The sequence below is a fragment of the Sorangiineae bacterium MSr11367 genome (assembly GCA_037157805.1).
Classification (GTDB): Bacteria; Myxococcota_A; Polyangia; order Polyangiales; family Polyangiaceae; genus Pendulispora; species Pendulispora rubella.
In genome coordinates this window covers 2248269-2478954 of sequence record CP089983.1, presented here as the reverse complement: position 1 = coordinate 2478954, position 230686 = coordinate 2248269, and the positions used below count along the sequence as shown (strand labels likewise).

Below are 230686 nucleotides of genomic sequence, written 5' to 3'. Positions count from 1 at the left end.
CAACCTCGCCAAGATGGCGGAGGTCAAGAACGACAACCGCGGCATGGTCATCACGCTGTCGGGTCAGGTTCTCTTTGCCTCGGGCGCGTCGGCGTTGTTGCCGGCGGCCATGAGCGCACTCGACAACGTCGTCACCGCCCTGAAGGCCAACCCGGATCGCAGCATCACCGTCGAAGGCCACACCGACTCGCAGGGTCAGCGCGGCTTCAACATGGATCTCTCGCAGAAGCGGGCGGATTCCGTGCGGCAGTACATCATCTCGCACGGCCTTCCTCCGGAGATCGTGAAGGCGGTGGGCGTCGGCCCCGATCGGCCCGTGGCCAGCAATGGCACCGCGGAGGGGCGTGCCAACAATCGGCGCGTCGAGATCATCGTCTCGCCGCCCGAGCGCAAGTAGCATCCCCGATCATCCAATGTAGTCCGAGGCACGCGCATTGCTCTCAGTGCGCGTGCTGGTAGCCCCTCCCTCCGCCCCTCCTGGCGTGTTGGACGGGTGCCGACCAGCACGGTGCACAATGGCCTGGACACAGAGAGAACGAGAGCTACGCGAGGCCGGTATTCCTCTCCGGTCGGACGCTTCCCTCGCCGCAGGGGCCATCTCGGGGGCGGCAGCCGGTATCAGCGTAGGCGCATTTGCAGGGCCATCGGGCGCAATGATTGGCGCGTTCCTCGGGGGCGCGGTCGGGGTCGCAGCGGGACGCGCGATCGAAGTGCGGACCGCTCAGGAGGACTTCGTTCAGGAGCGCCTGGACGAGGAAATCGGCATCATCGGCGGCGACCTCGGTGCCGGGGACGTGCCGCGCTCGCGACGAATCATCGAAGGAGACGACACCTGACGCCTACCTGAGGCAGGTGCACTTGACGGCAGCTGACTTCGCCGTTCTCCTACGAGAACCATGATCAGCGTTACCGAAGGGCTCGCCGGGCTGCGCATCCTCGTGGCCGTGGCCAAAGCGGATGGCCGATTGCTCGACGAAGAGCGGACCGCGCTCGAGGAGGCGCTCGAGGGCGTCTCCCTTCCCGACGGCGTGACACTGGAAACGCTCCTCGAGGAGGAGACCGACGTCGAAGAGCAAATCCAGCGCATCGTCTCCCCCGAGGCTCGCCGCGAGACGTACGACGCGGCGGTGAGCATCGCGCTCGTCGACGGCGAACGGGTCGCGCAAGAGAACGCGATCCTCGATCGCATGAAGCTCGCCTTCGGCTACGCGGCCTCCATCGTGCCACCGGCCCCGCCAGTCGCGCATGCGGTGGCGGAGGCCGTGCAACCTCCGCAGCCGCGCAGTGGCTTCCTCGCGGATCTGGTCAACGAAACGAAGGACACCATCCTTCCGAGCAACATCAAGAAGGTGCCCGATCCGAAACGCCGCGCCGCCGAGATCGAGGAAGACGTCTTGAAGTACTCGATCATGAGCGCGGTGCTCGGAGCGTTCCCCGTTCCCGGCGTGGCCATCGCCACGGACGTCGCGGTGGTGGCCTTGCAGGCGAAGCTCGTACGCGACATCGGCCAGTACTTCGGCAACACGATGGACAAGAAGGCGGTGAGCTCACTCCTCGGCGGCGTCGTCGGCGGCACGGGCATGCGCATCGCCGTGAACAACTTGGCGAAGCTCGTTCCCGGATGGGGAAGCGTCGTGGGCGCCACGACATCGTTCGCGACGACGTGGGCCATCGGCAAAGTGGCCGAGCGCTACTTTGCGAGCGGCGGGACCGTGCCCGTCGCCCAGCTTCGCAAGGAATTCAAAGACGCGAAGAAGGACGGCAAAGAGGCTTACGACAAGAACAAAGAAAGCGTCGAGGCCAAGGCGAGTCGCACCAAGCTTGCGCTGGAAGCGCTCAACGCCGACCTGCAAGCCCAGCGGATCTCCCAGGACGAGTACGACGAACGCGTGGAAAAGCTTGCTTAGGTTGGGAAGCGTTCTTACTCAGTGATGGTCCCCCCTACCCCGGCTCCTCCGGAGGGGGCGTTCATCGCAAAGACCGCTTACGGTCGGAAGTTGGAGAACTCGAACGATGCAAGGTGGATATCCTCCTCCCCCTGGACAGGGTGGTCCGAATCAACCCGGCGGCTACGGCCAGGCGCCGGGCGGGCAAAACCCATACGGCGGCGGCTACGGGCCTCCCCCTCCCGGCGGGCCCATGGCCCCGTATCCGGGTGGTCCAGGCGGCGTCCCCGGTGCAGGCCCGGGCGCACCCTACGGTGTCGATCCCGTCACGGGGCTCCCCTTCTCGGACAAGAGCAAAATCATCGCGGGCATTTTGCAGCTGCTCATCGGCGCCTTCGGCGTGGGCCGCTTCTACACGGGCCACACGATGATCGCGATCGCGCAAATCGCCGTCACCTGGCTCACCTGCGGCGTCGGCGTGATCTGGCCCATCGTCGACGGCATCATGATGCTCACGGGCAAAGTCACCGACGCCCAAGGCCGCCCCCTCCGCGACGGCACTTAACGCACTCGTCGCTAAGGAGAGGATTCACAGGAAGACAGGAAGACGGGAAGGTTTTGACGTTTCCAGTTTGCCTAGTTGGCCAACTGGAAACCCCAAAAAAAGCGTTCCGCGCTGCTACGCGCCGAATCCCCTTCCCGTCTTCCCGTCTTCCTGTGAATTCTCTCCTCTTTAGTCGCGTCGATGCGCGATTTCGGGGGCTTTTTGGAAGAAGGCGTTGCGCTGCGGATCGTTGTAGGCGCGGTAGTCGGGGGCCCAGGGCGTGATGGTGCTCGTGCCGTCGGGGTGCAGTTGCAGGGTGAGCGCCATCGGGGTGACGGTGCGGTAGCTGCTGTCCACGGGGAGGTCGTTGTTGTCGCGACCGCCCGCGGAGAAGAGCGTGAAGAGCTGCGCGTGCTCGTCGTCGTACGTGCGCTCGAAGCCGCTGTTCACCTTTTCGTGGCCGCGCACCAGCGTGTGGCACCCCATGCGCTGCAAGAAGGCGCGCAGTTGCAGCTTCCCAAAGGGGAAGCGCGCCGATTTCTCCTGCAGATCGGCGGGCACCACGTCCACCCGACTCGGATCGCTCCACATCATTTGGAAGCGTAGATCGGGGTCGTTGAGCGTCGAGAGATCCCGCCATCGCTCTTTGATGAGGCGATCGCGCGGGATGCCGCCGTGCACGAAGAAGAATCGGTCGAAGAGCAACGTGTTGGGCAGCTGCTCGAACAGCCGCGCGTAATGGCGAAACACGTCGAGCGGCAGGTGCGGCTTGAGCGTGTTGATCGACTCGGCAGGCTTCACCCCGCCGTACACGTTGCCGTTGTACTCCACGTAGTACTCGTGGTTTCCGCGCAGCACGACGACGTGCTCCGGCGCCGTGGCAAAGAGCTGCAACACCGTGCGGAGAACGCCGTTCAGGCTGAAGAGACCGCGATCGATGTAGTCGCCCAGGAATACCAACTTGGGCTCGGGCACCGCGTCCGGATTCTGCCGAAACGCCGTCACCTTCTCGAAGAAACGGGATTGAATCAACGTGGCCTTCAGGACGCTATAGCAGCCGTGCAGATCGCCGAGCACCGTGAGCTCGTAACCGCGCTTCGGGACCGGCCGCACCACGTACGTGTAGCCATCGAGGAACGACTCGCCCGCGGGGATCTCCGCGATGTTGCTCTTGCCGGTAAGCTTGCCTTTTCCGCCTTCGCGCTGCTTGTCCAGAATGGCCAGCACCCGATCGAGCAACACGCGATCGCGCGAGGCTTGCTCGAGGATCTTCTTGCGGTCCGCCGAGTAGTGAAACTCCGCCGGCACGAAGAACGGGTGGTTCTCGCCCGTCGACGGTGGCTTGCGCGGCGCCTCCACGCGCACGTGCGCGACCGCTTCGTCGTCGTCGACCAGCTCGAGTTCGACCTCCGTCGACAGAAGCGCGGCAAGCTCACCGCGAAATTTCAGCTCTGCGGGGTGCGCATGCCCGTCGGCCAGCAGAAGCTCGTCGATCGTGGCCATGAGCTGTTCTTGTCCCGCGCGATCGAAGCTTTGAAAGATCTCGAAGCATCGAACTTTGAGCTTCGTGTGGACGAACGCCGAAGGCTCTTCGTCCTTCTGTACCGGCTCGGCGAAAAGTTCCTGGATACGGAGATCGATCCCTTCGAACACCTCATGAAAATGCGCAGTAAATTTATCGACGATTTCGGCCCGAAACGACGGATCCGCGTCGACCATGGTTGTGTCGGCGCGGTGCTCGACGAGCTTGCGGATGTACGCCCTGACGAAGGACTTCTCGCTCGCATCGAAGTCGCCATCGATGTACCCGAATGTCGTCAGGTAAAAGATGATGGCGTGCATCTCCTGCTCGGCCTTGTCGGGATCTGGGCTAAACGTCAACATGGCGCCCACCATCATAGACAACTATTCTGTGAAGCATGAGGGGAAGGCTGCTTCTTCGTGAAGCGACGGCGTGTGCTGCGCTCGTTGCTACCGTCGCGATCGGATGCGGAGGCAACAACGGATCGCCTCCATCGGCGCCCGGTGGCGAAGATCCCGCGGGTGGTGGCGGCAACGGCAGCACTGCGGGAGGCGGCGGGGCGATCAACTCGAACTGCACCGTTTTTCCCGCGGACAATCCTTGGAACCGGGACATCTCCAACGCCCCGGTCGATCCCAACTCGGACCAGTATGTCGCGTCGCTGGGACGCGACAAGAAGTTGCACCCCGACTTCGGCTCCAACCCGAGCTACGGCATTCCGTACATCGTCGTGCCAGGTACGCAGCCTAAACTTCCCGTCAGGTTCGAGGAGCCACGCGAGAGCGATCCCGGACCGTACCCCATTCCGCTGAACGCGCCGGTCGAGGGTGGAAATCCCACGGCGGGCGATCGGCACGTGCTCGCCATCGACCGCGAGCGGTGCGTTCTCTACGAGCTGTACGCGGCCGAGCCCAAATCGGACATGTGGCACGCCTACTCCGGGGCGGTCTTCGACCTGCGGTCCAACAAGCTGCGCCCAGACGGGTGGACATCGGCCGACGCCGCAGGATTGCCCATCCTGGCAGGGCTCGTGCGGCACGAAGAGGCAGCCGCCGGGGAAATCCGGCATGCCCTCCGGTTCACGGCCAACCGGACCCAGAACGCCTTCGTCCGGCCAGCGACCCACGCGGCCGGGAGTACTTCGGACGCCAACGCTCCGCCCATGGGCGCCAGGTTCCGGCTCAAAGCCAGCTTCGACACCTCGAAATTCCGGGGTTCCGCGAAGGCCGTGCTGACCGCATTGCGGCGATACGGCATGTTTCTCGCGGACAATGGGTCCAGTTGGTACCTCTCGGGGGAGGCCAACTCCAAGTGGGACGACGACGACCTGGGTCAGCTCAAAACGATCCCCGGGTCGGCCTTCGAGGTGGTCGAAATCGACGAGATCGTCAAAAATCCACCGTGAATCGTACAAGCACGCATTGCTTGCTATAAACTCTGTGTGAGATGACCGCAGTCGTGAGCGGGCGTACAAGCGCATCGAAAGTAGCCAAGTGGCTCGTCGACCGCGCGCGCGTCGATGACGCGATCATGGTTCTCTGCGCCTATGCGTCCACGGGCCCGAACGACGCCGAGGGGCAGCAGCTGCTCGCCGAAGCGCTTCGGCTCGACCCGGCGTCGCCCGTGGCGCGGCAAGCCTTCGAGCGCATGGAGGGCATCGACGGAAACCACAGCCTGCTCGAGCAGGCCATCGTGCGCTTCGACGGCAATGCCATCTCGCAGTTCGAGCGGCAGATGCAGCCGGCGACGTTTGCCCGGGCGCAGGTCGGCTTCAACAACAACGTGAAGTACAAGGGCCGCGTCTTCCACGTGCAGACGGAGGACTCGGGGCTCGACAAGCCGCACATCATCACGCACCTGTTCGCCGACGGCGGGCGCATCATCAAGACGCACAAGCGCAACTACGGCGAGCACGTGGGCCGCGAGGACAACATCGCGTTGTTCGTGCGCACGCTCATGAAGGGGCAGCACATGGAGATGCTGCTCATGCTGCGCGAAGGCCGCTGGGACGAGGTCATCGAAGGCCGCGCCATGGGCGGCATCGACGTGCTCACCGAGCCACCGAACGTCGACGTCAAACGCCTCACGAAGCGTAAGACGAAGGACAGCGCGCCGGGCGAAATGGCTTCGGCATCCAGCGCCGCGATGCTGAAGGCGGAGCCCATCCCGAGCAGCCTTTCGATGCCGGCAGCCGCGCCCGCGGCCGCGCCCTCCCAGCCGGCCGTGGTGGAGGCGCCAGGTTCGGAGCCGGTGATCGCTCCGCCGGACAGCGAGACGGCTCCGGCCACGGTGGTGGACCCGACGGCGGCCTTCGCCGCGCTCGGTGCGGGTCCCGCGAGCGTGGCCTGGGGCGCCGCCAACAAGAGCCAAGAGGTTCTGTTCCACCTCCTGGTGCAACGAAGCTTGGTGGGCGGGCCGGACAAGTACGGCGTGCACGAGAAGGAAGCGATCATCGGGCGCGATGGGTCGATTCAGATCTCGGACGCGTTTTGCCATCCGAAGGAAGCGGTCTTCCGCTTCGAGGACGGGCGCCTCTGGCTCGAGGACTTCGACGGCGGCAACGGCGCCTTCTTGAGGATTCGATCGCGGGTGGAGTTGACCGCCGGGGACGAGTTCATCGTGGGCGATCAATTGTTCCGCGTGGAGAAGAATCCCGTGGCCGACGACGAGCCGGATCCCGACCCGACGTATTTCTATTCTTCGCCCAAGTGGCCATCGGCGTTTCGGGTGGTGCAGGTTTTCGAAGGCGGCGCGGTGGGCGCGTGCGCGGTGGCGCGGGGCGGCATGGTGCAGATTGGATCGGCGATTGGCGATATCGTTTGCCCGAACGATCCGCTGCTGAGCGAACAGCATTGTGTGCTGGAAGAGCAGGCGGAGGTCGTCGTTTTGACGGATCTCGATTCGCGCACCGGGGTTTTCGTGCGGCTCCAGGGAGAGGGCGAGTTGCTCGATGGGGACGAAATCTTGGTCGGGCGGACTCGGCTGCTTGTGGACTTAAGCCCCTGGGAAGCCCGATGATGTGCGAATGCCAAATAGCTTTCGACGGAACATCGTCACCGCGCTTGTCCTATCGTCGTACCTGACGACACTCGCCCCCTCGGCGTTTGCGCAGTCAGGGCCTGCGGCGCAGCCCGGGCCGGACGCCGTTTATCTCAAGGACAATAATGTCCTTCGCGGAACGCTGAGCGAGATCGTCGTGGGCGATCACGTGACCGTGATGCTGACGACGGGGCAGTCGGCGCGGATTCTTTGGTCCTTCGTGGCCCGCATCGATCACAACGGGCAGCCGGTGGATCTGTCGCGCGCTCCGCAAGCGCCCGTGCCTTCGGCCACGGCACCGCAGGTGACCACGGAGCCGTCGGGCAGCGTGACGGTGCACATCGATGGCGGCGACGTGGCCATCGAGCAGATGCGCGGCGGCTGGGTTGCGGTGTGCTCGACGCCATGCGATCGGGCGCTGCCCATCGGGCCGAGCTACCGCATCGTGGGCGACGGCGTACGCGCATCGCGCGCGTTCATGTTGGGCGGGCAAAACGGCGATCGCGTGGTGCTCGACGTGGACACGGCGTCGAAGGGTGGTTTCGCGGGCGGCATCGTTCTCATCAGCCTCGGTTCGCTCTTCTTCGTCATCGGCGGGTTCACGCTGTTGGTCGTAGCCTTGGCGAACGCCGCCAACACCGGCAACACGGGTTCGGCGGAGGCGGTCGGCTGGACGATGTTCGGCGGCGGCGCCGTGGGCGTTCTCACCGGCGTCCTGCTCATGACGAGCAACTCGAGCACCAAGGTGACGCAATCCCTGGAGCCCCGCAAAGTGTCATGGCTCACGGGCTTCGATGGGAAGAAGGCCGAAGGCCAACCACGCCTCCCGACCTTCCGGGAAGAGACCGCGGCCGCAGCGAGCCTCCCGAAGCCGATGCTCGTGCCGATCTTCGGGACGACATTCTAGACGCTGCTCCCAGAGAGAGAGTTCACAGGAAGACGGGAAGACGGGAAGGAGTTCCGGATCGAGGCAGCACGGAACGCTATTTTTTTGGTTTCCAGCTGGCCCACGGGCGCCGATGGAAATCCCAAAAAACTTCCCGTCTTCCCGTCTTCCTGTGAATTCTCTCTCCTGCTTCTAGCGGGTGCGCAGGAACATGGCCCAGACCGAGAGGCCGGCGAGCAGCGACGTGAGGCCGCCGATGAGGGCGTAGGCGCCTAGCTTTTTGCGCTCGGGCGGGGCGCGGAGGAGCATCACCACGCCCACGCAGGTGAAGGCGAAGCCGAAGAAGGCTGCGGCCGCGGCGAATAGGAGGCCGGCGAACATGCCGACTTCGCTCAAGGCTTCGGCCATGTGCGAGCGATCTGTTTCCTGTGTTTCGTCAGGAACGCGTAATCCGGATCGGAACGAACCGATCGGCGCGGCAGTTCCATGCGTATGCAAACGTCAGGCGGTAAATGACGAAGAAGCCTACGGTCGTCCAGACCGGGAAGGTCCAGAGGCTTACGCCTTCGCCGTGGCCTGAAATCGCGAGCATCGCGTTCATGAAGGCTCCGGTGAAGACGCCGTAGAGCGTGGCGAGGAGGGCGACCCGCTTCGAGGTCATGCGCTCGTACGGCTCAGGGCGCAAGAACAGGAACGGCCACCAGTTTGAATCCATGTCGCTGAGGAAATTCAGAACGTCTTCGACTTGTCGCACTTGATCTACTGCTCCGATTCGAAAGAAGTAGCATGCGCAACGCAGTGCGTCCCGTCTTAGCCGGGATCCCCCTACGCAACGAGGCCACGGTGACCAACATTCTAGAGTTCGCGCTCGATAAGATCGATGCAGACCTCCACTTTCTGATGGCGCGTCTGCGCGAAATGCTCGAGGAAACTGGCGAAAAAGAGCGGGCACGGCGGCTGCCCTTCGTGGGGGACGAGCCCGTGAGTGTGAGAGATGCGGGTGATGTAGCCGCACTGACGCTTGCGTTTCAGTTGCTGAATTTGATCGAGGAAAACGCATCGGCTCAAGCGCGGCGGCAGCGCGAAGAACGGCAAGGCCTTCTGCGTGAGCCAGGCCTTTGGGGCCAGAACCTCAGGCAATTGATCGAGCTGGGGCTCTCGCCGCAAGCCATTGCCGATGGCCTGGCCCAAGTGCGCGTCGAGCCGGTGCTCACGGCCCATCCGACGGAGGCGAAGCCCGCGGACGTGCTCGGTCAGCAGCGGCAGCTCTACTTGCTGCTGGTGCGACGAGAGAACCAAATGTGGACGCCGAGCGAGCAGGAGGACATCGGCGACGAGATCAAAGCGACCCTCGAGCGCATCTGGCGCACGTCCAAGTTTCTCCAGAAGAAGCCCGGCATCGCCGACGAACGTCAGAATGCGCTGCACTACCTGCGCAACGTGTTTCCGGAAGTGCTTCCGTGGCTCGATGCGCGCCTGCGCCACGCGTGGGTCGAAGCTGGACTCGATCCGCAGCTCCTCGGCGACCGCATGCCCGAGCTTCGCTTCGGCAATTGGATCGGCGGCGACCGCGACGGGCACCCGCTCGTCACGGGCGAGGTCACGCGCGAAACGCTGATGGAGTTTCGCAAGGCGGCGCTCGACGTGCATCGCGAGAAGCTGACCCGGCTCGCGAAGCAGCTTCCGCTGAGCGATCTCATTCAGCCGGCGCCGGAGTCGCTGCGCGAGGCGCTGGACAAGATGCGCGAGCGGCTCGGTGACGATGCGCGCCGCATCGCCGCGAAGTTCCCGGGCGAGCCGTGGCGGCAGTTCGTGCACGAGATGATCGCGTGGCTCGAGCACTACGCCGGCCCGCACGAGCTCATCGCGGATCTCGGGGTGCTGACGCAGTCGCTCGAAGAGATCGGCGCGGGACGGCTGGCGCGGACGTCGGTGCTCCCGGTGGTGCGGGAGGTGAAGACGTTCGGCTTCCACCTGGCTGCGCTCGATGTGCGGCAAAATAGCAAGTTCCACGATCATGCTCTGGCGCAGCTTCTGTCGGCCGCGGGCATCGATGGCGCGGGCTTTCCCGATTGGGACGAGCCGCGGCGCCGGGCGCTGCTCGATGCGGAGTTGCGGAGTGCGCGGCCGCTCGCACCGGTGGGCGCGTCGGTCGGAGAGCAAGCCGACAAGACGCTCTCGGCGCTGCGCGCGCTGGCGCAATACCGCGATGCGCACGGTTTGGATGGACTGGGCTCGCTCATCGTGAGCATGACGCGCAACGTCTCCGACCTGCTCGTGGTGTACCTGCTCGCGCGCGAGGTGGGGCTCGCGCGCATGACGCCGCAGGGACTCGTGTGCGACATGCCGGTGGTGCCGCTGTTCGAGACGCTCGAAGACTTGGAGGCAGCACCGCGCATCCTCGATGGGTTCCTCGATCATCCGGTGACCAAGACGAGCCTCGCGGCGATGCGTGCGCGCGGCGACGGCCATGTCGAGGTGATGCTCGGCTACAGCGACAGCTGCAAGGATGGCGGCATTCTCGCGAGCCAGTGGGCGGTGCGGCGCGCGCAGGAGAAGATCACCGCGGCGCTCAAGTCGCACGGGCAGTCGCTCCGGTTCTTCCACGGGCGCGGTGGAACGGTGAGCCGCGGGGCGGGGCCGACGCATCGGTTCCTCGAGGCGCTGCCGCATGGATCGCTCTCGGGGCACGTGCGGGTGACGGAGCAGGGCGAGACCATCACGCAGAAGTTCGCGAACCGCATCACGGCGACGTACAACTTGGAGCTGTTGCTCGCGGGCGTTGCCGCTACCACGATGCGTCACCGCTTTGCGCCGCCGCCGCGCGACGAGGAGCTCGGCGTGCTCATCGATCGACTCGCCGCCTCGAGCCGTGACGCGTACCGCGCGCTCTTGGCGGAAGATGGGTTCCTCGACTACTTCGCCGAGGCCACGCCCATCGATGCCCTCGAGGTCGCGCACATCGGCTCGCGTCCGGCGCGGCGTACGGGACGGCGGTCGCTGGACGATTTGCGTGCGATTCCGTGGGTTTTCAGCTGGAATCAGTCGCGCCACTACCTGCCTGGTTGGTACGGACTGGGCACGGCCCTGGAGGCGCTCGGGCAGAGCGATCCGCAGGCGTTCCAGCACGTGAAGGAGGAGGCGCAGACGGATTCCTTCCTTCGCTACGTGATGAAGAACGTCGAGAGTGCGGTGGCCTCGACGGCGCTCGACATCGTGGCCCAGTATGCCAATTTGGTGGGTGACGCCGCGGTGCGTGAGAAAATTTTCGGGATGGTCGCTGCCGAGCACCGGCGCACCGTGGCCATGATCGAGCAGATTTTCGGCTCGCCGATGGAGGAGCGGCGCCCGCGCATGTGGAGAACGTTGCGCCTGCGCGACGAGGGATTGCGTGCAGTGCACACGTTTCAAATTCGCGTGCTGCGCGAATGGCGCATGTGCAAGAGCGAAGGCGATGCGGTCGGCGAAAATGCCATTTTGCCGAGCGTGCTGCTCTCGCTCAACGCGGTGGCAAGCGGGCTGCGCACCACGGGATGATCTCCCCCACCCCGGGGGGGGGCACCTGGGGCGGGAGGGAGCCCTAACGGGTTGACATGGCAGCGGAGTTCCGTGTTGGATTACGCTCGCCGGGCATTGGAAAATCTCGAACTGCCGGGGGAATCTCACGACGCGATCCCGATTGTCGCCCTTGATGGGGTGACCAAGTCCTTCGGGGCGGTCCGCGCCTTGCGCGGCGTGTCCCTTCGGCTGATGGGCGGCGAAGCGCACGCGCTGCTCGGCGAAAATGGCGCCGGAAAGTCCACGTTGATCAAGGTGCTCGCCGGCGCGCACCGGCCCGATACGGGGACGGTGCTCGTGGATGGTGCGCCGCGAAAATTCTCGGGACCGGCGGAGGCGAAGGCGGCCGGCATCGCGGTCATCTACCAAGAGCCCACCCTGTTCGGGGATCTCTCGGTCGCCGAGAACGTCTTCATGGGGAGGCAGCCGCTCAAGCGCGGACGCCTCATCGACACGAAGGCCATGCGCGCGGCCAGTGCCGCGCTCTTCACGCGGCTCGGTGTCGATCTGGACCCGACGCGCCCCGCACGAGGGCTCTCCATCGCGGATCAACAGCTCGTGGAGATCGCGAAAGCCTTGTGCTCCGATGCACGCGTGATCGTCATGGACGAGCCGACCGCGGCGCTCTCGGGGCCCGAGGTGGAGCGGCTCTTCGGGGTGGTGGGGGCGCTGCGCGAACACGGGGCGGCGGTGCTCTTCGTCTCGCACCGCATCGACGAAGTGTTCGCACTCTGCCAGCGGGCGACCGTGCTGCGCGACGGCGGGTTCGTTTGGTCGGGGCCCTTGTCGGAGCAGACGCCCGACGGTGTGGTGCGGCTCATGGTCGGTCGCGAGCTGGGTGCATTGTTTCCGAAGCAACAGGTGGACGCCGGCGAAGTCGTGCTCTCGGTGCGGCGCCTCACGCGCGAGGGCGTCTTCACCGACGTCTCGTTCGAGGTGCGCGCGGGTGAGATCGTGGGGCTCGCGGGCCTCGTCGGGGCGGGACGCAGCGAGGTGGCGCGCGCGATTTTCGGCGTAGACCGCGCGGACGCGGGCGAGGTGCGGGTGCGCGGCCACGTGGTGAAGCGCGGCTCGCCCACCGCCGCGATGGATGCGGGCATCGGCTTCGTCCCCGAGGATCGGCGCCAGCAGGGCCTGGTGATGGATGCCTCCATCGAGCGAAACGCCGCACTGGCGTCGCTCGGACGGCTCGCGCGCATGGGGTTCCTCCGCGCGAAGGATGAGCGCGCGCTGGCTCGGGACTGGGCGCTCAAGCTGCAACTGAAGTTCGCCAAGCTCACCGATCCGGTGGGCGTACTCTCCGGCGGCAACCAGCAGAAGGTGGTGCTCGCGAAGTGGCTCGCGCGAAGGCCGCGCGTCATCATGGTGGACGAGCCCACGCGCGGCATCGACGTGGGGACCAAGGCCGAGGTGCACCGCCTCTTGTCGTCCTTGGCCGCCGAAGGTGTGGCTATCTTGATGATCTCGTCGGAGCTTCCCGAGGTGCTGGGCATGGCCGATCGCGTGCTGGTCATGCGCGAGGGCCGGCTCACCGCGGAGTTCGCGCGCGCCGAGGCCACCGAGGAGCGGATTGCCATCGCCGCGACGGGCGTAAAAGGAGGAGCGGCATGACCGGCCTTCTCGAGTGGGCGCGGCGCATCCGCGAACTGGGCATTCTGCTGGCGCTGGGCCTGGTGGTGCTGGTGACGGCGATGAGCAACCCGCTGTTCGTGAGCGGCCAGAGCGTGCGCGATTTGCTCCTCAACACGTCGCTGGTGGCGCTGCTCACCGTCGGGCAGACCATGGTCGTGCTCACCCGCAACGTGGATCTCTCGGTGGGCTCGGTGCTCGGGCTTTCGGCGTTCTTGACGGCGGGCATCTTCGTGCGCCATCCCGAGCTTTCCATTCCGGTGGGGCTCGCGATCGGCGTCGTCGTCGGCGCGGCGTGCGGGGCGCTGAACGGCGCCTTGGTCGCGGTGGGCCGCGTTCCGAGCCTGGTGGTCACCTTGGGCACGCTCTACGTGTTCCGCGGTTTGGACTACGCGTGGGCGCAGGGCAAGCAGATCAACGCGGGCGATCTGCCGGATGCCCTGCTGGCCATGGGCGGCGGGCGCTTCCTCGGCGTGCCGTACCTGGTGCTCATCACGCTGGTGGTCATCGCGGTCGCGGCGCTGCACCTGCACGGCTACCGCTCGGGGCGGGAGCTCTACGCCATCGGGTCGAATCCCGAGGCGGCGGTGCTCGCCGGAATCGCGGTCCGGCGACGCGTCCTCACCGCATTCGTCGCGTCGGGTGCGGTGGCCGGCCTCGCGGGCACGCTCTGGGCGGCACGCTACGGAACGGTGGATGCCACGGCGGGAACGGGGCTCGAGCTCCAGGTGGTGTCGGCCGTCGTCGTCGGCGGTGTGGCCATCTTCGGTGGCAGCGGCACCGTCACCGGTGCCGCGCTCGGGGCGTTGCTCCTGACGACGATCAGCAGCGCACTCATCGTGCTGCGCATTCCCGCGTTCTGGCAGCAAGCCATCACGGGCGCGCTGCTCCTGGCAGCCATCGCGCTCGATCGCATCGTGGCGCTCCGCTTGGCCGCCACCCTGCGACGGCGCTCCCGCGGGGTATCGGCATGAAGGCCAAAGACTTTCTGCGCTGGGAAACGGCGCTGTTCGTGCTGCTGGTGCTCATCGGCGTCGTGGGCGCGGCGCGCACCGGCGGCGGGTTTCTCGCAGGGCAGAACCTCTTTTACCTCGGCCTGGACATCGGCGAGATCGCCATCATGGCGCTCCCCCTCACCTTGGTGATCGTCGCGGCCGAGATCGATCTTTCCGTGGCGTCGGTGCTGGGGCTCTCGAGCGCGTTGATCGGCGCGCTGTGGAACGCGGGCTGGGCGCTGGAGACGATTCTGCCGCTGGTGCTCCTCGTCGGGGCCGTGTGCGGCGCCTTCAACGGCGTGCTCGTGACCCGCATGGGCCTTCCTTCATTGGCCGTCACCATCGGAACCTTGGCCCTTTACCGCGGGCTCGCGCTCATCGTGCTGGGCGATCATGCGGTGGCCGATTTCCCTGCAACCTACACGCGATTCGGAACGACGCCGCTGCCGGGCACGCCCATCCCCTACCCCATCGCGTTGTTCGGTGTGCTCGCGGTCGTCTTCGGCCTCTTGCTGCATGCGACCGCGTTCGGGCGGGCGGTGTTTGCGCTGGGGGCCAACGAGGAGGCGGCGCGCTTCTCGGGCATCCGCGTCAAACGCAACAAGGAGATCCTCTTCGTCCTGAGCGGCGTGCTCTCGGCGCTTGCGGGCATCGTGTACACGTTCCGCTTTTCGAGCGCGCGGGCCGACAACGGTACCGGGCTCGAATTGGCTGTGGTGGCGGCGGTGCTGCTCGGCGGCGTGTCCATTTTTGGCGGGCGCGGGACCATCGGCGGGGTCATCTTGGCCGTGTTGGTCCTTGGCGCACTGCGCAATGTTTTGATCCTTGCCGACACCTCGACGGAGGTGCTTACCGTCGTAACCGGCCTGCTTTTGCTGGCCAGCGTTCTGGCGCCGGCTATCATCCAAGGCATATTGAATCGTTTCAAACGTCCCATCGAAGGAGCGCCGTCGTGAACACGAGCAAGACCCTCATCCGTACCTTCGTCACGCTTACCTCCGCGGCCGCGCTGCTCACGGGCTGTGGCAAGACGACGAAATCCGACACCGGCGGGGGCGCGCCATCGGCTTCGGCCAGCGCCGCGACCAACAGCGCCGCGCCATCTGCAAGTGTGGCGGTCGCCAATCCCAGTGCGCCGTTGGCGAAGGACCTGAAGATCACGTTCCTGCCGAAGAAGGTAAACATCCCTTACTTCTCGGTGTGCGAGACGGGCGCGCAGAAAGCGGCGGCCTCGCTCGGCGAGCAGCTCAAGGCCACGGGCCCGTCGGACGCGAGCGCCTCGTCGCAGGTGACGTACATCAACACGGCCGCGCAGCAGGGACAAAATGCGCTGCTCATCGCGGCCAACGACTCGAACGCCGTCGCGCCCGCGTTGAAGGCGGCACGCGCGCGCGGCATGAAGGTGGTGGCGTTCGACTCCGACGCCGCGACCGACGCACGTGATGTGTTCATCAACCAAGCGGCCACCGAGGACATCGGCGTCGGGCAGGTGAAGCTCATTTCGGATGCCATCAAGGGCACCGGCGAGATCGCGATTCTGTCGGCGACGGCCAACGCGACGAACCAAAATGCGTGGATCGCGGTGATGAAGAAGGAGCTCGCGAAGCCGGAGTACGCGAACGTCAAACTGGTGGACATCGCCTACGGCGACGACGACGACCAGATCTCCTTCCAGAAGACGCAAGGTCTCTTGCAGGCGCACCCCAAGTTGAAGGGCATCATCTCGCCGACGACCATCGGCGTCGCCGCAGCCGCGCGCTACCTCGATTCCTCCGAGTACAAGGGCAAGGTCGCCGTCACGGGCGTCGGCACGCCGAACCAGCTGCGCAAGTTCGTCAAGAACGGCACGATGGCGTCGTTCGCCCTCTGGGATCCCGCAAACCTCGGCTACCTCGCGACGTACGCGGCCGTGGCGCTGTCTTCGGGGCAGATCACGGGCAAGCCGGGCGAGAAGTTCAAGGCGGGCGATCTGGGCGAATACACCATCGGCGCCAACGGCGAGGTCGTGCTCGGACCGCCGATCGTGTTCACCAAGGAGAACATCGACAAATACGACTTCTAGTCGGTTCTACGGCCAGAAGTTTTTACAGGGAGATCGGGAGATCGGGAGCAGTGAATTTTTGGGTATTGAGTGGGGCGACCCACTCCACCAAAAAACCTCCCGATCTCCCGATCTCCCTGTTCAAATTCTCCTGAGTCACCAGACGCTAATTGGGTTTTCCTCGCGATGCGCGTAGCCACGGCGTGGTCATGGGTTCTCGGCGGCCGCGGAGCCAGTAGGTTTTCATGGGGCCCTTGCCCTTGACGTCGATTTCGCCGCGCTCTTCGAGCTCGTAGTTGTCCTTGATGCGCTCGTAGGTTGCCTCGGTGACTTGGATGGCACCTGCTCGGACCGCCGATCGTGTTCACCAAGGAGAACATCGACAAATACGACTTCTAGTCGGTTCTACGGCCAGAAGTTTTTACAGGGAGATCGGGAGATCGGGAGCAGTGAATTTTTGGGTATTGAGTGGGGCGACCCACTCCACCAAAAAACCTCCCGATCTCCCGATCTCCCTGTTCAAATTCTCCTGAGTCACCAGACGCTAATTGGGTTTTCCTCGTGATGCGCGTAGCCACGGCGTGGTCATGGGTTCTCGGCGGCCGCGGAGCCAGTAGGTTTTCATGGGGCCCTTGCCCTTGACGTCGATTTCGCCGCGCTCTTCGAGCTCGTAGTTGTCCTTGATGCGCTCGTAGGTTGCCTCGGTGACTTGGATGGCACCTGCTCGGACCGCCGATCGTGTTCACCAAGGAGAACATCGACAAATACGACTTCTAGTCGGTTCTACGGCCAGAAGTTTTTACAGGGAGATCGGGAGATCGGGAGCAGTGAATTTTTGGGTATTGAGTGGGGCGACCCACTCCACCAAAAAACCTCCCGATCTCCCGATCTCCCTGTTCAAATTCTCCTGAGTCACCAGACGCTAATTGGGTTTTCCTCGTGATGCGCGTAGCCACGGCGTGGTCATGGGTTCTCGGCGGCCGCGGAGCCAGTAGGTTTTCATGGGGCCCTTGCCCTTGACGTCGATTTCGCCGCGCTCTTCGAGCTCGTAGTTGTCCTTGATGCGCTCGTAGGTTGCCTCGGTGACTTGGATGGCACCTTCGACGCCGTGGGATTCCATGCGGCTCGCGGTGTTTACGGTGTCGCCCCACACGTCGTAGATGAACTTCTTCTTGCCGATGACGCCGGCCACCACGGGGCCGGTGTGCATGCCGATGCGGACCTGAATGGGCTCGCCGAGTTCGCGGCTGAAGTCCTCCATGTAGCGGCACATCTCGAGGGCCATTTCGGAGGCGGCGTGCGCGTGGTCGTCTTTCAAGGTGGGGAGGCCGCCGGCGACCATGTACGCGTCGCCGATCGTCTTGATCTTCTCGAGGCCGAGGCGATCCGCCAAGTCGTCGAAGGTGCTGAAGATGGCATTGAGGCGGCGCACGACCTCCGCGGGGGAGAGGCGCTCGGACATTTTGGTGAAGCCGACGATGTCCGAGAAGAGAACGGTGACCTGGGCGAAGCCGTCGGCGATGGTGCGGCCTTGTTCGCGTTTGAGTCGCTCGGCGATCTTCGCCGGGAGAATGTTGAGTAAGAGGGCCTCGCTTCGCTCCTTCTCGAAATCGAGCTGGTCCATCTGCTCGTAGATGGTGCGGCGTTGCAGGAAGGCCTCGCGCGCCTGCATTTCGAGCTGGTGCGCGACCAGGGTGCCGATGCCGCCGAGCACCACGATGGTGAGCAGCATCGAGATGCGCACCATGGGCGCGGCCTGCACGAGCACCAGGTCGAAGAGCACGTACACGAAGAGCGTGAGCAGGGTGTACATCGCCTGCGTGAAGACGTTCATCTTGGCCACGAGTGGTCCGAGCGTGACGAAGAGAATCGCGAACGAGCAGTAGATGAAGTACCCGTGCATCGGCGCCACGGCCGCAATGGCGATGACCACGACGTTGCACGCCATGCCAAAGACGAGCATCGCCGGCTGGTGCCACTGTTCGTAGTGCTTGGAGTACATCAACGCCACCACGAGCGCCGCCACCGGCCCGAACACGCCGTACCGCAAGGTCCAGGCAAAGGTCCGAATGGTCGGAATCACCAGCGCATCATGCAGGCCGTACGCCAGGAACGCCGCCGCACTCAAGGCCATGCTGAACCGGGTGAAACTCTTGATGCCCCGCTCGAAATGGTCCGCGCGAAACTGCTTCTCGAGCCCGCGATTGACGAACGTCGCAAAGATTCGGTGGGTCCGTGCGTCCATCGAGCTCTTGTCCGGAGCAGCCTAGCACGCCTCGGCCGATGCAACTTCGACGCACCGTTCCATGGCCGAGGTGTGGGAAAGATAACTTTACATGGCGCGGTGAAAGCGATGAGGGGCTCGGTGCGTCCAAGGAAGCGGTGATGAAGCGGACAGGATGGCTCGTAGGGGTCGTGGTGGCGGCGGCGGGGTGTGCGGCGAGCGGGCCCTTGGCGCGGGGGCCGGCGGCGGCGAGCAAACCCGTGGAGGCGCCGCGGCCGGTGTTGATGCGGTCGGCGGAAATCGATGCGCGGATGCGCGCGGCGTGGAAGGAGAAGGGGCTCGAGCCGGCGGAGCGCGTGGACGATGCGGGGTTCTTTCGCAGGGTGAACCTCGATCTGACCGGGCGCGTGCCGAAGGCGGAGGCGGTGGACGCGTTTCTCGCGGACAAGGCGGAAGACAAGAGGGCGAAGACCATCGATGCGCTGCTGGCGAGCCCGGAGTATGCCGAGCATTTCACCAACTATTGGGACCGCGTTCTCATGGGCCGCAACGTGCGCAAGCACGTGGACCATGCGGAGTTTCGGCGCTGGCTCCACGAGCAGCTCGAGAAGAACGTCGGCTACGACGTGTGGGTACGCGAGCTGGTGTCGGCCACGGGGCTCACCTCCGCGCCGCGCATGGCCGAGCAGCCGGTGAACGGCGCGGCCAATTGGTACTTGCGTTACATGGATAACCCGCCAGACCTGGCGGGTACGACGTCACGTCTGTTTCTTGGAGTTCGGATTCAGTGTGCACAATGCCATGATCACAAAACGGAAAAGTGGACGATGTCCGATTTTCAGGGCTTCACCGCGTCGTTCCTGCGAACACGCGCGCAGCTCTTTTATACGGACGACAAAGACAAGAAGGGCCTGCGGGCGTACGACGTCGAGGATCTGGAGCGGTCCCCCGAGGGGAGGCTGACGCGCCCGCGCCGCGCGGCGAAGCGCATGGATATTGCGGAATACAAATCGGCCGCGCCGCGCGCGCTCGATGGAACGGATCTTCTGAGCGGCGGCTCGAAGCCGCGTACGGCGCTCGCCGAGTGGATCACCCGCAAGGACAATCCTTGGTTTGCGCGGGCGATCGTCAATCGGGTGTGGGGCGTGATGCTCGGGCGCGGATTCTCGGAGCCGGTGGACGATCTTCGAGAGTCGAATCCGCCAGCGATGAAAGATTTACTCGATACGCTTGCAAGCGACTTCGTGACCAGTGGATACGATCTCAAACATCTATTGCGGCTGATCGCCAATGCGGAATCGTACCAACTCGCTGCACGCCCCAAAGGTCAACGCGGAGATGGCGCGCTTTGGTCGTATTTTCATATGGACCAACTCGGGCCGGACGAGTTGCTCGATTCGCTGGTTCGTGCGACGGGGCTTCCGCGGGAAAAGGTGGAGAGGCAATTCACGTTTCTCTTCGATGTCGACGAGGAAGACGACCACGACGACGAGTTCGATGGGACCATTACGCAGGCCCTGTGGTTGATGAATGGGAAGGTGATGCAACGAAGCATTCAAATTGCGCCGGGCAGTGCGCTGGCGCAGGTGTTGTCCAAGCCGGGCGGCGACGAGGGGAAGATACGTGCATTGTACATGCGCACGCTTTCGCGTCCTCCCACGGACGCGGAGACCGCGCATTGGGTGGGGTTTCTCAAGCCCCCCCGCCCCGGCCCTCCCCCTGCGGGGGAAGGAGCCGATACGGTGCGTCGGCGCTACGAGGACCTGCTCTGGGTGCTTTTGAACTCCAGTGAATTTCTTTTCAACCACTGACGAGATGGGACCGGGATGAGCGCGATGCACTTTTCACGGCGGCAAGGATTGGTGGGCGGTTTGGCCGCGCTCATGACCATGGCTCTTCGGGCAGAAGCAGGGGCGGAGCCGAAGGCTGGTGCAAAGGCCAAGGCCTGCATCGTCCTGTGGCTCAATGGCGGGCCGAGTCACGTCGATACCTTCGATCCAAAACCGGGCGGGCGCTTCAAGGCGATAAAAACCCGTGCGCGGGACATCTGGCTTGCGGAACACCTGCCGCACTTGGCGGACCACGGCGACAAGCTCGCGGTGATCCGCAGCATGACCAGCAAGGAAGGGAACCACGACCGCGCGCGCTATTTGATGCACACGGGATACGTGCCCAATCCGACGGTGCGCCACCCTTCGCTGGGTGCGTGGGTGAGCCGCGAGATGGGCGCGACCTCGCCCGAGCTGCCGAATTTCGTCAGCATTGCGGGGCCCAGCATGGGGCCCGGCTTCGTCGGGCTCCAGCACGGGCCGTTCATCGTCGACGATCCGGCGAAAAAGCCGGCCAACGTGGAGCTTCCCGCCGCGGTCGACGAGGCGCGGTTCCAGCGGCGTGAGGCCGCACTTCGGGCCATGGAGACGCGGTTCGATTCCGACGATCCGCAGATCAGCGGGCGCCATGCAGTCTACGAGCAGGCCACGCGCTTGATGCACTCGCCGAAGCTCACGGCGTTCGACATCGAGCAGGAGCCGGAGGCCGTTCGCAAGGCGTACGGCGACACCAAGTTCGGACGCGGGTGCCTCTTGGCGCGACGGCTCGTCGAGTCGGGCGTCAAGTTGGTCGAGGTGGTGCTCGATGGCTGGGATACGCACCAGGACAACTTCGAGCGCACGAAGAAGCTGATGGGCACGCTCGATCCCGCGCTCTCGTCGCTGCTTGCGGAGCTGCATGCGCGCAAGCTGCTCGATTCGACGCTGGTCGTGTGCATGGGCGAGTTCGGGCGCACACCCCGCATCAACGCGAAGGAGGGTCGGGATCATCATCCGGCCGCGTGGAGCGCCGTGCTCGCAGGCGGTGGCATCCGCGGTGGACAAGTCTACGGAAAGACCGACACCGATGGCGCGAAGGTGGTGGAACGTCCCGTGACGGTGCCCAACCTGTTCGCCACGTTGACCACGCAGCTCGGGATCGACCCGCACAAGATGGTCACGTCGCCGATCGGTCGGCCCATCGGTGTGACCGACGAAGGCGAGCCGATTCGCGAGCTGACGACGTAGGAAAATATCTTCCCCCGACGGATCTTTAGCGCGCCAATTGGCGTGCACGGCAGTGGTTTCGGACACATCCGTGGTACATACCAGTGGTGCTCGAGGACGACGCGCTCGGGTGGAATCTAGGGCGATACACGCTGCACGGCGAAATTGCGTCGGGCGGCATGGCATCAGTCCACATCGGGCGCATGGTGGCGTCGGCGGGGTTCAGCAAGGTCGTTGCCATCAAGCGACTGCACGAGGAGTTCGCGAGCGATCCGGACTTCGTCACCATGTTCCTCGACGAAGCGCGGCTCGCAGCACGTGTGCACCATCCCAACGTGGTGCAACCGCTCGACGTCATCGCCGAGGGCGGTGAGGTCTTCCTCGTCATGGAGTACGTGCGCGGCGAGACGCTGGCGAAGTTGCAGCGCATTCTGCGGCCGCTGGGAGAAAGGGTTCCGCCGGCGGTCGCGGGCGCCATCGTCGTGGGCGTGCTGCATGGGCTGCATGCCGCACACGAGGCGAAGAGCGAGCTCGGAGAGCCGCTGGGCATCGTGCACCGGGACATCTCGCCGCAGAACGTGCTCGTCGGAACCGACGGCACCGCGCGGGTGCTCGACTTCGGCATTGCGAAGGCGACCGATCGCGCGCACCACACGCGCGAGGGCGATCTCAAAGGCAAGATCGCGTACATGGCGCCCGAGCAGCTCGCGGGCGAGACGGAGCTCGATCGGCGGACGGACATTTTCGCAGCGGCCGTCGTTCTGTGGGAGCTGCTCACGGGGCGCCGGCTCTACGAGTCCGAGTCGCAGCCGACGTTGCTCACGCGCACGCGCACGGGCACCATTCCGCCGCCGAGTCGCTTCGCGCCCGATGTGCCCGAGGCCGTGGACGACGTGGTGCGAAAGGCGCTCTCCCGTGCGCGCGAGGATCGCTTCTCGAGCGCGCGCGCGATGGCCATTGCGCTGGAGATAGCCATGCCGCTAGCCACACCGTCGACGGTGGGCGAGTGGGTCGAGGAGGTCGCGCAAGAGTCGCTTCTGCGGCGCGCCACACGCATCGCCGAGATCGAGCAAGGAGCGCGGTCGCCGGAGAGCGTGCGCGAGCAGGCCCACGCGCTGTTGCAAGAGCTGCAGCTCACGCGCACGCGCGATCGACGATCCATGGTGCCGGCGCCGCGTTCTTCCAATGGCTCGACGGACGACTCGAGCCCGATGCTCCTCGAGGATTCGGCGATCCTCGTGGAACCTCTCTCGCCGATCCCGGAGAATGTGCCGAGCGCGCCGGCGACCGCGCCCGCGATTCCGGAGGTGATGCCCGGCGCGTTTGCGGACACCGAACCGCAGCTCGACGTAAGGCGGCTAAGCACACGCAAGTACGTGGCCATCGCGGCCGTCTTCGGGCTGCTCACGCTGGGGTTGCTCGCGCTGCTCTTGCCGATGTTCGTGAAGCGCTCGTACGTGAACGCGGCAGCCAAGCGAGGGATCACGTTGCAGGTCGACAGCATGGACCTATCGTTCCGGCGTGTTCGGCTGCTTGGGTGTGGGGCAACGTTTCCAGGCATGCCAGGGGTGATGGTTCGCGCCGAGGTGCTCGACTTTGCCGCGACCGAGGACGGAACCAACGCACTCACCGTGGAGCAGCCGGAGATCACGCTCGACGGAGCCTACGTCCCCACACTCGATGCGCTGGAGCTCTATCTGGAGAAGCATCCTTTGCCCGAGGGGGACAGCGGGCTCGATCGCATGGCCGTAAACGGCGGGCAGCTGACGTGGACCAAGGCGTTCGGGGAAAACACGCGGCTGGAGCTCGAGGGGATCCGCGGCGAGACGATGCGCGCGAACGAACGGCCCTTGGGGGAGGATTACACCTTCGAGGCGCAGCGCATCGCGGTGCAGATGCCCATCGGTTCGTTCGGTCCTTGGCGGGGAACGCTGACGCGCACGGCCGCGTCGCTGGTGGCGAACGTCACTTTGGGGGCGAATGCGGGGGAGCCGTCGACGGTGACGTACATGGAGCAGGGCGTGAACGGGCCGGCGAGTGTGACGACGTTCGAAGCCAAGATTCCGCGTACCGCGGTGGACCGCGTGGGGATCCCCAAGGCCCTCCTGGGCGCCGCCGCGAACGATGCGCTGCAGATCGAAGGCACGGTGCGCGGCGTGCGGGAGCGCACGAAGTTCGAGGTGCAGAGTGCATTCGCGCTCCATGGCTCCCCCAACGTGCGCTTTCAAGGTCGTGTGCTGGGCAACCCCCGCGCGGCCCTCGAGATCGACGGCGGCGTGGTGACCTACGGTGCCTTTCGCGGGCGCCTATGGGGCGGCGCGACCTTCACGCACGAGGGCCTCCGCATCGAGGGGGCCTGGAAGAGCGCTCCGCGGCCATGCATCGGCGCCCACGATCCCGAGCCGGAAATCACGGTGCCCGAGCTGGCCGCCGACGTGCAAGGACTGGAGCGCGCCGTCGCCGCGACGACGTTGCCGCATCAAACCTCGATGGGCGGCCGCTTCGTCTTCGACACGCGCGATCTCGCACAGACACGCGTGACGGCCCAGTCCTCGAACCACTGCGACTAGCCCGCGCGACGGCGCGTGTAGCGCAGGGTGATCTCGGAGGTCCAGCTTTGGCCGCCGTCGCGGGTGCCTTCCCAGCGCCAATTCATGGCGTCTTTGCCGATGTCGAAGAAGACCATGCGCTTCTGGGTGGTGACGCCGTCTTTGGTTCGCGGAGGGCTGTAAAGGATCATTTGGCCGTTCTCGACGCCTCCGTAGTGCAGGAGGTAGGAGCCTTGGTTGTCGACCCAGGTCTGCTTCCATTGCTTCTCGGACGGGATCCATTGCGAGACGCTGATGCCCGACCAGGGACCGTCGGGGCCGTCGAGGGAGGTGAAGTTTTCCTCGATGACGCAGCCGTCGAACCTCTTTCGAATGCGGTTCGTTCCATGAGAGGTGACCCAGGGTTTGGAGAGGTCGTCGCCCGGGTGGCTGCGCATCACCACGTCCCAATCGCCGAGCCAGAAATCGAATTGGCCCCGTTCCGGCGTGGAGCACGCGGCCGTGGGCTTGGTGACGTCCGCGGACGTCAGCAGCGAGGGAGGCCGGGTCGTGGCCGAGCAGCCGGCGAGGAGGAGAAACACGAAGGAAAAACGCATCCAACCAAGGTGCAACGGCACGGGGCGTGGGCGCTTTCGAGATCTTGCGCTGGGTGGCCTCAGCGCTCGCGGAAGCCGCGGGGCGATTGGCCGAAGGTGCGGCGAAAGGACTCGGTGAAGTGGCTGTGGCTCGAGAAGCCGAGGTCCAGCGCGATGCTCGTCAGATCGCGGTGCGGATCGCGCACCTCTTCCAGGGCTACGTGCATGCGCAGCTTCATGCGCTTCGCGTGGATGGTCGCTCCCGTGTGGGCGCGGAACACGTGGGCCAGGTGGAACGGGCTGTAGCCCACGGATTTCGCCAGCTCCGCCAACGAGAGGGGCTCGCGGTACCGCGTGGCCAGGGTGCGCTCGATGTGATCGACGACGGCCTTCTGCAGCGCCCATGGCGCGGGCGCTCCCTTTCGCGCGGCGCGACCTCGCTTTGCGTACGCGTTGGCCACGGTTTGGGCGAGCAGGGCGTAGAGTGCCTCCTCGATATCCAAGACATCGCGCCCGTCCCCGCGCAGGACGCGCTCGGCGATGCGGCGCTGGAGCAGGTACGATGCGCTGTCGACGGGTGCATGCGTCCATGCGAAAGGGCGCCCGGGGCGGTCGGCCGCGGCCGGATCGTAGGGCCGCACGGCCGCGGCGACGGTGGCCACGTCGAACGAGAACCACTCGCACGCATCGCCCGCGTCGCAGAGCGCCTCGCGACGGAACTCCTGGCCGCGGTTGAAGAACTTCACGATGGACGGGTCGGCGACGATGGCCCCCTCCCCCGCGTGGGCCACGAGCACGGGAAGCCGCGGAAAGGTGAGGAGCCATCCGCTCGTCGGCCCGCTATCGGTGAACCACGGATTGCTGCGTGAGCAACGAAATTGCCCAATGCGCAAGGCCCCGTGGTGAAACATCACCTCCTCGGGGCCCACCCGATCTTCGACGTAGGGTGCGCGATCCTTCAGCGCCACCCCATCAGTCTACCGCAGGCTTTCCGATGAACTCCTCGCGAATTTCCTTGGACCCGAAGGGCCAGATTTTCTCGAGCTTTGCCCAGATCATGAAGGCGCCGATGCCCAGGGCGAGCCACACGAGGCTAAAGAGGATCGGCTCCGTGCCCGCGCTGGCATACAGGTAGATCCAGCCGACGAGCGCAATGATGCACGGGAGCGGGTACAGCCATTGGCGGTACGGGCGGTGCAGGTTCGGCTGGCGCTTGCGAAGCACGATCAACGCCGCAACCTGCGCCACGGATTGCACCAGAACGAAGACCGCGGTCAGGACGGCGATGACGCTGGTCAGATCGAAAAGCGACCCGATGGCGGTGATGGCGCCAAAAACGAGGAGCGAGATGTGCGGGAAGTGCGACTTCGGATGCAGCTTTCCGAAGAGCGGAAGGAAAACGCGATCGCGCGCGGCCTCGTAGGGAACGCGGGAGCCGCCGAGCAAGCCGGCAAACACGGAGGCGAACGCCGTGACGACGATGGTGGCCGTCAGAATGTTGGCCGCCGTCTTGCCCCACGCGGTCTCGACGACCAGCGAGGCGATGGACGAGGACTTCGCCACGTCCTGCCACGGGACGACGCCGAGCACGCCGATCTGCAGAAGGAGGTAAAGGCCCATGATGCTCAAGATCGAGATGACGATGGACCGAGGCAGTGCGCGGCCGGGGTTCTTGACCTCGGCGGCGAGGTAACAGGAGTTGTTGTACCCGAGGTAGTCGTAGACCGCGATGATGAGCGCCGCGCCTAGGCCGGTGAAGAAGGGGCCGCCCATCTTGAAGGCGCCCTCGGGGTAGGCGAACGCGTATTCGGCGTGAAAATGCGTGTAGGACGCAATGATCACCCCGAAGAGGGATACGAGCATCACGTAGAAGAACACCGTGGTGAGTTTGCTCACCTCGCCGATGTTGCGGTAGAGCGCGGCGATGACCACACCCACGACGCCGATGCCCACGATGTGGCCCGTCGTGTTGGTGTGGCCCTCTGCATCGACGACCGCGGGAATCAAGTAACCGAGGTACTGCACCAGGCCGATGACACCGGTGCTCATGATGAGGGGGATGAAGAGGATCGCCGTCCAGACGAACAGGAACGGCATCAGGCGCCCGGTGCGGTACTGAAAAGCTTCGCGCAGGTACACGTAGGTGCCGCCCGCACTTGGCATCGCCGCGCCAAGCTCGGCCCAGACCAGGCCGTCGGCCAGGACGAGCAAAGCTCCGACGATCCACCCGAAGATGGCCTGAGGGCCGCCAAGGGTGGCCACCATGGTCGGAATGGTGATGAACGGGCCGATCCCGCACATCACCGTCATGTTCATCGCGGTCGCCTCGAGGGTACCGATGCGCCGTTCCAACCCCTGGGGAGCTCCGACGTCTGCGCTCGATCGAGAGGCGTCACGCGCCGCCTCCGTGTGCGTTTCGCTCATCACGATCCACCTCCAATGCTGGTGAGGACGATTAGTTAAGAAACTTTCTTAACATATCCAACTGGTCAGGGGAACCATGAAGGTCGTACACTCGCCCAGTCCCGTGAGCAAAGAAGCCAGCGTCACCCAAGTCTCCGAGGTTCGAGTCCCACAGGTTGGCACCCCCGCGAGCATGCGCGAGCTGAATCAGCGCATCGTTCTGACCCGATTGCGGTCGGGGGGTGCGGCAACGAGGCCGCAGCTCGCCAAAGACACGGGGCTTTCCAAGCCTACCGTCGGTCAGGCGTTGCTCGAGCTGGAGCAGAGTCGGTTGGTCCGCACCATTGGGCGGACGTCGGCCGGGTTGGGCCGGTCGGCCATTTTGTACGAGTCGAATCCTTCGGCTGGGCACGTGATGGGCATCGACATCGGGCGCGCGCGCATCCGTGTGGCGGTGGCCGATCTCGCGGGCACGGTGGTGGCGCGGCTCGACGAGCCGAATCGCTGCGCGACGGCGCGGGCGCTGGTCAAGACGGTGAACCAGCTCGCGCACAAGACGGTGCGCGATGCGGGGCTCGACCTCGAGGACATGGTGGCCAAGGTCGTCGGTAGCCCCGGCGTGCCCGATCCGCGCGGGCGCATTTTGCACTACGCACCGAATTTGCCCGACTGGGGCAAGAAGGGTTTGCTCGACGAGTTGGAGGCGGCCCTGGGTGTGGGGCTCGTGGTGGAGAACGATGCGAACCTCGCCGCGGTGGGCGAACACGCACGCGGGGCGGCGAAGGGCGTGAGCTCGTTCGTCTGCGTGGTGATCGGGACCGGCATCGGTATGGGCATCGTGCTCGAGGGGCGCCTGTACCGAGGTGCCCACGGTGCCGCGGGCGAGGTCGGGTACCTGCCCTATGGCTGGAACGGCGATGAGAACGGCGCGGCGGTGAAGAAGACGCCGTCGGCACGGGGTCTGATGGAGGCGGCGGCCGCAGGGGATTCGGTGCTCAAGATGGCCAAGAGCGAGAATCTGCGCGACGCGCAGTCGGCGCTCGATGTGTTCGTGATGGCCCGCAACGGCGACGCGCGCGCGCGGCGCATCGTCACCGAGGAGGCTGCGCGGTTGGCTTATTTGGTGGCCTCGGTGTCGGCCGTGCTCGATCCGGAGCTGGTGGTGTTGAGCGGCGGCATCGGCAAGAGCGCCGACCTTCTCGCCGGGCCGATGGACAAGGCGCTGCGTGGGCTCACGCCGCTGGTGCCGCGCATCGTCGCGAGCGAACTGGGAGAAGATGCGGTGCTCACGGGCGCGATTTCGATCGGGCTGCGCTCGGCCGAGGACATCGTGTTCGACCGGCGCAACGACGCCATCGCCGACTAGGGGCGTGACCAGGTTTCTCGCGCGACGCGAGGCGGGCCCTCTCAAGGAAGAGGCGCCGCACTCGCTTGCACCACAGAGAGGACAAACGGGTGCGCGATCGCGCGTTCCGCGCAACCTCGGACGGTCTTCTTCTGGCCTTCTCTCTGCCAGACAAAAAATGAGGGGTAGAAAAAGTTCCGGTGGATGCGAGCAGTTGTTTGCAAAGGCAGCTTCCCCAACGAGGATTTCCGCCACCGGTCGGCGCCCACTGCGCTTCCCGTCACCGCCCCACGTGTCGTTCCCAATAGCTGGACGCCCTTGGGCGTTGGTTCCCTGCCTTTTCGGGCACGCGGAGGGCTGTTGCCTCCCACTCAAACCTTGTGGCAACCCATCATCTCAGTCTGCGACCTTGCGTGCGCGGGATCCGGAGCTCCGCGCACCAAGGTCTGCCCCGCGTATTGCCAATCCGGTGCCAACCCAAGGCCCGAGCAAAATCGCGGTGATTCGCGCGAGCGCTCCTGTCCCGGACAACCTTGGCCTTGTCCAGGACAGGGCCCGAGCTCTCTCTCTAACCAACGACGGCGACCCTGGCGCATCGGTGATGCCGCGCAAAATCAGCCAGGGGCACCGGGGCTATGGGGGCTCGCGGTTGGCAGTAACGCCCCCTTGGGCACCGACGCTACGACGGTAGCGACGGGACGAGGCGGCGCGCCAATTGGACGGCTTCGCCGACGCCGGTTCCCCAGAGAAGCATGGTGGCGTAGTCGCCGAGTGAGCCAAAGCTCGGATTGGGGAAGTAGAGAACGGACATGCCTGCAAGCACGACCAGGAGTGCGCTCAAGCGGTCGAACATGCGCTGATCGCGCATCAACTCGAGGGTCAGCGACGCGTGCCCGGCAAGTGCGGGCTCGCGTTCGCGGGTCCGTCGCCAACGGCGCCATGCGATCCATGCGGCGGCGAAGACCAGGGATAGGACGGCGATCGGGGCCAGCCCGCCGAGAAACAGGACGTCGCGCAGCGATGGTCCCGCCGTTGGGGCGGGAGGCGCGGGCGAAGGCTTGGCGGCCACGGGGGCATCGGGCGGGCGTGGACGCGGAGCCGCCGTAGGGTGCGGGATCGCAAACGGCGGATCCGGGTGAGGCTCCGAGGAAACCGAGCTCGAAGACGGCGATGTGCGGCCCGTATCCATTTCTTTGAGCCCGAGGCGGAACGACACGCCGCCCACGATGGCAACGGTAAGGACGGCAAACAGGATCCCAGCCATCGGAAGCAGGTTGGAGCGGCGCGGCGATTCGAGCCGGGCCGACGACGTGGACGCCGGATACGGGCGCGCGACGGGAGCCGTCGATGCGTCGCGACCAGAGGCCTCGCCTTCGACCCGAGGCGTGATGCTCGAGGGCTTCGATGGAGCGACGTGGAGGACCGGACGGCGATGCGTTTCGGCGTCACTGCGACGCCGGAGCGCTTCACTCTCTTCGACGAGGACCTCGAGATCGCCCGTGTCTTCCGTCAATTGCTGCAAGATGCGATCGGCACTGAGACGGATTTCCTCACTGTCGTCGTGGGCGCCGATCCACTGCAGCTGGTCGTAGATCTCTTTCATGCGCGCGAGGCGGACACCCGCGTCGGCGAGGGTGCTCGAGCAATGGGCAAGCTCGCCGTCGGTGACGAGATCCACCGGCACGATGGCTCCGGCGACACTCGCGAGCGTCGGAGATTTCTCCAGAGCACGTCGCACGTCGCCGGAAGCCTTCGCGAGCAGCTCGATGCGATCTTCCGCGAGACGCCGCGCTTGGCGATGAAGCGCCCCCAAACTTCGCACCCGATCGTCCAACCCCTCGAGACCTTTTCCGCCGGGCTGCCATCGCGCCCGCTCGGTGTCGTCCAGCGCTTCGTCGTACGCCTTGAGCGCCGCGACCGTTTGGAGGTCGAGGAGCAGCGGCCCCGCGCCGGTTTCATCGCTCATTCGCGTCACCCCGGCGGGCCGCAGCACCCCCGGAATCCGACCCAAATCGTCCCGCGCCGCCGCTTGTTCCTGACGGGCGCGTTGTTGAATCGCCGCCAAGCGCACGCGCAGCTGCTGGCGTGGCCGATCCCGCTTGTTGAAGCGGTCCAAGGTGCCGACCAAGAGAAGCCCGCAAACCAACACGATGAGGGGCCAAGCGGGGGCGTCACGCACGTTGAGCGTCACTTTGGTCGACACGTCGGGCCGCGCGTGAATGGTCCCCGTGTACGTGCCAGCGGCGGTGATGTCGCGGATGCTGTAGTCATCACCGCTTCGGATCACCGTGCCAATGCCACCGTGGGGGGAGCCTACGAACCCCACGATCCCGCCCCCCGGATCGCCGGTGGCCACCTTGAGCGGCTCGATGCGGACCATCGAGCTCAAAGGAAGGACATGCCAGCCAACGAAGTCCAACTGGTCCGCCATCGGCGGCGCGCTTTCCGAGACCACGGAGACGTCGCGGCGGACGAAGGATCCATCGCTCGACGTGAGCACGAGCTGGTCGCTCGAAGACGCCGTGGCGTTGGGAACGGAGATGACGAAGACCGTCTCCGATGCCGCGGGCACCGTAACAGTTGCCGGCGCAACGATTTGAACCATCGAGGAAGAGCCCGCGGTCGAAAGCGTCAGCTCGGCCGGCTGCGCGCTCGCGTTGAACGCGACCACCGCCCACTCGCGCGCCCCGTCGTTGGTCGAGAGCACGATGGGCCGCACATCCTTGAATTGAACCCCCGACGCCGGCACGCGCCCAATATGAACACGAAACGCCGACTCAGGGCACTTGGAGAGCTTCCACTTCGGGAAGACGTACCGGCTTTTGAGCCGCGCCCGGCTTCGGTGGTACGTGAGACATCGCGTGCTCGGCCATGGCGGTGATGGTGAGGCTCGGGTTGACGCCGAGGTTGGCAGGGACGATGGAACCGTCGACGACGTAGAAGTCGTCGTAGCCAAACAGGTGGCTCTTGGGATCGACCGCGCCCTCGTCGGGGGTGAGGCCGATGGGGCAGCCGCCCAGGATGTGCGCCGTCGAAGCTTTGTTGAAGAGAACCTCGAGCAGACCGCTCTGCGCGATGCCATTCATCTTCTTGGCCATGATTTGCGCGATGCGGTTCGCGATGGGGATGTACACGGGGACGGGACGATCGCCCACCATCGACGTGTCCAACTTGCGCGAGAAGGGCCAGTACCAGCGGCGCCGCATCGAGTAGCGCAGGTAGTTGTCCACCGGCTGCATCACCAGCAAAATCGCGGTGCGCTTCGCCCAGCCAAAGGGGATGTGCACCTGCACGAACTTGATCGGATGGCGCACGATGTTGCCGATCCAGCGCAGCCAGCGCGGGATGCTCCCCTCCCCGCCCGTGAGGATCGTGGCGAGCAAGGTCATCGAGTCCGACCCCGCGGGGTAGCGCACGATCTCGATGTGCGTGTTGTCGTCGACGTACGCCCCGCTCGTGATGGCGATGCCGCGCGAATAGTCGACGTCGTTGCGCCGCGAACGCACCGCCAAAAGCGCTTCGCTGTTCGTGCGCACGTAGTTCCCCAGCTGCTCGGAGATCTTCGGCAAGGAGCCGTTCTCCTTGCAGCGCATGAGCAGCTCCACGGTGCCGAACGATCCCGCGGAGACGACCACGCCTTTGACGCGCAGGGTGCGGCGCTGGCGAGAACCGATCGAGCGATCCATGGTGAGCTCGTAGCCGCCCCCCTCCAGCGGACGAATGTCGCCAACCTTCGTCTCGGGGATGACCTCGGCGCCGCGTTTCTCTGCAAGGTACAAGTAATTCTTGTCCAGCGTGTTCTTCGCCTCGTACCGACAGCCGACCATGCAGCCGCCGCAGCGCACACAGCCCGTGCGCTCGGGCCCTTCGCCGCCGAAGAACGGGTCGGGCGCCTTCACGCCGGCCTCGCCGAAGTAGACGCCGACGGTGTGGCGATGAAAGGTATGGCCGCGTCCCAATTCGTCGGCCACGTCTTTGAGGATCTGGTCCGTCTCCACGATGAACGGGCTCTCGACGGCGCCGAGCATCCGCTTGGCGAGCGCATAGAACGGCTGCAGCGTCTTCTGCCAGTCCATGCCGACCCAACGCGGATCCTGAAACGCCGCCGCAGGCGGATGGATCAACGTGTTCGCGTACACCAAGCTGCCGCCGCCCACGCCCGCGCCATGCAGAAAGAAGACGTCGCGCAGAAGCGTCATCTGGAAGATGCCGTGAAGGCCCCACGAGGGCTTCCAGAAATAGCGGCGCAGATCCCACGTCGTCTTCGCGAAGTCCTGCGGGCGCCAGCGCTTGCCCATCTCGATGACCGCCACGCGGTAGCCTTTTTCCGACAGGCGCAGGGCCGAGACGCTGCCGCCGAATCCCGAGCCGATGATCGCGTAGTCGTAGTCGAAATCGGTCATTGGCCCTTGGCGTCGCTCCTCTGCTCCTTAGCCTCCTCCACTATTGACTCCGAGTCAACGCTTCGCGGCCCCTCGGCGAGCTCGGCTTCACTTTGCGGCGGGCGCAAGGTGCGCAAGAACACGGTGAGCGACGAGGCGGCGGCGCGCAGGACGCGTTCGACCAAGCTCGCTTCCTCGGCGCTGTCCTGCGTAGCGCCCTCGATGGGCACGTCGAAGATCACCGTGGGCCCGCTGGTGCGGTGCATGGTGGCACCGGCGCCGAGGAGAAGCTTCATCATCGGCTCGTTCTCCGGCAGAACCTCGGCGCGAAAACGCTTCACCCCGATCGCGCGTGCCTTGTCGACGAGCACCGAGAGGAGCACGCGCCCGAGTCCTTTGCGCTGCGCATTGTCCATCACCGTGACGGCGGCCTCCGCGATTTCCGGATCTTCCTCGAGGCGAATGAAGCGCGCGACGCCGAGGCCGTCCTCCACCTTCAAATCGAGCGAGTCCACCACCGCAACGATGGCCACGTGGTTGTAGCCATCGACGTCGGTCAAATAGCGAACGGCTTCGTCGGTGAGCACGTTGATGCTGGAGAAGAAGCGCCGATAACGCGACTCGGGGGAGAGTCGATCGAAGCCGGCGCGCAACATGTCGGCGTCGGAACGGCGGATGGCGCGCACCGTGACCTTCGTGCCGTCGTTGAGAACGTGCTCGCTCGGCTTATCCGCTTCCACGTTGGGTGTTAAACAGTATCACTTCGCGTAACGATCCGTCGCATCGACGAGCTCGTGCGCGGTGCCGGGCTCGAAGGCGCTGTGGCCCGCATCGGGTACGATTTTGAGCTCTGCCTCGGGCCATGCGCGGTGCAGAGCCCAGGCATTTTCCATGGGGCAACCCACGTCGTAGCGTCCCTGGATGATCGTTGCCGGAATGTGACGAATGCGTTTCACATTTTCGAGAAGCGCGCCGTCCGATTCGAGGAAGCAGCCGTTCACCACGTAATGGCAATCGATGCGGGCCGTGGCGAGGGCCGTGGGATCGTCGTCGGCCTTGGCGATGGCCGCGTCGTCGCGGAGCAGCGTCCACACGTGGGCGCCCCAGAGAGCCCAGGCGCGCGCGGCGTCTGCCTGAACCTTCGGATCGTCGCTGGTCAGTCGGCGGTAGTAGGCGCGGGCCAGATCGTGCCGCTCGTCGACCGGGATGTGGCCCATGTAGCCTTCCCACGCATCGGGGTAGAACGCGCTGGTCCCCGGTCCCTGATTGAGCCAGCGGCACTCGGCATTGCGCCCCAAGAAAATGCCGCGCAGCACCAGCTCGGTCACCCGCTCGGGGTGCGTCTGCGCGTAGGCCAGCGAGAGCGCGCTCCCCCACGAGCCACCGAAGACCTGCCATTTTTCAATGCCCAGGTGCGTGCGCAACGCCTCCATGTCCGCCACGAGGTGCCACGTCGTATTGTCCACGAGGGAGCCGTTCGGCGTGCTCTTGCCGCAGCCGCGTTGGTCGAACAGGACGATGCGGTACTTTGTCGGATCGAAGAAGCGCCGCTGCTTCGGATTGGTCCCCGCCCCCGGGCCGCCGTGAACGAAGAGCACCGGCTTGCCCTTGGGGTTGCCCGATTCCTCCCAATGGATCGCGTGAACGTCGGAGACGCGGAGCATCCCCGAACGATTCGGCTGGGCAATTTCGGGGTAGATCGACTTCACTTGGCGTAGCGATCCGTCGCTTCGATGAGCTCGTGCAGGATGCCCGGCTCGAACGCGGAGTGCCCCGCGTCTTGCGCGATCTTCAGCTCGGCCTCGGGCCACGCGCGGTGCAGGGCCCATGCGCTCTCCATGGGGCACACCACGTCGTAGCGGCCCTGCACGATCGTGCCGGGGATGTTGCGGATGCGGTCAACCCGGTCGAGCAGGCCCTTGCCCGGCTCGAAGAAGCCATGGTTGACGAAGTAGTGACACTCGATGCGCGCGAAGGCGATGGCAAACTTGTCACCCGCCGACTTGGCAATGAGCTCTTGGTTCGGGATCAAGCAGCTGGTGCGGCCTTCCCACACGCTCCACGCCTTCGCAGCTTCCGCTTGCACCTTCGGATCGGGGCTGGTGAGGCGCTTGTAGTATGCATGCACCATGTCGTGGCGCTCGTTCTCGGGGATGGGCGCCAAGTAGTCTTCCCACGCATCCGGGTAGATGGCGCTGGTCCCGTGTTGGTAGAACCAGTCGATCTCCCACTTGCGGAGCAGGAAGATGCCGCGGAGAACGAGCTCCGTGACCCGCTCCGGGTGCGTCTGCGCGTAGGCGAGCGCGAGGGTGCTGCCCCAGGAGCCGCCGAACACCTGCCACTTCTCGATGGAGAGGTGCTTGCGCAGCGCCTCCATGTCCGCCACGAGGTGCCACGTGGTGTTGTCCTCCAGGGAGGCGTGCGGCGTGCTCTTTCCGCAGCCGCGTTGGTCGAACAGGACGATGCGGTACTTCTTCGGGTCGAAGAAGCGGCGCTGTTTTGGCTCGGTGCCACCGCCGGGCCCGCCGTGGACGAACACCGCGGGTTTGCCCTGGGGATTGCCGGAGACCTCCCAATAGATCTCGTGGGTGTCCGACACTTTGAGCCGCCCGCTTTGGTACGGCTCGATCTCGGGATAGAACGTCCTGCGGGTGGCTTGATTCGCGCTGGATTCCATGGGGCGCTGACCATATCGCAAGCCGCCGCTTTTGAGGGGTGCGAAAGCGCGTACGCGGAGCGCGGGCCGAGATTTATGCTATGACGCCGTCTTGTGACGAGCACCAAAGAAGAAATCGAGATCGGGTACGATATTTCGAACGAGTTTTTCCGCCTCTGGCTGGACGAGCGCATGCACTATACGAGCGCCGTCTTCGAGAAGGAGACGGACACGTTGGAGCAGGCGCAACAGAACAAGTCGCGCATCCTCTACGAGTTCGCCGAGGTAACCCCCGAGAAGACGGTGCTCGACATCGGGTGCGGCTGGGGAGCGAACCTCGAATACGTCGCCAAGCGCGGCGCCAAAGAGGCGCACGGCATCACGCTTTCGACCGCGCAGCATGACGAGATCAACGCGCGCAAGATCCCGGGCGTGAAGGCCTGGTGCGCCGACTACAAAGACTTCGTGCCGCCGTTCCTCTACGATGGGCTCATCTCCATCGAGATGATCGACCACCTTTGCTCGCCCGCGCAGGCGAACAAGGGGCTCGCGGTGGAGCTGTATCGCAAGTACTTCACCAAGGTGGCCGAGTGGGTGAAGCCCGGTGCGTGCTTTGGCTTCCAGGCCATCCTGCGCAACCGCGTTCCGCGCACGCGCCAGGACATCTCCGATCTGAAGTTCACGGCCGACGTGATCTTCCCCGGAGGCCTGAACCCGCGGCTCGAAGAGCTGGTAATGGCGGTGAATCCCTCGTGGGAGATCCTCGAGCTGAAGACCCGCCGGGTCGACTACGGGAAGACCACCGGCGAGTGGTTGCGCCGCATGAAGCTCCACGAGAAGGAGATTCGCGAGCGCTGGGGCGACAAGGTCTTCGACGACTACGATCGCTACCTTTCGACCTGTGTGCGCGCGTTTGCCAATCACTGGTCGAGCGACGTGCAGATGAAGTTGAAGAAGATCGATATCTGATCCGTATTCGGAGATCCTGCGCACTTATCTCATCTGTAGCCGGTATATAAGTTACTAGGCTCGGAGCGAAGTGCGCAGTTCGCTGCGTCATTTTGGATAATTCGAGTATGGTCGCTCGCCATGAGCGCAAAGACCCTACTTCGAGGATCCATCGCTGCAACGCTGTCCCTTTTTGCCACTGCGGCTCAGGCTCAAACGACCACGCCTCCACCTCGGACCGCGGGGGGAACCGCCACGCAGACTTCCGCGTCGACGGGGGCGACGACCGTGGTGAAGGATTCGTTCGCGTCGGGCCCCACGCGCGATACCAAGGATGGCACGGCGGCGACGGTGCAAGCGGGAGGGCTTTTCAGCACGGGAAATGCGCGCTCCTTGGCCGTTACGGCATCGGGTACCTACCGCTACCGGCAGGACAATCATCAATTTTCGGCCGGTGCCGCCATCAACTACGGACGCGCGGCGGCCAAACAGGACGCGCCCATCGAGACGACCGTTTCGAATCTGCAGGCGCTCCTGCGCTACGATTACTTCTTCACCGACAAGTGGGCCCTGTTCGTTCAAGCTGCGGGGCGGAGGGACAAGTTTCAAGGTTTGGACCTGCGGGCCAATATCGATCCCGGTGTTGCGTATTACGTCCTCGACGACAAGAAACACCGTCTTTGGTTCGAGCTTGGTTACGACTTCCAACACGATATTCGGCGCGGTTTCAACGTAGATCAGGCCAGAGCCGTGGTGGCGGCCGCGGAAGCCGCGGAGCGTAACGGCACGGGCCCCGGACCAACGGCCGTCCAAAAGGAAGCGGCGAACAAGACGGCAGACCGTCACAGTTCACGTCTCTTCTTCGGTTATGACAATCAATTGAATGCGTACATCACCTTCACGACCGGGCTCGAGTACCTACAGCCCTTCGATCCGACCGAGGCCTGGCGTCTGACCTGGAACAACGCGCTGAAGTCGGCCATCACCGACAAGTTCTCCGCCGCGACGACGTTCACGCTCCGGTATGACCACTCGCCGCTGCCGAACGTCAAGGACACGGACGCGATCACGTCGGTGGCCATCATTTACAATTTCCGCTGAGCCCGATGGCGGGGGGGAGGCGGTCGGCCACGGTAGGTCATCCGGGAGTCGCCGAATGCGGCCAGTCGCGATAGGCTGCTCGGGACTTCCATGACCCAAGCGCCCTCCCCCTCCAGCACGACGCGTCCTCGCATCCTCACCGGCGACACCCCCACGGGAAGACTCCACATCGGCCACTGGGTGGGTTCGATCGAGAACCGCGTGCGCCTTCAGGACGAATACGAGTGCTACTTTCTCATCGCGAACCTCCATGCGTTCACCACGCGGGCGGACAAACCGGAGGAGATCGAGCGCGATACCTACGAGATTTTGAAGGACTGGTTGGCGGCGGGCATCGATCCCGAACGGTCCACCATCGTCCTGCAGAGCGACGTGCCCGCCATCACGGAGCTGACGTGGCACCTATCCATGCTGCTGCCCTTCAACCGCGTGATGCGCAATCCGACGTTGAAGGACGAACTCGAGCTCAAATCGCTGGGCGACAAGTACAGCTTCGGGTTTCCGCTCTATGCCGTGGGGCAGTGTGCCGACATCCTCGTGTTCCGGCCGGCGTTGGTGCCGGTGGGCGAAGATCAGCTCGCGCACATCGAGATGTGCCGCGAAGTGGCACGCCGGTTCAATCACACGTACTGCGGCGTGGACCCAACGACGGCGGACGAGGACCACGTGAAGGCCGGCGGCCTTCTGCCGATCCCCGAGGGCAAGGTGGGCCGGGTGGGCCGTTTGGTCGGCGTCGACGGCGCGGCGAAGATGTCCAAGAGCCTGAACAACGCGATCTTTCTGCACGACACGGCGGCGCAGATCAAAAAGAAGGTGGCCCAGATTTTCACGGGGCGCACCGACATGAATGCGCCCGGCGACACGAGCAATGCGCTCTTTCAGTACGTGCGCGCGTTCATCTCCGATCCCGCGCGCGTGGCGGAGCTCGAAGATCGCTACGGGCGCGGCGACAACATCGGCGATGGGCACGTCAAGGCCGAGCTGGTGCCCGCCATCGACGCGCTTCTCGCCCCGATTCGCGAGCGCCGTGCGCAGCTCGAAGGGGCCGCCGGCGATGCTCGGGTGCGCGAGATCCTCGCCGAGCACTCGAAGCGCGCGAACGCCGTGGCGGGCGAGACGCTCGGCCTCGTGCGCGAGCGCATGAAGCTCGTGTTCACCCAGAAGAAATAAGAGAGAGAGAGTTCACAGGAAGACGGGAAGACGGGAAGACGGGAAGGACTTACGGCACGGACGGCACGGAACGCTTTTTGAGGTTTCCAGTTCGCTCACTTCGCGGATTTGGAAATCCAAAAGACTTCCCGTCTTCCCGTCTTCCCGTCTTCCCGTCTTCCCGTGAATCCTCTCTGGCTCAGCGCTTCGCGCGCAGCTGTTCTTCGGTTTCGAGCGGTTCTTCCGCTGGAACGGCGGGCGGGGGCTCGGCCACGCGAACACCGCCGGCCTCGACGCGCACCGAGCCTACAGGGGGCGGGAGCGCGATTTGCGGGAAGACGTAATAGATGCTCCCGCTGTCGTCGACCTCGAGGCGGACCCGATCGGGATCTTCCTTGGCGAAGGTGGTCATCAGGGTGTCGGCGGCGGGAAGCGGCAGGTTCAACGCTTGCGAGACGTCCATCGTGGAGAGCATGCCGCCGCGGTTGCGCGCGAGCGCGAAGATGGCTTGCTCGCGCGTATAGCGCTCTTTTTCCGTGCCGCTCTTGTGGAGGCTCTTTCCGCCCGAGAGAAGCAGCCACCCGAAGGCCACGGAGATGCCCCCGATCAGAATGCCGAGGAGGTACCCGAAGACTCCCGCCGGGAAGATCGCTTGAAAGAGCGCGCCGGTGAGCAACGCCGTGATGAGGCCAATGGCGAGAACGATCCACCCGAGGACGCGGGCCACCGAGCCACCCACCTTGGCGGGTTGACCGGCGAGGTTGAGCCCCTCGCCGGTGAGCGGAACGCGAGGCTTGCCGCACGCGGTGCAATACGCCATCGCGCCTCGGTAGACGATGGGGGCGTTCTGGCGGCAATGCGGGCACATGCTCGGACTATTCCTCGTGCTCGTGGAGCGTCTTTCTTGGTCGGGTGGGCGGTGGTGTTTCTTCGAGCTGGTGGCTGGACCCAGGCCCCGCTTGCGGGGCCGTTCCTGAATAACGGCGATCGGGAAGGTCTTCCGTGTCAACCTCGCGCTCGTAAATGCGGAGGGCGGCGAGGAAGAGCGACATCAAGATGGGTCCGACGATGAGACCCGCAAGGCCGAAGACTTCGATCCCGCCGAGCAAGGCCACCAACATGAGCAAGGGGTGGCCGTGGCCAGCACCGCCGACCAGGCGCGGCCGGATGAAGTAGTCCGACAGGCCCATCACGACGAAAAAGCCCCAGCCGCACACGAGAAAGCTGGCCAGGAGTTTGCCGTTGACGAGCAGATAGACCGAGACGCCCATCCACACGAGCGAGGTCCCCACCAGGGGCACGAACGAGGCGATGGCCGTGAGCAAGCCCAAGGTGACGGAGCTGGAGAGCCCCGCCCACGCATACCCGATGCCGCCGAGCAGCCCTTGCACGGCCGCCGTGGCGATGGTGCCCACGAAGGAGCTGCGCCCGACATCGCGAAACTCGAGCACCAACGCGCGCGTGTGCCGCGGATCGAGCGGGAGCACGCGCTCGAGGCGAAGGGCGATGTTGGGCCACTCGAGCAGCACGTAATACATGGTCATCACCGCCACGACCAAGCCGAGCATGGCGCTGGTGGTGGCCTGCACCAAAGTGCCGGCTGCGCGCGCGGCGTACTCGCTTGCCGCGGAGAGCTCGTGCCGGAGGCGCGTGATGGCGACGCCGCGATCGATGCCGAGGCGATCGAACAGGCGGGTCGCGCGTTCACCGACCAGCTCCGTCAAGGAGTCGCTCCCCAGTTTCTGCTGGAAGACGGCGACCAGGAAAAAGAGCTCGCGCACGAGGATGTACACGATGGCGCTGAGCGCAACGGCGCTGACGATGCCACTGAGCACCGTGGTGAGGGCGGCGGCGATGGCGCGGCGATCGCCAATGGCCGTGGCCAAGCGGCGGTAAGCGGGTTGGGCGGTAAACGCCATCACGGTGCCGAGGGCAATGCCGACCCAAAGGGGCGAGGCAATCCAGGCGACCGTGAGGAAGGTGAGAACCACCACGACGGTGAGGGCAATGCGCCTTCCCCGCGCCGTTTCGGGCGCCACCGGGGCCATGGACAGCCGGGGCAACTCGACATCCGACAGCGGAACCAAGGCACGCCGATCCCGCGCCGAAACGGCTCCCGCGGGGCTCGACGGCGGCGCCGGACGAGCGACCTCCGCGTCTTTCTGCCGGGATGCGACCACGGTGCGCATTTAGCACGATGATTGCGGTAAAGTCCCCTCCGTCCGGTATGTGCGAACTTCTCGGGATGGAGTGCAACGTCCCCACCGACATCGTCTTCTCGTTCTCGGGCCTTGCGCTTCGCGGCGGTTTGAAAGGCCCCCACGCCGACGGGTGGGGTTTGGTGCTCTACGAGGGCAAAGCGGTCCGCAGCTTTTTGGAGCCCACCGCCGCGGCCAACTCCCCGCTGGCCACCTTCGTGCGCAAAAATCCGATCAAGACGCTCCTGGCCATCGCCCACGTGCGCAAGAAGACGCGCGGGCGGGTATCGCTCGAGAACACGCATCCCTTCGTGCGCGAACTGTGGGGCCGCCACATGGTGTTCGCCCACAATGGGACGGTGCGCGGCGTGCGCAAGCACCCGATCGGGCGATTCCGACCCATCGGCGACACGGACAGCGAGTATGCGTTCTGCGCGCTGCTGCATTTGCTCGATCGGGCCTTTCCGAAGGGGTATCCGCGCTCACAGCACGCGCTCTGGGAAAAAGTGGCGGAGCTCGGCGGGCGCATTGGACGCGAGGGGACGTTCAACTTCTTGCTCGGCGACGGCCGGCATCTGTATGCGCGCTGCGCGACCAAGCTGAGTTACATCATCCGCAAGGCACCGTTTCGCGAGGCGACGTTGGCCGACGACGACCTGTGCGTGGACTTTTCGCAGGTGACGACGCCGAGCGATCGCGTGGCCGTGATCGCGACGCAGCCGCTGACCCGGGACGAGGTTTGGGTGCAGGGAAATTCCGGCGAAATGTGGGTCTTCGAGAAAGGGAAGCTCCGGGCGACCTTACCTTCGCGGTGAAGGTGGCTACGATGCAGGGCGTGGAGCGGCCGGGCAAGCTTGGTTGGGCAGACGGATTTCGGACCTTTTTCCAAGGGTTCGGATTCGTGGTCGCGCGGCCTGCGGTATGGCCCTACGCCGCGGTGCCCATGCTGGCCGCGTGCGCACTCACGGTGGTGCTCGCGGTGCTGGGGATTTGGGCCGCGGGCGATCTCGTGGATGCGGTCTTCGACGCCTTCGGCGGCGCGCACGAGGGCGGCGGTTACGTGGCGACGCGCATCGTCGTTTACGTGCTCGTGGTGGGCGGGGCGATGCTCCTCGCGAGCAGCCTGGCGCAGCCGCTTTCGGGGCCTGCACTCGATCGGATCGTGCGGGCGCAAGAGGCGGCCGCGGGGCGTGCGCCCTTGGCCGATGCGCCGTTCTTCGAATCGGTGCGGCGGTCGCTGAAGATCACGCTGGTGACGTTGGCGATCGGCGTACCGGTGTTCGTGACGCTGTCGCTGGTGGAGCTTCTTTTTCCGCCGGCCATCGTGGTCACGTGGCCGTTGAAGCTGGTGGCCTCGGCGCTGCTCGCCTCGTGGAATCTCTTGGATTATCCGTTCGGGCTGCGGCGCATGGGGTTTCGTCAGCGCGTCGCGTTCTATCAGGAGCATCTGGGCCCGTGTTTCGCGTTTGGCGTGCCCGTCGCGCTGATCGCGCTGATTCCGTTCCTCGGGCTCTTGATGCTGCCGGTCGGTGTGGCGGGCGCCACGAGGCTCGTGATCGCGTGCGAGGACGAGAGGTGATGTTCGATTGCACGCACAATTCTCGAGTCTTCGCCGTGCAGGGACCGCGGCAGCGTGACAAGCCCGGCGAGGCCGGCGCCCTTGCCGCCTCTACGAGCGAAAATCGCCGGTTTCGCCGGTCGTCCCGCAGCCGCTGCTCGCCTGGCAACCGACCGGAGAAAACCGAGATTGCCCGTCGAATGTTGCGCTGGGACGATTTTGAGCAACGTGTGCATTGGCGTCGCCGATGAGGACGACTAAGAGCATCACCGCGTAGGGATCATGTTGTCGCCGTCTTCTTCTTCCGACCTGGACCTCGAGCGCGCACTGATCGAGCGATTTGGGCTGCGCCAATTCCGTCCATGGCAGAAGGACGCGATCGACGCGCTGCTTTCCGGGCCCGGGCGCGTGCTGCTCATCGCGCCGACCGGCGGTGGAAAATCGCTGACGTATCAACTGCCGGCCGCACTCTTGCCCGGGACGACGTTGGTGGTCTCGCCACTGGTGGCGCTGATGGAGGACCAGGTTCGTTCCCTGGCCGCGCGCGGCATCGAGGCCACGTACTTGGCGTCGACGGTGCCGTTCGAGGTGCGGCGGCATCGGGAGACGATGCTCGCGCGCGGTGCGTTCAAGTTGGTGTACGCGGCGCCGGAGCGGCTGGCGTCGGATGCGTTCGTGTCGCTGCTTGCGCGCAGCAATATTTCGCTGGTCGCCGTGGACGAGGCGCACTGCATCGCGCAATGGGGGCACGATTTTCGGCCGGACTATCTGCGGATTGGGGGCATTCTGGAGCGGCTCGCCCCGCCGCGGGTGCTTGCGTGCACGGCCACGGCCACGCCGGAGGTGCGCCAGGAGATCCGCGCAGCACTCGGTTTTCGGGACGGCGAGAGCGTGGAAGTGCTGCGTGGGTTCGCGCGGCCGAATTTGCATCTGGCGGCGCGCTACATCGATGGGCCGAAGGAGGCACGGGCCGCGATGTTCACCGCGCTGGACGAGGCGCTCGGGTCGCCGAAGGCCCCACGCGGCGGTGCCATCGTATACGCGGCGACGCGCAAGACCACGGAGCAATTCGCGGAGGCGTTGCGCGAGAAGAAGTACCGCGTCGGGGCCTACCACGCGGGGCTCGACGCGGGCTCGCGCACCAACGTGTCCGCCGCGTTCTCGGATCGCAGCCTGGACGTGGTGGTGGCGACGAATGCGTTCGGCATGGGCATCGATCGGCCGGACATCCGTCTGGTGGTGCACGTGCAACCACCGTCGTCGATCGAGGCGTATTACCAGGAAGTGGGCCGCGCGGGGCGCGACGAGGCGACCGCGCATGGGTTGCTCCTGTGCAGCGGTGCCGACATTGCGCTGCGGCGTCGGTTGGTCGAGACGGATCGCGACGGGATGAATGCGTCCTCCGAGCAGGCGGCGCGCGCCTGGGCGCTGTTCCGCGAGCTCTTGATGTACCTGGACGCGCGCACGTGCCGGCACGACTTCGTGCTGCGGTATTTCGGCGACGAGCAGGAGTTGCTCGGTGGGTGCGGGCACTGCGACGTGTGCGCGACCATCGAGGCACGGGGCGCGGCGTCGGATGCAGCTGCGGACGAGGAGACGGCGCTGGTGGTGCGCAAGGCGCTGTCGGGCGTGGCGCGGGCCGGGCGACGTGCGGGGTTGGTCGCGATCGCGGAAATGCTGCACGGGGACCGGACGACGCGGTCCGAGCGATTCGGGTTTACGGACCTGTCGACCTTCGGGCTCTTGGCCGAGCGCCGGCCGGAATTCATCGTGTCCTTGCTGCGCGCGATGCTCGCCGCAGGGTGGATCGATCTAACGCCGACGGAGCACCCGGTGCCGTTCCTAACGGGCACGGGCCGCGACGTGATGCATGCGAGGCTGCCCGTGCGCATCGCATTGCCACCCGAGACGGCCCCGGTGGGGCGCAAAGCGCGGCGTTCGCCCAAGGAGCCGGCGCGCGCGGGTGCGAGCGGTAGCGACGCAGTGGCCGAGGTGGACGACGCCGCGCGACCGCTTTTCGAGCGACTGCGCGCGCACCGCAGCGAAATTGCGAAAGAGCGCGGGGTGCCCGCCTACGTGGTGGCACCGAACCGGAGCCTGGTGGAATTGGCGTACATCAAGCCGCGCACCTTGGGCGAGCTCTCGGGCATCCACGGCTTCGGCCCTTCGCGCATTGCCGACTATGGCGAGGGGTTTCTGTCCGTGTTGATACAGGGCTAATCCAAATAGCCATTCTGAATATCATTCTTACAATCGATACGTTCGATTGCTCTCTTACATGCCGTTCGGGTTCTTACCAACGTGCGGGGTCGCACGATGAGAAACCGTCTCAACACGAGAATACGCCGGAATAGCGAGCGCAGTCCGCAAGTCGACGACGGACGATTTGCGAAGCAACGTCACCGCCACGGGTGCCGATGGCTAGTGAGATGGAATCGATGCAGCAAACCCCATTTGGAGTTTCACCATGCGCTCGACCTTAAGAAGAAACGTGAAGACGTTGTCCTCACTCACGGCACTGTCACTCGTTGTCGCTGCTGGCAGCCAACTTGGCGCGTGCAGTCAGGGTTCCGATCCCCGCTCTGCGGGAGACGACGCCCCGTCGCCTATTTCACGCACTGCGATAGCCAAGGGATCTGCACGGACCCCTGGCAGAATTTCCAGGTCGCGAACATTGGAATGACGTCTCTTCTTCAGCTCGCATACGTCTCCGCCTCGGATACGATATACGTCCTCGGAAGCAATGCCACCGATGGCGGTCCTGTCCGCGAGTGGCGGATTGTCCGCTACGACAACTTCACGACAAGCTCGGAGGGCACGCCGAAATGGCGTTCCGACCCGCTCGATTACAAACCTTGTGTCGCCAATGGCGTGGACTATTGCACGCCCATGGCCATGTCCGTCGCGGGCAATCGCGTCTACGTGGCCGATCAGTTGAACAGGCTGCTCGAGCGGGACGGGTGCGAACGTACGACACCGAAACGGGCGCTTACAAAGGGTCGCTCTATGCCGGCCCCGAGGTGGCGCAAGTGGCCGGGGCCGTGGACACACACTTGGGGATTTCGGCCTTCGTACTTCCCACGAAAGAGCACATCATCTTCCGCGAGGAGATGCAGCTCGGGAAGGTGTTGATGTATCGATATACGCCAAACTGAGCGGCACCTCGCGAAACGTGACCGACGGCACCCAAACGGAGATGGAAATCCATCGCATTCGTTCGGGTGCCGCGTAACGGCCGGTGAATCAGTAATATCGCTCCAGCAATGCGAAATCCTGGCTGCTCGGTGCGGTGACCGATGTTCGGCTTCCGTAAAGGCAGCTGTTCGTCGATGTATTGTGGTCGAGACCGAGCACATGCCCGATCTCGTGGCAGGCGGTGTTCCATCGCTGGGCCGTCGTGCCGCCGTAGCTCTCGTTCAATTGGATGTACGCGCCCGCGATGTATGTTTTCGCGGCATTCAGCGTTCGGGTCGTCATGCCCGTCCATCCTGTTGCGCCATAGGCGGCGTTGTAGATGATGACGCAGTGACCTCCAGCCGCGCATCCTTGGGAAAAGGCGAAGTAGCGCGAATCGATTCCTGATACCTCGTTCCACTTCGCGACCGCACGCCCCACCGGCCATGCGGCGGTGGACCGATCGCGGAAGAAGATGGCCGGCCTCGGTTGTCCGCGGGTCGACCAGCGCGCGAAGCAGGTGGTGTCGGTCGCCCAGGTTCGCGAGGTTCCGTAGCTGCACGGCGCAACCCCGGGCGGCGGCTTGGGATCGTCGAGCGTGACATCGGGCACGCCTTCGGCCGTGAGCTTGGTCGCGAGCTCCTCGGGCGTGACCCCCTCGGCCGGCGTGTAAATGGACTCGGTGAACGTGCCGTCGGCATTCTTCTGCACCGAGCGAACGTTCCTGGGCGCAGCTTCTGCGCTTTGCGCGTCGTCGATGGCGCCAAGTTCCGAGGAATCGGTGGCGAGATTTTGCTCCTTGTCGACTTGGGTATCGCCGTCCGCCGCAACGCAGCCCGACAGCAGGGCCATCGTCGCCAAAGATGCCAAAGCCAAAATCGTAGTATTGTGTTTCAAGACGAAGCTCCTCGCGGCCGTGCCGCAACTCGAGAGATGTCCAAGGAGCTTGCAGCGACCGTGCCGCACGAATGGGAAACATTCCACATCGCAAAAACGTTGAATCATACGCAAAAACCATTTGCGCAAGATGAAATGGATGCACCCGCGATCCACGATGATCTCACCCCGCACCCCACGATGCGGGGCGAGATCATGTTGGACACGCAAGCGAGACTCGGCAATTTCCGCCAGTCGTCAGCCCTCGCGAAGCGATTTGCGCCACGCGCAAATATCAAGAAACCAAAATACCCACCACCTGCAACCAAGACGGATCGGGGCGCGGGTTGCGGGTGAGGCGCATGCCGATTCGCTCCATCACGCGTTGCGAAGGTCCATTGTCATAGGTCGTCGTGGCAACGATGCGTGCAAGGTGCAATTCACGCAGCGCCCAGTCCGCGAGCGCCCGTGCGACCTCCGTGGCGTAGCCCTGGCCGCGTTGGGCGGAAGACAAAGCGTAATAGAGGCCTACCTCGGGCATGTAACCCTCGTTCGGCGGCGACGCATTCGGGTCGATGAGGCGGGCCAAAGGCAAAAGGCACGGGGCGAGGCCGCATGCGCCAATCACTCGGCGACGCGGTTCGCCCTTTCGCACGATGGCGCGGTCGCCATAGGGAGGTTGGTGCAACGAGTCGAGCTCCTCGTAGCTCGCCATCGTCCAATCGAGCCAGTGCTTGCGCGCTTCCCGCGAGCGCCCCTCCCCGCCCTCGCGATCGAGCAGTTCGTGGCATGCCTCGAGATCCGCCTCGATGAATGGGCGAATGACGAGACGCTCGGTCTCCAGGGCGGGCATCCGCAATGTTCCCATCGCGCAACGCTATCCTAATACGGCCCGCTACGGCGTGAGCGGCGCGAGGAATTCGGCGATCGCGCTGGCGTGCGCCCGAGGCTCTTCGATGTGGCCCATGTGGCCGCTCTTTTCGAAGACGACGAGCTGCGAGCCCTTGATGCCCTCGTGGAGAACATTGGACCATTTGCGCGAGCAGACGAAATCTTTGGTGCCGACGAGAACCAAGGTGGGCACCTTGATTTCGCCAAGGCGCGAGCGCACATCGAACAGGTTGGTGACGCCCACATCGGCCGGGGCCGAGGGATCCACACCGCTTTTGGTCGGCGCGACGGCAAAACGCACGTGCGCGCGCAATGGTTCGTACTCCTTTTGACGCCCCGTCCAGTCGGCGAAGTACAATGGCATCTCGCGACGAAAGACGGCGGTCATCTCGTCGTCCGTTTTGACGCTCGTCTCCTGGGCCAGCCCGGCTTTGGCCTCATCGAACCAAGGCTCGTGCTCGAACCACTTCAAATTCGATTCGACGTCTTTTTGCCATTCGGTGCCGGTCGTCGGCGAGGTGTCGTAAAGAATCAGCCCGCGCAGATGCTCGGGGTGCGCGAGCGCGTACGTCTGCGCCACGAAGCCGCCGTGCGAATGCCCCAGCAAGACGAAGCGGTCCACCCCCAAGTGCGCGCGGACGCCATCGACGAAGGCCGCGTAGCGCGCGAAGGTGTAGCCGTTCGGATCGGAAAGATTCCCCGAGGCCCCCGTTCCCATGGGCTCGATGTACACCACCGTGGCGACCTTCTCGACCTCGGGCATGCGCAGGTACGACCACTCGGCGCCCGGCCCGCCCGGGTGCGCGAACACGACCGGACCGCTCCCATGCACGTGGTAGACAATCGAGACGCCCTCGATGAGCACGGATTGCCGGCCGGTCTGCGAAAGGACCGTGGCCGGTGGCTTGGCGTTTCCACCGCTGCAACCGGTCGCAAGCGACAACGCGACGGCGAGACCGAACGAGAGGAACTTCATACGACGTGCGTTAGCACACCTACAATGACAACCATCATTGAATTAGTGGTCAATCTTGCGACCCTCCATGGTGAGCTCCCACGAAATGCCGCGATCGCGCAATTCCGCCGTGTAGATCGAGTCTTTTCGCAACTTGCGCGATATCCCAGTGGATAAGGCCGTCACGAGGATCAATGGCAAAACGATGGCGTAATCACCCGAGAGCTCGAACGCCATCACGGCGGCCATGAGCGGCGCGTGCGTCGTTGCGGCCACAGCGGCGGCCATGCCCAGCAGTGCGTAGCCGCCCGCAGGGCCGACGCTTATCCCGGCATGTTCCAACGCCACCGCGTACAAATAACCGGTGCCGCCGCCCAAAAGGAGCACCGGGGTGAACACGCCGCCGGGGCTTCCCGAGGATACCGAGGCCGTCGTGGCCAAGGCCTTGCCGAGCAAAAGCACGACGACGAAGCCCGCGGTGAAGCGCGCGCTCAGCAAGGCATCGAGCGGCTCGTAGCCATTGCCGGCCACCTCGGGCAAGACGGCGACGATGGCGCCGGCGAGCAAGCCTCCGAGCGCAGGGCGCCAGGGCAATGGAAGTGCGGCACGGTGAAATGCCTTTTTGCCAATCGTCAAAAGGCGCATGAACCCCTGCGCCACCACCGTCGCGAAGATCGCCAGGCCGGCAAAGGCCAAAAGCTCGGCGTCCGCGCGGAGCTCGAAGGCGCGCTGCCCGTAAATGGGCCCCGCCCCAACGACGGCACGGGTCAGCGCGGTGGCCAGCACCGTCGCCACCAAGGTCGGGACCATCGTGTCGAGCACCACCACGCCGGCCACGACCTCCAAGACGAACAACACCGCCGCAAACGGCGTATTGTACGCGGCCGCAAACCCGGCGGCGGTGCCCGCGGCAATCAGGATGCGCGCACGCTCCCTCGATAGGCCCAGGCGATCGCTCACCACCTTCCCCGCGGCGCCGCCAAATTGAATCAGCGGCCCTTCCCGTCCAATCGACCCGCCCGAGGCAATGGCCAACCACGAGGCCAGTGACTTCATCAAGGTCACCCGCATCGAGAGGTGCACGCGTCCGAGCACCACCGCCTCCATGACGTCGTCCACACCATGGCCAGACGGCTTGCGGGCAATCCACAACCCCACCACGCCGGCCAGTAAGCCGCCCACCGCGGGAAGCACCAGCCGCAGCCCTACCGGCGCCCGCGCGAGTGCCGCTACGATGTTTCCCTCACCGGCCGCGTGATGGAAAAAGAACGTCAGGGCCGCGCGAAAGGCAATGGCAAAGCCCCCCGCGGCCAGCGCCACCAGGAAAATGGCCAGCCCGAAACGACTTCGCTCCCGCGCGTCCTTATCGTCCTTCGTTGGACTCGCCTCCGCTGTCGAGCCAGCGGCTCAGTGTCTTGAAGTCGATGCCCAGCTTCTCGGCGGTGAGCACTTTGCGGCCGCCGAATTGCTCATACGCCCACGCCACGTAACGGCGTTGCACCTCGCGCAAGGGAAGCACCTCACCCGAGAAGGCCATGCCCTTGGCCGCCGCACCGCCCTCCACCACGGTCGCCGGCAGATCCGCCAAGCCGATTTCACGGCTGCGTCCGAGCAGCACCGCGCGCTCCATCACGTGCTGCAGCTCGCGCACATTGCCCGGCCAGCGGTGCTCGAGCATCCGCTCCAGGGCCTCGGGCGCAATCGATTCCACGGGCGAGCGCGCATGCTTCGACTTGGCCGCGGCCAGAAAATGCTCGATCAGCGCCGGCAAGTCGTCGCGTCGGTGCCGCAGCGGAGGCAGCGCCATCGACACCACGTCGAGGCGGTATAGAAGGTCCTCGCGAAATTCGCCTTTGGCCACGCGCTCGCGAAGGTCGCGGTGCGTCGCCGCGACGATGCGTGCATCCACCGCGCGCTCCTTGTTCGAGCCGACGGCGCGGACCGTTCCGCTTTCCAATACGTGGAGAAGCTTCGCCTGGAGGGCGGGCGCCATCTCGCCGATCTCGTCGAGGAACAGGGTGCCGCCGTCGGCCCCCTCGAGCAGGCCCACGCGGTTCGCGGTGGCCCCGGTGAAGGCGCCTTTGACGTGGCCAAAGAGCTCACTTTCCAGCAGATTCTCGGGCAACGACGCGCAATTCACCGACACGAACGGCGCGTCGGCCCGCGCACCTTGCGCGTGAATCGCCCGCGCCACGAGGCCTTTTCCCGTCCCGGTCTCGCCGGTGATCAACACCGGCACCGATGCATCGGCGACGCGCTCGACGAGATCGCCCACCTCGCGCATCGCCGCGCTCTCGCCGACGAGGTTCTCCAACCCGAACTGCGCGCGCAGCGCACGGCGCAGCGCCACCGCCTCGCGCCGCAGTTTGGACTCGTCCAGCGCCCTCTCGACGAAGAGCACGAGCTCCTCCACCTTGAAGGGCTTCGTCATGTAGTGGTACGCGCCCTGCCGGATCGATTCGATGGCCGTATCCACCGCGCTGTACGCGGTCATGACGATGACGGGGCGCGATGGATCGGCCTTGCGCGAAGCCGCCAGAAGCCCGAGCCCATCGATGCGTGGCATGCGCAGATCCGTCACCAGCAAATCGATGGGCTCGCGCGCGAGGAGCACCGCCGCATCGCGGCTCGAAGCCATGGGCGTCGCGTCGTAGCCGCGATCGGCCAAGCCGTCGGCGATCATTTCGGCCATCGACATTTGATCGTCGACGACCAGAACGCGCGCGGGCTTTCGACGGTCTCGTGAGGGCTCAGGCATGGTCGTCACCGGCGATGGGAAGGGACACGGAGGCTCGGGTTCCTCGGCCGTCCGCGCGCGGGCGGAGGGTGAGCGAGCCTCGATGATGTTTCACGATTTCGTTCGTGATGGCGAGCCCGAGGCCGGTCCCGTTGCCCTCCGGCTTGGTCGTGAAAAATGGCTCGGTGGCGCGCTCGGCCGCGTCGGCGGAGATGCCCACACCATCGTCGGTCACCGTGAACTCCACGTCCCCCTGTTCGCCGCGGCGAACGGCGAGATGCACCGTGCCCGCGGTCGCGTTGCGGTCGCACGCATCGCACGCATTGAGCAGCAGGTTGACCAGCACTTGCTCGAACAGCCGCGCATCGCACGCGATCTTGGGCAAATCCTCCGGAATGTCCGTGGTGAGGCGGACGGCCGCCTTCTCGAAGCGATGCTCCACCAGCTCCACCGCCGTCCGAGCCACCGCCGCCGCCTCACGATGCGCGAGCGAAGGCTCCGCGCCGCGCGCGAGCGAAAGAAAGCCGCGGATCACGGCGTCGATGCGCTCGGTCTGCTGGAGAATGCTTTCGACGGCGCGGCGTGCGCGGTCGTCGGTTTGCTTCGGGAGAAGCTGCTCGGCGCGTCCCACGATGACGCCGAGCGGCGTGGAGACTTCGTGGGCGATGCCCGTGGCCAGGGCCCCCATCGTGGCCAGCTTGTCGGCGCGCACGAGGCGCTCGTCGCGTTCGTTTCGCAAGGTGGTGACGGCGAGCTGGTGCGAAAGCTCGAGCTCCTTGCGCTGCGTGCGCATGGCCAGCCCGCCGAAGGCCAGCACGAGGCCCGAGGCCACGACCACGCAGAGCACCAGCCGCCATTGTCCGCGCATCTCGCGATCGCGGAAGGCCTGCGCGGTGGCGACCACGGCCACCGTCCAACGCCGTCCATCCGCGGCCTCGAAGGCGCGCACGCCGGCGAGCGCGGTACGTGCCGGTAGACCGAGATCCGCGGCCTCGGGTCGCGAAAGTCGGACGGCACCGTGCGAGCCCTCAAGGGCCTTCGAGCGCAGCACGGACCCATCGCTCGCCGTCAGGCCCTCGGTCCCGGGCTTCGCCACGAACACGCGCACCGCGTGCGGACGCTCCACGGCGTGGATGGCGGCCGTCAGGTGCTCGGGGGACGCCGAAAGCGCGTCGGCCAGCGCCAACGGCTCCTGCGCAAAGTCATTCAACATCGCGGCGGACTCTTTCTGCTCGTCCCAATATGCAAGCACCGTGACGAGGGCGATCGCGGCGAGCATCCACGCGACGAGGGTGGACGTCTTCACGGCGCACCCGCCGGCGAGGGTTGGAGAATTTCCAATCGGGCTTGGAGAAATTCCAGTCGGTGAAGGGCCACGCTTCGATGTTTAGCCGGAAATTCCCGACTGGCCCACGTCCTGCTCTGGCCGAAGCGATTCGATGCCCCTTCGACTTCGTTTCCCCTTCGCGATGAGCCTTGCGCTCGCCACATCTTTTTGCGCGGCAAGCTCGGCCCACGCCGAGGTACGCACCATGAGCCTTCCGGAAGCCCTTGCCTTTGCGCATGCCCACCAGCTCCGCATCCGTGCGGCGCTGGCGCGGGTCGCCGCGCAAAAGGAAGATGCGGATGTTCCGCGTTCGCAGTGGCTTCCCACGGTGGGCGTCACCGCCCAGCTTTTTGCCGCGACGGCGAACAACACGACGGGCGGGTACGTCTCGCCGGGAGGGATCGACATTCCGCGCATCGGTGGAACGCGCGCCGTGTCGTCGGGGACGTGGCAGCCGTATGCGACGTCGTTCGTGGGGGCCGGCGTCAACCAGGAGCTCTTCGACTTCGGGCGCATCGCCGCACAATCGGCGGCGGCCGACGCACGCATCGACGTGGAGCGGCAGCGCGCACGCTCCGCGGAGCTCGACGTCACGTTCGACGTCGAGGAAGCGTACTTCGCCGTGCTCGCGAGCAAATCCGTGGTGAAGGCCTCCGAGGACGCGTACGAGCGCGCCCGCGCGCACCGCGATCTCGCCAAGGCCGGTGTCGATGCGGGCATGCGCTCGCCCATCGAGCTCACGCGTGCCGAGGCCGACCTCACGCGCTTCGACATCGGGCGCGTGCGGGCGCGCGGCGGTCTCGCGGTCGCTCGAACGACGTTCGCCGCCGCGATAGGATCCGACGAGGCCTCGCTGGACGCGGGCCCTGCGCCGGCCACGCCACCGGATCTCCCGCTGCTCGACGGAGCACTTCGCCGCGCAGCCGAGCGCGATCCGCGGCTGCTCGCGCTGCGGGCGGAGATTCACGCCGAGGAGCAGCGCACCCGGGCCATCGGCGCCGAGCTGCGCCCGGAGCTTTTGCTCACGGGCACCATCTCGGGACGCGCGGGAGGTGCCGCGCCCTCGGGCAATGGCGAGCCCGCGGAGCACGATGGATGGCTCCCCAACGTGCCCAACTGGGATGCGGGCATCGTGCTTCGCTGGCCGCTGTTCGATGGCACCGTCCACGCGCGCGAGGCTGTCTCGCGCGCCCGCGAGCAAGTGCGGCGTGAAGAGCTCGCGGATGCACGACACGACGAAGCCGCGGCCGTTCGCACGGCCTATGGCTCCGTCCAAGTCGCACGCGATGCATTGCCCGGGCTCCAGCGCGCCGTGGACGCGTCCCGCGCGAACTATGCGCAAGCCGAGGCGCGCTTTCGCTCCGGCCTGGGCACGAGCGTGGAGCTCGCCGATGCGGAGGCGCTGCGCACGGATGCCGAGATTCAACTTGCTCTGGGGCAGTTTCAACTTGCGCGCGCCCGCGCCGTTCTGGGCCGCGCCATTGCCGAGGATTCATGACGCTTACAAAAGGAAACCACCGGCGCGTGCCGCTGCTCATCGGCGCGTCCGTGGCCATGCTGCTCACACTGGGAACCGTCATGGTGCGCCGCGCCGAATCGCGCACGAACCACGTCGCCCTCGCGGACGCGCCGAAGCCCGTGACGGTGGTCGCCGCGCAAGGAACGACGTACCGCCCATCGCGCACCTACGTCGGCACCTTGGAACCGTGGGTCTCGGCGAACATCGGACCGCAATTGGTCAGCGCCTACGTCGATACGGTGCTCGTGCGGCCGGGGGCGGTGGTGAAGCGCGGCGACGTGCTCGCCACGCTCGACTGCCGCAACGCGAGCGCGATGAGCCAAGCCGTCAGCATGCAGGCGCGCGCGCTAGAGACGCGGCAAAAGGCGCTGGCCAACGAGGCCTCGCGCGTGCACGGGCTGCTCGACGGCGGCTTCGTCTCGCCCAACGAGGCCGAGCAAAAGGAAGCACTGAGCTCGAGCGAACAGGCGCAACTCCTCGCGCAGCAAGCCAAGGTGCTGGGCACCTCGCTCGAGGTCAACGACTGCGTGCTGCGCGCACCGTTCCACGGCGAAGTCGCCACCCGCACGATGGATCCCGGTGGGTTCGTGCGGCCCGGCGGCGCCATCGTCTCGCTCGTCGACCGGAGCACGGTGCGCGTCACCGCCAACGCCCCCGAGGTGGACTTCGGCGTGGTCGCTCCCGGCACCAAGGTCGTCATCCACGTCATCGCCACGAACCGCGACCTCGAGGCCACCATCGCGCGCCGCGCCCCCGCCGCCGATCCCGCGACGCGCACGGTCCACTTCGAGCTGGACGTGCCCGATCCCGACAGCGTCATTCCCGTCGGGACCACCGGCGAAATCCGCATCGACGTTGGTGCCCCCTCACCCGCCGTGTCCATCCCGCTCTCCGCGGCCACGGTGCGCGGCACCAAGGCAAGCATCTTCGTCGAGGAGAGCGGCATCGCCCACGCGCGTAGCGTTCCCGTTTTGGGCGAGCTCGCGGGCACCTTGTTTCTCGATCCGCAGCTTGCGCCGGGCGCACACGTGATCCTCGAGGGCCGCGCCCTCCTCAACGACGGCGATCGGGTGGTGGCGCCATGACGAAGCTCTCGCTGCGCAATCCCATTGCCATCGTCATGATCGCCGTCGCGCTGCTCGTCTTCAGCGCGGTGGTCACGCCCCGCATGGCCGTCGACACCTTCCCCGAGCTCACGCCGCCCGTGTTGGTCGTGGGCACCTTGGCCCCGGGCCTCGGCCCCAAAGACGTCGAGAAGACGCTCACCTGGCGCATCGAGAAATACGTGAGCGCCACCCCGGGCGTAGACCACGTCGAAAGCGTCTCGCGCAACAATTTGTCCATCGTCTTCGTGTGGCTCAAATGGGGGACGGACCTCAACGCCGCGCAAACGCTGGTCCAGCAGCAAACCGCGTTTGCCATGAGCGCCGTGCCCAAGTCGCTCGGCGTGCTCCCGCCCTTCGTGCTGCAATACGATCCGTCCAATGCGCCGGTGGTGCAGGTCGCCGTGTGGGGCGGTGGCCTTTCCGGCCCGCAGCTCTACGACTATGCGCTGAACAACATCGAGCCCGTGCTTGAAGGCATTCCCGGTGTCGCGAGCGCCGCGCTCAACGGCGGACGGCAGCGGCAAATCAACGTGGTGGTCGATCCGGTGGCGGCGCAGGCGCGCGGCATCACGTCGAGCGACGTCGGTGCGGCCGTCGCGCAGTCGAATGCGCTCTTGCCGTCGGGCGTCTTCATCTCGCCCTCGTTCGACTCCAACGTGTACACCAATGCCGTTCCCGAGCGCATCAAGACCATCGGTGACGCCATCGTCAAAGTCCGCGACGGCAAGCCGGTGCTCATTCGCGACGTGGCGCGCGTGGAGGACGGCGGAAGCCCGGAGACGCAATCGGTGAGCGTGAACGGCGAAAACGCCGTGTACCTCAACGTGCTGCGCGTCCCCGGCGGCAACACGCTCGACATCGTCGACGCGGTGAAGAACGCCACCGAGCATTTGAAGAACTTGCCGCCCGGCGTGCAGGTCAAACCGATTTTTGATCAATCGACTTTCGTGCGCACCACGTACCATGGACTCAAACAGGAGATCGTCCAGGCCCTGGTGCTCATCGCCCTGGTCATTTTGCTCTTCCTCCAGAGCGTGCGCGGCACACTCATCGTCTCGGTGGCCATTCCGCTCTCGTTCGCGATCACCCTCATCGTCTTGTACGCCACGGGGCAGACGCTGAACGCGTTCACCTTGGGCGGACTCACCCTGGCCATGGGGCGGCTCGTGGACGATGCCGTCGTGGTGCTCGAGTCGATCCACCGGCACCAGCGATTGGGCATGTCCACCGCCGAGGCGGCCCTCGAGGGAACGCGCGCCGTCGTGCTGCCGGTGCTCGCGTCCACGTTGACGACGATGGCCGTGCTGCTGCCGGTGCTCTTGCTCGCCGGCCTCGCGAAGAAGCTCTTCGCGCCGCTCGCGCTCACCGTGGCCGTGGCGATGAGCGCATCGTACTTCGTCAGCGTGTGCGTCACCCCGGTCGCGTGTCGCTTCCTCCTCGGACATGCCGAGCCGGGGAGATTCGCGCGCCGCGTGCAAGCGTCCATCGACGCATTGGCCGAGGGCTATGCGCGCATCCTCCGCGCGGTCTTGCCGTTTCGCTGGTTCGTCGTGGCCGCGTGCGCGGTGCTCACCGTTTGGGCCGTGTGGGTCTCCGGCCGATTGCCGAGCACGTTCTTCCCCGAGATCGACGAATCCATGGAGCGCGTTTACGTGCGCCTCGCCCCCGGCGTCTCCCTCGCCGAAGCCACCGAGAAGGTCCAGGCCATGGGCAAAGCTCTCGCCGACGAACTGCCCAAGGGCAACGTCGACCTGGTGCTCACCAACGTGGGCTCACCCAACAACGCGCGCAGCGCCATGACCAGCCCGAACAGCGGCCCCAATATGGGCTTCATTCGCTTGTCCCTCGTCGATGCCGACAAGCGCACGCTCTCGCAACGCGAGCTCGCCGACCGCGCGCGCGAGATCCTCGTGCGCAAGTTCCCCGGCGTGGAATTCCTGCAATGGCCCGGCGGCCTCGTGGCCAGCGTCTTCGCCAATGGCTACATCGCGCCCTTGGTGCTCGAGGTGCGCGGGGACAACCTCGCCGAGCTCGATGCGCAGGCGAAGGCCATCGCCGAGGTGGCGCGCACCGTGCCCGGATTGCGCGACGTGCGCGTGTCGCTTCAAAGCGATTACCCCGAGGTGCGTGTCGAAACCGAGCGCGAAGAAGCGGGCCTCGTGGGCGTCACCGCGCGCAACGCCGCGCAAACCACGCTGGAAGCCACGTTGGGCAACATCAACAGCCCCAGCGTGTGGATCGACCCGAACAACGGTCAATCTTATTACGTCGTCACGTATTACGACGGGCACCGCGTGGGCGATCCCAGCGCCCTCGCGCAGATCCCCGCCCGCGTCACCGACGACGGAAAGGCCATTGCGCTCGGCGCCTACGGCCACGTGCGCCGATCCGTCGGGCCCATCGCCGTCGAGCGCAACCAATTGCAGCGGGCCGCCCACGTTCTGGCACAAACCGAGGGACGCGATATCGGCAGCGCGACATTGGAATTGGAAAAGCGACTGGCAAGCGATCCGCGGACGCGGAATATCCATTTCGACTTCGTGGGCCAAGTTCAATTGATGCGAACGACGTTTTCCGGTCTCGGCCTGGCCATCGGCCTCGCGATCATGGTCGTCTTCATGCTCATGGCATCGCAATTCAAATCGATGCGGCTGCCGTTCGTCATGTTGTTTACGATTCCCGTCTCGCTATTTGGCATCGTCATGGCCCTCATGGGCGCCGGCCAAGGCTTCTCCATCACCGCGCTCATGGGTGTTCTCATGGTCGTCGGCATCGCCGTTTCCAATGGGATCCTTCTCGTCGACGACGCCAACCGCCGCATGCACGAAGATGGCACGGAAACGCTGGAGGCCATCATCGCCGCTGCGCGTTCCCGTTTCGTCCCCATCGCGATGACCAGCCTCGCCACGGTGATCGGTTTATTGCCCACCGCCTTCGCGCTCGAAAAGGGCACCGAGGCCAATCAGCCCCTCGCGCTCGCGGTCGTCGGCGGACTCACCTCGTCAACCGCGCTGTCGCTCTTCCTCGTGCCGGTCATCTTCGTCTTGCTGGCCCCCAAAGTCGCGCTCGATGCCCAAGGCGGCAATGGCCGTGGCGAGCATCTCGTAGTGGCCGACCAAAATGCATAGTTCGATGAGCTGGCGCTCGTCGTAGTGCGTGCGCAGCTCCGACCAGATTGCCGGCTCGATGTGTCGCGTCTCCACGAGGCCATCGACGGCGCGGATCAAGACGCCGCGGCGCCCTGCGAAGAACGCCGCGGCACCCGCCTGGAGCACGGCGTCGATATCGGCGGTGGAGAGGCCGCGGCGGCGCCCCAAGCGAATGTGATGATCCATTTCGTAGCGGCAGCCGCGCAAGAACGCGACACGCAGGATCGCGAGCTCCGTCTCGGCGGCCGGCAGTGCGCCATTGGGCATCAGGAAGGACGCAAATAGGAGCCACGCGCGAAAAAGCCGCCCGTGCCGGCCGAGCGTCGTGAAGAGGCGCGCCTCACGCACGCCGCTTGCGCGCGCGATGGCCCGGCACACCGCCCAATTCACCAGCCCGAGTTCGCGCAGCCCTCCCGGTGCGATGCGTACGTCCTGGTTCATTCGGCGCTACCCGCACCGGGTTGCGGCGTCGTCAGGCGCGCGTTCTCGGCGCGCGCAATCTCGAGAGCATCGGCCAGCCGGGGGAGCGGCCATCGATCGACGAAAGCTTGCGCCAGCATGCGGAACTGCACGATGAACCCCACCTTGCTCGGCGCATAAATGTGCCGCTGCCGTTCGGCAATCCCGCGCTCGAACGCGGAAATCGCCGTCTCCAGCGGGGCGACCGAGAAGAGCGCGCCGAGCCCTGCGTCGTGCGTCAAGCGCTTGGCCGCCTGCGTGCCAAAGCCGATGGACGTCATCTCCGTATCGATTTCGGACAGGTAAGCCACGCCCACCTTGGCGCCGGTGTGCTTCATCTCGATGCGCAGCGTATTGGCCAGAGCCTCCACGGCGACCTTCGATGCCGAGTACGCCCCCATCAACGGCAGATGGATCGCCGCGGCCGCCGAGGCCACGGCGAGCGCATACCCGCGCGCGTGCGCAACGTGAGGACCGGCCGCGCGCAACGTGTAGAACGCGCCCATCACGTTCACGTCGATGGTGCGGCGCATCACCTCGACGTCACCACCGAGCATGGCCATCTGCGCGGCGACGCCTGCATTGGCCACCACCACGTCGAGCCCGCCAAGCTCGCGCGCGGCGGCGTCGATCACCTCCTCGACCTGACGCGGATCGGTCACGTTGCAATAGCGATAAGGAGCACCGCCACATTGTTCCGCCACCGCCGCAAGCCGTTCGGGCTCCAGACCCATGAGCGACACACGCGCACCTCGCGCATGCAGTCGCTTTGCCAACGCCGCGCCGATACCACGCGCTGCGCCGGTGATGAGCACCCGCCTGCCGGAAAGATTTCGATCGATTTTGCTCATCTTTGGACCAGCACCTTTCGTATACATCGTGTATACCAAGTCTAAGATGCAAGCAAGCAGCCCTAAAGATTTGCACCTCCCCACGATCCCCGTGTCGTACCCCCTCCTCCTCCTCGAAATTCTCGAGGAACGAGGCATCACCCGGGACGCCGCACTGCGCGATACGGGGATTCATCCCGCCCTCTTGAGCCAGGCCGAGGCTCGGCTGACCACCCTGGAGTGGGTGCGGCTGGCGGCAAACGCCCTTCAACTCAGCGGCGACGAGGGACTCGGCTACGAATACGGATTGCGCCTGCGCCCATCCGCACACGGATTCCTCGGCTACGCCGCCATGACCGGCGCCAACATGCGCGAGGCGGTGGACCTCGGCGTGAAATACTTCCGCGCCCGCCTACGGCAATTCCAACTTCATTTCCTCCAGGATGACGATTGGGCCGCCGTGGAGTTGCGCGAGCGCGAACGCATCCCGGTCCTTCGCAGCTTCTTCATCGAGTGCGTGGTCATCGGGCTCTCGCACTTGCACAGTACACTCATCGGCGAGCCCCGCGCCGAAGGCGAGCTTTGGTTCGATTGGCCCGAGCCGGTGTACTACGCGCGCTACCGCGACCGCCTTCCGCCCGTGCGCTTTTCACAGCCGGCCAACCTGGTGCGTTTTCCCAAGGCGTATCTGGAACGCCGCCCGCTGCTGGCCGACGAAGCGGCCCACCGGCAGGCCCTCACGCAGGTCGAACGCGAATTCGCCAGCGTCCGCGAAGAAGAAGACGGCGATCTGGTGGCACGCGTGCGCGCCGAATTGCATCTATCGCTCGGCGGGTATCAAGACGTGCGCACGCTCTGCGCGCGGCTGGGCATGTCGCCGCGCACCCTCCGCCGCAAGCTGGGCGCGCAGCGAACCAGCTACCAGACGCTCCTCGACGAAGCCCGCCAACGCGACGCGCGCCATTTGCTCGAAGCCTCCGATCTCGACGTGCAAACCATCTCGGCGCGCGTGGGCTTCGACAACCCCGCGAACTTCACCCGCGCCTTCAAACGCTGGACGGGCTGCACGCCGAGCGGGGTGCGGCATTCGCGCACCCGAGAGCAGGCGCATTAGTTGGACGTTCCGCGGCGAATCGCTTCGTAGAACTGCTCCAGTCCCCTCTCCTTGTTCACGAGGAAGTCGACGACCTCCGCACTGACGTTGGTGTAATCCGTTTTCTGGAGGAGGCCATCGTAAGGCTGCGTGGGGTCGACGCGGTTTACGTCGGCCACCACGTCGATGAGCACCTCGATGGGCGATTGTCCTTCGAAGTTCGCATCCCGAATCGGCGTCACCGCATTCCTCAGCGCGCCGGAGACGACCTGGTTCGGGTCCATCTCCTTGCTGCAGATCTCCCGCCCGTCGCGGTCGACGTATTTGCCACTCACGCGCGAAAGAAGTGCCGTCTGCGCGTCGAGAAAGCTCTTTTGAACGATGCGCCCGCGCGCATCCTTGGCCGACTTTTCCACGGCGGATGCCAGCACGTGGTACAGCGGCACGAGGTGCTCCTCGTCGCCGAGGAGCTGCAGGAGATCGGCGGCGGATGCAAGGGTGCTGGCAAATGCATCGTTGTCCGACCGGCCGTCGAGGAGATACTGCAGCAAAAGCTCTATTTGCTTCCGCGCCTCGGGATCCTTGCGAATGACATCCATGATCTCGAGACCGGACGAAAAGAGCGGCCCGCCCAAGGTTTCCTCGACCTTCTTGGCCAGCTCCTCTTGCGCCCAGGTGCACTTCTCGAATGGCGGTGCAAAAGACTTCGGACACCGGGCGCCGAGCTGCGAGCGAAGAAGGTCGATGAGCTTGGGGGTCAATTTGGCGAGGATGGGATTCTCGAAAGCGCCATCCTTGACGGACAAGAATTGGTCCGCGAGCTGCGAGCGTGCGCGGCGGAAGTTGGTACGGCGCGCGGCATCGTCGGGGTGCGCTTTCTCGTGCGCATCGTAGGCGCGGTCGAATGCATCCATGGCATTGGTCAATAGGTAGGCCGGCGTCACCTGAGCAACCGGGGAGCCGTCGTTCTTTTTCGTACCGGTGTTGCCGTGTCGGTCTTTGAGCTGCAGGACCTTTTTCGAATATTCCGGATCGAGCATGGCGCGAATCATCTCGGCGGCCGCATCGATGCCGGAGAGTTCCCGAGAGCTCGTGCAAACGCCCTTCGCATCATAGGCTTCGCAACGCTGGACCTTCACCGAGCGAACGCCCTTGGCCAATCGTGAGAGCGCCGGCACGAGATCCGTCGCGAGAATCTCGACAACCAATGCCTCGTACGAATCGAGGCCTTGCCGGGTGCAATTCTGCCCGACCGCCATGAGGCATTCCTCCGCCGTGGCCGATGCATCGGGGTAATATTTGTAAATCTTGCTCGCAAGATCGAGGAACAGCTGCTCCTTCCGATGCTTCACGAAGGGCCTCAAGATCACGCTCATGGTGTCGTAGAGGCCAAAGTGCTCCCATAGGAAAATGGTATTTGCGTCGCGCTGCTGCAACCATTGCCCCTCGGCGCAGGTGCGCAGGCCGCGGATCTTCTTGTCGGGCGCGGCATCGATTTCGTTGGGCAGAGGATCCTCGATGACCCGCTCCTGGCACGCCTTCGTGCCGGTGACGGGGCCGATCAAGCCGTCGATGTGCTTGCGGGTTTGCGCATTTACATCATCGCCTTCGAAATCGAAGAACGCCAATCGATTCAGGAATTTCGGCTTCGGCGCCAGCACCCTCGATTCCGGTTCGGTCCAGAAGCCCTTGATGCCCGTGGAGAGCTCGAACATATCCACGCGCGCAGCACCGAGCGGACCGTAAATGGGGATTTGAATGAGCCCATCGCGCAGCATGCGATCGCGGACATAGAGGACTCCGGGCTTGACCGCATCGGGACGCCCCGTCGCAGGATCCGGGAGACGGTCCGCGACGGCCTGCCCGTTCACCACCGATTGGAGATAAAAGACGCCTAGGTTGTCGACCTTGATGAGCTCACACTCACGGTACGACGCACTTCCCGGCGGCACCGAGAGCGGCAGGGTGACATCGATCTCCTGTCCTGCAATGCGCACCTTGGCATAAAGTCGCGCGCCCTCCTTGTTGCACACGGTCACGCCGGAGGTATCGCTCATGATCCGCAGAAAGCGCATCAAGTCGCTCCGGTTCTTTCCGGTCTCGGGCTGGCGGCGATCGACGGGGGATCGCGGAACGTCTTTGCTGTTCGTGGTCAGGTTCCAGGTCGTGCCGTTGATATCGTGTTCATCGTACGAGAGCTCGTCGCGAAATGTTCCAAATTTGGAGTACATCGCACCGAGGTTCGAGGCGACGATGTCGTCTCCAAATGCGTAAAGGAGATCCTCGAGAAACCCCGGCTCTTGGGCAACCTGGGCCAGCAGGTCGAGAATGTCGTCCCAAAAGGTGGTCTCGCGCGGAATTTTCGCTTCATCGTGCTTCTTCGCGGTATCCAGCACGCGAAGCAATTCGCCGACCGCGCGCGCGATATCGGGTTGCTTGGTGGTAAACAGCTCTTTCACCAAGCCGAGCGTGGTGTCCGCATGGCGATCTCCGAGAATGGTTCCCAAGGCAAATACGAGATCCAACATGGGGGAATCGCGGCCAATTCCGTCGTAGGAAACGGCACCGGATGGATAGGTTTTGCTCTTTCGCTCGCGCGGGCCAACGGTGACGTGAAGGCCCCCGAGGAGATCCATCAGCGTCTCGTGGTTCGCGGCGGGGTCGGGATTCACGAGCGGCTTCAGATCCTGCATCAGGCGCGCGGCGAAGGTACTATTCGTATCGAGGTAATCGTAAAATGGCTCATGGCCAGCGAGCGCACGCCCCGCCGCATCCCGCGCGGCCGAATCCTTCGTCCCCGGAACCGAGGGAAAGGGCGCCGGCGGCAACGCACCATCGCGGGTGATGAAACGGCCGCGAGCGTCGACGTCGGGGATGCCATCGCCATCCGCGTCGACGAAGCCGCCCATCGCTGCAGGCGAGATCGATGCATAGCCGCGTCCGTTGCGCCGCACGATGTATTTCGGTATCGGGGCGGCAATGGCCGGATCGGTGCCGAAAAGCGCCTCTTGCAAGATCTCGAGGTTGTCGCGCGGTCGCGAGAGAACGATGCGCCCCGTCTGAGGATCGCGCGCCGAGGCGAGCGCCGGCGCCCGGGGATCGGCCTTGGTGGCGAGGAGCTCCGCATGCGCGGCCTCGAGCAGCTTGTCGAAGGAAGTATTGGCCGGACCGGGAACGGGGATTCGCTGACCGTCTTCGTCGCGCTGCGGATCGAGTTGATAGGGATTGGAGTCCGCCGAGAGAAGGCGAAGTGTCGCATTGGAGAGATCGCGCAATTCGGGATACGCGAGAATCGGGCGTAGGGCACCAAGGCCCGTTTCGACGGGGCGATATCCAAGGCGCGACGAAATATGCGACCACGCCCCCTGCGCTTCCTCGGAGTGTTGAAAGCTGTCGATGACCGTGGCCAACGATCCGGTGGATTGGGGAATGGTGCCATCGTTGTAGAGCGCGCCAATGCGCCCGAGCATGTCGCCGACTTGCGCCGCAAAGGATTGCTGCGCAGCCTTCTCGGGAGGATTGCACGACTTCGCGGGATCCGGATGATCGATGTCCTTGGTTGGACGTGGGGTCTCGGGAAAGATGGCGTCGAAGGCGCGAATGACTTCGGAACGACGGCGGGCGAGCGCCTCGACGCGGCCGACCATCTTGTCGCGATGGCGGCGCTGCTCGTCCAGACTCACGGGTTGTCCGCTCGCGTTCACCGCCGAGTCCATCGCGGGGAGCTTGGCGACATCGACTTTGTCGTCGAACTGGCCATCGACGGCTCGATGGCAGAGGGCGCGAAACGAGCCGCCGGAAAGGTCTTCCCGTAGGGCTTGCGCGCCAAATCTGTCGCAAATCACGCCATACATCTCTTCGCCGACGCTCGCCCTCGGCCCGTGGACGCGCGTCGTGTCGAGGCCCGATGCGCACGCCGGAACGAGAATGACGAGACCGCTGAGCGTCAGGGTTGCCACCAGGCCACTCTTGGGGCCCGTGAATGCATCGGCCATTGCGTCTCCTTCCCGCGTGCACTCGCACGTGCATTTCGCGGTGCGATATCGACTATGGGCGGGAGCCGACGGCGATCGTGAGGCGCGCCGAAGCCAGTTTGTTTGTCCCACAGGGCCAATCGACGGAGCGGAGGCGTCACAGCAACGACGTTATTTTCCATTGTTCGAAAGAAAGATCGCGCCCGCTGCAACTTGCGCGACTGACATGCGTCCTCGCTACGTACAGACAAGGACGAACGTGGATGGCATTCTGACGATAGGCGAGCTTTTCCTCGGAAAATATCGCGTCGAGAGATTGGTCGGCATGGGCGGCATGGGCGCGGTTTATGCCGCGGTCGACACCGATCTGGAGCGGTGGGTGGCCATCAAGGTGCTCCTGCCGGAAATCGCGCGCTCGCCCGCGGCGGCGGCGCGTTTCGTTCGCGAGGGGCGCGCGGCCGCACGCGTCGAGGGCGAGCACGTGGCCCGAGTGTTCGCCGCCGGGCGGACGCCCGAGGGCATGCCCTACATGATTCTCGAGTTGCTCGAGGGGCGCGATTTGCGCGAGGAGCTCGGGCAAGGTGTAAGGATGGGCATCGCGGAAGCGGTGGACATTCTATGCCAGGCGCTGGAGGGCGTCACCGAGGCGCATCGGCACGGCATCATCCATCGCGACTTGAAACCGGCGAATCTGTATTTGCATCGCAGGAGCAACGGCAAACGGGTGGTGAAGGTGCTCGACTTCGGAATCTCGAAGGCGGGTGGGTGGGAGTCGAAAGGGACCGATCCCGCGACGGGCGAGCTGACGATGACGCGAACGATGCTCGGCTCTCCTTCGTACATGTCGCCGGAGCAATTGGCGGATTCGAGGAAGGTCGACTGCCGCGCGGACATTTGGTCGCTCGGGATCATTTTGCACGAGATGCTGGCCGGGGCGCATCCCTTCGATTGCAAGTCGCTCGCGGGGGTGGTCCACGCCATCATGCATCGTGAGATTCCTCCCCTCGGGACGATTCGCCCCGAGGTGCCCGATGCGCTGCAAATCATCGTGATGCGATGTCTCGCACGAGACCTCTCGAAGCGGATTGGCGACGCCTCGGAGCTTCTACGATTGCTCACGCCGTTTGCCATGGGGGTGGACGACACGCTGGAAGTAACACCGGCGCCGCGCGTTTCCGAGTCTCTGCTCGAGAACGACCGCGCCTCGATGGAAATCGAGACCCGCGTCTGGTCACCACCCACGCGGGGCGCGACGCCGTTCACGGTGGTGCCGCCTTCCACTCCGCCGCGCACGCGGGCGCCTGCCGCCGCCAAGAAGCCATTCTACGAGCGCCTCCCCGTCATCATCGCCGTCCCCGTGATGCTGGTTTTCCTGGCGATGCTCGTCTTCTTGTACGCCTTCCGCTCGACCACCGCCCCCATCACGCCAAAAGCAGCGTCCCAACTCCTAGACTCGGGCCTCCGCGACGCCTCCTGAAACGCGCCGCGGGTCGGACGCCAACACCTCAGGGCATCGTTTGAGCGACCTCTTCTACCAGACTAGCTGGGAGCACATTGGGAAACGCCTCCACGAACTTCGACACGTCACGTTGAAGCTGACGCAGCGACGCACGTTGCAGCTCATGGTGATATTGCAGTGTATCCCGACATCGAAGGCGCAACCACGCGATATCGTAGCGAGGCATATCCGGCATTTGCTCGAGCGTCGAAAGACACTGCTCGAGACGTTCGACGATAGCCATATCGGCGGCTTGGGGCATCGCCCACGAAGTATACTCCGGTGGCGTACTTCGGTACGAGCAGCACAGAAAGTGACGCGGGCGCGGTTTACGAGGGTGCGCGGTTCCCCTTCCCCGTCGCGCGAAATTGGCACCTCGTGCCATGGGCAGGCGTGCGCGCGAAGATGCAAAGGCTCGAAATTGCATAGGCATCGCGTGTTCGTCGGTCGTTTCACTGGAACCTTGCAACTCGGAGATAAGTCGATAACGGCCTCCGCGGGCACCACCGATGGCGTACTCGCACGCATCGCGGGCGACGGCAGTGTCGGCGCACTCCGCGCATTGGGCCCGGCGTATTTCGCCTCATACGATGCAGCGGGGAACCACCGCTGGTCGAAGGCGCTTCGCGGCAATTCGGTGGGATACCTTCACGGCAAGCACCAAGTCGTCGTGCTCCAACACGAAGCCCCCAGCTCGACCAACCCAGACAGCAGCCAAAAATGGCTCGTCTTCGACGAAGGCGGCACACTGCAGCGTGAGCGAACCATCGCCACCGGCCAATTGCTGTATATCTACACGGAATTCCGCCTCTCCTCCATGAATGGACGCCTCTACGCCGGCGGCCGAATCGAAGGCTCCGCCACGCTCTTCGGCACGCCACTCACCGCCACGAAAGACGACGCCTTCGCCTTCAGCCAGGAGCCATGATTCGACCCGACTGACAAAAGGTTGCGCACGTTTTTCAACGATTCTCAAGCACACGAGACTGCATTCCATGACGATTGGCCATGCGCCCGTTGGCAAAACGAGCTAACTGCGTGCATGACCTCTCGCCATGGAATCATGATGGCCATTGCGGCCGTATTTCATCTCACGGCCTGTACCCATACCGACACGGACGAGCACGTAAACAGCGTATCGTCGCCCATCACCTTCGTAGGTGGATGCGACGGAGATCCGAACAAGGATTGCACGACGCCCAGGAACATGAAGGATTATTGGCCGTCCCCCCCCGTCGGCACGTTCATCCTGACGAGCTATCTCAATCAGGACGGCACCCGCTGCGCCAAGCGTACCCGTTACCGCGTCGGCACGCATGCAGCGGGTACCTCGTACATGTTCGACGAATACGATTGCATCGGTGAAGAGACCAAGTGGCTCACCACCTGGTATTACATGTTTGGTCCCAACGATGTGTCGGAATGGCGAGACGATGCCATCGACGTGAAAACCAAGCAGTGCATCTTCAAATCCTTCGAGGCGGACAAAGGTATTACCTGGGGAGGCATGTTGACGCCCGGGGTATGGTCGGGAAAACAAACGCACTGCGTGGATGGCGCTTGTGGCACGGTGGACGCTTGGGGGTGGAGTCAGTCACGACTCAATTACACCTTGAAGGACCTCACGGTGAATGGGACCACGTATCACTATGTGGCATACATTGCGAACCAACAGGTGAACTGCGCGGACCCCGAATGCAACACCACGTCGGATCCCATCAATGGCGGGTACTACCTCGTGCCAGCAACCGGCAGCGGAGGTTACGGAGGGTTCGTCCGTCAGGAGTACTATGACAAAGACTGGAACCTTTGTGACCACCACGACGCCGACGCGACATGCGTCACGACCGACTTCGACCAAGTCGATTGTCGGACCCGCGTCACCACGACGCATGCTTGCATGGGGCCTAGCCTCGCAACGACCGAGACCACCACACCAACCTCCGCTGCCTGCACTAAGAGCCTTCGAAACGCAGAATCATCGTATCCGAAATACCGCCCACGCGATTCGTCCTCTCTTTGACCGGCGAAAATCCGAGACGCAGGTACAATCGCCGGGCAGGGTTGTCCTGGCGCACGCTGAGTGACATCGCGGGATAGCGCCCGCGCGCGTGCTCGATGAGCTCGCGCAGCATGCGTGTGCCGAGACCGCGGCCGACCACGCCGGGCGCCGTGGCGATGGCCAGCTCCGGAATCGCATCGTCAATCCAGCCGTAACCGCGCTCCTCGCCCGCAAGCAGACGCAGCCAAGCTGCCCCCACCGGACCGGCCGAGCCTTCGGCCACCACGCCGAGATCGCCCGCTCGTCCGAAACCAACCACGTAGCGGCTTAGCGACGGCTGCGTCAAAAGTTGCTCCGGGTGCGCGCCAGGCTCGGTGTCGGCGTGGGCGGCGTAGAAGAGCATCGTCAGAAGAAACGGCTCATCGTCGGGGCGCGCGAGGCGAAGACTGGGGGCGCCATTCGATTCGGACATGTTCGGAGTATGGCACATCCATGCGCCTTCTCACGCGCGCGACGTTTCCCTCCGTCGCACGTATTCCGCCACGGAGATGCGCGCAAGAATATGCGCAGCATCCACGAACTCGGCCTCGGCGCCCAAGCCGATCATCGCACTGAGATCCGTGCAACCCACGATGAGCCGCTCGACGCCGCGCTCCCGATAAAGCCGCACGATGCTTCGCCACGTGTCGGCGAGATCCACCGGCCGTGCGCCTTCCGTCAGACGCGCGAGCACGTGATCCACGAGGGGCTGCGCCGCTTCGAGCACCACCGGCTCGACCCCGTTCTTCAGCAACCCCGCGCGATAGCCGCCCCAGGCCAAGGTCTCGGGTGTCGCCAACACCCCAACGCGCGTAGCACCTTCGCAAGCCTTCACGACGGTGGCGGCCACCATATCCATCAAGGGGATGCCCACGTGCGGGCGGATCTCGTCGAAATAACGATGCGCCGTACTGCAGGGAACGGCCACGAAGTCCACGCACGCCAGCGCCAGGCGACGGACGCCTCCGGCGATGGCCGCGCGCATCGCGCCATGATCGATGTCCCGTCCATCCTCATAAGGAGTGGGCAACGAGTACAAGAGAATGTGCGGATAATCCGCGTCACGACTGGCGCCATATTGCGACTGGCACTCCGCATAGACCCTATCCAGAAACGGCGCCGTCGAACCTGGCCCCATGCCGCCAAGAATACCTATCGTAATCAAGATTGACTCCGTCGTTGCTCTTCTAGCTAAATCGCCCTTTTCGGCAAGAGGCATTCGCGGAGTCCACCTCGTGGCGTATCCTCGACATCTTCGACATCTGGGCGCGATTCTGCGCAACATTTGAGGCACTCAGGCCGAGAAATGAATCACACGGCCGCCAAGAGCGCCGTCACCACCTCCGGGTGCGTCAGCATCGGGTGGTGCGCACTGGCGATTTCCGCCCACTTCCAACCGGACAGTGACTTCACCAACGCCGCGGAGCGGTCGATGACGGGATTCGTCGGGCTCGTGCAACGGATGTACGTGCGCGGCAAATGATTTCCAATCGGATTCCGTAGATACACTGGCGTGGTGTAGCTGCCCAACGGATGCGCGGTCACCCTCCGCTTGACCCAATCGTAATCGGGTGTGCCCTCGGTGAGCCCCCATACACCGGACGCTAGGGTCGTGGGTGCGGGAACCGCCAAGCCATGGGTTTCCTTTCGTGCAGCCGCCATCCGACTCGCCACCGAGTCGGGCGGGTACGCGGAGAATCCCGTTTTGCCCGACTCCACCACCACCGAGTCCAGCATGACCACGTGCGCGAGCCGCTCGGGGATCCGATCGGCGACGAGCGAAACCGGAACACCGGCGAAGCTGTGGCCCACCAACACGACTTGCGTCAATTCTTCCGATGCAATCGTCTGGATGAGATCCTGCGCAAACGTCTCGATGGTGATGTTCGATTGAAGCAAGTGCGCGCGGTCGCCCATCCCAGTGAAACTCGGCGCAAAGACGCGGTGGCCTTGCTTCCGCAGCCGCTCGGCGACGCGTGCCCACACCCAGCCACCCAAAAAGGAGCCATGCGCGAGCACGTAGGTGCGCGGGGACGGATTCGATGCCGCGGCAACGAACGACGCGGTCGTCACCGTGGCGGCAAGCCCGAACCCCAAACCGGCCCCAATGAATCCGCGGCGCGACGCCGAGATCTTGTCCATGTCCCGCACTACGCGCCATGGACCATCTCGTTTCGCGCCACGCCCTACGAATGTGAAAACCCACTACGACGCCGAGGCCGCTGTCCCCTCACCGGCGCAAAGCATGCTCGACCAGCGCAAGGCGATCCTGGCCCCAATAGAGATCTTTCCCGTCGACGACCCACGTCGGCGCACCAAAGACGCCCGCATCGACCGCCCGTTGGGTCGCGGCAATGAGCTCCTGTTTGATCTCCGGCGCCTGCGTGCGCGCGAGCACGTCGTCCGCCCCCTCGCCAATGAGCTCGCGAAGAACATGGTCGTTTGCAATGTCGCGATCCTCCGCCCAATACGCGCGGAAGGTCTTTTCACGAAAGGCCGCCCGGCGTTCCTCGGGCAGCGCGAGGTAGACGCGCATCGCCTTGACCGTGGACATGGGAAAGCGCGTGGGAAACTTGAACGGCACACCCCAATATTCGGCCCAACGCGACATATCTTGAAAGGTGTAGCGCTGTTTGGCCTCGCCCCAGGTGCTGAGGGGCGCATCCGCCTGCCCGATCGATCGGAACAGTCCGCCGAGCAGCATCGGCTGCCATCGCAAGGTCGCCCCCGTGCGCGCGGCGAGTGCGTCGGCCTGTGTCGAACCGAGGTACGCAAACGGCGAGGAGAAATCCCAATACAGATCGAGCGTATGAGCCATCGTCTTCGTCCTTTCATCGGCGGGCGCCCACTTCGCGCCCTCCACGAAGTGCATGCGGTCTTGCCCCCAGTACATGCGCTCGCCGTCGACCACGTACGAAGGCGCACCGAAAATGCCGAGCGCGATCGCGCGGTCCGTGCGAGCGCGAAGTTCGTCCTTGATGCCCTGCTCCTGGATGCGCGCGAGCACCGCGGCGGCATCGTGGCCGGCCGCCGTGAGAACGTGCTGCAACGTGTCCGGGTGCGATATCGGCCAACCTTGAATCCAATATGCACGGAAGAAGCCGTGCATCACCGCCGGATCCACGCCCGTGGCCAAGGTGGCACGCAGCGCCTCCACCGTGCGCATCGGATGATCCGGAGGCATGTGCAGCGGCGCGGAAAAGCGGGCCGCCCACCGCTGCATGTCGATGGCATTGTGCCGCGCCTTCGCCGGCGAAAGCTGGTTCATCAGATTCTGCGAGGTGCCAGCCGCCTTGAAGACACCGCCGAGAAGCATCGGCTGCAAGGTCAGCTGCGCGCCCATCCGCTCTGCGAGCGCCTCGACCTGGGTCGAGCCGAGGTAGGCGTAGGGGCAGGAGTAGTCGAACCAAAAGTCGAGGGTCGTGGTCACGTCATGGAAGAGTAAACCCTATCGGCAGAACTCCACCAGTAGATGCGGTCGCCCCCTGGCTTCGCACGCGCGAAGACCATGTGCGGCGCTCGCGCTGCACATGGTCTTGCCGTTGAGGCCCGCCCCGGCGTCCCCTCAGAGGGTAAACATCATGCCGAGGTCACCGACGAACGCTTGCCGCAGGGAATCGAACCGTCCATCGTCGGCCGCGACCAGCGCAAACTTGGACCGGTAATACGAGCCCTCGAGGTACACCGCGGCGAACTTGGATATGCGGATCTCGTACCCCACCCGCACGGTAATATTGTATTTGAGCCCGGGCCCCGTGCCGCTCAGCGCCGCGGGACCCGGCGTCGCACCTGCCGCCGCCGCCGGGTAGGAGTACGACGGAGACACTTTCGAGGGCTTCAAGGTCTGCGCCGTGCCGCCGTGCGCGTATATCGCGTGGCTGTCACTCACTTTGTACTTCGCCGAGAGGAAGCCGCCGATTTCGTCGATGTCGTCCTCGCCGACACGCTGACCAAGGGCGAGAAGGCTGAGATTGGCCAGGTTTCGACCGACGTACCCTTCCGCGCGCACGTTGAATGGTTTGACCGGCGTCAAATCGAAATAGAGCGCACCGCCCCCCGCGGTGACGTAATGGTCATTATTGGTCCCCGGTCCAAACCGCAATTGGCTGACGATGCCGCTCACACCGACGCGCCCGACGTCGCCGGCCAAGTACGCCGCGCGCACGGCAAAGGTCGGCATGCGCGAAAGCTCGATGGAGGCATCGCGGTTCGTATTGTTGTTTCCCTGCAGGCCGATGGCCGCGCCGAGCTCCAGGTTGGGCAGGGTGTAGAGCACCTTCAGCTGTTGGCGCATGAAACCGGTGTTGCCGGCGAGGTAGGCCGCGCCCACCAGATTGTAACCGTGGGGCGCGATGGGGGCGTGAAGATCCCAATCCTGGCCGGCGACGAGGAGCACCTCGTTCGAGGGAGCCCACTCGCCCTTGGCAATGCGGATGCGCGGAACCGACGCGACGGTGGGTGATGCTTTGGTGAAGTCGACCAAGTCGAATTCGAGCTGCCCGCGCACAGGCTCCTTTTCATTGACCCAAACGCCAAAGCGGGATTGCGCCACTTGAAAGGTGGCACGCGCATCGTCCGGCACCGAGGCCAGCGCGGGATTGCCCGCCGCGCTGATCGCCGAGGCATTGGGCTGCGAGAACGATTCGACCGCGGCCGAGGACACGGTGACCGTGGGTTTGACCCACGCGTAGAAACGGAGAAGCTGCTTTTCCTCTTTCGGCGCCTCCTTGGGAGGCTCCGGCGGGGGCGGTGCCGGCGTTGGATACGCTTCGGCGGGTGCAGGCTCGGGTTCGGCGGCGGGTGCCGGCGCGGGCTCCGGTGAGGGCGAAGGCGCCTGGGCATAGGCCGGCACCGACACGGTCAGGAGGGTGGCAACGGAAAGGAGGATGGCTTGCTCACGCATCGGAGGCCCCCTCGAGTCGACCCGACTTGTCGATGTAAATGCCGCCCACGATGGCCGTGAGCAGCGCCACGCCGCACGGATACGCGAGCCCGGCATAGATGTTCCCCGTGGACGTCGTGAGCCATGTGGCAATCAGCGGAACGAAGCCGCCGAAGATGCCATTGCCCACGTGGTACGGAAGCGACATCGACGTATATCGAATACGCGTGGGAAACAGCTCCACCAGAAACGCGGCAATGGGACCATAGACCATGGTCACGTACAGGACCTGAATGATGAGCAGGATGGCCAGCCCCACGTAATTGGGATTCGCCGGATCGGCCGCGAAGTACTTCATGCCCATGTAGATGGGCACGTAGGTGAGCGCGCCCAAAAGGCAGCCCGCGAGCATGATCGGCTTGCGCCCGATCTTGTCGGAAAGGCGCCCGAACACGACGAAGAACGGCGTGCCTACGGCCAGCGAGATGGCCACGAGGATGTACGACGTCGCGAAGTGCACCTTGAGCGTATTCTGCAAAAAGAACAGCGCATAAAACTGACCGGTGTACCAAACGACGCCCTGGCCCGCGGTGGCCCCGAAAAGGGCAATGAGCACGTACCGCAGGTTCTCTTTGTTGGCAAAGCTCTCCTTCAGCGGATTCTTGGAAACCTTGCCGCTCGACTTCAATTTCAAAAAGAGCGGAGACTCGTGCAGGCGAAGCCGGATGTACACGGAGACGGCCAGCAGCACGAAGGAGAGCAAAAACGGAACGCGCCAGCCCCACGACTTGAAGGTGGCGTCACCCAGCGAAAGCCGCGTGGTGAGAATGACCGCCAGCGATACGAAGAAGCCCAAGGTGGCCGTGGTCTGAATGAAGCTCGTGTAATAACCGCGTCGGCCTTCCGGGGCGTGTTCGGCGACGTACGTGGCCGCGCCGCCGTATTCACCGCCCAGCGCCAAGCCTTGCGCCAGTCGCAGGGTCACCAGCAAAATCGGCGAGAGGATCCCCACGGTCTCGTACGTCGGCAAGAAGCCGATGAGGGCCGTCGAAAGTCCCATGATGAGAATCGTCACGAGGAAGGTGTATTTGCGTCCGACCAAGTCTCCGAGCCGCCCGAAGACGATGGCACCGAAAGGGCGCACCGCGAAGCCGGCGCCGAAGGTCGCGAGGCTCGCGAGAAGCGCCGCAGTTGGGTTCCCGGTTGGGAAAAAGAGCCCGCTGAAAAAGGCCGCGAGGCTGCCGTAAAGGTAGAAGTCGTACCATTCGAACAACGTGCCGAGGGACGACGCGCCGATGACTTGGCGCAGGTCTACTTTCACATCATCGACCGGTCGCGCAACGGGTTCGGGGTGAACAACGGGAACCGTTTCGTGCTGGAGCATGGCGCGGCCGAAGCGCAACGGTCATGCCTGTTCCGTTATCGTTCGGAAACATCGTTTTTTCGAGCATTGACGCGATATGCCATTATCCGCGTCATGCGGCGCCGGGTAGCGATAGGTAGCAAGCGGACGTTACCAAACGACACGCGCCGTAGACTACCTTTTGCGCGGTAGGTTCATGCGCTGGCGTCGCTCCCAGAGCGCTTTTCGGCTCATTCCAAGGCGCCGCGCCAACTCGGCTTCGGTCAGCTTGTCCTGATTCTCCAATACGAATTTGCGAAAATAGTCATTCAACGACAAGGACGCCTCCGCAGGCGGAGCGGCCGACGTTCGCTCGGCCTCCTCGTCGGCCGCATCGAGTCCCAAATGCTCCGGACCAATGGCGCCGCCATCCGAAAGCACCACGGCGCGCTCGATGGCATTCTCCAGCTCGCGCACGTTCCCCGGAAACGCGTGCGCACGCAGCACCGAAATGGCCTTGTCCGACAGAGCGAGCGCCGGACGCCCGATCTTGCTGCAGGCCCGCTCGATGAAGGCCTGCGCCAAGGCCAGCACGTCGCCTTCCCGCTCGCGCAAGCTCGGAAGGCGCACCTCCAGCACCCGCAGTCGAAAATACAAATCGCCGCGGAAGGTCCCCTCTTTCACCTCGGCCGCCAAGTCGCGGTGGGTGGCGGCCACCAGGCGCACGTCGACGTGCTGCGTGCGTGATGAGCCGACGGGACGCACGTCCCCCGTCTGCAGCACGCGAAGCAGCCGCGCCTGCGCATTGAGCGGCAGCTCGCCAATCTCGTCCAGGAAAAGCGTGCCGCCGTCCGCGGCCTTGAAGAGACCCGCGTACGCCGATGTCGCGCCGGTGAACGCGCCGCGCTCGTGGCCGAACAGCTCCGATTCGATGAGCGATTCCGGGATCGCCGCGCAGTTCAACGTCACCATCGGCCTCGCCGCACGGTGCCCGTGCTCGTGCAGTGCCCGCGCCACGAGCTCCTTGCCCGTCCCGGAAGGCCCCAGCACCAGCACCGTGGCATCGCTCGATGCGATGCGGCGAATGCGCTGCCGCACCGCCTCCATCGCCGAAGACTCGCCGATCAACCCGAAGGGATCCGCCCGCGGCGGGCGTGATTTCCCCGGCACCGGAACCTGGGTGCCCGCGATGAGCCGCTCGATGGTCGCGAGCAATTCGTCGAACTCGAACGGCTTCGAAATGTAGTCCACCGCCCCGCGCTTCATCGCGTCCACGGCCCCGCGCACGGTCGCGTAGCTCGTCATGATGAGCACCGGCACGCCGCCAGCGCGCTCGATGAGGCACGTGCCCGGCGACCCCGGCAAGCGCATGTCCGCGACGATCAACTGCACGTCCGCGAGATCCGCGCGCTCCAGGGCCTCCTCCGCCGATCCCGCCTCGGCGACGTCGTAACCGTGCCGCGACAGAAATCGGCACAGCTCGGAACGAATGACCACTTCGTCTTCGACCAGGAGCAATCGCTTCACACGTTCACCATGTCTCGTCCGCTCTCGTAGCTCTCGCGCTCTCGTCGCGCGCGGGGCCAGCGAACCATCACGCGCGTCCCCACACCGTATTCCGTTTCCAAGGTCACGTCGCCTCCATGCTCGCGCACGATGGCGAAGACCACGGAAAGCCCGAGCCCGGCACCGGCCGCACCGTCCTTCGTGGTGAAGAACGGCTCCGCGACCCGGCCCACGATGTCGGGGTGAATGCCCGTCCCCGTGTCGGCGACGCAAAGAACGACGCTGTCGTCCTGCGGCTGTGCATCCACGACCACGAGCCCGCCCTCGAGCGAAGCATCGCTCGCGTTGGTCAGCAGGTTCACCATCACCTGCACCAGCTGCTGCCGATCGGCGAGCACCTCCAGGCTGGCATCGCACAAATTCTCGAAACGCAGGCCGCTCCGGCCGCGCCCCATGCGCGTCAAGGTGATGGCCTCGTCCACCAACGGTGCCACCGGCAAACTGCCCACGGCCACGCGTGGCGCCGCCGACGGCAGTCCATCGGCCCCCGCCCCCGTGCGCGTGAAGCCCAAAAGGTTGCGCACGATGGCATCGATGCGCCGCGTTTGCTCGAGGATCGCGGCGGCCCGCTCGTCGGGCCGATCCGCGGGAAGTTGCGCGATGTTCTCGGCCAGGCAGGCGATGGCGGTCGTGGGGTTGCCAATTTCGTGCGCCACACCCGCGGCGAGCCGCCCGATCGACGCGAGGCGATCCTGATGCGCCACTTGCGCGGTGAGCACGACTTGCTCGGTGTAGTCCTCCACGAGAAACACGGCACCGCCACCCCCTTCCCCGTCGTCGTCATGGAACACGGCACTGGGCAGCGGCGTGCGGTGCACGCGCACCACGTGAACGCGTGAGCCCGCGTGGATGCGATGCTCCCGGCTCGCCGCACTCAACGCGTCGGGCGGAATCGTAAACACCGCCGCCCACGCGGGATCGAGCACCTGCACGGGCGAGCCGATGACCGACATTGCCGGCGTGCCCACGATGTGCTCCAGCGCGCGGTTCCACAGGATGATGCCGCCCTCGGGCCCCAGGGCACACACGCCCAGCGGCAGCTCCTCGAGCACGGACATCAGGTAAAATCGCACGCGATCGGCCTCGTTCTTCGCCGATTTGAGCGCGCCCGCGAGCGTGGCGTCCAAGAGCGGCTCCGTGCGCAAATGGGTATTCACGATCATGCGCGCGAGCACCGGGCCCACGAGGCTCGACAAATTGCGCTCCACGCGCCCACGCACCCGCGCCGCATCGACCGCGCCCACCTCGGACAGCGCGCGCCGCACCTCGAGCTCGGCGACCTTTTCACCCAGCACCGGCGCGAGCCGTTCGCTGAAGGCATGCACCGAGGTCACCACCACGCGCTCCGCACGGGGTGCATCGGGGTCCATCGCGCACTGCGCGGCGCCTTCGAGCTCGCGCGGGCGAGGGCCGAACACCAGCGAGCCCACCACGAATGCCCCGGTGTTGAGCAATGTCGCGGCGAAGAGCGGCAGCGACCACGTGTCATGCTCCGGCACGCCGAAGAGCGCTCCCAGCGAAGGCCACGATCCGCGAAGTTCCACCGGCAAGAGCAGCGGCCCCACGGAGGTGACGAGCCACACGAGGAAGCCCAGGGCGAGCCCCACCAGGAAGGCACGGCCGCTGGCGCGGGGCCAAAACAGCGCGCCGAGGAGCCCCGGAACGAATTGCGCAAGCGCCACGAAGGACGAGATGCCCGCGAGCACGAGAAGCCCGTCGCGCCCGCGCGCCTCGAAGAAGCCGTACCCGGAGAAGATGAGCAACGCCATCACGGTGCGCTGCAACCAGCGCACGCGGTCGTAGGCATTCTCGCCGAGGATGCCCAGCTTCAGCGGGAGCACCAGGTGGGTGACGACCATGCGCGACAGCGCCAGCACGGTGACGCTGATCATGGCGCTGGCCGCCGACACGCCGCCGAGGAAGGTCAGTAGCGACACGAAGGGCGCGCCCCGCGAAAGGGGAATGCCCAGCGCGTAGTAATCCGCATCCGTCCCTACCTCGAGCACGCGCCCCGCGAACAAGATGGGCACTGTCGGCAAGGTGAGCACCAGAAGGAACAACGGGAAGACGAAGCCGGCCACCCGCAGATCCCGTGCGGTGGTCCCACGGCCGAAGGCGATTTCATATTGCCGAGGCATCAAAAAGGCCGCCGCCGTCGACGCGAGGAGCAAGGTGGAGAAGCTTCCCCCCGAGCGCAACGGCTCGCGCAATGCCTCCTCGAGGTGCGGGTTCTGCTTCACGTACGCGCCGAGGCCGGCCACATCGCCGAACGCGTGGTGCACGGCAAAGGCGCCGACCACGAGAAGGCACACCAGCTTGACCATCGACTCGACACCGATGGCCAGAATGAGTCCTTCTTGCCGCTCCTCCTTGGGACCTTGGTGCGCGCTGAACAAGGCGGTGAAAAGGGTCATCGCCGCGCAGAAAGCCAGCGCATACGACGGCGATGGATCGTGCCCCGTCGCAACGCACAGCGAATCGGTGACCGCGATCACTTGCTGCCCGAGGTACGGCACGCTGGCCACCACGAGCACCAACGTCGCCACCACACCGACGCTCTGGCTACGAAAGCGAAACGCAAAGAAGTCGGCCAGCGATCCGAGCTGATACGCCGTTTGAATCCTCCGCACCGGCTCCCAGAGCAGCGGCACGAGGAGGCACGCCACCACCGGCCCGAGGTACACCGCGAGAAACACGAGCCCGCGTTCCGCAGAAAATCCGACGCTCCCGTAGTACGTCCACGTCGAGGCGTACACGCCGAGCGAGATCGCATACGAATAGGGCGAGTTCGCCAACCGCCGCAACGACGCCACCCGCCGCGCGGCAATGACGAGCACCAGCAGTACCACCAGGTACGCCGCCGACGCCGCACACACCAACGCGAAGGACAGGTGCACGCGCTACCGCACCCCGCGCCACACGACCACACCGTAGAGCGCCACGAGCCCGAACCCCACGACGAACGCCGTCCACCACGGCGCGTCCGCCCGCAGCCACACGTACCGCAACGGCGACACGAGCACCACCAACGCAAACCCAAACAGCGCCAGCGAAGCTTGGTCCGTCGGAACCCGATGCGGCGATTTCACGCCGTCAAGAATACACGCTGCAACCCTCCTAACGCCGTTCGCGTTCTGCTCGAAGGAGAGGATTTACAGGAAGACGGGAAGACGGGAAGGACTTACGGCACAGAAGGCGCGGAACGCTTTTTTGGGGGTTCCAATTGGCTCAATGGCCCAATGGGAAACCTCAAAAGAAGCGTTCAGAGCTGCTGCGGGTCGCAACTCCTTCCCGTCTTCCCGTCTTCCTGTGAATTCTCTCCTCTCACACCCGCGAGTACGAGTCGCGCTGCCGTCTCGGGCTGCGGACGAGGCCTAGGACGATGGAGCGCAGTTGGGCGGGTTCCACCGGTTTGGTCAGGTGCGCGTCGAAGCCCACCTCCAAGGCGTGGCGGCGATCTTCCTCCGAGGCGTACGCGGTCAGGGCCACCGCGATGATGCTTCCGCCTTGTTCGACCGGAAGGGCGCGCACCTTGGTGATGAGCGTGTACCCATCTTCTTCCGGCAGGCCGATGTCCGACACGAGGACGTCGGGCCTCGAGTCCTCGAGCGCGCTCAAGGCCGCGGAGGCCGTGGGCACCGCCGTCACGCGGGCGCCCGCTCCCTCGAGCACCCGCCGCGCCATCCCGCGTCCGTCGGGTTCGTCCTCCACCAGGAGCACGTGAAGCTCGTCGAGATCGCGCGACGGCGGGTTCGATCCCGCGGGACGCGTGTCCGACTCGGGCTCGGGCACGTCCGACACGAACGGCAGAATCGGGAGCTCCACGGCGAACGTCGAGCCGCGGTCCTTCCCCTCGCTGGTCACCTTCACCACGCCACCGTGAAGCTGCACGATGTGCCGCACGATGGCCAGCCCCAGGCCCAACCCGCCTTGCGAGCGCGTGCTCGTGCTATCGGCCTGCCGAAAGCGCTCGAACACGTGCGGCATGAACTCCGGTGCAATCCCCTGCCCGGTGTCGCTCACCGCGATGCGCGCGGTCGATCCATCCGACTCGAGGCGCACCCCGATCTTCCCCGACGCCCCGGTGAACTTCAGCGCGTTGGACAAGAGATTCGACAGCACCTGCGTCAGCCGATTCGGATCTCCCCGGATCTCCGGCACGAACGGATCGATGCTCGACTCCAGCGCGATGCCTTTGTCGTCGGCCTGGATGCGCACCGCATCGAGCGCGCCCTCGATGAGCGTGGGAAGCTGCACGCGCCCCATGTTCAAATGGAGCTTCCCCGTCACGATGCGCGACACGTCCAGCAAGTCGGCAATGAGCTGGGCCTGCGCCTTGGCGTTTCGCTCGATGGTCTCCAGGGCGCGATCGAACTCGTTCTCCTCGAGATCGCCACCGCGGAGAAGCTGCGTCCAGCCCAGCATCGCATTGAGCGGCGTTCGCAATTCGTGCGATAGCGTCGCCAAAAATTCGTCCTTCGCCTTGTGCGCTTCCTCGAGCTTCTTTCGCTCGGACTGCGCAATGTCGTACAGGTCCGCCACGTGCGCGGCCGACGCCATCCTCCGCGCGAGATCTTCCGCGGTCACCAAGTCCGACTCGTCGAACCGACGGCGTGACTGGCTCGCCACCAAGGTCACCGCACCGAACACGCGCCCCTGCGACACCAACGGCACGCACATCCACGACAGCGCCGGAATCGATCGCAACTCGGCCAGGTGCACCGCATCTTGCGAGATGATGACCTTGATGGCGTCGGTCACCTCGGGCAAAAGCTCGGGCTCACGCGCGCGCACCACCTTGCCGGGCCCGTATGGCGCATCCTGCTCCGGCGGAAAGCGATCCGACATGGCGCGCACGGTCACCGCCGATTCGGTTGGCGCCGCCGCCACCACGCGATCGGTGAAGGTGCCATCCGCCGCCACGACATCGACGATGCACGCGTCGGCCTGGGTCTTCACGATCAACTGCGCCACCTGCTCGAACGACTCGCGGCAGTCGATGGTGGCGCCCAGCACTTTGCTCGCCTCGGCGAGGAAGCGCAGCGAATCCTCGGCGCGCTTGCGATCGTCGATGTCCGTGCACGTGCCCACCCACGACGTGAGCGGCCCGCGCTCGCTTCGCAACGGCACCGCCCGCACCAGGTGCCAGCGGTAATCCGCCTCCACCCACGATCCGAGACGGAATTCCCCGCCCCACGCCTCGCCCTGCTCGAGCGCCTGGCGCCAGCCCCGCGAGAACTCCTCCACATCGTCCGGGTGCAAAATCGCTTCCCAGCGCAGACCCTGTGGATCGGTCAGCGACGTGCGCGCGCAGTCGAACCAGCGGCGGTTCCCGTAGGCGAGCTCGCCCTCCGGCGTGGCGGTCCACACGATTTGCGGCATCGACTCGGCCAGCTCGCGGTAGCGCCGTTCGCTCGAGCGGCGAAGCTCGGCGAGTTCGCGCTCGCGCAGCACCTTGTCCTGCAGTTTCAGCTGCTCGGTCTTCCGGTAGATGTCGAGGAAGACCTGCACCTTCGACCGCAGAATGTCTGGATCGAAGGGCTTGAACATGTAGTCGACCGCGCCGACCGTATAGCCCTTGAAGACGAAGGCCTCGTCCTTGCTGATCGCGGTCAAAAAGATAATCGGGATATGCCGCGACCTCTCGCGCTCCTTGATGAGCGTCGCCGTCTCGAAGCCATCCATCGTCGGCATCTGCACATCGAGCAAGATGACGGCGAACTCGCGCGTGAGCAGATGCTTCAACGCCTCCTGCCCGGAATGCGCCATGACCAGCTCGGTCCCGAGCGGCTCCAAAATGGCTTCGAGCGCAAGCAGGTTCTTCGGTTGGTCGTCGACAAGCAGGACCGCGGGCTTGATCGCGGCCAGCGCTAGCTGAAATTCCCCCGATCGAGTCCCTACACCGGACACCTGTTTCGATTTATCACCGTCGATCCATGCATTCAATGTCGGAGACCGCTCATCTCTGCCTGAGCTGCCCCAAGAAGGGCCCGATGCGGTCGAGGGCGAGGACTCGGTCGACGCAGGCTCGCTCGATGGCTCCCTCGGGCATCGTGGGGCTTTCGGCTGAGGCGGGGTCCTGGACAATCGTGAGGCCACCACGCTGTTTGATGCGCGAGAGACCGATGGCACCGTCATGGTTTCGACCGGTGAGCACGATTCCGATCAGGCGATGTTGAAATGAATCCGCCGCCGACTCGAAGAGCACGTCGATCGAAGGCCGGCTGAAACGCACCGGAGGATCCGTCGAGAGGGCAACAGACTTGTCGTCCACGAGCAGGTGGTAGTCGGGAGGTGCAATGTACACGCGTCCAGGGACAATCGGTTCCTTGTCCTCGGCCTCGCGCACCCGCAGGGTGGTGTGGCGCTGCAGCACACGGGCGAGCGTGTCATCCGAATCGGGCCGGCGATGCTGCACGACGGCGATCGGCCAGTCGAAGCCCGCAGGCAAGGTCGACAAGAGCACTTCCAGGGCGCGCAATCCGCCCCATGACGTCCCCACCACGATGAGTTCGTGCTGAAAGCCCAATTGCCACCTTTCTATTTCTTGTCCGCCCTCCGAAAAATCTTCTCCTCGGCCACGAAGGGTACGAACTTCGGCTCGCTTTCGGTCTGGCGCAGGTTCTCTTTGCGACCGAGCGCGAGAAAGCCGAAATTGACCAGGCTCGAATGAAAGAGATCGAGCACCCGGTTCTGCAAACTTCGATCGAAGTAGATCATGACGTTGCGGCACAAGATGAGATGAAACTCACTGAAACTGCCGTCCGTCACCAGGTTGTGCTGCGAGAACAGCACGTTCTCCATCAGCGACGGATCGAACCGCGCCCCGTCGTAGCGGGCCGTGTAGTATTCCGAGAAGGAGCGCAGCCCGCCCGCCCGCTGGTAGTTGATGGTGTACTCCTGCATCTTCGACAGCGGAAAAATCCCGCTCTTGGCGACTTTGATGACCGACTCGTTGAGGTCCGTCGCGTAGATGCGGGTGCGGGCGTACAGCCCCTCTTCCTTGAGCAGCATCGCCAAGGAGAAGGCTTCCTCGCCGGACGAACAACCGGCGTGCCACACGCGGATGAACGGATACGTCCGCAAACTCGGAACCACCTTTTGACGCAGGGCCAGGAAGAAGCTCGGGTCACGAAACATGGACGTGACCTGAATGCTCAAGTCGAGCATCAACCGGTCCATGCACGTGGGGTCATGCAGCACCCGCTCCTGTAGCGCGCTGAACGACGCCACCCCCTCGGCCTGAGCCCGCCGCCACAGACGCCGCTTGATGGACGCGTACGCGTACGACCGAAAATCGAACCCGTAGACGCGGAAGATCGCCTCCAGCAACAGCTCGACCTCGACGCGTTCTACCTCTGTGTCTTTCTCCTTGAGGGCTCGGTAGGTACCGGACGACGAGGCGGGTGCTACTCGGCTCATCGATACATCCACACCCGCATCAGTGAGATGAGCTGGTCGGGATCGACGGGCTTCGTGATGTAGTCCGAGGCGCCGGCCGCGATGCACTTCTCGCGATCGCCCTTCATCGCTTTGGCGGTGAGGGCGATGATGGGCAATGTGCGATACGACGCATTCTTGCGAATTTGTCGCATCGTCTCGTAGCCGTCCATCTCCGGCATCATGACATCCATCAGAATCAGACTGACGTCTTGATTCTGATCGAGCAAGACGATTCCGTCTTTGCCATTTTCGGCGAATACCACATTCATACCATTCGCCTCGAGCACGCTGGTGATGGCAAAAATGTTGCGTACGTCGTCATCGACGACCATCACCTTCTTGCCCACGAACACGGCGTCGGAGCTGTGCAGCTCCTCGAGCACGCGGCGCTTCTCCTCGGGCAAGTTGGCCTCGACGCGGTGGAGGAAGAGCGCTGTCTCGTCGAGCAGGCGCTCGGGCGACTTCACGTCCTTGAGGATGATGGTCTCGGCGTACTTCTTGAGCCGCGTGTCTTCCTCGGGTGTGAGCTCTTTGTCGGTGTAAATGATGATGGGCAGATCCCGCAGCTCCTGCAGATCCTCGTCGCTCTTGATCTTCTCGAGCAAGTCGAAGCTCGACATGTCGGGCAACCCCAAGCCGAGCACCATGCAGTCGAAATGACGACTGCGGAGCAGTTCGAGCGCCTGCTCGGCGGTCCCCACGGACACTGTCTGGACATCGCCCTGGCCGATGAGCTCCTCCATGCTGTGGCGAAGTGCCTCGTCGTTGTCCACGATGAGAAGATTCCGCACTTCGTTGTCGAGGAATTGCGAAATCGAATCGAAGGCCTGGTCCAGTGCTTCCTTGGTGACCGGCTTTTCCAAGTAGGCAAACGCGCCAAGGCGCATCCCGCGCTGACGTTTTCCGGTGCCCGACAAGATGTGAACCGGGATGTGCCGCGTCTCGCGATTGTGCTTCAACCGATCCAGCACGGTGAGGCCATCGACCACGGGCAACGCCAGATCGAGCAGGATGGCGTCCGGCTTGAACCGGTGCACCAGCGCCAAGCCGATGTCGCCGCGCAGGGTCCCGATGCACTTGAATCCGCGCTCGCGCGCCATGTCGAGCAGCACGGAGGCGAACTTGACGTCGTCCTCGATGATGAGGAGCACGCGGTCGCCGGGTTGGACGGCGTCGCGGTCGTCGTTGAGCTCATTCTCGTTCTCGACGTCCTCGTCCTCGAAGCTCCCCGCATCGAAGCCGTTGCGCGCGAAGACGCGGCCATCGTCCTCCTGGTCCAGATCGTCGGAGACGGCGCCGTTGGTCCCGTTGGTGTGCGTGCCCACGACGGCGTGGACGCGCGAGGGGGCCTCGCCCGTGTCCGGCCGCCGCAGCAGGTCACGCCGCGAATCGCCGCTGGTCAGACGCGGCTGCTCGCGGTAACTCGGCGGCAAGAACAGGGTGAACGTGCTTCCCTCGCCGATGGCGCTGTCCACGTGAATCTCACCGCCGAGCAAGCGTGCCAGCTCGCGGCTGATCGAAAGCCCCAGGCCCGTGCCTCCGTATTTGCGGCTGGTGGTGCCGTCGGCCTGCTGGAAGGCCTCGAAGATGAGCTGGTGCTTGTCGCGCGGAATGCCGATACCTGTATCTTGCACGCTTAGCGCGAGCACGCGCGCGGTATCGAGGAGCACCGGGTTGGTGAACTGCTGCTGATTCTGCACACTGCCGATGCGCACCGTCACCCCGCCGCGATCGGTGAACTTGAAGGCGTTGGCGAGCAGGTTGCGCAGGATCTGCTGCAGGCGCTGCCCATCGGTGTTGAGCGACTCGGGGATCTCCGGTTCCTCCACCACGGTGAACTCGAGCCCCTTTTGCTGCGCCAGCGGCCGGAAGCTCCGCTCGATGTAATCCTCGATGGCCGCGAGCCGCACCTCGGCGGAGTAAATCTCGATCTTGCCCGCCTCCACCTTGGACAGGTCGAGCACCTCGTTGATGAGGTTCAACAGGTCGGTGCCCGAGGCGTGAATCGTCCGCGCGTACTCGACTTGCTTGTCCGAGAGGTTCCGATCCTTGTTGTCCGAGAGCATCTTGGCCAAGATGAGCAAGCTGTTGAGCGGCGTGCGCAGCTCGTGGCTCATGTTGGCGAGGAACTCGCTCTTGTAGCGCGACGAAAGCGAGAGCTGCGCCGCCTTGTCCTCCAAGGCGCGCCGCGCGGTCTCCACCTCGCGGTTCTTCTGCTCCACCTTCTTGTTTTGCTCGGCGAGCAAGGTCGCCTTCTCCTCGAGCTCCTCGTTGATCTGCTGCAGCTCCTCCTGCTGGGCCTTGAGCAACTCCTCGCTGGCCTTCAAGCTGGCGGCCTGCGCCTCGAGCTCGGTGTTGGTCTTCTTCAGCTCCTCCTGCTGCGTCTGGAGCTCGTTCGACTGAGACTGCAGCTCCTGCGTCAAGCCTTGCGACTGCAGGAGCAACTCCTCCGTGCGCATGTTGGCGACGATCATGTTGAGCACGACGCCGATGCTCTCGGAGAGCTGGTCGAGGAAGATCTGGTGAATCTGACTGAAGGCGCGGAAGCTCGCGAGCTCCAGCACCGCGCGTACCTCGCCCTCGAAGAGCACGGGCAGCACGATGATGTTCAAGGGCGAGGCTTCCCCGAGCCCCGACGAGATCACAATGTAATCGTGCGGCACGTTGGTGAGCAGAAGGCTCTTCTTTTCCAGCGCCGCCTGCCCCACGAGCCCTTCGCCCAGCTCGAACCGGTTCGAGACGCTCTTGCGCTGCTTGTACGCGTAGCTCGCAATCAGCTTGAGCACCGACCCGTTCTCTTCTTGCTGCGCGATGAAGAAGGCCCCATGGTGCGCGGAGACCAGCGGCGTGAGTTCGCTCATGATGAGCCGGCTCACCGCCTCGAGGTTCTTCTGGCCCTGCATCATGCCGCCGAACTTCGCCAAGTTCGTCTTGAGCCAGTCCTGCTCCTGGTTCTTCTGCGTGGTTTCGCGCAGGTTGCCGATCATCTGGTTGACCGTGTCCTTGAGCAGGAGCAGCTCGCCCTGCGCTTCCACGGCGATGCTTCGGGTCAAGTCACCGTTGGTCACGGCCACGGCGACGTCGGCGATGGCGCGCACCTGCGCGGTCAAGTTGCCGGCGAGCTGGTTCACGTTGTCGGTCAAGTCGCGCCACGTGCCGGCGGCGCCGGGCACCTTGGCCTGGCCGCCCAGTTTTCCTTCGGTACCGACTTCGCGCGCCACCGTGGTGACCTGATCGGCGAACACGCGGAGGGTGTCGGTCATGCTGTTGATCGTCACCGCCAGTGCGGCGATTTCGCCCTGCGCTTCCATGAGCAGCTTTTGCGAGAGGTCGCCGTTGGCAACCGCGGTCACGACCTTGACGATGCCGCGCACCTGCGTGGTCAGGTTGGAGGCCATCGAATTGACGCTGTCGGTCAGATCCTTCCACGTGCCCGCCACACCGGGTGCGCGCGCCTGGCCGCCCAGCTTTCCTTCGGTACCGACCTCGCGCGCCACCGTGGTGACCTGCTCGGCGAAGACGCCGAGCGTCTCGGTCATGTTGTTGATCGTGTCGGCCAGCTCCGCGATTTCGCCCTTGGCCTCGACGACCAACTTTTTCGTCAAGTCGCCATTGGCGACCGCGGTGACGACCTTCGCGATGCCGCGCACCTGCGTGGTCAAGTTGGTGGCCATCATGTTGACGTTCTCGGTCAAATCTTTCCATACACCGGCCACCCCCGGCACGAAGGCCTGCCCGCCCAACTTTCCGTCGGTACCGACTTCGCGCGCCACGCGGGTAACCTCGGCGGCGAACGCGCGAAGTTGATCCACCATCGTGTTGGCCGTGTTCTTCAACTCGAGCAATTCGCCTTTGACGTCGACGGTGATCTTTTGCGACAAGTCGCCATTGGCGACCGCGGTGGTGACGAATTTGATATTTCGCACCTGCTCGGTCAGGTTGTTGGCCATATAATTGACGCTGTCGGTCAGGTCCTTCCACGTACCGGCCACCTCGGGTACGTGCGCTTGCCCGCCCAATCGCCCTTCGGTACCGACTTCCCGCGCGACGCGGGTAACCTCGGCGGCGAAAGCTCGGAGTTGGTCCACCATCGTATTGAGGGTGTTCTTCATCTCGAGCATTTCGCCTTTGACGTCGACGGTAATCTTTTGCGACAAATCGCCATTGGCGACCGCCGTCGTGACCAATGCGATATTTCGCACTTGGCCCGTCAGATTGGAGGCCATGTAATTGACGTTGTCGGTCAAATCCTTCCACGTGCCGGCGACCCCGGGCACGTTGGCTTGGCCGCCCAGCTTTCCTTCGGTACCGACCTCGCGCGCCACGCGGGTAACCTCGCCCGCGAACGAATTGAGCTGATCGACCATGGTGTTGATGGTGCTCTTCAACTCGAGAATCTCGCCGCGCGCGTCGACGACGATCTTCTTGGACAAGTCGCCATTGGCGACTGCCGTCGTGACCAAGGCGATGCTTCGCACCTGCCCCGTCAAGTTCGAGGCCATGTAATTGACGTTGTCGGTCAAGTCCTTCCACGTGCCGGCGACCCCGGGCACGTGCGCCTGCCCGCCCAATCGCCCCTCGGTACCGACTTCGCGCGCGACGCGGGTAACCTCGGCGGCGAACGAATTGAGCTGGTCCACCATGGTGTTCATGGTGTTCTTCAGCTCGAGCATCTCCCCTTTGACGTCGACGGAGATCTTTTGCGACAAGTCGCCATTGGCGACGGCGGTGGTGACGTATTTGATGTTGCGCACCTGGTCGGTCAGGTTGTTGGCCATGTAATTGACGCTCTCGGTGAGGTCTTTCCATGCGCCCGTCACACCGGGCACCTCGGCCTGCCCGCCCAGCTTTCCATCGGTGCCGACCTCACGCGCGACGCGCGTGACCTCGCTGGCGAAGGCGCGCAGCTGATCGACCATCCTGTTGAACGTGTTCTTCAGCTCGAGGATCTCGCCCTCGACCTCGACGCTCATTTTTTGCGACAAGTCGCCGTTGGCGACCGCGGTGGTGACCAAGGCGATGTTGCGCACCTGGTCCGTCAAGTTGGTGGCCATCGAGTTGACGCTGTCGGTCAGGTCCTTCCACGTGCCCGCCACGCCGGGCACACGCGCCTGGCCGCCGAGCTTTCCCTCCGAACCGACTTCGCGCGCGACGGTGGTGACCTGGTCGGCGAAGAGCCGCAAAGTGTCAGTCATGTTGTTGATCGTGTCGGCCAGCTCGGCGACTTCGCCCTTGGCCTCGACGACGAACTTCTTCGTCAAGTCGCCATCGGCGACCGCGGTGACCAGGGCCGCGATGCCTCGCACCTGCGTGGTCAGGTTGGAGGCCATCGAGTTGACGCTGTCGGTCAGATCCTTCCACGTGCCGCCTACACCGGGCACGTGCGCCTGCCCGCCGAGCTTTCCCTCGGTGCCGACTTCCTTGGCGACGCGCACGACCTCCGCCGAGAAGGAACGCAGCTGATCGACCATGGTGTTGACCGTCTCGCCGATGCGGAGGAACTCTCCGCGAATCGGCTTGCCGTCGATCTCCAGGACCATCTTCTGCGACAGGTCGCCCCCGGCCACCGCCGTGATGACGCGCGCGACCTCCGTCGAGGGGCGCACCAAGTCCAGAATGAGCGAGTTGATCGACTCGAGCTTGCTCGCCCACGCGCCCTTGGCACCCCGAAGCGATGCCCGCTCGTTCATGCGGCCTTCACGACCGACCACGCGGCCGACACGCACGACCTCGCGCGCCATGGAGTCGTTGCGGTGGGCCAGCTCGTTGAAGGCCGTTGCGAGCTCCAACATCATCCCCGGCTCACGGGTGGGCAGACGAACCGAGAAGTCGCCGTCGCGCAGGGCACAGATGGCCGCCAGCAGCGCCTCACACTCTTTTCGCGTCGGTCGGTCGTCGTCTTTCGCCCCGCCTGCATGGCCGGCGTTCGAGCGCTTGCGCGACGTGGCCGGCGCGCTGGAGGGTGCGCTCGCGCGCTTGGGGCCATTTCGCGTAGCTAAAGTAAGGTCGGCTTGGCCGTTGTTCTTCGTGGGCACGGTTGGCTCCTCAAGTCGGGGCTTCGGCAGGGCACTTCGGCGGGGCACGGCTGAACGGGTATCACCGCCAACCTCCGAGCATCGGCCAGGTTACGCCGATTTCAGAAGCTCGGAGATGGCGGATTCGAGGGTGGAGAGACTCACGGGTTTGGTCAGGTGTTGGCGAAAGCCGGCTGCGCGGATCCGAGCGACGTCTTCCTCGGAGCTCACGCCCGTCAGGGCAATGGCGTGATGAGGCCTGCCCAGACGATCCATCAACTCGACACCGCTGCCATCGGGCAGCCCGACGTCGCTGATCAAGACGTCGAACGATTGAGTGCCGGCTACCATCAACGCTTCGGCCAAACTGGTCGCCCCCAAGACCTCGTAACCTCGACGTTCCAGCACGCGTCGCAAAAGCGCGACAGTATCGATATCGTCATCGACCACCAACACGGTACGTGTACCTGCAAGTACCGGCGCGCTGGGCGCCACCACCAACGGCGATGGCGCTGGCGGGTCGGTGTTGATGAAGGTCGAAAGTTCCGTTTCGAACGAACGCTCGCCGCACGCCATGCGCACCTTGATGCGATGGTCGAGGGTCATCGTGCCGACGACGAGGCGCGTGCCTCGTACGGCGGCCGTGAGCACGGTGTCGAGCCCGTGGTCGAGAAACTCGTGCAGCGTATCCCGCTCTCCTTTAACGAGAGGGCGCCGCGCATTGAGCTCCAACGTCACCTGTTGACCGGACGCCAAGATGGCCGCCTTCTTGTCCACGAGGATCTCGCGGAGGAGCGCATGGACATCGACCGACGATGCGCGTGCTTCGCGGGTCTTCGGGTCGGTCCTGGCGTTCATGGCCTCCTGGTGAGTGTAGCGCCTCACACGGGCCGAGCGATATCTACGAGCTGCGCGGAAAGCTGCAGCTCAAGCTTGTACCGCGCTCGACGGTGTCGGCAACGTTACTTCTGGCCGCGCGTGATCCGCACCGCAAGGTCGTGCACCGGAATCTTGGCGACGGACACCGAGTGCATGTGCCTCTCGAGTCGTCCGGCCACGCTGGCCCCTACGCTGAATGCCCCGATCGAACCGGCCAATCCCAATACGCCGATGGCAAGCCACCGGCGTGCTCGCATTGAAAACATGTGAGCCCCCCGTAACGAGATGTTCAAGGAACAAAGAGCAACGCTCGTGCCGGGAGTGAGGGGTTAGGGTTTAGGGGTTAGGGTTTAGGGCAGAGAAAGCCGAAGCTTAGGTCCCCTCACCTCTTTCATCGTTCTGTTCCCTAACCCCTAACCCCTAACCCCCAAACCCTCATCGTTGTGGCACGGGGCACAAATGCGGGCTAATTGGGGCCCGTGATGCCCGCGCTGCGTCTCTTTTCCTTTGTATGGCTCTTTCTCCTTTCGCTCTTTTCCTTCGGTGTGGCCTACGCCGGCCCCAACGATGGATTGCCCAAGACCAACGCATCGCTCGATCGCGCGACGCCGCAGCGCACCATGCGAGGCTTCCTCGAGGCGGCCCACCACGGTGATTACGATCTCGCGGCCAACTACCTCGATTTGCATGCGATTCCGCGCATCAAGCAATCGACCGATGGCCCCGAGCTCGCACGCAAGCTCGCGTACGTGCTCGACCGCAAACTGGCGGTCGACCCCGACAAGCTCCCCGACGAGGCGGAGGCCAAGGATGCGACGGTGGGCAACATCATCGCGGAGGACGAGACGGTCCCCGTCACCTTGGCGCGCGCCCGTTTCAACGACGGCGTCTGGCGCTGGCTGATCTCGCGCGGCACCGTCGCGATGATCCCTGCGCTGTATGCGGCGTACGGGCCGTCGGAGTGGGCCGACCGCTTTCCGCCTTGGCTGACGCGCACGACCTTTCTGGGCAATGCCCTTTGGCAGTGGCTCGGGCTGGTGCTTCTCGGCGTCCTCGGCTACGCCGCCGCGCGCGGCACGGGTGCCTTGTTCATCTGGCTGGCGCAACGTTTTGCGCTCCGCACGAAGACGTCGGCGGACAATGCGCTAGTCGAAACCGCGCGGCGCCCGCTTCGTGGCGTGCTCTTCGTGGTCATCGTCAAGGAGCTCTTGAGCGAGCTGCACCTCACCGCCTCGGTGTACGACGCGATCCAGCACATCGCGTACACGTGGTTGGTGATTTCGGTCGCGTGGTTCGTCATCCGCGCCATCTCCATCGGCGCGGACTGGGCCGAGGAGCGGATGCCCAGCGGCTCGCAGCTCGAGATGAAGCACCGCGCGGTGCAGACGCAGCTCGAGCTGCTCCGCCGCGTGGCCTCGGTGGTCATCGTCATCGTGGCCATCGCCGTCGGGCTCATGCAGTTCGAGTTCGTGCGCAACGTGGGCGTGTCGCTGTTGGCGTCGGCAGGCGTCGCCGGCATCGCGCTCGGTTTGGCCGCGCAAAAGTCGCTGTCCGGCATCATCGCAGGGATCCAGCTGTCGCTGTCGCAGCCGATGCGCATCGGGGACCAAGTCGTCGTGGAGAAGGAGGTCGGCTTCATCGAGGAGATCAACCTGACCTACGTCGTCGCGCGCCTCTGGGACGAGCGCCGCTTGGTCATCCCCATGACGCGCTTTCTGGAGCAGCCTTTCGAGAACTGGACGCGCAACACCACCGAGATCCTCGGTACGGCGTTCCTCTACGTCGACTTCGCCACGCCCGTCGACAAGCTCCGCATCGAGCTGCGCCGCATTTGCGAGGGCAGCAACAACTGGGACCAACGTCTCTGCGTCCTGCAGGTCACCGACACCACCGAGCGCCGCATGGTCCTTCGCTGCCTGGTCTCCGCCGCCAACGCCAGCCGCGCTTTCGATCTACGGTGCGAAATCCGCGAGGGCCTCATCGCCTTCATGCAGACCCTCGACGGCGGCCGCTACCTGGGCAACCCGCGGACGGACATTCGACTCGTCCCGGAGGAGCCGGAGCCGCCGAAGGAAGAGCAACGCGAGCTCGAGCTTCCGGTCTGAACTATGCCCCGGAGCCGGTGCCGAGGCTGCTGTCGACCTGAATCGCGGGCGGCGGGGACGACGTCGTGTCGGACGACACGTCCACCGATTGCTCCACCGCGGTGTCCGAGCCGCCTTCGCCCTCGGCCTTGGGCTTCTTCGGCTTCGGCAAGCGCGGCTTCGGCGGATCGGTCTTCACCTCGGCCGAACCCGTCCCCGAGCCGAGCTCGATGACGTTGTCCTTCGCCGCGTGGCTCGCGACCTTGGCCGGCGCCGCGGGCGTCTCCTTCGCGGCCACCGGAGGAGGCGTCGTCTCCTTCACCGGAGCGGGCGGTGGCGGCGGGATGTCCTTCGCCGGCGCGGCGGCCGTCGTCGCCGGAGCGCTCTTCTCCTTCTCGTCGTGCACGACGGCGTGTCCACCGGCGTGATCGGATGAGGAGCCGTGCGCGCGCAGCGCACCATTGATCGTCGCGGTCACCGGTGCGGCCGCCGCGGTCTGCAGCGACGCCTTCCACCATGGTCGCGCGAAGGTCACCGCGAGCAGCGCGCCGGCGAACAATGCCGCGGCCGCCACCATCGGCACGATGCGCGAGGGACGCTTCACGGCGCTCTTCTCGCCCGTGTTGCGCGTCACGTAGGAGGCCATCAACGACCCGCGCCATGACGAATTCATCCCGAAGCGCGAGACCCGAGCCTGCACCCCGATGGCCGTCAGAAACGCTTCCCCCATCTCCCGCGCCGAGCGGTAGCGCTTCTTCGGATCGCGCGCGAGCGCACGCACGAACCACTCGTCGAGGGCCCCCGGGAGATCCTTCCGGTAGCGGCTCGGGGAGCGGAATTTTCCTCGGTTCACCGCAAGGCAGACGGCGCCGTACGTCTCACCGGCGAAGGGCTTGCGGCCCGTCAGCATCTCGTACGTCACCACCGCGAGCGCCCACAGGTCGCAGCGGTAATCGACGTTCTTCGCGCTGAGCATCTGCTCCGGGCTCATGTACGTCGGCGTCCCGAGCGTCGCGCCGGTGTTCGTCACACTCACGTCCCCGCGGCCGAGCAACTTCGCGATACCGAAGTCGAGCACCTTGACGAAGACTTCCTCGCCGTCGCTCGTGAGGAAGATGTTCTCCGGCTTGATGTCTCGGTGCACGATCCGAAGCTCGTGCGCCTTGTCGAGCGCGCGCGTCACTTGGACGACGATGCTCGCGGTCTCCTCGAGGCTCAGTCGCCCGCGCAGGTGAATCCGTGTTTCGAGGTCCGTACCCTCGAGGTACTCCATAACGATGTACGGCAGACCATTTGGCTCCGCAGGGACGCCATAATCGAGTATCTGCACTACGTTTGGATGATGGATGCGCGCTGCCGATCGAGCTTCGCGCGTGAAGCGCTCCACTGCGGCTTGGTGGCACGCCAGCGCAGGAGACATCAACTTCACCGCAACTTGCGTGTCGAGCCCCACGTGGTGCGCGAGCCACACGCTCGCCATTCCACCTTCGCCGATTTGGCGCACGAGCCGCACGTTGGGCGTGATCATCATCCCCGGGACGAGTTCCACGACCGAACTTCGATGGATTTCGTTCAGTGTCATGGTTCCCCCACGACCCTTACTCAGCAACGGTCGTGCCCACGCGCAGCGAAGCGTGACCGCGTCACCCACCGGGAACGGTCATGGTCGAGCGCATCCAATGGACACTGCGGTGAGGACTGTCGTGCGATGTGCGGCGCTGAGCGTCTCCCGCAAAATGTGCGGCGAAATAGCTAGGAGCCGGTGTGATTTGCTACAGGGACGGCGGACGATTGGCCGCACATCGGAGACAGCAGGCCGCACGTCGTCACCGGCCCCCGCGCTCGCCTGCGAAGGCTTGCGCCCAGGGATGCTGCTGGGACGGCCATTTCATACCGCGGCCGGGAACACGGCACGGCCCGCCTTGCGTTGACCAACTGTGCATGTACCTACTTAAAATGCGTAAACTGCGGCGATCATCGATCGATGGGGGCGCGGCTCGAGGACGAAACTGAATGACCATGGCCGAACAAACGCCCTCCGGAAGGGCGCTCGGGCTTCCACACCCGGGCGAGATTCTGGCGGGGAAGTACGTCGTCGAGGCGGTCCTTGGCGTAGGGGGCATGGCCGTCGTGGTTGCCGCACGGCACATCGAACTCGACCATCGCGTTGCGCTGAAGATTCTTCTGCCCCGGTACCGATCGAACGAAGAGGTGGTCGCACGCTTTCGCCGTGAGGCGCGGGCTGCCGTGAAGATCAAGAGCGAGCACGTTGCACGCGTGCACGACGTTGGTGCCCTCGACGATGGCGCCCCGTGCCTCGTCATGGAGTTCCTCGAGGGACAAGATCTGGAGACGCTCCTTGCGGACCAAGGGCCGCTCCCTCAGAAGACCGCGGTCGACTACCTGCTGCAGGCCTGTGAGGCACTCGCCGAAGCGCACGGCCTCGGTGTGGTGCATCGCGATCTCAAACCGGCGAATCTTTTCCTCGCGCAGCGCTCCGATGGGAAGCCCATCATCAAGCTGCTCGACTTCGGGATCTCCAAGGTGGGCGGCGTCGAGCTCACGCGAAGGCGCTCGTCGTTCGGGACGCCGCATTACATGTCGCCCGAGCAGCTCATGGCCTCGGGCGAAGTCGACTACCGCTGCGACATCTGGTCGCTCGGCGCGATTTTGCACGAGCTCATCGCCGGCAAGCCGCCCTTCGACTCGGAAGACTTGGTGGAGCTGCAGCAACTCATCAAACAGGGCACCCCGCACAAGATCACCGAGGAACTGCCCGCGGCACCGCCCGCGCTCGAGCAGATCATTTTGCGCTGCCTGGAGAAGGACGCGAAGAAGCGCTTCGACAGCATCGCGGCGCTCGCGGAGGCGCTCGGTCCCTTCGGCTCGGGCGAGTCGGCGCGCTTGATGGTCGAGCGCGTGAAGGGTGTCACCGAGACGGCGAAGAACCGCATGGCGGTGACGGACTCGCAGCAGCGTCCCGCCGTCGATGGCTCGGCCGTCGGCTTTCTGCCCATGGCTGGGGTTGCGCCCGTCATGACCGCCACCGACGCGATGAAAGCCTCGTCACGCTCGGGCATGCTCGACGAACGCTCCGAGATCCCCATCGGTCCGCGCACGGCCATCGCAAGCGCGGTGGCCCTTGCCGTGGTCGCTCTCGCGGGCCTCTATGGTATCGCCCATTACCGGACCAAAACGGCACCACACACGGACACGGAGCTTGCCAGAGAGAAGACGGTGGACGCACCACCTACGCCTTCCGCGCCCCCCGCACCCGTGACGCCGCTGGCCGATATGAGCGTATCCACATCCAGCGCCACGGCGTCGAACCTCAGCGCCGCCACCGCCCCCCACTCCGCCGTCGAAAGCCCGCCGAGCCCGACGAAGCCGGCAAAGAAGAAGAAGAAATAGAACCGGGCGGCGTTGGCGCTACAGGTCGATCTGCGTCCCGAGCTCCACGACGTGTTCGTGCGGGATGCCGAAGTAGCGCGTGGCCGGCTGCGCGTTGCGCGAGAGGAAGGCGAAGAGCATCTCTTGCCACTTCCCCATTTTGCCACTGCCGCTCGCGAGGAACGTCTCGCGGCCGACGTAGTACGTCATGTGGCTGAAGTCGACGGGCACACCGCACTGGGCAGCAGCCTCGTGCAGAATCTCGGGCACGTTGGGCGCTTCCATGAAGCCGCAGCGTGCGATCACGCGGTAGAAGCCCTCGCCCAGGTCCTGCACCTCGAGGCGTCGCTCCTCGTCCGAGACGGGAACGTGCTCCGTCACCACCGTGAGCAGGATGACCGTGTCATGCAGCACGCGGATGCGTTGCGCGTGATGAAAGAGAATCGGTGGAACGCGACCCGAGTTGGAGGCCATGAAGATGGCCGTGCCCGGAATGCGCGCCACGAGGCGCGTGTGCAAGCCCGCCAGGAACTCGTCCATCGGCGGTGAGCGCTTCACGATGTACTCGCCGAGCAGGCTGCGTCCAATCTTCCAGGTGAGCATCACCGAGAAGACCGCGGCGCCGAAGATGATCGGCACGTAGCCGCCCTCGAAGAACTTCAGCAAGTTGGCGGCAAAGAACGGAATGTCGAAACAGAGAAAGAGCACCACCAGGGGCAGCGCCTTCCAGCGCGACCAACCCCAATTGCGACGGACCACCACGTAGTACACGATGGACGTGATGCCCATCGTGCCTGTCACCGCGATGCCGTAGGCCGCCGCCAGCGCGGACGACTTCTGGAACTGGAGCACGACGATGAGGCACGCCACCATGAGCCCCCAGTTGATCTGAGGGATGTAAATCTGCCCTTCCGTCTCGTGCGACGTGTGCTTCACCGTCACGCGCGGGAAGTAGCCGAGCTGCACGGCTTGATGCGTGAGCGAGTAGGCCCCCGAGATGAGCGCCTGCGATGCGATGATCGACGCCAAGGTCGAGAGCGCGACGAGCGCGTACGTGAGCGGGCCCGTGGGCAGCTGGGAGAAGAACGGATTCTCGAGCGCCTCCGGATGCGAGAGCACGAGTGCACCCTGGCCGAAGTAGTTCACCACCAGGGCGGGCATGGCAAAGAGCCACCATGCGAGACGAATGGGCCGCGTCCCAAAGTGCCCCATGTCCGCATAGAGCGCTTCACCGCCCGTCACGCAGAGCACGACGGCCCCCAAGGTCACGAAGCCGTGCCAGCCATGGTGCAGGAAGAAGTTCACCGCATAGTGCGGCGACAACGCCTGCAGCACCGCCGGGTACTCGACGATGTGGTATGCGCCGAGACCAAAGAGCGTGGCGAACCACACCACCATGATGGGCCCGAAAAAGCGTCCCACGTCCGCGGTGCCGCGGCGCTGGATGTAGAAGAGGCCAATTAGAATGGCGCACGTGATCGGCACCACGGCGCGCTTGAGTCCAGGCGCGGCCGTCTCCAGACCTTCGACAGCGCTGAGTACGCTGATCGATGGCGTGATGATGCCATCACCATAAAGGAGTGCGGCGCCAACGAGCACGAGCACGGCCACCCAGCCGACCTTCTGGCCCTGCGGCTGGCGCAACTTTTCCGGCACCAGCGCAAGCAGCGCCAGGATGCCACCCTCGCCGTGGTTGTTCGCACGCATGATGAAGGTGAGGTACTTCACCGTCACCACCATCGTGAGGGACCAGAACATCAACGAGAGAAGGCCGAGGATGCCCGCCTGCGTCGCCGGTCCGCCATGCTCGGCGGCGTGCACGCACTCGCGAAGCGTGTAGAGCGGGCTCGTGCCGATGTCGCCGAAAACGACACCGAGCGCGGCCAACGTCAGCGCGCGAACCGACGCGCCACGCTCAGGGTGCTCTTTGTCGAGCAGCCCCAAGTCTGCCAACGAGTGGATGCTTCGCGACGGAGGACGGTGACTGCTGGGCGGCCGTGGCTGACTGGGACTGGAAGGAGCCGCGGCTGTGGGAGCGGACATTGAGAGCTACGCATTATGAGCAGAGCCGCCCTGAACGCAACTAGGCTACTCACCACCGAGCCGAACCGCGTTTCACATCTTGACGTTCGGCACGAACGAGGGCTCCCATGCCCACGAACGAAAGGAGAGCCCGCGATGGCCAATGAAGACCTGAAAGTAGAGGACGTGAAAGTCGGCGAGGGTGCCGAGGCAACGTCCGGACAGAACGTCACGGTGCACTACGTCGGCACGCTGACCGACGGCAAGAAGTTCGATAGCTCGCGTGACCGAGGTCGCGGATTTTCGTTCGAACTGGGTGCCGGCAACGTGATCAAAGGATGGGATCAAGGCGTCGCGGGCATGAAGGTCGGCGGCGTGCGCAAGTTGACGATCCCGCCGGACCTCGCGTACGGAGCGCGGGGATTTCCCCCGGTGATCCCGCCCAACTCGACCCTCGTGTTCGAGGTCGAGCTGCTGCAGATCGGCTGACGCAGTCCAAGACGCACGAAACGCACAAAACGCACAAAACGCAAAAGCGGGGCACGCTCAGTAAACGGCGCGCTCCGCTTTCGCTTATTTTCGCGGGTTATCGATGAACGAGAATCAAGCTCCCAAGACGCGGACGTTCTCGGCGAGGAGACCCTTCGGTCCCTGCTTCACCTCGAACTCCACCGGCTGGCCCTCAGCCAGAGTGCGGAAGCCGGATGCCTGGATGGCGCTGTAGTGGCAGAAAACGTCGTCGCCGCCGTTGTCCTGCTTGATGAATCCGAAACCCTTCGCCTCGTTGAACCACTTCACAGTTCCAGTTGCCATCTGCTGTCTCTCTGTTCCAACTTCGCCCGGGCTTGAACTTCGACCATCGAACCCAACGTGCCCAACGAAATCGAGCCGATAGATAAGTTTTTTACGCGTGAAAGTCGAGTCAGATCAGAAGGAGACGGCTGGAAACACCCGACGTTCCGTGTCCCGGCGCCGCCCAAACCCGCCCCCGACCTGATGGATGTCGGCGGGGCCTCGGTTTGTAATCTGTCTTGACAGCGACAAAGGCCCTATAAATGCGGTACGATGGTCGGTTTTGTAACGCAGCTGGTAAGGTGAGGGCGCATCTTTCATGAGACTTGTCCGTATCGCTATCGTGAACGTCAACACGACGGTCGGTGCCGTGAAGAGCAACGTCGACCGCGCTTTGGAGTTCACCCACTCGGCCGCCGACGAAGGCGCCACCTTGATTGCGCTGCCGGAGCAACTGATCGGCGGCTACATGCAGGAAGATCTCGTGCAGTGGCGCGCGTTCGTCGATGCGCAGCGGCGCGAGCTGGATCGCTTTGCTTACGAGACGCGCAGCCTTGGCGCGGCTTCCGTGCTCGGCCTCACCGTCGCCCGCGGCAGTCACCTGTACAGCGTGGCGGCGCTCGTACATGGCGGAAAAGTGCACGGCCTGGTGCCCAAGGAGAAGCTGCCAACCTATGGCGTCTTCTACGAAAACCGCACCTTGGCGCGTGGCGCCCCGGGCCTATACGACGACTTGAACGGCGTGCCCTTCGGCGACCTCGTCTTCGACATGGACTTCGGCACCATCGGCCTCGAGGTGTGCGAAGACATTTGGTCGCCCGACGGGCCGATGCGCCGCCGCTGTTACGCCGGCGCGGAGATCATGGTGAACGTCTCGGCGTCGCCCTTCCGCCTGGGCGTCGAGGGTACGCGGCGCGAGATCATCAGCACGCGCTCGTCCGACAATCAGTGCACCGTCGTCTATGCCGCGCTGGTCGGCGCCAACGACGGCTTGATCTACGACGGCGGCGGCTACGTCGCGCAGAACGGGCGCATGCTCCACACGGCGCCGCGCTACCGCGAGGGCTTCACCTGCGTCACCGTCGACTTGAATCGGACGCGACGGCTTCGCGCAGAGAACACTACGTGGCGCATGGACCAAGAGACCTTCGAGGAGGCGAACACCGCACGCGTGCGCCACGTGAAGGTGGACGTGCCCACGCGCGGACGCGAGGCGCTTCGCTACCCGGGCCCGCCGCACAAGAGCTTCTTCCTGCCCGAGCCCTCCGAGCCGCGCGCCGCGCGCACCGACTTCTGCGAAGACCTGCTCGACGCCTTGGCGATCGGCATCGGCGACTACTTCCAGAAGACACGCGCGTTCAAGACCATCGGCGTCGCCCTCTCCGGCGGGCGCGATAGCTTGCTCTGTTTGATCCTCGCGCACCGTTACCTCGCGCGACGGTTCCGCGACGACCCGCAACCCGAGAAACGCGTCGGCGAGATCTTGCGCGCCTTCTTCATGCCCACGCGCTACTCGTCCGCCGAGACACGCGCCGCCGCCGAGGCCGCGGCGAAGGAGCTCGGCGTGCCGCTGGTCATCAGCAACATCGACGACGCCTTCGACCATGAGCTCGCGGCAGCGAAGGGCATGCTGCAACCAGGCGAATCGGTCACGCAGCTCACGAAGCAGAACATCCAGGCGCGCCTTCGCGCCGAGCGCATGTGGAGCTGGTCGAACAGCGCCGCCGGTCTCTTTCTGCAGACGAGCAACATGAGCGAGAAGGCCGTGGGGTACACCACCATCGGCGGCGACATGGAGGGCGCCCTTTCGGTCATCGCGAACGTGCCGAAGACGGTGGTGAACTACCTCCTCGACTACCTGCTCGAGACCACGGGCTCGGAGGCCATCCGCCTCACCTTGAAGAAGCCCGCGAGCGCCGAGCTCGCCGACGACATGGAGGACGAGCGCGATCTCATGCCGTTCCCCGTGCTCGATGCCTGCTTCGCCCTCTACGCCGGCGAAAAGATGAGCGTCGCCGAGGTGGTCATCGCCCTGCGATCCATCTTCCCCGACGACAACCCGACGCAGCTGGAAGCGTGGGCCACCAAGTTCGGCCGCCTGTTCACGCAGTCGATCTACAAGTGGGTGCAGACCCCGCTGAGCCTCCACGTCGGCAACCTGGATCTCGAGCGCGAACGCGCCCTGCAGCTACCGGTGGTCCAATCCACCGAGTGGACCTAGTCCCGCTGTAGCGGCCGCGAGCGCTAGCGCCACAACCATGGCGTTTTGCCTCGAAGAGGATTGAACAGGGAGATCGGGAGATCGGGAGTTTTTTTAGGATCGGACCCCAAAATCTCCCGATCTCCCGATCTCCCTGTCCATTCTTCTGGGGCTCGATCCTCGCATTGGGTCAGCCCATGGACCTTCAAGAGCATGCGTACGCCAACGGCAAGGCTGAGACCGAGTCCGACGAGGAAAGCAGTCTGCACAAGATCGTGAGCAAGCTCTCGCCGGAGAAGATTTCCGAGTTTGCGCGTGACCTTCCCGCGATCGTCGAACGCGAGGTGAAGGAGAATCCCTACCGCACGCTCGGCATCGCCGCTGGCGTCGGGTTCGGTGTCGGAGCCATCGTCGGCTCGAAGCTCCTTCGCACGATGCTCCTTGCCACGGGAGGTATCCTTGCGAGTGAGATGGCGCGCGGACGCATCAAGCGTCTGATCGACGAGCTCGTAGAAGCTGCGGACGAGGTGAATCATGAGTCCAACGGGGAAAAGAAACGCGAAGGCATCTGACGCGTCCGATCCGGTCATCTCGATCGATCCGCTAGGTCCATCGACGCCCGCCGATCGCGGTGAGGAAGATTCACTCGAGCGTCACACCACACCGGGATTGGGCCCGCTTCCCATCGCCACTGCGCCTTCGAAAACGGACGTGACCGACGGTACGGTCAGCCCTCCCCCATCGCGGCAAGACGACGATCCATCGCTCGATGACGAGGTCGAAGCGAGCATCGCTTCCGCTCCATCGACCGATGACGATCGCGAAGCTCTTCGCGGTTTGCCCTAGCCGAAGAACAAAAATTTCCCTACGGCTGACGAATGCGCCCTCACGACGCAGTGTCCCCGTCGTCGTCCCTCGCATCACGTTACCGTGACGTGCGTCGTACGACGTCCGCACTTGCCGCGCCCCTTGGACCGGAAGATTGCACAGTGCAATCGATGCCCGACGTGAGCCCGACCAAGTGGCACCTCGCGCACACGACGTGGTTCTTCGAGACGTTCGTCCTCGCCCGCGCGCTCCCCAACCGTGAGCCTTACGATGCGCGCTATGGGCTTCTCTTCAACTCGTACTACGAGGCCCTCGGCGAGCGAACGCCGCGCGCCCAGCGCGGTTTTCTAAGCCGCCCCACCTTGAAGGAAATCGTGGCCTACCGCGAGGCCATCGACGAAGAAATGCACGACGTGCTCACGCGCGGGGTCGACGCCGACGTGGCCACGGTCCTCGAGCTGGGGCTGAACCACGAGCAGCAGCACCAAGAGCTCATTCTCACGGACATTCAGCACGTGCTCGCGCAGAATCCGCTTCGTCCGCGCTACACGCCGGCGCCCCGTATCGTGCAGCCCGTGCAAACCAAGGGCGAGTGCCCGCCGCTCGCGTGGCATCACGAGCCCGAGGGCCTGCGCTCCATCGGTCACCACGGCCATTCTTTCTCCTTCGACAACGAAACGCCACGGCATCGCCTTTTCGTTCCGGCATTCTCCATCGCCTCGCGTCTGGTCACGTGCGGCGAATACCTCGACTTCATCGAGGACGGAGGCTACACGCGGCCGGAGCTCTGGCTCTCGGACGGCTGGGCCACACGGCACCGGGAAGGCTGGGAGGAACCACTTTACTGGGAGAAGCAAAAGGAAGACGGCACGTACCTGACGTTCTCGCTTCACGGCATGATGCCCATCGATCGCCACGCCCCCGTGGCCCACGTCAGCTTGTACGAGGCGTACGCGTACGCCTCATGGGCCGGTGCGCGTCTACCCACCGAGGCCGAATGGGAGATCACGTCCGAGCGCTGTAGCATCGGCTCGGGCCACTTCGTGGGGTCGGGGCTTCTCGTGCCGCGCCCGCTCGATGCCGGCGCGCAGGAAAAAGGTCCGCATCAGATGTTCGGCGATGTCTGGGAGTGGACCGGTAGCGCCTACGCACCCTATCCAGGTTTTCGGCCGCTCGCGGGAGCTCTTGGCGAATACAACGGCAAGTTCATGTGCAACCAAATGGTCCTGCGCGGAGGCTCGTGCTTCTCGCCCGCGGACCACCTGCGACGCACGTACCGCAATTTCTTTCCGCCCGGCGCGCGCTGGCAAATGACGGGCATCCGTCTTGCCCGGGATTTGACCTGACGCTCACCTGACTCCGACCTGATTCGATCCGAGTCCGACCCGAAAGCCTGACGAGAGGATTGCGCATGAAGACGACGAGCATCGGCCCGTTCACGCTCTACGACTACGCGCCGACGCGCGAAAGTTCGTTCCGCAACGAGGTTTTGCACGGCCTGTCGCTGAAGAAAAAGGCCATTCCGTGCAAGTTCTTCTACGACGAACGCGGCTCGCGCCTCTTCGACGAGATCTGCGAGCTCGACGAGTACTACCCCACGCGCACCGAGCTCGCGATCTTGCGGACCCACAACCGCGCGATCGCGCGCGAACTCGGATCGCGTCCGCTGCTCATCGAGCTCGGGAGCGGGAGCGGCAACAAGACGCGCCTGGTCCTCGATTACCTCGACGACCCTGCCGCCTACGTGCCCATCGACATCGCCCGCGAACATCTCATCTCGTCCGCGGCGCTCCTCCTCGACGCCTACGCCGACCGCGGGCTCGAGGTCTTGCCCGTATGTGCAGACTACACGCAAGACTTCGACATCCCGCGCGCCCGGCGCCCGACGCAAAACCTGGTGTTCTACTTCCCGGGCTCCACCATCGGAAACCTCTCGCCGGAGGAGGCCACCCGCTTTCTCGCGCACCTTCGCTCGCTGGCGCGAGGCCCGTGCGGCTTGCTCGTCGGCGCAGACCTCAAAAAGGACCGCTCCGTCCTGGAGCTCGCGTACAACGACGGCGCGGGCGTCACGGCGGCGTTCAACCTCAACGTGCTCGCGCGCATCAACCGCGAGCTCGACGCGGATTTCGTCCTGGACCGATTCCGCCACCGTGCATTCTACAACGAGCGCGAAGGCCGCATCGAAATGCACCTGGTGAGCACCTGCAGCCAAATCGTGCGCGTCGGCGACGTGACGATTCCGTTCATCGAGGGTGAATCCATCCTGACCGAGCACTCGTACAAGTTCAGCGCCGACGATATGACGCACATCGCCACGCGCAGCGGCTTCCGCGTCGACCGCGTCTGGACCGACGAAAAGAGCCTATTCAGCGTGCAGCTTCTCCGTTCGACGTAGCGGGGCTCCCCGCATGGCGGGCGGCTCCGTCGTCGAAGAATGATGAGCAGATGACCGATTCGTGACAGAGCCGCACGTATGGTGCCGGCATGACGTTACAAGCTGCCGGCATCGAGAGCCCGGCTCCTGTCACCGAAGCTGGCCAAGCCATCGCAGCCGCCAACGACGATCCTTCGCTTAGCCGCATTGGCTGGATCACGAGCATCCCGTTCTTTGCCGTCCACGTGGCCGCCGTCGTGGGCGTGTGGGCACTGGGATGGTCGTGGAAGGGCTTTTTGCTCGCCGTCGGCTTCTACTACCTGCGCATGTTCGGCATCACCGCCGGCAACCATCGCTACTTCGCGCACCGCACGTACAAGACGGGCCGCGTCTTTCAGTTCGTGCTGGCCTTCATCGGCACCCTGAGCGTGCAAAAGGGCGTGCTCTGGTGGGCAGCGCACCACCGCCTGCATCATAAATTTTCGGACAAGCCGGGCGACATCCACTCGCGCAAGATCAACGGCTTTCTCTGGTCGCACGTGGGCTGGATCCTCGCCCGCAAGTACGACGAGACCGAGTGGGACCAAATCCGCGACTTTCGCGCGTACCCCGAGCTGGTCTGGTTGAATCGCTGGCACCTCGTGCCGATCATCGCCTTTGCGATCACGCTGCAGCTCACCCTGGGCTGGTGGGGCCTCGTTTGGGGCTTCATGGTGTCCACCTCGCTGCTCTGGCACGGCACCTTCACGATCAACTCGCTGGCGCACTGGATCGGCCGCCGCCGCTACACGACGACCGACGACAGCCGCAACAGCCTGATCCTGGCCCTCATCACCTTGGGCGAAGGCTGGCACAACAACCACCACTACTACCCGAAGGCGGTCAACCAGGGCTTCTTCTGGTGGGAAATCGACGTCACCTACTACGTGCTGCGCATCCTCTCGGTATTCGGCATCGTCTGGGATCTCCACACCCCGCCGGCCAAGATCCGCGACCGCGCGCCGATCGCGTCGCGGGCGGCTAGGGTTTAGGGTTTAGGGTTTAGGGTCAGAGAGAGAGAGAGGCGCGAGGCGGGTGGGGTCAGAGAGAGAGAGGGAGGGAAGTTGGGAGCTCTTTCTTCTCTCTCTCCCCTAAACCCTAACCCCTAAACCCTAAACCCTCTCTCCCATGCTACATTTCCCTCGATGGTCATCATCCGTCGGGCGCTCGAAGAGGACCTTGCGGGCATAGCCGCACTCGCCGCGAGGCTCGTTCGGTACCACCACGATCTCGACCCTTTGCGTTTCATGAATGTGCCGGACGCCGCCGAAGGCTACCGGCAATTTCTACGTGGGGAGATGCGCTCGGGGGACACGGTCATCCTGGCCGCGCTGCGTGAGACCGAAAGCGGGATTCGCGTCGTCGGCTACACCTACGCGCGCATCGAACCGCGCAATTGGAACGACCTGCTCGATCGCTGTGGCCGCCTCCACGATGTCTTCGTGGCCGAAGAAGAGCGGCGCCAGGGCATCGCCCGCAAGCTCGTCATCGAGACGATCCGCCACCTCGAGGAGCTTGGCGCCCCCCGCATCGTGCTGCACACCGCCATGTACAATGGCGAGGGCCAGGAGCTGTTCACGTCCCTCGGCTTCCGCACCACCATGCTGGAAATGACGCGCGAGACGCAGCAACGTGCGCCGCGCCGCAGCACGTATCCGCCGCCGGAGTCGTAACACTTCTTAACCCGGGCGCGCGGATCCGGTTAACGAACCGGCCCGACCATCTCCCTCACGCCACACGCGAAAAGCGACACATGAAGGGAGATCGCGATGATTGGTTTCGTCATTGGCACACTATGTCTCGTCGGCCTCGTAAAGGTCCTCCGTCGAGGACGCTTCTATGCGGGTCCCTATTACGCATTCGGCGGCGGTTGCGGCGGCCATCACGAGCCGTACGGCGGCTATGGGGGTGGCGGTGGCTACCGCGATCCTTGGCGCCGCGACTCCTGGCAGTTTGGCCAATTCGACGATGAGCCGCGCTGGCCGCGCCGCGGCGGTGGTGGTCCGCGCTTCTTCTTGCGCGGCCTCTTCGAGCGCCTCCAGACCACGCCCGGCCAGGAAAAGGTGATCATGCAGGCCATCGACGAGCTGCGAACCGCCGGCCGAGGCATCCGCGAGGAGATGCGCGGCGCCCGCTCGGAGATCGCCACCGCCATGCGCGGGGAGAGCTTCGACGAGGTCGCGCTCGGCGGCGCCACCGCGCGCGTCGAACACGGCATCGACACCATGCGAAAGGCGGGCATCGACGCGTTTGCCAAGATCCACGGCGCCCTCGACGAGCGTCAGCGCGCGCAATTGGCCGATTGGCTCGAGCGCGGCCCCGGCTTCGGCCCGTTCTGACCGAGCCCCACCCGAAAGGACTCACAGGCCATGCACCCCGTCAACCGAAGAATCCTCATTGCCGTCCTCGCCCTGGGCACCGTCGGCGGATACAGCCTCGGCTTCGCCAGCCTTCGCTGCCACAACCACGCCCGGCGGGCCGCCTTCGAGCAGCACATCGCCCAAGTCTGCGTCGACGCCGCTCGGCACGCGAATTGATGCCGCTTCTGTCGTAATCTGTACGAACCGCCCATGCCGACCCGCGTCCTACTCATCGATGACGACGTCCGCCTGTACGAGCTGCTCGCGAGCTACCTGGAGCAAAATGGCTTCACGGTGACCGCCGTTTCGGACGGTCCCCAAGGGCTCGCGGCGCTCGGCAACGGCACCTTCGACGCCGTACTCTTGGACGTGATGATGCCCGGCATGGACGGCCTCGAGGTCCTGCGCCGCATCCGCGAAAAGAACCGCATCCCGGTGCTCATGCTCACCGCCAAGGGCGACGAGACCGATCGCGTCGTCGGCCTCGAGATCGGCGCCGACGACTACGTCCCCAAGCCATTCAGCCCGCGCGAACTGCTCGCCCGCCTGCGCGCCGTCTTGCGGCGCGCCGCACCGGATGCCATCGACCAGCGCATTCGGGTCGGTGACATCGCCATCGAGGTCGGCTGCCGGCAGGTCTCCTTCTCGGGCAAACCCGTCGACCTTACCGGGGTCGAGTTCGACATTTTGCTCGCCCTTGCGCGCAGACCCGGCCGCGTCGTCGCCCGCGAAGCGTTGCTCGCCGAGGCGGGCCGCGGCGACGTGACCGTGGGCGACCGCACCGTGGACGTGCACATCTCGCATTTGCGGCAAAAACTCGGGGACGATCCCAAGTCGCCGCGCCTCATCAAAACGGTGCGCGGCGTCGGCTACGTTCTCGCGAGGGACCTCGTGTGAGGCGGCGAAGGCGCCCCCCGAGCCGCGAGGCCATCCAGCGCTGGCATCGGCACTGGCACAAGTTCGATCCGCGGTACTTCGGCCTGCGGCATCCGTTTCATCGCGTCAAGTTCCAGTTCTTGCTGCAGCGCCGCATCTTCCTCTGGTTCGGGCTCACCATCCTGGCCAGCGGCCTGTTCGTCGGCGTCTCGACCCGCTTTTTCACCAGCGGCCAGGGTTGGTCGGCGGACGTCGACCACGCACGCACCTTCCTCGCGCGCCGCTACGCCGAGGTGTGGAACGATGCCGACCAGCGCTCCCGCCTGGCGCGCGCCACCGCGCACGATCTGAACATGAACCTGGTGGTGCGCGACGCCTCGGGCCACGTGCTGCAGTCCATCGGGGCGCAATGCAAGAAGTCCTTCGACGTCCCCATCGTCAGCGACGAGGGTGAAGCACTGGGCAAGGTCACCCTTTGCGTGGAGCACCATGCCTTCGGCAAGTCGGTCCTCATTCCGTTGTGCGTCGGGCTTCTCGTGGTGTGGGCCGCGTCCGGCCTCATCGCGCGCCGCGTCGCGCGGCCGATTTACCAAGTCGCGCTGGTGGCCGACGACATCGGGCGCGGGCACTTCTCGAGCCGCACCCGCCTGCCGATGCACGACCGCGGCGAGATGGGGCTACTCGCGGAGGTGCTCAACGACATGACTGAGCGCATCGAGAAGCAACTCGCCGATCAGCGCGCCTTGCTCGCCACCGTGTCGCACGAAATCCGGACACCGCTCGCGCGCATGCGCCTGCTCATCGAGCTGGGTCGCAGCGCCGTCGAACAAACCGCGGAAGGAGACGGGAAGCCCTGCCCCGCGCTCGACGAGCTCGATCGCGAGGTCGTGGCCATCGATGCCTTGGTCAGCGACCTCCTTGCGGGCTCCCGCATCGACTTTGCCGCGACCAAACCCGTCACGATGGACGCCACCGAAGTGGCCAAAGAGGCCATCGAACGCACGGGCGTGGCACCGGAGAAACTCGCCGTCGATGTGCCGCACCTCGAATTCCGCGGTGACCCAACTTTGGTGGCGCGGGCGGTCCACAACCTCCTCGAGAACGCGGAGCGTCACGCCGGAGGCGTCGCGATGTTTCACGTACATCGCGACGGAAACTTCGTCGCCTTCGATGTCGAAGACGATGGACCTGGCTTCACACCAGGGGAGGCATCGCAAGCGTTCGAACCCTTTTACAAAAACCCTAGAAATCAGGCGGCAAGCGCGCGTTCTTCCGGCCTCGGCCTCGCGCTGGTGAAGCGCATTGCGGAGGCACATGGCGGTCGCGCTTTCGCAGAGAATCGCGCCCAGGGCGGCGCGCGCGTGGGGGTCCGTTTCAAATTGGTAGGTCGGTAAGCTCCAAATCGTTCGCCTAAAGTGGCGAGTGGAGTACCGCGCTCGCAACTCCTTCGCTAAGGTGTCCAGTATCGCCAAGATGGAAAACATTGTTTCGCCCGATTGCAACGATCCCGCCTCCGAACAACAACCGCCGCCTCTCGCCGAAGACGCTATTCGCGGACGCGTGCTGGTGGTCGACGACGAACCTGCGGTGCGCCGTGGCATCTGCCGCGCGCTGCGACTCGACGGGTATGTCGTCACCGAAGCGCGCAGTGGCGACGAAGCATGGGACATCCTGACCAACGGCCGACTTTTGCCGGACGTCATGGTTCTCGATCTCATCCTCCCCAACGAAACGGGCCTTCAATTCCTCGCCCGTCTTCCCCAACCGTTGCCGCTCGCCGTGATTCTCGTTTCCGGCCAAGGAAGGATTCCTCACGCCGTTGAAGCGCTTCGTCTCGGTGCGAGCGACTTCCTCGAGAAGCCCGTCGGCATCGACGAGCTTCGCCCCGCCGTCGAACGAGCGGTCGCCCTTCGTCGCTCCCAAAAGGAGCTTTCCTGGCAGGAAACGGTGACCAGCGCCGTCGCTCCGGCCCTCCCCGCCCCCAGCGGCGCGCGTTTGCGCAAAGGCTCCTACCAGTCGCTCATCGACGACTCGGAGCGCCATGTGCTTCGCTCGACGCTCGACCTCTGCCAAGGCAACGTGGCCGCCGCGGCCCGCATGCTTCACCTCGACCGGGGCAACTTGTTCCGTCGCTTGAAGCGCCTCGGCATGCGCTGAGCAGTTTTGCCGTCTTTTGAGAGAACAGGAAGACGGGAAGACGGGAAGTTTTGAGGGATGGAGATGATGGGAGACCCATCAAAATCCTTCCCGCCTTCCCGTCTTCCTGTGAATTCTCTCTCTTCTTCTTAGAGCCCCTGGTGGATCGTGTGCTCCGCGCGCTGCGCGAGGATGCGCACGGCCATGTTGAACGAGGCGAAACGCTCGTCCTTGGTGAGGCCTTGCTTGTACCTCCAGTAGATCTGCTGGAGCACCCCCGTGTTCTTGAACAACGCGAACACGAGGAAGAAGCGCAGATCGCGCACCTTGCGGCCGCTCTTTTCGAAGTAGCGCTCGGCGACTTCACGCCGCGTGAGCGCACCCGGTAGAGAGGTGGGGCCGAAGGCCAGGAACTTCAGCTCGTCGGGATCGCCCTCCTCGACCCAGTAGCTGAGCGTCGTGCCCAGGTCCATGAGCGGATCGCCCAGGGTGGACATCTCCCAATCGAGCACGCCGCGCACGCGGACGATGTCGTCGGGATCGAGCACCACGTTGTCGAACTTGTAGTCGTTGTGGATCACCGCCGCGCGGACGCTTCCTGAATCGTCGGCCTCGGCCTCGTCCGTGCGCGCCGCCAGCCATTCGGCCACGCGGTCCATCTCCGGAACCTCGTCGGTCTGCGCGTCACGGTAGCGTTTGGTCCAGCCGGAGACCTGGCGTTCGATGTACTTTGCAGGTTTCCCCAAGTCGGCCAGCCCCGCGGTCTCGTAGTCCACGGCGTGCAACGCAACCTGCGCATCGACCAGCGACTCGCAGAGCTTTCGCATCAATGGCGCATCCACCCCGAGTTCGCTCGGCATGCTGCGGCGCAAGATGACGCCGCGCACCCGCTCCATCACGTAGAACGGCGCGCCCAGGATCTCCGGATCCTCCGTGTAGGCCACGGGCCGCGGCGCCGGCGCGTACACGCCCGACAGCTTCGACAGAATGCGAAACTCACGCCCCATGTCGTGCGCGCTCTTCACGCGGTTGCCGAACGGAGGCCGCCGCAGCACCAGCTCGCGATCCGGTGTGCGCACCAGGTACGTCAGGTTCGAGTGCCCGCCGGGGAACTGCAGAATCTCGATGGGCCCCCCGATGTTCGCCTCGCGCTGGAGAAAGCTCCCCAGCTTCACGGCATCGAGCTCCTCACCCGCGCGAACCGGCTTTGCCCCGTCGACATTTACCGCGCTCATGACGACACCTCCAACCCGAAGCCCTTGAGAATCCGCTTGGCGACCACCACTTTGTGCACTTCGTCCGCTCCGTCGTAGATGCGCGCTGCGCGTTCGTGCCGATAGAAAAACGCCAGCACGGTGTCGTCGGTCATGCCGAGTGCACCGTGCACTTGAATCGCGTGATCGATGACCCGCTGGAGCACCCCCGCGACGAAGAACTTGATCAGCGAGATGTCCTCCCGCGCGGCGTACGCCCCGTCGCGCTCCATCGTCCAGGCCGCGTTGAGGACCATGAGCCGCGCGGCCTGAATCTCCGCACGGCTCTCCGCGATCCACGCTTGGACGATCTGCTTGGTCCCCAGCGGCTTGCCCGGCGCCACCATGCGCGAGGCCGCGCGACGGCACATCAACGCGAACGAGCGCTCGCAGATGCCGATCCAGCGCATACAGTGGTGGATGCGACCTGGTCCGAGCCGCTCCTGCGCGATGCCGAAGCCCGCGCCCTCGATGCCGAGCAGGTTCGTCTGCGGCACGCGGCAACCTTCGAGGGCGACCTCGGCGTGGCTCGCGTAGCCGTCACCGGATTCGCCCATGACCGAGATGTTGCGCACCAAGCGAAACCCCGGCGTGTTCGTGGGCACGATGATCTGGCTGGCGCGCGCATGCGGCGCGGCCTCTGGATTGGTCACCGCCATGACGATGGCGAACGTCGCCCCGTCGGCCGACGACGTGAACCACTTGTGCCCGTGGATGACGTAGTCGCTGCCGTCCTTCACCGCCGTCGTACCGAGCCACGTCGGGTTCGACCCCGCGTGCTCCGGCTCCGTCATGGCAAAACAGCTTCGAATGTCGCCCCGCACCAGCGGCTCGAGGTACGTCTTCTTCTGCGCGTCCGAGCCGAAGGCCTGGAGGATTTCCATGTTGCCGGCATCGGGCGCCTGGCAGTTGAACGCATAGTGCCCGAGCGGCGAGCGCCCGAGCTCCTCGCTCACGCGCGCATGCTCGGTCAACGGGAGCCCCATGCCACCGAGCGACTTCGGGATCTGCGGCCCCCAGAGTCCCTTCTCTTTGACCTTCTGGCGGACCTTCGCCAGCGCAGGCTCGAGGGCAATGAAGCTCTTCTCGCTTGCGAGTCGCTGCTCCAACGGGACCAAGTCCGCATCGACGATGGCGCGCATCGCCTCGAGGTGCGACTGCAATTCAGCGGATACCGGAAACATGGAGCGAGCGTACCTCAGAACGCGCGCGTCTCATCCTCGGCTTCTTCCAGGATTTGCGCCATGAAGTGCACCAGAGCCCACCGGTCGGACACACTTGGCTCGCCCTGGAGCTCGACGTGTTGCACCGCCGGGCTGATCAACGCATTCTTCAAATAGCCGGCCGGAACCTCCGTCGCGAGCCACGATGTCTCGCTCGGTGGAATGACCGAATCGCCCGCGCCATGCAGAAGAAAAATCGGGACGCGCACCCCAGCGAGGTGGCCCCGCGGAGAGACCTCGCGCATGGCCGCCTGTTGTCCGTCGATCACGCGCAAAATATCGGGCGCGAGCTCCGAGCCTGTTTTTCGCTCGAAGATGACGCCCAATTTCTTCCGAGACGCTTCCGTGAGCTTCGCCGCGCGGGTGCGGGCCTCGCCCTCCTCGCCCCAGAGCCAATGTTTGAGCGCATCGCGCGCCCCCGGTGCATCCTCCGCGGAGAAGAACTCCTCGGCGTGATCGCAGAGCAGCACCGCGGTGCCGTAGTCGTGCGCCTTCATGTGCACCGGGTGCCCATCCGGCGCAGGGATCTCGTTCGTGGCGAAGAAGCGCGCGACCCTCGCGAGGTCGTCGTGCGCGCCGACGGCCACCACGAAGGCGATGGCCGGTGCATAGCGCGCATCCGCCGCGGCAAGCAGCGCAAGGCCGCCGGCAAAGCTCATCCCCATGATGCCCACCCGCGCCTTGTGCCGCTGCTGGGCGAGGGCCTTGGCCGCCTCGCCGATGGTGCCGATGCTGGCCGGCTCGATGCGGTACTCCGTGAGGGCCTTGATCTCCGGCGTGTAGACGGCGACGCCCGAGGACGCAATGGAGCGCGCGAAGCGCTGAAGCCGCGGCTCGTCGACCCCCAAGCGATGCACACCGGGCACGATGATCACCGCGGGCGGGTCCCCCACCCCGCGTGGCACGTACAAGCGCGCACGCGTGGGGCCCATCGTCGTCTCCAGCGAGGAGCCCTCTTCGTCCACGTCGTAAGCAGAGGCGCGCGCAAGCCAAGGCGCCGTCGCCGGATCCGCCGCCGCGAACCGCAGAAGGAGCCCCGTGGCACGAAGGTGCGCCCCCACCGGACGCACGAGAAGAAAGCCGATGACGAGAACGCCAACGAGCGCGAGCAGGCGACGGCGCGGCGCCAAGGCCACCAGAGGATTCGCCATTTCTACCTGCTACGTGTTATGAGCCATTTGGGTGGCAGTTCTCTGTTATCGACTTTCGGCCGAGCAAGTAGGTAGAGAGGACATCGTTGAACCTGAAACCGTGGATGAGCTTCTGGCTCAAGTCAAATCCAATCCAGGTTCGACCGTTCTTCTAGGCGCCGGCATTGCAGACGCGGCTCAGCTCGCGGAACGCATCCGGACCATCGACCCGCACGCCAACGTCTTCCTCGAGAGCGAGGTCGCGACCAAGCTGCAGGAGCTGTCGCTTCTGCAGCGCATGCAGACGAACCTGCTCTCGATGGTGGCGCACGACATTCGCGCGCCGCTCGGGGTCATCGTGGGCGCCATCAACGAGCTTTCGCACCACGACGTGGGCGAGTTGAACGACGAGCAGAAGTTCTTGCTCGGCCTGGTGCGCCGCAGCGTGGAACGCCTCACACGCCTCGCGTCCAACCTCGTTTTCTTGGGCCGCATGGAATCGGGCCGCGTCGAGCTCAAAAAGCGACGCGCGGACGTTCGTACCCTCGTGCGCAACGTGGCGGACGACATCCGCCGCATCGACGCCGGCACGAACATCGAGATCGCGGTCGACCTGCCCGAGGAACCCGCGGAGGCCCTGGTGGACGCCGACCGCTTCACGCAGGTCGTGACGAACCTGCTTTCCAACGCGGTTCGTTTCGCCAAAAAGGTGATTCGTGTTCGGCTGCAGCAGGTGGACGCGGACGTCGAGCTTTGCGTCGAAGACGACGGCCCCGGCATCCCCGATGGGCAGCTGGCCAAGATCTTCGAACGCTTCTCGCGCTTGGACGCACCCAAGAGCGGCACGGGCCTCGGTCTCGCCATCGTCCGCGGCGTCATCGATGCCCACGGGGGCTCCGTTCACGCCGAGAACCTGCAAGACGCGAGCGCCAACGCCACGCGCGGTGCGCGCTTCACCGTCCGCATCCCCCGCGACCGCAGCTAGCTAAAACGAGTCAGCGCTGCGGCCGAAGGTTAGGTCGCCTTGATCGCGCCGTTCCGGCCTTCGTGCTCGCCCACCCGCGGTGAGTTGTGCTTCACTTCGCGGGAGACGAAATCGTCGACCTGGTGCTTCGCATGGCGGGCGCCCTCGACGATCTCCTGCTTCGCGTGGCGCATGCCGTTGTTGATCTCGTTCTTCACGGTGCGCACGCCCTCACCGAGCTTCTTGCGCACGTCCGCGGGCGGCACCGGGCTCGCGAGCAACCCCGCGCCTGCACCGACCAGGATGCCCGCCCCGAAGATGCCGACAATGGTGGCGACGCGCTCGAACGTGCTCCTGCGTCGCTCGAGTCCGAGTCGCTCCAACAATGTGTCCGCATCCAGACGCGGCAGAGACGGCATGGACTTCTTCAAATTGGCATACTTCATGGGACGGGCTCCTTTCTTAGGATCGGAGCGCGTGCTTCTGACGAAGCGCACGCACACGATCGTGGGATCGGCTGATGGCCGAATATTGTCGTTCGACGAGCGCTTTCACATCACCACCGAGATCCAGGGTGAGGGCCCGCGCATAGCGCTTTCGCGCATTCTGCTCGGCGCGCTCGACTTCGCGGAGAACTGCGTAGTCTTCTCGAACGGCCACGGCGGACTTCACGTCCATCCACGCTTGAAGCAACACGCCTTCCAGCGTGCCGTGGTTCTGTGGATTCCCCCCCATGCGTAAGACAGCGGCTTGCAGCTCGCGTGCAAAGTGCGTTCGCTCCTGCGCGTGCTGCGCGAACAAGACTTTGTAGTCCGGGTCGAGCGCATCACCGGCCGCGAGCGAGAACATGCGCGCCCCATCCAATGCGACTTCGATGAGGCCGTTCAAAACCAACACGAGCGTCGGCGTATCGACGACGTCGATGCGCTCGTCGACCTCCGGTCCCGAAGGGCGCGGTACCGTGGGTGCCGGTACGGCGGCCGTGGCGACGTCGTTCTTCGTTTGATCGCTGCTGACACTTGGATTCATGACGGGACCCCACTTCCAAAACGGCCCTGACCAAACCCCCAACGCGAATCCCCCCGAACGTTACCTGGTGACTATCTGGTGTTTGTTGCAGCGGATGTGCCACCCGCTCCGTGCGCGATGCGAACGACGAGGTCGCGAAGCACCGCAAAGTCGAACGGCTTGTGCACCATCGCGGCCGCGCCCAAATCGCGCGCGAGGATGTCCATGTTGTCGTCGCCAACGGCGCTGACGAGCACGATGGGCACGCTCGAATCGAGGTCGCGCAGCCTTTCGATGACGCCGAATCCGGACACCCGAGGCATCATGAGGTCGGTCACGATGACATCGGGTGGATGCTGCCCATCGTACATATCGAGCAACTCTTCGCCGTTTTGGGCCTCGAGCACCTCGAAGCCGGCGCGTCGGATCACGCTGGCGAGCAGCCGACGATGGTCGGCGTCGTCATCGGCAATGATCGCGCGCTTTGGCGGACCAATCCGTTTGTCGCCCCCCTCGTTGTTCGCGACCTGTCGACGCCGCGCTGCAATCCTTGCTGCTGGAGCGACCATGGCGCTCGGCCATTGCAGCCCTTATGCCGACAAAACGGGGGGCAAATCAATTCGCCTAAGCGAACTTGGCGTGGCGATTCGCCCCATCCGTTCCAAAACGTCCCTCGACTGGGTCTTTTTCGAAGCTTCGACGCCTGCGCGTTACTCCCGAGCTTCCTTCTTGTTCTCGGCCACGCCGCAGCGTTCGAGCTTTCGGTAGAGCGTTCGCCGGTCGAAGCCCAAGACTTGCGCGGCCATGGTCTTGTTCCCGCCCACGGCCTCGAGCACGCGCAAGATGTAGCGCCGTTCGACCTCGTCCATCGGAAGCAGCTCCGACGGATCTTCGGTCTCCACGATGACCCGCGACGATTTGAAGTCGCGAATCTTCTCCGGCAGGTCGTCGACACCGATCTGATCGTAACGGGCGAGGGCCACCGCACGCTCGACGCAGTTTTGCAGCTCGCGCACGTTGCCGGGCCACGGATAGCTCAGAAGCTTGTCCGCCGCGCCACTGGACATGCCCTTCACCTTGGAGCGCCCCGCGGCCGAGTACCGCTCGATGAAGTGCTGTGCGAGCAAGAGCACGTCGCTCCCGCGCGAGCGCAGCGGCGGCACGTTGATGCGCACGACGTTGATGCGGTAGAAAAGGTCCTCGCGAAAGCGCTTTTCCTCGACCTCGGTCTCGAGGTCGCGGTTGGTCGCCGCCACGATGCGCGCATCGAAGGGAACCTCGGCGTCACCGCCGACGGGCCGCACCGTGCGCTCTTGCAATGCGCGCAAGAGCTTGGCCTGCATGCCCATGGGCATCTCGCCGATCTCGTCGAGGAACAAGGTGCCACCCTGCGCCTTGACGAAGAGGCCCGGGCGGGCCTGGCGCGCGTCCGTGAAGGCGCCACGGGTGTGGCCAAAAAGCTCGCTCTCGAGCAAGGTCTCGGGCATCGCGGCGCAGTTGATGGCCACGAAGGGACCGCGATTGCGGGGGCTGCGCTTGTGGAGCGCCCGCGCGACCAGCTCTTTGCCGGTACCGCTTTCACCGGTGATGAGCACGGTCGTATCGCTGTCGGCGACGCGATCGAGAAGGTCGTACGCCTTCTCCATCGCCGAGCTCTGGCCAATGATGTCGTCGAACTTGCTCGAGTCGTCGACGGCGCGCTTCAGACGTTTGACCTCTTCACGAAGGGCGCGATGGCGGAGGGCGCGCTCCAAGGTGAGCGCGATGTCGTCCATCTCGAAGGGCTTCGTGACGAAGTCGTACGCGCCGGCCCGGATGGCCGCGACCGCGGTCTCCATGCTGCCGAAGGCGGTCATGACGACGACCGGGATATCTTCGCGGTTTTCGGCGATCTGGCGGCACAGGTCCACGCCGCTCATGCCTTGCATGTTCAGATCGGTCACGACCACGTCGAAGTCCTGATCGGCGAGCGCGCGCAGGCCCTCGTCCGGGGACGTGCGCCAGGCGACCTCGAAGTCGCGCCGTCTGAGCGCGCTATCGAGGATCTCGCACATGCTGCGATCGTCGTCGATGATGAGAATACGCCCCTGCACCGGATCGCTCCGGACCGGAAGAGACGTTGGCGGCGTTCCGTTCGGGATGATTTGTGTCATGGCTTACCCGTTCGATGCTGGGCACGCTGTTGCGTTTCTGTATTGGGGAGGATTGCCTCCGCACAGTTTGCCATTCCCGAAATGTATCGCAAACTTAGAGTGTGTCAGCCGCAATCTCCGCCTACGGAAGAGCGAGGCATTTTGGCAGCTTACACACCACCGGCAAAATAGCGCGGCCGCGAACTACCCGGCGTAAGCGTCCTCGCCGTGTTGCGTAGAGTCAAGTCCTTCGCGCTCATCGGCAGCCGACGCACGGATGCCCATGGCGCGGTCGATCAGCTTGAGCAACACCCAGGTGACCGCGGCGGCGTAGAGGCCCGAGGCTGCGCAGGCCACGATCTGGATGAGGAAGGGCTTCACGCCACCGAAGAGCAAACCATCGGCGCCGTCGGCGTTGTAAGCGGTCTGGGCGAAGACGCCGGTCAGCACGGCGCCCGTGAAACCGCCGACGCCATGGACGCCGAACGCATCGAGGGAGTCGTCGTAGCCATACTTGTACTTTGCAAGCACACCGGCATAGCAGGCGAGGCCGGCGAGAACGCCGATGACGATGGCCGCCCATGGCGCCACGAAGCCCGCGGCGGGCGTGATGGCGACGAGCCCGGCCACGAGACCCGAGGCCACACCGAGGGCGGTCGGCTTTCCGCGGTGCCACCACTCGATGAAGAGCCAGCCCAGCGCCCCGCCGGCCGCGCCGAGGTGCGTGACGAGGAAGGCCAGCGCCGCGAGGGGCGTCGACTTGAGCGCGCTGCCGGCGTTGAAGCCGAACCACCCGAACCAGAGGAGGCCAGCCCCGGTCAGGGTCATGGTGAGGTTGTGCGGCAGCGGGCGCTCCTGCGGATATTTCAAGCGCGGCCCGAGCACGAGAGCGCAGACCAGCGCGGAGGCGCCCGCCGTGAGGTGCACGACGGTGCCGCCGGCGAAGTCGAGCGCGTGCAGCTCGAAGAGCCACCCTCCCGTCGCCCACACCCAATGCGCGACCGGCACGTAGACGAGCGCGGACCACAGGACGATGAAGACCATGTACGCCGAGAACTTCATGCGCTCGGCGACGGCGCCAGAAATGAGGGCCGGCGTGATCGCGGCGAACATCATTTGAAACGCGATGAAGGCGTAGTTCGGAACGGTGTCGTGCAGGGTTCCGACGATGCCGCGAAGGCCGATGTAGTCGAACCCACCGATGATGCCTCCATGGGTCGGTCCGAACGCGAACGAGTACCCGAAGAGCACCCAGGTGATGCTGAGCACCGGCAGCGCCGCGAGCGAGTGCATCAACGTGGAGAGCACATTCTTGCGCCGCACCATCCCGCCATAGAACAGCGCGAGCGCAGGGATCATCAGCAGAACCAGCGCTGAGCTCACAAGCAGCCACGCCGTGTCGCCCGCACTCATCGCGTCCGCGGTCATGCTCTCAGCATGTAGAGGCGCGGTTGTTTCGGAGAGGTTTCGGGCGCGTTTTTCGGGGATTTTGACGGCCGGAGGTACGGCGGCAGCAAGGTTCGCCGCGGCGGGGTTCGCCGCGGCGTCTTCGTGCACGTGCACGCGCACGCGCTCGTGCTCGATCCTCTAGCCGCCTACCCCTAGCCGCCCTCCCCCGCCGCCCTCAAAAACCGGACGATCTCCTCGTGCACCTCCACCGGCTTTTCCTCGTTCAACCAGTGGGTCGCGTCCGGAAAGCGCTTCACGGTCAGGTCCGTCACGTGTTTCTCGAGTCCGTCGACCTGGGACGGGTGCAGGGCGAGGTCCTTCTCGCCCCAGAGCACCAGGGTCGGCCGCGTGATGACGGGGATCTCGTGGTGCCAGCGCGACGCCGCGCGGTAGTAGTTCACCATGCAGCGCGCGGCGCCGGGCTTGCGGACGGCATCGGTGTATGTCGCGAGGTCTTCCTTCGAGAAGACGCCCGGCCCGTACAAGCGAAGCATGCGCGCGAGCGTGCCTTTGCGCGCGAGCATGCGCTCGGGCAAAAACGGCAGCTGAAAGAGGAACACGTACCAAGCGCGTATGCGCTGCGCCTGACTTCGAAAAAGCGATTTGCGGAACACATTGGGATGCGGCCCGTTCAAGATCACCAGGCGCTCGACGAGCTCGGGGTGCGCCGCCGTGACGTGAAAGGCGACGACCCCGCCCCAGTCATGCCCAACGAGATGCACCCTCTCGTAGCCGAGCGCGTGCACCAACGCGCGCACGTCGGCCACGAGGTGCTCCGTCTTGTAGTCGGCCACCGCCTGCGGCTTGTCCGACTGCCCATAGCCGCGCATGTCCGGCGCAATCACGCGAAACCCTGCATCGGCCAACGTCGGCAGGTTCTTACGCCACGTGTACGAGTTCTGCGGGAAGCCGTGAAGCAAGACGATCGGAGGCCCGTCTCCCTTCGACGTCACGGAGAGCGTGACCCCCGAAGCGAGTGCCATCCGCCGCCCTTCGAAATCCGCACCGTTCTTCATGAGCGGTCAGGGTTACGTGTGTTGGGCATGCCCTCAAGAGAAACGAACGAGCACAAACGAGACGTGGGGCAACGAACCGAATCGTTGCCCCACTTTGAACTACGTTATTGCCAAAGGCCCGGCCTTGTGGGCCGTTCCTGACTAGCGAGAGAACTTACTTCTTCGGCTTCTCGGTCGCCGCCTTCGCGGGGGCAGCGGCCTTCGCCGAGGGGCCCTTGCCGAGAACCCAAGCGAGGGTGACAAGAGCGGCTTCGCGCTTGCCCGACGCGCTTGCGCCGTCGACCTTCGCCACGGTGTCGGCCTTCTTGGCCTTCGGCTTCTGGTGCGTGATCGTGCCGTCGTCGTTGACGGTGACCTTGGTGCCGTCGTCGCCCGCGAGCTCGTCGCCCGCGCCGAACTTCAGGCCCGAAGCCGAGCCACCCGAGACGGCGCCGTCCGAGGTGACCGAGAAGACGGTCGTGCCCGACGCATCGGAGATGCTGTCGGCCGAGACCTTGCCCACCGGCTTGCCGTCGGCGGTGATGGATCCGTCGCTCGCGACCTCGATCGCCTTAACCTTGCCGGCCTTCGGCGTGATCTTCAACGCAACGACGTTGATAGCCGGGGGCGGCGGCGGCGGGGGCGGGGGTTCCGGCGCGGGCGGCGGAGTCGTCGCGACGGGTTCCGGTGCGGGGGGCGGAGGCGGCGGTGCTGCGGGCACAGCCTCCTCTTGGGTCTTGGGCGGGGGAGCTTCGTCTCCGCCGCAGGCCGAGATCCCCATCGTAAGTGCCGCAATGGCGGCGATAACCTTGAGAGTGCTGGCTCGCATGCGGGGGACCCTAACAGTCTCCGCGAAACGAAACAATATCACGATGCGTTCCAAACGCGATTTTGCGTCGCACCGGGTCAAAAGCCCCGCTCGAGCTTATAGAACGCCCGGTTTCGGCCGAAATTTTCACCCTCTGCTCCTCGAAAGCGCCCATTCGATGCCCTTCTAAACCTTCTTCATCTTCCACCGACCTCGCCGAAAGATCGCGGCGGATAGGACGGCCAGAGTCGAATAGGAAAAGGCCAGGGCGACGAACACGCCGCGTGCTCCGAGTGAGGTGTGCTGCGAGAGCCACCAGGCGATGGGCAATTGGAGCACCCAAAATGAGAGGAAGTTGAGGATGGTGGGCGTCCAGGTGTCGCCGGCACCATTGAAGGATTGGGAGAGCACCATCCCATATCCGTAGAACAGGAAGCCGGCGCTCACGATGCGAAGGCAGGAGACGCCATACGAATGGACGGCGTCGTCGGGAGTGAAGAGGCTCACCAGTGCGGGCGCGAAGACGATGAAGAGGAATCCGAGCCCGCCGAGGATCACGGCGTTGTACGCACCGGCGCGCCAGACACACTTCTCGGCGCGGTCCGGATGTCCCGCGCCCAGGTTCTGTCCCACCAACGTGGCCGCAGCATTGCTGACGCCGAACGACGGGAGCAGCGCGAACATGATGATACGCAGACCAATGGTGTACCCGGCGAGCGGCACGCTGCCGAAGTCCGAGATGATGCGCACCAGCCCGACGTAGCTCGTGGTGGACACGAGGATCTGAACGGTGCCCGAAACGGACATGCGCAGCACGCTGCCCATCACACCGAAATCGAGACCGAGTGTTTCGCGCGAGATGGTGATGCGGCTTCGCCCGCGGGTGAGCAGGTACAGCTGATACAGCACGGCGGTGCCGCGCCCGATGGTCGTGGCCACCGCCGCACCCGTGACCCCCAACGCGGGAAAAGGTCCCACGCCGAAGATGAAGCACGGGCCGAGCACGATGTTCAGGATGTTGCCCAGCCAAAGGACGCGCATGGCGAAGGCCGCATCCCCCGCACCGCGGAAGATCGCGTTGATGAGGAATAGGAGAAACACGGTCATGTTGCCACCGAGCATCACCTGCGTGAAACGCGAGCCCGTCGCCACGACCTCGGGTGTGGCGCCCATCATGCGCAGTAGGGACGAAGCATTCGTGGCGCACACGATGCCGATCAGCGCGGACATGCCCACGCCGAGCGCGATCGCCTGCACGGCGGCGCGCCCCGCTTCCACTGGCTTCTTCTCACCGATGCGGCGCGCGACGAGCGCCATTGCCCCGATGGAGACCCCCATCGCCACCGAGTACATGATGACCATCATCGACTCGGTGAGGCCAACGATGGCGGTCGCATTCGCTCCGAGGTGCGAGACCCAGAAGACGTCCGCGACCGCGAAGATGGACTCCATGATCATCTCCATGACCATGGGAATGGCGAGCATGACCACGGACCGGCCGATGGGCGCCGTGGTGTGATCGATGGGCGCGCCGCGGAGCGCATCGCGCACGAGCCTCCAGGCGGAGGCAAAGCCTCGCGACGGTGCCTCGTTCACGGGATGGCCCGCAGGCTGGCTCGAATCGACCATAAGGGAGAACGCGATAAGGTCCGCCGAGGATGCCGGCAAGGCCTCATCCGTTGGACAGCGTCACCGCAATTCCTTGCCCGACGCCGATGCACGCCGTGGCGAGACCGTTCTTCTTTCCGCGAAGCTTTAGTTCGTGCGCCAGCGTCCCCACGAGGCGCGCCCCCGAGCAGCCCAATGGATGTCCAAGGGCGATCGCGCCGCCGTTGGGGTTCACCTTGCTGCGATCCAACTCCGGCCACGCCGCGAAGCATGCGAGGACCTGTGCGGCGAAGGCCTCGTTCAATTCGACGACGTCCAAGTCGGAGACGGCCAAATCGCCCCGCTTGAGCGCGCGCTGCGAAGCCTCCACGGGGCCGAGGCCAAAAAGTTGCGGCTCGATTCCGCTGACCGCAACGGAACGAATGCGCGCGAGTGGCGTCAGGTCGAGCTCCCGCATCCCACGGGCAGATGTTAAGAGGAGGGACGCCGCACCGTCGTTCATGGGCGACGCGTTGCCTGCCGTCACGGTCCCCTTGGACGTGCGAAAGACGGGGCGCAGCTTGGCCAGCTTCTCCAGGCTCGTGTCCGCGCGGACGCATTCGTCGCGAACGAGCTCCCAAGGGCCGCGGATCACTTCCGCATCGTAGCGGCCACTCTCCCATGCGGCGTGCGCACGGCGATGGCTCTCGACCGCAAACTCGTCCTGGGCTGCGCGGGCGATTTCGTACTTTTCCGCAAGGATCTCGGCGCCCTCCCCCATCGCGACGGTCCACTCGGACGGCATCGCGGGATTGGTCATACGCCACCCGAGGCGCGTGCTGAACGTGGGCAGCTCGCGCGGAAAGGCATCCTCCGGCGCAGGAATGACGAAGGGCGACCGAGTCATCGACTCGACGCCACCGGCGATGCACACATCCGCCTCACCGAGCGCGATCGCACGGTACGCGGAGATCACCGCCTCCATTCCGGAGCCGCACAACCGGTTCACGGTTGCAGCGGGGACGGACACGGGAAGACCTGAGAGCAACACGGCCATCCTGGCCACGTTGCGGTTGTCTTCGCCGGCCCCATTCGCATTGCCCGCGTACACCTCGTCGAGGCGTTCACCAACGCGGGGATGGCGTTTCGCCAGGGCGCGAAACACGGCGGCTAACAGATCATCCGGCCGAACCTTGGCAAGCCCGCCGCCGAGGCGGCCCAAGGGCGTACGTAGAGCATCAACTACGAAAACTTCCGCCATGAACACCGTCTATAATCGACAAAAGCTCGCGACGCGACGCCTGGACGCGCCAGACGCGCGCCGCGATTCGGTGTTCGTGGCACGACCGTGCCTGCCTGCTAGGCGGAGCGACGCTGAGCGTCGTCCTCGGCGCCTTCGACAGCGCGCTCCGGCTCGGTCCCTGGCGAGGACTCTTCCGTCGCCGCGGCGACAGTCTCGCCTTCCTTCTTGGCCTCGGCAGGCTGTGCTGCCGTCTTGGTGCGGGCCTCTTCCATACGACGGCGGTGACCGGCGCCACGCGCCTCGCCCCCACGACGGCCAATTTCGGCCATGTGGGCGCGGTTCTGACTTACCGCGACCCCCCCCTTGCGACCCGCTGCGCGAGCTTCATCACTGGTGAACTCGTGGGCGCTCCCACGTTCGTGCGCAGCTTTACCGCCCTGTCGCGCGATCTGACGCTGACGCTCCGGATCCATGCTTCCAAAGCCGCGCTTCTTCGTTGCAGGGTTCGTCTCGTTACTAGGCATGACTAAACTCCATCTGAATCTGACTGCTGGTAGGGTCCACCCCGACGCTAGTGCAGAGTGCGTGCCGGCGGCGAGGTCGCCTTTCTCCGTACCCAACAATCCGAATGCTTGTGGCATTTCACGACCCTTGTAGCGATCGCGAGAAGCCTCGCGAAAATGTGGCGCCCTCATCACCCGCAGAATCTGCGCCGGTTCGCATACTTGCGGTCTCTTGGATCATGGCCGATCCACGGCAATTCGTGGGAGGTCGCGAAGCGGGCTGCAGATTGTGCGTGCCACGCGATACCGTGCACGAGGGGCAGGATGGCGCGTCAAACAGCCTATTGCGTCAGCTTCCCGCGCCCGCTCGGGCTGGTGGCGAAAACGGTCGCGCGCGTTTTGCGCGATTGCGCACTCATGGGCAATATTCCGGAAAGTTGCGCGAAATCCGTAAACGGACGTTAAGATACGCGGTAACGTTCCAGCCGACCGGACAAGAGGACTCCGTCCCCATAGCTACGCAACGCGTCATATAGGGAAGAGACTCGGGCGGGCGGGATTGCTTGACGTGGAGATCCGACTTTCTTATACGGCGGGGGCCCGAGTTCCCCCCCGACGGGGGAAGGGTGACGGTCGTGTACCCCGATGAGCACCTCGTTCTCCCTTCCCGAGTCCAAGCCCCTCGAAGCTGCCGCAAGCCTGCGTTTTGCCGACTTCGTGGCGCTTACCAAGCCGCGAATCACCGCGATGGTGATCATCACGGCGGCCGGCGGAATGTGCCTCGCGCCGCCGCAAGTCTCGGCGATGACGATGGTGATGCTCCTCCTCGGGATGGGCCTCATCGTCTCCGGCGCCAACGCGCTCAACATGTACATCGAGCGCGATATCGACGCGCACATGGTTCGTACGCGCAAGCGCCCCCTCCCCGCCGGGCGCATGTCGCCCAAGACGGCGCTGTGGTTTGGCGTGGCGATTTCCATCATTTCGGTGCCCATTCTGGCGATAGGCGTCAACGCCACGACCGCCCTATTGGGCGTGCTGGCCAACGTCAGCTATGTGCTCGGGTACACGCCGCTCAAACAGCGCTCCCACGTGGCGCTCTTCGTCGGCGCCGTGCCGGGTGCCATTCCGCCACTCATGGGGTGGACCGCCTCGACGGCCCATTGCGATGCCGGAGGCCTCGCGCTGTTTGCCATTCTTTTCTTCTGGCAGATTCCGCACTTCCTCGCGATCGCGCTGTTCCGCAAAGAGGATTACGCGCGCGCCGGCCTTCACGTGATGCCCAATGTATTGGGCATTTCCGCCACGAAACAGAGCATCATCACGCATACCGGCGCCTTGGTTGCGTCCACACTGCTCATTTTCCCACTCGGGATTGCGGGACGTGGGTATTTGCTGACCGCGTTCGTGCTTGGCTGCGTCTTTTTGGGGTGGGCGTCGTACGGGCTACGTGAAAGCTCCGGCAACAAGTGGGCGCGTTCGCTGTTCTTCTACAGCATCGCCTATCTGGTCCTGCTCTTCATCGCCCTCGCCGCCGACGCGCGGGTTTAAGCCCCCAAAATTTTTCGCCGTGCAGGGCTCCGTACGCGGGCCCATGCCCCTGTCCGCAGTCCGACGGACGTGCACGTGGTCGTGCTCGTCTTCGGGCATGGGCAGGGGCACGGGCACGTGTACGGGGTGATTGCCCGGGCCCCGAGCTTTCCCTGTCGATTATTCCCCACCCCATGCGGTCTGGCCTTGTGCGGCGAGGGGTCCGTCTCCTATAAGGACGCCGCAACTTGCCCGCAGCGGGCAGGCCTCCCTCTCACGGTTCGAGATGGAGGTTTCCCGGCCCGACTCGCCCGCTCCTAGGCCACCCGAATGCAAATCTTCCCCCGGTCGCTCAACAAGCTCCCCCTGATCGCCGCCGTCGCAACGGTCGGACTCTTGGGAAGCGTGGTGTTTGTCTTCTGGTACTACTTCTCGCCCAAGAATCTGCAGGTCGGCTACGCGCCGGTCCAGCCGGTTCCGTACAGCCACAAGCTGCACGTCGGCCAACTCGGCATGGATTGCCGCTATTGCCACGCGAACATCGAACGCGCGGCACATGCGATGATTCCGCCCACGCAAACCTGCATGGGATGCCACTCGGTCGTGAAGACCGAAAGCGCTCGTCTCGCGAACGTGCGCTCGAGTTGGGACACCGGCAAGGCGATCGAGTGGGTGAAAGTCCACAAGCTCCCCGAGCACACGTTCTTCGATCACAGTGCGCACCTTGCTGCTGGCGTTGGATGTGCGACCTGCCACGGTCGCATCGACGAGATGGAAATCGTCCGTCTCGATAAGCCGATCAGCATGGGTTGGTGCCTCGAGTGTCACCGCGATCCCACGCCAAGTCTCCGGCCCAAAGATCAAATCACCAACATGGATTGGCGGCCCGAAATGGCCCCCGCTGGCTGGCAGCCGCCCAGCGTGAATCCCCCCAAGCACTGCTCAGGGTGCCACCGATGAAACGCAAGCCGTACACCTTCCAAGACGTCGCCTCCACGTCATCCTCGGGCGCCAAAGTCTTCTGGAAGAGCATCGAAGAGAAAGAGTCCGCCGACAACCTTCAGTCGATGAAGGAAGCGGAGTTCCCGTTTGGCTTGGCCAAGCAGGTCGAGAAGGCGAAAGACGAAGGCGATGAAGCCCCGGTCTTCTCCGTCGATCGCCGGAACTTCCTGAAGTTCGGCTCCGCGGTCACCGCGCTGTTCGGCCTCGAGGGCTGCGTCCGCCGCCCCGTCGAGAAGCTCGTTCCGTACACCCGCGCGCCCGAGCAGGTGATCCCGGGCATCCCGAATCACTACGCCTCGGTCCTCAACCGCCGCGGTGAAGCGCTCGGCGTTCTCGTGGAGAGCCACGAGGGACGTCCGACGAAGATCGAAGGCAATCCGGACCACCCCGCGAGCCGCGGCGGCACGGACACGATTGCCCAGGCGATGATCTGGGATCTGTACGATCCCGATCGCTCGACGACGCCGCTCAACGCGAACGCCGCCGCCAAGTGGGATCAGTTCCAGGCTTACTTCGCGTCGACCTTGAAGACCCATGAGGCCGACCAGGGTGCGCGTCTGCGCGTGCTCGCGGAGCCGAGCAACTCGCCGACGTTCCTCCGTCTGCGCGATGCAGTCCGCGCGCGCTTTCCGCAGGCGAAGTTCCACACGTACTCGCCAGTCGACGACGGCAATGCGCGCGAGGGTGCACGCATCGCCTTCGGCCAGCCGCTCAACACGCTGTACGACTATGCGCGCGCCAAGGTGATCGTTTCGCTCGAGGCCGACTTCCTCGAGACCGAGGCGGGCAGCGTTCGTGCGACGCGTCTGTTCGGCGAAGGTCGCCGCGTTCGTTCGCCAGGCGACTCGATGAGCCGCCTATACGTCGTCGAGTCGACGCACAGCCTCACCGGCGCCAATTCGGATCACCGCCTGCGCCTCGCGTCGGGCGACATCGAGCGCTACGCGCGTCTCCTCGCGAAGGAAGTCGCGGCCCTCGGTGTGGATCTCGGCAAGGTCGGCAGCGCGCTCGGTGCGGCCGATGCGTCGGGCATCCCCGAGAAGTGGCTCAAGGTCGTAGCCAAGGAGCTTTCGGCTAACCGCGGTCGTGCGATCGTGGTCGTCGGCTCGAGGCAGCCGGCCAGCGTCCACGCCCTCGCGCACGCGTTGAACCGCGCGCTCGGGTCCGTGGGCCAGACGGTGCACTACGCACCGGTGGCCGATCCGCACGAGGACACGGCGGCGGACCTGCGCACGCTCGCGCGTGACCTCGACTCCGGCAAGGTCGATACCCTGCTCCTTCTGGGCGGCAACCCGGTGTACGACGCGGCCGGCGATTTGAAGTTCGCCGACAAGCTGGGCAAGGCGAAGAACACGATTCATCTGTCGTCGCACGTCAACGAGACCAGCGAGAAGTGCACGTGGCACCTGCCGCGCACGCACGAGCTGGAGGCGTGGGGCGATCAGCGTTCGCTCGACGGAACGTGGAGCGTTCAGCAGCCGATGATTCTGCCGCTGCACGGCAGCAAGAGCGAGATCGAGATCCTCGCGCTGATGGTGCCGGAGCTCGCGAACAAGAAGAGCTACGACCTCGTGCGCGACACGATGCGCGCAGCTTCACCGACGCCGGCCGCAGGGCTGGCGGTGGCCACGCCCGCGGCGACCGATCCGGTCGTCCCGGCAGCTTCTGGCGCCTCGGCAACGCCCGCGGCTCCTGCCGCCGGTGCAGCGAGTGCGAAGGCTTCGGCAGGGCTCATTCACCCGAATGCGCCGCCGCCGGCCAAGCCCGATCCCAAGGCATTCGCGGTGGCCGGTGTTGCGGCCGTCGGTGCGAAGGCCGCGGCCCCTGGGCAAGCTCCCGCCGCCCCGCCGGCCGCTCCCGTTGCGACGCCTCCCGCGGCTCCGAGCCTCGCGGCGTTCGACTTCGAGCGTCAGTGGAAGACGGCGCTGCAGAAGGGCATCATCGGCGGAAGCGCTCCGACGTCGTTCACGCCCTCGGACGTGCGCGCGGACGACATCGTCGCGGAGCTCTCCAAGGCGGCCAAGAAGGGTGGCGGCGCGCAGGGCCTCGAGGCCGTGTTCCTCCCCGACCCGAAGCTGCACGCCGGCGAGCACGCGAACAACCCGTGGCTGCTCGAGCTGCCCGACACCATGACGAAGATCGTCTGGGACAACGCGGCGCTCCTCTCCAAGAAGACGGCCGACGAGAAGGGCATCAAGAACGGTGACCTCATCAAGGTCTCCCGCGGCGATGCCTCCATCACGATTGCCGCGTGGATCCTCCCCGGCCAGGCCGACAACTCGATTGGCCTCCGCCTCGGCTGGGGTCGCGCCAAGCCCGGCCGCTACGGCAAGGGTCACGGCTTCGACGTCAACCCGCTCCGCTCGTCCGAGGCGCCCGGATTCGTCTCCGGCGTCAACATCGAGAAGACCGGCACGACGTACGACCTCACGCAGACGCAGGACCACGACTCGATGGAAGGCCGCCCGGTCGCCATCGACGCGACCCTCGAAGAGTACCGCGCGAACCCGTCGTTCACGCAGTACCGGAGCACGAACCCCAAGACCCTCCCGCTGTGGAACAAGGTGGACTACTCGAAGGGTCACCAGTGGGGCATGTCGATCGACTTGAGCCAGTGCACGGGTTGCAACGCGTGCATCATCGCTTGCCAGGCGGAGAACAACATTCCGACCGTCGGCAAGACCCAAGTCGGCCGCGGCCGTGAAATGCACTGGCTGCGCATCGACCGCTACTTCGTCGGCAACGACGTCGCGGATCCGCAGGTCGCCCTGCAACCGCTGGCGTGCGTCCACTGCGAGGAAGCCCCCTGCGAGAACGTCTGCCCGGTCAACGCCACGGAGCACAGCCCCGAAGGCTTGAACGACATGGCGTACAACCGCTGCATCGGCACGCGCTACTGCGCGAACAACTGCCCGTACAAGGTCCGCCGGTTCAACTACCTCGAGTTCCAGGGCGACCCGCTCTACGGCGACATGCCGGAGACGACGAAGATGCAGTTCAACCCGAACGTCACCGTTCGTATGCGCGGCGTCATGGAGAAGTGCACGTACTGCGTGCAGCGCATCCAGGAAGCCAAGATCTCCGAGAAGCGCACGGGCAAGCCGCTGCGCGACCAGAGCTTCACCACGGCGTGCGCGCAAGCGTGCCCCGCGGGCGGCATCGTGTTCGGCGACCTCAACGACCCCAAGTCGCGCGTCGCCGAGCTCCGCAAGCGTGACCGCAGTTATGCGCTCCTCGCCGACCTCGGTACGCACCCGCGCACCACCTACCTCGGCAAGATCCGCAACCCGAACAAGGAAATGGCCTAACCGCCGCCTCGTTCTCACCGACTCATCGTCCCAACCGGATACCCCGACTCACCGGAACCTGCATATGGCTTCGTACAAGCTCCCCATCAAGGAAATCGGCGAAATCCCGCTGGTGAAAGAGGGCGAAACGTTCGCCTCCATCACCGAGCGCGTCGCCCGCGTGACCGAGACCAAGGCGCCGAAAGCGTGGTGGGCCGCCTTCGGTCTCGCACTGACGGCAACGGTCATCCTGTTCTCCGCCGTTGGCTTCCTGTTCTGGCAGGGCGTCGGCGTCTGGGGAAACAACTCGCCGGTCTACTGGGGCTGGGACATCACGAACTTCGTCTGGTGGATCGGTATCGGTCACGCCGGCACGCTGATCAGCGCCGTGTTGTTCCTCTTCCGCCAGAAGTGGCGCACGTCGATCAACCGCTTCGCCGAAGCGATGACGATCTTCGCCGTCATCTGCGCCTTGCTGTACCCGGGCATCCACGTCGGTCGCGCGTGGGTCGCCTACTACATGTTCCCGATTCCGAACCAGATGAGCATCTGGCCGAACTTCAAGAGCCCGCTCATCTGGGACGTGTTCGCGGTCAGCACCTACTTCACGGTGTCGCTGCTCTTCTGGTACGTCGGCCTCATCCCCGACCTGGCCACCCTGCGTGACCGCGCGACGACCAACCTTCGCCGCACGGTCTACGGCGCGCTGGCCCTCGGGTGGCGCGGTTCGAACCGCCACTGGCAGAACTACGAGCGCGCGTACCTGATTCTGGCGGCCATCTCCACGCCGCTGGTTCTCTCGGTGCACAGCGTCGTTTCGTTCGACTTCGCCACCTCGCTCATGCCTGGCTGGCACACGACGATCTTCCCGCCGTACTTCGTCGCCGGCGCCGTCTTCAGCGGGTTCGCGATGGTTATGTCGCTGATGCTCGTCTGCCGCATCGTGTACGGCGTGCGCAGCATCGTGACGATGCAGCACCTCGAGCTGATGAACAAGATCATGCTCGTGACGGGCAGCCTCGTTGGCTACGCGTACGCGATGGAGTTCTTCATCGCCTGGTACAGCGGCAACGACTACGAGCGCTTCACGTTCATCAACCGCGCGACGGGTCCGTACGCCTGGGCGTACTGGACGATGATCACCTGCAACGTCATCTCGCCGCAGCTGTTCTGGTCGAAGAAACTCCGCACCAACATCCCGCTGATGTTCGTCATCTCGATCGTCATCAACATCGGTATGTGGTTCGAGCGCTTCGTCATCATCGCGACCTCGCTGCACCGCGACTTCATCCCCGGTTCGTGGGGTTACTTCCGGCCGACGATCATCGACATCTGCACCTACGGCGGAACGCTCGGCCTGTTCATGACGCTGTTCCTTCTGTTCATCCGCTGGGTTCCGATGATTGCCATCGCCGAGGTCAAGGGCGTCCTCCCCGAGGCCGACCCGCACCACGGTGATGACCACGGTCACGAAGGGGCACACGATTCGGCGGCCGATGCTGCCTTGGCGCCGGCGGAGTGAGGCATACGAGTCATGAGTGACGACGATTCCCGCAACAAGAAGACGCTGAAGGAAGGCCTCCCGCGCGAGGAGCGTGAGAGCGCCGATCAAGACGGCAACGTGCCCGAGGCTCCGTTCTCCGAGCGTGATGCCGCAATCCTCGCCGACAAGGTGCAGGACCACCAAGGCGCGAAGCCGATGGCGCACACGCCGCACGGCAAAGAGGACATCGCGCAAGGTGCGAAGCCCGTTCCGCCGGCCGACTCGGACGACGAGGAGCCGCTCGGCACGTACAAGAAGATCGACCCGCAAGACCGCGAGTCGGGATCTCACCGCGGCGCCGCGCGCAAGCACGACGACCCGAAGACGAAGGCCCTCAAGCCGAAGCTGCGCCCTGCCCTGCTCCTCGCGGAGTACCGCACCCCCGGCGAGTGTCTGCACGCCGCCGAGAAGCTCCGCGATGCGGGCTACACGAAGTTCGACGCGCACACGCCGTTCCCGGTGCACGGGATGGACCGCGCGATGGGCATGCCCGATTCGAAGCTCGGTTGGATCGTCATCGCGATGGGTCTCACCGGAACGACGCTGGCGTTCACCATGATGCACTGGATGAACAACATCGATTACCCGATCATCATCGGCGGAAAGCCGGCGGGTATCGCCAGCATCCCGTCGATGATTCCGATCATGTTCGAGCTGACCATCCTGCTGTCGGCCTTCGGCGCAGTGTTCGGCATGTTCGGACTGAATCGCCTCCCCCGCCACCACCACCCGGTGTTCGAGTCGGACCGCTTCCGCGCCTTCTCGAACGACAAGTTCTTCCTGTCGGTGGAAGTGGAAGATCCCAAGTTCAAGCTCGATCGGACGCGCGAATTGCTGGACAAGACGCACCCGTCGCACGTCGAGCTCGTCGAGGAGGAAGTTTGATGCGCGGCTTGTCTTCATTGGCGTTGGCAGCGGTGACGAGCCTCACCGCGCTCACGGGCCTGGCGGGCTGCCGCGGCGAGACGTCGCGCGAAACGCCGATCGTCCCCATTCGGAACATGTACTTCCAGCCTCGTTACAACATGCAGAACGAGAGCGAGTTCTTCGAGGACAAGCGCACCATGCGCGACCCCGTCGAAGGCACCGTCTCCCGCTCGGAGGAAGTCGATTCCCGCGTGGCCAAAGGCCGCACCGAGGACGACTCCTCGTACGTCGCGGTCGTCCCGAACGAGATGATCGCGCGCCACGGCGGCATGGAGGGTCTGGTGAAGCGTGGCCAGGATCGCTTCAACATCTACTGCACGCCCTGCCACGATAAGACGGGCGCGGGCGACGGCATGATCATCAAGCACGGCATGCTCAAGCCGCCGAGCTTCCACCAAGATCGCCTCCGCCATGCGCCGGACGGGCAGATCTTCGCCACCATCTCCAACGGCGTGCGCAACATGCCGGCGTACGCTCCGCAGATCCCCGTCGACGATCGCTGGGCCATCGTCTCGTACGTGCGCGCACTCCAGCTTAGCCAGGCACCCATTGCCGCGGAGACGAAGCCGTGAGCCAAGACGAGAAGAAAAAGACTCCCGCGGAAGACCAGCAGAGAGCGACCCGTCCGTCGCTCGCGAAGAAGAAGGGTCCCGACGCGGACGATCACATTCGCATCCCGGCGGGCTCCCCGTGGGACGGCGCGTGGAAGATTGCAGGCATCGTGGGCGCGCTCGGCCTCATCGCCTCGGCGGTGGGCTACGGCAGCAACGGCAAGCGCTTCGCGTTCTCGTACCTCTTCGCCTTCGAAGTGGTCCTCTCGATTGCCCTCGGCTCGATCTTCTTCGTGCTCGTTCAGCACCTGACGAGCGCGGGCTGGAGCGTCACCGTGCGCCGCACGGCGGAGTTCTTCGGGGTGGGCGTCGTCTCCCTCGTGGTGCTGTTCGCGCCGATCTGGCTCCTCAAGGACCAGATTTTCCCGTGGCTCTCCGAGCACCACGGTGGTGAACACGCCGAAATTTCAACGACGCATACGACCAGCGCCGCCCTCGACGAGCAAGCGGGACAGCCGGAGCACGCGGCGGAGCCGGGTGGCGCTCATGGCCATGGCGGGCCGGCGCGCGCGGCGGGTGGTCACGGACACGGTGGCGGCCTCCAGGCGGCCCACGGTGGTGGAGTTTTCACCAAGGGTGACCCGCACGAGGTGGCCGAGGAAGCCGTCCTGGCGAAGAAGAAGCCGTACCTCAATTCTGGGTTCTTCTCGATCCGCGCGGTGGTTTACCTCCTCGTGTGGGCGTTCCTGGCGTGGAAGCTTTTCCGCTACTCCGTCGACCAGGACACCTCCAAGGATCCGAAGCTCACCGTCGGCGTCCAGCGCTTCGCGCCGGTGGCGACCATCCTGTTCGCCCTGACGCTCACGTTCGCGGGCTTCGACTGGATCATGTCGCTCGACCCGTCGTGGTTCTCCACGATCTTCGGCGTCTACTGCTTCGCCGGCTGCGTGCTGGCTGGGCTCACGACCCTCACGCTCGTCACGATGGTGCTGCGCCGCTCGGGTCTGCTTCGCAAGGAAGTGACTACCGAGCACTACCATGACCTAGGAAAGCTCACCTTTGGCTTTCTGGTGTTTTGGGCGTACATCGGCTTCTCACAGTTCATGCTGATTTGGTATGCCGCCCTCCCGGAAGAGACGACCTTCTTCCACCACCGTTGGGACCACGGTCCGTGGTCGGCGGTGAGCCTGCTGCTCGTGTTCTCGCACTTCGTCTTCCCGTTCTTCCTCCTGATCTCGCGCAACACCAAGCGAAAGCTGGAAGTGCTCACCTTCGGTGCGGCCTGGATCCTGTTGATGCACGTGGTGGACATCTACTGGCTCGTGATGCCGAACTTCGGACAAGATGACTTCGCCTTCCACTGGCTGGATCTGACGTGCCTGCTGGGCATCGGCGGTATCTACCTCGCGACGGTCTTCTACATCATGCGCCAGCATCGGCTGATTCCGGTTGGAGATCCCCGCCTGCCTCGCGCCATCCACTTCGAGAACGCATAGGACTCCGGAAGGTCGCCGTTCGCGGCGACCGACTTTCCACGCAACAGAGGTTTCTCATGGCTACGGACAACAGCCCCCCGCGAATTCGACTCATCATGGTCATGGCCTTCGGCACTGTGGGGACGCTCTTTGTCTTGAAGTTCGTCTTCGACTCGTACTTCACCTTCATGTTCGAGGGTGAGGCCAAGGCGAAGATCGCAGCGCCCGCCGAGCTGGCGAAGCTGCACGAGGAAGAGACCAAGAAGCTGACGGGAAGCCCCATTCCGATCGACAAGGCGATGGGCGAGCTCGCGTCCAAGGGGCGCGAGTCTTCGACCCTCATCGCCCCGCAGCCGTCGCAGGATGACGGGCCCCTCACCGGCTGGTCGCAAGGCCTGCGCGCCAAAGCGGCGGCGAAGGCGGGTGAAGGCGCGGCCAACGATGCCCCGAAAAAGGCCGACGCGGCCACGCCGCCGTCGACCACGTCGGCCCAGGTGGGCGACGCGGGCGCCACTCCCCAGAAGACGGCCGAGGCGGCCGACGCTGGGCACCCGCACTGAACTGCGTCAGAAAACCGCTACGAAGAAGACTCGAATCGCTCCTACGAAGTACCCATGAAGCTACGAACCCTCCTCCTTGCTGCCTCGGTCGCCTTCTCCGCCCTCGTCGGGCCGGTGGGCGAGGCACATGCCGAGCGTGACAACACGCCGAAGGAGCTCAAGCACGTGGGCGTCGACGAGCACCTCGACGGACAGATCCCCCTCGACGCGACCTTCCGCGACGAGACGGGCGCGATGGTGCAGTTGAGCAAGTACTTCAAGGGAGAGCGGCCGGCCCTGTTCATCCTCGCCTACCACTCCTGCCCCGTGCTCTGCGGCATGGTGCAGAACGCGGCGGCGACGGCGATGAAGGAAATTCCCTGGACGGTCGGCAAAGAATACGACCTCGTCGTCATCAGCATCGACCCGCGCGATACGCCGGAAACGGCGTCGCAGAAGAAGGCGTCGATCTTGGCCGCGTACGGGCGCCCGGGTACGGAGAGCGGGGCGCACTACCTGGTCGGCGACAAGACGCAGATCGATCGCGTCGCCAACGCCATCGGCTTTCAATACGAGTACGACGAGCGGCAAGGCCAGTACGGCCACCCCGCGGTGGTCATGCTCACGAAGCCGAATGGGCAGATGGCCCGCTATCTTTACGGCCTCGAATACGATCCGAGGGATCTGCGCATCGGCCTCCTCGAGGCGGCCAACGGCCACTCGATCAGCACGATCGAGCAGGTCATTCTCTATTGCTATCACTATGACCCGCAGGACGGGAAATACACCCTCATGGCGACCCGCGTGATGCAACTCTCGGGTTTTGCCACGGTGCTCGCCCTCGGCTCTTTCCTCGGCATCATGTGGACGCGTGAACGCCGTCGCAAGAGGGCCGAGGTCGATGCTCGAAAAGCGGATTCATTGCATCACCGCACACCGGTCACGGAGAACTAAGCGTGGTAAGCCCCGACAATTTTCAACTACCCGAGCAGCTCTCGACCGGCGCCGCCGAGGTCGATGACCTCTACATGTTCGTCTACTGGTTCAGTCTGATCTTCACCGCGATCATCGTCGCGGTGATGATCTACTGCATCGTGAAGTTCCGCCGTCGTCCGGGGGTGAAGGCGGAACCCGTCGGACACAACCTGGTCATGGAGCTGGTTTGGACGTTCGGCCCGGTCGTCTTCATCGCCATCCTCTTCCACCTTGGTTTCAAGGTGTACGTGCACAACGCCGTCGCGCAGGAAGGCGCGATGGAGATTCGTGCGCGCGGCCGGCAGTGGCTCTGGGAGTTCCAGTACCCGAACGGCTCGACGGCGACGAACGAACTGAAGCTGCCCGTGGGCAAGCCGGTGAAGTTCATCATCTCGTCCGACGACGTGCTCCACAGCTTCTACGTGCCGGGCGCCCGTTTGAAGCGCGACGCCGTTCCGGGCATGTACACGAACATCACCTTCACGCCGACCAAGCTCGGTCCGATGCAAGTCTTCTGTGCGGAGTACTGCGGCACAAGCCACTCGGGCATGCTTGCCATGATCGAGGTCATGACCCCCGAGGCGTTCCAGAAGTTCCTCGACGAGGGTGACAAGCCCCCGGCAGGCACCTCTCCGGAAGAGTACGGCGCGACGCTCTACAAGAAGAACGCGTGCAACACCTGCCACTCCGTCGACGGCTCGAAGATGCCCGGACCGACCTGGAAGGGTCTCTGGGGCAAGCAAGAGCAAATGGCGGACGGGTCGACCGTGCAGGTCGACGAAAATTACGTCAAAGAATCCATCCTGAAGCCACAGGCGAAGATTGCGGCCGGGTTTACCACCACGCAAATGCCGCCCTTCACGCTGAAGGATCCACAGATTGACGCCATCATCGCCTACATGAAGACGCTGAAGTAGCGTTACTACGAGGACAGAAAGTCATGGGAGCCGCTACAACCACCGTCCCCAGAGCCCAACCGCACCACCCCGATCCGAACGAGAATTATCTCAAGGCGGAGCGGGGCATCATGTCCTGGCTCGTGACGCTCGATCACAAGCGCATCGGGATCATGTACCTGATCTCGGTCATCCTGGCCTTCGCGGTCGGAGGTGCCTTCGCCCTCGGCGTGCGCCTCGAGCTGTTCTCGCGCGGCCGCACCATCATGGACGCGGATCAATACAACCGCGCCTTCACGTTGCACGGCGTGGTGATGGTGTTCCTCTTCATCATCCCGTCGATTCCGGCTGCACTGGGTAACTTCATCCTCCCGATCCAACTCGGGGCCAAGGACGTCGCCTTCCCGCGCCTGAATCTGATGTCGTATTACATCTACGTCTTCGGCGCCTGCTTCGCGCTTTACAGCATGGTGAACGGCGCCGTCGACACCGGCTGGACGTTCTACACGCCGTACAGCATGCGCACGGCCTCGTCGGTCATCCCGATGGTGCTCGGCGCCTTCATCATGGGCTTCTCGTCAATCCTCACCGGTGTGAACTTCCTGGTGACGGTGCACAAGCTGCGCGCGCCCGGGCAGACCTGGACCAAGTTGCCGCTGTTCATCTGGGGCCTCTACTCCACGAGCATCATCCAGGTTCTCGCGACGCCGGTTCTCGCCATCACGCTGCTGCTGCTCTGCCTCGAGCGCTTCCTCGGCCTGGGCATCTTCGATCCGAAGCTCGGCGGCGACCCAGTTCTGTTCCAGCACTTCTTCTGGTTCTACTCGCACCCCGCGGTCTACATCATGATCGTGCCGGGCATGGCGGTGGTGAACGAGATCATCGCGACGTTCACCCGCCGCGCGATCGTCGGTTACATGTTCGTCGCCATGAGCTCGCTGGCGCTGGCGCTCCTCGGCTTCCTCGTCTGGGGCCACCACCTCTTCGTCAGCGGCATGAGCGAGTACGCGACGATGGTGTTTTCGGGGCTGACCTTCCTCGTGGCCATCCCGTCCGGCGTGAAGGTCTTCAACTGGGTTGCCACGCTCTACAAGGGCTCGATTCGGCTCGAATCGCCGATGCTGTACGCCCTGTCGTTCATCTTCCTCTTCACCATCGGTGGTCTGACCGGGTTGTTCCTCGGCATGCTCGCCATCGACGTGCACCTCCACGACACGTACTTCGTCGTCGCGCACTTCCACTACGTCATGGTGGGCGGCACGGTGATGGGCTTCGTCGGCGGTCTGCACTACTGGTGGCCGAAGATGACGGGCAAGCTTTACAGCGAGGGCATGGCCAAGGTGGCCTGGTTCCTCGTGTTCATCGGCTTCAACGTCACCTTCATCGCGCAGTTCATCATGGGCTCGCGCGGCATGCCCCGGCGCTACTACGACTACCTCCCCGAGTTCGAGATCTTCCACAAGGTGTCGACCATCGGCTCGTGGATCCTGGGCGCCGGCTTCCTGACCATGCTGGCAATGTTCATCATCTCGCTGAAGAGCGGCGCGAAGTCCACGCGTAACCCGTGGGGTTCTGCGGCCCTCGAGTGGCAGACGCCCACGCCGCCTCCCCTCGCGAACTTCATCAAGGTGCCGACGATCACCCGCGGCCCGTACGATTACCATCTGGCCACCGAAGAGGAGCTGTCCGAGCAATGAGCCAAGCTGCAAGCCACGCCGAGTCGTCGGCGGCGTCTCACGACGAGTCGCACGCGGGCGGACACGACGAGCATCACGGACCGCCCTGGCTCGCGCACCACTTCGACACGCCCGCCCAGCAGTTCGACGCGGCGAAGCTCGGAATGTGGGCGTTCCTCGCGCAGGAGCTCCTGTTCTTCAGCGGCGTCTTCGTCGCCTACGGCATCTTCCGCAGCTGGTACCCGGAGGCCTTCAGCACGGCCTCGCACCAGCTGGACCGGGTGATGGGCGCGGCCAACACGATCGTGCTCCTCTTCTCCAGCTGGACGGCGGCCATGGCCGTGCGTTCGTCTCAGTTGGGCAAGAAGCAGCAGACGACCACCCTGCTGCTCATCACCATCGCGTGTGCCTTCATCTTCCTCATCGTCAAGTACTTCGAGTACCAGCACAAGTTCCACGCGGGCTTGCTGCCGGGTAAGTACTTCGGCCATCCGGTGGACGGTGGGCTCTTCGGAGCGATCCCCGCAGGCCACGGCCACACGCCGCACCTGGCGCCCAAGGCGCACATCTTCTTCTCGCTCTACTTCGTGATGACCGGCATCCACGCGCTCCACGTCATCGTGGGCATCGGTGTGCTGTTCTGGATCGTGAAGCGGAACGCGTCGGGCGAGTTCTCGAAAGAGTTCTTCACCCCCGTCGATCTGGTGGCGCTCTACTGGCACTTGGTCGACTTGATCTGGATTTACCTGTTCCCGCTCCTCTACCTCATCGACTGATCCGACGGGACCTTGGACGCGAGATAAAAAGGCATAGGGCCATGAGCGATTCCCACAGCGCAGACCACGGTCACGGACATCACGACGACGGCGCGGTGCACACGCACATCGCGAGCGCGCAGTTCTACGTTGGCATCTTCATGGGCCTCGTCGCCCTGACGGTGCTGACGGTGGCGGTTTCCTACGTCCACCTGGGACCGGCGAACCTTGCCGTCGCCATCATCATCGCGTCGATCAAAGCGGCGCTGGTGGTGCTGTTCTTCATGCACTTGAAGTACGACAACAAATTCAACGGGCTCATCTTCGTGTGCTCGTTGATGTTCATCGGCGTGTTCTTCGCGTACACGATCAACGACACGGGGCATCGCGGCCAGGTCGACCTGGAGCAAGGTACCGAGACGTTGCCCGCCGATGGAAAGCTCGCCCCGGGCGGCATGCCCGAATCGGCGGCGGCGCCGAAGCACGAGTCGGAGCACGCTCCGCAAGTCGGCGGGCCGCTCCCCGAAGGCGAGCACCACTGACGCTTACAGCGTAATCCCCAGGTGGCGACGTAACGTCGCATAACGCGAGCTGGTCGTGAACACGATCAGCTCGCGTGTCGTTTTGTCGATGTCGCGATGGGACTCGAGGGCCAGCACGTTGTGCGCGGCCTCGAGATCCGTGGCGAGGAGCAAGCCGGCGCGGGCGGAGGTCTGGTGCACGGCAGCGACCCAACGCCGCAGATCCGCGCGGCCACCTTGCTCGACGAAGCGGTGAACCTGGCCGCGGAGCTGATCGAGGGCGGCGGGGTCGAGCAGCGGCTCGATGGCGCCTGCGATGGGCACGACGTGGTCCGGTATCGCGAGATCCGGTTTCCCGATGCGCAGGGCGGCCAGGAAGATCTCTTCCAGGTGCGCGAGCGAGGGGACCAAGAGCGAGACGATGTGCTCCTCGCGGAAGTAGGCGAGATGCGCCCCGGCGAGAAAGGCCAGCTCCTCGCTGCTGCGACCCGAGAGCGCCGCAGCGCCCAGCCGCACGACGGGCGGAAGCGCGGGAACGAGTTCCCCGGTGCCCGCATGGTCCGGGTCGACGTGCAGCTCGGGCGAGGCCATGCCGAAGATGGCGGCGGCCCAGGCGAAGCAACGCACGGCCTGCACGGTGGACTTCACGGGTTCGTGCTTTTGCGCCGGGTTCAGCGCGGGCAGCTGCCCATCGCGGCGCAGCGCCGAGAGGCGGCCGAGCAGCACCGCCGGCGCCACCACGGCGAAGATGCCGCCGATGGCGGCGTCCTCCTCCGGATGAAAGAGAAGCTCGTGCCACGCCGCACGATCGAGCGGCCGTTGCGGCCGAATCAAGGTCGCGTGGTTGTGCGCATCGAAGAAGGCCCGCTCCTCCGGGTTGGCCGCGTTGGTGAACGCGAGCGCCTGCGCCACGCACCACGCCCGATCGACGTCCCCCACCGCGGTGTGCGCGCGAAAGCGGTCATGCAACTCGTCCCCATCGTGCGATCCCGACGGGGGGACTTCGGGCGCGCTCAGATCCGAAAGATCGATGTCCACCGCGATCGTCTCGGTCCCGCGGTGCTGGGCGTGGTACGCGGCCTCCAGCGCGGTCTCGAGCCGCTGGAGGCGCTCGCGATCCAGCCCGAACGACGCGGCCATCTTGTCGAGCTGCGCACGTTCGTCGGTGGTGATGAGGCCATCGGCGATGACCTGCTTGAAGAGCTCTTGGTAAAGCACCTCCAGCTTTCCGAGCCGAAGGTGGCCCGAGGTTTCACCGCCCTGAAATGTCTCTGCGTGCTCGAACATCGTTTATCTCCCGACCCCGCGGTAGTTTAGTACCGGGAGCTCGTGAGAAGAAGGACGTTCGGGCTCGCCAGAAGCTTCACGCTGAAGCTTGCCCAGGACGACATTCCGTCCAGGCGGTGTGCGTCGTCGATTAAAATTTTCACGCGGCTATCGCACGCGTCGAAGGCCGACACGTACGAGGTGCCCGCGTGCAGGTACGGAACGACCGAGTCGGTGAGTTCAGCGTTGTGCTTGGCCAGGTAACGAATCGAGAAGCGAAGGTCGTCGATGGCCTTGTCGCGGAAGACCATGTCACGCGTGGAGGTCACTTCCACGGACGCGGCGGAGAGGGGCAAGAGCACGTGCTCGGCGGGGTTCGTGCACACCGGCTTGTACGGTGTCGTAAGACGGATCCACACGACGACGAGCGCCAGGGCCAGGGCGACGCCGGCGGGAACGTAGGCCAGCCGATCGATGCCGCGACTCCCCTCCCCCGCGCCGTACGTGTCGGGCGCGTCTTGCGTTGGATGCGTGCGGCGGCCGAGCAGCGCGAGGGCCGGCATGGCCCCCATGAACGACAGCGTGCACGTCGCCACCTGCTGCCCCGACGTGATCCACGGCGGCGTGAACGGCGCCGAAAGAATGATCCCCACGATGGCGTGCCGCAACAGCGACAGCCGCGGATTCGCGCGCTCTTTGACGAAGACGACGTAGAGCGACCAGATGAATGCGAGCACGAAGGCGCCGCCAATGAGGCCCATCGCGGCGGCGTTGAACAGGCTGTAGGTCCCGAAGGTGCGCTGCCAGAGCAAGAGCGGCCCGAAGAGGCCATCCTGCGCGGTGGCAGCGCGCACGGCGGCTCCGTCTTCCAGCGCCGCGTCGTCCGGGTTGGTCCACACGTAGCTGAACATCCCGAAGGGCGACGCAAAGAGACCGAGGCCGGACTTGAGGAAGCCGAGGACCACGAGCCCCGGGTGCGCGAGCGCTTCGGCGAGCAAGATGTTCCACGAGGCCGAGACGCGTTCGGCCGCGCTCATTGGCACGAGCTCGGTGTGCTGGTGCAAAAGGTAGGTGTAGTCCTCGCCGTGAATGAGCCCGTAGGCAATCGCGGGATAATCCGAGAACGTGGCGCCACTGCCCACGAAGCGCAGCACCACGGTGTGGACGACCAAGGCCGCGAACATGGCGCCGGCCGCGAGGGCCAAAAAGCGGAGCCGCCCGCGCACCGGCACGATGGTTCGCGCAGCCCAAATCGCGATGGCGGGCAACACGAAGAAGGCGCCTGCACGGGCCATGAGGCCGAGCGCGATGGAGAAGATGCCCACGAGCACGAGCCGCCCCGCGCGACGTGGATCGCGTTCGCGGGCTTCGTTGGCGCGCCAGCAGAGCACGAATCCGATGATGCCGAGGGGCAGCCCGAAGTGCTCCGTCTGCACGAAGCCCGCCCAGCGCCGCTCGAAAAAGAGAAGGATCACGTAGACGACGAATGCCGCCTTCGCACCGTGTGTCTTCCACACTTCGAGCGCGGACAGCGCAATCGCCCACGCCCCCGCGGCGGCGCACGCAAACAGCGCGAACCGCAGGTTGTTCGCCGACAGCTTGAGGAGGCCCGAGAAGATCGTGGTGAACAGGGGCCGCTTCGACGAGACCTCGAAGCGACCGCCGTAAATGAGCCGGAGCGCGTCGTCGTAGAAGTCGTGGGAGTCGCTCCAGGGCAAAATTCCGCCGAAGACGGCGTTGCGACCCTCGTACCCCAAGGTCCAGAGGTGCACCACGAAGGCCGCGACGAGCACCTGCGTGATGGCATGAAGCAGCCACGTGCGCGCGGGGCTCCGGTCCAGCCAATGAAAGACCAGCACCAGCACCACCATCAAGGTGATGCAGTCGTAGCGGGGCACCCACTTGAAGACAGCGAGCGCCATCGCATAGGCGACGGTAAGCAAAATGCTGGCGCCAGCGGCGGCGCGCGGCGAAAGCGAAGTCATGGGGGCGCGCAATATATACTCATCGCCCGCCAGCGGCAGGTAGAAGCGAAGATAGCCCTAATGCGAAGGCTGGGGACTCCGCAAAGGCTCGCTGCTTCGTTCTTCCTGGCGAGCTCCGTCGGTGGACAGCGCCCTCGGCGGTGTCGGGGGCGCGAGGGCGGCGGGCGGCTGCTCGGTGTCGGGATGAATGGCATCGACCCGCCCGGTGATGAGGCGGGCCCCGCGCTCGTAGGTGACGTACGACCACGCCCAGGTGAGCAGAACGGCCACGCGATTGCGGTGTCCGATGAGGAACCACAAGTGCACGAAGAGCCAGGCAAGCCAGGCGATGAAGCCGGTGAGCTTGAGGCGCCCCGACTCGGCCACCGCCCGCGAGCGCCCGATGGTCGCCATCGTGCCCTTGTCGAAGTAGCGGAATTTCTCGTGGGGAAACTCTGCGAGCGCCTTGCCGTCGCGGACCGCGCGGGTGACGAGCTTCGCCGCGTAGCGCGCCTGCTGCATGGCCACGGGGCTCACGCCGGGAAGGAGCTTGCCCTCTTCGTCGGTGAACGCCGCCATGTCGCCGATGGCGAAGGCTTCGGGGTGCCCTGGGAGGCTGCAGTCCTCGCGCACGATGACCCTTCCGGCGCGGTCGATGGGCAGGCCTAGCTTGCCCGTGAGCCGCGTCGCACGCACGCCGGCCGCCCAAACGACGTTGGCGGCTTCGAGGCGCGAGGGCGGGCTATCCGGGCTCGACTGAAACGCGACACCTTGCGCGTCGATGTCCGTGACCCGCGTTCCCGTGCGGATCTCCACGCCGAGCTCCCCGAGCTGGCGCACGGCGGCCTGCGAGAGGTCCTCCGGGAACGAGGCGAGCACGCGCGGGCCGCCCTCCATGAGGATCACATGCGCCTCCGTCGGGTCGATGCGGCGAAAATCGCGCGTGAGGACGTGTTGCGAGAGCTCGCGCAGCGCCCCCGCGAGCTCGACACCGGTGGGGCCTCCGCCGATGACGACGAAGGTGAGCAACCACCGCCGACGCGCCTCGTCCGTCTCGCGCTCGGCGAGCTCGAACGCGAGCAGCACGCGACGCCGGATCTCGGTGGCATCGGTGAGCGTCTTGAGCCCCGGAGCAAATTGCTCCCATTCGGCGTGACCGAAGTAATCCGATTTGGCACCGGCGGCGAGAATCAAAAAGTCGTAATCGAGCCGCGCCCCCGTCTCGGTCGTGATGGCCTTTTGCACGAGGTCGACATTGGCCGCCTGATCGAGCAGCACCGTGACGTTCTTCTGCTCGGCCAACACCGAACGTATCGGCGAAGCGATGTCGGCCGGTGAAAGCCCGGCCATGGCCACCTGGTAGAGCAAGGGCTGAAAAAGATAATGATTCCGTCGGTCTATCAACGTCACCCGAACCGGTGATCGCTTGAGCGCCTGCGCCGCCGTAAGACCGCCGAACCCGCCGCCAACGATGACTACGTGAGGTAGGGACACATCTTCGTTTAGGCGCCGCACCGCGTAACGGCAAGCGGGGCTAAAACCCTATTTGAAAATTCGCTTCCGGGCCGAACGACGGAACCACTGGGCTTTTGGCCACGGGTAAGGTCAGGTTGCCGCGGCCACCGAGGAGGAGCGCGATGTTCTTTCGGTCGCCAAAGGCGACGCGAACGCCCGCGCCGAGCGATGCGAACCACGGGCCGCCGATTTCCCATGCGTGGATGGTGCGCGTGCCGGGAACGTTCAGCTCGACGACGGGCACCTCGACCTTCGCGTCGTACTGGGAGACGCCCGTGGCGACGAAGCCGTACGGCGCAACGGGCTGCAGGATGGCGTCTTTGCCAACCAAGTACGTGAGCCGAGCTTCGCCGTGGAAGGGCGCGAGAAGCACGTGACCGTCCTGCTTCGGTTCACTGCCGGGAAACGTGCGAAACACGAGGCCGATGCGCGCGCCCACGAGGAAGTTCGCACTGAGCGCGTAATCGAAGGAGAGCCATACGCGAAAGTTGGAAGGGGCGAGACCGCTCTCGACTTTGCCGGCCTTGCCAAGCTGCAGTTTCCCGTTCTCGACGAACTTGTCCGTGCGCGATGGGTACTCCGTTCCCTCGGGGGTAATGCAGTAATAGCCGGCGTCGTTCTGGGGCTCGAACTTGTTCCCCTTTGCAGGCTCGCCGTTCTCCGGCTCGCCGTTCAACTTGCACACGTCGTCGCCCGCGGGAAGCACGAGGAAGTCGAACCCGAGCCCCGCGCCCACCCAGAAGCGCGGATATTTGCGCGCCGCCTCGGGCGCAGGCCCAGGGGCCTCCGTCTTCTTCTCGCAAGGGAAGCCGGGCGGACAATCGGCCGCGTCCGTGCACGCTTCGGGCGGCGCTTCGCCGGGCAGATGCGGTGCGGCCCCTTCGAGCGCAGGCTTGATCGGCACCTTGTACGCGTTCGTGCGATCGCCGGCCGTCGCCACCGGCTCGTTCTGCGCGTTGAAGCCCTGCAGGTAATACTGAAAGGTGCCCTGGGCCACGTCACCGCAGGGCGTCAGGCCTTTCCACACGCGGCCGGCGCGCTTCAAGTCGAGGGCTTTCCACTCGTCCATCGCGGCGCCCTTGTAGCGAACGATGACCCGCGCCAGCGGTTCCGTTCCCGTGTACTCTACATAGATCGGCACGGGGGTGAGCACCGCCTGCTCCGCGACCGGCGCGTGCACGAAGTCGTTCGCCGGCGCCGTTTGGGTGGCCACCGCACCGCCGCCCGCGCCCGCGAGCCCCGCCCTGCGCCGGGCCACATCGAAGGCTTGATCGAGCTCTTTCGTGCGCAAATCCGGATCGAGTACGACGTTCGGATCGATGCGCAGCGCTTCGACGAAGTTGGAAATGCCTTTTTCGCGATCGATCTGGCCGCCGATTTCCACGACGCCGAGATCGCGCCGGAGCTGTGCGCGCAGCTGTGCGGAGCACTTGTCGCTTCCGCAGAGGGTGACCGCTTTGGTGAGGCGCTCCTCGGCCTTTGCGAATTCCGTGGAGAGGTAATCGTCCTCGATGGCCTTCTTCTGAAGGGAGCGCGCTTGCTGCTCGACCTTGACCTGCTGCGCGGCAGCTCTGGCACCAGGCCCCGCTTTGGGGATCGGATCGACCTGCGCCCCGGACGGCGGAGAAAAGAATAGGACGGCCCAAAAGAGCGCGATTGCTGCCAGACCTCCCACTCTTAGCTGCACGTCTTGGGCATACAACGAGACGTGGCCCTAGGCCTAGAGATTACAGCCGGCGGTACACACCGACGACGACCCCCAGGAGCATCGTGGGGCGGAAGTCGACCGCACGCACGAGGATGGGGGCCATCTCCTTGTTGGCCGGTTGGAAGCGGACGTAGTCCTTTTCCGGAAAGTAGTACTTCACCGTGGCTTCGTCGCCGATGAGCGCGACCACGATGTCGCCCCGACTGGCGGTGAGCTGCTTGCGCACGAAGATGTAGTCGCCGCTGAGGATGCCCGCCTCGATCATCGAGTCGCCCTGCACGCGGAGGCCGAACACTTCGCGCCCGCCGCGCAAGAGACCGCGGTCGATGCGCACCGTGTCGATCACGTGCTCTTCGGCGAAGATGGGGAGGCCTGCGGCAACGCGGCCGAGCACCTGCACCTCGACCAAATCGTCGTCGTTGGCCGGGGTGGCCTTGGACAAGGCCGCGTCGGAAATGGCTCCGGCGAGCTGCGAGCCCGCAAGCCCCGCCGCATCGGCGATGCCAGGAAGCTCGGTCTGCAGATCCAGGTCGGAGGCCGCGCTGCCTCCCCACCCGCCGGCCAACGCACCTGCCTGCGAGACGGGCGAACCGGTGTCGAAGCGGAAGGCGCCGGGTGCCGCGACGTCCGTGCGCGGATCGAAGCGCAAATCGGTACCGGCCGGCGTTGGACGAAGGGCCCGCGACTTCATGTCTTCGCGCGTGAGGTAGCCTTTTCGCTCGAGCGCGCGCAGGTGATCGTTCACACCGTTCGTCGACCGAATGCCCATGCGGGCGCCGATCTCGCGCAACGTTGGCGGATAGCCTCGGTCGGCTATCGACTGGCGGATGAAGTCAAGGACCATCTGCTGCCGCTGGGTCAGACCTTGCATTTGGGATCGTAAGGTACTGAACGCCCGTCACGCCGTCAAGAATTGCGCTGCTATTTGGTCCAGCGCGCCAGAATGTCCTCGTCGAAAGGCTCTCCGTGGCAGGTGGCGCACTTGTGCTCCTTGCCGTCGCGGCGCTTCATTTTGTCGACGTAGTTCTCGTCCATCCACGCCCCGAGGGCCTTTTTGTCATGCCGGTCGAGGAACTTCATGCGTCCCTGGTGGCAGGAATCGCAGTAGAGGGGCTCGCCGCTGTCGAGCGAGAGGCCGCGCACGTAGTCGTTCCACATGTGCAGCGCGATCTTCTTCATCGGCGTCATGGCCGCGTAGTCGGACTCGTTGTGGCAGTCCGAACATTTGGCCCCGAGCGCCTTGGTGAAGGTGCGCATCACTTTGCGGAGCTTGTTCGGCTCCATTTTTTCGAGGGCCGGCAGGTTCTTCAGATCCAAGCCCAGGTTCTGCAGATCCGTCGCCATCGCGCTCACCGCGATGGGCTTCATCGGCACGCCGGGCACCGTGCTCGGGCCGCCCGGCACGGCGGATCCCGGCGGTGCGGCGCTCGATCCGGGCGCGGCGCTCGAAGAAGGCGCACCGGGGACGGAGCTTCCGTCGGGGCCGGGCGGCTGTTGATCGGGGGATTGCGGGCCAGGAGGCGCGCCACATGCCGCGACGAAAGAGGCCGTGGCGATGCACGCGGTCAGGAAAGATGTTGCCTTGTTCATGAGACTCATAAGACCGGGTTGCTTCTAGAACCTTCCGCTCGTGGAGAGGAAGGTCAACTTTTCGTTTGTCTCGCGCAGACGGCCCGAGAGCATGCGCACGCAGCTCCAGAGCACCTCGTACGCGAGGTCCTTGTGGAGGAAAAGCAGGTCGTCGAACGCGTCTTTGGTGATGACCAGCAGACGGCATCGCTCGTGGGCGCGCGCGTCGGCCGAGCGGGGCGACTCGTCGAGAAGGGCCATTTCGCCGAAGACTTCCCCGGGGCCAAGCACCGCCAGGGCCTCCTCGCCCATGCCGGAGACTTCGCGCGAGATGCGCACCTTGCCCTCGAGGATGATGAAAAGCTTGTCGCCTGGGTCGCCGTACTGAAAAATTCTCGTCCCGAGGGCGTGAATCTCTTCCGCGGTCACCTGCGCGATGAGCGAGAGCGCGTGGCGCGTCAAGCCGTCGAAGAACGACACGCGCGCGAGCTGATCTTCGCGTTCGGACGTCGGCCCCACGGCGGCGCCGGCCAATTCTTCATTTCCCGTTTCCGCTGAACTCGGTCCACTCATGCGGATGCGAAGCGAGGGTATCGCCCCAGGCGAGACGGGTCCATCTTTGTGCGACAAACGGCCCTCGTTGGTCCATCGGCGCATCGGAGTCATCGGAGATCGGAACGATGCGGACGCGACTCCCCGCGCTTGCTGGTTTTGCTTCGACGGCGCTGCTCATGCTGCTCTTGTGGGCAAGCGGATGCCAGAGCGATAATTCCTCACCTGGACAGCAGGGGCCCGACGATCGGCCGAACACGTGCGGAGCCGACCTCACGAGCGACGTGCGGAACTGCGGCGAATGCGGCCATGAATGCGGGGCCAACCATTACTGCAAGGCCAGCAAGTGCGAGGCCGGGTGCCCCGAACGGATTTTTTACGTCTCCAACGCGGGCAATGATCTCAACTACGGGTGCTCGCAGGCGGCGCCGCGCCAGAGCATCGCGACGACCATCGAGCTTGCCCGCAGCCTTGGGGTGACCACCCACGAGATTCGCGTGTGCGCCGGGACGTACGTGGAGGGCGGGCTGTCGCTCGAGCATCCGGTGTCGTTGCGCGGAGGCTACGACTGCGCGTCGTGGGCTCGCGCCGATGGCCGAGAGACCGTGCTGCAGCACGACGGTGGCTCGGGCGCGACGTTGAGCATCCGCGGGACCAGGGTTGGGCCTTCGGTCACCGTGGAAGGGTTGACCATCCGCGGCGGAAGCGGCGCCCAAGGCGGCGGCGCGCTGCTGGTCTCGACGGGTGCTGCACCGGTGCTCGTGCGCAACGTCATCACCGGCGGAAGCGCGGTGGCCGCGGGCGACTTGATGGCCAGCTACGGCATTTACTTGCAGGCCGGTGCGGCCCCGGAAATTGCCGATAGCACCATCGGCGGCGGTTCGGGCACGGCGCAGGGAAGCTTTGGCAGCGTGGGCATCGCGGTGGCGAGCGACGCAGGGCAGCCGCGCATCCATGGCAACCGCATCGACGGCGGGACGGGGACGACGACCTTGGGCGTCGCCACGACGGGGTTGCTCTTCTCGGGCAAGGGCGCCCTCACCGGCGAGCTCGCAGTCAAAGGCAATGAGATCCGCGCCGGTGCGGGGCGCGTGCTCGGGGCATCGGGAACGGGAAGCATCGGGGTGCTGGTCAATGACGCCGCGGCCATCGAGCTCGCGGGCAACGTCATCGAGGGCGGTACATCGACGTGCGCGGGTTCCTGCCCGGTGCGCGGCGTATCGGTGAGCACCACGCGCGGGGTGCGACTCGCCGGCAATCGCATTTACGGCGGCGACGCCACGCCGGCGAGCGCGATGAGCTGGGGTGTACTCGTCGCCGACTCGGGCGATGCCGTCCTCGAGAACAACATGGTGCACGCAGGGGGACGCGCCGGGACGATGAATACGGTGTACGGCGTCGAGGTGTCGCAATCGTCGGGCGTCGCCATCCGCGGGAACACGCTGTTTGGCGCACCGGTGCCGGCGTCCGGGGAGAGTCAGGCCCTCGGCGTCACCCGGCAATCGAGCAACGTGAGCATCGAGAACAATCTTCTCATTGGGTCAGGATCTGCGCAGGGCGTGGGGCTGCTTCTCTTCGCCTGCCCCGCGGGAAGCTCGGTGGCGAGCTTTCGCCACAACGTGTTTGCCAACTTTGGAGACAACCTGGCCTACGGCGTCGTCTCGACAGGAAATGTCGAGTGCAATAGGCGCGACACGCTCACGAGTATTTCGAACTTGGAGCAATTCGTCACGACCACCGCGGGCAACTCGAGCAGCCGTGTCGGCGGCGACGCCCTCGTTACCGCCGCCCCGCGCGCCATCTTCGCATCCTGGACGGACGCGCAAAGCGGCTACCCGGAGTTGATCGCGACCGGGTGGAAACTGGCCGCGAACACCCCATGTGCGATTGCACGCGGCGGGGACGATCTCAGCGGGACGCTATCGGGTGACGCCTTCGGCGCGACGCGCAGCGTCCCCTTCTCCGTCGGCGCCGAAGAACTCGCCGACGACTCGGCCTGCAAACCCTAACTCAGTGCTCGCCGTTTTGTGCGAGCCAGCGCTCCGCTTCCAGCGCGGCCATGCATCCCGTGCCCGCGGCGGTCACCGCTTGGCGATACACGAAGTCCTGCACGTCGCCGCTGGCGAAGACGCCGGGGATGTTCGTCTGGGTCGTGCCCGGCTTCGTCTTGATGTAGCCGTTGTCGTGGAGCTCGAGCTGGCCCTTGAAGAGATCCGTGTTCGGCGTGTGGCCGATGGCCACGAAGAAGCCCGTGATGGGCACGTCGGTCACTTCGTTCGTGCGCAGGTTGCGCACGCGCGCGCCGGTGACTTCGCCCTTGGAGACATCGAGGATCTCGTCGATGCCCGAATCGTAGATGACGCGGATCTTCGCGTTTTTCAGCACGCGATCTTGCATCGTCTTGCTCGCGCGGAACTCGCGGCGACGGTGCACGAGGGTGACGCTCTTGCAGATGCCCGACAGGTACATCGATTCTTCCATCGCGGTGTCGCCACCGCCGATGACCATGACGTCCTGGTTGCGGAAGAACGCGCCGTCGCACACCGCGCACGCCGAGACGCCTTTGCCCTTCAGGGCGTCCTCGCTCGGTAGATTGAGCCACTTGGCCTGAGCGCCCGTGGCGATGATCACGGTCTGCGCGGTGTACAGCGTGTCGTCGTCTCCCGCCCAGATGCGGAAGGGGCGCTGGGAGAAGTCGACCTTGTTCACGTCCTCCGAGAGGATCTCGACCCCCTGGTGCTCCGATTGCGCACGGAAGGCGGTCATGAGATCCGGCCCCGTGACCTTCGCGGGAAAGCCGGGGTAGTTCTCCACGTCGTTCGTGATCATGAGCTGGCCGCCCGGGATGCCGCCCTTCACCACCCCTTCGAAGAGCAGCGGGCGCAGGTTGGCGCGCGCTGCGTAGATGCCGGCGGTGTGACCAGCCGGACCCGACCCGATGATGATGACGTTACGCGCGCTCTCTCCGCTCATGAGACCTCTAGAATCTGTATGCAGCGCCCACGTTGATGACGTTGAGCGCGCTGGTGATGGAACCCAGGTTGATAGGCCAATTGGTCTGGTACTTCTGACGCCCGGTGCCGCAATAATTGCCGGCAGGCGTGGGATTCTCCGTCGGATTGCAGGGCGTGCCGGAAATCGCGTGGATACCGTTCCCGTTCGGGTCGTCGTTCTGCTGCTTTTGATAAAAAACGTGCATGAATCCAAGCATGAACTCCAAGGAGTCCTTCTTCTCGCCGCGGCCCATGTCGAGGCGCAAGGTGGCGCCCGTTGCTAGGCCAAAGCGTGCACTGCCGACGAAGTCGATGTTCTGATACTGGATGTTCTGCCCGTTGCTTTCGAAAAACATGCCACCGCGCAGAGCGAACCGGCCGGGGATGACGTTGTAGTCGCCACCGACGCGGACACCGAACACGTCCTTGTAGTCGCGCGTGATGTCCGCAATCGGCGGGAGACGGCCGGGCGTGCCATTCACCGGGATGATGCCGCTGCCGGACGCGTCGCCGGGGAAGCGGATCTCCATCGAGTCGATGGCGCTATTGTTGGCCCAGGTAAAGTCCACCTCGGCGTCGAACACGTCGGTGTGGATAGGATCACGCTGATGCGCCTGCAACGCGGTCGCCCGCGGCTTGTGGTAGCGGAAGGCGAGCTTGGCCTCCATGGGCTGCGACAACTTGAGCCTGGCGAGATCCTCGCCGCATTTCCCCTCGGCGGCGGCACCCTGGTTGCAGTCCGAATACGACGTGTCCGTGTCCTTGATGCGGCTCGTGTCGCCGTCGTGGACGCGCTGCGTGAAGTACTCCGCCTGCGTGTACAGATTGCCGCGGGCCTTGATGGAGTCGGTCCACTTGAAGGTGCCGGCAATGTCGAACTGGTCGTTGATCGTGTAGATGCCGCCGAAGGTTAGGCTGGGAACGAAGTAGTCGCTCGCAATGGCGGTGGCGGCCAAATCGTTGTCGCGCGGTTGGCCGCCGTCGATGTTGTTGACCGTCGCCGCGTTGTTCAACTTTGCGCTGAAGATGCCCCACGTGAAGGCCATTCCAAGCCGCAGGTTATCGATGACTTCCGCGCCAATACCAATGGTCGGATTCATCTGGAACGCGTGTCCCTCGATGAGCAAATAACGCTGCGGCGCGGCCTGCGCGTTCTTTCCCTCGTCGGGCGTGCCGACCCAGGTGGGCCATTTGCCCGAGCCCACCGCGCTGGGCGCCAAAATCGCGAAACCGATGCCCACGCGATCGTTGATGCGATAAGCGCCTGCGAGCTGCGGGTTGGGGAACGGCGCGATGTCGTTGCACACGCGCGGGTAGCTACCGCCCGGGGCGACGTAATCGTCAGTCATGTCGTTCGCGGCCTTAATCCGCGAGAAACAGGTGTGCTGAAAGGAAATGTTCGCCTGCAGCGTCAAAGCGGTGCGCTGTCCCGCGAGGCCGGCTGGGTTAAAATACGTGGCAAGTGGATCGCTCGCCCGGGCTGCCCATGCCCCACCACGCGCCATTTGCTCCGATCCATTGTCTGGAAACTCGAGCACGTTCGAAGCGCGTGCAATGCTCGGGCCCATGAAGGCCAACGCGGTCGCGAGACCGAGGGAAAGCTTTTTTTTCATGGCTAAGTGTCAATCCTTGACGGGAGTCGCCTTCAGCGAGGCGCGCCCTTCTTTCACGTAAACCGAGAATCGCACGCGTTTGCAACCGTGGCGCGCAATGAGAGCGTCCCGGTTCTTCTTCAATGTATGTTGGAACTTGGCAAAAGTGAGCCCCTCTGTGGGCTCGCCGCACTGCTTCTTGGTGCGAATGAAGTCCTCGTAGACAATGCGCCACTCGGCTTCTTCGCCCGCGGCCTTGGCGAGGACCTCGCGCGGGGCGCTTCCGACCACCGTCGCCGGTTCGTCGTCGACCACGCGATCCGGATCGCGGCCGTCTTCCTTGGCCTCTTGCAGAAGGGCGCGGGTTTCCGGTGAAAGGGGCGCCACGGACGTGGGCCCCGTCTGGGGACGCTGCAGGGCTCCAGGCGCGGCTTGGGGCGCCGTTCTGGCGGGCGGGCGTTGACCGGGCGGCGGGGGCGGCAAACGGCCGGCCCCCGAGTCGTGCGAACTCGGGACACCCACCGGTCGCGTGGGAACGGGCGGCGGCGTGGGGGCACCGGCGATCGGCGGCGCGAGATTGGGCCGCGAGGACCGCGCGGGCGGCGGCGGGGGCGGACGCTGGCCGACGGGGACCGGCGGGCGCGAAGACGGAACGACGTGGGGTCCCGATTGGGCCGCCGAGATTTTGCCCGATTGCGGCTGCGGGTGCGGCGACGACTGCGGAATCGCACGCGCGGAGGCCGCATACGCACCCGGGCCGGGCGGGATGCCTGCGGACGGCGGCGGCGGGCGACCCGCGAAGGCGGGACGCGACGGAGGCTCCATCGGCGCGAAGGCGCCCGACCCTGTGGTGTTTCCAGAAAGCGCGGGCCGAGACGACGGCCCCGCATTGCGGTGCGCCCCCGCGGACGGCGGCGGGACGAAGCCCCCCGCGTTGGGCGGGGCGGGGTGCGGGACCGCTCCGGACTGCGACGGGGGCTGGCTTCCCTCGGGTCCAGGAAACGCAAAGGCGCTCATGGCCGGTTGCGCAGGCACCGGGCCAAGGATCTTCTCCACGTCGGCCAGCTTGCGCGGTGCGCCACCCTTTTCGGCAATGCGCTCCACACCGGCGTTCACGTCGGTGGCGATGGGGCGGTACAGACCGCGAAAGCGCGACAATTGCAAAAGGTCGATCTCGCCTTTGCGAAAGCGCTCGGCCTGACGCTTCATCTCGTTGAGCGGCAGGGTGTGCTCGAGGAAGGAGAACGCCACGCCAATGAGGCTGAAGAGGACCGCGACGAGGAACAACACGAAGCGCGGCGCGCTCGCGCGGTCTTTGTCGTCCGCGCCACTGAGGAAGCCCGTGGGGCCGCTGATGGCGACGCGTGTCCGCGCGACGACGAAGCCTGCACGCTGCTCCCAGGCATCACCCTCGAACCGCGCGAAGATGGCCCCGAGGTCGTCGTGGTCGAGCATGCGGATGCTCGTGCGACCGGACTCGCGGTAATTCTTGTCGGCCTCGACCTGGGTCAACTCGCCCGTGAGCTGATCGAGCAGCTTCCCGTCGAAGCTCTCCGCCCCAGCGGGGACGGCGGAGGCCACGCGAACGCCCATGGCATAGAAGGCAATGTTGGCGCGCGTGAGGGTGGAAATGTCCTGCGCAAACCGCGAGTCGACCAAGCGGATCGCCACCACGGCGCCTGCGGGCGGCTGCGTCACGTCGTATTCGACGGAGCGCGCAGAAACGCGATAGAGGCGACCGCCGAGCACCCACGTATCGTCGCGAAGGTAGCCGTGCAGGGCGTCGTAGACGGCGGGGTAACCCCCCAGCTCGAAGTCCGGCGAGGCGTTGGCTTGATCGAATCCCACCTGCGCGAGCACGCGCCCATCGCGATCCACGGCAAAGAGGGCGTCGTACTTCAAATCCGGCGGCAGCTTCTGATTGAACGAATCGAGCGCCTTGCGCGCATCCTCGCGCGCCTTGGGGATGGCGCGATCTTTGGGATCTTTGGTGGCCGCCGCCACGAGCCCCTCTTGCACTTCCTTGTCGACGGCGGCGGGGAGCAGAGCATCGAGCCGCCGGCGTGCGTCGATCTGCAACGCCCAGCGGACCACTTGGCTGTCGGAGGCCAGCCCCTCGGTCATCGACACTTGATTGCGGCGGTTGTACTGGCCGACGGCGACGTACGAGACGTACAGCGAAATGGCAACGAGGAGGCTGAGGAAGACGTACCAGAAACGCGAAAGGAGCATCATTTCAGCCACCCTCGCCCACGTTCAGAGGCTCTTTCAGATCCAGGTTTCCCTTTTCCTTGCTCGAGACGCTGAGGGCGCGCCCGACTTGCCGGCCGTTGAAGAACGCCTTCAGTACGAAGTCACCCGCGGGGAGGTTCAATGCGTAGGAACCGTCGCGGGCGGGGAACGCCACGTCGACGACCTGAGGGTCGACCACGATGTACATGCGGACGCTGGGAAAAAGTTGATCCCGAAACTCGACGCGTCCAGCTTGGGCCGCCGTCCACTCACGCCGGCCACCGGCGGCCATGTCCTCGGCCTTCCACGCTTCATTTCCGACGACGAAGAGGCGATGTGGAAATGGATCGAGGTTCTCGAACGAGATGCGCGTACCCGGTGCGACGACCAGCGTGGTGGGGTTGGTGTGACCACCCGTGACCTTGACGAGAATCGGAGGGTGAGGCGGTTGGTTGCCCGCGGCGAAGGCGGCGATGCACACGTCGCGCGACGGATTTGCCGTGAGGTTGCGAAACTCCGCGCGCACGACCGGCGAAGGCTCGCGCCACGTGAAGCGATGCGAATCGGCCTTGCTCGCCTCGGCGTAGACGTCGGGCAGGAGTTTCTCCTGGCCACTGATTTTTCCACGCACGGAGCTCGCGAGTGCCATGCCGGACATGGCCGAGAGGACGGCCGCAACGAGGAGCGAAAACGAACCCTTTCGGGACATGGACCTCCAGGGCGTACGAGCCCGAGACAATCGAGAGCCACCGCGAAACGCCCGTGCCCGAGACGGTACAGACGCCGCGTAGCCATGTAAACATGGTTTGAAAGGCATCAGAAGCTTCCGCGTGGAGCCGTTTGCGATGACGACGAAGGTGATGCTCGTTTCGATGGGGCGGTCAAAATCAGGACCGCCCCCGCCGCCAGCGCGACCGCTCCGGTGATGAACGCCACCGTCGAAATATTACCGGCGCTCTTGGCGTCGGAGGCAAGAGAAACGCCTCGTTCGTCGTTGCATAGATTGCCGGTGCAGTAGCCCTGCGAATCGGACCATGCGGAGTTGGCCTTCAATCCGAAGAAGGTGCCGGCGCCCACCCCGACGACACCGAGCCCAACGAGGCCAATGCCGATGATCCGCCGCGTCTTGCCCGGGTCGGAGGACGCCGGGTCCTCCAGCGAGGAGTCGTCCAGGAGCGCGCTGGGGAGGTGTTCACGCTCGTCCTCGAGGGCGGGAACGCGGATGTCGAGACGATCCTTTTCCGCAATGTCGACGGTCGAGGTCCACGGCTTCTTGCCCGGCGCGGTCGCCTCGAGCTGGTGCTTGCCCGGATCGAGCGGCACCGCCGCGCCGAGCGCAGCATCTTCGACCGCGACACCGTCGCGCTTGAGCAGGAGGCCCGGCACGGGCTTGTCCAAGCGAAGGGTCAGGCGCGAGAGCTTCGACTCGACCGCAGCCGCAAGGGTGCGCGCGGTTCGTTCACGGTCGGCGCGGTTGAGTCGCTGGGCGGCGGAGGCGGCGTCGAGGTATGTAGCCCAAGCACTCGCTGTTTTGCCGAGCTTCTCGTAGCAGTCGCCCAGGTTGAGCAAGGTGCCCACGGCGGGAGCGAGGCGCTGGCTCGCGGCAAACTTGGGGCACGCCTCGGCGTATCGTTTTTCGGCCATGAGCTTACGGGCGTCCTGAAAAAGGGACTCCGCGACCGCGGCGTTCTCGGACGATGCAGGAGGATCGGCGGCGCGGGCCACCGAGGTGACGGGCGACGCCAGGGCCACGACGAGGATCGCAGGAAAGATTCTTCGCATGCGTCAGAAGCCCTTCGTGTCGAGGATGGGTTGGGCCAAGCCACTGCGCCCGGGTGCGGCGCCATCCCCGGGGCGTCCGCCCGATCCGGGTTTGCCGACGGTCACCTTCAAGGTGGCCGGCTCGTACTGCGGCGGCTCTCCACTGTAGAGAAGGCCCACCGAGAGGCCACCTGCGCCGCCGCCGCCACTGCCGCCCGCTCCGCCGTTGCCACCGTTTCCTCCCCAGCATGCGCAAGGCTGATCGCCGGCGGGTAGACCGCGCGCTCCACCGGGAAGCGGAGCGGTGCCATCGGCGCCGCGGCCGCCGTTGCCGGCGTCGTTCGCGGTGAGGACGACATCGACGAGCCGCACACCGGAGGCCTTCACGAGGAGCGCGATGCTGGCCCCGCCGCCCTTTCCTCCTTGGGCGCCGGTACCGCCGCAGCCTCCGCAACCGCCGCCGCCACCTTGCGGGGTCGAACAATTTCCACCGCGGCCGCCGCCGCCACCTTGGCCCATCTCGCCGTTGGTGCCGTCGATGCCTGCCATGGGTTGCCAGCCGTCGGCGGCGATGGTGCCCAGTCCTGCGTCGACGCCATGCTTTCCCGGTGCACCGTTTTTGCCGGAGGTGCCGGAACCGCCATCATGGGCGCCGTCCAAGCCACCATCCTCGCCGCATGGTGAGCGGTTGCGTCCCGCATCATCGATGACCGGAAGGCCCCCGAGCGCACCGCCGGGCGAGCCGTTTTCGCCGCCCGCACGCTCGGTGGTCCCGGCGGCGCCCCCGCGGCTGCTCGTGCGGAAGGGCAAGCACTCGCACAACTTGGCGCCACCGCCTTGGTCGCCGGGGATGCCGTCGACACTACCTTGTTGAGGTTTTTGTGGCGCGTCGGCGTCGGTACCGCCCCTGCCCTTGCCCGCCGTGAACGATGCGCGCCGGAAGAGGACCGAGCCGGCGTCGCTCACATAGCCGGCGACGCTGGACTCTCCCGGCGCAGCGGCGTCGCCCGCGCTGAAGTCGATGTCCTCGATGGTCACGCCGGCCCCCGCGTTTTCGATGCGCAGCGCCATACCGGTGGCGGGGTGCAGGCTGGCGCGTGCCTCGGCGAGGCTCCACGCGTTGGTGGCTCCCGGGCAGGCGAGGCCACCATAGACGCCCACATTGAAGTGCGCCTGGGCACCATCGATGTGCAGCGACTCGGCGTAGGGCGCCGCGCAGAGGTACACGTGCGGAAGTCGTTTCGCGAGGGCGAGCTCGATGGCGCGGGCGACGCTCTTCACCGGCGCGTCACGCGTGCCGGCAGCGTCGTTGAGGCCCGAGGGCGCCGCGAAGACACCGCACCCATCCCGCAGAACGGAGGCATCGTCACGAGGAGAAGGTTCGCACTTCGGATCGATGGCCGCGTCCACGCCGGAATCCACCGACGAATCGGCGCCGGGACGGAAATCCACGTCTTCGATACCGAGAATCGCGTTGCAAGCGATGGCGCCGCCCACGGCGGCAAGGAGCACAAGAAGCGACGACCGTGTCACGAACGCTACTCTCGCGTCGAAGGAATGTCCGGCGCAACCACCGACTCCATCGCCGACGCCGAAGCCTTCGCTTTCGGCTTCGCTTTCGCGGAAGGTGCGGGGCGCGGGGCCGATGCGCCCCCCCTCCCAGCCTCCCCCTGCGGGGGAGGGGCCGACGGCGCGACCGTCGGGGACGACGCCGGTACTACCGGCTGCGCCATCGCCGTTACGGCTCCCTCCCCCGGACGCCGGAGGTCCGCCGCTTGCGGCGGCCGACTTTCAACGCTGGGGCTGGGGTGGGGGGGTGAAGCGTGGAGGGGCGCAGACGCTGCCGCCGACGCACTAGTGGCCGACGCCGGCGTCATTGTCAAAGCAACATCTGCCGCCACAGCAGGCCCCGACATCCCCCGCCCTCGCACCACGAACGCGCCAATCACCGCCCCGGCGGCCCCCAAGGTCGCCACCATCGCCGTCACCGCGATCCCGGCGGAAAGCTTCGTCAGCCGCCGCTTGTCGGATCCCGTGCCCGTCCACGCCGCCCGCGTCGTGCCGGTCCCATTGGTGGTGACATGGTTCGCCGACACCGCAGGTGCCGCCGGCGTCGCCGCCGAGGGCAACGAAGGACGTGACGCCCCCGCGCCACTCAGCACCATCGCCACGCGACGCGCCGAATGCTTCGCCGAATCGACCCCCGCGAAGGGCACCAGCGCCGTCGCCAACTCGGCCAAGTTCGCGTACCGGTCGATGCGCTGCTTCATCAAGCACTTTTCCACGACCTGCTCGAACCCCGAAGGCAGATTCGGGCAGTGCGTGCGCAGCGACGGCGTTGGCTCGCTCATCACCTTGTGGAGCAAATCGCCCAAGGTATCGCCGTGAAAGGGCACATGCCCCGACACGAGGCGAAATAGAATGATCCCAATCGACCAAATGTCGCTGCGCGCATCGACGTCGCGCGAGGAACGCATTTGTTCCGGGGCCATGTATCCCGGCGACCCGAGCATCGACGCACTGGACGTGATCGACGGGGCCGACGTCCCTGCATCGCCCAACGGATTCGCCTTGGAAATGCCGAAATCGAGCACCTTGACCAGCGGCAGCCCGGCCGGTGTCCGCGTCAAAAACAGATTCGCCGGCTTGAGATCGCGATGGACGATGCCCAGGGCATGCGCTTCCGCCAGCGCCTCGCACACCTGCAGCATGTAGTCGACGGTTTCCTCGACGGACAGCGGCCCGCGCACCTTGAGCGTGCGCGATAGGTCGTCTCCCTCGAGGTGTTCCATGACCATGAACGGCCGGCCGTCGTCGTGAACCCCGACGTCGTGCACGCGCGCCACATGCTCGCCACGAAGCCGCACACTGGCACGCGCCTCGCGCAGGAAGCGCTCCACCACCTCGGGGTTCGCCATCGACTCATTGCGTAAAAACTTGAGCGCGACCTTCTGCTCGAGCTGGAGGTGGGTCGCGGCGACGACGAACCCCATTCCCCCCGTCCCGATGACACGATCTACGCGGTATTTCCCCGCGACGACCGTCCCCGCAGCAATACTCACGCGCGGAAGGATACCGCCAACCCACCTCGGATAGGAGAGGAATTCACAGGAAGACGGGAAGACGGGAAGGAGTTCCGGCGCGAAGCGGCGCGGAACGCTGTTTTTTGGTTTCCAATTGGTCCCCTGAGCCAATGGGAAACCCAAAAACCTTCCCGTCTTCCCGTCTTCCCGTGAACTCTCTCCGAGGAAAGCGCGTCAGCGGGTAGCTACAGGCAACACCAATGCGAAGGTGGCGCCGCGATCGGGTTCGCTCTCCACGGCGATGTTGCCGTTGTGCGTCTCGACGATGCTCTTCACGATGGCGAGCCCCAGGCCCGTGCCCTTGCCGTCTTTCTTCGTGGTGAAGAAGGGGGTGAAGATGCGCGCTTGGTCTTCGAGCAAAATGCCGCAGCCCGTGTCGGCCACCACCACGCGCACGGAGCGCTCGGCGTCGACTAGCTCGGTGGAGATGGTGAGGATTCCGCCGCGCGGCATCGCGTGGCAGGCATTGGTGATCAGATTCACGAAAACCTGGGTGAGCTGCTCGGGCAATCCACGCACGGGTAGGACGCCATCGCCGAAACGGCGTTCGACGCGCGTGCTCGTTTCGCCCAAAAGGTGCTCGCAAAAGACCAAGGCTTGGTCAATCACGCCATGCAACACCACGGGGATCGGGATTTCCCCGGCGGGGCGCGCATAGGTCACCAAATCGCGCGTGAAGCGCAAAAGACGGTGGGCCGATTCGCCGATGCGGCGCAGCCGCTCGAGTTCGTCGGGGTCCGCGTGCTCGCGTTTGGCCATCCACCGCTTCGTCAGATAATCGGTATATGCGACAATCGATGTCAGCGGATTATTGAGCTCGTGCACCATGCCCGCGGCAATCTGCCCGAGCGAGGCAAGCTTCTCCGCCTGCACCATTTGTGCATTCAGCGTCATCACGGAATGGCGCGCGGCGTGCGCGATGGCATGCGCCTCGGCGTGCTGCCGTCCGCGCTTGAGCACCATGGCTGCGCGGCGCAGAATGCTCGAGACCAAGGCCTCTTTGCCGGCGACATTGTCCTCTTGGAATGCCGCATGCAGCGTGGCCCCGTCGCTGTCGCCGGGGATCTCGACGATGACCTCACTCGGATAATCCGGAAACAAGCGCGTCGGATCGACCCGATCGTGCGCATGCTCGCCCGGGCCATGATGCAAAATGATCCGCTGGCGCATGTCGCGGGCCTGCATGGCGGCGCCGAGCACCTTCACCATCACGGGGTTCTCGACGAAGCACACCCCCACGCCGCACATCGGCAGGATCTCGGCCAGGCCGTTCACCATGGCCCGCACCACCGCCTCGTCGCCGTCGGCCACGGGCAGGTCGCACGCTAGCTGAATCAGCAGGTCGAACGCCGCCTCGCGATCGACGAAACCACGCAGGCGCGAATCCTGCGGATCCAGACCGACATCGAGCTGCCGCGAGAGCCCGGACTCGGGCCCCGCCCCGCGCATCCGGCTCGATGTCGAAACCTCCTCACGATCCGTGAAGACCACGTCGCTGCTTCGCTGCTGAACGTCCGAAAGCGGCGGCGCCGAAACGGGATCGCCCGGTTTTTTCTGCGCCATCAATCGCCCGCCTTCCCGAGTGCCGCGGCTACGCTGTTGTCTTCCCCCTCGTCGCTCGCCTTGTCCAGATCCAAAATCTTGGCTTGGCCAACGTACGCCTTCGTTTCGTACCGGGTGATCTTCCCGATTTTTCGGACGATTTCGGCCATTCGCTCGGCCTCGTTGAAAATGACATCGACCGCGGCAAACACGGGAGACTCGGCGTCGAGGCGACGTTTGATCAGTTCCGCATACGCCATCACACTGGTTAGCGGCTGATTGAGTTCGTGCGCGGCCGCACCAGCAAGCTCGGCCACGATGGCCTGCCGCTCCTGCGCAAGCAATTGCTCTTGCGCCTGGGCGAGACGTTGCTCCATGCGAACCTTCTCACGCAAGTCGGTGAAGATACCCACCGAACCGACCAGCGTCTCCTGTTCGTAGAGAAACGCCGCCGATAGCGCCACGGGGACGCGGTTTTTCTCCCGATCGAGGACTTCCGTGCGAACGCCCTCGATGCGGCCGCCACCCTCGCGGATCATCCGCATGATGTTGCGCGCGACACCCGGTGGGTAGAGCTCGCGCACGTCGGAACCGATGACTTCGCGCGTGGGGCGTCCATAAATGCGCTCGGCGGCGTTGTTGAAGACGAGGACGCGGCCCTGCATGTCCGCGCTGATGATCGCATCGCCCGAGGTGTCGATGATGCGGCGGAGGAAGTCGCGCGTCTTCACCAAATCGGCTTCGACGGTGCGCTCGTGCGTCACGTCGCGGAAGCTACAGAGCACGACGCCCTCTTCGCGAAGCACGGAGTTGAAGTTGATGCTCAAGGTGGCCTGCTGGCCTTCCTTGTTGCGGATGCGCACGTCGACGCCGCGCGGGAAATGGCCCTGGGCAAAACCGTCGCGCAGCTCGCGCGCCTTGGCGATGTCCGTTTCGTCGAACATGTCGCCGAGACGCCGCCCGCGGAAATCCGTCTCGGAGTAGCCCGTGATTTCGCGCGCCTTCGGATTGGAAAAGAGCAGACGGCCTTCGCTGTCGATGACCACGATGCCGTCGGCGGAGCTCTCGAAGAAGTCCGCGTAGCGCTGCAGCGAACGCAGACGACGCTCGGCCTCGAAGCGCGCCACGTTCACCTTTTGCGTCTGATCGCGCAGCGACTGCAGCACGCGCGCGTTGCGCAGGGCGATGGCCATGGCGTTGGACACGGTTTTGCAGAGCGCGAGCTCGTGCTCGCCGAAGGCGAAGGTGCTCTTGGAGCGCACGAAGAGCACGCCCATGGGGCGCCCCTCGTAAAGAATGGGCAGAATGGCAATGGATGCGAATGCGCGCGCCCCGGCATGTGCGCGCGCACCATGGCGCACGATTTCGAGCAGAGGGTGTGTCTCGGCGTCGGTGATGACCAGAGGCTCGCCGGTGTCGAGAACCTGGCGAATCTCCGGGTACTTCGAGAGATCGATGGGCAGATCGCGCAGCTCGGCATTGTCCGAGGCGGCGACGACGTAGCCGAGATCCGCCTGCTCGCTGACCAGAACGATGGACACGCGGTCGACCTTGGCCACCTCTGCGATGCGCTGGACGACGGTGAAGAGGATGCCGCGGAAGTCGAGGTTGGAGGCGAGGGCCTGGGTGAGCTCGAGAACGACCTGGGCGTCTTTTTCTTTGCGCGCCAGCTCCTCCATGACCGCGCGCAGGCGCAGCTGGCCCCGGATGCGGGCAACGAGCTCGACCGGTTTGAACGGCTTGCGCACGAAGTCATCGGCGCCGGCCTCGAAGGCGCGGGCGATCTCGTTGTCGGCGTCGAGTGCCGTCAGAACGACGACCGGCAGGTCGCGTGTTTCGGGCTGTGCCCGCAAATGGCCAAGGATTTCATAGCCATCCGGCGGAGGCATGACCAAGTCGAGCACCACGATGCACGGGTCGACCTCGCGGATCTTCTGCAGCGCTTCGCTGCCGGAGCCCACGGCCACATGGCGCAACTCGGCCTGAGTGAGGGCTTGACACAGAACGTGTCGGCTCACTGTATCGTCATCAACGACGAGGACCGGGCGACTGCTCACCGTCCCATGGATTTTACGCGGGGTCGCTCGGGACCGCCAGTTATTAGAAAAGCTTTTTCTGGGTCGGCAGTGACACCGGGGACCCGGTTTCTCCAGTGAGCGCTATCCCCAGGTGCGCGAACGCCTTTTTCGTGGCCACGCGGCCCCGGGGCGTCCTCCCCAAATAGCCTTGCTGCAGCAAATACGGCTCGTAAACGTCCTCGATCGTGTCCCGGGGCTCGCCCAATGCGGCGGCCAATGTCTCCACCCCCACCGGACCGCCCTCGTAGTCTTCGATGATGACCCGCAGTAAACGCCGGTCCATTTCGTCGAAACCGGCGCTGTCGACTTCCAACCGGGCGCACGCGTCGCGCACGATGGGAATGTCGATTTTTCCCGTGCCGAGGACTTGGGCAAAGTCGCGAACGCGGCGCAAAAGGCGATTGGCAATGCGCGGCGTGCCGCGCGAGCGCAGTGCAATCTCGTCGGCGGCGCGCGGATCGATGGTCACCTCGAGCAGGCCGGCGCTGCGCATCACGATGCGGGCAAGATCTTCCGGCGGGTAAAAATCGAGGCGCAGAACGTGACCGAATCGTGAAAAGAGTGGCGCGGTCAAAAGGCCGGTGCGCGTGGTGGCGCCCACCAACGTAAACGGGCTGACGGGGATCTGCAGCGAGGAGGAGAAGGCCCCCTCCCCCGTCATGACGTCGATGCGAAAGTCCTCCATGGCCGGGTAGAGGCTTTCTTCGACGACGGGATTGAGCCGGTGGATCTCGTCGATGAACAGAATGTCGCGCGGCTGCAGCTTGGTGAGCAACCCCGCGAGCGATCCCTTGTGCTCCACCACCGGGCCGTTGGTCATGTGGAGCTCGACCCCCATTTCGTGCGCGAGGATCTGCGCCAGGGTGGTCTTACCAAGGCCGGGCGGACCGCAAAGCAAGAGATGGTCGAGCGGTTCGCCGCGCTGGCGCGCCGCCTCGACGAAGACGCGAAGGTTCTCCTTGTGCTTGCTCTGCCCGATGTAATCGTCGAACCGCTGCGGTCGCAAGGTGCGGTCGAAACGAACGTCGTCCCCTTGGACGGCGGCGTCGAGAGCGCGATCAACCGGGGCTTCGGGCGGCGTTTTCGACCGGGACTTGGTGCTCGCCATGGTGGGGGGCCATAGCATATCTTGCCCATCCTGCGATGACACGACCTACGCTGCTTCTGGAGATTGGCGTCGAGGAACTTCCCTCGTCCTTCGTCGATGCTGCGCTCGCCGCGCTTCCCACCTTGGTGAAGGACAAGCTCGCGAGCCTTCGCCTTTCGCATGGCAATGTCTATGCGCTGGGCACCCCGCGACGGCTCGCCGTGCTGGTGCACGAACTGGCGCCGGCGCAAACGAGCCTCGACGAGGAGGTCATCGGCCCGCCGGAAACCGCCGCGTTCAAGGATGGAAAGCCTACCCGCGCCGCGGAGGCCTTTGCCGCCAAGGTGGGCGTGCCCGCCTCGGAGCTCACGGTGGTGGAAAAGGCCGCGGGCCCGAAGCAAAAGCCCGGGCGCTACGTGGTGGCGCGGCGCCAGGAGCAAGGACGCGAAGCCACGGCGCTTTTGGGCGACGCGTTCGCCGAGATCTGCGGGGCCATTCCCTTCCGCAAATCGATGCGGTGGGGTTCGGGCGATGCGACGTTCGGGCGTCCCGTGCAATGGCTGGTGCTGCTCTTGGGCGACACGGTCATCGATGCGACGTTCGCGGGCGTGAAGAGCGACCGAAAGACCTTCGGGCACCGCTTCTTGGCGCCGGGCACGCTGAACATCGCCAATGCCGACGGCTACGTCGAGACGTTGCGCGGCGCGCACGTGCTGGTCGATCGCGACGAGCGTGCGCGCACCATGATGGAGGGCGTGGCCCGCGCGGCGAAGGAACTGGGCGGCGCGTACGATCCCGATCCATCGCTGGTAGCGGAGAACGCGTCGCTGGTCGAGGAGCCCCACACCGTGGTGGGAAGCTTCTCGCCGGCGTTTCTCGCGCTTCCGGCGGCGGTCATTCGCGCGGCGGCGCGCGGGCACCAGAAGTACTTCTGCGTGGAAAAGAGCCCGGACGAGCTTTTGCCGCACTACCTCACCGTGGTGAACACGGCGAATCGGCCGGACAAAATCGCGCGGGGCAATGACTCGGTCATGCGCGCCCGGTTGTCGGACGCGCGGTTCTTCTTCGAGGAGGACAAAAAGGTCAACGTCGAGGCCCGCGTCGAGAAGCTCTCGGGCATCGTGTTCGTCAACAAGCTCGGCACGGTGCGCGACAAGGTGGCGCGCATCGAAAAGCTCGCCGCGCGCATCGCCGAGCGCCTCGGGCTGCCGGCCGACGCGCTAGCCAAGGTGCCGCGCGCGGCGCACCTCGCGAAGAACGATCTCGTCACGCTGATGGTCGGCGAGTTTCCCGAGCTGCAAGGCCACATGGGCCGCGTCTACGCGCTCCATTCGGGCGAGGACGCCGCCGTGGCGGACGCGATCCGCGATCATTATCGCCCCGTGGGCGCCGACGATGGCATTCCCCCCGCCGACGTGGCCCGCGCGGTCGCCTTGGCGGATCGCCTGGACACGTTGGTCGGGTGTTTCGCCATCGGCCTCTCGCCTACGGGCACGGCCGACCCGTATGCCCTGCGCCGGGCGACGATCGCGCTGCTGCGCATCTTGATCGAGTCGGCGGAGGAGAACCCGGCCTACGGCGCCCTGCACGTGGGCGAGCTCGTGGGGCTTGCCTACGAGCTGTTCGCCGACAAGAAGCTGGACCTGGGGCGCGACGAAACGGTCACCAAGGTCAGTGAGTTCGCGCGCGATCGCCTGCGCAACTTGATGGCCACGCGCACCAGCTCGCAGGTGGCCGACGCCGTCCTTGCGGGGTACGCCTTCGTGTCGGGCGGCGAGGCGCCCATCGAGAGCTATCCGTTCTTCGCGATGGCGAAGGCCCGCGCATTGCAGGCGGTCGTGAGCTCGGGAGCACCCTGGCTCGAAAAAGCACGCACCGTGGCGAAACGCCTCAATGGAATCAGCAAAGACGCGAAGCCCGTCCTGCATCCGAAGGACGTCTTCCTCTCGTCCGACAAGGACGCGACCATCCACGATGTCGTGCGCGCGATCGAGTCGGTGACGGCGAGCTTGGACCATGAGCGCGCCGTTTCCAGCGCCTTGCACCAGGCCGAGGAGCTCGCGAAACGCATCGACGAGATCTTCGTTTCGACACTGGTGAACGACCCCAACGACGCGAACACGCCCAAGCGTCTCGAGCTTCTCTCGTATGGGGCCAAGAGCATGCTGCGCATCGGCGACTTCTCGAAACTAGGGTGATGGGGTATTGGATGCGTTGCGTTACAACTTCGAACGGTAGGTTTGCCGAGGAGATAGCATCATGACCAAAAGGGTTTTCTTCTTTGGGGAGGGGAAGGCCGAAGGAGACAGCAAGCGGCGCGATCTCCTGGGTGGCAAAGGTGCCGGCCTGGCCGAGATGACGGGATTGGGGCTTCCTGTCCCGCCCGGTTTGACCATCTCCACGGAAGTGTGCACGGCTTACTTCGCCAATCCGAAGGAGCCGGGGCTGCCCGAAGGCGTCGATGCGGAGATCGCGGAAGCGCTGAAGAAGGTGGAAGCCTCCACCGGGATGACGTTCGGCGATCCGGAGAATCCGCTGCTGGTCAGTGTGCGCTCGGGCGCGCGCGCGTCGATGCCCGGCATGATGGACACGATTCTGAACCTCGGCCTGAACGACGCGTGTGCCGAGGGCCTGGCGAAAAAGACGGGCGATGCGCGCTTCGCGTACGACGCCTACCGCCGCTTCATCGCGATGTACTCCGACGTCGCGCTGGAGATCGCGCGCGAGCCGTTCAACACGGCGCTCGACAAACTGCGCGTGAAGACGGCGCAGGCCAAGGGCCATGATGTCACGCGCATCAACGCGGAAGAGCTCAAGAAGAAGGTGCCCGACTCGGAGCTGTCTGCCGAGGATTTGAAGGCCCTCGTCGTCGAGTTCAAGGCCATCGTGAAGAGCGCCTCGGGCAAGGACTTCCCCAGCGACCCGCTGGAGCAGCTGCGCGGGGCCATCCGCGCGGTGTTCAAGTCGTGGAACACGCACCGGGCCATCGTCTACCGCCGCATGCACGACATCCCCGATTCGTGGGGAACTGCATGCAATGTGCAAGCAATGGTGTTCGGCAATCTGGGCGACACCAGCGCCACCGGCGTGGCCTTCACGCGCAACCCGTCGACCGGCGAGAAGAAGCTGTTCGGCGAGTGGCTGCCCAAGGCCCAGGGTGAGGACGTCGTCGCAGGCATTCGCACGCCATTCCCCATCGACGGCTCGCCGGATTCGCTCGAGCTGAAGATGCCCGACGCGTACCGCGCGCTGACCAAGATTTGCGACACGCTCGAGGCTCATTTCCGCGACATGCAGGACCTCGAGTTCACGATCCAATCGGGCAAGCTGTACATGCTGCAGTGCCGCTCGGGAAAGCGCACGAGCCGCGCGGCGGTGCGCATTGCCGTGGAGCAGTGCAAGGAGAAGCTCATCACGGAAGAGGAAGCGATCCTCCGCGTGGATGCGAGCTCGCTCGATCAGCTGCTGCACCCGACGTTGGATCCCAAGGCGCCGAAGAAGTTCCTCGCACGCGGCCTCGCGGCGAGCCCCGGTGCGGCCGTGGGCCACATCGTCTTCAGCGCCGACGAGGCGGAGAAGCGCGCGAGCCAGGGCAAGCCGGTCATCTTGGTGCGCATCGAGACGTCGCCGGAGGACATCCACGGCATGAAGGCGGCGCGCGGCATCATCACGTCGCGCGGCGGCATGACGAGCCACGCGGCGGTCATCGCGCGCGGCATGGGCAAGGCCTGCATCGCCGGGTGCTCGGCCGCGAGCATCAACTACGCGGAAGAGAAGATGACCATCAGCGTCTACGACGACGCAGGCCGCCAGGCCGAGGTGGTGACCCTGAAGAAGGGCGACATCGTGACCATCGACGGCTCGTCGGGCACGATTTACGCGGGCGAGGTGCCCACGATTCCGGCCGCGCTCGCGGGCGAATTCGGGGAGCTCATGGCCTGGGCGGACAAGGTTCGCACCATGAAGGTGCGCGCCAACGCCGACACGCCGCTCGATGCGCGCACGGCGCGTTCGTTCGGCGCCGAGGGCATCGGCCTTTGCCGCACGGAGCACATGTTCTTCGACGAGGAACGCATCAGCGCCATGCGCGAGATGATCCTTTCCGACGACGTGCAATCGCGCGAGCGCGCGCTGGCGAAGCTGATTCCGTTCCAGCGGGCGGACTTCGTGGGCATCTTCCAGGAGATGCGCGGGCTCAAGGTGACGATCCGCCTGCTCGACCCGCCGCTGCACGAGTTCTTGCCGAACGATCCGAAGCAGCTGCAGCAACTGTCGCGCACGATGGGTGTGTCGGTGGAGCGGCTGCAGGAGCGCACGAAGGACCTGCACGAGTTCAACCCGATGCTCGGGCACCGTGGTTGCCGGCTCGCGGTCACCTACCCCGAGATTTACGCGATGCAGGTGCGCGCCATCCTCGAGGCGGCGGCGCAGGTCGCTTCCGAGGGGACCGAGGTGTATCCGGAGATCATGATTCCGCTGGCCATCACGGCGGGCGAACTCGATCGGATGCGCGTCATCGTCGACAAGGTGGCGGCGGAGGTCTTCGCGGGGGCAAACGGGAAAGCTGCCGTCCCCTTCTCCTTCGGCACCATGGTCGAGCTTCCGCGCGCGGCCATCGTCGCGGACGAATTGGCAAAGGTGGCGGAGTTCTTCTCCTTCGGGACGAACGATTTGACCCAATCGGCCATGGGCCTTTCGCGTGACGATGCAGGGAAGTTCCTGCCTGCGTACGTGGAGTCGGGCCTTCTGCCGAAGGATCCCTTCGTGTCCATCGACACCGAGGGCGTCGGAGCACTGGTGAAGCTCGCCGTCGAACGCGGACGCAAGACGCGGCCCGATATCAAATTGGGCATCTGCGGCGAACATGGCGGCGATCCCGCGTCGTGCCACTTCTTCCAAGCGGTGGGACTCGATTACGTGAGCTGCTCCCCGTTCCGCGTGCCCATCGCGCGCCTCGCGGTTTCGCAGGCGGCCCTGCGCCTGCGCGCGAAGCCCGCCTAGGGTATAGTTGGGGGATGAACTCTGTTTCCGTCGAGGAGATTGCGCCGGACCAGATTCGTCCCCTGCTTCGAGTCGAGTACGATCGACTGGTGGCAGCCGGGGCGTTCGAGGGAGAACGCCTCGAGTTGCTGCGTGGTAGGCTCGTGCTCATGAGTCCGCAGGAGGGCCCCCACGCCTCAACCACGTCGCGCCTGCAAGATCTGCTGGTGCCGCGTCTGCTAGGGCAGGCGCAAGTGCGGATTCAGTTACCTCTTTCGCTCGGCGATGATTCCGAGCCGGAACCCGATGTCGCCGTCGTTGCGCTGGGCGACTACGACTACGAGCATCCTCACGCAGCTCTCTGGGTCATCGAGGTGTCCGACTCGAGCCTGAAAAAGGATCGCCAGCTCAAGCCGGGCATCTACGCCGAGGCGGACATCCGCGATTATTGGATCGTGAACCTCGTGGAACGCATCATCGAGGTGCACCGCGAGCCGCGTGCGGGCGCCTATCAAACGATCACACGCTACCGCGAAGGCGACACGATCGCGCCCCTCGCCTTCTCGGATCTGTCGATCGAGGTCTCGCGTATTCTGCCGCGCAAGGCGTGATCAGCTTTCGAAGAGCTTCTCGGCTATCTCCTGAGAGTCGGCCGGCGCGTGCTGCGAGTTGCGTGTAGATTCCATCGATTGGCCCCTTTGCCCCGGTCGATGGGGATCCAGGGATCGATCCAATCGGCGTTGTCGTTGTGAGAAGTAGGGCATCACACGCGAGCAACGACATTGCATCTACATGGCATACGTGATGCTCCAGTCTGCGCATGCGCAAATGGATCTCGATGTCGGGCGCATTCTCTGCAGCTGCGCTGTTCTGCAGTGCGACTGCGTGGGGAGCTGCCGTGATGACGGCGCCAGTGCCGCGCGCGCCCGCGTGCGACGAGACGAATTGCAAAAGTAGGCCCCTGCGGAGGACAGAATCCCGCGGCGCCGAAATACAAACTGGACGCAGGTTCGGATTTGACCGTCTCGTGGAACGAAACGACGGACCAAAGTGGATGTTACATCGTCGAATTGTCCACGACGGGCAATGATTACGATTTCCAAGTATTGCGCGTGTTTCCAGACGACTCGAATTCCGTGCCCCAATCGCGCGAGGCCACCATCCCGGTCGCCGATTTGCCAAAGGTCGACGGCGGCCCCGTCGAATGCGAGCATTGCGTGCTGCGCGTGCGACAAATCGCTGCAGGCACTTCCGCAGGCTGCTCGGCCGATACCGATGCAAGCACGTATTATTCGTGCGCCGACATCATCATTGGCACCGATGCATCGGTTTCCGGCGGGACGGGGGTGCGCAGCCTCGCCCCTCTCGAGTGTCCTATCTTACGGCGGCATCATGGGCGCCGCGGTGATGCTCGCCGCTTCGGTTTGGCATCGGGCGCGCTGGACGCGGCGGCGACGGAACGAGAGCCGGACGCCGACGCGTCGGCGCGGCGTTGCTCCAGCTCGTCGATCGTCTTCGGCCAGTCGTCCTTGAGGAGGCGCGACAGCGAGCGGTCCATGAGCAACTTGCCCCCGGTTTGGCAGCGCGGGCAGTAGTTGGTCTCGTTCTCGGCATAGACGATGCGCTGGACCCTGCCGCCGCAGACGGGGCACGGTTGGCCATAGCGACCGTGCACGGCCATCTCCGGGCGGAAGGCGGTGACCTTCTCGGGGAATTTGCCCGCAGCCTCGTCGCGCAACCGGTTCGTCCAATCGACCAAGGTCGCGGTCGTCGCCTCGAAGAGACGCGCGATTTCTTCGTCCGTGAGGTGCGCGGTGAGGCGCACCGGCGAGAGACCGGCGCGGTGAAGGATTTCGTCCGAGTACGCGTTGCCGATGCCGCTGAAGAGATGTGGATCGGTCAGAGAGCGCTTGAGCGTGTGGTTCTCGCGGGTGAGCGCCTGGCGAAAGGCGGCGAGATCCGCGGTGAGCACCTCGAGCCCGCCCGGATCGAGCGCGCGCAGGGCGGCCTCCCCCTCGACGAGGTGGATGGACGCACGCTTCTTTTTGGAGACCTCCGTGAGCACCAAGGTGCCGTTCGGAAAATCGAAGGCCGCAAGCCCCACCTTGCCGGGGATCTTCGCCGCCGGCGGCAAGAAACGGAACCGCCCCGCGATCATCAGGTGAATGACGGCGAAGAGCCGCGTGTCACCGTCGCGCAGGCCGAGCACGATGCGCTTTCCCACGCGGCGAACGTCGGTGACGGGATGCCCTTCGAAGCGCGCCGGTGCCGGGACGACGGTGCGCAGAACGAAGGGACTGGCCAGACGGATCTTTCGAAGCGGCTGCCCTACGACACGGGCGGCAATCGCCTCGATGTACAACGTGACGTCGGGGAGCTCAGGCACTCGCCTCCCGCAGTGCCTCCTCGGCAGCCTGCACCGTTGCGTCGATGTCCGCGTCGGTGTGCGCCGCGCTCACGAAGGCCGCCTCGTACTGCGACGGCGGGAGGTATTGCCCGCGCGCAATCATGCCGCGGTGCCAGCGCCCGAACCGCGCGGTGTCGCTCTTTTGGGCGTCGCTCCACGCGCGCACGGGCCCCTCGTTGAAGAACAGGGTGAGCATGGCGCCGACGCGCTGGACACAGCCCGGCGTCTTGGTGCGCTCGAGCGCGGTGCGCAGTCCCTGCTCGAGGCGCGACGAAAGCCGTTCCAGCTTTTCATAGAGCGCCGCATCGAGGTGCGCCAACGTTGCCAGGCCGGCGCTGACCGCGACGGGGTTGCCGCTCAACGTGCCCGCTTGGTAGACGGCTCCGAGCGGCGCCACGTTCTGCATGATGGAGCGCTTGCCACCGTAGACCGCGAGGGGCATGCCGCCGCCGATGATCTTGCCGAGGCACGTCATGTCCGGCTTGAGGCCCGTGCGCTCTTGCATACCGCCGCGTGCGACGCGGCAGCCGGTCATCACCTCATCGAAAATCGAGATGGCGCCGTGCTTCTGGCAGAGCGCGAGGATCTCCTCCAAGAAACCGGGAACCGGCGGCACACAGCCCATGTTGCCCACGACGGGCTCCACGATGACCGCCGCGATGCGATGGCCGCGCGCCGAGAAGAGCTCGCGCAGTGCAGCGATGTCGTTGTACGCGATGGTCGTGGTGTTGCCGGCGGTGGATGCCGGAACGCCCGCCGAATCCGGCACGCCCAAGGTGGCCGCGCCGGAACCGGCTTTGACGAGAAGGAAGTCCGCGTGGCCGTGGTAACAGCCTTCGAACTTCACGATGACGTCGCGCCCCGTGGCACCGCGCGCGGCGCGGATGGCCGCCATGGTGGCCTCGGTGCCGCTGGACACCGCGCGCATCATCTCGATGGATGGATAGAGCTCGATGACCTTTTCGGCGAAGCGCACCTCGAGCTCCGTCGGAGCACCGTAGCTCGTGCCGTTGGCGGCGGCCGAGGTCACCGCCTTGACGACGTCGGGGTGCGCGTGGCCGAGGATCATCGGGCCCCAGGAGCCGACGTAGTCCGTGTACTTCGCCCCATCGGCGCCGAACAGGTACGCGCCCTCTGCCCGCGCGATGAACACGGGTTCGCCCCCGACGGAACGAAAGGCACGAACGGGGCTGTTGACGCCCCCGGGGATGAGTTCCTGGGCCCGTTGAAACAACTTGCGCGAGATGGGGTCGGTCACGAGTGCCTATCTTCTGGGGAAGCTACTTGTTGATGGTGAAGTTGTAGTCGACCACGCCGGGGTTTCCTTCGAACTTGGGAACCTTGGCGAACTTGAAGCGCGTTGCCACGCAGTCGCCCACGGGCGTGCCTTCGTACGGAGGTCCGACGATGACGGAGCTCATGACCGAGCCATCGCCGATGAACGTGACGCGCGCGCGCCCCGGGCCGGTGGGGCCGTCGGGCTTCTTGCAGCTCGCGAGCACGCCTTCCATCGTCTTGAGGGAGGCGCGCGCGGCCTCGGGGCTGAACTTGCCCGGCTCGGACGGGCCCGCGCTGGGGCGGGCGATGGGCGTCGGACCGCTGCCCGTGGTGGAGCCGCTGCTGCCCGTCGACTTGGCCGACGACGTCGAACCCGAGCTTCCCGAGCCGCTGCCCGAGCTTCCCGAGGACGACGAACCGCGGTCGCTCGAGCCGCTGGAACCGCTGCTGCGGTGCGGAGCCTCGGCAGCAGGCTGCTGCGCCGGTTGCGAGGGTTGTGCGGGGGCCGCTCCTGCCTGCTGCACCGGGGGCGGCGCAGGCGGCTCGGGCGGTGGCTGCGGTGCGACGGCGGCGCCCGTCGGCGTCGGCGCAACCTCGGCCGCCGGTGCGGACGGGGCCTGCGGGGCCGCGCTCGCGGACGGCGCCGCATTCGTGTCGCTGCTGGACGACGACAAGAGCGAATAGGCCGCATACCCCGCGCCGATCAGCAGAATGACGGCGAGGGCCGCGATCAAGCCGATGAGGATCAACTTCGGCTTTTGGGGCTGCGCCGCATAGGGAGCCGCGCCGGGAACGGGCCCGGGCGGCGCGAAGCCTTGTTGCGCGGCGTAACCTTGCGGCGCGCCCTGCTGCGGCTGCCACGGCGGTGCACCCGCCATCCCGGGCTGCATCATGCCCTGTTGCTGCGGGGCCGGTTGGCCGCCACCGGGAGGGGGACCATATTGACCACCACCACCGCCCGGCGCACCGAACGGCGACTGGCCGCCACCCGGCGCCCCATAATTGCCAAAGGGCGATGCCCCCGGATCCGGCGGGCTGAATTGCGGCATGGCCGACGTTCCACCGCTCGCCCCGTACGGCGAAGGCGCACCACCCGGCGGCGGATAACCACCGTGCTGAGGCTGCGGCGGCGGATGCGCGAACGGCGGCGGCTGGTACGTCATCGCGTCTTGCAGCTGCGGTGCGAACTGCGCCTGCGTGGGCGCCTCCGCATCGGGGTCGACCGGCGGCGTGTTGGAGAACTGCTGCGCAAACGGCGTGGCCGAAAGGGCGAGCGTCTTGTTCTTCGGGTTGCCCGCAGGGGCCTGCTGCGGCGACGCAAAGAACGGAGGCTGCTGCGGCGGTGCACCAAACGGCGCGGGCGCGTCGGGCGCGAACTGCGTCTCGGCGCTGGCCAGATCGAACCGCGCGGCCCCCCCTGCCTGCGGCGGGCCTTGAATGGGCATGTCGTTCAACTGCCCCACCGTCGTGGGCATGTCGCTCGAGGACGGTCCGGTCTCATCGCCGCCCGACAGCGAAGGCAGCCGCGGAGCCTGAATCGGCATGGCCGTCGTACCCGTCGTCGGCCTCGGGGCGGCGCGCCCGTTGGCGCTGTCACTGCGTGCGGCGACCCCCTCGGCCGGCGTCCCCGCGGCCGGAAGCGGCGCGGGAAGGCGACCCGCCGACCCCTCTGGACGCGGAATGGACGGCCGCGGAAGGTGGAAGCCCCCCGGTTGCGACGGACGCATTCCGGGCTGCGAGGGTCGTGCGAACGGCTTCGCCCCCGGGCCGGCAGGTGCTTGCGGCGACGGAGCGCTGGGCGAAGGCATGCGCGCGCTCGCGGCGAGGCCCGTGCGTTGCAGGAAGTCCTTTACCTCCGGCGGAATGGGCTGCTGAGGAGGCTGGCCGGGCGGCGACGGAAGCTGATTCACGTCGATGGTCCGCGTCGACTCGTCGTCACCCAGGTGCGGCACCGCGTGCGGCGACGCATGCGCATGGTGCGGCTGGGGATGCGCATGATGGGCCAAATGTGACGGGTGCGACCCGTGCGGCAGCGGCGCTGGACCAGGAATCGGCGGCAGCGGAGGCGCCGACGGCGGTTCGTGATCGAACAACCCTTCGCTGTCCGCCACGATGGTCGCCGGGCCGTCTGCGTCGGGAGGAATGCTATCGGCTACGTCACCCCAGTCCTGCGGGTCATCGTGGGCGCTGTTTGGTTTTTTCGAGTCAGCCTGCATTGCATTTCTCAACTTGCCCCAGAATTCTTCCATACTCTGAGGTCGTTCACGCGGGTTTGTCGCACACGCTTGGGTGAAAAGGCGTTCGACTGCGTCGGGCACTGTAAGCCCCAATCCACGTGGCGTGATGGGCTGCGACGGCTTGCACGCTTGAATCAAGCACTCGGCGTCCGTCTCACCGGTGCGCACACGTCGGTCGAGCATCGCCTCGAGAAAAACGAGGGCGAACGAATACACGTCGACCTTCGCGCTGATGGGCCCCATCGTCGGATCGAACTGCTCCGGCGCGGCGTAGGGCGGCGAGAAGATCGCGATGTTCTGCATGCTCATGGCCAGGCGCGAAAAGCCGGTCGACTCCGAGGAGCCATCGCTCATCACCTTGGCCATGCCGAAATCGAGCACCTTGAGCCGCACACCTCCTTGGCGCGACTTCGTCAGGAAGAGATTTCCCGGCTTGATGTCGCGGTGCACGATGCCGTGCGAGTGGGCGAAGACGATCGCTTCCCCCGCCGGCGTGAACATGTCGAACGCCTCCTTGAGGGAGCGCCCCTTCATCTTCGCATCGCGTCGACCGCGGAAATGGATGGCGAGCGACTCGCCCTCGAGCCACTCGAGGACCATGTACGGCACGCGGACCCCGACGGGCGCGAGCGTGGTGCCGCTGGCGATGCAACGCACGATGTCGAGGTTTCCCTGGGACAGTCGATACGCGATGCGGCTTTCGTCACGGAAACGATTGACGAAATCCTGAACGACCTCGGGAGAGTCGGCGATCGGCTTCAGGCATTTGACGGCGATGGGCTCGTTGAGGCCGAGATGGAAGCCCTTGTAGACGTTGCTGAACCCACCTTCGCCAATCCACTGATCGATACGAAACTGACCGTCGATCACAGTGCCGTTGAAGCGGAACGGATCTCTTTGCATCGCAGGGTGAACCATACCACGAAGTCTTCGCGGGTATTTCCTACCGCGGGCTCACCTGCCGAAAGGTGGTGGACTCACTTGGGCAAGCGGAAAGCATGCTCCACGAAGGCCGGCGGCCCCTCGAAGGGCGGAATCTTCGCATTGCGATAGCGCAGCGCGACACAGTCGCCTTCGGGCCCATCCGCGAGGGGGCCGGTGATCTTGACGCCGGAAACCGTGCCGTCGTTGGTGAAGGTCACCCGCGCACTGCCCTCGCCGCCCTTTCCATCAGGGCGCCGGCAGCTCGCGAGGATCCCATCGAGCACACGAAGGGACGCCTCGGCCGCCGGGCGGTTGAAAGCGGAGGGATCGGCCGGCGGTGGGATCTCCGTGGGCTCTTCGGCCACGGGCTTCGGGGTCGGTCCCACGGCGCCTTTGAGAGGAGGTGTACGTCCTTTCGGGCGCGCGCTTGCGCTCCCCAGCCCGGGCGGGGCGGGGTCGAGGCGGGAGGGGGCCGGATCGGCCGTCGCCATGGGCGCGACGCCCGTCGTTGCGCCCACTGTTGCCGACGGAAGTCTTTGGGCTCCCTCCCCCGCAGGGGGAGGGCTGGGGTGGGGGGGGCCTGACGCAGCCACGACCACGTCGTCCGATCGCTGGAGCCTCTGTAGGTAGAACGAGGCCAGCACGGACAGTGCGACCAACGCCGCGCCGGCGCCGAGCAGCACCCCGAGCACGACGGGACCACGCGTGGGCGCGTCGGCCTTCCCGCCCTGCCCCGACAAGGCCTTTCGCGGCGCCGTGGCGTCGGCTGTCGACATGGCAACGTGAGGACCCGTGAAGTCCGCCGATGGCGTCTTGGCCCGCGGGCCCGTCACGTCGGCGGCCGCGGACTCTGCCTGCGCCGACGACTGCACGCCGCTGATTTCGGGCGCGGCCGGCTGGCGTGGAAGCACGACGGGAATGCCATCGTCGATGGTCGTCTCCTCGTCGATCACCGGGCGAACCCCCGCGGCCCTCGGGGCTACGGGCGGCACATCGTTCAACGTGGGCCCATCGTCGTAGCCCACGAGCGAGAGCAGCGAGTCGCTGTCCGGCAGCGCGTCCATGCGCTGCGTCGCATCGGCGAGCGAAGCATCCGATGCGCCGTTCTGAACGGCCGACTTCAACGCCGACCAAAAATCGGCGGCATCGAGAAAGCGTTCTCCCGGCTCGCGCGCGAGCGCCCGCGCGAACACGTCCTGCACATCGTCCGAAACCATGACACCGAAGTCCCTCGGCGTGGGCCGCGCGCGCGGATCGAGAATGCGCGTGCGCAATTCGGACAGCGACAGCCCGAGGAACGGCGGCTGGTCGCGCATGGCCTCGAGCAGCACCATCGCGAGCGCGTACACGTCGCTCGGAGGTCCCACGGACCCGATGGTCGCGTCGAGCTGCTCCGGCGTGGCGTACGCCGGCGAAAAGACGCGAAATGATGCGGCATTCGCGCCGTTCGCCGCGGCGCCGTCTACGTGGGACGCCGAACCGAGGGCTTGCTCGCTGGCCACCTTGGCCAGGCCGAAGTCGAGCACCTTGGCCTTCACCCCTTCCAAGCTCTCGGCCAGAAAGATACTTCCCGGGTGCAGATCGCGATGCACCACGCCCTGCGTGTGCGCGTACGCCACGGCATCCACCGCGGTGTCGAGCAACGGCAGCAAATCGCCCAACGGACGCCCCTGCCCGCCCGCCAGGCGGCGCTCTTCGAACTGCCGCGCGAGCGTTTTGCCCTCGAGCCACTCGAGCACCGTGTACGGCACGAGCGATCCCGTCTTGGGCGACAAGGTCGTCCCGATGGCGATGCACCGCGCGATGTGAAAGTGCCCCTGCGCGAGCTTGTAGGCGGCGCGGCCCTCTTCGCGAAAGCGGCGCATGAACGCCTCGATCTGCGACGACTCGAGCTGCGCTTGCAGCTTCAAGCACTTGATGGCCACCTTGGAGTCGAACCCGACGTGCTCCCCGCGGTAGACGACGCTCGAGCCTCCCTCGCCCGCAACCTCGTCGATCCGAAATTGCCCATCGAGCACCTGGCCCAAGAGCCCGAACGGATCACTCCCACCCAGGTTCATGGGCCGCCGTAGAGGGCGAGACGCACGCCGGCGACGACGCCGTGGCTCTCGAAGGGATCCGAAAAGATGGCTTGGTACTCGACCGTCGGCGCCAACGTGAAGTGCGTGCCGAACGGGTTGAAGAGGCGAAATTCGTAAAAGGCTCCTCCGCCGACGAAGGACTGCACGCCCTCGCCACCCTCGGAGGCGCCATGCTTTGCCTCCATCTTGGCGGAGCCCACGCCGAACTGACCGGAGATGCCAAGGTCACGCAACTTTGGCACGAGGTAGAAGAGCGGGAAGACCTCCACCCGAACGCCGCCACCGGCGCTGGAGAGCTTCCAGTCGTTGTTCTCGCCTCCGCCACCACCGCCCCAGAAACCGAAGTTGAGGTAGTCGGTGAGCGCACCCATGATCGTCAGCGTCGAGCTCGTTCCCACGACCACGCCGCTGGCGGCGTAGTACCGCGGGTCCTGCATGCGCGTGGCCGAGTTGGGGTAACCGCTGCCGGCCATCACGGATGTGCCGAGCGAGAGACCGATGACCAGGCCGCTTCGGCGCGCGGCCGGCTTGTCGAGCGGAAAGGCCCCGCGGTCTTGCGCCGACGCCGGTTCCGAGACGAGGACGCCCGCGAGAAGCGAAGCGGCGAAAGGTAGGACGATAAGGGGGCGAATCGTAAGAGCCACGGCTCTTCCACGCATACCATAGACATGCGAAAAGAAGCGCATGAACCGAGCAACCGACGAAGCCTTGGCCCAGGTCGATCCCGAGATCTTTCGTCTCATCGAAGCGGAGAATCGCCGCGAAGACGAGTCGTTACGCCTCATCGCCAGCGAGAATTACGCGTCACGTGCCGTGCAGGAGGCGACGGGCTCGTGTCTCACCAACAAGTACTCCGAGGGATACGCCAAGAAGCGTTACTACGAAGGCCAGCAGGTCATCGACGAAGTCGAAGAATTGGCCATCTCTCGTTTGAGGCAGCTCTTCGGCGCCACGGCTCACGGATCCATCGACGACATCCACGTCAACGTGCAGCCCTACTCGGGCAGCCCGGCCAACCTCGCCGTCTACCTCGCCTTCTGCAACGCGGGCGACACCATCATGGGGCTTGGCTTGCCCGCGGGCGGGCACCTCACGCACGGCCACAACGTTTCGATCACGGGCAAGTACTTCAAGAGTGTCCCGTACGGCGTCACCAAGGACACGCACCTCATCGACATGGACGAGGTGCGCGCGCTCGCCAAGGAGCACAAGCCGAAGCTCCTCTGGGCGGGCACCACGGCGTATCCGCGTGTCCTCGACTTCAAGGCCTTCCGCGAGATTGCCGATGAAGTGGGCGCCATCTTCGCCGCGGACATCGCGCACATCGCGGGCCTCGTCGCGGCGGGCGTGCACCCCTCGCCCATCGGCATTGCGGACGTGGTGACGTCCACGTCGCACAAGTCTTTCCGCGGTCCGCGCGGCGCGATGATCTTCTGCAAGAAGGAACACGCCGCCAAGATCGACCGGGCCGTGTTTCCGGGATTGCAGGGCGGGCCGCACAACCACACGACGGCCGCGATCGCCGTGGCTGCGCAAGAGGCGCTCGCGCCTTCGTTCAAGGACTACGCCCGTGCCGTCGTCGACAATGCCAAGGCGTTGGCCGAGGCGCTCACCGCCCGCGGATTCTCGCTGGTGACCGGCGGAACCGACAATCATCTTTTGCTGGTCGATCTGACCAACAAAACCATCCCTGGCAAAGTCGCATCGAAAGCGTTGGATCGTGCGAACATCGTTTTGAATTACAACTCGGTTCCGTTCGATCCGCGCAAGCCGTTCGACCCCTCGGGAATTCGAATTGGCACGCCGTCCGTCACGTCGCGCGGAATGGGTAAAGACGTCATGGTGCAGCTCGCAGAGTGGATCGATCGCGTGGTGAACGCACCGGAAGACGATGCCGTGATCTCCAAAGTTGCTGCCGAAGTGCGCGCTGTGTGCGCCAAGTATCCGGCGCCCGGATTGCGAGTGTAATGCATGCGCCGAGCGCGACGCCCAGTTGGCTTCGCGCTCCACGCGATCTTCGCGGTTGCGACGTCCGCGCTGCTGCTGTTCGACTGCTCGGAGTCGGCGGATTCCTTCGCCGCAGGGCAAGAGACGGCGGCAGCGTCCTCCACCGCGGAGGGCCCGCCCGATATGATTTCCGCAGCCGAGCTGCTCGCCATGGGGCTGGGCGGCGGCCGCACCGGCGCCAGCCTGAACGGATTCCGTAGCAGCGTCATCGACGAGCGGAACGAAGCGCCCCTGGCAGGCCCCTACGAGCCGGCGTGGGAGCCGGCGGAGTTCGGCGCCTGGTACTTGGCACCGAAGAAGTTCCGCTCCGACGTCTTCGACGTCATCTTCCATTTTCACGCGGGACGGGCGGCCGCGAAGGAATACCGCGAGCAAGCGGGCGGTGCGGTGATCGTCGCGGTCACCTACGGCGCGGGTTCCAAGTCGTATGCGGACGCATTCAACGACCCGAATCGATTCCAAGCGATGCTCGGCGACATCGAAATGCGACTGCGTAAGAGCACGAACAATCCACGATTGCACGTGAGGCGCATATCCCTTTTTGCGTGGAGCGCGGGGTATGGGGCCATTCGAAACATTCTGACGCAGGGCTATTACGATCGCATCGATACCATCGTGCTGCTCGATGGGCTGCACGCGAACTATTTGGCATTGCCGTCGGCGCCGAACGGGCGGCGCGTGGATGGGCGCGGCCTGGATGCGTTCATGCGGTTTGCGCAGGATGCGGCGGCGGGCAACAAGTCCTTCGTGTTCACGCATTCATCCATCGTGCCGCCGGGGTATGCCAGTACGACGGAAACCGCTGCGGTGCTGACCGATGTCGTGGGCGCGAAAAAGGCGTGGCTGCGCGTCCCCGGGCCGCGCAACTTTCAGCGCATCTACCGCGCCGACGTCAAAGGCTTTCACATCCGCGGCTTCGCCGGGACGACGAAGGACGCGCACATTTCGCAGCTGCACTTGGTCGGGGAAGTGCTGCGCGATGTGGTGGTTCCGCGGTGGCTGCGATTGGACCGGCGCACGGTCGCCCCCAGGCCGGCCCCGTTCTGGCGGCGCGACGACAAGGCGAAGCGCGCGGCATACTGATACAGTGCCGCATCGTGATCCGTGTTCTTCTCATCGCCCTGGCGGGTGCGCTCGGGACCTTGCTGCGCTACTTCGTCGGCCTTTGGGCGGGCCGGGCGCTGGGTGCGTCGTTTCCGTATGGCACGCTCCTCGTGAACGTCGCGGGCTGCTTTCTCATGGCGCTGGTCGCGCAGCTCGCGCTCTCAACGTCGCTCATTTCGCCAACCTGGCGCGTGACCTTGACGACGGGGTTCATGGGCGGGCTGACGACGTATTCGAGCTTCAATCAGGAAACGATGAACCTGCTCCGCGAACGCTCCTGGGGCACCGGCGCCGCGAATCTGCTGGGAACATTGCTCGGATGCTTTCTCGCGGGCGCTCTCGGTTTGCTGGCGGCGAGAAAGCTCACGGGCGGGTGACGTTCAAAAGCACTCGCGCCGGAATCGCTTTCTTCCGGCCTTGTCGATGTAGTACGGCGGATCGCAGCTCTTCTTGGCCGCCGGAACGACCGGGGATGTCTTCAGGATTTCGCTTGGTCCTGGCATCGCGGCGACGACTTCGTCGACGAAAAGTTGGGACGCGGACGCGGACGCGGGCGCACTCGCCATCGTGGGCGGTGCTGGAGCCTGCGCCGACTCCGCGGGCGCCGGTGCGAACACCGGGGCCTCTCGCGGGTCGTTGAAGATCGGATGCGATGGCTCCCCTTTCGTCGCCGCCCGCCCCGATGGCCGTTGCCAGGTGGTCACCACGAGGACGAGCAGCGTGACGACGAAGACGAGCCATGCAGCCAGCGCCAAAAACGCCTTCCTCGTCTTGAAGTTCCTTTGCGAGATCGAAATGGCCGTGCGCCACCAGAACGCTGCATCGAAGGCTTTCATCTCGGCCGGCCTCGTGCTCGTCACCGACCCGCCCGTCGACGAGGGAATCGGCTCCTCGGGCGGCATGGACTCGGGCGGCGGCAGTATCTCGCGCAGCGCTTCTTCCGGGCTGGGTTGGCTGGTCTGCCGCTCGATTTCCACCACGGTTCGGCGTCGCTCGTCCATCTCCGCGCCCACCACGCCCCGTAGCCATGCGCTCACCTGCGGCGGACTCGCCACGCGGTCCATCGCTTCGTCGAGCGCGATGGCCATTTCGAGGGCCGTTCGAAAGCGATTGCATGGGTCGCGCGAAAGGCCGCACAACACGACGTCGTCCACCGCCCTGCCAAGACCTGGCACGTATTCGCCCGGCGGCGGAATGTCACCGAGGAGTACTTGATTGAGCACGTCCCCCTCGTTGTTGCCCGAGAACAGACGGCGCCCCGTGAGTGCTTCCCACAAGCAGACCGATGCGGCATAGATATCCACCTGCCGCGTGGTCTCCTCGCCCAGAAGCTGTTCGGGCGCCATGTATGCAAGCTTTCCCTTGAGTTCCCCATGCTGCGTGGTGCGCAGCCTTCCTGTCGCCTTGGCGATGCCGAAGTCGAGAACGCGCGCCACGCCATCGACGCCCACGAGCACGTTCTGCGGCGAGACGTCACGATGGACCAACGAAAGCGGCTGCCCCTGCTCATTGCAGGCTTCGTGCGCCGCATGAAGTCCTTGCAGCGTTCCCGACAAGATGGCCACCACGACGGACGGTGGGATGCGGCGGGCCTTCGCGCCCTCCGCTTTGATCAGGCGCGAGAGGGATTCCCCGTGGACGAACTCCATGACGACGAAGAGTTCGCCCTCCGTCGAGACCACGTCGAGCGTGGGGACGACGTTGGGATGCCAAATGCGGGCGGTCAACCGCGCTTCGTCGAGAAACATCGCGACGAACTCGGGATCGCGCGCATAGTGCGGATGCAGCCGCTTGATCGCAACGGTGCGCGAAAAACCAATGGGCCCGTGTAGTCGCCCAAAATGGACCGTCGCCATCCCGCCCACGGCAATCGTCCCATGCAACGTATAGCGCCCGAGTACGCGGCCAGACTCCTCCGCCACCCAACCACCGTAGCCCCCCGCCATCACATTGCAGACTACCACATCTTCGGTAACGCGCTCACCCCGCGCCCGGGAAAGCCCCGCTCCCGATGAAAAGCCATTTCGTCATTGAAGTCTATTTTGCTATCGGGCGCGAAACGCTGACTCGATGATGGTCAGGATCAGGTGTAATACAGATTTCGACGCACGCCCCTTACGCTCGATAGGACAATCGTAGCGTCCGGTGAAGGCAAGTCAGGATTTCACTGGTCCGGATGGAGGCCGAAGGACCAGAGACGCTTGCCTCCGATGAGGAGAAGCACGAACACCACGACGACTTGCAGAAGGCCGATGCGCTCGAGCATCTTGGGAATGCCGATGCGCTCGGAGAGGACGGAGGCGAGCATTTCCGAGGCGATGTCACCGAGGATGACAAAAAAAACTAACGTACCCATGATGCGGCCGCGCATAGCCGCACTGGATGCGCTGTTGGTCGCGAGGCCCGCCATATTGGTGGCTATCCCCGTAAGGGCGTGGTCGACGAAGCACACCACGACGAACGGCGCGACAGCCAGCACCGTGTGTGCCCCAGCGATGTTGCCCGCCAACGCGATGACGAGACCGTCGAGGAGCATCGTGATCACGAAGAGACGTCCAATTCCACCAACCCATCGTGCAAAAAGCGGAACGAAAAACATCATGGCGAGGGACCCGAATTTCCACACGAGCATCGCATAGCGAACGGCATCGTCGGAACCGCCCATCACGTGTTTGACGATCATGGAGCCGTCGTACGCTTCGGTGACGATCTCCACGATGAAGCAGCCCACCAAGAGCAAACGCAGCACATGACGCTCAGGTGCCGCGAGGAATCGAAGTCCCTCCACGATCGAACGCAGGAAGTGGACCACGGCAAGCACCGCCGGGTTGACCTTCGCCGTCGAGGCGACGTATTCCTCTCGCAGGAGATCGGCGAGCCGAATGTCTCGCGCACGTTTTTGCGGATGGCAAAAGTAGAAGAGCACGACGAAACAAATCACGTGGGCCGCCACGTCGAACGCCACGAGCTGGGCGAGGCGCCCCGAGGCGACTTTCATGACGAGCCCGCCCACCACCAGCGCAACGAAGTCGCCCAGCTCCACGATGGATAGCACGAGCGACGACAACGATAGCAAGTGCGTCTTGTAGAGAAGCGGCCGGCCGCGCTCATCGTACAATGGCCGGCCATCTGGATCGACCTGCACCGACTCGCGACGGAGAAGGTCGACATGGAAAGCGTTCTCGGTCGCGCGCAACCCTGACTTTAGAACGGCCCCTCCCAGCAAGAATGGCAAGAACATAGGGATGCTCGGTTCGCCCTGCCCCAGCGCCATGACGAGGTACAGGGCCAATGCCAAGTTGCCGGCGCACCGTGCGAGAACGATGCGCCATCGCCAACGTGCGAGTCGCTCGAGTGAAAATCTCTCGGCCCAATCGGCCAGCGGTCCAGAGATGATGCTCCCGAGCAGGTGGAACACCAGCGTGGGCACCATGAAGCTGGCACGGGCCGCCTGCGTGACGGAAAGGTTGGTCGCGACCAACGCCTCCGCCCAGCCAAAAGCCACGACTCCAATATCGCTGGCAACGCGCGACAGTGCGTAAAAGCGCATCTTCGGCTCTTCGCGAAGTGCACTCGCGTAAGTTTCAAGTAGGCCCATACGGTCGTATCTCGAGGAACGTTGGTCAGACTCCTGCGCGACCGCGAAAGTTCCCAGCGTCGTACCAATTGGAGCTATGTCTGCTGCGATGATGCGCGCACGAATCGGACTTTTCGCCACATTACTCGTCGCAGCCGCCTGCGGGGGCGTCCCCGAGACATCGTCGTCGGAGACCCCGGACCAGGCTCTGGCCGCAAAGCGCACACTTCGCGTGGCGCTCTATCCCTTCATCCCCGCGGACGTCGACGGCAAGGAAGGGTTCACGCGGCTGCGCGCGATGCTCGAGGCGCGGTTCGAAGAGCAGCACCCGAACGTCGACCTGGTGCTCGCGGAGATGGATCCCAATGCGGCCGAGTTCTACGACCGCGCCAAGCTGGCGGCCTGGCTGCGCGATGCGCAAGACGTGGTGGAGATCGACACGGCCTTGCTGGGCGACATCGCGGGCGAGCTCGCCGAGTGGAACGATCCGAACCGCGGCGATTGGCACCCGGCCGCTCGCGAGGCGGTGACGTACCGCGGTCGCTCGTACGGTGTGCCGCATTGGCAGTGCAGCCACTTCGTCTACACGCGCGACGCCGATGCGGTGACCGCGAAGACGGTGACGGAGCTCGCGCAGCGCCTCGAGGCCCTGCCCGCTCCCGCATTGGGTGCGCCCATTGGCGGTACGTGGAACCTGCCGTCGCTCTACCTCGATGCCTACGAAGATGGGCACCCGGGCGCGTCGCTCGCGGGGGTCGTCTCCCGGCCGGGGTTTCCGAATGCGCGGCTGGTCGACGGGCTCGCGTCGCTGGTGCGCACGTGTGCGGTGGGCGATACGAATCCCTGTTTGGATGCGACCTACGACAATCCCAATGTGGCCATGGACGATTTCGCCGCACGGAAGACCGGCGCGTACATCGGCTTTTCCGAATCGCTGCATCGCATTCGGGTGCAGCGCAAAGACACGGCGCCCATCTTCGTGACGTCGGCGCCGCTGGGCGCGGGCTCGTATCCGCTCTTGTTCACCGACGCGCTCGTCCGAGGCAAACGGTGCAAGGGCGCGTGCGCCCGGGATGCGCAAGCCTTCGCGGACTTCCTCACGTCACCGTCGACGATGGAGCTCGTGATGATGGGCGACGATCTGGAATTCGGCGTGCCGCGCTACCTGCTGCCGGCCACGAAGAGCGCGTACACCAGTCCGCGCGTGGCCAACGACTCCACCTATCGTGTGCTGGAGCATCTCACACGACGGGCGGAGCCGTATCCGAATCACGCAATCTACGACGTGGTGCAGGACGGCACGCGCGCGGAGCAGCTCCTCGCGCAGCTAAAGGAAGCCGTGGCCGCGAAGTGACTCATCGGAAATTCTGCACGCCCCACACGTCACCGTTGGACATCGTGTAGAAGCCGCAGGCGGCCTTCGTGTACTTCGTGCTGGCCATGTTCTCGTAGTGGCCACCGCCGGGACCTTCGTCCCACATCATTTGAAGGCACTTGCCAATCATGGACTCGGGTGGGCCCGACCACCCGGGGCATTCGTCTTGGGCCATCTCTTGGCACCTGCCGAAGGCTCCGTGGGCGGAGTTGGTTTCGCTGTCGCTCTTGGCTTGGCCCGCGGCGCACGTCTCACCGGCGTTCCATCGCGCGTACGGAGCGAGTCCCTTGGTGGCTCGGTACGCGTTGATCTTGTCGACACAGATTTGCTCGACGTCTTTCGAGCCTCCGCCCCCCGCGTCTTTGGTACCACCACCGCCCGCGTCCTTGGTGCCGCCGCCCCCGCCCGCGTCTTTGCCGCCGCCTGTCCCTGCGTCCTTACCGCCGCCCCCGCCACCACCACCGCCGCCCCCGCCCACATTTTGGTCGTCTCCGTTCGTGGGCGTATTTTCCGGATTGCCATCGTTCGAGTCGTCGCCGCTGCTGCACGCGGCGTAAAGCACGGGGCACATCAGTACACAAAGGATACGGAGCGTCGCTTTCATGCAACGCCGCATCGCAAGAGCCAGGCCTGCTCTCCCCCTTCCCGCTCCCGATCCCGCTTCCGTTTCTTCTCTCGAGGCGATGAGGAAAATCTCGCGAGTCGGAGCGGGATTGGAAAGGGGGAGCAAGAGGTGCGCGCCCCACGAATTGGGGGCCACTCACCCGAATTCGACGACGGTACGAATCGACTTTCCTTCGTGCATCAAATCGAAACTCTCGTTGATGCGTGCAAGGGGTAGTTTGTGCGTAATCAAGCTATCGATATCGATTTTTCCGTCCATGTACCAATCGACCATTTTCGGAACGTCGGTTCGACCTCGTGCGCCTCCGAATGCGGTGCCCTTCCACACACGACCGGTGACCAACTGAAAAGGTCGCGTGGAAATTTCTTGGCCCGCGCCCGCAACGCCGATGATGACGCTCACACCCCACCCGCGGTGGCAGCACTCCAGAGCCTGCCGCATCAAGGTCACGTTGCCCACGCACTCGAAGCTGTAGTCGGCTCCCCCACCGGTGAGCTCCACGAGGTGGGCCACCAGATCGCCCTGCACGTTCTTCGGATTCACGAAGTGCGTGAGCCCCAGCTTGCGCGCCAGCGACTCGCGCGCCGGATTCAAGTCCACGCCGATGATCTTGTCCGCCCCCGCGATGCGTGCACCCTGCACCACGTTCAGACCGATGCCGCCGAGCCCGAACACGACGACGTTGGCGCCCGGTTCGACCTTGGCCGTGTACATCACGGCGCCGATGCCCGTGGTGACGCCGCAGCCGATGTAGCAAATCTTGTCGAACGGAGCATCGGAGCGCACCTTCGCGACGGCAATCTCCGGAAGCACGGTGTGCTGTGCAAACGTCGAACAGCCCATGTAATGGTGAATCTTCGTCTTGCCGATGGAGAATCGGCTCGTACCATCGGGCATGACGCCCTTGCCCTGCGTCGCGCGGATGGCCGTGCACAAATTCGTTTTGTGGCTCAAACACGATTTGCAGGCGCGGCACTCCGGTGTGTACAGCAAAATGACGTGATCGCCTTTGGCGACCGACGTGACACCGGGCCCCACGTCGACGACGACGCCCGCGCCTTCGTGCCCGAAGATGACGGGAAAGAGGCCCTCGGGATCGGCGCCCGAGCGGGTGAACTCGTCGGTGTGACAGACGCCGGTGGCTTTCATCTCCACCAAGACTTCACCGGCCTTGGGTCCATCCAACTCGACGTCTTCGATGACCAGAGGTTTGCCAGCTTCGTAGGCGACGGCAGCGCGCGTTTTCATTTGGGCAGATTAGCCGCATCCAGGTACGCGAGGATCGCCGGCGTGAGCGGCGTCGATTTGCGTGTCGCGTCATCCACGAAGACGATGATCGATTCCGCCGTGGCCACGCAGCGACCACGCTGGAAGAGCCCTTGAGCCACCGTGAGCGAGCTCCGGCCCACCTTGGTGATGCGCGTTCCGATGTCGATGGTTCCCGGCCAGGTGATCTCGGCGCGGAAGTCGAGCGTGAGGCGGGCGATAACGAAGGAGGTGCCGGGCGGCGCGATGGGCTCGTTCTCGGGATAGAGAAACGACACGCGCCCGGTTTCGCAGAATGTTGCAAAGGCCGCGTTGTTGACGTGCCCCTGGCGATCCGTATCGCCGTAGCGAATGGTGTCGGCGGTTCGGAAAGGGAAATCTTCGAGCTTCGGCGCCTCGGGATTCATTCGGGCCTGACGGCCCTCATAGGCCTCATCTACCATCGATTTCTCGGGCTGCTCTCGGTTCATCCCGGAGAGACTTTCTCCCCAAACGGCGAAAGTCGAGTATGAAGACGCCCATCATGTCGTCTTCGCCTCCCGCAGCCAAATCCAGCATCGGCCCTACGAGCCCGACCAGCATGAGCGGTGCCGCCCTCCGGCACCTCCGCGCACTCGGTCACGATTTGAAGCCGACGGTGATGCTCGGGAAAGATGGGTTGACCGATGGCCTCGTCCAAGCTGCCGGCGCCGCACTGCTCACGCACGAGCTCATCAAGGTGAAGATCCTCTCCGAGGCTCCCGTGGATCGCAAGGAGGCCGCCACGGAGCTGGCGGCGCGCACGAAGTCCGCGCTCGTGCAGGTGCTCGGCCGCACCATCCTTTTGTACCGCCGCCACCCGAAGAAGCCGAAGATCGTTCTGCCGCGAACGAAATAGCCGCCCGGGCGCGGGAATTGCTGCACTTCGCGCATCATGCGCGAGCTCGCCAACGAACAACAAGAAGTCACCCTAAGGCTCGTGAACGAAGCTCTGCAGCGGCAGCCCGAGCTTCGCTCGAGTGAAATCCGCTTCGAGTTCGATGGCGACGCCGTGAAGCTCCTCGGAGCGGTGGACGATATCTGGATGGCCTCGGCGATCGAGCGCACGGTGGCCGGCGTTCCGGGCGTCACACGCGTGAAAAATTGTCTCGAAATTCGGGCGGAGCTTGGCTCCGAGGCGCAGGCCAAGCAAACCGAATTCGGCAACGCGGAAGTCGCCCGATCCGCCGTGGGCGACGGCGACAACACGTTATGGTCACGCTGAATTCTCCCCCACCCCAACCCTCCCCCTCCGGGGGAGGGAGCCCTTGCGGTGATCAGCGCCAGGTGACGTATTTGCCGCGCTCTTGCGGGTGCTCGTTCTCGTAGGCTTCGAGGCTCTCGCGCGTGATTTCGACTTCGATTTCGCCGTCGCGCTCGATCGTCGATTGGCAACCGAGGCGCGAGTTCGCGCGCACGTCGAAGGCCTTGTCGAGCATGTCCTCTTCTTCTTCTTCCTGCCCGGACAGAAGATGGCTGCCTTTGGTCACGTAGATGTGGCACGTCGAGCAAGCACATACGCCGCCGCACGCGTAACCTTCCGGCGCGTGCAGTTCTTGGGCGGCCTGCAGGATGCTCGTGCCCACGGGGACTTCGATTTCGCCGTAACCTTTGAATCGGACGATGGCCATTGTCTTCTAACCCTGCGCGCTAAACGCGCTTTTCGACGTCGTCGACGTTGCGCCCTTCGATGGCGCGTGCAATCGCGCGGTTCATTCGGCGCGTCGCAAAGGGCTTGCTCACGCGGTCGAGCTCTTCGATCAAATGATGCATCCGGCCGGGATCGCTCCCCCGCGCCGCCTCGGCCAATGCTGCCATGGCCAGCTCGATGGCTTCGCGCTCGCCCGCCTCGAGCAACTCGGCATCGCTGGTCACCGCCTTTTCCGTGGCACTGACGATGCGATGCGCCTCGAGCCGATTTTCGGCGATGCGGCGGGTGAGCAGATCTTGCTCGCCGTGGTCGAGCGCGTCGAGCAGCATCTGTTCGACGGTCTCGTCGTCGAGGCCGTACGAGGGCTTCACCGCCACGTTTTGCTCGATGCCGGTGACCAATTCTTTCGCATGCACGCCGAGCAGGCCGTCGGCGTCGACCTGGAAGTTCACTTCCAACTTGGCCATACCCGCCGGCATGGGCGGAATCCCCTTCAGGGTGAAATGCGCCAAGCTGCGGCAGTCGCCCGCAAGCTCGCGCTCCCCTTGCACGACGTGGATCACGAAGCCGGTTTGATTGTCCTCTTGCGTGGTGTACGTCGCCCGCGCGCCCGTCGGAATGGTGATGTTGCGCGGCAGAATCTTGTCCACCACGCCGCCGCCCACTTCGATGCCCAGCGAGAGCGGCAGCACGTCGAGCAAGAGCACTTCGTCGCGCGGGCCTTCGCCGGCCAGCAAATCGGCCTGCACCGCGGCGCCCAGCGCGACCACTTGATCCGGATCGATGTCCGCCAACGGCTCGCGCTTGAAGAGGCCCTTCACGTAGGTGTGCACGTACGGAACGCGCGTGGAGCCCCCCACCAGGATGATGCCGTCGAGTTCTTCGGGCTTGAGCCCCGCGTCCTTGAGCGCACGGCGACAGGCCACACCGGTTCGGTCGAGGAGCAGCTTGATGGCTCCTTCGAAACGGCTGCGCGTCACGACCACCGACTTTTCGTGGCCCTGCGCATTCGGCAATTTGACCTCGGCCTCGAGGGCGGTGGTCAATGCGTGTTTGATCTCGCGCGACGTGTCGAGAAGCAGCCGCAAAAACGATGGATCCGTCGGAACGTGCGCGGCCCCCGTTTCATAGCCGAGATCGCGCAAGACGATTTCGGCGATGGCCCGGTCCATATCGTCGCCGCCCAGGGCGCTGTCGCCGCCCGTGGCTTTGACCTGGAAGACGCCGTCGTCCAAAAGCAGAATCGTGATATCGAAGGTGCCGCCACCCAAATCGTAAACGGCGAAGTGGCCATTCTGCTTTTTATCGAGTCCATAGGCCAAGGCGGCCGCCGTGGGCTCGTTCAGAAGGCGCAGCACCTCGAGGCCGGCGAGACGGCCGGCATCCTTCGTGGCTTGGCGCTGGGCATCATCGAAGTACGCGGGCACCGTGATGACGGCCCCGCCCACGGTGCGCAGCTCGTCTTCCGCGTTGCGCTTCAGCGTGCGCAAGATCTCGGCGCTCACCTCGACCGGCGTGACCTCGCGCCCGCCGCGCACCAGAAAGCGGACCACGTTGGGCTGCGCATCGCCGTGCGCTGCTCCAAATTGATAAGGCCCCATCCGCCGCGTCTCCGGATCGTCGGCACCGCGGCCCATGAAGCGCTTCACGCTGACGATGGTGTCGCGCGGATTTTCCACCGCACGCGACTGCGCCGCACGCCCCACGATGACGCCGTGGTCCGTATAGGAAACCACGCTGGGCAGGAGCACCTCTTGATCGCAGTCGGCAATCGTCTCGGGCCGCCCGTCGCGCACGGAGGCGACCAGCGAATGCGTGGTGCCCAGATCGATTCCAATCGGGCGCGGGGCCGCCTTGGGGTCGAAAATATCGAGGAGTGCTGTCGGCATGGTCAGGTCTCCTCCGTCGTTAAATCATCTTCGATGGCGCTGACTTCCTCGAGAAATCGCCGGAAGTAGCGCAGCTCGCCGAGCTTGCTCACGTGCGGGCCGAGCTTTTCGCGGTCGGCACCGGCGCTCGAAAAGGCCTCCGCCAGCGCTTCCTGCACGGCCTGTGCGTGCGCCTCGATGGATTCGGCGAGCTGGTGAACGCGCGCGAGATCTTTCGCCTGCTTCGCTTCGTCGAGGGCCTCACGCTGTTCCAGCATTTCCATGAGGAAGGCCGGTTTCGACTTGGGCTCGTTGGTCTCACCGACGGGCACGCCGTAGATCGAAAAGAGCGCTTCGGCGCGCTTCACCGGATCGCGGAGGATGCGCCACGCGGCGTTGACCTCCACGGCGCGGGACAACGCCTCACGCTTTCCAGCGGCAGCGCCCACGTGTTTGTCGGGATGCAGGGCACGCGACAGCTCGCGATGCGTCTTCTCGAGCGCGCGTAGATCGACGTCGTAGCGGCGTGCGACGCCGAGGGTGGCAAACGGATCCATGATCGAACCGGGCTTTGGGGGACTTGAATTAAACCGTGAAGCTATGTCCGCATCCGCACGAGGTTTTCTCGTTCGGATTCACGAATTTGAAGCCCTGCTTCATCAGCGTCTTTTCCCAATCGAGAACCGAGCCATTCAAGTAAATCAGGCTCTTCGGATCGACCACGACGCGGACGTCGCCGTAGTCGTACACGCGGTCGCGTGCGCGGGGCGGGCCATCGTGAAACTCGATGACGTAGCTGAATCCGGAACACCCGCCGCCGCGGATGCCCACGCGCAGCGAGGTGTTCGGCACGCCGCGCTTTTGGATCTGCGCGCGAATGGCCTCCACCGCGGCAGGGCTGACCGTGATGGAGGGCTCCTTCTTTTGCTCCGGCTCCAAGACCGCAGGTTCAACGTGCTGCACGACGCGCTTCCTGCTTCTGCCGGTAGTCCTCGATGGCGCTCTTGATGGCGTCTTCCGCGAGCACCGAGCAGTGAATCTTCACCGGCGGGAGATTCAGCTCGGTCACGATGTCCGAGTTCTTGATGGCCTCGGCCTGCTCCACCGTCTTGCCCTTGAGCCACTCCGTGGCCAGGGAGGACGAGGCGATGGCCGAGCCGCAGCCGAACGTCTTGAACTTCGCGTCTTCGATGACGCCGTCGTCGTTGACCTTGATCTGCAGACGCATCACGTCGCCGCAGGCGGGCGCGCCAACGAGACCCGTTCCAACATTCGGATCGCTCTTGTCCAGGGTGCCGACATTGCGGGGATTTTCCGCGTGTTCGACCACTTTTTCACTGTACGCCATGTTTCGATCTCCAGTTGTTCCGTCGGGCTCAAGCCCTAAAAATTTTCTCTCTCGGGGAGCTCGAGGGGGCGGAGCCCTCCTCGAAACCAAAACAAACGAGCTCGAGGGGGCGGAGCCCTCCTCGAAACCAAAACAAACGAGCTCGAGGGGGCGGAGCCCCTCTCGAAACCAGACTAATGAGCGACCCAGCTGACGGATTTCAGGTCGATCCCCTCTTTGTGCATCTCGTAGAGCGGGGATAGGTCGCGGAGCTTGTTGACCTTGTCGACAACGAGGTCCGCTACGTAGTCGACTTCTTCCTCGGTCGTAAAGCGTCCCATGCCGAATCGAATGCTCGAGTGCGCCAACTCGTCCCCGACCCCGAGGGCCCGCAGAACGTAGCTGGGTTCGAGGCTGGCGGACGTGCACGCCGAGCCAGAGCTGACCGCGACGTCCTTGATGGCCATCATCAAGCCCTCGCCCTCCACGAAGTTGAAGGACAGGTTCAAATTGCCGGACAGGCGGTGCTCGAGCGAGCCATTCACGTACACCTCCTCGAGGTTGTCCATGATGCGTGCGCGCAGACGCTCGCGCAGGCGCACGAGGCGGGCCGATTCTTCGCGCCACTCGTTCTTGGCGATTTCCGCCGCCTTGCCGAAGCCGACGATGGACGGCACGTTCAACGTCCCCGAGCGGCTTCCGCGCTCGTGGCCGCCGCCGTCCATTTGAGCCACCAGGCGCACGCGCGGCTTCGAACGCCGCACGTAAAGGGCGCCCACGCCCTTGGGGCCGTAGAACTTGTGCGCCGTGATCGAGGCCAGGTCGATGTTGAACTTCTGCACGTCGAACTCGGCCTTGCCGATGATCTGCACGGAATCGCTATGCAGCAGCACGCCGCGGGCGCGGGTGATTTTGCCAATCTCCTCGAGCGGCTGGATGGTGCCAATCTCGTTGTTGGCAGCCATGATGCTCACGAGGATCGTCTTTTCCGTGATGGCGTTGGCCACTTCGTTCGGATCGACCCGCCCATCTTTGCCGACGCCCAGGTACGTGACCTGGTAGCCCTCTTTTTCGAGGCGCTTGCACGTATCCAGGATCGCCTTGTGCTCCATCACCGAGGTGATGATGTGATTGCCTTTGTCCTTGTAGAACTCGGCAATACCCTTGATGGCCAGGTTGTCGGACTCGGTCGCGCCGGAGGTGAAGACGATTTCCTTCGAGCTCTGCGCGTTGATGAGCGAGGCGATGCGTTCGCGCGCGTAGTCCACGGCTTCTTCGGCCTCCCAACCGAATTTGTGGCTGCGGCTGGCGGCGTTTCCAAACTTCTGCGTGAAGTACGGAATCATCTCCTCGACGACGCGCGGGTCGACCGGGGTCGTCGAGTGGTAATCCATGAAGATCGGGAGGTTGACGGACATTGTTCTTTCCTTGTCTGGAGCCCCTTGTCGGGAGGGGGGTTCAGCTTGCTCGAAACCCTGCAATGAGCTCGGGAACGTGCTCGCCGCAGGTATGAAGATCACAGGCCTTACAGGCCGAGAGCATCCGGTCGGGATCGCAGACCTCGCACGTGTCGAGGTACACGAGACTCGCCTCGAGCTCGTGCTCGAGGGCCCGGAGCCGATGGATGTGCTCGCGCGTTTCAGCCAGCTTGCGCTTGTAGGTTTCCTTCATCCGAATCATCGCGCGCGGGGCGGAATGCAGTTCTTCCCACTCGCGGACGATGGTTTGAATGTCGGTCAGGCTAAAGCCCATCTCCTGGAGCCGGCCGATCCAACGGATGCGCACGAGCGCGTCGGCCCCATAGAGGCGGTAGCGGCCCTTCGAACGGGCCACGGGATGCAGGAGCCCTAGCTCCTCATAAAGGTGGATGGCGCGGACCGTCTTGCCCGCCTCGCGGGCGAGGTCCCCTACCTGCTTGAGCTCTCCATCGGGCACCGACGACTCATCCCGATCGGAATGATCAGGCGGCGGATGAAGCATCGGGAGGCGCACGTTGTTGCTCATAGCTCCACAGGCACTCTTACCTATAGGTGAGGGTTTGACAACACCCTTACGTTAGGGTGCGGGATCTTTTCAGACCAGCTTGACGCGCCATGGAAAACGGCTTGCACCTGCGGGCGGGGCCGGAGATACAAACAGTGCCGCCATGCCGAAGCAGCCAGGTCTCGACCCACGTCGAACGCCGCGCCCGCTGGCGGCGCCATCGCTTGAGGCACAACTCACCGAGATTACTTTAGAATTCGTTGCGCGCATCGTGACGACCATCCGCAATGCCACGTTTGCGGAGGTGGCCGGACTCGATACCGCGTCCCTGGCAAGCCACGCGGCCGCCTCGGACAAGCCACGGCCGGCACCGCGGACGCCCACGGGTCAGCTGTTTCTGCCCGAGAGAGCTCAATCGGAGCGGGTGCAGAAGCCTGGCGCATCCTCGTCCAGGGGCAGCGGAACTGGGACAGGTCTGCTCGATACTGCGCAAGGTCGCCGCGGTCGCCGGCCACGCCAGACTCAGGAGAAACGTGGTGAGCTTGCCGAACGCATCATCCGTGTGCTCCAGACCGCAGGGTCGCCTCTAGGGGTGCGGGCGCTTGCGGGAGAGCTGTCTATCTCTCCGGATCTGTTGGCGTTGCCGCTGCGGGAACTCCGCGACCAAGGCAAGATCCGAAAGCTCGGTGAGAAGCGAAGTACGACTTATTCGCTGCAGTAGAGAGTCGTAGTCCAACGTAGGACATTAGGCGGACGAGAGCCTGCTTCTACCTACAAATGCGCTGATTTCGCGCAAATCGTGGAAAGAATCGGCACGACCTTCGCTTACTCGGAGTCGGTAAGCCGATTCGTCGCCCCGGGAACGCGTGCTCTCCACACACACGCCACCCGGAGGTCCGCCGCGCTTGCGGCGGTCAACTCTCCACACACGGATGCGGCTTTCTTTTCGGACTCGAACAGGGGGGGACTGCAGTGCTAGCCCTAGATCCGCAGCATATTCACGTACACGATCACACCTTTCACGCTCTCAGTCACGACAACGACCCGAAGCGCAAGGCGCAAAAGCTCTTCTCGTTGTCCGAGGTGGTGCACGACAAGGTTGGAGATGCGCGTTGGGCGGCGGACTTGCTCGGAGAGTCGCTCGCCCTCGATCCTTCGCGGCTCGATGCGTTCGAGCGGCTCTTCGCGCTGTACACGGAGCTGCAAGATTGGGATGCGCTGACGCATTGTTACCGCGACCGACTCGATCGCACGTCGGTGGACGATATCGAAGTACGGTATGCGCTCATTCATCAATTGGGCGTCGTCTACCGCGAGAAGCTCGGCGATGCGGCGCGCGCACTGGAGTGCTTCAAGGCCGCACTGGCGTTGAAGCCCGACAGCGACGACGACCGCAAGCTGATGTGCGAGCTGCTGGTCATCGTCGGGGAGCTCGACGAGGCGCTCGACTTCACGCGCAACGTGCTCGAGCGCAATCCGCTGGCCGTGGAGCCGATGAAGGAGCTCTACACGCTCTTTCTGCGCAAGCGGCACTTCGACGCCGCATGGTGCGCCATCGACGTGCTGGGCGACACGTTGGCGGTGAAGATGACCCACGAGCAGGAGCGCTTCCTGGTGGGCTACGCGCCGATGCCGCTCGAGGCGGTGCCGGGGCGGCTTTTGCCGGAGGCGTGGGACAGCCACATCCTGCACCCGGATCTGGATCCGACGATCACGGCGATCCTGCGCATCGTGGTGCCGGTGGTGGTGCGCGCGAAGATGGGGCCTCGAGGCCGCCGCGAGCGTGAGGACGATTTGGGCGGGCGGCTGGCCGAGGAGCAGACGGACAGCACGTATCCGATTCTGCGCACGTTCCTCGACGCGTCGGAGATCCTGGGGCTGTCGCCGCCGGATCTGCGCGTGAACCACGGGATGTCGAGCCCCTTCTCGGTCGCCATCGCGGAGAACCCCACGGTTCACGTGTCGATCGAGCACGTGCGCGAGCTGTCGTCGGGAAGCCGCGCCTACTTCGCCGGCAAGTACATCGCGCTGCTGCAGCCCGAGTTGCTCGGCCGTGCGCTCTTCCCGACGGTGCCCGCGCTGAAGTCGCTCATCTCGTCCGCGGTGCGCATCGCCACCTCGCACAGCGGGATCTGGAACACGGGCGACGATCTCGATGTGTGCCTGCGCCAGGCGATTCTGCCCGACGAGCTCGAGGCACTGCGCCAAATCGTGAAGGCCGCCCTGGCCATGGGTTCGCTGCTGGATGTGGGCCGCTGGTCGAAGCTCGCCGAGATGTCCGCGGCGCGTGCAGGCTTGCTGCTCGCAGGCTCCGTCGACGTCGCCCGCCGCGCAAACGTCTACGAGCCGCACTACCTGGGCGAGCCCACCTCGGGCGAGTGGCTGTCGGACCTGATCTCGTTCGCCTTGAGCGACACCTACGCCGAATTGCGGGCGGCGATCGGGGTCAACGTTCCGAACGGCTAGGGTTTAGGGTTTAGGGTTTAGGGAGAAGAACAGGCGAGGGCGGGATTCTCCCCCTCTACCCTAAACCCTTCACCCTAGACCCTCACAAAACCACGTCGACGCCCGACGTCTCTTTCACGATGCGGGCAACGGTGGCGAATAGTTCGGCGCCGCTGCCCTTGTCGTCGAGCCAGCGATCGGTGGCTTCGTCGTAGGAAAAGTGCCAGGCGCGCGCGTTGGCGGCGAGCCAGATTTGGCGGGTGGGGCGCTGCGTGTTGATGATGCAGCGGGTGCCGCTGCGGAAGAGGATGGTGACGACGTCGCCTGCGCGCTCGCAATCGGCTTCTTCCGGGTCGACGTCTTGGAAGGCGTCTTCGAGGCGACGAAACGCGGAGTCGGCCAGCTGTTGGTAACGCGGCTCTTCGAGCAGGGACATGGGGAAGGACCTTTCCAGTGTCCTGACTAGTTCAGCGAGTACGGGAGGGCCAACGTAAACGGTGCGATGGTCGCATCGAAGGCCCGGCCGTCGGAGCGATGCATTTGATACGTGCCGTGCATCTCCCCACGCGGCGTGGTCAGAACACAGCCACTCGTGTACTCGAAATGGTCGCCAGGCCGCAGGAAAGGCTGCTGGCCGACGACGCCGGGACCACGCACCTCCTCGATGCGGCCGTTGCCATCGGTGATGATCCAATGGCGGGTGCGCAGCTGTGCACCCTCGGTGCCTTCGTTGTGGATCTTCACGGTGTACGCGAAGACGTAACGCTGCGACCGGGGGGAGGATTGCTCGGGAACGTACACGGACTCGACCGAGACGCGAATCCCTTGTGTGACGGCGGTGGACACGATTTCTCTGTTTTACTAGGCCGCCATGTGCGGTGCGAGAAAACTGTGCAGGGCCGACCACTTCTGCCGTGCCGCAGGGCGCCACACCATGGCGTCGAAGCCGTGAACCTCGCCCGGCGCAATGAAGAGCTCATTTTTCACGCCGAGCCGGTCCAGCACGACCTTCATGCGCTTCGAGTGGGATAGAAGAATGTCTCTCGTACCCACCGACAGGAAAAATGGCGCCAGATCCCGTCGCAATGACACCAAGCCGCGCTCGAGCAGCAGCAGCGGGCTTGCGAGCGGTACCGCTTCGGACGATCCATTGAAGGCACCTGGGCCAAGGTAGGCCGCCGCAACGTCGAACAGGAGCCGTTGGACGAAAAGGGGTAAGCGCTCGGTGGCCATCATCGCCTCGATCTCGGTCAGGTCGAGAATCGGGTACGTGGCCACGACGGCCCGGAGCGGGATGTTCGCATCGAAGAGGCGGCGCGCGAAGGTCTCCGGCAAACGCGCCGCCGAGGCGATGCCCAGCGCGGTCACCAAATTGCCACCCGCCGACTCGCCCGCGAGCGCGATGCGATCGCGATCGCCTCCGTATTCGGCGGCGTGGCGGTGAACCCAGAGCAGGGCCTCCGAAACGTCTTCGAGCGGCTCGGGGTACGGATGTTTGTGACCCTGCCGATAATTGACGTTGAACACCAGGTAGCCCTGACGTGCGAACGCCATGGCCATGACGTAATGGGTCTCCTTGGACAACGTGGCGAAGCCGCCGCCATGCACGTAGAGAACGATGGGCAGTGGCTTGAGAGCGCGCGTGGGTACGTACGCGTCGAGCCGGTGCTCGCGCCTTCGCGTGGGGCCGTAGACGATGTCGCGCAGCACGCGCACGCCGAAGCGCTCCGGCGATGCGTCCGGCATGGAGAAGCGGACGTACGCGAGCGCGTGGGCCGCCGCATCCACGGTGAGCGCGCGCAGAATGCTCTCTTGAACGATCCACGGGTGCTTGAAGCGAAGGGCGTTCATGCGGGTTTCTTCAGCTAAGCATCGCTCGACGCGCTGCGCAATGCTGCGGACTTTCAACGCGGGTTGACAGGTCGTCGATCGGGACCAACATCTCCCAGTGCGTGAGGCATGTCGCCCACGCGTGTAACCCCGCCGGGAGCGAGACAGCCTCGGCGAGTTGGAGAAGAGAAAAATGCATCATCATCCTGGTATGCCTCCGGGCTTGTTCTACTGGTGGGCCAATGCGCGTCGTCGTGAGCGATGCGGCGACGACGGCCCCGTGCACGAGTACGCAGGTTGGCCCGGGCGGCACGGCCGCGGGCGAGATCGCGACGAGCGATCTTCGCCGTGGGACGGTTGGCAAGCTGGCGGGTGGGGCCATCATCATCACGAAGATGGCGGCGGCTTCGGTGTGCGAAGGCCGCTGCGGTTTCTGGCGCACAAGCTCGACTTGAGCGAGGCGCAAGTCACCGACCTCGCGAACATCTTGAACGACCTGAAAACGGAGCGGGCTCAAGCCGAGGTCGACGAACGCCGCACGATGGCCGCGTTTGCCGATGCCGTGGCCGGTGGTTCCTTCGACGAAGGGCGCGCCAAAGAAGGCGCCGATCTCCGCACGCAAAGCACGGAAAGGCTGCGCGACGCGGTGACCAAGGCGCTGGGGCGCATCCACGCCCTGCTCGACGAGGAGCAGCGAAAGCGCTTCGCGTACCTGATTCGCACCGGCGTGCTCGCGCTCTAAGATCAGAAGAATTTGCGGGAAGACGGGGGGATTTGGGGGTTCAAATCATCGCAATGGGGACCTCCTTGGACCCAATCCAAAGAACTCCCGATCTCCCGTTCTCCCTGTTCAATTCCCATTCTTCTAATCTTTGTGGTCGGCTGAGCTAAAGTCGTTGGGTTATGGCCCGACGACTTCCCCCTGCCCCGCGCCTCTCTGGAGCCTTTCTTCGAGCTGCGGCCCGCGCCGCGCGCACCAAGACGGGAAGCGTTGCCGTCTACCATGCGCTGCGCGCCGACTTGAAGATCGGCGAGCTCGAACAGCTCCCTGCAGAGGCACGGGGCAGTCTTCCATTGCACAACCGCGTCGTCGCAGGGCGTCCTCCGCGCACCGGCGAGGATGCGCGACTCCCCTTGCCTGCGCCCCCATGGTCGGGCACCAGCGCCAGCTATGTTGCACACTACACGCAAGGCACGCTGACGCCGGAGGACGTGGTCGTGCGCTGCCTTGCCGCGGCCCGCGAGCTTGCGGGGCGCGTGCCCACTGTGGGGCCGTTGCACGAGGAGATGCCACGAAAAGCCGCCCTCGGTGAGGCGGGCGAGAGCCGTGCGCGTTACGCGGCCAACATGGCGCGCGGCAGCTTCGACGGTGTTCCCATCGCCGTGAAAGAGCAAACCGCCGTGCGCGGGTTCGCACGGCAGGTGGGCACGATCTACATCGACCCGATGCCGATGAAGGAAGACGCGACGTGCGTCGCCGAGCTTCGTCGCGCCGGCGCGCTCGTTCTCGGCACGACGCCGATGACCGAGTTGGGCATGTCGCCCTCGGGGCAGAACAAGCATCGTCGCCTGCCGAAGAATCCGCACGACCCGCGGCACATCGCCGGCGGCTCCAGCACGGGCTCCGGTGTGGCCGTGGCCACCGGCCTCGTCCCCTTTGCCATGGGCGCCGATGGTGGCGGCTCGATCCGCATTCCGTCGGCCATCAACGGGGTGTTCGGCATCAAGCCGACGTGGGGGCGCGTCAGCCGCGCCGGCGACTACGCCGAAGGCACCGTCGCGCACGTGGGTCCCATCGCGTCGTCCACCGCCGACTTGGCGCGCGTGCTTGAGGCCATCTCGGGCCCCGATCCGCTCGATCCGGAGACCCTGTTCGGCGTGCCGGCCAAACCCGCGCCGGGCGACTTCCTCGCGGCGCTGGGCCGTGGGGTCCGTGGACTGATCATCGGAGTGGACGAGAACGAGTGGGCCGATGCCTCGCCCTCCGTGCAGCGCGCGGGGCAAGATGCATTGCGCGCGCTCGAGCGCGAAGGTGCAACGTTGCAGCGTGTGCGCATCGGTCTCGCACGCCAGGCGCCGCTCATCGGCTACATGGCCATCGGCCTGGAGACGCGTGGCGCGCTGCAGGTCGACTGGGAGCGACACGCCGGCGACATGGGCCACGATCTGCAGCTGGCAATGGCGGCGCTGGGCGAGGCCAAGGCCGCCGACTACGTCGACGCGCAGCGACTACGAAATGGCCTCCGACGCGAAGTGGCGGATGCCTTCCAACGCGTCGATCTCTTGGCGTTGCCGACCACCGTCGATACCGCAACCGCCGCAACCGACGACGAAATGGCGTCGGGCTTCCTCGATGCGCGCGTGCTGGCCGGGCTCGTTCGGTTCAATTTTCTGGCGAACCTCACCGGCTTGCCTGCGCTCTCCGCGCCCGTCGGGCTCGATGCTCGGCTTCTTCCCATCGGCCTTCAGCTCGTTGGTGATGCGTGGGACGAAGCAACCGTGTTGGCTGCATCCGCGCACCTGGAGCGCTTGGGTGCGGCCAAGGTCGAGCGACCTGCCGTATCCGTGCGGATTCTGCCGTAGCATCCTGCGGATGCGCGTGGCATTCTGACCATGGGGGAGGGTTTCGCGGCCATGGTGCATTCGGTTACGCCGATGGTAGCCATTTCGGTGGAGAAGACTATTTTCTGGAAGATCGCCGTCGAACGGGAGCACCAGTTGGTGCGGCTCATTCGAACGCCCGCTCCCTACGTCGAGCTGACCGACATCAACGCGTCGTTCGTGCAAGTCGACCGCGCGCTGCACGACATCGATCGCCGATCGTGGCGCCTGCTGGTCGATCTGCGCGACGGTCCACGCCGCAACGACACCGAGTTCGAGGCGCAGATGGATCGCTACCGAAAGAGCCTCGTGACCTCGTTCCGCCGCACGGCGCTCGTCGTGAAGTCGGCGACGGGCCTGCTTCAGGTCAAGCGCCACATGCACGAAGACGGAGCGCTCCACGCCGCCGTGTTCATGTCGGAAATTCAGGCCATGCAGTACCTCGAGCACGGGCATTAAGACCCTACGTACCGTGCATGTGGAATCCGAATCAGTACGAGCGCTTCAAGGCGGAGCGCGATCTTCCGTTCTTCGATTTGATGGGCATGCTTCGGCGGGATCCGCGCCCGGCGCGGGTGGTGGATCTCGGCTGCGGCACCGGTGAGCTGACGAGCGTTCTCCATCGCGATCTGGGCGCGGCCGAGACGTTGGGGATCGATGCGTCGGCGGAGATGCTGGCGCGCGCGCCGACGACGCCGGGGCTGCGCTTCGAGAAGGCCAACATCGAGGCGTTTTCGGCGAGCGCACCGTTCGATCTGGTGTGGTCCAATGCGGCGCTGCAATGGGTGCAGGATCATCCGTCGCTGTTCGCGCGGTTGACCAAGTTCGTCGCGCCGGGCGGCCAGATTGCCGTGCAGATGCCGGCCAATTTCGATTACCCGACCCACGTCATCGCCGCCAAAGTCGCGGCGGAATCGCCCTTTGCCGAAGGTGCCTCCACGCCGTACCAGAGGGCTTTTCCGCTGCTCACGCCGGAGGGTTACGCCAAGCTGCTGTACGACTTGGGGTACACGAAGCAGTGCGTGCGCCTTCAGGTGTACGCGCATTTGCTCCCCTCGCGCGAGGACGTCATCGAGTGGGTGAAGGGCTCGCTGCTGACCGATTACCAGTCGCGCCTTTCACCCGAGCTGTACCAGCTCTTTCTGGCGCGCTACAAAGAACGCCTTTTGCCCGAGCTTGCCGACACGCGGCCGTTCTTTTATCCGTTCAAGCGGCTTCTCATCTGGGGAAGCCGTTGAGTAGAGTAGCGGCGTGCAGCTGTCTCGGAGATTCGTAAGAGCCACCCTCGCGCTGACCTCGGTTGCGCTGATGGCGGCCTGCACGCCACGGGAAGAGAGATACGAATCCGTCTGCCAGATCACCCGCCAGGACGTGGTGGAGACGGACCCGCAAGGCAAGCCGGAGCTGGTCGACCTCGAGTTGGAGTGGGATCCCTGCCCGGGGGATCAGTTCCAGGTGGTGCGCGGCGGGCGTGAGTTCGCCCAGTGCATCATGAAGTACCACGTCGGCGACTACGTGCCCGTCCACGTGCTCCACGAGTGGGACGCGCGCGGCTACTACAAGTGGGACCTCTTTCAAATCGGCGACTGCCCGCGCCCCATCGAGCGAACGTCAGAAGGCTCGTACGAGAAGTCGCAGGAGTGCACGGAGCGCAAAGCCTACGGGCGCCCGGTGGGCTTCTCCTGCAGCCGGAAGCCATTCCGCCAACTGGTCAAAGTCTGCCCGTGGATGGCTAGGGATTAGGGTTTAGGGTTTAGGGTTTAGGGGGAGAGAAGAAGACTGGATGGTTAGGGTTAGGGGTTAGGGGTTAGGGGGGGAGAAGAAGAGAATTAGGTCTCTTCCCCCCCAAAACTCAGAGCTCTCGTCTCCCCTCAGCCCTCGCCTCTCCCCTAACCCTCCGGGCTCCTCTCCCCTCAGCCCTCGCTTCTCCCCTAACCCTCCGGGCTCTCTTCTCCCCTCAGGCTCTCTTCTCCCCTAAACCCTAAACCCTAAACCCTCACGGCTTCTTCCAGATCGACCCGTCGGCGCAGGTGACGCGGGTGACTTCGGCGAGGGCCAGGGATGCGTCGTCGACGTAGCGGAGTTTCTCCGAGATAACGAGCTTCTCCTCGGGACGCAGGCGCAGGGGCTCGCGATCGCCGGGGAGCGGTGCGGTGAAGGCGACGTAGTGCTCGCCGTGGCGGTTCATCTTCGTGGGGCGGTTGCGCGCGTCGAAGCCGTAGGCGACGCCCTCGATCTTCGAGACTTCGCACGTGCCGCGGTTTTGCACCGTCAAGTGCAGCTCCACCTCGCCGTCGTTACGGCCGATGGATCCGACCAACGGCGCGATGGGATCGCCTGCGATGCGCCCCTGGACGGTCTCCCGGGTGCGGCGCAATGGCATGGGGCGCATCACCGCGGAGTCGGCGGCCGGCGTGGGATCGGCGTCGTCGCGGGCGGCTTCTTCGTAGTCTTCCTTGGTGATGCGCACGGTGGGCTTGCGCCACTCGCGGTCGAGCGAGAAGCGGCCGGCGAAGTAGCCCGCGATGAGGCCAATGATCAAGGTTCCCAGGGCGAGCAGGATCACCCAGCCGGGACGGCGCCCGCTCGGGTATCCCTCGGATGCGTGCGATGGCCGTTGGGGAGCGTCGGTGTTCATTCTCCTCTTTCCTCTAGATCCATGACACGGCCAGCATCAACGCGATGGTGACGGGCGGCACCCACGCGCGCGCCCAGCGAAAGACGGTTTCTTGACGCTGCTCGCCGATGATCAAGAAGGACCAGGTCGAGAGCATGTTGATGAGCAGGGCCACGTAGACGCCGAGCATCAACTTGTCGGCGCGCGTGAGGTAGCCCACGGAGGGCAGCGACTGCGTGAGCGAGTAGTGGAAAAACACCGCCGCCGCCAGCATCGGCGCCACGGCATTGGTGCGGATGTCCAGCCGCTCCGCGCGAACCCAGAGGCCCATCAGCGAGATGAGCACGATGATGTACGCCGGGAAAAAGACGCTGAACGCGGCGCTGGTGGCGAAGCGCTCGATGCCCAGCGAGAACTTGTAACGCGACACGTAAAGGTCGTCCCGGTCGAAGCGCGGCGGGTACAGATGCTTGTACGACCGCGCACCAATCGACTCGACGCCCCACCCGGACAGGATGAACTGCGCATCCAGCGACGTGCGCTCTTGGTACGGCTCGAAGACGATCTGGTCGACGCCGGCGCGCAAATCCTCGAACTCGATGGTCAAATACTGCGTATCGAAGGGGTACTTTCGCAGGTCGACCCGGCTGATGAAACTTCCCGTGAAGCGGTAGGCCTTGAACGTGGGCGTATCGGCGAGCACCGTCTGGGTGATCTCGTGGCCGTTCGTGAAGAACAGCTCCATGGTCCCCATGGGCTTGTCCGAGGTGAGCGACAGGAAAAAATCCGCATCGAACGAGCCGTGCTGAATGTCGTATCCGCGCACGTTGTTGATGACCAAGCCCACCTTGGCCGTCGCCGGGCCCCCGAAACGCGGGTGCGCGAACGGCGAACGAAACTTCCCTTCGCGATGGATGGGAACCTTTCCCTCGCCGATGGAGGCTTTCTGTTCCTCGCTGAGGTGCTCGTCGAAGTCGCTCTCACCGGGCAAGACCGCGTAATCGAGGGGATTTCCCGCATCGCGCACGCCCGCGGCGAGCGGCGCCGACGCGGCGGGTTTGACCCCAGCGTCGAGGACGGCAGCGTCGGCCTTGCCCGCCGCGCTGGACGGGGACTTGTCGGGAGGCGGTGCCTTGTCCGCGGCGTGCACCTTCGCGCCCAGGATGACGATGGCCCCGAGGAACGCGATGACGAGCGACACGATCTGCACGATGGCAGCGAGTCGGCTCAATCGAGGGCGGGCGGGGTGCGGCAAGGGCTTCCTTTCGAAACGCGCGCGCGCGCCGGGATGGGAGGCGGCTACCACCGCCCAAGTTGGGCCGGACACGGGCCCCCAGAGACGAACCAGGGGTCGAAGTGCGGCGCGAAAACTTTAGTACGAAGGGCGTTAGGAAAAAGCTAGGGTTTTCGCCCGCGTCGTTGGACGGTCGTTTCGTGGTTTGAGTGGTAGGAGGTTATAGTTTCCGGTGATGTCCCGGCTTCGTATCGGTCTCTTGTGGGTGGGCGCGTTGGCGTTCGCGGGCCTTCTTGGCGCGTGCCACAAGAAAAAGGTCGAGGAGCCGCCCGAGGTAAAGCCCGAAACCGACGTCGAGCTCGGTCCAGCGGCCCTGCAAGCCGCAGGGCTCACCAGTGGAAAACCGCACTTCGTGGAGCGGCGCGCCAGCGTGGCGGTCGCCGGCATCCTCGAGTTTCTGCCCAACCGGGTGGCCCGTGTGGGCCCGATCATCGAAGGGCGCGTCGTATCCATCCGCGTCGACCCCGGGCAACACGTGGCGGCAGGCACCGTTCTGGCCACCTTGGAGAGCGTGGAGATCGGCAAGGCGCGGTCGGACTATTTGGCGTCGCAGGTGAAGATGCAGTACGCCGAGCGCGAGCGTTTGCGGCAGTACCGGCTCGCCGATGCGGGCGTGACCACCGGCCAAAGCGTGATCAACGCCGAGACCGATCGGGATCTCGCGAACCTTGAAATCCGCGCGGCGGCGGAGCGGCTGCACGCGGTGGGCGTGCGCCTCGACGACCTGGCCCAGCCCGACGCGGGCGCCGGCTCCGGGCGCCCCTCGACCGCAACGACCCTGCGCACCCCGCTGGGCGGGCTCGTGCTGGACGTGAACGCACGCATGGGCCAGGCGGTGAGCTCCACGGACACCCTCTTCGTGGTCGGCGAGATCGACAAGGTGTGGCTCATCGTCGACGTGTACGAGCGCGATCTGGCCAAGGTGCACCCGGGCGACGAGGCCAAGGCCACCGTCATCGCGTACCCGGACCGCGTGTTCTCGGGGCGGGTCGACTACGTGGGCGGCATCGTCGATCCGGTGCGGCGGGCCGTTCCGGCGCGCATCGTGCTGGACAACCCGGATGGTGCACTCCGCCCAGGCATGAGCGCGTCGGCGCACATCTTCGGCATCGTGCCGGGTGCGGCGTCTGTGGATGCCGGGACGCAGATGGTCCTCGTGGTGCCGAAGGGTGCCATTCAGACGATCGACGGGCAGGAATTTGTGTTCGTCCAAAAGGGCGGCGGCAAGTTCAACCTGCGTCCCATCGAGCGGGGTGCGGACATCGGCCAAGAGGTCGAGGTGCGCCGGGGACTGAAGCAGGACGAAACCATCGTGACCGACGGGACCTTCGTGCTGAAGAGCGAAGCCCTGCGGGAGCAGATGGGGAAGAACGACTGACGTGATCGACAAGCTGATCGAGATTTCCGTTCGCAACCGGGTCTTGATCATCCTTTTGTCCTTCGTCTTCGTGTTGCTCGGCGCGTTCGCGTCGACGCGGGTGCCCATCGATGCGGTGCCCGACGTGACCAACGTGCAGGTCCAGGTGCTCACACAGGCCCCCGCGCTCGGGCCGCTCGACGTGGAGACGTACGTCACGTTTCCCGTGGAGATGACCATGGCCGGCACGCCGGGTCTCACGCAGGTGCGCAGCAACTCGCGGGCGGGCATCTCGGTGGTGACCCTCGTCTTCGACGACGATACGAACCTGCTCGAGGCGCGCCAACTCGTGGCCGAGCGCATCCCGAAGGCACGCGACGCCATCCCCGCGGGCTATGGCGAGCCGGAAATCGGCCCCATGTCGAGCGGGCTCGGGGAGGTGCTCCACTTCGAGGTGGGCGGCGAAGGGCGCTCCTTGATGGAGCTGCGCACCATTCTGGATTGGCAGATTGCCCCGCGGCTGCGGCTCGTGCCCGGCGTGGTCGAGGTGAACACCTTTGGCGGCGAGGCCAAGACGCTCGAGGCGGAGCTGGATCCACAACGGCTCGCGGCGGCGCGCGTGGGGGTCACCCAAGTCGTCGAAGCCATCGAGCGCAACCACCTGGCGGTGGGCGGCGCGTACATGGTCGATGGCCGCGAGAACATCACGCTTCGCGGCGAAGGGCGCGTGACCACAGCCGAGGAACTCGGCAACGTCGTCATCGAGACGCGGGGCGATCGGACGCCGCTCTATTTGCGGGACCTCGGCCAGGTGCACTATGCACCGCGCGTGCGCTATGGCGCGGTTACCCGCGACGGGCGCGGCGAAATCGTGGTGGGCGTCGCGCTCATGCGGCGCGGGGCCAATTCGGGCGAGGTCGTCGAGGACACGAAACGGGAGCTCGAGGAGGTTCAGAAATCGCTGCCCGAGGGCGTGAAGGTCGACATTTACTACGACCGCACGGAGCTCGTTCACAAGACGATCCACACGGTGTCGAAGAACCTGCTCGAGGCGAGCGCCCTGGTCATCGTGGTGCTGTTCATCACCTTGGCCAATTGGCGCGCCGGCACGGTGGTGGCGCTCTCGATTCCGCTGGCCTTGGTCGGCGTGTTCATCGGTATGTGGCTCGGCGGCGTGTCGGGCAACCTGCTCAGCCTCGGGGCCATCGACTTCGGCCTCGTCGTCGACGGCGCGGTCATCATCATCGAGAACGCGCAGCGGCACCTGGCCGAAAAGCGCGAGGAGCTGGGCCGCACGCTCACGGATGCCGAACGGCAAGAGACGGTGGTGGCCGCTGCGCGCGAGGTGCGCGGGGCCACGGCGTTCGGCGAGGCGATCATCGCGCTGGTGTACGTGCCCATTCTGGCGCTCTCCAGCGTCGAGGGGCGCATGTTCCGGCCGATGGCGCTCACCGTGCTTTTCGCCCTGGCCGCGGCCTTCGTGCTGTCGCTGACCTTGGTGCCGGCGCTTGCCTCGCTGATGCTCTCTCGCGACGCCACGGACCATCCGAGCCCGCTGATCCGGGTCGCGTCGCGCGTCTACGATCCGATTCTGAACAAGGTGCTGCTCTGGCCGAAGGTGACGGCGGCCATTGCCGTGGCGGCGTTCGCGGGGAGTCTCTTCGTGGGCAGCCAGCTCGGGCGCGAGTTCCTGCCGAAGCTCGACGAAGGGACCATGGTCATCCCGAGCATCCGCCTGCCCTCGGTGTCGCTCGAGGCCTCGGTGGCGCAGACCACGCAGGTGGAGAAGCTGCTCAAGGAATCGTTCCCCGAGGTGACCAGCGTCATCTGCCGCACGGGCCGCGCGGAGATTGCCATCGATCCGATGGGCATCAACATGACGGACATCTACGTCATGCTCAAGCCGCGCGACGAGTGGACGACGGCGCACGATCGGGAATCGTTCATCGCGGCCGTCGACGCGAAGCTGTCGGGCAACATCCCCGGCATCGGGCTTTCGTATTCGCAGCCCATCGAGATGAACACGAACGATCTTCTCGCGGGCATCGACTCCGACGTCGCGGTGCAGATCTATGGCCGCGATCTGGCCCAGCTGAAACAACTGGGCGATCAGGCGGTGCAGGTGCTTCGCGCCATTCCCGGTGCGAAGGACGTGCGCGCGGAGATGGTCGCAGGCTTGAATGCGCTCACCGTGCACATCGACCGGCCGGCCATCGCGCGGCAGGGGCTCGATGCGAAGGAGGTTCTGGACACGGTGCAGGCCTTGGGCGGCATCGAGGTCGGCGAGATTGCCGCCGGCGTGGAGCGCTACCCCATCCAGGTTCGCCTCGCGCCCGAGGCGCGCCGAAGCGCGGAGACCATTTCCGCCCTGCCGATTCGCACCGAGAATGGGGCGCTGCTCCCGCTGGGGCAGCTCGCCGACGTGACGGTGGCGCCGGGGGCGTCGGAGATCAGCCGCGAGCGGCTCTCGCGGCGCATCTCCGTGCAGGCCAACGTGCGCGGGCGCGATCTGGCGTCGTTCGTCGAGACCGCGAAGATCGCGCTGGGCCGGGACGTGAAGATGCCCTCGGGCTACTTCATGGCGTGGGCCGGCGAGTACGAGCGGCTGCAGAGCGCCACGGCGCGGCTCCTGGTGGTGGTGCCCGTGGCGCTGCTGCTCATCGTCGTTCTGCTGGTGGCGACCTTCGGCAAGGTGAAGCAGGCGCTGCTCATTTTTTCCAACGTGCCCATGTCGGTGAGCGGCGGTGTGCTGGCGCTGGCGGCGCGCGGGATGCCGTTCAGCATTTCCGCGGGGGTCGGCTTCATCGCCTTGTTCGGTGTGGCGGTGCTCAACGGCTTGGTGCTGGTCTCGAGCATCGAGAAGCTGCGCGCCCGCGGCCTGCCGCTGGCCGAGTCGGTGCGGCTCGGCGCGGAAGGCCGCTTGCGCCCGGTGCTGACGACCGCGCTGGTGGCCTCGTTGGGGTTCCTGCCGATGGCGCTGGCCGAGGGCGCCGGCGCCGAGGTGCAACGGCCGCTCGCGACGGTGGTCATCGGCGGCATTGCCTCGGCGACGCTGCTCACGCTGCTCGTGCTACCGGCCATCTACGAGATCGTCGTGGGCAAAGAGCTGGCGGTGGCTACCCCCGCGCCGGCCAAAGAGGAAGATTCACAGGGCGACGGGGATATCGTCCACACGGGTTCCTAGGCGCGGCGCGGCAGCTGGGTCGCAACGACGAGGCCGGCGGTGATCAGCACGATGTTCTTGAAGACGAACTCCCCTTCCGTGGTGAGCAGAAGGGGATTGCCATGTTGAAATGCCACGTTGGGTTGGGTCACGAAGACGAGGAACGTCCCGCAGAGATGCGCCACCATCGCCGTGACGACCCAACGAAGCTGCCAGCCTGCGACCAGCGCAATGGCCAGCATCACCTCAAAGATGCCCAACGCGGGCACGAACCAGGTGCGATCGAGAAAGGGCACCGTGCGGCCCACGAGGGCGGCGACCGGCGTCGCCCCCGTGATTTTCAAGGCGCCGAACCAGACGAACACCAGCCCGAGCGACCACCGAAGCAGCCGCAAACTGGCATGATGGGTCAGCGACCACGAAGGAAGCGCGGGGCGTGTTGCGGTTTGCTGCAGGGCGCGCGGATGCGTATGCATGGAATTCCTTTCAATTGGCCGCGCCCACGAGACCGCCGCCGATGGTGCGCTTGGGATCGACGTGGCCGTTGTTCGCAAGCGACGGACCGGCGTCCGAGCATTGCGAGTTGATGAAGTTGGCGAGTACCTGCGCGCGGAACGGGAGGAACGTGTCCGTGAGCGCGGGCGAGATGCGGCTGCTTTCGTCGATTTGCACGAAGCCGAGGGTCCTGGGCCACGTGAGCCCCGCCCCCATCGATCGACCCGTGCTGACCTGATGGCACCCGGCGCACGATTGTGTGGTCGCGCGATTGAGGATGTCGTCCGCCGTGAGATCCGTTCGGCTGATTTCCGCGAGCTTGGCGGTGATGGCGTCCTTGAACGTGGCATTGTTCTGCCCCTGGGCGAGGTAGTCGTTCGAGGTGTCCTGCTCGTTGCTCTCCCCGGCATTGTCGGCCCCGCTCGAGGACATGCCGATGGTGTTGAGGTTGGTCGACGCCAGCGAAGACACCTGATTCAAGAACGCGTTCTGGAAGGTCGTACTCGCGGCATCGCCACCGCCGAACAGGGCACCGAAGGGATTGACCTGTACGAACGTATTCTTGGCGACCAGGGAACAATCGCCCGAGGTGCACTGTTGCGAAAGGCGGAATTCCCGCAATTGCCATTGCGAGGGAAACTGCCCTTGGGGCGCGCTGAACAGATTGGCGCGAATCTGCCCCGTATCCACGCCGCCGTCGAATCCGTAGTGGGCGGCTTTGACCACCGGCGCAAAACCGGGGAGGCCGGTCAAATAGAAATCCGCCAACTTCGTCGCGCGCGAATTCGCGTCGTCGTCCGTGGTGAGTCCTGCCCAAAACTCCGTCACCGGCAGGCATGCCGCCAGGCCTGCACTGGGGTTCGGATTGGGCAAGGTGGCTTCGAAGATGAGGAGAACGCGATCGGAGAAACTCGTCTTGCCCGATCGCTTGGTGTAGACGATGCGATATTGCCCGCAATTCGCGCCATTCTGCGGAGCAAGATCGAACCGATTGACGATACCGACGGGGTCGTAGCCATCCGGATCCGGCGCCGGCGCGAATGGATTCGTCGTGGCCAGGCGGCCCTCCAAACGCGGGCACTCGATGGGAAAGCCGTTGATCGATGGCTTACCGTCGACAATCACGTCATCGCAATGAGGCCCCTGCGTTTTGGCGTTGGCCTGATTGTTCATGGTGTCCATGAGTTGCTGAAAAAGTGAAAGTGCGGATTGCCCGGTGGTGCTCCCCGTCGCCACGATTCGATTCATCACGGTTTCGAAGGGAAGTTTTTCCAGCGCCGCGGCATCGGTGACGAACAGCGATCGCGCAGGATCGGGCTGCACCGACGGGCAAGATGCGGCGTTGAGTGCGGATTTGGAGGTGCCTGTTTCGGAGCCGCTTCCTCCGTCGGAGCAAGCCATGAAGGAAGCCGCGACAGATGTACAAACGACAGCAACGTACCAAGGTTTCATTCTAAGGGTCCTCTCAGTAAAGCTGACTTCCTTCATCCAACAATCGCATCATCGGCGGTGTTCCGATCCAATGATGGCAATTATGAAATCAAGGCGCGCAGCGGTTCGTTGGTTTGCGCAATTGAAGCCGATGAAGCGATAACCAACTTGGCTTTCGCACGCATCGACAATCGCGAATGATGGTTGCTCGAAAGTGCAATCACCTCCCCCGTCGAATTCGGAGGGGCGGATGCGAAAGACGCAGAGCAAACGGGGCCATGTTCCACGCGTGTCGGTCCCGCGGGATTTCCGGATTGCTCGTGCTCCAAGGTTTAGATGGCCGAAAGGGGCCAGCTTCGTGACGAGGGTCGTTCTTTTTTCATTGGCGTCAATCGGTCATCCGCGGCGCAGGGTACGAACCACTTGTTCGTGCATGGCGCTCGCGGCCGGTGTCCGTGACGATGTCTTGCTCCGCACGAGGGCGACGTCCAGGGCGGGGAGCGCGGGGAGGCGGTGCTCGGGGCCCAGCACGGTAAGGCGCGGGGGAACGGCCGAGGCGGCAATCGCCGCAACCGCCAGTCCGCTGTCCACCGCGGCCACTTGGGCGACGATGCTGCGGCTGGAGGAGACGATGCGGTAGGCACGGTGCGTCGAGGAGAGCGCGGCCACGACGTCGCGGCGCGCGCGGCTGCCCGATTCGTAAACGCTAATGGGCAGCGGATCGCGGCGCCACATCTCGTACTCGGCGGAGCCGACCCAAACGACGGGCTCGTGGAATAGGAATGTGCCGCGGCCGGGGCGATCGCGCGTGACCACCGCGAGATCGACTTCACCGCGCTGCACTTTGGGCACGAGCAAGGTCGACTGCTCGCACATGAGGCAGATCTCGACGCCTGGATACTGGTTGCCGAAGGCGCGCAGCAACGGCGTCAAATAGGCGAACGCGTAATCGTCGGGGACACCCAGTACGACGCGACCGGTAACCTGGGGACCATGCAGCGCGGCCAACGCTTCGTCGTGCAGTTCCAGCATGCGCCGCGCGTAGCCGAGAAGCTCGCGCCCCGTGGGGGTGAGCGCCATATGACGGGGATCGCGGACGAGAACCTGTGCGCCGGCCGCGTCCTCCAGCTTCTTGAGCTGCATGCTCAGCGCCGACGGCGAGCGATGCAGCTGCGGGACCGCCGCGGCCAGCGAGCCTGCGTCCACCACCGCGACGAATGCGCGGAGCCAATCGAGCTGAAGTTCCGCCGTGTGCATGTTTCGAAAATCGAAACGTAGCATTAAGGAGGATTCGCTTTACGAAATGTGGGGCGAATCGCATCGTTTGGACCATGGATACGACGGAGCGCGCCGGTCGCCACGGAACGGCGCTGATGGTCGCTGGGGGCGCTGTGCTCGGCACGGTGGGGCTATTCGTGGAACAAGCGGGCCAGGCGCCGTTCACCGCGGTGTGGTTCCGGTGCGTCTTCGGCGCGGCGGCGCTCTGGCTATGGGGCGTGCTGCGAAAGCGCGATGCGGAACTGCGGCTCCGCGGGCGCGCGCTCGTGGCGGCCGTCGCCACGGGGCTGCTCATGACGGCCAACTGGGCGCTCTTTTTTGCAGCGCTCGATCGCGTGTCCATTGCGGTGGCGACCGTCGTGTTTCACGTGCAGCCGATATGGGTCATGGCTGCCGGGGTTCTGTGGCTGGGCGAGCCTTTTTCCCGCGTGCGTGCGTTCGCCACGGGCCTTGCGCTCGCAGGGTTGGTGCTGGCCACGGGCTTGCTCGAAGATCACGGCACGGTGTCGGCCGGGTACGTGGTCGGCTTGCTCATGTGCCTGGGTGGATCGGTGGCCTATGCCGGGGTCACGCTCATCGCGAAGATGGCCACGGGCGCGAGCTCGTTCGCGCTGGCGTGGTGGCAATGCGTCGTGGGGGCCATCGTGCTCGGGTGGTGGCCGCTCGCGCACGGCCTTCCGCCGTTGGGTGCGGCATGGGGCTGGCTCGCCGGCCTCGGCGTGATCCACACCGGGCTGGCGTACGTGCTGCTCTACGCGGGCATGAGCCTTTTGCCGGCGAGCCGCATCGCCGTGCTGCAGTTCGTCTACCCCGGGTGCGCGGTGGTGATGGACTGGCTCGTCTACGACCGCGCGCTCAGTACGGCGCAAACCGTGGGGATGCTGCTCATCGGCCTGGCGCAGTTTCTCCGGGTCAGCCCAACACGTGGCGGGCGATGACGAGGCGCTGCACTTCGCTGGTGCCTTCGTAAATCGTGGTGACGCGGACGTCGCGCAGGTGGCGCTCCGCGGGGAATTCGCGCACGTAACCGTAGCCGCCGTGGATCTGCACGGCCTCGTTGCAGATGCGGTTGGCCGCTTCGCTGGCGAACAGCTTGGCCATGGAGGCCTCGCGCGAGAACGGGCGCCCCTTCTCTTTGAGCGAGGCCGCACGCATCGACAGGAGATGGGCGGCGTCGAGCTCCGTTTTCATGTCGGCGAGCTTCCACTTGATGGCCTGGAAGTCGGAGATCGGCTGGTCGAAGGCGCGCCGGTCCTTCGCGTACTTCACGCTTTCGTCGAGCGCGGCGCGCGCGATGCCGATGGCCTGCGAGCTGATGCCGATGCGCCCGCCGTCGAGGGCCATCATGGCGATTTTGAATCCGCCGTTGAGGCTCCCGAAGAGCGCGCTGCCGGGGATGCGGCAGCCCTCGAAGTGGAGCGGCACGGTGTTGGACGCGCGCAGGCCCATCTTGTCCTCGGGCTTGCCCGCGGTGAGACCGGGGGTGCCGCCCTCCACGAGAAAGCACGAGATGCCGCGCGTGCCGGGCAAGCTCGTGGCATCGCCGGTGCGCGCCCACACGACGAAGACGCCCGCGTGGGCGCCGCTGGTGATCCACTGTTTGTCGCCGTCGAGGATCCAATCGTCGCCATCGCGCCGCGCGGTGGTGCGCATGCCGCCCGGATCGCTCCCCGCCCCGGTCTCACTGAGCGCGAAGGCCCCGGCGATCCACTCCCCGCTGGCCAGCTTGGGGCAACAGTGGTTTCGCTGTTCCTCGGTGCCGAAGGCCGCAATGACCTCGCCCACCATGTTGGTCACCGCCATGGTGACCGCAGTCGATGCACAGGCATACGCAATCTCTTGCATCGCCAACGCATAGGACACGGCGCCCGCCGCCGAGCCCCCGAGCTCCTCGGGCACGTTCACCGCGAGCAACCCGAGCTCCCCCAACCCGCGCAAAATCTCCCGCGGAAATTGCTCGAGCTTATCGAGGTCCGCGGCCTGCGGCAGAATCACCCGCCGCGCATAATCCCGCGCCGTCTGTTGAACGAGCTTTTGCGTTTCGTTGAGTTCAAGTTCCATCGTCTTTTTTCTCGTATTCTGCGTCGAATTTCGCGTCCTGCTCCGCATCGCGCCGCGCCCATTCGAGCTCCTCGAGGGCGTCGTCTCGAAGACGCGAGAATTCATCGCGAAGTTCGCGAGGCATCTCGGATTCGAGGGCGATGTACTGCGCGTCGTCCATCTGCTTCAGAAGCGTCACGACATCCGCGAGATCCTGCTTTCGCCGCGCGCGAAGCTTGAGCTCGAACAGAGTTCGGACCCCAACGTAGGTCGCGTCGTGTGGGCTCGCATCCACGCTCTCGGGCGCGGGAAAAACGACGCCTTCGGAGCGCGGGATCGGCTCTCCCGCGACGAGAAGATCCACGCGCACCCCGGTCGGCTCATGACGAAGACGTCGAGGTGTGAGCACCACGAATCCATGCGCTGGCGCACGCTCGGTCAGCTCCCGACGCGCGTCCGGGCTGACCAACAAATCGATATCGACCGTGAGTCTCTCGTAACCGTGGTGGATGACCGCGAGACCACCCACCAACTTGTACGGCGCCGCGATCTCGCTCAAGAGCGGCCGCAGCGCTTCGAACGCGACGTCGACCTCGCTCACGTCCGGCCTCGCGAACCGCGCAAAGCGTCGCAATTCTCCGAGAACATGGGCGACATCCTGCATACCTACATCCTAGCAGTCATCACAAATCGAAGCTCACCTTGGCGGCGTAGCTGCCCGGGCTGGGGAGAGGGGCGCTCTTCAGGGCGTCGGCGAGGCAGTCGAGTTTGTCGATGCCCTCTTTGCTCGGGGGGGTGATGCCGATGGCTTGGAATTTACCCTGCTTGCCGTCGGGTTCGATGTAGGCGGTGGCGCGAAAGCGGCCGCTCACGCCCTCTTTGCATTTGCCGAGGGAGTCGGCGTGTTTGCCGATGGCGTCGGCGACGCGGTCCGAACTCCAGCTGACCGGGGCGCGTACGTCGCTGGGAGGATCGAAGCCGAAGCTGTTTCGCACTTCGGCCTCGCCGCCTTGGGGCTTGGGCCACGCGCTGGAGGTGAGCACGTCCATCATGCACTTCTCGCTTTCGCGATCGCCCAGGGAGGACTCCTCCATGTAGCCGTATCGGGCCGTGCCATCTTGGCCGACGCGGAGGAAGACTTTGACGTCGCCCTCCAGGTATTCGACGCGCTGAAGGCCCTTCCGGTAACAGGATTGCAGCTTGTTCTGCAGGCGCCAGAAGGTCTGCTCCACCGCGCGCGAATCGATCGAGCCGAGCTCCGTCGACATCTGCATGCCCGAGCCTTGCGGCCGTACACGCTGCGCGGTGGTCTCCGTGTCCGTTTCGGGCGACTGCGCCTCTTGTTGTGCGCCTCCGCAGGCGCATACCAGCGCCGCGGCCACGAGCATCGTCCACGCTCGTGCGCGCATCAGGCGAGCACACTCGCGGCGATGACGATGCGCTGGATCTCGCTGGTGCCCTCGTAGATCTCGGTGATGCGCGCGTCGCGGTAGTGACGCTCCACCGGGAACTCCGTCGAGTAACCGTAGCCACCGTGCACCTGGATGGCCTTGTGCGCGACGCGCGTGGCCATCTCGCTGGCGTACAGCTTGGCCATCGCGCTCTCCGGGGAGTGGCGCACGCCCTTTTCCTTCAGGGAGGCAGCCCGCCACGTGAGCAAGCGCGCGGCATCCAGCTCGGTGGCCATGTTGGCCAGCATGAAGGCGATGGCCTGGTGCTGCGAGATGGGGACGCCGAAGCTCTTTCGCTCCTTGGAGTACTGCACCGACACGTCGAGCGCCGCGCGGGCGATGCCCAGCGCTTGCGAGGCGATGCCGATGCGGCCGCCGTCGAGCGTGGCCATGGCCACCTTGAAGCCGTCACCGACGTTGCCGACCCGGGCGCTGTCGGGCACCTTGCAGTTCTCGAAGAACACGGTGCACGAGTGCGCGGCGTGGATGCCCAGCTTGTGATCGCGCGCGTTCTGCGTGTAGCCCGGCGTGCCCTTTTCCACGAGGAACGCCGTGTGGCGAACCTTGCCACCGGTGCGGTCCGTGACCGCGAACACCAGGATGTAGTCGGCGTGCGGCCCGTTGGTGATCCAGTTCTTCGCGCCGTTGAGGACCCAGCCGTCCGCCGTCTTCTCGGCGGTGGTGATCATCGTCTGCGCATCGGAGCCGCTCATCGGCTCCGTGAGGCCGAAGCACCCGAGCTTCTGCCCGCTCGCCACCGGCGTAAGTACGTTCTTCTTCTGTTCCTCGGTTCCGAATTTGTAGACCGGATCGCAGAAGAGCGAATTGTTCACGCTCATGATGACGCCGCACGAGGCACACGCGGCGCTGATCTCCTCCATCGCCAGCGCGTAGCTCAATGGATCGAGTCCACCGCCGCCATATTCGGGCGGGATGCACATGCCCATGAAGCCAAGCTCGGCCATGCGGGCAACGATTTCCGCCGGCCATCGACCGGTCTTGTCCAGCTCGGCCGCCTTGGGGGCAATTTCGCGCGCCGCAAAGTCCCGCGCCGTGTCGATGATGAGCCTTTGTTCTTCGGTCAGATCGAAATCCACGTGTTTGACTCCTGTGCGCGCCGCACCCTAGGACTTCCGAGTCAGCTCGTCGAGCGCCTCGCGCCATTCTTGCCCGAGCTCGCCTAAAATGACGATCTCGGGTTCGTCGTCGCCGTGGGGCGGCACGCTCTCGCGCTCCCCCGTGGGGACGAGGAACGCCGATTCGACGGAGGGCGGCGGCGCCGCTTCGGCGTCTTCGCCCGGCATGCACACCACCACGAGGGCGGTGATGTTGTCGCGCGCCCCCGCCTCCCGCGCCGCGTCCACCAGCGATTCGGCCGCTTCTTCCGCAGAATGGGCCATGCCCAGGAGCGCGTTGATGCGAAACGGCGCCAGCGCCTCGGTGATGCCGTCGGAACAGAGCAGGTAGCGATCGCGCGGCACCAATTCGAACGTGCGCACGGTGACGCGAAGCGGATCCTGCATCCCCAGGGCGCGGGTCACCACGTTGCGTGGAAGCTTTTTCAACACGTCGTCGCCCATGTCGGGCCACATCTCGAGCACATCCTTCAGCAGCGAATGATCTTCCGTGAGCAGCTCGAGCAGGCCATCGCGCCACCGGTAGCAGCGACTGTCGCCCACGTGCGCCACGTGGATCGAGCCGTACGACGCCGCGGGAAGCGCGGCCACCACCGTGGTGCCGAGACCTTCGCCCGCCTTGCGCCGCTCCATCACGGCGCGGTTGGCGTGCTGAATGGCGCTGACCAGGCGGCGTGCATCGACGTAAAGGCCGAAGCTGTCCACATCGGCGCGATCGGCGCGGTCCTCGCCGCTGGCCTCGAAGGCGGAGGCGATGCTGTCCAGGGCAAGCTGGCTCGCCACATCGCCCGCGCCCTGCCCGCCCGCGCCGTCCGCGAGCACGAACAACCCGAGATCGGGACGCTCGAGGGCCGCGTCCTCGTTGACCTCACGGCCGCCCACGTGCGTGCGGCTGGCCGAACGGATGTCCATCATGCCCGACAGAATATACGCCAGGCTGCGGTCGCCCCCGTCAGGCTTTCGAAGGCACCAGTTCCACGAGGCCTGGAATTTCGTCCAGGCGCTTCAACAGACGCGCTTTTGGCTTGTATGTCACGGCAAGACGTGCCGCCTTCAGCATGGCCACATCGTAAATGTTGTCGCCGAATCCCGCATAGAGCACGCGCTTGCCGATGCGCGCCTCGATGGCGATCATCTTGCCCGGATCGTAGGGAACCGGTCCGGCCATCGATGCCGCCATGATGTCGCCCTCGAAGCAGGCCGTTGCCGCCTCCACCTGTCCGCGAGGAAAATCGAGCAACTCCGCGGCAGCATCGACGATGGATCTCGGCGACGCGCTCACGAGAAGGACCTCGATGCCTTTTTGACGCGCCCAATTCATGATGGCCACCACATCGTGGTGCAGTCGCGACACGAGATTGCGCTCACGAACGACCTGTTGGGCGAAGGCATGAATCTCGTCACGACGCCAGCCGGCGCAGCACCACGTCATCATTTCGCAGCAACGAAGCTCGGGATAAACCTCGGCGTTCTGGTAAGCGTCGAAGAGACGACGCGCGAGCGTCGCCGCGTCGCCATGGGCATCGATGCCGAACTCCTCGGCATCTTTTCGCATGGCCTCGACGGCCGGCGCCCGAAAGTCGTTATGTTGAAGAAGTGTGAAGAAGAAGTCCTCGGCGACGTCTCCTTCCCATAGGGTCCCGTCGCCGTCGAAGGCGACCGCACCCCCCGGATTTTTCAGGGTTTCCTGCTCGATTCGTGCGAAAATCTCTTCGCTGCTCACCTTCTTCATGGGCTGTCAAGATAGCCCATAGGGCTTGACTCCGGGCAATGTCGACCGCATCCGGTAGGGCGCGAAGAAGGTCGCTTCGAGGGGAAGGCGGTCGGGCTCACGACGGGGTTTCTCTTCCGCTGGCGTGGCCCTAGGTCATCGCTTACTGTCGTTTGTAACTGAACGTAGATTCACAATTCTGAATTTGGATTCACCGAGCGAGAGAAAACCCGATATGCGCACGTTCATCCGATCGACTTTGCCTATTTCCACAGCCGTGTTCGGCGGAATGATGTTTCTCGCGACGGGCGCTTGGGCGCAGCAACCGACGCGTCCGGGCCCGCAACCGGGGACGCCGCCTCCCGCAGGCGCGCAGGCCGCCCCCGGCAGGCCGGGCGCCGCCCCGGCAGGCGCACAGGCTCCCAAACCGGGCGCCGCGGCGCCGGCGGTGACCGCCCCGACGGAGCGCATTCCAACGGAGCTGACCGAGTTCTCCGAGTCGGGGTTGACCTCCGAGCAGGTCGGGCAGCGGGCAGCAACAACGAGCTTTCAGGCAAAGGCCCAACAAGAAGCGCTCAATTCCGCGCAGGCCAAGGTGGACGCGGCGTGGGCCGGCTTCCTGCCGAAGATCACGGGCACGGCGCGCTATACGCGGCTCAGCACCATCACGCCCCAGTCGTTCGGCAGCTTCACGGTGGTAGGAACCTCACAGACGGCGCCAGGCCCTGTCGACCCCAACACGACCAGCCCCGTCCCGTTCAATTTCAGCTTCCCGATCTTCTTGAACCAGTATGCCCTGCAGGGTGGCATCACGATTCCGATTAGCGACTACTTCTTGAGCATCAACCAGCGGTACACGGCGGCCACGCATGCCGAGACGGCGGCCCGCTTCGACGTGGCAACGGCACGCGCCAAGTCGGGCGCGGACGGTCGTGTGGCGTTCTACAATTGGCTCCGCGCGCGCAACCAGGTGGTCGTGGCAGTCCTGGCGCTGCAGGATCAGAGGAACCATCTCACGGACGCAACGAATCAGTTCACCGTGGGAAATGCCTCACGTGCCGACGTGCTTCGCGCGGAAACGAACGTCGCCGCCGCCGAACTGACGGTGGAACAAGCGAAAAACGCCTCCGATCTGAACGAGAAGCAGGTGCGCATCGCGATCCATGCGAAGGAAGACGAGCGCCTCGTTCCGGGCGAAGGCCTGGATGCGAGCCCTGCGCCCATGCAAGGCAACGTGAAGGCGTTCACCGAGGAAGCGCTGGCCTCGCGCTTCGAGGTGAAGAGCGCCGACGCGAACGCCGAGTCGGCACGACGCCAAGCCAAAGCCCAGCGGGCGGGGAATTACCCGTCGCTCAGCGCCTTCGGTAACGTGTACTACCAGAATCCGAACCAGCGCATCGTGCCCGCGACGGACCAATGGCGGGCCACCTGGGACCTGGGCGCGCAGCTCACGTGGACGCCGACGGACATTCCGGCCGCGGGCGCCAACGCGAGCAGCTTCGAGGCGCAGGCCGCGCAGATCGAAGCGAACAAGCAGGTCACGCGCGATGGCATCGAGGTGGAGGTCATGCAGGCCTACCAGCAGGTCAAAGAGGCCGACTTCTCCACCGAATCGACGAAGCGCCAGCTCGCGAGTGCGACGGAGGCCTACCGTGTGGCCCGGGAGCTCTTCAACGCCGGCCGAGGCACGTCCACGACCCTGACCGATTCCGAGACCGAGCTGACGCGCGCCCGCCTGGCCGAGCTAAATGCCCGCGTCGATGCGCGCATCGCCCGCGTCAGGCTGGAGCACGCCCTCGGTCGCGACACGAAAAACGTGAAGATTCAGTAGGGTTTAGGGTTCGAATCCCAGCGTCCCCCACCTCTCTCTCCCCCCTAAACCCTAACCCCTAAACCCTAAACCCTGATAAGCGAGATCCATCGTGTATCTCGCACACGTCGGAGTGGTGGGCGGTGGCCCGTGGGGTTTGTCGCTGGCAGCAGCAGCCGCGCGCGCCGGAACGAAAGCGCTGATTCAGTCACGGCGTGATCTTTCATCGGCGCTCCCCGCCGGCGTCGAGCAAGTCGCGAACATGGAGGAGCTGGCGCAACGCGCGCGGCTCCTCGTGCTCGCGGTGCCGTCGGAGACCGCGGCGGAGGTGGCGCGCCAGCTGGGCGACCACGTCGATGGCCGCCACTTGGTCGTGCACGCCATCCGCGGGCTCGCCGGCGAGTCGCTGGAGCCCATTTCGCGGGTGGTGCGGCGCGAAACGCCGGCCCGTCGCATCGGCGCGTTGAGCGGCCCTGCCATGGCCGAGGAGCTGCGCGACGGCAAGCCGTGCGCGCTGATCTGCGGCTCGCAGTACCCGGAGGTGAACGCGGCCCTGCTCGCGGCCTTCGCGTCGCCGTCGCTGCGCATCTACGAAACGGGCGACTTGATCGGCCTCGAGTGGGCCAGCGCGCTCGTGGGGTGCTTGGCCATCGGCGTCGGCTACGCGCAAGCGGTGGGGGTGAGCGCAGGCCTGGTGGCAACGTTCATCTCGCGCAGCGTGGAAGAGGCTTCGCGCATCGCGGCCGCGGCAGGTGGCCAAGAGCGCACCCTGCTGGGGCTGGCGGGCTACGGCGATTTGCTGGCCTCCGTCGCGCAGGAAGCGCGGCCCGAGGTCGTCGTGGGGCGCGCCTTTGCGCGCGGCCTGTCGGTGGAGCAAGCGACGGCGGAGGCCAAGCTGCGGGTCGAGGCGATCGAGCTCATTCCGCGCATCATGCAGTGGGCGACGACACGCGGCGTGCGCATCCCCATCTTCAAAGGGCTCGCGAAGGGCATGCTCGCAGGCCGCACCGCGGAAGATTTGGTGCGCGAGCTCATGGCGCAACCCGTACAGAAATTGAGCTAAGGTAACAGTCGAATGGATGTGTCGAGTTTGAAACTATCCAGTGCTGGAACCGCGGCAGCGAGAAGAAACCGGCGAGACCGGCGAGACGTGTGGGGTCGGAACGCCGGGATCGCCACACCGTCTAGCGATCCTCTCGTTAGACAGGGACTAAGGCGCCGGCCTCGCCGGGCTTGTCCCGCTGCCGCTGCAGGTTCAATCGGTTTTTGAGGTAGTCGTGGCTGTTACGATTGCAACGTACAATGTGAAAGATCTCTTCGATTCGACGGGCGAATCCGATAAAGCCCATGTAAATCGAAAGCTCGACACGCTTGCAGCCGTCGTTTCCAAAGTGGACGCGGACGTGCTAGCGCTGCAGGAAGTGGGCTCGGAGTCGGTGCTGGATCGGCTGCGCGAGCGGCTGCCGGGCATGTACGGCTTTCGCATGGTGGGCACCGCCGATGCACGCGGGATCCGATGCGCGCTGCTCTCCCGGTTGCCCGTGCGGAGCTACCACGTGCACGCGACCGAGCAGCTGGATTTTCCACGCTTCCACGAGATGGATCCCTCCCCCTTCGGTGCGCGCATCCCGCTGCGTCGGGGCATCGTGCACGCGGAGATCGACGCGGGGGCGCTCGGCGTGGTGCACGCGCTGGTGCTGCACTTCAAGTCGGCACGACCGGTGCCGTTTCGCCGGGCCGATGGTGTCGCCGTGGAACCGGTGACCGCGCGGGCTGAAGCCGAGGGCGAGCTGCGCACCTTGGTGTGGCGCGCCTCGGAGGCACTGTTCGTGCGCGGGCTGGTGGACGACCTTCTGACGAAGAAGCCCGGGCACCATCTGCTGGTGACGGGGGACTTCAACGACGTTCCCGGCTCGACCGCGTTGCGCATCGTGTCAGGAGCGGAGCCGAACGCGCTCCTTTCTGCGGCTGACGCGCTGGAGGGCGAGCGCTTCAGCGTGTTGCACCGCGGGGCCCGCGCGGAGATCGACCACATGCTGCTCTCCTCCACGCTCCGCGCCCGGGTGACGCGAGCGCGGTATTTCAACGAGGGCTTGCGCGATCATTCCGTGCTTCCGGTGCACGAGTTCCCCACCCCCGACTCCGACCATGCCCCGCTCGTGGTACGCTTCGAGTAGGGTAACGGATGGAACTGCCGAACGACGAGACGCTAAACTGGATCGTGACCCACTACGCCGACTTCGTGGCGAAGCACGGCGAGGCGATTGGGCAGCCCGAGCTGGTGCTGCCCACGGGCGAGTTTTTTCCGGACGAGTTCTCGTTCGACGTGCAGAGCATCGCGCGGCTGTTCGAGCGCATGCTCTCGTACGCGCCGGTTTCGGACGACCTGGAGTTCGGCCTTCAGTTCCTCGACGGTGAGGCCTCGGCCGGAGGCGGGTGCGGAACCGGTGGGTGCGGAACGGGAGCCTGTTCGACCGACGGAAGCGCGGCTCCTACCCGCGCGCAAGGCAACATGCTCGAGACGGACGAAGGCTACATCGCGATCCTGAGCACCGCGCACGTGCAGAACCCGACCTTGCTCACCACGAGCCTCGTGCGCAGCATCGGCGCCATCATCCTCGCCGAGGCGGGCGAAGAGGTCCCCGGGGACGAGCTCGACCTGGCCAGTGAGGTTGCCGCCGTGGCGAGCGGCTTCGGCGTGCTGCTGCACCAAGGCTCGTACGTCTATGGCAAATCGTGCGGTGGCGCGCGGGTGCAGAAGGTCACCCAGCTCTCGGTCGAGGAGATTGCCGTGGCGCTGGCCCTCTTCCTCCGGCACCACGACATCAAAACGTCGCACGCGCGAGCGCACCTCGACACGACCCAGCGCGAGGCCTTCGACAAAGCGCTGGAGTGGGTCGATTCGAACGAGGCCCTCGTGGACGGCCTCCGCGAGCGCCCGGAAGAAATCGCCTTGGGCTTCTTCGAGCTTTCGCCGGTGCGCGGCCTCTTTGGGCGACTCTTCTCGAGCGGGCCTCTGCTCGGGGCAGCGAAAACCCGCTAACCGACGCGAAGACAGTGGTGTTAGGCTGCGCCATGGAGCGCAGGCCCCCCGTCACGCCGTCGGACGAGATTGATCTCTACGTCCGCACTTATACCTCTCTTCTCCGCTCGACCGTCGAGGTTCGAGTGCGCGCCTTCGAGGAGGCGCATGCCTTCGCAGGGTCGTCGTTGCATCCGGGGGCGCTCTCGCCCACGCCGGACGTGTCGGCCTTTGCCTATGCCGCAGCCCGATTGCCGGATGACATGCCGGGCATCGACCTGGTGGTGCTCGGCCAGTCGCACGAGCTGTTCGAGGCCGCCGGCTTCGACGTGCAAAACTGGCGCACGGTCCGCACGCGCGGCCGGCGGCGCCCCCTGCGGTTGGATCCGGAGGGACGCCGGCTCGCGGTGTTCATCGCCAGCGAAAGCGACATCGACGACTTCATCCCCATTTTGACGGCGTTCCAGATCGAGTGGAACAAGATGCACGAGCGGCTTCGGCCCCTCGCCGCCGAGGCGGGCGGCATCGACAAGCCGGCGCCTGCGACGGAGGAGGTGGCTCGCTACCTCGGCATTTCCGTCGACGAGGTCGACGTGCTCACGCAGGCCTTCGGCGGGCGACTCGCGCAAGGCATCGCCAACATCGCGAACCACCCCATCGACGTGAACGTGCGCCTGCTCGCGGCGTCGTATTCGCAGTACCAGCGCTCCGCGCAGCGATGGTGGAGCGGCATCGAGCCGCACTACGTTCGCTCGGAGCCGCCGCGCCGGCGGCCGGTGTACTTCGTTTCGTCCAACACGCACGCCATCGCCAACCTGGTCGGCGGGTATGCGCGCACGCACCAGGACGCGATTTTGGCGTTCGGGCGCGAGACGAACCCCGAGGGCCTGGCCGACACGATTGCCACCGCGCAGGCCTCGGGCAACGAGGAAGATCGGCTGCCGTTTCTCTATTACTTGCTGCGCGGTTACATCCACGCGCGGCCCGGGCGCGATCGCATGCGCGAGGTGCGCGCCTTCGAGGCGAGCTGCGGTCTGACGCACCTGTCGGAGCCGGGGCACATCGACGTCGATGCGCAGATCATCGAGGTGGGCAAGATCAACCCGAGTGTCATCGACCCGCGGTTGAACCTTCCCGGGCTGGCCGCGGCGCTGCCCAAGAGCGATGCAGTGATCATCAACATCGATTACCCATTGGGCATGGCGGCGTACCATTTGATGTCGCGCGTGGGCCAAGGCGTGGGCGAGCTGCACGGCGTCTACGTGATGGGCAAGGCCGCAACGCTCAACGGCCGCGTGGGTGACGTTGCGCTATCGGGCACCGTTTTCGACGAACATTCGCGAAACACGTTCCTTTTCCGAAACGCGTTCGGCGCAAAGGACATTCGGCCGTACCTTCGTTACGGGAGCGTGTTCGACAATCAGTCGGCCCTGACGGTGCGCAGCGCGTTTTTGCAAAATCGCAATTACATGAGCGCCTTCTACCGCGACGGCTACACCGTACTCGAGATGGAGGCCGGCCCCTTCCTCGCCGGTGTCTACGAACTGGTGCACCCCACCCGGGTCCCGCAGGACGAGATCATCAACCTGAGCTCGACGGTGCCCGTCGACGTGGGATTCGTGCACTACGCATCGGACACGCCGTACTCACGCCGCCAGTCGCTCCTCTCGAAGAGCTTGAGCTACTTCGGCGTCGACAGCACCTACGCGTGCGCCATCGCCATCGTCCGCCGCATCCTATCGCTCGAGATCGAACGAACCGCGGGGATGATCTCCCCTCGCTGAAACCTAAGAGAACATCGCTCAAACGGGCTTTCGACGTTTGAGCGTATTTTGCATTTGAACGCCGTGCACCAAGTCGATGCCCGCCCCCAGGGCAGCGGCGACGTGCACGGCTTCGTGCATTTCGTCGGGGGACACGCCCATATCTGCCAGCGTGTTCGTGTACGCATCGATGCAATAGGGGCATTGCTTCGAATGGGCGACGGCCAGCGCGATGAGTGCCTTCTCGCGCTTGGTCAGTGCGCCGTCCTCTCCGGTAACGGCGTTGTAATAGGCAAAGAACTTATCCATCAGCGGCTTCGCGTAGTGCCCCATGTCGGCGAAGTGCGCGAGGTCCGAGCGCGCGTAATAGTGCGAACTCTCGGCCCCGTCGTCACCGGCGGCCGCGTGCGATGCGGCACACGCCGACAGTGCGGCCATCGCCTCGGCGGCGCGCGGGTGAGCCGGATCGATCGGGCGCAAGTCGCAACCCATTTTGGCGTCGTGCAACACCAAGGCCCCAATGGCAAATTCGACAGGGCGCGTGTGCACGACATCGGGCCGCGGCGGATAGACCCAATGCTTCGCCTCCACCTCCGTGTGGCAGCAATACACGGGCGTTCCGCTCCCGCCTTGCGCGCGATGGCGCCAACCGTGGCCGATGGCAACATTTGGAACCGAATCGAACACATGGCGCACTTCCGCGGTGACGCGCCGAAGATCGATGCCGGTGTGATCGAGCACCGGGAAGTCGAGCGGAGGCTCGTCCTTCAACATGTCGTCCTCCGAAACGGGAATCGACGAGAAGATCATGTTGCAGCCGCTCGGGAAGGGATACTTCACGTACCCCTTCGTACAGCTCGTGGCCTCCGACCCCAGAGCGCGGATGCGCTCGTGCGGGAGTAAATCCGTATCGGCTACCTTCACGTGGAGGTGAATGGACTCAGCCAACGCCATCGCTTCCGCGAAAGGAAACGCCGCGTCGAACAGCGATAGCGTTTCGGCCTTCTCCGAGGGACTCAGAAGCTTCCACTCGCAAAAGATGCTCAGTGTCTTCTCGACGGCAGTACGGTCCATGGTGGAACCCCTCCCTTGCACACTTTTTCTCAAGACGCGTCGCGCGAATGCTTGCGGACGATGAGCATCGCGAGTTCCAGCGCCTGCTCGCAATTGAGGCGGGGGTCGACTTGGGTGCGGTAACGGCGCGCGAGATCTTCTTCGCGTAGGTTGCGGGCGCCGCCTAGGCACTCGGTGACGTTTTCGCCGGTCATCTCGAGGTGGACACCGCCCAAGCGGCTGCCGCAGGCGGCGTGCACGTCGAAGGCGCGTTCGAGCTCGGTGCGGATGTTCTCGAAGCGGCGGGTCTTCACGCCGTTGCCCAAGGTCTCCGTGTTGCCGTGCATGGCGTCGCAGCACCAGAGAACGCGCGCGCCCTCCTGGCGAACGGCTGCGATCAAGGGTGGCAGGTGGTACTCGATGTTGCCCTCGCCCATGCGGTGAATCAAGGTAAGGCGCCCAGGCTCGTTGGTCGGATTGAGAATCGCTATCAGCCGCTTCAATTGATCCGACTCCGTGCCGGGTCCCACCTTCACGGCGATGGGATTGCGCACGCCGCGGCAATATTCGACGTGGGCCCCGTCCACGTGGGCCGTGCGCATCCCGATCCAGGGGAAGTGCGTGGAGAGATTGAACCAGCCTTCCTGGCGCGGAACGTGACGGGTCTGCGTTTGCTCGTACTGCAGCACCAGCGCCTCGTGCGACGTATAAAATTCCGGACGCGCGCCGCCGGCACGGTCGCCGCTCAAGGCTTCGACGAATCGCATCGAATCGCCGATGGCTTGCACGAGGCGCCGGTATTCGGCCTGCATCGGCGAGCAATTCATCCACTGCAGGTCCCAATACTCGGGGTGGTGAGCATCGGCGAAGCCGCCGTCGAGCAGCGAGCGTACGAAATTCATGGTCATCGCCGAGTGCGCATGGCCTCGCAGCATGCGCTGCGGATCGGGCCGGCGCGCCTCCGCGGTGAATTCCGGGCCATTCACGAAGTCGCCGCGGTAGCTCGGCAGCGATACGCCTTGGCGCGTCTCCAGATCGGTCGACCGCGGCTTCGCGTATTGCCCCGCGATGCGTCCGATGCGCACCACCGGCTGCTTGAGGCCGTGAACCAGCACCAGGTTCATTTGAAGGAGCACCTTCAAATCGTTGGAAATATGCCCCGACGTGCAATCGTCGAATTGCTCGGCGCAGTCCCCGCCCTGCAACAAAAAGGCTTTGCCGTCTTGCGCCTGCGCAAGGCTTCGCTTGAGGGCGAGCACCTCGCCCGACGTCACGAGCGGCGGCAACCTCTCGAGCTCGGAGAGAACCAGTTCCAGCTTGTTCGGCTCGTCGTACACGGGCTGCTGCGCCGCGGGCTTGTCACGCCACGACTCCGGTGACCATTGCGGGGTATCCACTGAATCCATGTCGTCCACTCGCAATATGTCATTCTCGCGATGGAAGCCCAGGGGATTTTACAAGCAGACGGGGAGCTTTCGTAGTTTCAGTTGGCACCATTGGCCATTGAAATCCAAAAACCTCCCCGTCTCCCTGTAATCTTCTCTTCTTCTAACCTTCGCAGCGCCGGACGTATTCGAAGTCGACCGGGCGCCCCTTGATGCCCTGCTTGGGGGCCGAGATCCAATTGGCCATTTGCTTCGGATCGAAGATGGGGTGCTGCATCAAGCTGCGGACGTACTCTTTGTCCTTTTCGCTCGGAAGCCAATCGTCGCGGCGCGCCGCGAAATCGGCCGCGGAGATCAGTTTTCCCGACGGGTCGGCGCTGACGTCCGAATAAATACCGATGTGGCGATGGAAACGGCGGTTCGGTAGTTCGAATTTGAACTCCACGCCGTGGGCGGCAAGCTGCCGGTTCCACTTGTCCAGGCCGCGCTGGCAGTCGACGACGTACTCGTCGCGGAGGATCTCGTTCATCGCGTTGCGCAGGGGCACCTGCTCGGTGGTCACCGCGGCGTCTTTGACCACGTCGACCGCGTACGAAGCGTCGAGCGCGCGGTGGTCTTCGTATTTGTCTTCTTTGGCGCGCCCTTTGAGGCCCGTGGCGAAGAACGATGCGGCATTCGACGAGATCTCGCCGCCGAACAAATCGAGCGACAGCGAATACCAAAGGTTCAAATACCGCTGCATCGTCGGAAGGTCGATGGCCCCGAGCTTTCGCACGTCGTCGGGGTGGGTCACCTTGTTCTTCTCCATGAGCTCCGCGGTGCGCTCGACGATGCGCCCGACGCCGGTCTCGCCCACGAACATGTGGTGCGCTTCCTCGGTGAGCATGAAGCGCGTGGTGCGCGATAGCGGATCGAACGCGCTCTCCGCCAGGGCGAGAAGCTGGAATTTGCCGTCACGGTCCGTGAAAAAGGTGAACATGAAGAACGAGAGCCAGTCGGTGCAAGGCTCGTTGAAGGCGCCCAGGATGCGCGGCGTATCGCGATCGCCGCTGCGGCGCATGAGCAGTGCCTCGGCCTCCTCACGGCCGTCGCGTCCGAAGTACGAATGAAGGAGGTAGACCATCGCCCAGAGGTGGCGGCCTTCCTCGACGTTCACCTGGAACAGATTGCGCAGATCGTACACGCTTGGACAGGTGTGCCCGAGCATGCGCTGCTGCTCGACGCTGGCCGGCTCGGTATCGCCCTGGGTCACGATGAGGCGCCGCAGCGTATTGCGGTGCTCTCCGGGGACCTGCTGCCAAACCGGATCGCCGAGGTTGTCGCCGAAGCCGATGGTGCGGTCCGGCACCGCGGGCGCGAGGAAGATGCCCCAACGGTAGTCGGGCATTTTCACGTAATTGAAATGCGCCCACCCGTCGGACTCGACGCTGATCGCCGTGCGCAGGTACACGTCGTCCGTCTGGAAGCCGTACGGCCCCATCTCTTTCCACCACGAGACGAAGTTCGGCTGCCACGCCTCCAGGGCGCGCTGGAGCTTGCGGTCGCTGGATAGGTTGACGTTGTTCGGGATTTTCTCGTCGCTGATCGCAGTGGTCATGACACGCTCCATCAAGTACGGCGAAAATCGAATTCGGGGCGCTCGGGACTTCCGTAAAGGGTGAGTGCGCCGCGTTGACCGACGGCGTTGGGACGCTGGAAGATCCAGTTCTGCCATGCGGTGAGACGGCCGAAAATCTTAGTCTCCAGCGTCTCCGGCCCGGCGAAGCGAAGACTTGCCTCCATGCCGGTGAGCGCGTCGGGTGAATAGCTGGCGCGCTCTTCGAAGGCGATGCGGATTTCGTCCTCCCAATCGAGGTCGTCCGGGGCGAACGTGACGAGCCCCTCGTCGAGGGCCACCTTCGTGTCGAAGGGCTCCGTTCTCTCCAGAACGCGCGCCACCCGCGAGGGCTCGCGAAGAAACCGCGATTCGAGGCGCGAGAGACCGTTCGACATGGGGTACGCCCCGGCATTGAGCTTCGAGGTGTGCAGCGCGACGCCATCGTCATCGAGCATGTAGACGCGGTCCGAGGCCAGGGCGAGCTCGAGCAAGGTGCCCGCGAAGCA

General features: G+C 65.0%; 190 protein-coding genes and 3 pseudogenes (2 of these 193 only partly in view). 85 read left to right on the top strand and 108 right to left on the bottom strand.

The annotated features are described in order from the left end of the window. The 4 genes from LVJ94_09790 to LVJ94_09775 form a co-directional block, all read left to right on the top strand. Nucleotides 1–397, top strand: the final stretch of a protein-coding gene (locus LVJ94_09790; protein WXB07524.1) for an OmpA family protein. It extends 449 nt beyond the left edge of the window; 397 of the gene's 846 nt are visible here — the last part of the coding sequence; its start codon lies beyond the left edge, outside the window; the stop codon is at nt 395–397. 118 nt (nt 398–515) lie between these two features. Then, on the top strand, nt 516–836 hold the full coding sequence (locus tag LVJ94_09785; protein WXB07523.1) for a hypothetical protein: 321 nt from the start codon (nt 516–518) through the stop codon (nt 834–836). A 60-nt stretch (nt 837–896) separates the two neighbouring features. Then, nucleotides 897–1907 (top strand): TerB family tellurite resistance protein, encoded by a 1011-nt coding sequence (locus LVJ94_09780; GenBank protein ID WXB07522.1) that lies wholly within the window; start codon nt 897–899, stop codon nt 1905–1907. Nucleotides 1908–2013: 106 nt separating this feature from the next. After that, the gene (locus tag LVJ94_09775) at nt 2014–2451 is read left to right on the top strand and encodes a TM2 domain-containing protein (protein ID WXB07521.1); all 438 of its coding nucleotides are present in this window, start codon (nt 2014–2016) and stop codon (nt 2449–2451) included. A 168-nt stretch (nt 2452–2619) separates the two neighbouring features. On the opposite strand, the gene LVJ94_09770 is transcribed toward LVJ94_09775, so the two are convergent. Further along, a complete protein-coding gene (locus tag LVJ94_09770; GenBank protein WXB07520.1) occupies nt 2620–4314 on the bottom strand; it encodes a serine/threonine protein phosphatase in 1695 nt (564 codons plus the stop codon). A gap of 35 nt (nt 4315–4349) precedes the next feature. Here LVJ94_09770 and LVJ94_09765 point away from each other — a divergent pair, with 35 nt between their 5' ends. From LVJ94_09765 to LVJ94_09755, 3 genes are read left to right on the top strand one after another with little or no spacing between them, the layout of a single operon-like run. Further along, nucleotides 4350–5357, top strand: coding sequence for a hypothetical protein (locus LVJ94_09765; GenBank protein WXB07519.1), 1008 nt, complete (start codon nt 4350–4352; stop codon nt 5355–5357). 53 nt (nt 5358–5410) lie between these two features. After that, on the top strand, nt 5411–6970 hold the full coding sequence (locus tag LVJ94_09760) for an FHA domain-containing protein (GenBank protein WXB07518.1): 1560 nt from the start codon (nt 5411–5413) through the stop codon (nt 6968–6970). Nucleotides 6971–6977: 7 nt separating this feature from the next. Then, nucleotides 6978–7898 (top strand): hypothetical protein, encoded by a 921-nt coding sequence (locus LVJ94_09755; GenBank protein ID WXB07517.1) that lies wholly within the window; start codon nt 6978–6980, stop codon nt 7896–7898. A 171-nt stretch (nt 7899–8069) separates the two neighbouring features. Here LVJ94_09755 and LVJ94_09750 read toward each other — a convergent pair whose 3' ends face one another. Together LVJ94_09750 and LVJ94_09745 are read right to left on the bottom strand one after the other, a co-directional pair. Continuing rightward, a complete protein-coding gene (locus LVJ94_09750) occupies nt 8070–8285 on the bottom strand; it encodes a hypothetical protein (protein ID WXB07516.1) in 216 nt (71 codons plus the stop codon). A gap of 28 nt (nt 8286–8313) precedes the next feature. Then, nucleotides 8314–8538: a hypothetical protein gene (locus LVJ94_09745; protein WXB07515.1), complete on the bottom strand. Its 225-nt coding sequence runs from the start codon at nt 8536–8538 to the stop codon at nt 8314–8316. A 182-nt stretch (nt 8539–8720) separates the two neighbouring features. On the opposite strand from LVJ94_09745, the gene LVJ94_09740 reads away from it, so the two are divergent. The 5 genes from LVJ94_09740 (at nt 8721) to rhaS (ending at nt 16121) form a co-directional block, all read left to right on the top strand. Then, nucleotides 8721–11414: a phosphoenolpyruvate carboxylase gene (locus LVJ94_09740; GenBank protein ID WXB07514.1), complete on the top strand. Its 2694-nt coding sequence runs from the start codon at nt 8721–8723 to the stop codon at nt 11412–11414. A gap of 159 nt (nt 11415–11573) precedes the next feature. Then, on the top strand, nt 11574–13046 hold the full coding sequence (locus LVJ94_09735; GenBank protein ID WXB07513.1) for a sugar ABC transporter ATP-binding protein: 1473 nt from the start codon (nt 11574–11576) through the stop codon (nt 13044–13046). Beyond that, the gene (locus LVJ94_09730; protein ID WXB07512.1) at nt 13043–14038 is read left to right on the top strand and encodes an ABC transporter permease; all 996 of its coding nucleotides are present in this window, start codon (nt 13043–13045) and stop codon (nt 14036–14038) included. The genes LVJ94_09735 and LVJ94_09730 overlap by 4 nt, the downstream gene beginning before the upstream one ends. Beyond that, nucleotides 14035–15015, top strand: a complete 981-nt coding sequence (locus tag LVJ94_09725) for an ABC transporter permease (GenBank protein ID WXB07511.1) — start codon at nt 14035–14037, stop codon at nt 15013–15015. The genes LVJ94_09730 and LVJ94_09725 overlap by 4 nt, the downstream gene beginning before the upstream one ends. After that, nucleotides 15012–16121 (top strand): rhamnose ABC transporter substrate-binding protein, encoded by a 1110-nt coding sequence (rhaS, locus tag LVJ94_09720; GenBank protein WXB07510.1) that lies wholly within the window; start codon nt 15012–15014, stop codon nt 16119–16121. Before LVJ94_09725 ends, rhaS begins: the two co-directional genes overlap by 4 nt. 901 nt (nt 16122–17022) lie before the next feature. On the opposite strand, the gene LVJ94_09715 is transcribed toward rhaS, so the two are convergent. After that, complete coding sequence (locus LVJ94_09715) at nt 17023–18345, bottom strand: adenylate/guanylate cyclase domain-containing protein (protein WXB07509.1); 1323 nt, start codon at nt 18343–18345, stop codon at nt 17023–17025. 140 nt (nt 18346–18485) lie between these two features. On the opposite strand from LVJ94_09715, the gene LVJ94_09710 reads away from it, so the two are divergent. The 3 genes from LVJ94_09710 to LVJ94_09700 all read left to right on the top strand — a co-directional run bounded on the left by LVJ94_09710 (nt 18486) and on the right by LVJ94_09700 (nt 23929). Further along, complete coding sequence (locus LVJ94_09710; protein ID WXB07508.1) at nt 18486–20135, top strand: DUF1549 and DUF1553 domain-containing protein; 1650 nt, start codon at nt 18486–18488, stop codon at nt 20133–20135. A 15-nt stretch (nt 20136–20150) separates the two neighbouring features. Then, on the top strand, nt 20151–21380 hold the full coding sequence (locus LVJ94_09705; protein ID WXB07507.1) for a DUF1501 domain-containing protein: 1230 nt from the start codon (nt 20151–20153) through the stop codon (nt 21378–21380). An 86-nt stretch (nt 21381–21466) separates the two neighbouring features. Further along, nucleotides 21467–23929, top strand: a complete 2463-nt coding sequence (locus LVJ94_09700) for a serine/threonine protein kinase (protein ID WXB07506.1) — start codon at nt 21467–21469, stop codon at nt 23927–23929. Here the strand turns inward: LVJ94_09700 and LVJ94_09695 are convergent. The 3 genes from LVJ94_09695 to LVJ94_09685 are packed head-to-tail and all read right to left on the bottom strand — an operon-like array spanning nt 23926 to nt 26907. After that, a complete protein-coding gene (locus LVJ94_09695) occupies nt 23926–24504 on the bottom strand; it encodes a DUF1579 domain-containing protein (protein WXB07505.1) in 579 nt (192 codons plus the stop codon). The two genes, LVJ94_09700 and LVJ94_09695, sit on opposite strands and share 4 nt — an antisense overlap. A gap of 59 nt (nt 24505–24563) precedes the next feature. Beyond that, the gene (locus tag LVJ94_09690; GenBank protein WXB07504.1) at nt 24564–25451 is read right to left on the bottom strand and encodes a helix-turn-helix transcriptional regulator; all 888 of its coding nucleotides are present in this window, start codon (nt 25449–25451) and stop codon (nt 24564–24566) included. Between the two features lie 4 nt (nt 25452–25455). Further along, nucleotides 25456–26907 (bottom strand): APC family permease, encoded by a 1452-nt coding sequence (locus LVJ94_09685; protein WXB07503.1) that lies wholly within the window; start codon nt 26905–26907, stop codon nt 25456–25458. Between the two features lie 76 nt (nt 26908–26983). Here LVJ94_09685 and LVJ94_09680 point away from each other — a divergent pair, with 76 nt between their 5' ends. Next, complete coding sequence (locus tag LVJ94_09680; GenBank protein WXB07502.1) at nt 26984–28252, top strand: ROK family protein; 1269 nt, start codon at nt 26984–26986, stop codon at nt 28250–28252. A 658-nt stretch (nt 28253–28910) separates the two neighbouring features. Here the strand turns inward: LVJ94_09680 and LVJ94_09675 are convergent. The 5 genes from LVJ94_09675 to pip (LVJ94_09655) are packed head-to-tail and all read right to left on the bottom strand — an operon-like array spanning nt 28911 to nt 35290. Next, entirely contained in the window at nt 28911–30980 is a 2070-nt protein-coding gene (locus LVJ94_09675) for a hypothetical protein (GenBank protein ID WXB07501.1), read from the bottom strand. Nucleotides 30981–31008: 28 nt separating this feature from the next. Next, nucleotides 31009–32634, bottom strand: a complete 1626-nt coding sequence (locus LVJ94_09670) for a GMC family oxidoreductase (GenBank protein WXB07500.1) — start codon at nt 32632–32634, stop codon at nt 31009–31011. Beyond that, nucleotides 32631–33353: a GNAT family N-acetyltransferase gene (locus LVJ94_09665; protein WXB07499.1), complete on the bottom strand. Its 723-nt coding sequence runs from the start codon at nt 33351–33353 to the stop codon at nt 32631–32633. The genes LVJ94_09670 and LVJ94_09665 overlap by 4 nt, the downstream gene beginning before the upstream one ends. Nucleotides 33354–33371: 18 nt before the next feature. Continuing rightward, the gene (gene pip, locus LVJ94_09660) at nt 33372–34277 is read right to left on the bottom strand and encodes a prolyl aminopeptidase (GenBank protein WXB10696.1); all 906 of its coding nucleotides are present in this window, start codon (nt 34275–34277) and stop codon (nt 33372–33374) included. Between the two features lie 41 nt (nt 34278–34318). Continuing rightward, the gene (gene pip, locus LVJ94_09655; GenBank protein WXB07498.1) at nt 34319–35290 is read right to left on the bottom strand and encodes a prolyl aminopeptidase; all 972 of its coding nucleotides are present in this window, start codon (nt 35288–35290) and stop codon (nt 34319–34321) included. A 93-nt stretch (nt 35291–35383) separates the two neighbouring features. Between pip (LVJ94_09655) and LVJ94_09650 the strand changes: the two genes are divergently transcribed. From LVJ94_09650 to trpS, 3 genes are all read left to right on the top strand, one after another. Then, nucleotides 35384–36238, top strand: coding sequence for a class I SAM-dependent methyltransferase (locus LVJ94_09650; protein ID WXB07497.1), 855 nt, complete (start codon nt 35384–35386; stop codon nt 36236–36238). Nucleotides 36239–36358: 120 nt separating this feature from the next. Beyond that, nucleotides 36359–37318 carry a DUF481 domain-containing protein gene (locus LVJ94_09645; protein WXB07496.1) on the top strand — a complete coding sequence of 320 codons (960 nt, stop codon included), beginning with the start codon at nt 36359–36361 and terminating at the stop codon, nt 37316–37318. 90 nt (nt 37319–37408) lie between these two features. Beyond that, on the top strand, nt 37409–38488 hold the full coding sequence (gene trpS, locus LVJ94_09640) for a tryptophan--tRNA ligase (protein WXB07495.1): 1080 nt from the start codon (nt 37409–37411) through the stop codon (nt 38486–38488). A 178-nt stretch (nt 38489–38666) separates the two neighbouring features. Here trpS and LVJ94_09635 read toward each other — a convergent pair whose 3' ends face one another. Continuing rightward, on the bottom strand, nt 38667–39287 hold the full coding sequence (locus LVJ94_09635; GenBank protein ID WXB07494.1) for a hypothetical protein: 621 nt from the start codon (nt 39285–39287) through the stop codon (nt 38667–38669). Between the two features lie 55 nt (nt 39288–39342). Beyond that, the gene (locus tag LVJ94_09630) at nt 39343–40647 is read right to left on the bottom strand and encodes an AI-2E family transporter (GenBank protein WXB07493.1); all 1305 of its coding nucleotides are present in this window, start codon (nt 40645–40647) and stop codon (nt 39343–39345) included. A gap of 17 nt (nt 40648–40664) precedes the next feature. Between LVJ94_09630 and LVJ94_09625 the strand changes: the two genes are divergently transcribed. The 4 genes from LVJ94_09625 to LVJ94_09610 all read left to right on the top strand — a co-directional run bounded on the left by LVJ94_09625 (nt 40665) and on the right by LVJ94_09610 (nt 45378). Next, nucleotides 40665–41480 (top strand): class II glutamine amidotransferase, encoded by an 816-nt coding sequence (locus tag LVJ94_09625; protein ID WXB07492.1) that lies wholly within the window; start codon nt 40665–40667, stop codon nt 41478–41480. A gap of 11 nt (nt 41481–41491) precedes the next feature. After that, a complete protein-coding gene (locus tag LVJ94_09620; GenBank protein WXB07491.1) occupies nt 41492–42244 on the top strand; it encodes an EI24 domain-containing protein in 753 nt (250 codons plus the stop codon). 261 nt (nt 42245–42505) lie between these two features. Then, nucleotides 42506–44443: an ATP-dependent DNA helicase gene (locus tag LVJ94_09615; protein WXB07490.1), complete on the top strand. Its 1938-nt coding sequence runs from the start codon at nt 42506–42508 to the stop codon at nt 44441–44443. Between the two features lie 740 nt (nt 44444–45183). Next, nucleotides 45184–45378 carry a hypothetical protein gene (locus LVJ94_09610; protein ID WXB07489.1) on the top strand — a complete coding sequence of 65 codons (195 nt, stop codon included), beginning with the start codon at nt 45184–45186 and terminating at the stop codon, nt 45376–45378. Nucleotides 45379–45466: 88 nt separating this feature from the next. On the opposite strand, the gene LVJ94_09605 is transcribed toward LVJ94_09610, so the two are convergent. The 6 genes from LVJ94_09605 to LVJ94_09580 all read right to left on the bottom strand — a co-directional run bounded on the left by LVJ94_09605 (nt 45467) and on the right by LVJ94_09580 (nt 52162). Further along, nucleotides 45467–46294, bottom strand: a complete 828-nt coding sequence (locus LVJ94_09605; GenBank protein ID WXB07488.1) for a hypothetical protein — start codon at nt 46292–46294, stop codon at nt 45467–45469. Nucleotides 46295–46568: 274 nt separating this feature from the next. Beyond that, entirely contained in the window at nt 46569–47141 is a 573-nt protein-coding gene (locus tag LVJ94_09600; protein ID WXB07487.1) for a GNAT family N-acetyltransferase, read from the bottom strand. A 27-nt stretch (nt 47142–47168) separates the two neighbouring features. Continuing rightward, nucleotides 47169–48140 (bottom strand): alpha/beta hydrolase, encoded by a 972-nt coding sequence (locus LVJ94_09595; GenBank protein ID WXB07486.1) that lies wholly within the window; start codon nt 48138–48140, stop codon nt 47169–47171. Between the two features lie 42 nt (nt 48141–48182). Continuing rightward, the gene (locus tag LVJ94_09590) at nt 48183–49439 is read right to left on the bottom strand and encodes a chloride channel protein (protein ID WXB07485.1); all 1257 of its coding nucleotides are present in this window, start codon (nt 49437–49439) and stop codon (nt 48183–48185) included. A gap of 43 nt (nt 49440–49482) precedes the next feature. Then, complete coding sequence (locus LVJ94_09585; GenBank protein WXB07484.1) at nt 49483–50877, bottom strand: sigma-54 dependent transcriptional regulator; 1395 nt, start codon at nt 50875–50877, stop codon at nt 49483–49485. Further along, nucleotides 50870–52162 (bottom strand): ATP-binding protein, encoded by a 1293-nt coding sequence (locus LVJ94_09580; GenBank protein ID WXB07483.1) that lies wholly within the window; start codon nt 52160–52162, stop codon nt 50870–50872. Before LVJ94_09580 ends, LVJ94_09585 begins: the two co-directional genes overlap by 8 nt. A gap of 226 nt (nt 52163–52388) precedes the next feature. Here LVJ94_09580 and LVJ94_09575 point away from each other — a divergent pair, with 226 nt between their 5' ends. The 3 genes and pseudogenes from LVJ94_09575 (at nt 52389) to LVJ94_09565 (ending at nt 57798) form a co-directional block, all read left to right on the top strand. Further along, nucleotides 52389–53681, top strand: a complete 1293-nt coding sequence (locus LVJ94_09575) for a TolC family protein (GenBank protein WXB07482.1) — start codon at nt 52389–52391, stop codon at nt 53679–53681. Beyond that, a complete protein-coding gene (locus LVJ94_09570; protein ID WXB07481.1) occupies nt 53678–54787 on the top strand; it encodes an efflux RND transporter periplasmic adaptor subunit in 1110 nt (369 codons plus the stop codon). Before LVJ94_09575 ends, LVJ94_09570 begins: the two co-directional genes overlap by 4 nt. A 35-nt stretch (nt 54788–54822) precedes the next feature. Continuing rightward, nucleotides 54823–57798 (top strand): annotated as a pseudogene (locus LVJ94_09565) (efflux RND transporter permease subunit). A gap of 12 nt (nt 57799–57810) precedes the next feature. On the opposite strand, the gene LVJ94_09560 reads toward LVJ94_09565, so the two are convergent. Together LVJ94_09560 and LVJ94_09555 are read right to left on the bottom strand one after the other, a co-directional pair. Further along, nucleotides 57811–58398, bottom strand: coding sequence for a carboxymuconolactone decarboxylase family protein (locus tag LVJ94_09560; protein ID WXB07480.1), 588 nt, complete (start codon nt 58396–58398; stop codon nt 57811–57813). Beyond that, nucleotides 58395–59267 (bottom strand): SDR family NAD(P)-dependent oxidoreductase, encoded by an 873-nt coding sequence (locus LVJ94_09555; protein WXB07479.1) that lies wholly within the window; start codon nt 59265–59267, stop codon nt 58395–58397. Before LVJ94_09555 ends, LVJ94_09560 begins: the two co-directional genes overlap by 4 nt. A gap of 91 nt (nt 59268–59358) precedes the next feature. Here LVJ94_09555 and LVJ94_09550 point away from each other — a divergent pair, with 91 nt between their 5' ends. After that, entirely contained in the window at nt 59359–60360 is a 1002-nt protein-coding gene (locus tag LVJ94_09550) for an AraC family transcriptional regulator (GenBank protein WXB07478.1), read from the top strand. Here LVJ94_09550 and LVJ94_09545 read toward each other — a convergent pair. Then, nucleotides 60357–64334 (bottom strand): hypothetical protein, encoded by a 3978-nt coding sequence (locus tag LVJ94_09545; GenBank protein ID WXB07477.1) that lies wholly within the window; start codon nt 64332–64334, stop codon nt 60357–60359. The genes LVJ94_09550 and LVJ94_09545 overlap by 4 nt on opposite strands. 238 nt (nt 64335–64572) lie before the next feature. On the opposite strand from LVJ94_09545, the gene LVJ94_09540 reads away from it, so the two are divergent. Next, nucleotides 64573–65790, top strand: coding sequence for a serine/threonine protein kinase (locus tag LVJ94_09540; GenBank protein WXB07476.1), 1218 nt, complete (start codon nt 64573–64575; stop codon nt 65788–65790). 28 nt (nt 65791–65818) lie between these two features. Here the strand turns inward: LVJ94_09540 and LVJ94_09535 are convergent, their stop codons facing one another. Further along, nucleotides 65819–66073, bottom strand: a complete 255-nt coding sequence (locus LVJ94_09535) for a hypothetical protein (protein WXB07475.1) — start codon at nt 66071–66073, stop codon at nt 65819–65821. Between the two features lie 174 nt (nt 66074–66247). Between LVJ94_09535 and LVJ94_09530 the strand changes: the two genes are divergently transcribed. Beyond that, nucleotides 66248–66739, top strand: a complete 492-nt coding sequence (locus LVJ94_09530; GenBank protein WXB07474.1) for a hypothetical protein — start codon at nt 66248–66250, stop codon at nt 66737–66739. A 114-nt stretch (nt 66740–66853) separates the two neighbouring features. Then, the gene (locus LVJ94_09525; GenBank protein ID WXB07473.1) at nt 66854–67834 is read left to right on the top strand and encodes a hypothetical protein; all 981 of its coding nucleotides are present in this window, start codon (nt 66854–66856) and stop codon (nt 67832–67834) included. On the opposite strand, the gene LVJ94_09520 is transcribed toward LVJ94_09525, so the two are convergent. The 15 genes from LVJ94_09520 to LVJ94_09450 form a co-directional block, all read right to left on the bottom strand. Next, nucleotides 67767–68285: a GNAT family N-acetyltransferase gene (locus LVJ94_09520; GenBank protein ID WXB07472.1), complete on the bottom strand. Its 519-nt coding sequence runs from the start codon at nt 68283–68285 to the stop codon at nt 67767–67769. The two genes, LVJ94_09525 and LVJ94_09520, sit on opposite strands and share 68 nt — an antisense overlap. A 30-nt stretch (nt 68286–68315) precedes the next feature. Beyond that, on the bottom strand, nt 68316–68990 hold the full coding sequence (locus tag LVJ94_09515; protein ID WXB07471.1) for an aspartate/glutamate racemase family protein: 675 nt from the start codon (nt 68988–68990) through the stop codon (nt 68316–68318). A gap of 173 nt (nt 68991–69163) precedes the next feature. Continuing rightward, the gene (locus LVJ94_09510; GenBank protein ID WXB07470.1) at nt 69164–69994 is read right to left on the bottom strand and encodes an alpha/beta hydrolase; all 831 of its coding nucleotides are present in this window, start codon (nt 69992–69994) and stop codon (nt 69164–69166) included. 88 nt (nt 69995–70082) lie between these two features. Beyond that, entirely contained in the window at nt 70083–71282 is a 1200-nt protein-coding gene (locus tag LVJ94_09505; GenBank protein WXB07469.1) for a 2-hydroxychromene-2-carboxylate isomerase, read from the bottom strand. Between the two features lie 135 nt (nt 71283–71417). Continuing rightward, nucleotides 71418–72755 (bottom strand): hypothetical protein, encoded by a 1338-nt coding sequence (locus LVJ94_09500; protein WXB07468.1) that lies wholly within the window; start codon nt 72753–72755, stop codon nt 71418–71420. Next, a complete protein-coding gene (locus LVJ94_09495; GenBank protein ID WXB07467.1) occupies nt 72748–74055 on the bottom strand; it encodes an MHS family MFS transporter in 1308 nt (435 codons plus the stop codon). Before LVJ94_09495 ends, LVJ94_09500 begins: the two co-directional genes overlap by 8 nt. Nucleotides 74056–74271: 216 nt before the next feature. After that, nucleotides 74272–75603 carry a sigma-54 dependent transcriptional regulator gene (locus LVJ94_09490; GenBank protein ID WXB07466.1) on the bottom strand — a complete coding sequence of 444 codons (1332 nt, stop codon included), beginning with the start codon at nt 75601–75603 and terminating at the stop codon, nt 74272–74274. Then, nucleotides 75600–78539: an ATP-binding protein gene (locus tag LVJ94_09485; protein ID WXB07465.1), complete on the bottom strand. Its 2940-nt coding sequence runs from the start codon at nt 78537–78539 to the stop codon at nt 75600–75602. The genes LVJ94_09490 and LVJ94_09485 overlap by 4 nt, the downstream gene beginning before the upstream one ends. A 3-nt stretch (nt 78540–78542) precedes the next feature. After that, entirely contained in the window at nt 78543–78731 is a 189-nt protein-coding gene (locus LVJ94_09480) for a hypothetical protein (GenBank protein WXB07464.1), read from the bottom strand. 235 nt (nt 78732–78966) lie between these two features. Further along, nucleotides 78967–81552, bottom strand: coding sequence for a response regulator (locus LVJ94_09475; GenBank protein ID WXB07463.1), 2586 nt, complete (start codon nt 81550–81552; stop codon nt 78967–78969). A 49-nt stretch (nt 81553–81601) separates the two neighbouring features. Next, nucleotides 81602–82171, bottom strand: coding sequence for a chemotaxis protein CheB (locus LVJ94_09470; GenBank protein WXB07462.1), 570 nt, complete (start codon nt 82169–82171; stop codon nt 81602–81604). 11 nt (nt 82172–82182) lie between these two features. Continuing rightward, the gene (locus LVJ94_09465) at nt 82183–83064 is read right to left on the bottom strand and encodes a protein-glutamate O-methyltransferase CheR (GenBank protein ID WXB07461.1); all 882 of its coding nucleotides are present in this window, start codon (nt 83062–83064) and stop codon (nt 82183–82185) included. After that, the gene (locus LVJ94_09460; GenBank protein ID WXB07460.1) at nt 83061–89120 is read right to left on the bottom strand and encodes a HAMP domain-containing protein; all 6060 of its coding nucleotides are present in this window, start codon (nt 89118–89120) and stop codon (nt 83061–83063) included. Before LVJ94_09460 ends, LVJ94_09465 begins: the two co-directional genes overlap by 4 nt. 90 nt (nt 89121–89210) lie before the next feature. After that, on the bottom strand, nt 89211–89957 hold the full coding sequence (locus LVJ94_09455; GenBank protein WXB07459.1) for a response regulator: 747 nt from the start codon (nt 89955–89957) through the stop codon (nt 89211–89213). Nucleotides 89958–90061: 104 nt separating this feature from the next. Continuing rightward, the gene (locus LVJ94_09450; GenBank protein WXB07458.1) at nt 90062–90244 is read right to left on the bottom strand and encodes a hypothetical protein; all 183 of its coding nucleotides are present in this window, start codon (nt 90242–90244) and stop codon (nt 90062–90064) included. A 216-nt stretch (nt 90245–90460) separates the two neighbouring features. On the opposite strand from LVJ94_09450, the gene LVJ94_09445 reads away from it, so the two are divergent. Beyond that, a complete protein-coding gene (locus LVJ94_09445; protein ID WXB07457.1) occupies nt 90461–92083 on the top strand; it encodes a mechanosensitive ion channel family protein in 1623 nt (540 codons plus the stop codon). A gap of 1 nt (nt 92084) precedes the next feature. Here LVJ94_09445 and LVJ94_09440 read toward each other — a convergent pair whose 3' ends face one another. Continuing rightward, nucleotides 92085–93644, bottom strand: coding sequence for a serine/threonine protein kinase (locus LVJ94_09440; protein WXB07456.1), 1560 nt, complete (start codon nt 93642–93644; stop codon nt 92085–92087). A 437-nt stretch (nt 93645–94081) separates the two neighbouring features. Here LVJ94_09440 and LVJ94_09435 point away from each other — a divergent pair, with 437 nt between their 5' ends. Then, the gene (locus LVJ94_09435) at nt 94082–95473 is read left to right on the top strand and encodes a serine/threonine protein kinase (GenBank protein ID WXB07455.1); all 1392 of its coding nucleotides are present in this window, start codon (nt 94082–94084) and stop codon (nt 95471–95473) included. Between the two features lie 18 nt (nt 95474–95491). Here LVJ94_09435 and LVJ94_09430 read toward each other — a convergent pair whose 3' ends face one another. After that, nucleotides 95492–97495 carry a KUP/HAK/KT family potassium transporter gene (locus LVJ94_09430; GenBank protein WXB07454.1) on the bottom strand — a complete coding sequence of 668 codons (2004 nt, stop codon included), beginning with the start codon at nt 97493–97495 and terminating at the stop codon, nt 95492–95494. Nucleotides 97496–97630: 135 nt separating this feature from the next. Between LVJ94_09430 and LVJ94_09425 the strand changes: the two genes are divergently transcribed. Continuing rightward, nucleotides 97631–97963, top strand: coding sequence for an FKBP-type peptidyl-prolyl cis-trans isomerase (locus LVJ94_09425; protein ID WXB07453.1), 333 nt, complete (start codon nt 97631–97633; stop codon nt 97961–97963). A 114-nt stretch (nt 97964–98077) separates the two neighbouring features. Here LVJ94_09425 and LVJ94_09420 read toward each other — a convergent pair whose 3' ends face one another. After that, complete coding sequence (locus tag LVJ94_09420; GenBank protein WXB07452.1) at nt 98078–98287, bottom strand: cold-shock protein; 210 nt, start codon at nt 98285–98287, stop codon at nt 98078–98080. Between the two features lie 298 nt (nt 98288–98585). Here LVJ94_09420 and nadE point away from each other — a divergent pair, with 298 nt between their 5' ends. The 12 genes from nadE to LVJ94_09360 all read left to right on the top strand — a co-directional run bounded on the left by nadE (nt 98586) and on the right by LVJ94_09360 (nt 109100). After that, on the top strand, nt 98586–100487 hold the full coding sequence (nadE, locus tag LVJ94_09415; protein ID WXB07451.1) for an NAD(+) synthase: 1902 nt from the start codon (nt 98586–98588) through the stop codon (nt 100485–100487). Nucleotides 100488–100663: 176 nt separating this feature from the next. Continuing rightward, nucleotides 100664–101038, top strand: coding sequence for a DUF883 C-terminal domain-containing protein (locus tag LVJ94_09410; GenBank protein ID WXB07450.1), 375 nt, complete (start codon nt 100664–100666; stop codon nt 101036–101038). Beyond that, the gene (locus LVJ94_09405) at nt 101001–101312 is read left to right on the top strand and encodes a hypothetical protein (protein ID WXB07449.1); all 312 of its coding nucleotides are present in this window, start codon (nt 101001–101003) and stop codon (nt 101310–101312) included. The genes LVJ94_09410 and LVJ94_09405 overlap by 38 nt, the downstream gene beginning before the upstream one ends. Nucleotides 101313–101344: 32 nt before the next feature. Next, nucleotides 101345–102640, top strand: a complete 1296-nt coding sequence (gene egtB / locus LVJ94_09400; protein ID WXB07448.1) for an ergothioneine biosynthesis protein EgtB — start codon at nt 101345–101347, stop codon at nt 102638–102640. 65 nt (nt 102641–102705) lie between these two features. Next, nucleotides 102706–103689 carry an L-histidine N(alpha)-methyltransferase gene (gene egtD, locus LVJ94_09395; GenBank protein WXB07447.1) on the top strand — a complete coding sequence of 328 codons (984 nt, stop codon included), beginning with the start codon at nt 102706–102708 and terminating at the stop codon, nt 103687–103689. An 89-nt stretch (nt 103690–103778) separates the two neighbouring features. After that, nucleotides 103779–104699, top strand: a complete 921-nt coding sequence (locus tag LVJ94_09390) for an acyl-CoA desaturase (GenBank protein ID WXB07446.1) — start codon at nt 103779–103781, stop codon at nt 104697–104699. A gap of 153 nt (nt 104700–104852) precedes the next feature. Then, entirely contained in the window at nt 104853–105380 is a 528-nt protein-coding gene (locus LVJ94_09385; GenBank protein WXB07445.1) for a GNAT family N-acetyltransferase, read from the top strand. Between the two features lie 96 nt (nt 105381–105476). Next, nucleotides 105477–106046: a periplasmic heavy metal sensor gene (locus LVJ94_09380; GenBank protein WXB07444.1), complete on the top strand. Its 570-nt coding sequence runs from the start codon at nt 105477–105479 to the stop codon at nt 106044–106046. Nucleotides 106047–106076: 30 nt separating this feature from the next. Continuing rightward, a complete protein-coding gene (locus tag LVJ94_09375; GenBank protein ID WXB07443.1) occupies nt 106077–106244 on the top strand; it encodes a hypothetical protein in 168 nt (55 codons plus the stop codon). Nucleotides 106245–106277: 33 nt separating this feature from the next. After that, entirely contained in the window at nt 106278–106964 is a 687-nt protein-coding gene (locus tag LVJ94_09370) for a response regulator transcription factor (protein ID WXB07442.1), read from the top strand. Then, nucleotides 106961–108337 (top strand): HAMP domain-containing histidine kinase, encoded by a 1377-nt coding sequence (locus LVJ94_09365; protein WXB07441.1) that lies wholly within the window; start codon nt 106961–106963, stop codon nt 108335–108337. The genes LVJ94_09370 and LVJ94_09365 overlap by 4 nt, the downstream gene beginning before the upstream one ends. A 79-nt stretch (nt 108338–108416) precedes the next feature. Further along, a complete protein-coding gene (locus LVJ94_09360; GenBank protein ID WXB07440.1) occupies nt 108417–109100 on the top strand; it encodes a response regulator in 684 nt (227 codons plus the stop codon). A gap of 128 nt (nt 109101–109228) precedes the next feature. On the opposite strand, the gene LVJ94_09355 is transcribed toward LVJ94_09360, so the two are convergent. The 3 genes from LVJ94_09355 to LVJ94_09345 are packed head-to-tail and all read right to left on the bottom strand — an operon-like array spanning nt 109229 to nt 112706. Further along, a complete protein-coding gene (locus LVJ94_09355; protein WXB07439.1) occupies nt 109229–110314 on the bottom strand; it encodes a phosphotransferase family protein in 1086 nt (361 codons plus the stop codon). Further along, complete coding sequence (locus LVJ94_09350; protein WXB07438.1) at nt 110311–111516, bottom strand: acyl-CoA dehydrogenase family protein; 1206 nt, start codon at nt 111514–111516, stop codon at nt 110311–110313. Before LVJ94_09350 ends, LVJ94_09355 begins: the two co-directional genes overlap by 4 nt. 14 nt (nt 111517–111530) lie before the next feature. Then, entirely contained in the window at nt 111531–112706 is a 1176-nt protein-coding gene (locus LVJ94_09345) for a hypothetical protein (GenBank protein ID WXB07437.1), read from the bottom strand. Nucleotides 112707–112806: 100 nt separating this feature from the next. Between LVJ94_09345 and LVJ94_09340 the strand changes: the two genes are divergently transcribed. Further along, entirely contained in the window at nt 112807–113670 is an 864-nt protein-coding gene (locus LVJ94_09340; GenBank protein ID WXB07436.1) for an ATP-binding protein, read from the top strand. A 29-nt stretch (nt 113671–113699) separates the two neighbouring features. On the opposite strand, the gene LVJ94_09335 is transcribed toward LVJ94_09340, so the two are convergent. From LVJ94_09335 to LVJ94_09290, 10 genes are all read right to left on the bottom strand, one after another. After that, entirely contained in the window at nt 113700–114095 is a 396-nt protein-coding gene (locus LVJ94_09335; protein WXB07435.1) for a YtxH domain-containing protein, read from the bottom strand. Between the two features lie 16 nt (nt 114096–114111). Next, complete coding sequence (locus tag LVJ94_09330) at nt 114112–114678, bottom strand: PA2169 family four-helix-bundle protein (protein WXB07434.1); 567 nt, start codon at nt 114676–114678, stop codon at nt 114112–114114. Nucleotides 114679–114749: 71 nt separating this feature from the next. Next, entirely contained in the window at nt 114750–115226 is a 477-nt protein-coding gene (locus LVJ94_09325; GenBank protein WXB07433.1) for a response regulator, read from the bottom strand. A gap of 141 nt (nt 115227–115367) precedes the next feature. Then, nucleotides 115368–116750, bottom strand: a complete 1383-nt coding sequence (locus LVJ94_09320) for a sigma-54 dependent transcriptional regulator (protein ID WXB10695.1) — start codon at nt 116748–116750, stop codon at nt 115368–115370. Between the two features lie 243 nt (nt 116751–116993). Continuing rightward, complete coding sequence (locus tag LVJ94_09315) at nt 116994–118217, bottom strand: ammonium transporter (GenBank protein WXB07432.1); 1224 nt, start codon at nt 118215–118217, stop codon at nt 116994–116996. A gap of 173 nt (nt 118218–118390) precedes the next feature. Beyond that, complete coding sequence (locus tag LVJ94_09310; protein ID WXB07431.1) at nt 118391–119254, bottom strand: alpha/beta hydrolase; 864 nt, start codon at nt 119252–119254, stop codon at nt 118391–118393. A 154-nt stretch (nt 119255–119408) separates the two neighbouring features. Further along, entirely contained in the window at nt 119409–120062 is a 654-nt protein-coding gene (locus tag LVJ94_09305; GenBank protein ID WXB07430.1) for a hypothetical protein, read from the bottom strand. A gap of 165 nt (nt 120063–120227) precedes the next feature. Continuing rightward, entirely contained in the window at nt 120228–121670 is a 1443-nt protein-coding gene (locus LVJ94_09300) for an MATE family efflux transporter (GenBank protein WXB07429.1), read from the bottom strand. 43 nt (nt 121671–121713) lie between these two features. After that, complete coding sequence (locus LVJ94_09295) at nt 121714–122889, bottom strand: thiolase family protein (protein ID WXB07428.1); 1176 nt, start codon at nt 122887–122889, stop codon at nt 121714–121716. A 98-nt stretch (nt 122890–122987) separates the two neighbouring features. Continuing rightward, nucleotides 122988–123395, bottom strand: a complete 408-nt coding sequence (locus LVJ94_09290) for a hypothetical protein (GenBank protein ID WXB07427.1) — start codon at nt 123393–123395, stop codon at nt 122988–122990. 624 nt (nt 123396–124019) lie between these two features. Here LVJ94_09290 and cyoE point away from each other — a divergent pair. The 13 genes from cyoE (at nt 124020) to LVJ94_09225 (ending at nt 139072) form a co-directional block, all read left to right on the top strand. After that, the gene (gene cyoE / locus LVJ94_09285; protein ID WXB07426.1) at nt 124020–124925 is read left to right on the top strand and encodes a heme o synthase; all 906 of its coding nucleotides are present in this window, start codon (nt 124020–124022) and stop codon (nt 124923–124925) included. Nucleotides 124926–125234: 309 nt separating this feature from the next. Continuing rightward, entirely contained in the window at nt 125235–125864 is a 630-nt protein-coding gene (locus LVJ94_09280) for a cytochrome c family protein (protein WXB07425.1), read from the top strand. Next, on the top strand, nt 125861–129214 hold the full coding sequence (locus tag LVJ94_09275) for a Fe-S-cluster-containing hydrogenase (protein WXB07424.1): 3354 nt from the start codon (nt 125861–125863) through the stop codon (nt 129212–129214). The genes LVJ94_09280 and LVJ94_09275 overlap by 4 nt, the downstream gene beginning before the upstream one ends. Before the next feature lie 64 nt (nt 129215–129278). Beyond that, nucleotides 129279–130715: a polysulfide reductase NrfD gene (nrfD, locus tag LVJ94_09270; protein ID WXB07423.1), complete on the top strand. Its 1437-nt coding sequence runs from the start codon at nt 129279–129281 to the stop codon at nt 130713–130715. Between the two features lie 12 nt (nt 130716–130727). Further along, nucleotides 130728–131621: a DUF3341 domain-containing protein gene (locus tag LVJ94_09265; protein ID WXB07422.1), complete on the top strand. Its 894-nt coding sequence runs from the start codon at nt 130728–130730 to the stop codon at nt 131619–131621. Then, a complete protein-coding gene (locus tag LVJ94_09260; GenBank protein WXB07421.1) occupies nt 131621–132235 on the top strand; it encodes a cytochrome c in 615 nt (204 codons plus the stop codon). Before LVJ94_09265 ends, LVJ94_09260 begins: the two co-directional genes overlap by 1 nt. Continuing rightward, nucleotides 132232–133710, top strand: a complete 1479-nt coding sequence (locus LVJ94_09255; protein ID WXB07420.1) for a hypothetical protein — start codon at nt 132232–132234, stop codon at nt 133708–133710. The genes LVJ94_09260 and LVJ94_09255 overlap by 4 nt, the downstream gene beginning before the upstream one ends. A 56-nt stretch (nt 133711–133766) precedes the next feature. Then, nucleotides 133767–134249, top strand: coding sequence for a hypothetical protein (locus LVJ94_09250; protein ID WXB07419.1), 483 nt, complete (start codon nt 133767–133769; stop codon nt 134247–134249). Nucleotides 134250–134303: 54 nt separating this feature from the next. Next, entirely contained in the window at nt 134304–135182 is an 879-nt protein-coding gene (locus LVJ94_09245) for an SCO family protein (protein WXB07418.1), read from the top strand. Between the two features lie 2 nt (nt 135183–135184). Further along, on the top strand, nt 135185–136120 hold the full coding sequence (gene coxB, locus LVJ94_09240) for a cytochrome c oxidase subunit II (GenBank protein WXB07417.1): 936 nt from the start codon (nt 135185–135187) through the stop codon (nt 136118–136120). A gap of 23 nt (nt 136121–136143) precedes the next feature. Next, nucleotides 136144–137796: a cbb3-type cytochrome c oxidase subunit I gene (locus LVJ94_09235; GenBank protein ID WXB07416.1), complete on the top strand. Its 1653-nt coding sequence runs from the start codon at nt 136144–136146 to the stop codon at nt 137794–137796. After that, nucleotides 137793–138551 (top strand): cytochrome c oxidase subunit 3 family protein, encoded by a 759-nt coding sequence (locus LVJ94_09230; protein ID WXB07415.1) that lies wholly within the window; start codon nt 137793–137795, stop codon nt 138549–138551. Before LVJ94_09235 ends, LVJ94_09230 begins: the two co-directional genes overlap by 4 nt. Before the next feature lie 41 nt (nt 138552–138592). Beyond that, on the top strand, nt 138593–139072 hold the full coding sequence (locus LVJ94_09225; GenBank protein WXB07414.1) for a cytochrome C oxidase subunit IV family protein: 480 nt from the start codon (nt 138593–138595) through the stop codon (nt 139070–139072). A 3-nt stretch (nt 139073–139075) separates the two neighbouring features. Here the strand turns inward: LVJ94_09225 and LVJ94_09220 are convergent, their stop codons facing one another. From LVJ94_09220 to LVJ94_09190, 7 genes and pseudogenes are all read right to left on the bottom strand, one after another. After that, nucleotides 139076–140338, bottom strand: a complete 1263-nt coding sequence (locus LVJ94_09220) for a hypothetical protein (GenBank protein ID WXB07413.1) — start codon at nt 140336–140338, stop codon at nt 139076–139078. Nucleotides 140339–140364: 26 nt separating this feature from the next. After that, nucleotides 140365–142302 carry a hypothetical protein gene (locus LVJ94_09215; protein ID WXB07412.1) on the bottom strand — a complete coding sequence of 646 codons (1938 nt, stop codon included), beginning with the start codon at nt 142300–142302 and terminating at the stop codon, nt 140365–140367. 57 nt (nt 142303–142359) lie between these two features. After that, complete coding sequence (locus LVJ94_09210; protein ID WXB07411.1) at nt 142360–143775, bottom strand: NAD(P)/FAD-dependent oxidoreductase; 1416 nt, start codon at nt 143773–143775, stop codon at nt 142360–142362. Between the two features lie 40 nt (nt 143776–143815). Further along, nucleotides 143816–145483 (bottom strand): hypothetical protein, encoded by a 1668-nt coding sequence (locus LVJ94_09205; protein ID WXB07410.1) that lies wholly within the window; start codon nt 145481–145483, stop codon nt 143816–143818. Nucleotides 145484–145523: 40 nt separating this feature from the next. Next, nucleotides 145524–145931 (bottom strand): annotated as a pseudogene (gene lexA, locus LVJ94_09200) (transcriptional repressor LexA). 240 nt (nt 145932–146171) lie between these two features. Then, nucleotides 146172–146375: pseudogene (locus LVJ94_09195) on the bottom strand (winged helix DNA-binding protein). Between the two features lie 50 nt (nt 146376–146425). After that, entirely contained in the window at nt 146426–146872 is a 447-nt protein-coding gene (locus tag LVJ94_09190) for a hypothetical protein (protein WXB07409.1), read from the bottom strand. Between LVJ94_09190 and LVJ94_09185 the strand changes: the two genes are divergently transcribed. Beyond that, complete coding sequence (locus LVJ94_09185) at nt 146862–147002, top strand: hypothetical protein (GenBank protein WXB07408.1); 141 nt, start codon at nt 146862–146864, stop codon at nt 147000–147002. The genes LVJ94_09190 and LVJ94_09185 overlap by 11 nt on opposite strands. 116 nt (nt 147003–147118) lie before the next feature. Here LVJ94_09185 and LVJ94_09180 read toward each other — a convergent pair whose 3' ends face one another. After that, nucleotides 147119–147646: a cyclic nucleotide-binding domain-containing protein gene (locus tag LVJ94_09180; GenBank protein ID WXB07407.1), complete on the bottom strand. Its 528-nt coding sequence runs from the start codon at nt 147644–147646 to the stop codon at nt 147119–147121. 107 nt (nt 147647–147753) lie between these two features. Here LVJ94_09180 and LVJ94_09175 point away from each other — a divergent pair, with 107 nt between their 5' ends. Beyond that, nucleotides 147754–149634, top strand: a complete 1881-nt coding sequence (locus LVJ94_09175; GenBank protein ID WXB07406.1) for a right-handed parallel beta-helix repeat-containing protein — start codon at nt 147754–147756, stop codon at nt 149632–149634. Nucleotide 149635: 1 nt separating this feature from the next. Here LVJ94_09175 and trxB read toward each other — a convergent pair whose 3' ends face one another. The 10 genes from trxB to ruvB form a co-directional block, all read right to left on the bottom strand. Next, entirely contained in the window at nt 149636–150598 is a 963-nt protein-coding gene (trxB, locus tag LVJ94_09170; protein ID WXB07405.1) for a thioredoxin-disulfide reductase, read from the bottom strand. A gap of 7 nt (nt 150599–150605) precedes the next feature. Continuing rightward, nucleotides 150606–152231, bottom strand: a complete 1626-nt coding sequence (locus LVJ94_09165; GenBank protein WXB07404.1) for an outer membrane protein transport protein — start codon at nt 152229–152231, stop codon at nt 150606–150608. Nucleotides 152232–152240: 9 nt separating this feature from the next. Further along, on the bottom strand, nt 152241–154445 hold the full coding sequence (locus LVJ94_09160) for a hypothetical protein (GenBank protein WXB07403.1): 2205 nt from the start codon (nt 154443–154445) through the stop codon (nt 152241–152243). A gap of 1 nt (nt 154446) precedes the next feature. Further along, entirely contained in the window at nt 154447–155151 is a 705-nt protein-coding gene (locus LVJ94_09155; GenBank protein WXB07402.1) for a hypothetical protein, read from the bottom strand. Between the two features lie 107 nt (nt 155152–155258). Beyond that, on the bottom strand, nt 155259–156224 hold the full coding sequence (locus tag LVJ94_09150) for a hypothetical protein (GenBank protein WXB07401.1): 966 nt from the start codon (nt 156222–156224) through the stop codon (nt 155259–155261). A 3-nt stretch (nt 156225–156227) separates the two neighbouring features. Continuing rightward, nucleotides 156228–157736: a hypothetical protein gene (locus LVJ94_09145; protein WXB10847.1), complete on the bottom strand. Its 1509-nt coding sequence runs from the start codon at nt 157734–157736 to the stop codon at nt 156228–156230. Between the two features lie 5 nt (nt 157737–157741). Then, nucleotides 157742–159265, bottom strand: a complete 1524-nt coding sequence (locus LVJ94_09140) for a protein kinase (protein WXB07400.1) — start codon at nt 159263–159265, stop codon at nt 157742–157744. Between the two features lie 195 nt (nt 159266–159460). Next, nucleotides 159461–160849, bottom strand: a complete 1389-nt coding sequence (locus LVJ94_09135; GenBank protein ID WXB07399.1) for an ATP-binding protein — start codon at nt 160847–160849, stop codon at nt 159461–159463. Continuing rightward, nucleotides 160849–162846, bottom strand: coding sequence for a PAS domain S-box protein (locus LVJ94_09130; protein WXB07398.1), 1998 nt, complete (start codon nt 162844–162846; stop codon nt 160849–160851). Before LVJ94_09130 ends, LVJ94_09135 begins: the two co-directional genes overlap by 1 nt. An 82-nt stretch (nt 162847–162928) precedes the next feature. Next, the gene (gene ruvB, locus LVJ94_09125) at nt 162929–164014 is read right to left on the bottom strand and encodes a Holliday junction branch migration DNA helicase RuvB (GenBank protein ID WXB07397.1); all 1086 of its coding nucleotides are present in this window, start codon (nt 164012–164014) and stop codon (nt 162929–162931) included. A 35-nt stretch (nt 164015–164049) separates the two neighbouring features. Between ruvB and glyS the strand changes: the two genes are divergently transcribed. The 3 genes from glyS to LVJ94_09110 all read left to right on the top strand — a co-directional run bounded on the left by glyS (nt 164050) and on the right by LVJ94_09110 (nt 169584). Further along, on the top strand, nt 164050–166191 hold the full coding sequence (glyS, locus tag LVJ94_09120; GenBank protein WXB07396.1) for a glycine--tRNA ligase subunit beta: 2142 nt from the start codon (nt 164050–164052) through the stop codon (nt 166189–166191). Nucleotides 166192–166252: 61 nt separating this feature from the next. Further along, on the top strand, nt 166253–168994 hold the full coding sequence (gene ppdK / locus LVJ94_09115; protein ID WXB07395.1) for a pyruvate, phosphate dikinase: 2742 nt from the start codon (nt 166253–166255) through the stop codon (nt 168992–168994). Nucleotides 168995–169008: 14 nt separating this feature from the next. Further along, nucleotides 169009–169584: a Uma2 family endonuclease gene (locus LVJ94_09110; protein ID WXB07394.1), complete on the top strand. Its 576-nt coding sequence runs from the start codon at nt 169009–169011 to the stop codon at nt 169582–169584. Nucleotides 169585–170363: 779 nt separating this feature from the next. On the opposite strand, the gene LVJ94_09105 is transcribed toward LVJ94_09110, so the two are convergent. From LVJ94_09105 to LVJ94_09085, 5 genes are all read right to left on the bottom strand, one after another. After that, nucleotides 170364–171359 carry a formamidopyrimidine-DNA glycosylase gene (locus LVJ94_09105; protein WXB07393.1) on the bottom strand — a complete coding sequence of 332 codons (996 nt, stop codon included), beginning with the start codon at nt 171357–171359 and terminating at the stop codon, nt 170364–170366. After that, complete coding sequence (hemL, locus tag LVJ94_09100) at nt 171352–172638, bottom strand: glutamate-1-semialdehyde 2,1-aminomutase (GenBank protein WXB07392.1); 1287 nt, start codon at nt 172636–172638, stop codon at nt 171352–171354. Before hemL ends, LVJ94_09105 begins: the two co-directional genes overlap by 8 nt. Before the next feature lie 22 nt (nt 172639–172660). Continuing rightward, nucleotides 172661–175798, bottom strand: coding sequence for a protein kinase (locus tag LVJ94_09095; protein WXB07391.1), 3138 nt, complete (start codon nt 175796–175798; stop codon nt 172661–172663). A gap of 74 nt (nt 175799–175872) precedes the next feature. Then, nucleotides 175873–177879 (bottom strand): protein kinase, encoded by a 2007-nt coding sequence (locus LVJ94_09090; GenBank protein WXB07390.1) that lies wholly within the window; start codon nt 177877–177879, stop codon nt 175873–175875. Continuing rightward, a complete protein-coding gene (locus tag LVJ94_09085) occupies nt 177876–178544 on the bottom strand; it encodes a hypothetical protein (protein WXB07389.1) in 669 nt (222 codons plus the stop codon). Before LVJ94_09085 ends, LVJ94_09090 begins: the two co-directional genes overlap by 4 nt. Nucleotides 178545–178584: 40 nt before the next feature. Between LVJ94_09085 and LVJ94_09080 the strand changes: the two genes are divergently transcribed. From LVJ94_09080 to crcB, 3 genes are read left to right on the top strand one after another with little or no spacing between them, the layout of a single operon-like run. Further along, nucleotides 178585–179868 (top strand): serine hydroxymethyltransferase, encoded by a 1284-nt coding sequence (locus tag LVJ94_09080; protein WXB07388.1) that lies wholly within the window; start codon nt 178585–178587, stop codon nt 179866–179868. Between the two features lie 3 nt (nt 179869–179871). Continuing rightward, nucleotides 179872–180990 carry a hypothetical protein gene (locus LVJ94_09075; protein WXB07387.1) on the top strand — a complete coding sequence of 373 codons (1119 nt, stop codon included), beginning with the start codon at nt 179872–179874 and terminating at the stop codon, nt 180988–180990. Between the two features lie 14 nt (nt 180991–181004). Beyond that, nucleotides 181005–181388, top strand: coding sequence for a fluoride efflux transporter CrcB (gene crcB / locus LVJ94_09070; GenBank protein ID WXB07386.1), 384 nt, complete (start codon nt 181005–181007; stop codon nt 181386–181388). 3 nt (nt 181389–181391) lie between these two features. On the opposite strand, the gene LVJ94_09065 is transcribed toward crcB, so the two are convergent. Next, complete coding sequence (locus tag LVJ94_09065) at nt 181392–182933, bottom strand: serine/threonine protein kinase (protein ID WXB07385.1); 1542 nt, start codon at nt 182931–182933, stop codon at nt 181392–181394. Nucleotides 182934–183175: 242 nt separating this feature from the next. Beyond that, on the bottom strand, nt 183176–184561 hold the full coding sequence (locus LVJ94_09060) for a hypothetical protein (protein ID WXB07384.1): 1386 nt from the start codon (nt 184559–184561) through the stop codon (nt 183176–183178). Between the two features lie 136 nt (nt 184562–184697). Between LVJ94_09060 and LVJ94_09055 the strand changes: the two genes are divergently transcribed. After that, a complete protein-coding gene (locus LVJ94_09055) occupies nt 184698–185942 on the top strand; it encodes a hypothetical protein (protein ID WXB07383.1) in 1245 nt (414 codons plus the stop codon). A 1-nt stretch (nt 185943) separates the two neighbouring features. Here the strand turns inward: LVJ94_09055 and LVJ94_09050 are convergent, their stop codons facing one another. The 3 genes from LVJ94_09050 to LVJ94_09040 form a co-directional block, all read right to left on the bottom strand. Further along, nucleotides 185944–186567, bottom strand: a complete 624-nt coding sequence (locus LVJ94_09050; protein ID WXB07382.1) for a CAP domain-containing protein — start codon at nt 186565–186567, stop codon at nt 185944–185946. Between the two features lie 156 nt (nt 186568–186723). Then, nucleotides 186724–187836 (bottom strand): S-(hydroxymethyl)glutathione dehydrogenase/class III alcohol dehydrogenase, encoded by a 1113-nt coding sequence (locus tag LVJ94_09045; GenBank protein ID WXB07381.1) that lies wholly within the window; start codon nt 187834–187836, stop codon nt 186724–186726. Then, nucleotides 187833–188261 (bottom strand): acyl-CoA thioesterase, encoded by a 429-nt coding sequence (locus LVJ94_09040; GenBank protein ID WXB07380.1) that lies wholly within the window; start codon nt 188259–188261, stop codon nt 187833–187835. The genes LVJ94_09045 and LVJ94_09040 overlap by 4 nt, the downstream gene beginning before the upstream one ends. 116 nt (nt 188262–188377) lie before the next feature. Here LVJ94_09040 and LVJ94_09035 point away from each other — a divergent pair, with 116 nt between their 5' ends. Next, nucleotides 188378–188731 carry a YhbY family RNA-binding protein gene (locus LVJ94_09035; GenBank protein WXB07379.1) on the top strand — a complete coding sequence of 118 codons (354 nt, stop codon included), beginning with the start codon at nt 188378–188380 and terminating at the stop codon, nt 188729–188731. A gap of 36 nt (nt 188732–188767) precedes the next feature. Next, complete coding sequence (locus tag LVJ94_09030) at nt 188768–189097, top strand: BON domain-containing protein (protein ID WXB07378.1); 330 nt, start codon at nt 188768–188770, stop codon at nt 189095–189097. A gap of 52 nt (nt 189098–189149) precedes the next feature. Here LVJ94_09030 and LVJ94_09025 read toward each other — a convergent pair whose 3' ends face one another. From LVJ94_09025 to LVJ94_08995, 7 genes are all read right to left on the bottom strand, one after another. Continuing rightward, nucleotides 189150–189503, bottom strand: a complete 354-nt coding sequence (locus tag LVJ94_09025) for a 2Fe-2S iron-sulfur cluster-binding protein (protein ID WXB07377.1) — start codon at nt 189501–189503, stop codon at nt 189150–189152. 19 nt (nt 189504–189522) lie between these two features. Beyond that, nucleotides 189523–191412, bottom strand: coding sequence for a Fe-S protein assembly chaperone HscA (gene hscA, locus LVJ94_09020; protein WXB07376.1), 1890 nt, complete (start codon nt 191410–191412; stop codon nt 189523–189525). A 2-nt stretch (nt 191413–191414) separates the two neighbouring features. Beyond that, on the bottom strand, nt 191415–191948 hold the full coding sequence (gene hscB / locus LVJ94_09015) for a Fe-S protein assembly co-chaperone HscB (protein WXB07375.1): 534 nt from the start codon (nt 191946–191948) through the stop codon (nt 191415–191417). Between the two features lie 28 nt (nt 191949–191976). Next, nucleotides 191977–192354 (bottom strand): iron-sulfur cluster assembly accessory protein, encoded by a 378-nt coding sequence (locus tag LVJ94_09010; protein ID WXB07374.1) that lies wholly within the window; start codon nt 192352–192354, stop codon nt 191977–191979. Then, nucleotides 192341–192739 carry a Fe-S cluster assembly scaffold IscU gene (gene iscU, locus LVJ94_09005; GenBank protein WXB07373.1) on the bottom strand — a complete coding sequence of 133 codons (399 nt, stop codon included), beginning with the start codon at nt 192737–192739 and terminating at the stop codon, nt 192341–192343. The genes LVJ94_09010 and iscU overlap by 14 nt, the downstream gene beginning before the upstream one ends. A gap of 173 nt (nt 192740–192912) precedes the next feature. Further along, the gene (locus LVJ94_09000) at nt 192913–194136 is read right to left on the bottom strand and encodes an IscS subfamily cysteine desulfurase (GenBank protein ID WXB07372.1); all 1224 of its coding nucleotides are present in this window, start codon (nt 194134–194136) and stop codon (nt 192913–192915) included. Between the two features lie 40 nt (nt 194137–194176). After that, nucleotides 194177–194722 carry a MerR family transcriptional regulator gene (locus LVJ94_08995; GenBank protein WXB07371.1) on the bottom strand — a complete coding sequence of 182 codons (546 nt, stop codon included), beginning with the start codon at nt 194720–194722 and terminating at the stop codon, nt 194177–194179. A gap of 250 nt (nt 194723–194972) precedes the next feature. Between LVJ94_08995 and LVJ94_08990 the strand changes: the two genes are divergently transcribed. Next, a complete protein-coding gene (locus LVJ94_08990; GenBank protein ID WXB07370.1) occupies nt 194973–195422 on the top strand; it encodes a hypothetical protein in 450 nt (149 codons plus the stop codon). 251 nt (nt 195423–195673) lie between these two features. Then, nucleotides 195674–197167, top strand: a complete 1494-nt coding sequence (locus tag LVJ94_08985) for a hypothetical protein (GenBank protein ID WXB07369.1) — start codon at nt 195674–195676, stop codon at nt 197165–197167. A gap of 82 nt (nt 197168–197249) precedes the next feature. Here the strand turns inward: LVJ94_08985 and cyaY are convergent, their stop codons facing one another. From cyaY to LVJ94_08970, 3 genes are read right to left on the bottom strand one after another with little or no spacing between them, the layout of a single operon-like run. Then, complete coding sequence (cyaY, locus tag LVJ94_08980; GenBank protein WXB07368.1) at nt 197250–197582, bottom strand: iron donor protein CyaY; 333 nt, start codon at nt 197580–197582, stop codon at nt 197250–197252. 26 nt (nt 197583–197608) lie between these two features. After that, nucleotides 197609–197992: a Co2+/Mg2+ efflux protein ApaG gene (gene apaG, locus LVJ94_08975; protein ID WXB07367.1), complete on the bottom strand. Its 384-nt coding sequence runs from the start codon at nt 197990–197992 to the stop codon at nt 197609–197611. A 15-nt stretch (nt 197993–198007) separates the two neighbouring features. Further along, nucleotides 198008–198997 carry an alpha/beta hydrolase gene (locus LVJ94_08970; protein WXB07366.1) on the bottom strand — a complete coding sequence of 330 codons (990 nt, stop codon included), beginning with the start codon at nt 198995–198997 and terminating at the stop codon, nt 198008–198010. A gap of 172 nt (nt 198998–199169) precedes the next feature. Between LVJ94_08970 and LVJ94_08965 the strand changes: the two genes are divergently transcribed. The 5 genes from LVJ94_08965 (at nt 199170) to LVJ94_08945 (ending at nt 203320) form a co-directional block, all read left to right on the top strand. Beyond that, complete coding sequence (locus LVJ94_08965; GenBank protein ID WXB07365.1) at nt 199170–199718, top strand: Spy/CpxP family protein refolding chaperone; 549 nt, start codon at nt 199170–199172, stop codon at nt 199716–199718. Between the two features lie 161 nt (nt 199719–199879). Next, nucleotides 199880–201559, top strand: coding sequence for an amidase (locus tag LVJ94_08960; GenBank protein ID WXB07364.1), 1680 nt, complete (start codon nt 199880–199882; stop codon nt 201557–201559). A gap of 30 nt (nt 201560–201589) precedes the next feature. Then, nucleotides 201590–202036 carry a hypothetical protein gene (locus LVJ94_08955; GenBank protein WXB07363.1) on the top strand — a complete coding sequence of 149 codons (447 nt, stop codon included), beginning with the start codon at nt 201590–201592 and terminating at the stop codon, nt 202034–202036. A 17-nt stretch (nt 202037–202053) separates the two neighbouring features. Beyond that, nucleotides 202054–202815 (top strand): methyltransferase domain-containing protein, encoded by a 762-nt coding sequence (locus LVJ94_08950; protein ID WXB07362.1) that lies wholly within the window; start codon nt 202054–202056, stop codon nt 202813–202815. Between the two features lie 13 nt (nt 202816–202828). Further along, nucleotides 202829–203320: a hypothetical protein gene (locus LVJ94_08945; protein WXB07361.1), complete on the top strand. Its 492-nt coding sequence runs from the start codon at nt 202829–202831 to the stop codon at nt 203318–203320. Nucleotides 203321–203573: 253 nt separating this feature from the next. On the opposite strand, the gene LVJ94_08940 is transcribed toward LVJ94_08945, so the two are convergent. Both LVJ94_08940 and LVJ94_08935 read right to left on the bottom strand, forming a co-directional pair. Then, nucleotides 203574–204215 carry a hypothetical protein gene (locus LVJ94_08940; GenBank protein WXB07360.1) on the bottom strand — a complete coding sequence of 214 codons (642 nt, stop codon included), beginning with the start codon at nt 204213–204215 and terminating at the stop codon, nt 203574–203576. 13 nt (nt 204216–204228) lie between these two features. After that, the gene (locus tag LVJ94_08935; GenBank protein WXB07359.1) at nt 204229–205425 is read right to left on the bottom strand and encodes a hypothetical protein; all 1197 of its coding nucleotides are present in this window, start codon (nt 205423–205425) and stop codon (nt 204229–204231) included. A 238-nt stretch (nt 205426–205663) separates the two neighbouring features. Here LVJ94_08935 and LVJ94_08930 point away from each other — a divergent pair, with 238 nt between their 5' ends. Together LVJ94_08930 and LVJ94_08925 are read left to right on the top strand one after the other, a co-directional pair. Continuing rightward, a complete protein-coding gene (locus LVJ94_08930; protein ID WXB07358.1) occupies nt 205664–206866 on the top strand; it encodes an efflux RND transporter periplasmic adaptor subunit in 1203 nt (400 codons plus the stop codon). Nucleotide 206867: 1 nt separating this feature from the next. Then, on the top strand, nt 206868–210029 hold the full coding sequence (locus tag LVJ94_08925) for a CusA/CzcA family heavy metal efflux RND transporter (GenBank protein WXB07357.1): 3162 nt from the start codon (nt 206868–206870) through the stop codon (nt 210027–210029). Here the strand turns inward: LVJ94_08925 and LVJ94_08920 are convergent. From LVJ94_08920 to LVJ94_08910, 3 genes are all read right to left on the bottom strand, one after another. Beyond that, entirely contained in the window at nt 210026–210484 is a 459-nt protein-coding gene (locus LVJ94_08920) for a DUF417 family protein (GenBank protein ID WXB07356.1), read from the bottom strand. The two genes, LVJ94_08925 and LVJ94_08920, sit on opposite strands and share 4 nt — an antisense overlap. Nucleotides 210485–210494: 10 nt before the next feature. Continuing rightward, the gene (locus LVJ94_08915) at nt 210495–211904 is read right to left on the bottom strand and encodes a hypothetical protein (protein WXB07355.1); all 1410 of its coding nucleotides are present in this window, start codon (nt 211902–211904) and stop codon (nt 210495–210497) included. A gap of 426 nt (nt 211905–212330) precedes the next feature. Next, entirely contained in the window at nt 212331–213191 is an 861-nt protein-coding gene (locus LVJ94_08910; protein ID WXB07354.1) for a LysR substrate-binding domain-containing protein, read from the bottom strand. 74 nt (nt 213192–213265) lie between these two features. On the opposite strand from LVJ94_08910, the gene LVJ94_08905 reads away from it, so the two are divergent. Continuing rightward, nucleotides 213266–214150 carry a DMT family transporter gene (locus LVJ94_08905; protein ID WXB07353.1) on the top strand — a complete coding sequence of 295 codons (885 nt, stop codon included), beginning with the start codon at nt 213266–213268 and terminating at the stop codon, nt 214148–214150. On the opposite strand, the gene LVJ94_08900 is transcribed toward LVJ94_08905, so the two are convergent. From LVJ94_08900 to LVJ94_08875, 6 genes are read right to left on the bottom strand one after another with little or no spacing between them, the layout of a single operon-like run. Next, nucleotides 214125–215273 (bottom strand): acyl-CoA dehydrogenase family protein, encoded by a 1149-nt coding sequence (locus tag LVJ94_08900; protein ID WXB07352.1) that lies wholly within the window; start codon nt 215271–215273, stop codon nt 214125–214127. The genes LVJ94_08905 and LVJ94_08900 overlap by 26 nt on opposite strands. Next, the gene (locus LVJ94_08895) at nt 215263–215916 is read right to left on the bottom strand and encodes a hypothetical protein (GenBank protein ID WXB07351.1); all 654 of its coding nucleotides are present in this window, start codon (nt 215914–215916) and stop codon (nt 215263–215265) included. The genes LVJ94_08900 and LVJ94_08895 overlap by 11 nt, the downstream gene beginning before the upstream one ends. A 19-nt stretch (nt 215917–215935) precedes the next feature. Then, on the bottom strand, nt 215936–216661 hold the full coding sequence (locus tag LVJ94_08890) for an AgmX/PglI C-terminal domain-containing protein (protein WXB07350.1): 726 nt from the start codon (nt 216659–216661) through the stop codon (nt 215936–215938). Continuing rightward, nucleotides 216661–217800 carry an acyl-CoA dehydrogenase gene (locus LVJ94_08885; protein ID WXB07349.1) on the bottom strand — a complete coding sequence of 380 codons (1140 nt, stop codon included), beginning with the start codon at nt 217798–217800 and terminating at the stop codon, nt 216661–216663. The genes LVJ94_08890 and LVJ94_08885 overlap by 1 nt, the downstream gene beginning before the upstream one ends. Nucleotides 217801–217827: 27 nt before the next feature. Continuing rightward, nucleotides 217828–218754, bottom strand: coding sequence for a protein phosphatase 2C domain-containing protein (locus LVJ94_08880; GenBank protein WXB07348.1), 927 nt, complete (start codon nt 218752–218754; stop codon nt 217828–217830). A 37-nt stretch (nt 218755–218791) separates the two neighbouring features. Further along, nucleotides 218792–219571 (bottom strand): haloacid dehalogenase-like hydrolase, encoded by a 780-nt coding sequence (locus tag LVJ94_08875; protein WXB07347.1) that lies wholly within the window; start codon nt 219569–219571, stop codon nt 218792–218794. 214 nt (nt 219572–219785) lie between these two features. Between LVJ94_08875 and LVJ94_08870 the strand changes: the two genes are divergently transcribed. The 5 genes from LVJ94_08870 to LVJ94_08850 all read left to right on the top strand — a co-directional run bounded on the left by LVJ94_08870 (nt 219786) and on the right by LVJ94_08850 (nt 226166). Next, the gene (locus tag LVJ94_08870) at nt 219786–221381 is read left to right on the top strand and encodes a TolC family protein (GenBank protein WXB07346.1); all 1596 of its coding nucleotides are present in this window, start codon (nt 219786–219788) and stop codon (nt 221379–221381) included. 91 nt (nt 221382–221472) lie between these two features. Then, complete coding sequence (locus tag LVJ94_08865) at nt 221473–222423, top strand: NAD(P)-binding domain-containing protein (protein ID WXB07345.1); 951 nt, start codon at nt 221473–221475, stop codon at nt 222421–222423. Between the two features lie 214 nt (nt 222424–222637). Continuing rightward, complete coding sequence (locus LVJ94_08860; GenBank protein WXB07344.1) at nt 222638–223537, top strand: endonuclease/exonuclease/phosphatase family protein; 900 nt, start codon at nt 222638–222640, stop codon at nt 223535–223537. A gap of 8 nt (nt 223538–223545) precedes the next feature. Further along, nucleotides 223546–224403 carry a hypothetical protein gene (locus tag LVJ94_08855; protein WXB07343.1) on the top strand — a complete coding sequence of 286 codons (858 nt, stop codon included), beginning with the start codon at nt 223546–223548 and terminating at the stop codon, nt 224401–224403. A 32-nt stretch (nt 224404–224435) separates the two neighbouring features. Beyond that, complete coding sequence (locus tag LVJ94_08850; protein ID WXB07342.1) at nt 224436–226166, top strand: hypothetical protein; 1731 nt, start codon at nt 224436–224438, stop codon at nt 226164–226166. A gap of 18 nt (nt 226167–226184) precedes the next feature. Here LVJ94_08850 and LVJ94_08845 read toward each other — a convergent pair whose 3' ends face one another. The 4 genes from LVJ94_08845 to boxC all read right to left on the bottom strand — a co-directional run. Next, complete coding sequence (locus LVJ94_08845) at nt 226185–227219, bottom strand: arsenosugar biosynthesis-associated peroxidase-like protein (protein ID WXB07341.1); 1035 nt, start codon at nt 227217–227219, stop codon at nt 226185–226187. A gap of 29 nt (nt 227220–227248) precedes the next feature. Continuing rightward, on the bottom strand, nt 227249–228604 hold the full coding sequence (locus tag LVJ94_08840) for a 3-deoxy-7-phosphoheptulonate synthase class II (GenBank protein WXB07340.1): 1356 nt from the start codon (nt 228602–228604) through the stop codon (nt 227249–227251). A 142-nt stretch (nt 228605–228746) separates the two neighbouring features. Next, nucleotides 228747–230180 carry a benzoyl-CoA 2,3-epoxidase subunit BoxB gene (gene boxB / locus LVJ94_08835; protein ID WXB07339.1) on the bottom strand — a complete coding sequence of 478 codons (1434 nt, stop codon included), beginning with the start codon at nt 230178–230180 and terminating at the stop codon, nt 228747–228749. An 11-nt stretch (nt 230181–230191) separates the two neighbouring features. Then, nucleotides 230192–230686, bottom strand: partial view of a 2,3-epoxybenzoyl-CoA dihydrolase gene (gene boxC, locus LVJ94_08830; protein ID WXB07338.1) — the final stretch only. The gene runs 1167 nt beyond the window's last position; 495 of the gene's 1662 nt are visible here — the last part of the coding sequence; its start codon lies beyond the right edge, outside the window — the gene reads right to left on this strand; its stop codon occupies nt 230192–230194.

Bases quoted from the DNA above. Each gene is read 5' to 3' on its own strand.
- LVJ94_09445 (WXB07457.1), top strand. From the start codon at position 90,461: ATGCCCGCGCTGCGTCTCTTTTCCTTTGTATGGCTCTTTCTCCTTTCG.
- LVJ94_09225 (WXB07414.1), top strand. From the start codon at position 138,593: ATGAGCGATTCCCACAGCGCAGACCACGGTCACGGACATCACGACGAC.
- LVJ94_09595 (WXB07486.1), bottom strand. From the start codon at position 48,140: ATGAAGTTCCTCTCGTTCGGTCTCGCCGTCGCGTTGTCGCTTGCGACC.
- iscU (WXB07373.1), bottom strand. From the start codon at position 192,739: ATGGCGTACAGTGAAAAAGTGGTCGAACACGCGGAAAATCCCCGCAAT.
- LVJ94_09310 (WXB07431.1), bottom strand. From the start codon at position 119,254: ATGAAGAACGGTGCGGATTTCGAAGGGCGGCGGATGGCACTCGCTTCG.
- LVJ94_08970 (WXB07366.1), bottom strand. From the start codon at position 198,997: ATGAACGCCCTTCGCTTCAAGCACCCGTGGATCGTTCAAGAGAGCATT.
- LVJ94_09405 (WXB07449.1), top strand. From the start codon at position 101,001: ATGAGTCCAACGGGGAAAAGAAACGCGAAGGCATCTGACGCGTCCGAT.
- LVJ94_09245 (WXB07418.1), top strand. From the start codon at position 134,304: ATGAAGCTACGAACCCTCCTCCTTGCTGCCTCGGTCGCCTTCTCCGCC.
- LVJ94_09600 (WXB07487.1), bottom strand. From the start codon at position 47,141: ATGGGAACATTGCGGATGCCCGCCCTGGAGACCGAGCGTCTCGTCATT.
- LVJ94_09275 (WXB07424.1), top strand. From the start codon at position 125,861: ATGAAACGCAAGCCGTACACCTTCCAAGACGTCGCCTCCACGTCATCC.
- LVJ94_09620 (WXB07491.1), top strand. From the start codon at position 41,492: ATGCAGGGCGTGGAGCGGCCGGGCAAGCTTGGTTGGGCAGACGGATTT.
- boxB (WXB07339.1), bottom strand. From the start codon at position 230,180: ATGACCACTGCGATCAGCGACGAGAAAATCCCGAACAACGTCAACCTA.
- LVJ94_09725 (WXB07511.1), top strand. From the start codon at position 14,035: ATGAAGGCCAAAGACTTTCTGCGCTGGGAAACGGCGCTGTTCGTGCTG.
- LVJ94_09555 (WXB07479.1), bottom strand. From the start codon at position 59,267: ATGAGCAAAATCGATCGAAATCTTTCCGGCAGGCGGGTGCTCATCACC.
- LVJ94_09680 (WXB07502.1), top strand. From the start codon at position 26,984: ATGAAGGTCGTACACTCGCCCAGTCCCGTGAGCAAAGAAGCCAGCGTC.
- LVJ94_09045 (WXB07381.1), bottom strand. From the start codon at position 187,836: ATGAAAACGCGCGCTGCCGTCGCCTACGAAGCTGGCAAACCTCTGGTC.
- LVJ94_09360 (WXB07440.1), top strand. From the start codon at position 108,417: ATGGAAAACATTGTTTCGCCCGATTGCAACGATCCCGCCTCCGAACAA.
- LVJ94_09325 (WXB07433.1), bottom strand. From the start codon at position 115,226: ATGGTCGCTCCAGCAGCAAGGATTGCAGCGCGGCGTCGACAGGTCGCG.
- LVJ94_09035 (WXB07379.1), top strand. From the start codon at position 188,378: ATGTCGTCTTCGCCTCCCGCAGCCAAATCCAGCATCGGCCCTACGAGC.
- LVJ94_09520 (WXB07472.1), bottom strand. From the start codon at position 68,285: ATGTCCGAATCGAATGGCGCCCCCAGTCTTCGCCTCGCGCGCCCCGAC.
- egtB (WXB07448.1), top strand. From the start codon at position 101,345: ATGCGCCCTCACGACGCAGTGTCCCCGTCGTCGTCCCTCGCATCACGT.
- LVJ94_08950 (WXB07362.1), top strand. From the start codon at position 202,054: ATGTGGAATCCGAATCAGTACGAGCGCTTCAAGGCGGAGCGCGATCTT.
- LVJ94_09545 (WXB07477.1), bottom strand. From the start codon at position 64,334: ATGGCCGATGCATTCACGGGCCCCAAGAGTGGCCTGGTGGCAACCCTG.
- LVJ94_09455 (WXB07459.1), bottom strand. From the start codon at position 89,957: ATGAACGCCAGGACCGACCCGAAGACCCGCGAAGCACGCGCATCGTCG.
- LVJ94_09375 (WXB07443.1), top strand. From the start codon at position 106,077: ATGCACCCCGTCAACCGAAGAATCCTCATTGCCGTCCTCGCCCTGGGC.
- LVJ94_09075 (WXB07387.1), top strand. From the start codon at position 179,872: ATGCGCCGAGCGCGACGCCCAGTTGGCTTCGCGCTCCACGCGATCTTC.
- LVJ94_09755 (WXB07517.1), top strand. From the start codon at position 6,978: ATGCCAAATAGCTTTCGACGGAACATCGTCACCGCGCTTGTCCTATCG.
- LVJ94_09685 (WXB07503.1), bottom strand. From the start codon at position 26,907: ATGAGCGAAACGCACACGGAGGCGGCGCGTGACGCCTCTCGATCGAGC.
- LVJ94_09335 (WXB07435.1), bottom strand. From the start codon at position 114,095: ATGAAGTATGCCAATTTGAAGAAGTCCATGCCGTCTCTGCCGCGTCTG.
- LVJ94_09410 (WXB07450.1), top strand. From the start codon at position 100,664: ATGGACCTTCAAGAGCATGCGTACGCCAACGGCAAGGCTGAGACCGAG.
- LVJ94_09695 (WXB07505.1), bottom strand. From the start codon at position 24,504: ATGCGTTTTTCCTTCGTGTTTCTCCTCCTCGCCGGCTGCTCGGCCACG.
- LVJ94_08855 (WXB07343.1), top strand. From the start codon at position 223,546: ATGGAACTGCCGAACGACGAGACGCTAAACTGGATCGTGACCCACTAC.
- LVJ94_09535 (WXB07475.1), bottom strand. From the start codon at position 66,073: ATGCCCCAAGCCGCCGATATGGCTATCGTCGAACGTCTCGAGCAGTGT.
- LVJ94_09765 (WXB07519.1), top strand. From the start codon at position 4,350: ATGAGGGGAAGGCTGCTTCTTCGTGAAGCGACGGCGTGTGCTGCGCTC.
- pip (WXB07498.1), bottom strand. From the start codon at position 35,290: ATGGAATCCAGCGCGAATCAAGCCACCCGCAGGACGTTCTATCCCGAG.
- LVJ94_09165 (WXB07404.1), bottom strand. From the start codon at position 152,231: ATGAAAAAAAAGCTTTCCCTCGGTCTCGCGACCGCGTTGGCCTTCATG.
- LVJ94_09300 (WXB07429.1), bottom strand. From the start codon at position 121,670: ATGGTCGATTCGAGCCAGCCTGCGGGCCATCCCGTGAACGAGGCACCG.
- egtD (WXB07447.1), top strand. From the start codon at position 102,706: ATGAAGACGACGAGCATCGGCCCGTTCACGCTCTACGACTACGCGCCG.
- ruvB (WXB07397.1), bottom strand. From the start codon at position 164,014: ATGGCGAGCACCAAGTCCCGGTCGAAAACGCCGCCCGAAGCCCCGGTT.
- LVJ94_08870 (WXB07346.1), top strand. From the start codon at position 219,786: ATGCGCACGTTCATCCGATCGACTTTGCCTATTTCCACAGCCGTGTTC.
- LVJ94_08940 (WXB07360.1), bottom strand. From the start codon at position 204,215: ATGAACACCGACGCTCCCCAACGGCCATCGCACGCATCCGAGGGATAC.
- LVJ94_09525 (WXB07473.1), top strand. From the start codon at position 66,854: ATGACCTCTCGCCATGGAATCATGATGGCCATTGCGGCCGTATTTCAT.
- LVJ94_09420 (WXB07452.1), bottom strand. From the start codon at position 98,287: ATGGCAACTGGAACTGTGAAGTGGTTCAACGAGGCGAAGGGTTTCGGA.
- LVJ94_08995 (WXB07371.1), bottom strand. From the start codon at position 194,722: ATGAGCAACAACGTGCGCCTCCCGATGCTTCATCCGCCGCCTGATCAT.
- LVJ94_09290 (WXB07427.1), bottom strand. From the start codon at position 123,395: ATGCCTAGTAACGAGACGAACCCTGCAACGAAGAAGCGCGGCTTTGGA.
- LVJ94_09635 (WXB07494.1), bottom strand. From the start codon at position 39,287: ATGGCGTATTGCACCGCGTGCGGCAAGCCTCGCGTTCCGCTCACCGGC.
- hscB (WXB07375.1), bottom strand. From the start codon at position 191,948: ATGGATCCGTTTGCCACCCTCGGCGTCGCACGCCGCTACGACGTCGAT.
- LVJ94_09155 (WXB07402.1), bottom strand. From the start codon at position 155,151: ATGTCCCGAAAGGGTTCGTTTTCGCTCCTCGTTGCGGCCGTCCTCTCG.
- LVJ94_09295 (WXB07428.1), bottom strand. From the start codon at position 122,889: ATGGCGGAAGTTTTCGTAGTTGATGCTCTACGTACGCCCTTGGGCCGC.
- LVJ94_09510 (WXB07470.1), bottom strand. From the start codon at position 69,994: ATGGACAAGATCTCGGCGTCGCGCCGCGGATTCATTGGGGCCGGTTTG.
- LVJ94_08955 (WXB07363.1), top strand. From the start codon at position 201,590: ATGGGGGAGGGTTTCGCGGCCATGGTGCATTCGGTTACGCCGATGGTA.
- LVJ94_09150 (WXB07401.1), bottom strand. From the start codon at position 156,224: ATGCGAAGAATCTTTCCTGCGATCCTCGTCGTGGCCCTGGCGTCGCCC.
- LVJ94_09235 (WXB07416.1), top strand. From the start codon at position 136,144: ATGGGAGCCGCTACAACCACCGTCCCCAGAGCCCAACCGCACCACCCC.
- LVJ94_09110 (WXB07394.1), top strand. From the start codon at position 169,009: ATGAACTCTGTTTCCGTCGAGGAGATTGCGCCGGACCAGATTCGTCCC.
- LVJ94_09770 (WXB07520.1), bottom strand. From the start codon at position 4,314: ATGTTGACGTTTAGCCCAGATCCCGACAAGGCCGAGCAGGAGATGCAC.
- LVJ94_09585 (WXB07484.1), bottom strand. From the start codon at position 50,877: ATGCCTGAGCCCTCACGAGACCGTCGAAAGCCCGCGCGCGTTCTGGTC.
- LVJ94_08920 (WXB07356.1), bottom strand. From the start codon at position 210,484: ATGCATACGCATCCGCGCGCCCTGCAGCAAACCGCAACACGCCCCGCG.
- LVJ94_09780 (WXB07522.1), top strand. From the start codon at position 897: ATGATCAGCGTTACCGAAGGGCTCGCCGGGCTGCGCATCCTCGTGGCC.
- LVJ94_09250 (WXB07419.1), top strand. From the start codon at position 133,767: ATGGCTACGGACAACAGCCCCCCGCGAATTCGACTCATCATGGTCATG.
- LVJ94_09315 (WXB07432.1), bottom strand. From the start codon at position 118,217: ATGACCGCGGACGCGATGAGTGCGGGCGACACGGCGTGGCTGCTTGTG.
- cyoE (WXB07426.1), top strand. From the start codon at position 124,020: ATGAGCACCTCGTTCTCCCTTCCCGAGTCCAAGCCCCTCGAAGCTGCC.
- LVJ94_08905 (WXB07353.1), top strand. From the start codon at position 213,266: ATGGATACGACGGAGCGCGCCGGTCGCCACGGAACGGCGCTGATGGTC.
- LVJ94_09090 (WXB07390.1), bottom strand. From the start codon at position 177,879: ATGAACCTGGGTGGGAGTGATCCGTTCGGGCTCTTGGGCCAGGTGCTC.
- LVJ94_09625 (WXB07492.1), top strand. From the start codon at position 40,665: ATGATTGCGGTAAAGTCCCCTCCGTCCGGTATGTGCGAACTTCTCGGG.
- LVJ94_08900 (WXB07352.1), bottom strand. From the start codon at position 215,273: ATGGAACTTGAACTCAACGAAACGCAAAAGCTCGTTCAACAGACGGCG.
- LVJ94_08915 (WXB07355.1), bottom strand. From the start codon at position 211,904: ATGGCTTGCTCCGACGGAGGAAGCGGCTCCGAAACAGGCACCTCCAAA.
- LVJ94_09060 (WXB07384.1), bottom strand. From the start codon at position 184,561: ATGCGCTTTTACGCACTGTCGCGCGTTGCCAGCGATATTGGAGTCGTG.
- LVJ94_09025 (WXB07377.1), bottom strand. From the start codon at position 189,503: ATGGCCATCGTCCGATTCAAAGGTTACGGCGAAATCGAAGTCCCCGTG.
- LVJ94_09645 (WXB07496.1), top strand. From the start codon at position 36,359: ATGAGCGCAAAGACCCTACTTCGAGGATCCATCGCTGCAACGCTGTCC.
- nrfD (WXB07423.1), top strand. From the start codon at position 129,279: ATGGCTTCGTACAAGCTCCCCATCAAGGAAATCGGCGAAATCCCGCTG.
- LVJ94_09355 (WXB07439.1), bottom strand. From the start codon at position 110,314: ATGAGCGCGGTAAATGTCGACGGGGCAAAGCCGGTTCGCGCGGGTGAG.
- LVJ94_09215 (WXB07412.1), bottom strand. From the start codon at position 142,302: ATGACTTCGCTTTCGCCGCGCGCCGCCGCTGGCGCCAGCATTTTGCTT.
- LVJ94_09265 (WXB07422.1), top strand. From the start codon at position 130,728: ATGAGTGACGACGATTCCCGCAACAAGAAGACGCTGAAGGAAGGCCTC.
- LVJ94_09570 (WXB07481.1), top strand. From the start codon at position 53,678: ATGACGCTTACAAAAGGAAACCACCGGCGCGTGCCGCTGCTCATCGGC.
- LVJ94_09705 (WXB07507.1), top strand. From the start codon at position 20,151: ATGAGCGCGATGCACTTTTCACGGCGGCAAGGATTGGTGGGCGGTTTG.
- LVJ94_09500 (WXB07468.1), bottom strand. From the start codon at position 72,755: ATGCGTGAGCAAGCCATCCTCCTTTCCGTTGCCACCCTCCTGACCGTG.
- LVJ94_09080 (WXB07388.1), top strand. From the start codon at position 178,585: ATGAACCGAGCAACCGACGAAGCCTTGGCCCAGGTCGATCCCGAGATC.
- LVJ94_09040 (WXB07380.1), bottom strand. From the start codon at position 188,261: ATGAATCCCGAGGCGCCGAAGCTCGAAGATTTCCCTTTCCGAACCGCC.
- LVJ94_09160 (WXB07403.1), bottom strand. From the start codon at position 154,445: ATGATGCTCCTTTCGCGTTTCTGGTACGTCTTCCTCAGCCTCCTCGTT.
- LVJ94_08840 (WXB07340.1), bottom strand. From the start codon at position 228,604: ATGGATTCAGTGGATACCCCGCAATGGTCACCGGAGTCGTGGCGTGAC.
- LVJ94_09190 (WXB07409.1), bottom strand. From the start codon at position 146,872: ATGAAGCCCATCGCGGTGAGCGCGATGGCGACGGATCTGCAGAACCTG.
- LVJ94_09745 (WXB07515.1), bottom strand. From the start codon at position 8,538: ATGACCTCGAAGCGGGTCGCCCTCCTCGCCACGCTCTACGGCGTCTTC.
- LVJ94_09030 (WXB07378.1), top strand. From the start codon at position 188,768: ATGCGCGAGCTCGCCAACGAACAACAAGAAGTCACCCTAAGGCTCGTG.
- LVJ94_08960 (WXB07364.1), top strand. From the start codon at position 199,880: ATGGCCCGACGACTTCCCCCTGCCCCGCGCCTCTCTGGAGCCTTTCTT.
- LVJ94_08880 (WXB07348.1), bottom strand. From the start codon at position 218,754: ATGATGGACATCCGTTCGGCCAGCCGCACGCACGTGGGCGGCCGTGAG.
- LVJ94_09260 (WXB07421.1), top strand. From the start codon at position 131,621: ATGCGCGGCTTGTCTTCATTGGCGTTGGCAGCGGTGACGAGCCTCACC.
- LVJ94_09095 (WXB07391.1), bottom strand. From the start codon at position 175,798: ATGCAAAGAGATCCGTTCCGCTTCAACGGCACTGTGATCGACGGTCAG.
- LVJ94_09440 (WXB07456.1), bottom strand. From the start codon at position 93,644: ATGACACTGAACGAAATCCATCGAAGTTCGGTCGTGGAACTCGTCCCG.
- hscA (WXB07376.1), bottom strand. From the start codon at position 191,412: ATGCCGACAGCACTCCTCGATATTTTCGACCCCAAGGCGGCCCCGCGC.
- LVJ94_09230 (WXB07415.1), top strand. From the start codon at position 137,793: ATGAGCCAAGCTGCAAGCCACGCCGAGTCGTCGGCGGCGTCTCACGAC.
- LVJ94_09670 (WXB07500.1), bottom strand. From the start codon at position 32,634: ATGACCGATTTCGACTACGACTACGCGATCATCGGCTCGGGATTCGGC.
- LVJ94_09280 (WXB07425.1), top strand. From the start codon at position 125,235: ATGCAAATCTTCCCCCGGTCGCTCAACAAGCTCCCCCTGATCGCCGCC.
- LVJ94_09330 (WXB07434.1), bottom strand. From the start codon at position 114,678: ATGAATCCAAGTGTCAGCAGCGATCAAACGAAGAACGACGTCGCCACG.
- LVJ94_09615 (WXB07490.1), top strand. From the start codon at position 42,506: ATGTTGTCGCCGTCTTCTTCTTCCGACCTGGACCTCGAGCGCGCACTG.
- LVJ94_09710 (WXB07508.1), top strand. From the start codon at position 18,486: ATGAAGCGGACAGGATGGCTCGTAGGGGTCGTGGTGGCGGCGGCGGGG.
- LVJ94_09515 (WXB07471.1), bottom strand. From the start codon at position 68,990: ATGGGGCCAGGTTCGACGGCGCCGTTTCTGGATAGGGTCTATGCGGAG.
- trxB (WXB07405.1), bottom strand. From the start codon at position 150,598: ATGAGCGGAGAGAGCGCGCGTAACGTCATCATCATCGGGTCGGGTCCG.
- cyaY (WXB07368.1), bottom strand. From the start codon at position 197,582: ATGTCCCTGCTCGAAGAGCCGCGTTACCAACAGCTGGCCGACTCCGCG.
- LVJ94_09135 (WXB07399.1), bottom strand. From the start codon at position 160,849: ATGGCGCAGAAAAAACCGGGCGATCCCGTTTCGGCGCCGCCGCTTTCG.
- LVJ94_09750 (WXB07516.1), bottom strand. From the start codon at position 8,285: ATGGCCGAAGCCTTGAGCGAAGTCGGCATGTTCGCCGGCCTCCTATTC.
- LVJ94_09220 (WXB07413.1), bottom strand. From the start codon at position 140,338: ATGTTCGAGCACGCAGAGACATTTCAGGGCGGTGAAACCTCGGGCCAC.
- LVJ94_08875 (WXB07347.1), bottom strand. From the start codon at position 219,571: ATGAAGAAGGTGAGCAGCGAAGAGATTTTCGCACGAATCGAGCAGGAA.
- LVJ94_09450 (WXB07458.1), bottom strand. From the start codon at position 90,244: ATGTTTTCAATGCGAGCACGCCGGTGGCTTGCCATCGGCGTATTGGGA.
- LVJ94_08910 (WXB07354.1), bottom strand. From the start codon at position 213,191: ATGCACACGGCGGAACTTCAGCTCGATTGGCTCCGCGCATTCGTCGCG.
- glyS (WXB07396.1), top strand. From the start codon at position 164,050: ATGACACGACCTACGCTGCTTCTGGAGATTGGCGTCGAGGAACTTCCC.
- LVJ94_08850 (WXB07342.1), top strand. From the start codon at position 224,436: ATGGAGCGCAGGCCCCCCGTCACGCCGTCGGACGAGATTGATCTCTAC.
- LVJ94_09785 (WXB07523.1), top strand. From the start codon at position 516: ATGGCCTGGACACAGAGAGAACGAGAGCTACGCGAGGCCGGTATTCCT.
- LVJ94_09000 (WXB07372.1), bottom strand. From the start codon at position 194,136: ATGTCCGTCAACCTCCCGATCTTCATGGATTACCACTCGACGACCCCG.
- ppdK (WXB07395.1), top strand. From the start codon at position 166,253: ATGACCAAAAGGGTTTTCTTCTTTGGGGAGGGGAAGGCCGAAGGAGAC.
- LVJ94_09175 (WXB07406.1), top strand. From the start codon at position 147,754: ATGCGGACGCGACTCCCCGCGCTTGCTGGTTTTGCTTCGACGGCGCTG.
- LVJ94_09575 (WXB07482.1), top strand. From the start codon at position 52,389: ATGAGCCTTCCGGAAGCCCTTGCCTTTGCGCATGCCCACCAGCTCCGC.
- LVJ94_09050 (WXB07382.1), bottom strand. From the start codon at position 186,567: ATGAAAGCGACGCTCCGTATCCTTTGTGTACTGATGTGCCCCGTGCTT.
- LVJ94_09305 (WXB07430.1), bottom strand. From the start codon at position 120,062: ATGCGAGCCAGCACTCTCAAGGTTATCGCCGCCATTGCGGCACTTACG.
- LVJ94_09185 (WXB07408.1), top strand. From the start codon at position 146,862: ATGGGCTTCATCGGCACGCCGGGCACCGTGCTCGGGCCGCCCGGCACG.
- LVJ94_08845 (WXB07341.1), bottom strand. From the start codon at position 227,219: ATGGACCGTACTGCCGTCGAGAAGACACTGAGCATCTTTTGCGAGTGG.
- trpS (WXB07495.1), top strand. From the start codon at position 37,409: ATGACCCAAGCGCCCTCCCCCTCCAGCACGACGCGTCCTCGCATCCTC.
- LVJ94_09775 (WXB07521.1), top strand. From the start codon at position 2,014: ATGCAAGGTGGATATCCTCCTCCCCCTGGACAGGGTGGTCCGAATCAA.
- LVJ94_09715 (WXB07509.1), bottom strand. From the start codon at position 18,345: ATGGACGCACGGACCCACCGAATCTTTGCGACGTTCGTCAATCGCGGG.
- LVJ94_09055 (WXB07383.1), top strand. From the start codon at position 184,698: ATGATGCGCGCACGAATCGGACTTTTCGCCACATTACTCGTCGCAGCC.
- LVJ94_09350 (WXB07438.1), bottom strand. From the start codon at position 111,516: ATGTTTCCGGTATCCGCTGAATTGCAGTCGCACCTCGAGGCGATGCGC.
- nadE (WXB07451.1), top strand. From the start codon at position 98,586: ATGAGACTTGTCCGTATCGCTATCGTGAACGTCAACACGACGGTCGGT.
- LVJ94_09430 (WXB07454.1), bottom strand. From the start codon at position 97,495: ATGTCCGCTCCCACAGCCGCGGCTCCTTCCAGTCCCAGTCAGCCACGG.
- LVJ94_08895 (WXB07351.1), bottom strand. From the start codon at position 215,916: ATGCAGGATGTCGCCCATGTTCTCGGAGAATTGCGACGCTTTGCGCGG.
- LVJ94_09370 (WXB07442.1), top strand. From the start codon at position 106,278: ATGCCGACCCGCGTCCTACTCATCGATGACGACGTCCGCCTGTACGAG.
- LVJ94_09435 (WXB07455.1), top strand. From the start codon at position 94,082: ATGGCCGAACAAACGCCCTCCGGAAGGGCGCTCGGGCTTCCACACCCG.
- LVJ94_09345 (WXB07437.1), bottom strand. From the start codon at position 112,706: ATGGCGAATCCTCTGGTGGCCTTGGCGCCGCGCCGTCGCCTGCTCGCG.
- LVJ94_09730 (WXB07512.1), top strand. From the start codon at position 13,043: ATGACCGGCCTTCTCGAGTGGGCGCGGCGCATCCGCGAACTGGGCATT.
- LVJ94_09560 (WXB07480.1), bottom strand. From the start codon at position 58,398: ATGAACCAGGACGTACGCATCGCACCGGGAGGGCTGCGCGAACTCGGG.
- LVJ94_08965 (WXB07365.1), top strand. From the start codon at position 199,170: ATGCATCATCATCCTGGTATGCCTCCGGGCTTGTTCTACTGGTGGGCC.
- LVJ94_08930 (WXB07358.1), top strand. From the start codon at position 205,664: ATGTCCCGGCTTCGTATCGGTCTCTTGTGGGTGGGCGCGTTGGCGTTC.
- LVJ94_08890 (WXB07350.1), bottom strand. From the start codon at position 216,661: ATGCGCGCACGAGCGTGGACGATGCTCGTGGCCGCGGCGCTGGTATGC.
- LVJ94_09425 (WXB07453.1), top strand. From the start codon at position 97,631: ATGGCCAATGAAGACCTGAAAGTAGAGGACGTGAAAGTCGGCGAGGGT.
- LVJ94_09390 (WXB07446.1), top strand. From the start codon at position 103,779: ATGACGTTACAAGCTGCCGGCATCGAGAGCCCGGCTCCTGTCACCGAA.
- LVJ94_09380 (WXB07444.1), top strand. From the start codon at position 105,477: ATGATTGGTTTCGTCATTGGCACACTATGTCTCGTCGGCCTCGTAAAG.
- LVJ94_09385 (WXB07445.1), top strand. From the start codon at position 104,853: ATGGTCATCATCCGTCGGGCGCTCGAAGAGGACCTTGCGGGCATAGCC.
- LVJ94_09180 (WXB07407.1), bottom strand. From the start codon at position 147,646: ATGAGTGGACCGAGTTCAGCGGAAACGGGAAATGAAGAATTGGCCGGC.
- pip (WXB10696.1), bottom strand. From the start codon at position 34,277: ATGCTCCGCGTCTCCGACGTTCACGCGATCCATTGGGAGGAATCGGGC.
- LVJ94_09465 (WXB07461.1), bottom strand. From the start codon at position 83,064: ATGAGCCGAGTAGCACCCGCCTCGTCGTCCGGTACCTACCGAGCCCTC.